Origin of the sequence: Paraburkholderia sp. RL17-381-BIF-C, from assembly GCF_046026435.1 — a bacterium.
Classification (GTDB): Bacteria; Pseudomonadota; Gammaproteobacteria; order Burkholderiales; family Burkholderiaceae; genus Paraburkholderia.
This window is the reverse complement of record NZ_JARESX010000001.1, coordinates 56,996-287,129: the sequence shown is the minus strand read 5'-3', so window position 1 is coordinate 287,129 and position 230,134 is coordinate 56,996. Positions and strand designations below refer to the sequence as shown.

Genomic DNA, 230,134 nt, shown 5'->3' with positions numbered 1-230,134 from the left:
CTCGAACCGACTGCGGGTCAAATCGTTTTCAACGGTATCGACATTACGAGCGAACGCCCGGCGCAAATCGCACGGCGCGGCATTATCAGGTCATTTCAGATTTCCGCTGTATTTCCGCATCTGACAGCATTGCAGAATGTGCGCATTGGCTTGCAGCGTCAGCTCGGCACGGCATTTCATTTTTGGAAGAGCGAACGCACGCTTCGCCAACTCGATGATCGCGCAATGGATTTGCTCACGCAGGTCGGATTGACCGATTTCGCCGACGTGTTGACGGTCGAACTTTCCTACGGCCGCAAACGCGCGCTGGAAATTGCCACCACGCTCGCCATGGAGCCGGAGCTCATGCTGCTCGACGAGCCCACGCAAGGCATGGGCCACGAAGACGTCGATCGCGTGACGGCGCTAATCAAGAAGGTATCGAGCGGCCGCACCATCCTGATGGTCGAGCACAACATGAATGTGATCGCCGGCATTTCCGACACGATTACCGTGCTGCAACGTGGCGAAGTGCTCGCCGAAGGCAGCTACGCCGAAGTGTCGAAGAATCCGCTCGTGATGCAAGCCTATATGGGCAGCGCCGACGCGGCGCTTGCCGGAGCCCACGCATGAATACGATTGCCGAGCGCGAAAGTCTCGACGTTAGCGGGACGGATAACGCCGTGCCCGCGCTGGACATCAAGGGTTTGCAGGCGTGGTACGGGGAATCCCACATTCTGCATGGCGTCGATCTGACGGTGAACCGCGGCGAAGTCGTCACGCTTCTGGGCCGCAATGGCGCGGGACGGACCACGACGCTGCGCGCCATCATGGGCCTGACCGGTCGGCGCACCGGTTCGATCCGCATTGCCGGACGTGAGACGATCAATCTGCCCACGCATCGCATCGCGCATTGCGGCATTGGTTATTGCCCGGAAGAGCGCGGTATTTTTTCGAGCCTCTCATGCGAGGAGAATCTGCTCCTGCCGCCGCCTGTCGGGGACAAGGCGCACATGATGTCGCTCGAAGAAATCTATTCGATGTTTCCGAATCTGCACGAACGCCGCATGAGCCAGGGCACGCGGCTCTCAGGCGGCGAACAGCAGATGCTCGCGGTAGCGCGCATTCTGCGCACCGGCGCAAGCTTGCTGCTGCTCGACGAAATCTCGGAAGGGCTTGCGCCTGTCATCGTTCAGGCGCTGGCACGCATGATCATGACGCTCAAGGCGCGCGGCTACACCGTGGTGATGGTCGAGCAGAATTTCCGCTTTGCCGCGCCGCTTGCCGATCGCTTCTACGTGATGGAGCACGGCGCGATTGTCGAGCACTTCGGGGCAAGTGAACTCGAAACAAAGATGCCGATCCTGCACGATCTTTTGGGCGTATAAAAAACCGCCCGATTTGCCTCTGATAACCACAAGCGAAGAAACCAGGAGACAGGAATGACAAAGAACCCACTCGCGCGGCTAGCCTCCCTTTGTTTCGCGGTCGCCGCCGGCGCCGCTCTGACGATGGGCAGCGCGCAAGCGGCTGACGACGCGGTGAAGATTGGCTTCATCACCGACATGTCGGGTCTGTACGCGGATATCGACGGCCAGGGGGGCCTCGAAGCGATCCGCATGGCAGTGGCGGACTTCGGCGGCAAGGTCAACGGCAAGCCGATCACGGTGGTGTATGCGGACCACCAGAACAAGGCGGACATTGCGGCCTCACGCGCACGCGAGTGGTTCGACCGCGACGGCGTCGACCTGCTGATCGGCGGCACGAACTCGGCAACGGGTTTGTCGATGAACACCGTGGCCGGTGAAAAGAAGAAGGTGTATATCAGCATCGGAGCGGGCGCCGACACGCTGACCAACGAGCAATGCACGCCGTACACGATCCACTATGCGTACGACACCACGGCGCTGGCCAAGGGCACGGGCTCGGCGGTGACGAAGCAGGGCGGCAAGACCTGGTACTTCCTCACGGCTGACTACGCGTTCGGCAAGGCGCTCGAGAAAAACACCTCGGACGTGGTGAAGGCGAATGGCGGCCAGGTGCTGGGCGCGGTGCGTCATCCGCTGTCGGCATCGGACTTCTCGTCGTTCCTGTTGCAGGCGCAGGCGTCGAAGGCACAGATTCTGGGCCTCGCCAACGCGGGCGGCGACACGATCAATTCGATCAAGGCAGCCAAGGAGTTCGGCATCACCAAAACGATGAAACTCGCCGCGCTGCTGGTGTTCATCGACGATATCCACAGCCTGGGCCTCGAAACCACCCAAGGTCTCGTTCTGACGGACAGCTGGTACTGGAACAAGGACGCGACCACTCGCAAGTGGGCGGAGCGCTACTTCGACAAGATGAAGAAGATGCCGTCGAGCCTGCAGGCCGCCGACTACTCGGCGACCATGACCTATCTGAACGCGGTGAAGGCGGTGGGCTCGACCGACTCCGACAAGGTGATGGCGCAACTGAAGAAGACCAAGATCAACGACTTCTACGCGAAGGGTTACATCCGTCAGGACGGCAGCATGATCCACGACATGTACCTGATGCAGGTGAAGACGCCGGCCGAGTCCAAGGAGCCGTGGGACTACTACAAGATTACGGCGACGATCCCCGGCGAGCAGGCGTTCACGACCAAGACGGAAACGCGCTGCGCGTTGTGGAAATAAACGTCGATTGGTAACCAGATAGCCGTCTGTCTGCTTGTACTGGCGGGCAATGCACAGTGCTGCGTTGGTACACAGGCTGACGGCGAACCGTTTCACATGCCGCGCACGATCGGCGTCGCTGACGCTCACCGTGCGCCGGCCGGATCGTGCGTGACCGATCTCACCTTGGCGATGGCTTAAGGGGTTAAGGCTTCAATGGAAATCTTTGGCGTTCCGCTACCGGCGATGCTGAGCCAGCTGCTGCTGGGGCTCGTGAACGGCTCGTTCTACGCAATTCTGAGTCTTGGGCTGGCGGTGATCTTCGGCCTGCTCAATGTGATCAACTTTGCGCACGGCGCGTTATTCATGCTCGGCGCGATGCTCGCGTGGATGGGCCTGTCGTATTTCGGCTTGCCTTACTGGGTGATGCTCATACTGGCGCCGCTGCTCGTCGGGTTGTTTGGCATGGCGATCGAACGCTCGATGCTGCGCTGGCTCTACAAGCTCGACCATCTGTACGGCCTCTTGCTGACCTTCGGACTCACGCTGGTCGTGGAAGGCGTGTTCCGTTCCATCTACGGTTCGTCCGGCCAGCCGTACGACGTGCCGTCGGCGCTTTCCGGTGCGACCAATCTCGGCTTCATGTTCCTGCCGAACTATCGCGCGTGGGTCGTGGTGGCCTCGCTGGTGGTTTGCTTCGCGACGTGGTTCGTGATCGAGAAGACGCGCCTCGGCGCCTATCTGCGCGCGGGCACTGAAAATCCGAAACTGGTCGAAGCGTTCGGCATCAACGTGCCGTTGATGATCACGTTGACCTATGGCTTCGGCGTCGCGCTGGCCGCATTTGCCGGCGTGCTCGCCGCACCGGTGATTCAGGTCTCGCCGCTGATGGGCCAGCCGATGATCATCACCGTGTTCGCGGTGGTGGTGATCGGCGGCATGGGTTCGATCATGGGCTCGATTCTCACCGGCTTGCTGCTGGGCGTGATCGAAGGGCTCACACGCGTGTTCTACCCGGAAGCGTCGGCGACCGTCGTCTTCGTGATCATGGCGCTCGTGTTGCTGGTGCGCCCGGCGGGTCTCTTCGGCAAGGAAAAATGATGCAGAGAAAAGTGCTCTACGGTCTGCTGCTGATCGTGCTTCTCGCGGTGCCCGTGCTCGGCATCTATCCGCTCTTCGTGATGAAAGTGCTGTGCTTCGCGCTGTTCGCGGCGGCGTTCAATCTGCTGATTGGCTACACCGGATTGCTGTCGTTCGGCCACGCCATGTTTCTCGCGTCGGCCGGCTACATCACCGGCTATGCGATGCAGACGCTCGGCTTCTCGCCGGAGCTGGGCGTGCTCGCCGGCACCGCGGCGGCGACCTTGCTCGGGTTGATCGTGGGCATCTTCGCGATTCGCCGCCAGGGCATCTACTTCGCGATGGTGACGCTGGCGCTCGCGCAGATGGTTTACTTCGTGTTCCTGCAGGCGCCGTTTACGCATGGTGAGGACGGTTTGCAAGGCGTGCCTCGCGGCAAGCTGTTCGGCGTGCTGGATCTCTCGTCCGATACGGCGTTGTACTTCGTCGTGCTCGCCGTGATGGTGCTCGCTTTCCTGCTGATTGTGCGGATCGTGCATTCGCCGTTTGGACAGGTGCTGGTGGCGATCAAGGAAAACGAGCCGCGCGCGGTGTCGCTCGGTTACGATACGGATCGCTTCAAACTGCTGGCGTTTATTCTGTCGGCAGGAATTGCCGGTCTCGCGGGTTCGCTCAAGGTGCTGGTGCAAGGCTTCGAGACATTGAGCGACGCGTATTGGACCATGTCGGGCCTCGTGATCCTGATGACGCTGGTCGGCGGCATGGGCACCTTGTTTGGACCGCTGCTCGGCGCTGCATTGATTGTCGCGCTCGAAGACCGGCTCGGCGATTTCGGCGGGGCGCTGGCGTCATCCACCGGCGTTGAGTGGTTCCGTTCGCTGGGCGAATCGGTAACCATTGTGACCGGCGTGATTTTCATTGCGTGCGTGCTGGCGTTCCGGCGTGGCATTGTCGGTGAGATCATCGCGCGGGTGCGGCCGCTGCGGGCCTGAACGCAGCGAAATTCGCCATTGTTTCGGTATCCGATATAGTTTGCCGCTCTTGATGTAATGAAGCGGGAGCGCGGGTTGGCAAGGCTCCCGGCGGGGTTGAACAGGTTCCGGCAAGCGTGCCCCAATTCAGTGCCGCAGTGCACCACTAGGGTAATTGCTAGTTGTAGTAGGGCGGGTGCTCCTTTAATCTTCATGCAGTTCTGATGCACCACGAAATTTGCAGGTGGAGAACGAGGAGACAATGAGGCACTCAGTGCCCAGACGAAAGCGCTGTTGGATTGATATCCAACAGCGCTTTTTATTTGTGTTTTCGGTTATTCGCTATTCAAATTTCCCGCTAATTCGGTGACCCTTTTTATTCACCGAACCTGTCTCTGTTTCGCAGCGCACAACCCTGCAAAACGCTTGCCGCGCATGGCTTCCGTCCGCTAAACTCGCTATTCACCGACCGCTGGGTCGGGATTTAAATCCACGGATTTAGATTTGAATGAATAACGGGGTAGACAGAGGAGCGGGATGAAGTCGGCATTGCGTTGGATCAGCGCGGCATTAGTCGCCACTGGAATCACTGCGACATGGAGCGGCCATGCGTTCGCAGACGTCAAAATCGGCGTGACCGTGTCGGCAACGGGTCCTGCCGCGTCGCTCGGTATCCCGGAAAAGAACACGATTGCGCTCCTGCCTAAAGAAGTGGCGGGCCAGAAGATCGAATACATCGTGCTCGACGACGCCACTGATTCGACTCAGGCCGTCAAGAACACCCGCAAGCTCACCAGCGAAGATCACGTGGATGCGCTGATCGGCTCGACCGTCGTGCCGAACTCGCTGGCCATGATCGACGTCGCTGCCGAAACCACTACGCCCATGATCTCCATGGCCGCCGCGGCAAGCATTGTCGAGCCGATGGATGCGAAGCGCGCGTGGGTCTTCAAAACGCCGCAAAACGACATTCTGATGGCAACCGCGATTGCGCAGCACATGTCGAATCACGGCGTGAAGACGGTTGCGTTTATCGGCTTCTCGGACGCTTATGGCGAGAGCTGGTTCAAGGAATTCGGCAAGGCAGCGGATCTCGTGAAGATCAAGATCGTCGCAAACGAACGCTTCGCGCGCAATGATGCTTCGGTGACCGGCCAGGTGCTGAAGGTCATGTCGCAGAATCCCGATGCGGTGCTGATCGCAGGCGCGGGCACACCGGCTGCGCTGCCGCAGAAAACGCTCAAGGAGCGCGGCTACAAGGGCAAGTACTATCAGACGCACGGCGTCGCCAACAACGACTTCCTGCGCGTGTGCGGCAAGGATTGCGAAGGTACGTATCTGCCCGCCGGCCCGTTGCTGGTCGCGGATCAATTGCCCGATTCAAATCCGGTGAAGAAGAGCGCGCTCGCCTATAAGCGCGCGTACGAAACCGCTTACGGCGCCGGCTCGGTGTCGACTTTCGGCGGCCACGCATGGGACGCCGGCTTGCTGCTGCAACGCGCGATTCCGCTGGCGCTGAAGAAGGGGCAGCCGGGCACGCCTGCGTTCCGCGAGGCGTTGCGCGCAGCGCTGGAAAGCACCAAAGACATGCCCGCGTCGCACGGCATCTTCAACATGAGCGCGAATGACCACTCTGGCCTCGACCAGCGGGCGCGCGTGATGGTGGAGATTGTCGGCGGCAAGTGGAAGTTGTCCGGCGACTGAGCGAGGGCGAAGCGATACGGAACCTCATAGAAAAAGACGCGTGCAGTTGACGCGTCTTTTTTATTGTCCGCTTCACGTGAAAAAGTGTGGTTGCGCGGCTTCAGGACAAACCCGTATTTGGGTTGCGGTCTATTGACCGTCGTTCATGCAGAACGCAATACTACTAACATGTTAGTGTTTTGTTCGCAGGATTTCGCAGCAGTTTGCAGCCGTCGTACGTAGCAAAGGAGTGGCACCAAAGCGGCGAAGGCATCCGCGCTGAGCAGGGAAAACCATGCTTGGCACGCCTCTACCCGATAACTAGATTCAGACACCCGGCCCGTGAGTCGGATTACAGATACGCGCTTCAAAGCGTTTGGAGACTTGCAATGAAAAAGACAAAGCAATGGGTACGCACCGGCATCGCCATGGCGTTGATGTGTGGCGCGGGCGCGGCGTTTGCCCAAGTGAAGATCGGCGTGACACTTTCCACGACGGGGCCGGCCGCATCGCTCGGGATTCCTGAAAAGAACACGATTGCGCTGTTGCCGAAAGAGATCGGCGGCAAGACTGTGCAGTACATCGTTCTCGACGACGCATCGGACACGGGCAAGGCCGTGCAGAACACGCGTAAGCTGATCGACGAAGACCACGTCGACGCGATCATCGGCTCGACCGTTACGCCGAATTCGCTGGCCATGCTCGATGCGGCTTCCGAAGGCAAGACGCCGGTGATCTCGCTGGCGGCATCGGCGGCGATCATTTCGCCGATGGACGCGAAGCGCGCATGGGCCTTCAAACCGCCGCAAAACGACAGCCTGATGGCTGACGCCATCGCCGACTATATGGAGCATCACGGCGTGAAAACCGTGGGCTTCATCGGCTTCGCGGATGCGTACGGCGACGGCTGGAATAACGTCTTTACCGCTGCGGCCGCCGCGCACAATCTGAAGATCGTCTCCAACGAGCGCTTCAACCGCACCGACGCATCGGTCACGGGCCAGGTGCTGAAGACGATTGGCGCGAACCCCGACGCGGTCCTGATCGCGGGTGCGGGCACGCCGTCGGCATTGCCAGCCAAGACGCTCAAGGAGCGCGGCTACAAGGGCAAGGTCTACCAGACGCACGGCGTTGCCAATAACGACTTCCTGCGCGTGTGCGGCAAGGATTGCGAAGGCGAATTCCTGCCGGCTGGCCCGATTCTCGTGGCGGATCAACTGCCTGACTCGAACCCGGTGAAGAAGTCGTCGCTGGCCTACAAAGCGGCGTACGAGAAAGCGTATGGCGCGGGCTCGGTGGCGACGTTTGGCGGTCACGCATGGGACGCCGGCCAGATGTTGCAAGCAGCGATTCCCGTCGCGCTGAAGACGGCGCAGCCGGGCACGGAAGCGTTCCGCGTGGCACTGCGCGGTGCACTTGAGAACATCAAGGAGCTGCCGGTTTCGCACGGCATCATGAACACCACCACGACCGACCACAACGGCCTCGACAAGCGCGCACGCGTGATCGTGCAGATCGTCGACGGCAAGTGGAAGCTGCAGAACGACTAAGCATAAAAGCGGTACGCGCCTCTCGCGCAACGTGCGGCATGTGACGCCGCATTGCCATTCTGTTCGATGACAATGGCATCGACCGCCGCGCCGTGTTCCGGCGCGGCGGTCGCCTTTTCAGGCATTGCGGGTCCGCGGACGGCCGCGAGTTCTGCCGCCACGACGGTTTCCCAGTTTCGATTACGACGCTTCAGGACGAGGAAGTATGGATCTATCAATTGCGGCGATCCTCGCGCAGGACGGCATCACCACCGGGGCGATCTACGCGCTGCTGGCGCTCGCGCTGGTGTTGGTGTTCTCCGTGACGCGGGTGATCTTCATCCCGCAGGGGGAGTTTGTTTCGTATGGCGCGCTGACGCTCGCCGCGCTACAGACACAGAAATTTCCGGCCACCTGCTGGCTGCTGATGGCGATGGGCGCGGCCTGCTTCGTCGTCGAGGTAGCGGGGCTGGTACGCCATCCCGAACGGCGCCGGCATGCGGCTCGCACGCTGGTCATGCTGGTCGGCAAATACCTGCTGTTTCCGATCGCGGTCTACGCGCTCACGCAGGGCGTTTTCATGCATACGCTGCCGATGATCGCGCAGATCGCGTTGACGCTGCTGATCGTGATTCCGATGGGACCGTATGTTTACCGGCTTGCGTATGAGCCGATCGCGGAGGCGTCTACGCTGCTGCTGCTGATCGTGGCGGTGGCGGTGCACTTCGCGATGGTCGGCCTGGGTCTCGTGATGTTCGGTGCGGAGGGTTCGCGCACCACGGCGTTTTCCGACGCGACCTTCAACGTGGGCAGCCTGTCGATCTCCGGGCAGAGCTTGTGGGTCGTCGGCACGGCGGTCGTGTTGATCGGTGCGCTGTATCTGTACTTCGATCGCTCGATCTCCGGCAAGGCGTTGCGCGCAACGTCGGTGAACCGGCTCGGCGCACGGCTCGTCGGCATCGGCACGACGCAAGCGGGGCGTCTCGCCTTCACGCTGGCGGCGGGCCTCGGTGCGCTGTGCGGCATCCTCGTCGCACCCCTCACCACCATCTACTACGACTCGGGCTTCCTGATCGGCTTGAAGGGCTTCGTGGGGGCGATTATCGGCGGCCTCGTCAGTTATCCGCTGGCGGCTGCGGGCTCGATCCTGGTCGGTCTGCTGGAGTCGTATTCGTCGTTCTGGGCGAGTGCTTATAAAGAAGTGATCGTGTTCACGCTGATCATTCCGGTGCTGCTCTGGCGAAGTCTTGCCAGCCCGCACACCGAAGAGGACGAGGAGTGACGCGATGAAACGGATCATGCAAAACAAGTTCTTCTGGTTGTTCCTCGTGGTGCTGTTCGCGCTACCCGTATTGCCGCAACCGATTCACGTGCCGGAATATTGGGTGACGCTGCTCAACTACATCGGCCTGTATTCGATCGTGGCGATCGGCCTGGTGCTGCTGACCGGTATCGGCGGGATGACGAGCTTCGGCCAGGCCGCGTTTGTCGGCATCGGCGCCTACGCGACCGCGTATCTGACGACGCGATACGGCGTCTCGCCGTGGCTCGCGCTGATCGCGGGCGTGGTGGTGACGGCCCTGATCGCGTTGATGCTCGGGTTGGTGACGATGCGTCTGTCCGGGCACTTTTTGCCGCTCGGGACGATCGCGTGGGGGCTCGCGCTGTTCTACCTGTTCGGCAATCTCGAAATGCTGGGCAAGTACGACGGCATCAACGGAATTCCTGTGCTGAATGTTTTCGGCATCAACCTGGAGTCCGGGCGCCATATCTATTACCTGATCTGGGTGGTCGTGCTGGGTGCGGTGATTTCCGTTCAGAATCTGCTTAATAGCCGGCCGGGACGAGCAATCCGCGCGCTGCGCGGCGGCGGCATGATGGCCGAAGCAATGGGCGTGAACACCGGGTGGATGCGCGTGGTGATCTTTGTCTACGCGGCGGTGCTGGCTTCGGTGTCGGGCTTTCTCTACGCCCACCTGCAACGCGCGGTGAACCCGACGCCGTTTGGACTGAATCACGGTATCGAGTTCCTGTTCATGGCGGTGGTGGGCGGGGTGTCGCACGTCTGGGGCGCGGTGCTCGGTGCGGCGATCCTGACGGTGTTGCAGGATTATCTGCAAACGCTGCTACCCAAGCTGCTGGGTGAGAACGGCAACTTCGAAGTGATCGTATTCGGCATCTTGATGGTGCTGCTGCTGCAGTACGCGCGCCAAGGCGTATGGCCGTTTGTCGCGCGGTTTTTCCCGAAGGGTCCGCGTGCCCATTTGGCCGACCATGCCGAACCGTTGCCGCAGCGCAGCAAGCCGGAGGCCGGTGAAGATCTGCTGACGGTGAACAAGGCGCGCAAGCAATTCGGCGGTCTGGTCGCGGTGAACGATGTCAGCTTTGAGGTGAAAGCAGGGCAGATCATCGGCTTGATCGGGCCGAACGGCGCCGGCAAGTCGACGACCTTTAATCTCGTCACCGGCGTGCTGCAAGCGACCAGCGGCGAGATCAAGTTCCGTGGCGAGCGAATCGATTCGTTGAGTTCACGTGAAATCGTCAAGCGCGGGATTGGCCGCACCTTCCAGCACGTCAAGCTGCTGCCGGGAATGACGGTGCTCGAGAACGTGGCGATCGGCGCACATCTGCGGGGGCAGGCGGGCGTATGGCGTAGCGTCGTGCGCCTGAACAGCGCGGAAGAAGCGCGCTTGATGGCCGAAGCCGCGCGTCAGATTCGGCGCGTCGGCCTGGAACCGCACATGTATGACGAGGCGGGCAGTCTTGCCTTGGGACAGCAGCGGATTCTCGAAATCGCACGCGCATTGTGCTGCGACCCGACGCTGTTGTTGCTGGATGAGCCGGCCGCCGGTCTTCGTTATCAGGAAAAACTCCAGCTGGCCGATCTGCTGCGTCGCCTCAAGGCGGAAGGCATGAGCGTGCTGCTGGTTGAGCACGACATGGATTTCGTGATGAATCTCACCGACCGGCTGGTGGTCATGGAGTTCGGGACCCGGATCGCGGAAGGTTTGCCGCAAGACGTACAACAGGATCCGGCTGTGCTGGAAGCGTATCTCGGTGGGGTGGAGTGATGGAGAACACGATGAATGCTGCTGATCCCATTCTCGACGTAGACGGATTGTCGGTCCGCTATGGCAAGGTCGAGGCGCTGCACGGCGCGGCGATCAAGGTGCGGGCTGGGCAGATCGTCTCGGTGATCGGCCCGAATGGCGCGGGCAAGTCCACGCTGCTGAACGCGATCATGGGTGCACTGCCGACCACGGGTCATGCGAAGGGCGCCGTGGTGTATCGAGGCGAAGATGTTAGCGCCGTGCCGGTCGAGAAGCGTGTCGCGCGCGGCATGTGCCTTGTGCCGGAAAAACGCGAGCTGTTTGCTTCGATGACGGTCGAGGACAACCTCGTGCTCGGCGCTTACCGTCGCAAGCGGGCAGGGGAGCGCAACTTTCTCGACCAACTTGAGCCGGTCTTCACGCTGTTTCCACGACTGAAGGAGCGCCGCAAGCAGGCGGCCGGCACCTTATCGGGTGGCGAACGGCAAATGCTGGCGGTGGGCCGGGCATTGATGGGCAAGCCCGATCTGCTCATGCTGGACGAGCCGAGTCTTGGCCTTGCGCCGCTGATCGTAAAAGAAATCTTCCACATCATCAGCGCGCTGCGGCAGACCGGCGTAGCCACGCTGCTGATCGAGCAAAATGCCCGAGCCGCGTTGCAAATCTCCGACTACGGTTATGTGTTGGAGACGGGCGAACTGGCGCTGGAAGGGCCGGCGGCAGACCTGGCGCAGAATCCGCGCGTGATCGAAACGTACCTTGGGCTGGCCAAAAAAGTGGCGTAACGCTCCCGCACTACGCTGATCGCCGACGATTAAAGCGGTGTGTTTCACGTGAAACACACCGCTTTTTTGTGGGTTGGCCGTTCGGACGAAATTCGGGCCTAAACCGAACCCGTTATAATTCGCCCATACATTTCCTTTGAAAGGCTCACGCGATGATCTGGCGTGAGATCCGCGATGCTCTTTCCCACAGAATTTGACGTAATCGTCGTCGGCGGCGGTCATGCCGGCACGGAAGCCGCGTTGGCTTCAGCACGCATGGGCAATACGACGCTCCTGCTGACCCACAACATCGAAACGCTCGGCCAGATGAGCTGCAATCCGTCGATTGGCGGTATTGGCAAGGGCCATCTGGTCAAGGAAGTCGACGCGCTCGGCGGGGCAATGGCGGCCGCGACGGACGAGGGCGGTATTCAATTCCGCATCCTGAATTCGTCGAAGGGCCCGGCCGTCCGTGCGACGCGCGCTCAGGCCGACCGTTTGCTGTACAAGCAGGCTATCCGGCATCGGCTGGAGAATCAGCCGAACCTTTGGTTGTTCCAACAGGCGGTTGACGATCTGATGGTGGAAGGTGACCGCGTGATTGGCGCTGTCACGCAGGTGGGGATCCGTTTCCGTGCGCGCGCGGTGGTGCTGACGGCTGGGACCTTCCTCGATGGCAAGATTCACGTCGGCTTGAACAACTATACCGGTGGCCGTGCTGGTGATCCGGCGTCCGTATCGTTGTCGGCGCGTCTCAAGGAATTGAAGCTGCCGCAAGGTCGGTTGAAGACCGGGACGCCCCCGCGTATCGACGGCCGCACCATCGACTTTTCCCAACTCGAAGAGCAGCCGGGCGATCTGGATCCGGTGCCGGTCTTCTCGTTTCTCGGGCGCGTTGAGCAGCATCCGCGGCAGGTGCCGTGCTGGGTTACGCATACCAACGAACGGACGCACGACATCATTCGCAGCGGCCTCGATCGGTCGCCGATGTACACGGGCGTGATCGAAGGGGTGGGGCCGCGGTATTGCCCGTCAATCGAGGACAAGATCCACCGATTCGCATCGAAGGAATCGCATCAGATCTTTCTTGAGCCGGAAGGGCTGACTACCAACGAGTTTTACCCGAATGGGATCTCGACGAGCCTGCCGTTCGACGTGCAGCTGGAGTTGGTGCGTTCGATGCGCGGCTTGGAGCATGCGCATATCCTCCGGCCGGGCTATGCGATCGAGTACGACTACTTCGATCCGCGTGGACTGAAGGCTTCGCTGGAAACGAAAGTCATTAACGGGTTGTTCTTCGCCGGTCAGATCAACGGCACGACTGGCTATGAAGAAGCCGCCGCACAGGGTTTGCTGGCCGGGATCAACGCGGGTCTGTACGTGCAAGGTAAGGAAGCATGGTGCCCTCGGCGCGATCAGGCTTACCTTGGCGTGTTGGTCGACGATCTGGTTACGCGTGGCGTGTCGGAGCCGTATCGCATGTTTACGAGCCGTGCCGAATATCGCCTGAGCCTCCGCGAAGACAATGCGGATATGCGTCTGACTGAGATCGGCCGCGAGCTGGGCGTGGTGGATGACGTTCGGTGGGATGCCTTCAGCCGCAAACGCGACGCTGTTTCACGTGAAACAGAGCGCCTTCGCACCACGTGGGTCAATCCTAAGACGTTATCGGCTGACGAGGCGACGGCTTTGCTCGGCAAGCCAATCGATCACGAGTACAGCCTGGCGGATCTGCTGCGCCGCCCGGGTGTGTCTTACGACGGTGTTTGCGGGTTGCGTGCCGGTGCTTGCGCTGCGCCTGAAACGTTGGCGGAAGACGACGTTCTGCTTGCCCAGATCAAGGAGCAGATCGAGATCGGGATCAAATATCAGGGCTACATTGACCGTCAGGCGGGAGAGATTGAGCGGAACGAGGCGCACGAAAGCACGCGTCTACCTGAAGGATTGGATTACGCGGAAGTCCGGGGCCTTTCCTTCGAAGCGCGACAGAAGCTGACGCAGTTCCGCCCTGAAACCATTGGTCAGGCCTCACGCATCTCCGGCATTACGCCGGCGGCCATCTCGCTGCTCATGGTCCATTTGAAGCGTGGTTTGGGTCGTCGTCCGGCGAAACCCACTGAGCCGGGCACCGACAGCACGCCGGTGACGCAATGACGGTAGGCCAGAAGGGAAGCGGTAGGGAGGCGTTGGCGCCGCTGCTCACAGAGGGTGTGCGCGAGCTCGGCCTCGATCTGAGCGACACCCAACTCGGCAAGCTGCTCGACTACGTCGCGTTGCTGTCGAAGTGGAACGCCGTCTATAACCTCACGGCGATCCGCGATCCGCGGCAGATGCTGATTCAGCACATTCTAGACTCGCTTTCAATCGTGCCGCATCTGGCTCCGCTCGGGCCGTCCTCGGTACTCGACGTCGGCTCCGGTGGCGGTTTGCCGGGCATTGTGCTGGCGATTGTTTTGCCGGAGTGGACGGTGACGGTGAACGACATCGTTCATAAAAAAACGGCGTTCCAGTCTCAGGCCAAGGCAGAGCTCGGCCTTGCGAATCTCTCGGTGGTGACCGGCCGAGTCGAGACTTTGCAGCCGGGCGCCGAAGTACCGGCAAAGTTCGACGTAATTGTCTCGCGCGCATTCGCAGAACTCGCGGATTTCGTTACACTGGCCCGTCATCTCGTTGCGGAGCAGGGTGCGATCTGGGCTATGAAGGGCGTACGCCCGGATGGCGAGATCGAACGTTTGCCGGCGGGCGCCCACGTGGAACAGGTTATTCGGCTGAATGTGCCATCGCTCGACGCCGAGCGACACCTGATCAAGGTTTTGGTGGATGCCGGCAGCTAGCGGCGCGCTCAGGCTTGTCATGCAGCCGCACCCTGTATCACCGACGATTTTCACTTTATCCAAGCAGCAAAAGGGACACACCAACGATGGCAAAAATCTTCTGCGTTGCGAACCAGAAGGGCGGCGTCGGTAAAACGACGACCACAGTCAATCTGGCCGCGAGCTTGGCAGCGCAGGGACAGCGAGTCCTTCTCATCGACCTGGACCCGCAAGGCAACGCCACGATGGGTAGCGGCATCGACAAAGCCGCGTGCGCGAACACGGTCTACGAAGTGCTGGTGGATGGCGTCGCGGTGGCCGATGCGCGAGTGCGGCCGGAAGCCGTTGGTTACGACGTGCTCCCGGCGAACCGTGAACTCGCCGGTGCCGAGGTCGAGTTGGTCAGCGTGCAGAACCGCGAGCGTCAATTGAAGGTCGCGCTCGCGGCAGTCGAAAACGAATACGATTTTGTGCTGATCGACTGTCCACCGGCTTTGTCGCTGCTCACGCTCAACGGCCTGTGCGCCGCACACGGCGTGGTGATTCCGATGCAGTGCGAGTACTTCGCTCTCGAAGGCTTGTCAGACCTGGTCAACACGATCAAGCAGGTGCACGCGAACCTCAACCGTGACCTGAAAGTGATCGGCCTGCTGCGCGTCATGTTCGATCCGCGTATCACGTTGCAACAGCAAGTCTCAGATCAGTTGAAAGAGCATTTTGGTGACAAGGTGTTCGACGCCGTGATCCCGCGCAACGTGCGTCTCGCCGAGGCGCCCAGCTATGGTTTGCCGGGCGTGGTGTTCGACAGGGCATCGCGCGGCGCGCAAGCGTACGTACAGTTCGGCGCGGAAATGATTGAGCGGGTGCGCGCATTGAATGACGCGCCCCAGGCATCCTAAGTGGATCGGGAAAGCACGATGAACGCAGTAGCGAGAAAGAAGGGGTTGGGACGAGGCCTGGAAGCATTGCTTGGCGGCACTGCGGACATCACCGAGGCGGTGACGATAGAGGGTGCGCCGAACGTGCTGCCACTCAGCAAGTTGCAGGCGGGCAAATACCAGCCGCGTACGCGTATGGATGAAGGCGCATTGCAGGAGCTGGCAGCCAGCATCCGGGCGCAGGGCTTGATGCAGCCGATTCTCGTGCGGCCCGTCTCCGCGGACAAGTACGAGATCATTGCCGGCGAGCGGCGTTTCCGCGCGGCGCGTCTCGCAGGTCTCGACGAAGTGCCGGTGCTGGTAAAGAACGTGCCGGACCAGGCCGCCGCCGCGATGGCGCTGATCGAGAATATTCAGCGCGAAGATCTGAATCCGCTGGAAGAAGCGCAGGGCATCCAGCGCTTGCTCGACGAGTTCAATTTCACGCACGAACAGGCGGCGGAGTCGGTCGGCCGCTCGCGTAGTGCCGTGTCGAATCTGCTGCGCTTGCTCAATCTGGCGTCGCCCGTACAGACGATGCTGCTGGCCGGCGATCTCGACATGGGGCATGCCCGCGCGCTGTTGGCCGTCGACGCTGCAACGCAGATTACGCTGGCCAACCAGGTTATCAACAAGCGCATGTCGGTGCGCGAAACCGAAAAGCTGGTAACGACGACGACCAAAGCCGCGCCAGCAGTGAAGGCGCGTGCGAATCCGGACGGTGGTCGTGATACGCGACGACTGGAAGAAGAGTTGTCGGATTTGCTGGCGGCGACGGTCAAGATCAAACTCGGCCGACGCGGGCGAGGGCAGGTACTGGTGGACTTCGGCGATCTGGACGCGCTGGAAGGCATCTTGGTGAGGTTGCGCGGCAACGCCACCGCCTGATCGGCGCGTTGAACGTGAGTGGCAACGAAGGCTTGCGATCAGGCTCAATACAGATCGCAAGCTATTTGGTGCGCTGCGCGCCTTTGGCGCCCCAGCTTTCCTGGCGAGTCGCTAACACATAGAGATTGGGCCCGACTTGATGCATGTCAAACGGCCTATATTTAATGGATTCCTAAATAAATGCGGCGATAAATAATCAGGATCGCTGATATATTGGTCTGATCGCGCCGTTGGGGCGATGCCGAGCGCCGATGCGTTTGCAATGCCGCCTGATTCGCGTCAAGCATCCCGAGAGCGGTCGCGTCACCAACTCCGCGCTGATGAATTCACGAAGTAGGGCGTGCCCGAAACAAAAGGCGAAAGCGCATGCCGTTCTCGGTCGCCCATTCATTCGGCGCGGCGGTGTGATTACGGCGGTCCCTCTTGTCATCGACACACACGAGTTTCCGAATACGCTCGCGCCGAGTCGCCGCCTAACTGGTGCCAACCCGTATGTCCACCTGCGGAGGCAAAAATCGGCGTTTGTTGCATTTTCGAGACGTCTGCTACTGCGTTTAAACGACCTGTCGGCGAGTGCAAAGTCGCTTGATCCAAACCGCATGATTTGACGCCCCCCGACAGCCTTACATTTGACGTGTTTCGTACCGCCAGGCAGCTGTTCCCGCATCGTGAGGAGGCTTTTCACGCCGGTTATTGAACGGCCTAAAGTCTTGAATTGCCTGCAACTATCGCTTACAATCGCCCGGATTTAATTGCACGGCAACCCCGTAATGGCAGCGTAAGCTCGCGGGCTGGAACAAGACTTTCGGAACACTGCGATGGCGGTCAAAACGTCGAATCAAGCGCCGAAGAATGGGCACGACGAACACCGCGCTGAACGCAAAGATTCCGTTGCGTCCACCGGTCAGCAAGCGACACCTGATGAAGCGTGGGATGTCGAGCAGCAAGATAACAATATCGTTCCGCTCACGCGGGCTGAAGCTGAAAAGCTGTTTGGTCCCAACGTGAGCCGTCCATCGCGCGTTACGCCTTTCAAGGTCGTGGCAGCGCAAATGGCTTTGTCCCTGGGTGCTACGCTGGTGTGGTGGCTGTTCTACAAGCCGCCGGGCGCTGCTGCGCTGTCCGCGTTCCTGGGAGGAGCGATCTGCTGGGTGCCGGGCGCGTTGTTCGCGGCACGGCTTAGAACGCTGAGCGGCGCCGAAACAGTCATGAGCTGGATGATCGGCGAAGCGCTCAAAATGGGGACAACGATCGCGATGTTCGTAGCCATCGCCTTCTGGTATCACGACGTACGCTGGGTTCCGCTGCTCGTGACCTACCTCATCGCGCTCAAGACGTACTGGATTGCCTTGGCCTGGCGCTAAGGTAGCAGCAACAAAAGTGGCAGCAAAAAAGTAGCAGCAAAAAATTCAGGCCGGCGCGCAGCGCCGGCAACAGGTGTGCGGATATGACACGGTCCGCACCCGGCGTGTTCCCGCAATACAGAATTGCAGCGGGAACGGCCTAAGACGATTTTCGACAATTTGGGTGGCTTTAACGATATGGCAGCTAGCGAAGGCACGCGCGCAATGGATCCGTCCGAGTACATCGCGCACCACTTGCAGAACTTTTCCACCGCGCACCAGACGTCGATTTTCGACATTCACGTGTGGAATCTGGACACCCTTTTCTGGTCGATCGTTTGCGGTCTGGCCACGATCTTCATCCTGCATCTCGCTGCCCGCAAGGCAACGTCCGGCGTGCCGGGCCGTTTCCAGTGCGCGATCGAAATGCTGGTGGAGATGGTCGAGGATCAATCGAAGTCGATGATCCACGGCACGCGCACCTTCATCGCACCGTTGGCCCTGACCGTGTTCGTCTGGGTCGCGCTGATGAACTCGCTCGACTTTATCCCTGTCGACCTGCCGGGCCACGTGATTGGCTGGCTGGGTCTTTCCGAAGTCATCCCGCACCACCGCATCGTGCCGACCGCCGACCTGAACGGCACGCTCGGCATCGCACTCGGTGTGTTCGCGCTGATGATTTACTACAACTTCAAGATCAAGGGCGCCGGCGGTTTCGTGCATGAACTGCTGTCCGCTCCGTTCGGCGCACATCCGTTGCTGTGGATCCCGAACCTTGCACTGAACATCATCGAGTTCGTCGCGAAGACGGTCTCGCTCGGCATGCGGCTGTTCGGCAACATGTACGCGGGCGAACTGTTGTTCCTGCTGATTGCCCTGCTCGGCAGCATCTGGAGCTTCGGCGCGGACACGACGGTGCTTGGCTTCATCGGCCACGTGATCGCCGGCAGCGTGTGGGCAATTTTCCACATCCTGATCGTTCTGCTGCAGGCGTTCATTTTCATGATGCTGACGCTGGTGTACATCGGCCAGGCACACGACACGCACTAACCTGCGCCGTCGACAAAGAATCATCGTTTTTTAAATCCCAGTTCCAACCAGTTCTAAAAGACTTTTCACAAAGGAGTGATCATGCAAGCTTTCATCGCCAACATCCAGGGTCTGACCGCCATCGGTATCGGCATCATCATCGGCCTGGGTGCAATCGGCGCCTGTATCGGTATCGGCCTGATGGGCGGCAAGTACATCGAAGCATGTGCACGTCAGCCTGAACTGATGAACCCGCTGCAAACCAAGATGTTCCTGCTGGCTGGTCTGATCGATGCGGCGTTCCTGATTGGCGTTGGTGTGGCAATGCTGTTTGCGTTCGCGAACCCGCTGCTGTCGAAGCTGGCAGGCTGAGGTTCCTCGGAAGTTTGCGCCTAAGCTATAACTAGTGAGGGCGCAGGGCGGAACGGGCACTCGGGCGCTGATCGAACACAGAATCGATGAGCGCCTTGCCGTTTCACTTTCCGAACTAGCAACGTTTAAGGAAACACCGTGAATCTCAACGCAACCCTGTTTGCGCAAATGGTCGTGTTCCTGATCCTCGCGTGGTTCACGATGAAGTTCGTGTGGCCGCCGCTGATCAACGCCCTCGACGAGCGCTCGAAGAAGATTGCTGACGGTTTGTCGGCTGCTGAAAAGGGCAAGGCAGAACTCGAAGCCGCTCACAAGCGCGTCGACCAGGAACTCGCTCAGGCACGCAACGACGGTCAGCAACGTATTGCTGACGCGGAAAAGCGCGCTGTGGCAGTCGCTGACGAAATCAAGGCTCAAGCACAAGCTGAAGCCGCTCGCATCATCGCGCAAGCGAAGGCCGACGCGGAACAGCAAGTCGTGAAAGCGCGCGAAACGCTGCGCGGCGAAGTTGCTGCACTCGCCGTGAAGGGCGCTGAACAGATCCTGAAGCGCGAAGTCGACCAGGCAGCTCACGCTGACCTGCTGAATCAACTGAAAGCCGAGCTCTGATCATGGCCGAACTTGCAACCATCGCCCGTCCGTACGCAGAAGCGCTGTTTGGCGTGGCCGAAGCTGGTGACATCGCCGCCTGGTCCACGCTCGTGCAGGAGCTGGCACAGGTTGCGCGTCTGCCCGAAGTGCTGTCGATCGCCTCGAGCCCGAAAGTAAGCCGCGCCCAGGTCAGCGAACTGCTGCTCACCGCGGTCAAGTCGCCGCTCAAGGACAACGCACAAGCGAAGAATCTGGTGCAAATGCTGGTGGACAACCATCGCCTGCAATTGCTGCCGGAAATCGCCGTGCAGTTCGAAGAGTTGAAGAACGCCCGCGAAGGGGCGGCCGATGTGCTGATCGTCAGCGCATTCCCGCTCGAAGGCGCGCAGTTGAATGACCTCGTCGCAAGTCTCGAACGCAAGTTCAAACGCAAGCTGAAGCCGACGATCGAAGTCGACTCGTCGTTGATCGGCGGCGTGCGCGTGACGGTCGGCGACGAAGTGCTCGATACCTCGGTCCGCGCGCGGCTTGCCAGCATGCAGACGGCTCTGACGGCCTGAAGCGCCCAAGGCGCTGAAGCGGCTGGCACGCAACAGAATTGACTATCAGGAGCGAATAATGCAACTCAATCCCTCTGAGATCAGCGAGCTGATCAAGAGCCGGATCCAGGGCCTTGAAGCGAGCGCAGACGTTCGCAACCAGGGCACTGTGATCTCCGTGACCGACGGTATCGTGCGCATCCACGGCCTGTCGGAAGTGATGCAGGGCGAAATGCTCGAATTCCCGGGCAACACCTTCGGTCTCGCACTGAACCTCGAGCGCGACTCGGTCGGCGCCGTGATTCTGGGTGAGTACGAACACATTTCGGAAGGCGACGTCGTCAAGACGACGGGCCGTATTCTGGAAGTGCCGGTGGGTCCGGAACTGCTCGGCCGCGTGGTCGACGCGCTCGGCAACCCGATCGACGGCAAGGGCCCGATCAACGCGAAGAAGACCGACGCAATCGAAAAGATTGCTCCGGGCGTGATCTGGCGTAAGTCGGTTTCGGAACCGGTCCAAACCGGTCTGAAGTCGATCGACGCGATGGTGCCGGTTGGCCGTGGCCAGCGTGAGCTGATCATCGGCGACCGCCAGTGCGGCAAGACCGCAGTCGCAGTCGACACGATCATCAACCAGAAGGGTAAGAACCTTTTCTGTATCTACGTCGCGATCGGCCAGAAGGCTTCGTCGATCATGAACGTGGTGCGCAAGCTGGAAGAAACCGGCGCGCTGGAATACACGATCGTCGTGGCCGCTTCGGCTTCGGAATCGGCTGCCATGCAGTACCTGGCACCGTACGCCGGCTGCACGATGGGCGAATATTTCCGCGACCGCGGTCAAGACGCACTGATCGTTTATGACGACTTGACCAAGCAAGCTTGGGCATACCGTCAGATCTCGCTGCTGCTGCGCCGTCCGCCGGGCCGTGAAGCTTACCCGGGTGACGTGTTCTATCTGCACTCGCGTCTCCTGGAACGTGCGGCTCGCGTGTCGGAAGACTACGTCGAGAAGTTCACGAACGGTGAAGTGAAGGGCAAGAGCGGTTCGCTGACGGCACTGCCGGTCATTGAAACGCAAGCAGGCGACGTGACCGCATTCGTTCCGACGAACGTGATCTCGATTACCGACGGCCAGATCTTCCTGGAAACCGACCTCTTTAACGCAGGTATCCGCCCGGCAATTAACGCCGGCGTGTCGGTGTCGCGCGTCGGTGGCGCGGCTCAAACGAAGGTCGTGAAGAAGCTTTCGGGCGGTATCCGTACCGACCTCGCGCAGTACCGTGAACTGGCCGCGTTCGCGCAGTTCGCGTCGGATCTCGACGAAGCAACCCGCAAGCAGCTGGAACGCGGCCGCCGCGTGACGGAACTGCTGAAGCAGCCGCAATATCAGCCGCTGCAAGTGTGGGAACTGGCTGTCGCGCTGTTCGCAGCGAACAACGGTTACCTCGACGATCTGGAAGTTTCGCAAGTGCTGCCGTTCGAAAAGGGCCTGCGCGACTACCTGAAGTCGAAGCACGCTGACCTGATCAAGCGCGTCGAAGACACCAAGGAACTCTCGAAGGACGACGAAGGCCTGCTGCACACGGCCCTCAAAGACTTCAAGAAGTCCGGCACTTATTGATCCGCGAGTGACCCGCAAGGCATAAACGGACCTTGAAGCGGCGCGGGCCGCAGGAAACTGAACCCGCGCTGCTTCGATCGCTTTGCATGGGACCCGAGTAACCGCTAAAGCGGCAACTCGGGCCGACAAGGAGCAAGCAATGGCTGGAATGAAGGAAATTCGCGGCAAGATCAAGAGCGTGCAAAACACGCGCAAGATCACGAAAGCGATGGAGATGGTGGCCGCATCGAAGATGCGCCGCGCTCAAGAGCGTATGCGCGCTGCTCGCCCGTATGCTGACAAGGTCCGCGATATCGCTGCACACATGAGCCGTGCGAACCCGGAGTATCGTCACCCGTTCATGGTGTCGAACGAAGGCGCGAAGACGGCCGGCATCATCCTCGTCACGACCGATAAAGGTTTGTGCGGTGGCATGAACACCAACGTGCTGCGCGCGTCGCTGCAGAAGTTCAAGGAACTGGAAGGCCAGGGCAAGACGATCGAAGCAACTGCGATCGGCACCAAGGGTCTGGGTTTCCTGAACCGTCTGCGCGCCAAGGTGGTGTCGAATGTCGTGCATCTGGGCGACACGCCGCATCTGGAAAAGCTGATCGGCGCGGTGAAGGTGCAGCTCGACCTGTACTCGGAAGGCAAGGTTTCGGCGGTGTACTTGGCGTACACGCGCTTCGTCAATACGATGAAGCAGGAGCCGGTGATCGAGCAACTGCTGCCGCTGTCGGCAGATCAGTTCGAGCGCAAGGAAGAAGACGGCACGACGCCGAGCACGCAGTGGGACTACATCTACGAGCCGGACGCGCAGGCAGTGGTGGACGAACTGCTGGTGCGTTATGTCGAAGCGTTGGTCTATCAGGCCGTCGCGGAAAACATGGCATCGGAACAGTCGGCACGGATGGTTGCGATGAAGGCCGCTTCGGACAACGCGAAGACGGTCATCAACGAACTGCAGCTCGTGTACAACAAGAGCCGTCAGGCCGCGATCACGAAAGAACTGTCGGAAATCGTCGGTGGCGCGGCGGCAGTCTGACCTTAACGGTCAAACACGCCGCTTCGTGTGCGCCTTCGTGGCGCACCCACCTGGGCGGCCCCATCGAAATTGCGCCTTTGCGCGAGTGAAGAATTGAGTATCTAAAGGAAAAGCGATGAGTACTACTGCTTTGGTAGAAGGCAAGATCGTACAGTGCATCGGCGCGGTGATCGACGTGGAATTCCCGCGTGACCACATGCCGAAGATTTACGACGCGCTCATTCTCGAAGGTTCGGAACTGACCCTCGAAGTCCAGCAACAGCTGGGCGACGGCGTCGTCCGTACCATCTGTCTGGGTGCATCGGACGGTCTGCGCCGCGGCACGGTCGTGAAGAATACCGGCAAGCCGATCAGCGTGCCGGTCGGCAAGCCGACCCTCGGCCGGATCATGGACGTTCTGGGTCGCCCGATCGACGAAGCCGGCCCGATCAACTCGGACGTGGTTCGCGGCATTCACCAGAAGGCTCCGGCGTTCGACGAACTGTCGCCGTCGACGGAACTGCTCGAAACCGGCATCAAGGTTATCGACCTGATCTGCCCGTTCGCCAAGGGCGGTAAGGTTGGTCTGTTCGGTGGCGCCGGCGTGGGCAAGACCGTGAACATGATGGAACTGATCAACAACATCGCGAAGGAACACGGTGGTTACTCCGTGTTCGCCGGTGTTGGCGAACGTACCCGTGAAGGGAACGACTTCTATCACGAAATGAAGGACTCGAACGTTCTCGACAAGGTCGCGCTGGTGTACGGCCAGATGAACGAGCCGCCGGGCAACCGTCTGCGCGTCGCGCTGACCGGTCTGACGATGGCTGAGCACTTCCGTGACGAAGGTCTCGACGTGCTGTTCTTCGTGGACAACATCTACCGTTTCACGCTGGCAGGCACGGAAGTGTCGGCACTGCTCGGCCGTATGCCGTCGGCAGTGGGCTATCAGCCGACGCTGGCTGAAGAAATGGGTAAGCTGCAAGAGCGTATTACGTCGACCAAGACCGGCTCGATCACGTCGGTTCAGGCCGTGTACGTCCCTGCGGATGACTTGACCGACCCGTCGCCGGCTACGACTTTCGGCCACTTGGACGCAACCGTTGTGTTGTCGCGTGACATCGCTTCGTTGGGTATCTACCCGGCAGTCGACCCGCTCGATTCGACCTCGCGTCAGATCGACCCGAACGTGATCGGTGAAGAGCACTACTCGATCACGCGCGGCGTGCAGCAAACGCTGCAGCGCTACAAGGAACTGCGCGACATTATCGCGATTCTGGGCATGGACGAACTGGCGCCGGAAGACAAGCTCGCCGTGGCGCGCGCTCGTAAGATCCAGCGTTTCCTGTCGCAGCCGTTCCACGTCGCTGAAGTGTTCACGGGCTCGCCGGGCAAGTACGTGCCGCTGAAGGAAACGATCCGTGGCTTCAAGATGATCGTTGAAGGCGAATGCGACCACCTGCCGGAACAGGCGTTCTACATGGTCGGCACGATCGACGAAGCCTTCGAAAAGGCCAAGAAGATCCAGTAAAGGTCGGGTGTAACGAAGCGGGCGTCGGTTCTCGCGCGGAACGGATACTATTAAAGGTATCGGGATCGCAAAGCCGGCGCCTCTTAATACGCTCAACCCAGCCTTGCATGGGACGACAGTAAGCGTTAAAGCGCTCGCTCTCGTCGAGCTTTGCAGGGGACCCGAGTAAGCGCTAAAGCGCTAACTCTGGTCGTCACAGGAGTCGACACTTATGGCAACAATCAAGGTAGACGTCGTCAGCGCGGAAGAGCAGATCTTTTCGGGTCAGGCGAAGTTCGTCGCGCTGCCGGGCGAAGCGGGTGAACTCGGCATTCTGCCGGGACACACGCCGCTCATCACGCGGATTCGTCCGGGTGCGGTGCGAATCGAAGCTGAAAATGGCGAGGAAGAGTTTGTTTTCGTCGCCGGCGGCATTCTCGAAATCCAGCCGGGCGCTGTGACGGTTCTCGCCGACACGGCGATCCGCGGCAAGGATCTCGACGAAGCCAAGGCTGAAGATGCACGCAAGCGCGCGGAAGAAGCGCTGCAGAACACGGGTTCGAACCTCGAATACGCGACCGCGCAAGCGGAACTGGCGTATGCGACGGCTCAGCTCGCTGCGATTCAGCGTCTGCGCAAGCTGCGCGGTCAGCACTAAGCAACACGTATCAGAGAGAAAGCAGCCTTCTTGGCTGCTTTTTTTTGACCTTTAATTGACGTTTACGGAAAGGTCAGCAAAATTGTGGTCGAGCATTGATGGATGCCACGCTTTAATAGATGGTGATGCGCTGCGGGTAAGACTTGATGCCTGACGGACACATGCAGATGGCACAATCGATTTCAAATTCATTTCAATAAGCGAGCTTCCGCTCAGTTCACGGAGACAACACCATGGCAACGCACGTGTCAGGCGAAGGTGCACTCATCGAACCCAAAGACGGGTTGTCTTACGTCCGCGGTCCGACCGACATCCCGTTGAGCGACGCGACAGTTGGACAGTTTCTGCGCGATACGGCGGAGCGCTTTCCGGATCGTCCAGCCGTGGTGTTTCGCGAGCAGCGTATTCGCTGGACATGGAAGGAGTTCGCAGAAGAAGTCGACGTGTTGGCGGCCGGTTTGCTCGCGCTCGGCATCGTGAAAGGTGACCGGGTGGGCATCTGGTCGCCGAATCGGGTGGAATGGTTGCTTACCCAGTTCGCGACCGCGCGCATCGGCGCCGTGCTGGTCAATATCAATCCGGCATACCGGCTCGCGGAGCTCGAATACGCGCTGAACAAGGTCGGTTGCAAGGTGATCATTGCGGCCGAGCGTTTCAAGACCTCCATGTATCTGGAGATGTTGCAGGAACTCGCGCCCGAACTGGCCACGCAGGCGCCGGGAGAATTGCATGCGTCGAGATTGCCCGAACTGCGCTACGTGATTCGCATGTGCGATACCGAAACGCCGGGTATGTTGAGCTTTTCCGACGTGATCGAACAAGGTCGAGCGGCGCTGGATGTTCCAAAACTGGACGCCATCGGCGACACGCTTACGTGCCACGAGCCGATCAACATTCAGTTCACCAGCGGCACGACAGGCAATCCGAAGGGCGCGACGCTGACCCATCGCAACGTGGTCAACAACGCGCGCTACATCGCGATGGCGATGCGGCTGACCGAACAAGATGGCTTGTGCATCCCGGTGCCGTTGTATCACTGCTTTGGCATGGTGCTGTCGGTGCTGGCGTGCGTGTCGGTCGGCGCTAATATGGTGTTTCCCGGCGAAGGATTCGACCCGGCGGCAACGCTGGCCGCGGTCGCGGAAGAGCAGTGCACCGCGCTGCACGGCGTGCCGACCATGTTCATCGCAGAACTCGATCACCCTGACTTCGCCACCTACGACCTGTCGCGCCTGCGCACCGGCATCATGGCGGGCTCGCCGTGCCCGATCGAGACCATGAAGAAGGTGGTCTCCAGGATGCATCTGGCGGAGATTACCATCGCCTACGGCATGACGGAAACCAGCCCGGTCTCGTTCCAGAGTTCGACCACCGACCCGCTGGACAAGCGCACGACCACGGTGGGCCGCATCCAGCCGCATCTGGAGGTGAAAATCGTCGATCCCCTTGGGAACATCGTGCCGGTGGGCGAAACCGGCGAGCTGTGCACTCGCGGCTATTCGGTGATGCAAGGCTACTGGGACGACGAGCCCAAGACACGCGAAAGCATTGTCGACGGCTGGATGCACACCGGCGATCTGGCGACGCTCGATGCTGAAGGCTACTGCAATATCGTCGGGCGCCTGAAGGACATGCTGATTCGCGGTGGCGAGAACATCTATCCCCGCGAGATCGAGGAGTTTCTGTTCCGTCACCCGAAGATCCAGAGCGTGCAGGTGTTCGGCGTGCCCGACTCGAAGTATGGCGAAGAGGTTTGCGCGTGGGTCGTATTGCGCTCCGGTGAGCAGGCTACCGCGGAGGAGATCCAGCAGTTCTGCCAAGGTCAGATTGCGCACTACAAGGTGCCGAAGTACATCCGTTTCGTCGACGAACTGCCCATGACGGTGACCGGCAAGGTGCAGAAGTTCATCATGCGCGAACGGATGATTAGCGAATTGAAGCTGCGGGAAGACAAGACAGCGTGACGGTCAATGGCCGGTCCGCGCGCGACGTAATGGCGCGACGGACCAGTCATTGAAGAACAGAAAACCAACCGTTTGCCCGGCGCAAGAGTTGCAAAACAACCGCTAACGCACTCTAAAAAGCGCCTTACTGCACTGCGCAAACGTTTGGCTAGGCGAAAAAAAAGCGGGCCTGGAGCCCGCTAAAAACCACACGCTACGGGGTTAGCGCGAGGAGACCAAAGAAGGAACCGACTGAGACGACGACCCTGCGTCGACTACGGCCCCAGCAGGGATGCCCCTTCACAGGGCTTCGGCATGCGCCGACCGGCAAGTGCATCGTATCCGCTCACACCACGCACACAGCCACATCCGTGTTGAAACCGTTGAGGGCATTGTGGGCGAATTACCCTATGAGCGCGGTAACAAAGTGTTTCAGGTTGTAACGCCCGCCAGATAAGGCGCTGCGGGACATATTGCCAAAGAGAATTGTTTGAAACGTAATATTTACCGATGACTCGCTCGCAATTTCATACGCATGATTAATGCTATTCGCGAAGCATATTGCGGCGTATTCCGTTCAGTCGATTCCGCATGAAATGGTTGCATGGTCATCTTTTGGGGCGAAAAATCGCCTGTGTTACAAGGTCTGCCACCACCGGAAAAATCTCAGCAGCGCGAACGACGTCGCTTTGTTGTGTCGCAGCATATCGTCGGATATGCGATTGGCGCGTAAAGGGCTGGTTCGTCTGCTGGCGAACCGGGGTAATTGTTCCGCTTTTACTTAACGTCAGCCCTTCACCGTTACATGATTCGACGCGTGAGCGAAATCGGTCAGCATTTTCCGACCGCCCCCGGTTCACTGTGGGAGCGAAACGCGGGCGGCCGAGGCAAAGCGCCTTGCTACTTCAGCCACTTGTCCGAAATGGCCTGATATTCGCCGGTTGCCCGCGCGAGGTGTAGCCATTGGTCGACATACTCCTGGAATGCCACATCACCACGCGGCAGCAACCAGGCCTTTTCTCCGTATTGGAAGGGCTTATCCGGATGCACTGAGCAAAGGCCCGGATTCAGCTTTTGCTGCAGCAGCGTTTCAGACGCGTCGGTCACCATGACATCGGCTTTGCCTGCGAGGATCTGCTTGAAGATCGTCACGTTGTCCGGATAGACGGTCAGGTTGGCGTGCGGGAAATACTGCTTCGCGAAGCGCTCGTTGGTGCCGCCCGGGTTGACGATCACGCGGGTGGCAGGCTGGTCGATCTGCGCGACCGTCTGATATTTGGCGACGTCATCGCACCGAACGATCGGCGTTTTGCCGTCGATCATGTAGGCCTGCGTAAAAAACGCGCGCTTCTGGCGCTCAAGTGTTGGCGATACACCGCCTACGCCTACGTCGCATTTGGCGACGAAGTCGTTCATCAGGTTCGACCACGACGTCTTGATGTATTCCGCCTTGACGCCGAGTGATTTGGCGAGCGACTCCGTCATGTCGATATCGATACCTTCGAACTGGCTGTCTGCCTTGTAGAACGAGTAGGGTTTGTAGTCGCCAGTCGTACAGGCGCGCAGTGTGCCACGGGCGATGATTTCGTCGAGCCGCGAAGGGGCTGCGGCAGCGGCGGTGCTCTGAGCCTGAGCCGCACCCGCGTGCATCAAAACCCCGGTTAGCGCGCCGAGCAGCGCGAGTGTCGCCTTGTTCATCGAGTCTCCTTGCTTGTATGTAATTGCGTGGTAAGTCCGTTCGATCATAGCGCGGCAATTCGGGCTTGAACATTGGCCGTTCAGCCAGGTGCAGCGCTGCCGCCGCCCCCTGCAAAAACCCGTCGCGGGCGGGGCGCGCAACAGTTATTGCCCGCATCAAGCGAGATGTGGCGAGCCCGCTCCGGTAAAATGCCTTTTTGCCCTGAGTCGTACGCAACGTGGCCCATAAACTCCTGAACGACACTTTCCTGCGCGCGCTGCTGCGCCAGCCGACCGACTACACGCCGATCTGGCTGATGCGGCAAGCCGGCCGCTATCTGCCGGAATACAACGCCACGCGAGGTCGCGCGGGCAGTTTCCTCGGTCTGGCGAAGAACCCGGCATTCGCGACGGAAGTCACACTGCAACCGCTCGAGCGCTATCCGCTCGACGCCGCGATCCTGTTCTCCGACATCCTGACCGTGCCCGACGCCATGGGGCTCGGCCTTGAGTTCGTGACGGGCGAGGGCCCTCAGTTTGCGCGCCCGGTGCGAACAGAAGACGATGTCGCGCGCCTCGCGGTGCCGGACATCGACGCCACGCTGCGCTACGTGACCGACGCGGTGCGCGAAATCCGCACCGCGCTCACAGACGCGCAGGGACGTCAGCGCGTGCCGCTAATCGGTTTTTCGGGCAGTCCGTGGACGCTCGCGTGCTACATGGTCGAAGGCGGCGGTTCGGCCGATTTCCGCACGGTCAAGTCGATGCTGTATGCGCGTCCGGACCTGATGCATCGCATTCTCGACGTCAACGCGCGCTCGGTCGCGGCTTACCTGAACGCGCAGATCGAAGCTGGCGCGCAAGCCGTGATGATTTTCGACACGTGGGGTGGGGCGCTGGCGGACGGCGTGTATCAGCGCTTTTCATTGCACTACATCCAGCAGGTGGTCAGCCAGTTGAAGCGCGACCACGACGGCGAAAAGGTGCCGGTAATTACCTTCACGAAGGGCGGCGGCCTGTGGCTCGACGAGATCGCTGAGATCGGCGTGGATGCGGTCGGCCTGGACTGGACCGTGAATCTGAGCAAGGCCCGCGAACGCGTGGGCGGGAAGGTGGCGCTGCAAGGCAATATCGATCCCTCGGTGTTGTTTGCCCCGCCGGCTACGATCCGCATGGAAGCGCGCGCCGTGCTCGACAGCTTCGGCAACCATCCGGGCCACGTGTTCAATCTCGGCCACGGCATTTCGCAGTTCACGCCGCCGGAGAATGTCGCCGAACTGGTCGACGAGGTGCATCGCCATAGCCGGGCTATTCGCAGCGGCGCTCATGCACCGGTATGAGGCCGTAATCGTTACCAATTTTGCTGCAGCGCAGCGAACTGGGCTCTCGGTCTAAGGGAAAATTTGCGGTTGGCGGGCCGTCAGATGGCGGTCCTGCGAAAGTCAAGACTTGACTTATGCACATTCATCACGCTGCGGCGCGGTAGAAGCTTTAGTCGCATCACAACCCTTGCACATTGCAGGCGCATTTGATCTAAGCCTTGTCTGGCAAGGGTTTGACGGGGGCGATACAGAATGTGCGGAAGCCCACAGAAGGCCGCTGCGCCGTGCTTTCGGGGCGTTCCGGGCAAAGTTCTCAACAAAGTTATCCACAGGCACGCGGGCCGATTGCAATTGTTCAGCGGAATCCAAAACTTAGCGCCGAAATTGAAGTTTTACTTTAACTTCGGGGGGAGCGCCGTATGCTCGACGGGCACCACGATGCGGCGTCGTGTCGCGCCCGTGCTTCTGATTTCCGCCCACGCGTGAGTGACGTGTTCGTTCGCGTCGCGCTGGATCATCCGCTGCCGACCCTGTTCGACTACCGGTGCGACACGCCTGACCCGGTCGCGCCGGGCATGCTGGTGAGCGTGCCGTTTGGCAAGCGCGATGTCGTGGGACTCGTCTGCGAAGTGACCACTCACAGTGAGGTCCCGCCCGACCGCCTGCGCGCAGTCAATGGCGTGTGCACGGCGTGCCCGCCCGTCTCGTCGGAATGGTTGAGGTTGGCCGCGTTTGCCGCAGACTACTACCAGCGCGGTCTTGGCGAAGTGGCGTTGCCGGCTTTGCCGCAGGCGTTGCGCGATGCTTCCCGGTGGTCGCGCCTGTTTGCGCCGCAGGAGCGCTACAGCCTCACGCCGGCTGGCCACGCGTCGCTACCTGACGTACTGCCTGCGCGGGCGAGCGCGTTGCGCAAGCTCGCGCAGACATTGGCCGGGACCGACTTCCTGCTGGCTGCCGACGCTCGCGCGCTGCATCCCAAAGCGATCGCCGCGCTCGATGCCTGGCAGGCGGAAGGCTGGGTGGCGCTCGACATCATCGAAGCCGCCGCTGCGCTTGCTATTCCAGCGTCGTCCGACGCGCCCGCGCCCACGCTGCCGACGCTCACCGACGAGCAGGCCGCCGCAGTCGAAGCGATTCGCGACGCCAAGGGCTTCGCGCCGTTCCTGCTGCACGGTGTGACGGGGAGCGGCAAGACCGAGGTCTATTTGCGCGCGTTGGCCGAGATCCTAGCGGCAAAGCCCGACGCTCAGGCGCTGGTTCTCGTGCCCGAAATCAATCTGACGCCGCAATTCGAGTCGGCCTTCCGCGCCCGCTTCGCCGCGCTCGAGGGCACGTCGATCGTCACGCTGCACAGCGGTCTCGCGGAAGGCGAGCGTGCTCGCAACTGGTTCGCCGCTCACACGGGCCGCGCCCGCATCGTACTCGGCACCCGGCTGGCGGTGCTCGCCTCGCTGCCGAAGCTCGCGATCATCGTCGTCGATGAAGAGCACGACCCGGCGTACAAGCAGCAGGAAGGCTTGCGCTATTCAGCCCGCGATCTGGCCGTCTATCGCGCCAAGCAACTCGGCTTGCCGGTCGTGCTCGGCTCGGCCACGCCGTCGCTGGAAAGCTGGTGGCAGGCCGACCAGGGGCGCTACAAGCGGCTCACCTTATCGCGCCGCGCGGTCGCTGAGGCCGTGCTGCCTACCGTGAAGCTGATCGATCTGGAAGAAGAGCGGCGGCGCGGGCGGGCTTCTGTGGAAGGGTTGTCGGGGCCGTTGATTGCCGCGCTGAAAGCGCGGCTCGAACGCGGTGAGCAAAGCCTCGTGTTCCTGAACCGCCGCGGTTATGCGCCGCAACTGGCCTGCGATGCCTGCGGCTGGGTCGCCGGCTGCCCACGTTGCAGCGCGTATGTCGTGTTGCATAAGCCCGAGCGCGCGCTACGCTGCCACCACTGCGGCTGGGAAGCGCGCATTCCGCGTTCGTGCCCCGAGTGCGGCAACGTCGACATCGCACCGATGGGCCGCGGCACGCAGCGCGTCGAAGAAACACTGGCGAGCGCGGTGCCCGGCGCCCGGGTGTTGCGTATCGATGCCGACAGCACACGCCGCAAAGGCAGCGCACAGGCTTTGTTCTCCGACGTGCACGCGGGCGAGGTCGACATCCTCGTCGGCACACAGATGATCGCCAAGGGGCATGACTTCCAGCGCGTGTCGCTGGTCGGCGTGCTGAACGCCGACACCGCGCTCTTTTCCCACGACTTCCGCGCGAGCGAGCGGCTTTTCGCACAACTGATGCAAGTGAGCGGCCGGGCGGGCCGCGCGGGTTTGCCTGGCGAAGTGCTGGTGCAAACGCGCTATCCGCGCCACGCGCTCTACCACGCGCTCGGCCGCCACGACTATGTCGGCTTTGCCAACTCCACGCTGGCCGAGCGGCGCGACGCGCACTTGCCGCCGTTCGTCTATCAGGCGTTGCTGCGGGCCGAAGGCCGCACGCTCGAGGCCGCGCTGGCCTTTCTGCAGCAGGCGACGGCCGCACTGGGCGACATTCCCGCTGCAGAACGCGTGACCGTCTATGACGCGGTGCCGCTCACTATCGTCAAGGTGATGCACGTGCATCGCGCACAGTTGCTGATCGAGAGTGCGTCGCGTGGCGCGTTGCACGCCACCTTGCGCGCCTGGCAGCCGCTGCTGCGCGGCATGAAGGGCGTGCTGCGCTGGAATCTCGAAGTCGATCCGCTCGACATTTGAGGCACGTCGCCAGCACGGCGGCGCCGTTACTCCTTTCGGTCATATTCATAGAGCGAATGGTCGTTTCGTTTTGCGACGCCGCTCGCCTATATTTCGCCGAATCGGCGCACATTCAGGCAAAACTCCAACATTCAGGCGCCGACGCACCTCAACTCTCTCGGGGCATGGCGATGAGCGATACCAATCAAACGCTGCCAACCGGCGCCGCTCCGGCGAACCGGCAAAGCACGCACGGCGGTGGACTTTTTTCGACCGAAGACTGGTGGGCGGTCTGGATCGGGCTGCTGGTGGTCGTGATTGCCTGGGCGCTGTTCGCGTCCGGCAGCAGCATCAAGTGGCTCGCGGTTGCGCCGGCTAAATGGTCGAGCGTCGCGCAGGCCGTGCAGGACGCCGGCAAGCATGTGCCGAACTATGCCGCGCTGTTCGTCGTGTTCGCGCTCCTGTTCGGCGTGAGCCTCGCAGCGCTCAAGCAGCGGGTCGGCGCTTTCCTCGGCTCATTCCTGATCCTGTTCATCGCATCGGCGCTGATTTTTACGCTGGGCGCGTGGGTCAACGCGTCGAAGTACAACCTCGAACCACCGCTCGTCGCGCTGGCGCTGGGCCTTTTGATCTCGAACGTGTTCACGCTGCCCGAGTGGTTTTCGGCGGGCTTGCGCGTCGAGTTTTACATCAAGGTCGGTATCGTGCTGCTCGGCGCGACATTGCCGTTCACGCTGTTGGTGTGGGCCGGACCGGTGGCGGTCGGGCAGGCGAGCATCGTCTCGCTCGTCACGTTCTTCGTGATCTTTTTTGCTGCGACGGCGTTTGGCCTCGACCGGCGTTTTGCGGCCGTGCTCGGCGTCGGCGGCGCGGTGTGCGGCGTCTCCGCGGCGATCGCGATTGCCGGCGCGGTGCGGGCCAAGCGTGAACAGGCTTCGGTGGCGATCACGCTGGTGGTGCTGTGGGCGATCGTGATGATCTTCGTGTTGCCGTTCGCGTCCCGCTCGCTCGGATTGTCCACCGCGGTCGCCGGCGCATGGATCGGCACCTCCGAATTCGCCGACGCCGCCGGGATCGCGGCCGCGCAAGCTTATGGCGACCTCGCCAAACACGCGGGTGGAGCGATCGCGGGCGCGCCGGAGGCGTCGCTACAGGCGTTCACGCTGATGAAAGTGGTCGGCCGCGATATCTGGATCGGTATCTGGGCGTTCGTGCTCGCAATCGTCGCGAGCACGCGCTGGGAGTCTCAAGATAGCGGCGTCAAAGCCAAACCCAACGCCGGCGAGATCTGGGCGCGCTTTCCGAAGTTCGTGATCGGCTTCGTGATTGCGTCGGCACTGGTGACGTGGGTCGCCAGCCACTATTCGCTGGCCGATTACCGCAAGGTCGTGACGCCCGAATTCGTCGCCCCGATCACCGCGTTGCGCACATGGGCGTTCACCTTCTGTTTCCTGAGCATTGGGTTGACCACGCGCCTGCGTTCGCTGAGCGCCACTGGCCTGAAGCCGTTCCTGGCCTTTACGGTAGGCGTGGTGGTCAATATCGCCATCGGCTACGCGCTGTCCGCGCACGTGTTCGCGCCGTACTGGAATAGCTTGGGGCAGGGCTCGTGACGAGCGGCGCGCTTCGCATCTCCAGCACGGCGGACGCGCGCGACGATGCGTGCGCGCCGTGCTGCGCCGGCTGCCGGTATCGTGCTGAGAGTCGGGACTCGCTGGAGCAGAGCATGCCGGGTCTCGCGATGTTCGGGTCGGCATTTGGCGCGAGCGTGGCGGACAGCCGGCTTTGCCGGCTGCACGACCAACTCGTTTCGCCCGCCGACGCCTGTCCGCGGTTCGAGCCGATTTTGCGGTACTGACACCGCCTGCGCTTCGCCGCGGCACCAGGCCGGACGTTACCCGCGGCTTCCCGCCGTGCAGGCCGGAAGCCAGCGTCGCTCACTCCGGCATGCCACGCCGGACATCCCTATTCAATCGTTCAGCGCGGCCCGCGGATCGCCCGCCGATGCGCGCGAAGCCGCGGGTGTTCGTTCCTGCGCGGGTTCCCGCCTGCCCGGGCCACTTGTCGCACCGCGGATGAACAACACCGCGCAAGTCGCGCACATTGCCCAGATGCCCAGTACCACCAGCCATTTTTCCATTTCGCCTGTCCTCTAAAACCCCGTACCGTTTTTTTTGTGCGTGCCTCAAGGAGGCCGCGCGCCGCTATGTTCCGTATAACGGCGCGCCGACCCGTTCTGATAAGGGTAAATGCAAAAAGAATCACGCCAGGGAAAGTACTGATCGCAACCGCCGTCGCCCCGCGCAGCGCCATTGCGCGCAAACCCCCGTCACATAAGGCTCATGGCAGGGTGCAACCGCGCACCCGAGATGGTTGCACCTTTTTATTGGGAGGCGTACGATTCGCCCAACTTTTAGTCTTTTTGCCAGCGCATTCGTCTGGTCTCCGAAGAAGGAAACATGGCTAGCACCACCCTTGGCGTTAAGGTCGACGACCTCCTGCGTTCCCGGCTGAAAGATGCCGCCACTCGTCTCGAACGCACTCCGCACTGGCTCATCAAGCAGGCCATCTTCGCGTACCTCGAAAAGATCGAGCACGGTCAACTGCCGCCCGAACTGTCGGGCGTGGCGGGCTCGGCCGATCTGACCGACGGCTCTGCGGTCGAGCACGAGGAAGACGGTGCATCGCACCCCTTCCTCGATTTCGCGCAGAACGTCCAACCGCAGTCGGTGCTGCGCGCCGCGATCACGGCGGCGTACCGTCGTCCGGAGCCGGAATGCCTGCCGTTCCTGCTCGGTCAGGCGCGTTTGCCGGCCAACCTCGCGGGCGACGTGCAGGCCATGGCCGGCAAGCTCGTCGAAACGCTGCGCAGCAAGAGCAAGGGCGGTGGCGTCGAAGGTCTGATCCACGAGTTCTCGCTCTCGAGCCAGGAAGGCGTGGCGCTGATGTGTCTCGCTGAAGCGCTGCTGCGTATTCCCGATCGCGCCACGCGCGACGCGCTGATCCGCGACAAAATCAGCAAGGGCGACTGGAAATCGCACATGGGCCAGGCGCCGTCGATGTTCGTCAACGCCGCGACCTGGGGCTTGATGATTACCGGCAAGCTGGTGACGACCAATAGCGAAACGAGCCTCTCGTCGGCGCTCACGCGTTTGATCGGCAAGGGCGGCGAACCGCTGATCCGCAAGGGCGTGGACATGGCGATGCGCCTGATGGGCGAGCAGTTCGTCACGGGCGAGAACATCTCCGAGGCGCTCGCCAACAGCCGCAAATACGAAGCACGCGGCTTCCGCTACTCGTACGACATGCTCGGCGAAGCGGCCACCACCGAAGCCGACGCGCAGCGCTACTACGCGTCGTACGAACAGGCGATCCACGCGATCGGCAAGGCCGCCGGCGGACGTGGCATCTACGAAGGCCCGGGTATCTCGATCAAGCTCTCCGCGCTGCACGCACGCTACTCGCGTTCGCAGCAGGAACGCACGATGAGCGAACTGCTGCCGCGCGTGCGCTCGCTCGCGATCCTCGCGCGCCGCTACGACATCGGCCTGAACATCGACGCGGAAGAAGCCGACCGCCTCGAAATCTCGCTCGATCTGCTCGAAGCGCTGTGCTTCGATCCGGAGCTGGCCGGCTGGAATGGCATCGGCTTCGTGGTGCAGGCGTATCAGAAGCGCTGCCCGTTCGTGATCGAATACCTGATCGATCTGGCGCGCCGCAGCCGTCACCGCATCATGGTGCGCCTCGTGAAGGGCGCGTACTGGGACACCGAAATCAAGCGCGCGCAAGTGGACGGCCTCGAAGGCTATCCGGTCTACACGCGCAAGATCTACACGGACGTGTCGTACCTCGCCTGCGCGAAGAAGCTGCTCAGCGCGCCCGACGCGGTCTATCCGCAGTTCGCCACGCACAACGCGCACACGCTGTCGGCGATCTATCACCTCGCGGGCAACAACTACTATCCCGGCCAGTACGAGTTCCAGTGCCTGCACGGCATGGGCGAACCGCTGTATGAAGAAGTCACCGGCCGTGACAAGCTGAACCGTCCGTGCCGTGTGTACGCGCCGGTCGGCACGCACGAAACGCTGCTCGCTTATCTCGTGCGCCGTCTGCTGGAAAACGGCGCGAACACGTCGTTCGTGAATCGTATTGCCGACGAAACCGTCGCAATCAAGGACCTGATCGCCGACCCGGTCGACGAAGCCTCGAAGATCGTCCCGCTCGGCGCGCCGCACGCGAAGATTCCGCTGCCGCGCCATCTGTACGGTTCGGAGCGCCTCAACTCGATGGGCCTCGACCTGTCGAACGAGCATCGTCTGGCGTCGCTGTCGTCGGCGTTGCTGGCGAGCGCGCATCATCCGTGGCGCGCCGCGCCGATGCTCGAAGACAACGAGATCGCCGTGGGCCTCGCGCGCGACGTGCGCAATCCGGCCGATCATCGCGACCTCGTCGGCACGGTCGTCGAAGCAACGGCGGAGCACGTAAGCGCTGCTTTGGCGCACGCAGTCGCCGCCGCGCCGATCTGGCAAGCCACGCCGGTCGATGCGCGCGCCGATTGCCTCGCACGTGCCGCCGATCTGCTCGAAGCGCAGATGCATACGCTGATGGGCCTCGTGGTGCGTGAAGCCGGCAAGTCGCTGGCGAACGCTGTCGCGGAGATCCGCGAAGCGATCGACTTCCTGCGTTACTACTCCACGCAGATTCGCGACGAGTTCTCCAACGACACGCATCGTCCGCTCGGTCCGGTGGTGTGTATCAGCCCGTGGAACTTCCCGCTGGCGATTTTCATGGGCCAGGTGGCCGCTGCGCTTGCAGCCGGCAACACCGTGCTCGCGAAGCCGGCTGAACAGACGCCGCTGATCGCCGCGCAAGCCGTGCGCATTCTGCGCGAAGCCGGCGTGCCGGCTGGCGCGGTGCAACTGCTGCCGGGCAACGGCGAAACGGTCGGCGCCGCGTTGGTGGCCGATCCGCGAACCCGCGCCGTGATGTTCACCGGCTCGACCGAAGTCGCGCGTCTGATCAACAAGACGCTGTCGAGCCGCCTCGATCCGGACGGCAAGCCGATTCCGCTGATCGCCGAAACGGGCGGCCAGAACGCGATGATCGTCGACTCGTCGGCGCTCGCCGAACAGGTGGTGGCGGACGTGCTGCAATCGTCGTTCGACTCCGCAGGTCAACGGTGTTCCGCGTTGCGCGTTCTTTGTCTGCAGGACGATGTTGCGGGCCGCACGCTGGAGATGCTGACGGGCGCGATGCGCGAACTCGCCGTGGGCAATCCGGACCGTCTGTCGATCGACGTCGGTCCGGTGATCGACCTCGACGCGAAGCGCGGTATCGACGCTCACGTCGCGGCGATGCGCGAGAAAGGCCGCAAGGTCGAGCAACTGCCGATGCCGGACGGTTGCGCGCAAGGCACCTTCGTGCCGCCGACGCTGATCGAGCTCGACAGCATCGACGAATTGAAGCGTGAGGTGTTCGGTCCGGTGCTGCACGTGGTGCGTTACCGCCGCAGCCAGCTGGACAAACTGCTCGAGCAGATCCGCGCGACCGGTTACGGCCTGACGCTCGGCATTCATACGCGGATCGACGAAACGATCGCGCATGTGATCAGCCGCGCGCACGTGGGCAACATCTACGTGAACCGCAACGTGATCGGCGCGGTGGTCGGCGTGCAGCCGTTCGGCGGCGAAGGTCTGTCGGGCACGGGGCCGAAAGCGGGCGGCGCGCTGTATCTGCAGCGCCTCCTCGCCACGCGTCCGGCAGGTTTGCCGAAGTCGCTCGCGCATGCGTTGGTCGTGGATGTACCGCGCGCTGCCGAAAACGGCGACAATCCGTCCGCTGCGTTGACGGCTTATCGTGACTGGCTGATCACCGAGCGCGAGCCGCAACTGGCCGCGCGCTGCGACGGCTATCTGTCGCATGTGCCGGCGGGCGCCACGGCGGTATTGTCGGGACCGACCGGCGAGCGCAATACGTACACGCTGGGCGCGCGCGGCACGGTGCTGTGTGTCGCGTCGACGGCAAGCGGTGCGCGCGTGCAGTTCGCCGCGGCGCTGGCTACGGGAAATCGCGCGTTGTTCGAAGGCGCGGCTGGGGAACAATTGGTGTCGCAGTTGCCCGCCTCGCTGAAGTCGCATGCAAGCGTGAAGAAGAGCGCGGATACGCCGTTCGACGCCGTGCTGTTCGAAGGCGATAGCGACGAACTGCTGGCGCTGGTGAAGGAAGTCGCGAAGCGCGCGGGCCCGATCGTGTCGGTGCAGGGCGTCGCGTCTCGCGCGCTGGAAAGCGGCGACGAGGATTACGCGCTCGAGCGTCTGTTGACGGAACGCTCGGTCAGCGTGAATACGGCAGCTGCAGGCGGTAATGCGAATTTGATGACGATCGGTTGAGCGAACCTCTCTGATCACTCAATAAAACGGAAGCGGTACGGCGACCCCGAAACCGCTCCATCCACACCTGGTACCAAGGAGAAGCTATGCAACACAAGATGAAACAGCTGGCAGGCGCTGCACTGGTTGCGGCGATGTCGCTGGCGGGGACGGCCAACGCTCAATCGACGGAAGACGTGAAGGTCGGCTTTGCCGGCCCGATGACTGGCGCGCAGGCGCACTACGGCAAGGACTTCCAGAACGGCATCACGCTGGCAGTGGAAGACATGAACGCGACCAAGCCGGTGATCGGCGGCAAGCAAGTTCGCTTCGTGCTGGACTCGGCCGACGACCAGGCCGACCCGCGTACGGGTACGACCGTTGCGCAAAAGCTGGTGGATGACGGCATCAAGGGCATGCTCGGCCACTTCAACTCGGGTACCACGATCCCGGCTTCGCGCATTTACGCGAACGCGGGCATCCCCGAAATCGCCATGGCGACGGCGCCGGAATACACGCAACAAGGTTTCAAGACCACGTTCCGTATGATGACGTCCGACACGCAGCAAGGTTCGGTCGCCGGCACGTTCGCGGTGAAGACCTTGGGCATGAAGAAGATCGTGATCGTCGACGACCGCACGGCTTACGGCCAAGGTCTGGCCGATCAGTTCGAAAAGGCAGCGAAGGCAGCGGGCGGCCAGATCGTCGATCGTGAGTACACGAACGACAAGGCAGTCGACTTCAAGTCGATCCTGACCAAGCTGAAGGCTGTTCAACCGGACCTGATCTATTACGGCGGCGCGGATTCGCAAGCGGCACCGATGGTCAAGCAGATGAAGGCACTGGGCATCAAGGCGCCGCTGATGGGCGGCGAAATGGTCCACACGCCGACGTTCATCCAGATCGCGGGTGACGCGGCGAACGGCACGGTGGCTTCGCTGGCCGGCCTGCCGCTGGAAGAAATGCCGGGCGGCAAGGACTACGTCGCGAAGTACAAGAAGCGTTTCAACGAAGACGTGCAAACGTACTCGCCGTACGCTTACGACGGCGCAATGGCCATGTTCGACGCAATGAAGAAGGCGAACTCGACCGATCCGGCCAAGTATCTGCCGATGCTCGCGAAGACCTCGATGCCGGCAGTGACGTCGTCGAACCTCGCGTACGACAGCAAGGGCGACCTGAAGAACGGTGGCATCACGCTGTACAAGGTTGTCGACGGCAAGTGGACGACGCTGCAAAGCGTGGGTGGGAAGTAAGCCGCTGCCTGGTTTGATGCTGTGAAGGAAACCCCGCTTCGGCGGGGTTTTTTTTGGCCGGACGATTCGTCAAGCTTGCTGATACCCGCCTGCCTGGCCTTCTCCCGAAAAAGAATTGGTCGACAATTTCCCGGCAGTGGCGAGCGATCTCCATTGTGTTTTAAATACGAGAGTTATCGTATAATGGGAGGTGAGATTGTCAGTATCAAACAAGTACAAACAGGTGAAACGAGCGGTTATTGCAGCGCTCCAATCGGGCCGGTTCCAGCACGAAGGAAGGTCCGACATTAACGTAAAAAATCTTCTGGCGACGGGGCAGGTGACCGCCGAGTTCGTCGAGGTCCTCGTTGCCCGAAGCAATGGCACGCAATACAGCGCGTCGCCGCACCATCGCGTTGACTCAATCGATGTGCATGTGATCGCGACGGGCGGCTGGTACGTGAAGTTTTACTTTGTGAGCGATCCAGACACCGTGTTCATTAGCGTGCATCAGTGAGTAAAGCCATGAAGATAAAACTGTACGAAGAGGGTGAGAAAAGCAAGGCGGTCTGCGACCACTGCGGACAACTCGTGAGCACAACATTTGCGCGGCGCGACGTACCGTTTAGCGATGGCAAATGTGAGGTGAAGAATATTCTCGCGGCAGTGTGCGACGTGTGCGGTGAAGTAGCGGCTGTTCCCGCGCAATCGACGCCGGCCATTCGAGAAGCGCGCCGCAAAGAGGTCAAGCCGATCGAGGCGCAACTGCCGGCGATTTATCTGGATGTGCTCGACCTTGCCGCGTTTATCGTCGACAGCACGAGCTCAACCGAATTTCGCAAAGTGTTAATGATCCTTTACCTGCATCGGTTTGCATCCGGCGAGTTCCCACGTGCCAGGCTGATCAAGGCGCATCGCGCGACGTCTGAACGTTTCAAGGAGCGCCGTGGCGCGGCACGTCGTCGGCTTTCCATGAAAGTGACGCCGCGTATTGTCGAGGGTATGAAGACATTGATGCACGACACGACATTGAGTCAGACGGAAGTCATCAAATCGGTGATCTATCAGATTCACGCGGACGTCGTTGAGTCGCGTAAGCCTGAGCTGATGAGAGAACTCGGCGCGCTGTCAGTGGTCTATGCGTAGCTGCTGCGCGCCTACAGCACGATGAGGCCAGCGGCTTACTGAGGGTGTCCAGGAAGGGTGAGTTCGCGCTCACCCTCACCCTTAAGCCAGATTCCCGTCAGTAACTAGCGAGCGCTTACGTCGATTCCCCCCGCAACTTCCTCCCCTGCTCGCGAATCTGCTCCAGCGTCGCCCCCGGCGTGCTCGCTTCCTGCGGCATACGAATTTCGATCACCGCGGCGCGCTTCACCTCCATCGCACGCATCAGCGCAGGCAGAAAATCTTCAGTCCGCTCCACCGTCTCGCCATGCGCGCCGAACGAGCGAGCGAACGCCGCGAAATCCGGATTGGTGAGTCCGGTGCCGTGCACGCGATTCGGATAATGCCGCTCCTGATGCATCCGGATCGTGCCGAACTGGCTGTTATTCACCACGATGAAAAGCACGTGCAGGTCATATTGCATCGCCGTCGCGAGTTCTTGCGCGGACATCATGAAGCAGCCGTCGCCAGCCAGCGCGACGACAGCGCGTTGCGGATACATCGACTTCGCCGCGATCGCCGCCGGCACGCCATAACCCATCGCGCCGCTCGTCGGCGCGAGTTGCGAACGGAAATGGCGATACGAGAAGTGCCGATGCAGCCACGTCGCGTAATTGCCCGCGCCGTTGGTGAGAATCGCGTCGTCCGGTAGATGCGCGCGCAACTGCTGGATCACTTCGCCCATCTGCACGTCGCCGGGAATCTGGCGCGGTTTGCGCCAGTCGAGATACGCCTGATGCGCCTCGCTCGCGGCGCCGGACCAGGCAAGTTGCTCGGACGAAGGCTCCAACTCCGCAAGCATTGCCGCCAGCTCCGGCATGCCGGAGACGATCGGCAGATCCGCCGCATACACGCGTCCCAACTCCTCCGCGCCTTGATGCACATGCACGAGCGTCTGCTTCGTTTTTGGAATGTCGAGCAGCGTGTAGCCGTTCGTCGTCGCTTCGCCTAAACGAGGTCCGATCGCGAGCAATACGTCGGCGTCGCGGATACGTTGCGCGAGCGCAGGATTGATGCCGAGGCCGACATCGCCGGCATAGTTGGGATGCTCGTTGTCGAGCGTGTCCTGATAGCGGAACGCGAGGCCGACCGGCAGTTGCCAATTCTCGACGAAGCGTTGAAAGTCCGCGCACGCAGCAGGCGTCCAGCCGCTGCCGCCCGCGATCACCATCGGCCGTTGTGCGCCTTCGAGCAACGCGCGCAATTTCTCGATCTGCGCCGCCGAAGGTGACGCCGCGACGCGTTGATACGCCGGCGCCCCTGCTACGGCGTCGCATGCGTCGCTCAACACGTCTTCCGGCAGCGACAATACGACGGGACCAGGCCGTCCGGACGTCGCTGTGTGAAACGCATGGCTCAGATACTCGGGAATGCGTTTGGGATCGTCGATTTGCGCGACCCATTTCGCCATCTGACCGAACATGCGCCGATAGTCGATCTCCTGAAACGCCTCGCGGTCGAGATGCTCGCGTGCGCATTGGCCGATCAGCAGGATCATCGGCGTGGAATCCTGAAACGCGGTGTGCACGCCGATCGACGCGTGCGTGGCGCCCGGCCCGCGCGTGACCAGCGCGACGCCGGGCCGGCCTGTCAATTTGCCGACGGCCTCGGCCATATTCGCCGCGGCCGCTTCGTGACGGCACACGATGGTCTGGATCTGTTCGGTTTCGTCGTGCAGCGAATCCAGCACGGCGAGAAAGCTTTCGCCGGGGACGCAGAAAACACGTTCGACACCGTGCGTCAGCAAAGCATCGACGACAAGACGCGCGCCGGTGGTTTGAACGGCGGAGGAACCGGAAACTGAAACGGGAGCATTCGGCTGCGACATTGCGATGAAGCCTCCAGGCAGTGCATGAGTGCGATGTGAGAATGCAAGCATCGACCGGACGCTGGCCGATGTGGCGCTTCGACAGCTTACGCCGCCAGCGCCTGCGCTGTCACGGCGCAGCGCAACCGCAGCGCTCGCGCATGGCGCGCCGCGCAAATAAAAACGCGGGCCCGGGAGCCCGCGTGATTGCCGTCATGCGCAATGAAGCGCGGAACTCAACACTCGACGATATTCACCGCCAGGCCGCCGCGCGACGTTTCCTTGTACTTGGTCTTCATATCCGCGCCGGTTTCACGCATGGTTTTGATCACCGAATCGAGCGACACATAATGGCTGCCGTCGCCGCGCAACGCCATGCGCGCCGCATTGACCGCTTTCACCGATGCCATCGCATTGCGCTCGATACACGGAATCTGCACCATGCCGCCGACCGGATCGCACGTCAGGCCGAGGTTGTGTTCCATGCCGATTTCCGCGGCGTTCTCGACCTGCCGGGGCGTGCCGCCCATGACCGCGGCGAGTGCGCCCGCCGCCATCGAACAGGCGACGCCCACTTCACCCTGGCAACCCACTTCGGCGCCGGAAATCGACGCGTTCAGCTTGTACAGAATGCCGATCGCCGCCGCGGTCATCAGGAAGTCGATCACGCCTTGCTGATTCGAGCCGGGCATGAAGCGCGTGTAGTAATGCAGCACTGCCGGGATGATGCCGGCCGCGCCGTTGGTCGGCGCGGTGACCACACGTCCGCCGGCGGCGTTTTCTTCGTTGACGGCGATCGCATAGAGATTGATCCAGTCGACCATGGAAAGCGGATCGCGCAGCGCCAGTTCAGGATTGCCCGACAGCGCGCGATACAGCTGCGGCGCACGGCGCTTCACCTGGAACGGGCCGGGCAAGTTACCGTCGGCGTCCGGGTTGTTGATGCCACAACCGCGTGCGACACACGCTTGCATTACGTCCCAGATCTTCAGCAGGCCGGTGCGCGTTTCTTCTTCCGTATGCCAGACGCGCTCGTTTTCCCACATTAACTGAGCGATGCTTTTGCCAGTCGATTCGCACAGCGCAAGCAACTCGTTGCCGCTGCGAAACGAGTGCGGCAATTGATCGACGGCGCTCAGCACTTTCGTGTTCGGCGCACCCGCCGTCACCACGAAACCGCCGCCCACCGACAGATAGGTCGACTCGCGCAACGTCTCACCCTGCGCATCGTAAGCGCGCAGCTTGAGACCGTTCGGATGCTCGGGCAGCGCCTGGCGATAAAACGCAATCTGATCTTTCTGCACGAACGGCACCTCGTGCGTGCCGAGCAGCGCCAGCTTGCGGGACACGCGCACGTTGTCGAGCCGCTCGGCGATCGTGTCCGGGTTCACGGTGTCGGGCGCATCGCCCATCAGGCCGAGCATCACGCCGCGATCGGTGCCGTGCCCCTTGCCTGTCGCGCCGAGCGAGCCATACAGCTCCACCTTCACCGATGCGGTCGCAGCAAGCAGCCCATCGCGTTCAAGCCCTTGAGCGAACATCAGCGCCGCGCGCATCGGCCCGACCGTATGCGAACTGGACGGACCAATGCCGATTTTGAAGAGATCGAACACGCTGACTGCCATTTACTGCTCCCTGCTGATAGATGGTTGGTTCATCGCGCCGGCAGCGGCAAACACACGGCGAGCCAGGCAGGCGGCGTGGGTGCGAGCTGTAGCGCGATCGGCGTATAGCGCCCGTCGAGGCGTGCCGCCAGGTGAAACAGTTCGGTCGCGTTCTTCGGGTCCCACTGACCCGAATAGCCGGGCAAGCCGGCTTCGCGACGTTTTGCATCGAACGGAACGCTCGAATGCACGAATTCTTCGTGGGTCTTGTTGCCGGCCGCGTATGGCGCGAGCCAGTTCAGCGCGGCTTCCAGCGAAGCGCCGTCCGTGCCCTTCTCCGGCAGCCAGTTGCGGTTATGGCGGCGCGCGGCGAGTGCCGCGGTCACGAGCGGCTGCAGATCGTAGGTGACGTAATGCAGCGCGTCGCGCTCGCTGAAATCGACCGTCGAACCATCCGGTTCGATGTTGTCGCCGATATGCTCGACGAACAAACGCTGGGCCGCGTTGATCATCTTGCGGTTATCGAGCGTGAACGCGGCCATGGCGATCAGTTTGACCCGATGGCTCTGCCAGTTGTTTTTGAACGTGCCTTTGAGCGGCCGCGGCTGCGCGTCGATTTGCCCGATATAGCCGGTCGCGAGTTTCGTGAGAAACGTCATCGACGCATTGCGCGTCTTAACCGGCAACGCGCTCGCTGTCATGTCGTACGCGAGAATCAGCCCTTCGAAGCGGGTTTCGTCGATGGGATTGAAGCTTGGTTGATACGTCGTGACCCACGCGAACAGCAGGCGGTCGACGAGCTTCAGATACCGGTCGTCGCTGGTGGCGCGCCAGGCGAGCGCGGCGTCGCGCATCAGATCGAGATCCTGCTCCGCTTCGACGCTCTGGTCGTAAATGCCTTCGTGCGGCAGCGTGCCTTCGGTATGCAGTTTCGCCAGCGCATGCGGCTGGTCGTTCAGATGGGCCTGCACGTTGCTCACCAGCGCTTTCACGCCGGGATCGGCGTTCGTGCGTTCACTGGTTTGCAACGCGGGCGCCGCACAGAAATTCATCGCGGCCTGCGCTTGCGCCAGCGGCAGCAGCACGGCCGCGCCTGCCAGCAACAGTGTGCAGGTTTGCCGCCACGTGGGGGCTCGCCCTGGTTCGGTCCGGCTTTGCATCGATCGCACCTTTCGCGCCATGCGAAACTCCTCGTTAGGCTGATTCGGTGTGTGATGTTAGCCGTTTGCGGCCAGGAGCGACAGAGAACTCAGGAGAGAACCGCGCAGCGCCCTGCCGCCTCTTTTCGAGACAGCGGGCGCTGCGCGGCAGCGGTCCGCTTACTCGTAGTCGGCGATCGGCACGCAGGAGCAGAACAGATTGCGGTCGCCGTACACGTTGTCCGCGCGGCCGACCGGCGGCCAATACTTCTTCGCGATCAGCGTGGGCAGCGGATACGCTGCGGTTTCGCGCGCATACACGTGCTTCCAATCGTTCGCGATGACCACCGCCGCCGTGTGCGGCGCGTGCTTCAGCGGATTGTCCTCGCGGTCCGAGCGGCCCTCTTCGACTGCGCGGATTTCCTCGCGGATCGCGATCATCGCTTCGATGAAACGGTCGAGTTCTTCCTTCGATTCCGATTCGGTCGGCTCGACCATCAGCGTGCCCGGCACCGGGAAGCTCATGGTCGGCGCATGGAAGCCGTAGTCGGCGAGACGCTTGGCGACGTCGTCGACGGTGATGCCGCTGGTTTCCTTGATCGGACGCAGATCGAGAATGCACTCGTGCGCGACCAGTCCGCCCGGGCCCGAATACAGCACCGGATAGTGCGGCGCGAGTTTCTTCGCGACGTAGTTCGCGTTGAGGATCGCGGTTTCGGTCGCGGCGGTGAGGTTCTTCGCGCCCATCATCGCGATATACATCCACGAGATCGGCAGGATCGACGCCGAGCCGTACGGTGCGCCGGACACTGCGCCAATGCCGTTCGGCGCGCGTTCATAGCCCGACGAGATCTGGTTCGGCAGGAACTGCGCGAGGTGCGCGCCGACCGCGACAGGACCGACGCCGGGTCCGCCGCCGCCGTGCGGAATGCAGAACGTCTTGTGCAGGTTCAGGTGCGACACGTCGCCGCCGAACTGGCCCGGCGCGGTGAGGCCGACCATGGCGTTCATGTTCGCGCCGTCCACGTAGACCTGGCCGCCGTGCGCGTGCACGATCTCGCAGATTTCACGCACGTTCTGCTCGAACACGCCGTGCGTGGACGGGTACGTGATCATGATCGCCGCGAGTTTGTCGGCGTGCTGATCGGCCTTCTTCTTCAGGTCTTCGATATCGACGTTGCCTTGCGCGTCGCAGGCAACCACGACTACCTGCATGCCTGCCATCTGTGCCGACGCCGGGTTGGTGCCGTGCGCCGAAGCGGGAATCAGGCAGACATTGCGATGGGCTTCGCCGCGCGAGGCGTGGTAGGCGTGGATGATCAGGAGGCCCGCGTACTCACCTTGCGAGCCGGCGTTCGGCTGCAGCGACACGGCGGCGTATCCGGTGGCGGCGACCAGCATTTCTTCGAGCTGATCGATCATTTCGCGGTAGCCGACGGTTTGCTCCGCCGGTGCGAACGGATGGATCTGGCCGAATTCCGGCCACGTGACCGGCAGCATTTCCGAAGTCGCGTTCAGCTTCATCGTGCACGAACCGAGCGGGATCATCGAGCGATCGAGCGCAAGGTCCTTGTCGGACAGGCTGCGCAGATAGCGCAGCATTTCCGTTTCCGAATGATGACGGTTGAACACGTGGTGCGTGAGGTACGCGCTGGTGCGTTCGAGCGCGGCCGGCACGGATGCGGTGTTCGATGCGGCCAGTTTTGCGTCGAGCGTGTCGACTTGCGGAATGTCTTTCGCGCCCGCGGCTTGCGCGAACACTTCGAGCAGATCGGCCAGATCGCGGCGCGAGGTGGTTTCGTCGATCGACAGGCCGACTTGCGTATCGCTCACGCGGCGCAGGTTGATGCGCTTCGCAATCGCTGCGTCATGCAGCGCTTGCGTGCGTGCGCCGGTTTCGAAGGTGAGCGTGTCGAAGAAGGTTTCGTTGACGAGCGTATAGCCGAGTTGCTTCGCGCCTTCGGCCAGCAACGCGGCGATCCGGTTCACGCGCAGCGCGATCGTCTTCAGGCCGTGCGGGCCGTGATAGACGGCGTACATGCTGGCCATGATCGCGAGCAGCGCTTGCGCGGTACACACGTTCGAGGTGGCCTTCTCGCGACGGATATGTTGTTCGCGCGTTTGCAGCGCGAGACGCAGCGCGGGGTTGCCTTGTGCGTCGACGGTCACGCCGACGAGGCGGCCCGGCATCTGACGCTTGAATTCGTCGCGCACAGCGAGGTAAGCCGCATGCGGGCCGCCGAAGCCGACCGGCACGCCAAAGCGCTGCGTATTGCCCACGGCCACGTCCGCGCCCCATTCGCCCGGCGGCGTGAGCACGGTCAGCGCGAGCAGGTCGGCGGCGACCACCACGTGGCCGCCCGCTGCATGGATCGCTTCGGCGAGCGCGCGATAGTCGCGCACGTCGCCGTTCACGCCCGGGTATTGCAGCAGCACGCCGAACGCATTCGCGTTCGCCGCTTCCGCAGCCGGGCCCACTTTCACTTCGATGCCGACCGGCGTGGCGCGCGTCTTCACCACTTCGATGGTTTGCGGCAGCACGTCGTCGGCCACGAAGAACACGTTCGACTTCGGCTTGCCGATGCGCTGCAGCAGCGTCATCGCTTCAGCGGCGGCGGTTGCTTCGTCGAGCAACGACGCATTCGAGATCGCCAGACCCGTCAAGTCAACGATCATCTGCTGGAAGTTCAGCAGCGCTTCCAGACGGCCTTGCGAGATTTCCGGCTGATACGGCGTGTACGCGGTGTACCACGCCGGATTTTCCAGCACGTTACGCAGGATCACCGTCGGCGTGTGCGCGTTGTAATAGCCCTGCCCGATATACGAGCGGAACACCTGGTTCTTGTCCGCGAGTTCACGCAGCGCGGCGAGCGCTTCGGCTTCGCTTTTCGGTTGCGCGAAGGGGCCGAGCGGCAGCGTTTCGGTGCGGCGGATCGTCTTCGGAATGACGGCGTCGATCAGCGCGGCGCGCGACGCGAAGCCGAGGGCTTCGAGCATCGCGTGCTGGTCGGCCGCATCCGGGCCGATGTGCCGTTCGGCGAAGGCGTCATGCACTTCGAGCGCGGCGAGCGAGAGAGGAGTGCGGTTCATCAGACGATCCGGGTGTTCGAGCTTCATGGGTGTTCCTGGCGGTGCGGCTATCTCTGCGCGAGGGACGCGCCGCACCAATCGGGTTAAACGTAAAGGTGAATCAGGCGCCGATCGACTTGCTGTACGCGTCGGCGTCGATCAGACGGTCTTGCGTGGCGTCCGCGGCCGGCTTGATCTTGAAGAGCCAGCTTTCGTACGGCGCGGTGTTGACCGAATCCGGGGTGTCGGCCACGGCCGTGTTCGCTTCGATGATTTCGCCCGAGACCGGCGCGTAGATATCGGAAGCGGCTTTCACCGATTCGATCACGGCGACGGTGTCGCCAGCGGTCACGGTTTTGCCCAGTTCCTGGACTTCGAAGAAGACGATATCGCCGAGCGCTTCCTGCGCGTGGTCGGTGATGCCGACCGTCAGCGTGCCGTCCGCTTCGGTGCGGACCCACTCGTGCGATTCGGTGTATTTCAGATCGGCCGGGATGCTCATCGGATGCTCCTATGCGGTGTGATTCGGTAATGACTTAAAGGGCCCCCAAACCTGTCGCTTCGCGCCAGGTTCCCCCGAGGGGAACAAGAAAACTTGGGGCGGCCCGGCGTTTTCTTGTGAAGGTTTGCGCACGCGCCGGCTTGCTTAAACCGCGAGCACTTTGCCGTTGCGCACGAACGGCAGTTTTACCACGCTTGCGGGAACGTTCTTGTCACGAATTTGAACGTGAACGGTGTCGCCCGGCTGCACGCCTTTCGGCACGCGCGCAAAGGCGATCGATTCCTGCATGGTCGGGGAAAACGTGCCGCTGGTGATTTCGCCTTCGCCTTGCGGCGTGACGACTTTCTGATGAGCACGCAGCACGCCTGCTGCCTTGCCGTTGTCCTTCAGCAGGATCAGGCCGACGAACGCGGCCTGCGATCCGTCCGCTTCCAGCTTGCCCTTGCCGACGAAGTCGCGCGGCGAGGTGAGGTCGACCGTCCAGGCGAGGCCGGCGTCGAGCGGCGAGACGTTGTCGTCCATGTCCTGGCCGTACAGGTTCATGCCGGCTTCGAGGCGCAGTGTGTCGCGCGCACCGAGTCCGGCCGGGCGCACGCCTTGCGCCTGCAGCGCGTTCCACAGCGCTTCGACGTGATCTGCGGGGACGATGATTTCGAAGCCGTCTTCGCCGGTATAGCCCGTACGGGCTACGGTCAATTCGCCGAACGGCGTGTCTTCGATGCGGGCGGCGTTGAACGGCTTCAGCGCTTCGGTGGCGGCGCGCGCGGCCGGCACGGTTTGCCAGACTTTTTCGCGAGCATTCGGGCCTTGCACGGCGACGATCGCGTAGTCGCGGCGCGGCGTGATGGTCAGGCCGAAGCTGCCTTCGGCGTTGAGCTGGCCGAACCAGGCGATGTCTTTATCGGCGGTGCCGGCGTTAACGACCACGCGGAAGTGATCTTCGCCGAAGTAATAGACGATCAGGTCGTCGATCACGCCGCCGTTCGGGTTCAGCAGACAGGAGTACAGCGCGCGGCCGGGCGTTTGCAGCTTGGCGACGTTATTGGCCAGCGCATATTCGAAGAAGGCGCGCACGCGCTCGCCGGTGAAATCGACGACGCACATGTGCGAGACGTCGAACATGCCGGCGTCGGTGCGCACGGCGCGGTGTTCGTCGATCTGCGAGCCGTAGTTGACGGGCATGTCCCAGCCGCCAAAATCGACCATGCGGGCATTGAGCGCACGATGGGTGGCGTTGAGCGGGGTGTGTTTGAGTTCGGTCATGGGGCCTCGGGCATCTCGCGAAACAAAAAAGGCCATGCGGCGCTACGCCTCGCGGCCTTTTAGCTGCGAGCGATGCGTTGCATGGCCCCTCTGTCCTCGATACCTGAGAGATTGCGTTGCCGTGAGAATGTGAATTCGTCACGGTGAAACGCGCGCCCCTTCGGTGGGCAGCCTGCCAGATCCGCTCGATTTATAACGACGCAGACGGCTACTGCCGCTCTCCAGAGTGCGAAAAACCGGTGCGTCGAGCTTGATTCAACGCGGGTTCTTCGACGCGGTCGGTCCTTTTGCCTGAGAGTTTGCGGGTGTGCCCCTTCGGCGGCGCGGCCTGCGGTTTCCTGCGGCCAGCGCGCTCTCCCGACGCGTGCGGCGAATGTACGCGAGGGCCGGGGGCTTGTCAAATCTAGGCCCGCGAGCGGCACGGCGGTTGACGCGGCGTCTTGCCCTCGCCAAAAAAGCGCGGGACGCGATGCCCGCGCTTGCACTGCTTCGGCGCCTGAGCGCGCGATTATTCGCCGATGGCGTGTGCCGCGTTGTCCAGTTCCTGATTCAGCACGCGCTGTTCGTCGCTGGACAGGCCACCGCCGTGTTGCGCGGCCATGTCATGCGCTTCCTGACGGATCACATCGAGACGATGGTGCAGCGCGCCGCCTTGCGGAGGCGGGTAATAGCCCTGATTCACGCGATTGTCGATACGGCGGCTGAGATTCTCGATGCGGCCGTCGACCTGGCGCAGGCGCTGATCCGCGATCTGCTGCGGGTTGGGGCGCGGTGCCGGCGCGGGTTGAGGCGTCACCACACAGGCGGCGAGCGAACTGAGCAGGGCGCACGCGGCGAGCGCGCGGATAGTACGGGGCATGAACTCTCCGGAAGTCATAGTCGTTTTGTCTTGCTACTTGGGTAGCAACGGCTGACTGCCGGAGCGCGCTGACCGGCGGCGCGTTCTTATTTGTAACGTTATGTTCCTTTCGGGCCTGTCAGGATCGTGGCCCGCGCGGGAGGCGGCAAGTGCCATTTTAGGTACACAAGGCGTTTCGACGCGCGGGCAAACAGTTCAGCGAACGCGCTCGAACGGCAGCCGGACGCCTTCTTCCGAGCTACGGGCGGCGAGTTCGATAATTGTCATTACGTCCACAGCGTCCTGAGCGCTGACCGGGAACTTCACGCCGTTCTGGATGGCGTCGGCCACGGCGATATAGAAGCCAACGTAATCTCCATTACGCGTCGGCAGCTCGCGCTCGACTTCCTGATCGCCTTCCAGTACGCGCAGCAACCCGGCCGCATTGCCCGCGCCGAAGCCTTCGTCGCCGGGCCGCAGGCCGGCTTTCAATTGATCTTCCTGCGTGTCGAGCCCGGTTTTCACATAGCTGCCGCGCGTGCCGTGGATCGAGAAGCGCGGCGCGACCAGCGCGGTCAACGCGCTGGCGTGCAACACCACTTCGAACTCACTGTAGCCGAGCTGGATATGCACGTAGTCCGGTGCGCTGGCATTGTCGCGATGCGTGCGCACGGTGGCCGACACGCTCTGCGGCGTGCCGAACAGGGCCAACGCCTGGTCGACCAGATGCGGCCCCAGGTCCAGCAGCAGACCGCCGCCTCGCGACGCTTCTTCACGCCAACGCTGTCGCACCTCCGGCCGGAAACGGTCGAAATGCGATTCGTATTGCGTGATCCGTCCCAATTCGCCGCTCGCGAGCAGGTCGCGCACGGTCAGAAAATCACCGTCCCAGCGACGGTTGTGAAACGGCATGAAGAGCTTGCAGCGGGCGAGTGCGATGTTGGCCAGCGTGCGGGCGTCGGCGGCATTCAGCGTGACCGGCTTGTCGACCACCACGTGTTTGCCCGCTTCCAGCGTGCGCCGCGCCAGCTCGAAGTGCGTGTCGTTCGGCGTGGCGATCACGACGCAGTCGATGTCGTCGAGCGCGAGCAGCGCGTCGAGGTCGGCCACCACCTTCGTGTGCGGATAGTCGGCGAGCGCGCGCTCGGGCTGGCTCGTGGCGATGGCCGCAACGCTCGCGCGGCCGCAGTGCGCGATTACCGGCGCGTGAAAGGTCGCGCCGGCGAAACCGTAACCCATCAATCCAATCTTCAGCGATGCGGACATGCGTGTCTTCCTGCAAAAACGGCGCGCCGCTTTGCCACCGTGGCGGCGGCGCGCACCACCGCAATTGTGGCATGTCCTGAAGGTGGATCGTCAGCGTCGTGGTGGTACTGGCGGCCGTCATGGGGCGCGGGCATCGGTTGCGTACATCCGTGTTAACATCGCTCCTCTTGCGCGTTTGCGAAGCGGGCCAGAACACCCTCCGCACCGTGCGGGGCGCCTGTTCCGGCACGGCGCCGCGCAGCATGCCCCCGGGCCTTCGGCCGGCGTTTCGCCACCGCGCCCTCAACCGCCGCTTTAACCGCATCACCCATCCACAGACGATGTCCGCAGGCCTGAACCCCGCTCAAAATGAAGCGGTCCGTTATCTCGACGGTCCGTGTCTCGTGCTCGCCGGCGCAGGCAGCGGCAAGACGCGCGTGATCACGCAGAAAATCGCGCATCTGATCGAGGCCAAGGGCTTCGAGCCGCGCCATATCGCCGCCGTCACGTTTACGAACAAGGCCGCGCTGGAAATGCGCGAGCGCGTGGGCAAGCTGCTCGAGGGCAAGACGCTCACCACGCCCGGCAAGGAAGGCCGCAAAGTGCCCGTCAACCAGTTGACGGTCTGCACCTTCCACTCGCTCGGTGTGCAGATTCTGCGGCAGGAAGCGGAACACGTCGGCCTGAAGCCGCAGTTCTCGATCATGGATTCGGACGACTGCTTCGGCATGATCCAGGAACAGGTCGGCTCGACGGACAAGGGTTTCATCCGCAAGATCCAGTCGATCATCTCGCTGTGGAAGAACGGCATGATCATGCCCGAGCAGGCGATCGCCATTGCCGCGAACGAGGACGAGCATCAGGCCGCGATCGTCTATCGCAATTACGTGGCGACGCTGCATGCCTATCAGGCGGTGGATTTCGACGATCTGATCCGCCTGCCCGCCGAACTGTTCGAGAAGAACGAACAGGTGCGCGACCGCTGGCAGAACAAGCTGCGCTATCTGCTGATCGACGAGTATCAGGACACCAACGCCTGTCAGTATGAACTGGTGAAACTGCTGGCCGGCAAGCGCGCGGCGTTCACGGCGGTCGGCGACGACGATCAGGCCATTTACGGCTGGCGCGGCGCGACGCTCGAAAATCTCGGGCAGCTGAGCAAGGATTTTCCGAAGCTGCATCTGATCAAGCTGGAGCAGAACTACCGCTCGACGGTGCGGATTCTGACGGCCGCGAACAACGTGATCGCGAACAATCCAAAGCTGTTCGAAAAGAAGCTGTGGTCCGAACACGGCATGGGCGACACGATCACCGTCACGCCGTGCAACGACGAAGAACACGAGGCCGAGTCCGTGGTGTTCCGTTTGTCGGCGCACAAGTTCGAGCGGCGCGCGAATTTCCGCGACTACGCGATCCTGTATCGCGGCAATTTCCAGGCGCGCATCTTCGAACAGGTGTTGCGGCGTGAGCGGATTCCGTATGTGCTGTCCGGCGGCCAATCGTTCTTCGACAAGGCCGAGATCAAGGACATCTGCGCCTATCTGCGTCTGATCGCCAACGCGAACGACGACCCGGCGTTCATCCGCGCGATCACCACGCCGCGCCGCGGCGTCGGCAATACCACGCTCGAGGCGCTCGGCTCGTTCGCAGGACAGGCCAAGGTGTCGCTGTTCGAAGCGGTGTACATGGGCGGCATCGAGGCGCGTCTGTCGCCGCGGCAGATCGAACCGATGCGCGTGTTCTGCGACTTCATGCAGCGCCTCACCGACCGCGCCGAGAAAGACGCCGCCGGCACGCTGCTCGACGAACTGATGGACGCCATCCACTACGAAGCCTATCTGTACGACGCGTTCGACGAACGTCAGGCGCAGTCCAAGTGGCAGAACGTGCTTGAGTTCATGGAGTGGCTGAAGCGCAAAGGCACCAAGGCTGAGCCGACGGGCGCCGCGGCCGACGAAGCCACCGGCTACGACACCGCCGACGGTCTCGGCGACACTGGCAAGAATCTGCTCGGTCTGATCCAGACCGTCGCGCTCATGTCGATGCTCGAAGGCCGCGAGGAAGATCCCGACGCGGTGCGGCTCTCAACGGTGCATGCGTCGAAGGGCCTGGAGTATCCGCACGTGTTTCTGGTTGGTGTCGAAGAAGGCATCATGCCGCATCGCGGCGGTCCCGACGACGAGCCGATCGACGACGCGCGCATCGAAGAAGAGCGCCGGCTGATGTACGTCGCGATCACGCGTGCGCAGCGCAGTTTGCATCTGAACTGGTGCAAGAAGCGCAAGCGCGCGCGAGAAACGGTGGTGTGCGAGCCGTCGCGCTTCATTCCCGAAATGTTGCTCGACGACGCTCCCCCGCCGACGCCCGAAGAAGCGCCTATGTCGCCGAAAGACCGGCTTGCCAGTTTGAAGGCGCTGTTGCAGAAGCCTTGAGGGAGTGTCGCGAATACCGAGGCAAAAGACGCGCGTTCAGCGCGCGTGAGTGAGTGTCGAAATCGGGCACCTGGGTAGCGCGCTTCAGCGATGGCCGATAAAAAAATCCCTGCACCGCGTCACCGTGGGCAGGGATTTTTTACGACCTGGCAGACGCCGTCGTTCGTCTTACTTCACCGCGCTGACCATGTAGTCGACGGCGGCCTTCACGTCCGCGTCCGAGGCATTCGAGCCGCCTTTCGCGGGCATCGCGCCCTTGCCGTGCAGCGCGTAGTTATAGACCGTGTCCATGGGTTCTTTCAGACGTGGCGCCCAGGCGTCCTTGTCGCCGTACTTCGGTGCGTTCAGTACGCCTGCCGCGTGACAGGCCTGACAGACTTGCTGATACAACGCCTTGCCGGCTTGCGAGGCATCCGCGCTTTGCGTGCCGCCTGCTGCCGGTGCGGCCGCTTGCGGCACGCTGGCCATCGCGGCCATGGCCGCGGCGGCTTGGGCCGCGCCTGCGTCAGAAGCGCCGGCCGGAGCCGCTGCTGCTGCTGCTGCTGCACCGGATGCCGCCGCGGCGCCTGCCGCCGGCTGAGCCGGTTCAGGGAAGCTCGCGCCGGAGTTGTTCGCCATATAGGTGACAGCGCGTGCGATTTCGAAGTCGCTGTAGTCGTCCGGGCTGGTGCCGCCGCGCGGCGGCATTGCGCCTTTGCCGGCGAGCGCCGTGTGCAGCAGCGTGTCGAAGCCCTGCGCGATGCGCGGCGCCCAGTCGGCGGTATTGGTGAATTTCGGCGCGCCCGCCGCACCCGATGCGTGGCAAGCGGAGCAAACGGCTTTGTAGACTTCTTCGCCGGTCTTGTAGACGCGCGGCGCATTGGCGTCGCGAATGTCGACCTGGGCGAATGGCTTGATGCGGGCGGTGACCTCGGCTTCGGAGAGAGAGTCGGTGCCGGCGCCGGTGCGCGTCGAGTTATCGACGTAGACGGCCAGCAGCACGATGATGACGATCGGTACCGCAAAACTGGCAATGATCGCAGCGACGAGCTGCCCGGGGGTTTTGATCGGGGCTCCGTGTGGTGCTTCGCTCATGCTTGTCTCGTCTCCGTGGGTATGTGAGCGGTACAGCGTGACGGCAACTTCTTGTTCTCAAATCAGCCACGGACGATTATAGACGCAAGATTTCGACGGCGGCGAGGGGCGCGGCGAGCTGTTCAGCAGGCGTTTACCCGCATCGCGAGGGTCGGCCGGAAGGCGCCGGGTGCCGCCATTCAGGCCCTCCGGTGGACGGTATGGCTGAAACCGGGTATCCTTTCGGTCTCGCTTTGGCGTCGCATCCATTCCGGTTGCCGCGCTTTCGTGGTGAAGCGCCCGTAGCTCAATGGATAGAGTACTGCCCTCCGAAGGCAGGGGTTGCTGGTTCGATCCCAGCCGGGCGCACCATAAAGAGTCGATCTCGATCAAGGGCTTGCGCTGTGTGCGCCAAGCCCTTTTTGTTTTTCCACCGTCTTGCGATGTCTTCCGGGCGCCGCAATCCCGCCGATAAGCCGCACATAAGCCACAGATACGCTCACTGCCGGCCGTCCACGATCTCATCCGCGTCGACAGAATTATCCCAAGATCTCTGTAGCTTACTGTTCGTCAATTCAGATTCAGACATATAAACGTCCGTCTTCTGAAATTTCCAATTGCCCCAGCCTATCCGTTTAATTAGCATGCGTTGACCATCCAAATCGTATAACGCGTGGATGTTCCATAAGCGGTAATTCAACAATCGCTTCCCTAATTAATAAAGGCATTGCGAAGCCATCCGCGCGCCCATTGTTTTATTTTGCAGGTCATGTACAAAATAGCCCGGTTGATTTTAATCGCATCGATCACGATGCTATCCAATCTCGTGCACGCGCAATCGGTTCCGCCTGTCACGGTGGCAAGCCAATTTGCCGGTCCCTATCTGGGCTTCAAGGTGGGTGTGAATAATTCCGATGCTTCCGGCGTCATCAACAAGCCATCGCACACTACGGTTTTTCCGGGTTTCACGGCTGGATATAACTTCGACGTCGAACGGTTCATAGTGGGCGCCGAGGCTTTTGCTGATTTACATCACGGCTCGACAACCTATAAAGACGCCGGAATCGATGCGAAATTCGGCATGCCGTTCAACCAGATTCTGCCTTATGTCCGCATTGGGTTTACTGGCGACGATCCGGACACGCGCTTCCATTGGGGTTTGGGTGTCGAATATAAATTTGCCAAACACGTAAGCGCGGTAGGCGAATGGACAACCGACACCGGCAATTGCGACGGCACAAAAAGAACGAATAACAGTTTCACAATCGGACTGCAGTATCACTTCAATTAACCCGTTCGGCTCGTGGCCGGGCGGCAAATCCATCGAACATCGCATTTCCTGCGCTCTTGCCGCAAAGCCGCGCCGAACGAGCGAGGCTCCGAGGTGCCGCGCCACGCCACCCCCCCTCTCGCTGCAACAAGGTTGTTGAAAGCGTCCCCTGCCGTTAGAATCCCCCGGTCACTGGGGAGTAGCCTTCCTTCATCCATTGAAGGAGAGCGCGTCAACATACTTGGCCTTTCGGTCATGGCGCGTTCGACCGGGTCGGTTTGGCGAGACCATTGACGTACTGCCTCGTTCTGGTCGGACGGGTGGCGGTGCGTCATTGGTTTGTCATCTACGTCCGACCGCGGAGTTGTCCCGTGATACCTCGTTTTGCCCTGCCAGTCTTCCCGCTTGGCCGTCCGCCGCGCCGCTGCCTCTCCATGCTTGAAGGGAAACGCGCATGACCAGTCTCCTGCTCGAACTCGCAGTCATGCTGGTCGTCATTCTGCTGGCGGCCGAACTCTTCACCAACGCGCTCGAGCACCTGGGCGAACGTCTCAAGATTTCCGAAGGCGTGACAGGTTCGCTGTTCGCCGCCGTCGGCACCGCTCTGCCCGAGACTCTCGTGCCGTTGCTGGCGATCGCCGGCGGCACGACTGATAGTGCGGTCAATCAGGAGATCGGCGTCGGCGCAATTCTCGGCGCGCCGCTAATGCTTTCCACCCTCTCCACTTTTCTGATGACGCTCGCGATCCTCGGCTCGCGCGGCGCTAGCGGCTGGGTCGCGCCGGAGCGCTCGGGCTTCACGCGCGACCTCAACTATTTCCTATGCGCGTTCGTGCTGGCCGCCGCGGCGATGTACGTGCCGCACGAGCGGATGCTCGTGCGCGCGCTCTTCAGCGTGGCGCTGGTCGGCGTGTATGTCACCTATGTGGTGATGACCTTCCGCGCGTCGAATGATCTGGTCGATGCCGGTCACGGCACCGAAGCGCCGGGCAAGATGCTGATCTCGCGCCTCGGCGTGCCGACCAACATGGCCACGATCGTGGTGCAGCTGGCGCTGGCCGTCGCGTTGCTGGTGTGGGGCGCGGAGGGCTTCATCCACGGGGTGCGCGGCGTCTCGCAGGCGCTCGGCGTGTCGCCGCTGCTGCTCTCGCTGCTGATCATTCCGATCGCCACCGAACTGCCGGAGAAGGTCAACAGCATTCTGTGGATTCGCCGCGGCAAAGACACGCTGGCGTTCGGCAATATCACCGGTGCAATGGTGTTCCAGGGCACCTTGCTGCCCGCGATCGGCATTCTGCTGACACCATGGACGCCGCGCATCGAAGTGGTGACCGGCATCGTGATCACGCTCGCCGCGGCGGCATGGCTGCGCATCAATGTGCGCGAGCGCGGCGTGCCGGTATGGGCGTTGCTGGTTTGCGGGGTGCTGTACGTCACGTATCTGGCCATTACGCTGACGCGCTAGCCGCGCGGCTCAATGCGTCAACGAGCGGCAGGTGAAGCAATCAGGAAAGGCCGCGCACCGGCGGCTTTTCTCGCTTCACGCTCAATGGGCCGGCGCGCTCGCTGCTGCTGATGTCGTTGCGCTGGCGGGCTTGAACACGGTGTTCCAGTCGTCTTTCATGTCGACGACGAGCCAGCCCTTTGCGCCGGCCTCGTCGAGACCCTTGTCGAGCTTGCCACTCTTCGACGCGCGGTCATACTGGTATTCGCGTTCCGCATCCGTGTGATGCACGAGCGCGGCAAGGCGCGGGCCGTCACCTGCCGAAGTCCATTCGAGCATCGGCGCGTCGCCATCCGCGTTACCGAACGCGATCACCGGACGTCGGCCGATCACGCGATCGATGGCAAGCGGTTTGGCCGCGCCGTCGACCAGCGTGTCGACTTGCGCGAGGCGCGTCAGCGAAATTGCGCCGTTGGTCTGGCTGTACCGGTATTTGACGGTGCTGCCGATCACCTGCTCCGGCGGAATGCCATACATGCGCTGAGCCACCTCGCGGACGAACTCGACATCGCCGCCCGTCACCAGATAAGTTTTGAAGCCGTTCGCGCGCAGATAGGCAAGCAATTCGAGCATGGGCTGATACGCGAGATCGGCATAAGGACGGTTGAAGCGCGGGTCGCTCGATGAATCGAACCATTCGTGCACGAGCGCGGCGAACTGTTCGCTCGTCATGCCTGCGTGCGCCGTGGCCAGTAGCCGCATCGAGCCGGCGTCGCCGCTTGCCGCCACATTCCTGAGGTTGCCTTTGAGGATCGAGCGGAACGGCTCCTGGCGCTTCCACTCCGGATGCCGTCCGGCCAACGTCTTCACACGTTGCAGCGCGAACACCAGTTGCACGGAGGCCGGCTGCTCGGGCCACAGTGTGCCGTCGTTATCGAACACGGCAATACGGTCGGCGCGCGGGATGAAGTCCTTGGACTCCGGTGTCGTCACGAGCGTGACGAAATCGACGATCGAGCGCTTGGCCCTGGTGTCGTTCCATGATGCCAACGTCGCGGCCGTCGCTGCGCCGGCCTGCGATTCGCCGTTATCCTGGCGCGGCGTGACGGAGCAAGCGGAGAGAAGTACGACGGTGAAGGCAATGCAGTACCGGTGCAGCGAGCGAATCATGAAAGCCTCATCGAAAACGGTGGGTCGAATCTGGAGCGAGCGCCAGTCTAATGGGCTAAGGCGCTTATTGCAGCCCTTGCGAGATTTTTTCGGCGGGACAGCGGAGCCCGCTCCTCCCGTACGAATATCCATTGAATAAATCAGCAAGCCGGACGACTCCCCGCTTCGCCTAGCCCTTCGGCTGCGTTACAAATTTATCTCTGAAATTGCCGGAAACGTTGCTAGTATTGCCAACGATGCCAGCGTGGTGATTCGTCCACTTTCCGCATGCTTCGTTTGATGCGGCGTTTCTCGTTTTCAAGGAGCGCTCATGCAAGCCCTGTATTCCGTCGCACTGCCATTCCCAATTGTTCGAGTGACATAGCATGCTTTATCCGCGTGGATTGGCATCTGCTTGCCGATTTCTCGGCCGCATGAACACGCGCGAAATAATGAATTCGATTTAAATCGGACACGCGAAAGCCACCACGCCTCTGAAACGGTTTCGCGTAGGCAAAGGCAGGCGCTCGGCGATAAGAGCGCCCATAGACGAGGCCCGATAATGGGTTATAGGTGCGTGTTTGGGGAGGATACGGTATGCGCGTTCGTGTCCGTGTTCTCGCCGGTCGGCATGCGGGCCGATTCGAGCGAACGTAAGAAGACGAACCTTGACGGTCTAAGCGATGTCTTGCCGGGGAATCGCCGTACGATCAGGAGCGGCGCTGTCTTTGACATCGACCAGCGTATCCAAACGCTGATAGAGAAGTCGAACAGCTTTGTCAACAGCGTGAGAAAGACAAACTGTTTTTATTCGGACACCGACGCATCGGGCCCATTTCGCGACGGCGGCGGGCGCTACACTGCGAGCTTCCATGGAGATCGGCCGCCGTCTGAGAAAGGCACCCGGTCGCTGACGTTATACAACTGGCATTACTTTTCTTCACTCAACGCACATAACCGCTACGCGCCCCGGCAAGCCGATCAAAAACTCGAATTTCAACGCAAACGGCCTGCTCTCGCTCCACGTGCGAGACGCGAGGCCCGCGAAGACAGTTTCGCCAATGCGTCGCCGGTGCCGGCTGTTGCGAAGTTCTCCCTGTACTTGCGCGCCTACGGGTCGCGGCAAGCCATGCTCGATGAAAACTGGACGCCGCCGTCAATCGCGTGCGAAGGCCGACACAAGGCCGACACAAGGTCGCACCCGCGCGCGTGCGGCTTGGCGACGCAGACGGTGCGGATGCGGTTCGGCTGGAGTGAGAATGCCGAACTTCTATTTGATGAGGACGATCATGAGTCAACCTAACCGTTTCTTCGCGACGAGGCAGCTCGTCACCCGGCTGTGCAAAGGCGCGCTTCTGACCACTGCCGGTGTGAGTCTCTGCCAAACGGCGTGGGCGACTGAAGGCGGTATAGGCCGGCCCATTACCGGCATGCAGGTGACGCCGTACGGCGGTGTCGTGCCGCCCACCAACGACTGGATCGTGTCCGCCGCCACGATCTATTACGAAGGGTCGCTAGGCGCGAGCAAATCGATTCCGATCGCCGGGCAGGTCACGGCCGGCGTCAACGCGACGGCCGAGTACACCATCCTCGCTGCGGTCAAGACGTGGGGTATCACCGTGGGTGGCTGGAACTTCGCGTCCTCGTTCGGCGTGCCGGTCCAGTACACCGACATCTCGTCGTTCCATGGCCGCTTGCCGAACGACCACGGCACGCAATTCGCCGATTTCTTCTTCACGCCGGTCATCGCCGGTTATCACTTAACGAAGACAGACCATGTCGCGCTGAGCGTGCAGATCTATGCGCCGACTGGCGCATACAACCCCAACCGGCTGGCCAATGCCGGGCAGAACACGTGGACCTTCACGCCGACGATCGCCTATACGAAGCTGCTTCCGAAAGAGAACATCGAATTGTCGTTGAACTATGGTCTCGAGTTCTACACACCCAATAACGACACCCACTATCACAACGCGCCGGTCAGCGTGCTCGATCTACTTGCGCTCAAGCGCTTCAGCAATGGCTGGGGCGTCGGCGTGGTGGGCGGCTACATTCAGCAGATCGGCAATGACAGCGGCGGTATCGCAGACCTCGTCGGCGGCAGCCAGGGGCATTCCGTCGGCCTCGGGCCGATGGTCACGTGGTCGGGCAAGATCCAGAAAACCCCCGTGTCGGCGGCCCTGCGGTGGGTCAATGAGTTCAACACGAGCAACCGGCCGAAGGGCAATGCGGTACAACTGTCGGTCAACGCGACTTTTCAGTGACGCGCGCGGTGAGTCGAGCGTGAGACGTGAGTTGCCGGAAGCGTTGCGCCCGTCGCTTGCTTGAATGGCAAGGAAAGACTGTGTGGTCGCTTGGGGGCCGCGATGCGTCCGCTTCCGCCGTAACATCTATCGGCAAGAGCGCGGCTATGACGGCCGGCGGCCGCGCGGCAGCGCACCACCGAAGATCGGGCCGCCGGCTCAGGCAGACGCAAACTGGACTCTAGCGTCCCGATCAGCGCTCCATCTCGCGCTGGCATATTGCGTACACGCTCGAGCACAAATCAGGATAAACGCGGCCCAACTCGAAACAGCCGTCCAGATACGCTCGGGAGATAATGCCGGCCTGCAATGCCGCATCGATCTGGAAGTTGGCGAGACCCTTGAAAAACACGCCGCCTTCAGTCACCGGGCGCAGGTTCGCCGCACGCAGATCGGCCCGCAGCGTATCGATCGAATAGGTTACCCGGTGTCCATGTGCGGCTTCCGCCGGCGTCACGGCGGCGTGATGGTCGATCAGTCCCATGTTGACCGCGATCTGCCGGGAGCCGGCGCGCGCGTTCGGCGCGGCCACGAACAGCCGGCCACCCTCGGATAACCAGCCACCAATCCGCCTCAGCACTTCAACCGGATGATCGAGGTGTTCGAGCGTATGGATGAGGAAAATATTGTCATAGCGTCGCGACGGTTCGAAAGTCTCGAACGTCGAGTGATGGAAGCTGGCGGCGCCTTGGGTCTTATCCGACGCAATGGCGATACAGTCCGCCGATGCTTCGACCACTTCCACTGAATCGAAGCGCTTCGTCAGAAGGCGCGTGAAGTTGCCTTCGAAGCATCCCAGTTCAAGCGCGTTATCGCCGGCGAGGAACGGCTCGAACGTCCGAAGCATGTACTCATGCATCAGGTAGTCGAAGTCGTAAGCGTAGCGATGTTCCGGATGATCTTTTGCTTCCGCGTTGTAGTCTCTGCTCATGTCGTCAATCCTGTCCGCGTTGATAGAACCGCTGCTCCACCGGCACGTAAAACTCATCGAGCGACTCCGGCACCCGGGCGTTGAAGCCGAGCACCTGGCGCATCCATGCATTGCAGCGGTCGAGGTTGCGGTAGCCGAACAGCCGCGCGTAATCGAGCTGTGGCTTGAAGAATGGGCTGGTGAAAGTCAGTGTCAGCGCACGCCGCGGCGCGTCGGTGGTATTGCGTCCGGTGGCATGCCACATGCGCGAATCGAACAGCAGAACCGAGCCGCGCTCGCCGGTCGCACGCGCGGCCTGAGCGTAGAAATGCTCGTCGGTAGGCTGCTGCTGGATGTTTTGCGAGTGCGAGAGAACATGCGTTGCGCCGTTCTCGAGCGTGAAATCGTCGAGCATCACCAACGCGTTCACCATGAAGCGCCGCGTGTCGGAGCCGAAGCGAATGTCGCGATGCACGTTCTGCACGTACGAGCGCGAGTCGCGTTCGTTGATCACGCCGCCGTACGAATTCAGGATGAAGTTGCCTTCAAAGTAACCTTTGAAAACCGGCTCCAGCGCCGAGAGTTCCGCGAGCAATTCGACGTAGCACGGGTCATCCATCAACAGATGATGCAAGGTGCCGGCGCTGTTTTCCAGCACGCCGTTGCGTCGTCGGATTGCGTCGCGCAGCGCGAGCGAAGGGCCCAGCGCCTGGACCAGCGAATCGAGCAATTCGCTGCGTATCAGGCAAGGAAGCACGGTCCAGCCTGCCGTTGCAAGTGCGGTGTGGTGGTGAGCGTCAATCGTGTTCATGGGTGGAGCAAGACAACGGCAAAAGGGAAGGGCTCAGCGCCGATCGTCAGCCAGGATGGCCATCGGAATGACGTCGAGATAGCGGCCGCCTTTGAAGGCGGCCTGGCGCAGCAGACCTTCGGCACGAAAGCCCACTTTCTCGTAAAGCGCGATGGCGCGCGCATTGGATGCGAGCACGGTCAACGAAATGCGGTTGAGATTGAGGTCGCCGAACGCGTGGTCGAGCGTCTGACGCGTCGCGGCCTCGCCGATGCCACGGCCGCGTGCCGTTTCCGCGCCGATCTGAATCGAGAACTCCGCGCTGCGGTTCACCCAGTCGATGCCCAGCAGGTATGTCACGCCCACCACGGCCTGGGTCGAGGCGAGACACACGGCGAGACGCACGTTGCCCGCGCGGGAACCGAGGTAACTATCGAACCATTTGTTGTCGATCTCGGCGCCCACATAGCGGAAGGCGCCGCCCAGCAGGCTGACCAATGCCTTGTCGGCGCGCCATGCATTGATTGTCGGCAGATCGCCGCGCTCGATTTCGCGCAGGAATATCGTGTTGTCGCTCATGCGAGCCGGTCCAGTAAGTGTTGCACGATCGGCTCGAGATCGTAGCGTGTGAGGCGCTGATCGCACGGCACGCAAAGCGTCGAACCCGGGAGATCGCGTTCGAAGTCCGGCGCGCCTTTGGCGTCCGCCACGTCCGGCCAGTAGGTGGGTGTATAGATGCGCTGCGCACGAAGCGCTTCGCGTGCGCTGGTGGGCGCGTCGAACAACGGATAGCAGAGCGGCACCGTCTGTTCGTCGTAGCGAAACGTGAAGCGGTTGTAGCGCTGCAGCTTCTCGTGCAGGAAGGCGAAATTTTCGACTCGCCGTGCCCTGACACTGTCGTAGTCGATGCTGGCGAGTAACCGCTCGGTCAATGTCGACATCCGCAACGGCTCTTGTTGCTTCAGACTTTCTTCGGCCGCCGCGTAGTCGGCGTAGCCTGCTTCCGCATCTTTCGCGAGCCGGGTCAGCAGATGCCCGCAGCGCAGCAATGAGCCTTCGTCAAACGCTGCCGGCATGTCGACCGGCTGCTGCGTGACGAGATAGCCGCCGTCCGGCACGCCGAGAAATTTTCGCGGCGAATACAGTGTGGCGAGACAATCGGCGGGCCGCGCGAACAACGCCTGCGCATTGTCGATCAGCACGCGTTCGCGCGGAAACCGGCTGAGCACGTCGTCGACCTGGCGAGCGCACAGTCCGAAGTAGTTGACGTAGACGAGCCACTCGCCGTGCGCGAGGTCGGCAGACTGCACGCGCAAGTCGGCATCGAGCCGATAGCGTTTGACCGGCGTGCCGGTCATGCGCAGCGGTTCGATCATCGCATCGCAGACGTACCAGGGCATCCAGACGGCAGTCGGTCGCCCCGCGCGAAGCAGCGCAAGAAACGCGGCGCGCGACGACTGAAAGCGCAGTGCGTTGCCGTGAAGCGACGCGTCGACTCGCGGCAGTTCGAGTTCGAAATAGCCGCCGATTGCACGCGATTCGCGAGCCGTCATGCGTTCACCTCGACGCACAGCATATCTCTCACGCTGTTTTTGCTATTGAACATCAGGACGTCGAGAATGGATAAGGCCGGGTGAAATGCGTCATCGAACTGTGCGTACGGGCTCAGGTTCGGCTCGATGAAGGCAAGCTCCACGCCGCGAGCCGAAAATGCGTTGCTATCGTAAAGCGCTCGACCGCCCGGCAGGTTCACATAGGTAGCCGCCTGCTCTCGCGCGCAGATGTCCAGGACCCGCTCAGTACCTTTGAGTTGCGCATTGCCGTATTTCGTCGACGACGGGACGAACTCGGTATCGATCTCGAGGTATTTGCAGATTTCCATCACGGTGTGCGAGGCGAGCAGCGAAACCGGCGCGAGCGGCTCCGCCAGAATCCGTCCGATCAACGCGCTTACCTGCGGGTAGTGAGGCGCTTTGGCATAGGCATGACGAATCGATTCAAGCAGCTTGCGTAGCCAGCGCTCGCGCGGCTCGACCAGCACCTCGTTGATCTTCAGCATAGGGCTCGCGCCGCTGAGCGGCACGGTGAGATAACGCACCTGGTCGCCCTGCAGCATACGGTTGCGGTTGATCCAGCCGTTCTTGATGAAGTTCACGTCGTCGTAAAAGACGAACTTGTCGACAGCCGCTGCCAGCTGAAAATACCCGATATACGGGAGCAGGTAGGGCTGCATGATCGCGAGCTTCATGGCTTTCAGGTATCCGCGATGATCCCGATGATGCGATCGAGCATGTCGTCGGTCAGCGCCGGGAAAATCGGCAGACACAGTACCTGTTGTGCAGCGGCATGCGCGACCGGCAGATTGTCCTGACGCGCCGAAGGCAGGCCGCGATAAATCGGAAAGTCCGAGATCAGCGGATAGAAATAGCGGCGCGCGTAGATGTTCTGGTCGCGGAACTTCTGATACAGCGCATCCCGGCTGATCGGATACTCCGGGCCGACGAGAATCGGAAAGTACGAATGGTTCGCGACTTTCTGGCCTTCTTTGGGCAGGCAGCGGATACCGCGCACGTCGCGCAGCCGTTCGCGATAGATTGCGTCGATCCGCGCGCGCCGCGCCAGCGCTTCGTCGATGTGCTGCAATTGCAGCAACCCGAACGCGGCGTTGATTTCGCTCATCTTGCCGTTGATGCCGGACGCAACTACAGTCACCTCATCGACGAATCCAAAGTTCTTCAGATGGTCGATGCGCTGTTTGGTCTTGGCGTCCTGGCAAATGATCGCGCCACCTTCGAAGGTATTGAAGACCTTCGTCGCGTGGAAGCTCAGCACGGCAAGGTCGCCGTGTTCGAGCACACTGCCGGTTTCGGTCTGCACGCCGAAAGCATGGGCCGCGTCGTAAATCACCTTCAGATTGTAGTTGTCGGCGATCTTCTGGATCGCCTCGACGTCGCACGGCTTGCCGTAGCAATGCACCGGCATGATCGCGGTGGTCTGCGGCGTGATCGCGGCCTCGATCTTGGCGGGATCGAGATTGAGCGTATGCGGATCGACGTCGGCGAATACCGGTTTGATGCCGTTCCAGACCAGCGAGTGGGCGGTTGCCACGAACGAATAGGGCGTCGTGATCACCTCGCCGGTCACGCGCAGCGCCTGCAGCGCGGTGAGCAGCGCCAGCGTGCCGTTGGTGAACAGCGCAAGATGACGCACGCCGAGGTACTTGCACAGCGCCTCTTCGAACTGCTGGTGAAATGGGCCGGCATTGGTGAGGATTTTGCTGTCCCAGATCTGTTGAAGATAGGGGATGAATTCTTCAAGCGGCGCGAGGTGCGGCTGGGTAACGTAAATGCGCTCGTCGATCTGCGGCTCGATGGCCCCAAGCGGTAAGGCTGCGTTCACTTGTTGTCCCCTGTCTTGGACGGCGCGGCGGCGTCGTCGGTGGCGGCGGTAGCTTCTTCTGCCGTTACTTCGAACGCGACGGGCGGTTGGTCGTCGCACCAGCGTTGCCACATGATTCGCAATGCGCGCGACAAGCCCGCGGCGACGACTTCAGGCCGGAATGCCGCCGAGGCCATGCAGCGCTCGCGCAAACCGGTGCGCAGTGCGGCGAGCGCCTCGATATCCGACGACAGCGCGACGCCCTTGGCGACGAAGTCCGCCTTATCGGTGGCGAGATACTGTTGCAGGCCGACGTGCGACATCCAGGTGGCGCCGGCGCGGCTCGGCAACGTGTCGCCTGCAATCGTCAAGGTCGGCACGCCCATCCACAGGGAATTCAGCACGGTGGTCGAACCCGTGTACGGGAACGTGTCGAGGCAGATATCGACGTGAAAATGCTGCTGCAGATAGACCGGAATGCTCGAGCGGCGGCGGAACATCAGACGCTCGCGCGAGATGCCTGCTTTGTCGAACCAGTCGAGGAGCAATTGTTCGTCCTCGTCGGTTGCAATCGCGCCCAGCAACATTCGCGACGACGGTTGCGCGTTCAGCAATTCCGCCCAGAGGGCGATCACGTCGGGGCGCAGTTTGTTGAGGCGGTTGAAGCTGCCGAACGTCACGTAGCCGTTGTGCATGGCCGGCAGGATGTTGACCGGCGGGGCGCTTTTTTCTGGCAGGAAAGGCGCATTCGCGGGCAAATGGACGATCTTCTCGGAGAACATGCGCTCCGGCTCGCCGAACGGCACACCGAACCGGTCCACGAGGTAATAGTCCATCGCGCTCAGGCCGGTCGTGGCAGGGTAGCCGAGCCAGCTGACCTGGATCGGCGCGGGCTTGCGCGCGAACGTGAGAAGACGATTGCGGCCCGTGTGGCCGGACAGGTCGAACAGAATGTCGATTCTGTCGCCGCGGATCCGGTTGGCCAGGTGCGCGTCCGGCATGCCGGTGACCTGGTGCCATTCGTGGGCGCACTTGCGCAGCAAATGGGTGTAGTCGTCTTCCAGGATGTGGTTGTTGTACACATGAAGCGAGACGCTGGCGTCGGTCGCGAGACGCTCCATGATCGGCAACAGATACGAGGCGACGGCGTGACGGAACAGGTCACCGGAAACGAGGCCGATCTTCAGCTTGCGATTCGGCGTGCGCTTGTTCACATGACGCGGCCACTGCGAACGCACCGGCGCTTCGTGCTGTTGGGCGAACTTGACGTGTTCGGCGAACAGCGTGTCCTGCTTGACTTCAGGATTGTGGGCGAGCGAAAACAGATAGTTGTCCGCCGCGATCGGGTCTTTCGGGTCTTTCTCCAGCGCGACGTGAAAGCTTTTCTCCGCTTCGCTCACCGTGCCCAGATCGAGCTGCAACACGCCCAGTGTGTTGTACATGCCGGACGTGTCCGGCGCCAGTTCGATCGCGCGCCGGGCCGCAGCCAGACCTTCGGCCACTCGTCCCTGGTGAACCAGCGACATGCCGTAGATCCGTTGCGCTTCGGCGTAGGCCGGGTTGATCGCGATGATCGCGCGGCAGACTTCTTCGGCGTCCTTGTGCAAGCCTTTCAGTCGCAGCGTATCCGCGAGGACGGCGCGACTCTCCAGCTCTTCGGGCAGGAGTTCGGCAGCCTTGCGCAGCGGGATGAGCGCGTCGTCGTAACGGCCCAGACGATGCAACGCAATCCCGAACCAGCGCCACGCGTTGCCGTCGGCGGGGAAGCGCTGGGTGAGCGTGCGAGCCAGTTTGACGGCGTCGGCGATCTGGCCTTTGTTGTAGAGCGACGTGAATCGCGAGGTTTCCTGCTGGCTTACGCGCCGTCCGGCTGCGATCGTGGACTTGCCGGCATCTGCGGTTGCTTCTGCGCCTTCGCTATTTGTTGGAGCGGCCGCGCTGCCGGCTGACTGCGGGTTCTGGGCTGCCACGGGCTGCGTCAGGACGATCTTGCCGGGATTCGCCATCCGCACGATCAGGCCGTCCACCGCCGGGCCCTTCAGTCCTTGCTTCTGCGCCATTTCCAGCGCGAGCCACGCGGCGGCGGTTTCACCGGCGTCGATCAACGCGCTGATATAAGCCGTCCAATACTGACCGTTTTGCGGTTGCTGACCTAGCGCCAGTTCGAAGCGGGGCAATGCGTCTTTGGGGCGGTCCGTTTGAACGAGCAGCACGCCAAGGTCGTAAAGCGCGTCCGAGTGCTGCGGTTTGGCGTCGAGGATCGCCAGATAGAGCGCTTCGGCATCGTCGAATTCGCCCTTGTGGTGGTGCTCCAGCGCCGTTTGCAAAACGAGTGCGATGTCGTGCTCGAGCTGTTGTTCGGGCGTCAAGGGGTCAGCTGTCGGCTGCTCGTACAGGAGAGTCATGGTCTCAGCGCAGAATGGTCTATGACGGAAATTGTGCGACGGAGAGGGCGTTTCCGATGCTCGGAGATGACGGTAAAAAGGCCGCCTGTTTAGCGTATGGAGAGGGGGGCGGAAAGCCGGAAGACCAGCGGGGAAAAAGAAAAAAGCCCGCACGAGGCGGGCTGAGGGAACGAGCGCGCCTCACTTCGGCGCGTAGTTCTTATTATTCGGTCGGCCGGTCGAACCGGCTCTTACGGAGCGGATGCCGCTTTGGGGCATGCCACTTCGGGTGATTTTTAAAGGCGGGCCATGCGCTGATATTCGCCGGCGGCCTTGGTGCGCCCGATCGCCGCTTCAAACTCGGTATGCAGTTCGTTCTGGGTGACTGCCGCGTCGGCGACTAGGGCCGCGTCGATCGCCTGGATCTGGCGGATCATTTCCAGCGCGGCCGGCTCCTGCTCCGCGGTGAGCGACATCAGCAGCGGCGAGCGTGCTTCGGTCAGGCGGGCGGCTTCCGGCCAGTCGGCAAGCGAGGCCGCCTGCTCGATTTCGCGCGTGATCGACAGCACGCGTTCGACCAGTTCCGTCTGATTCATGGTGTGCGCGTTCATTGCTTAGCCCTTGTTCGTGGCCAGCGCGCCCGCGCTGTTGGTGCCGCCGAACAGCGCGGTCAGGTACTGCGAATTGTTGTTCATGGTCGCCATCAACGTATTCAGGGCGGTGAACTGCGCCTGATACTGGTTCGTCAACTGTGTCGTGTAGTCGGCGAGGGCGGTTTGCTGCGTGGTGATGCTCTTCAGATCGGCATTGAGCGCGGTATTACGCGTGTCGATGATGCCGCCGGTCTGCGTGAACGTGGTGATGCTGGAGTTCAACTGCTCGGCAATGCCGTTGGTCGAGTTGAAGAGCGATGCGACCGTGGCCGGACTGCTCGTCAGCGCGGTGTTCAGCGCGGTGTTGTCGACCACCAGCGTGCCGTCCGCCGGATTGTCCTTCAGCGAGATGCCGATCGCCGCCAGCGTGGTGCCGGTGCTACCCGAGCCGACCGAGCCGCCGATGATGGTGGCGAGCGTGTTCTTGATCGTCTGCAGCGTGGAGTCGCCGAGCAGCGGACCTTGCGAGGACGAGCCGGAGCTGAACGAGGTGAGCGTGGACATCGTCGTGACGACGGTGTTGTAGAGGCTCACGAAATTATTGATCGCGGTGTTCTGCGAGGTCGTATCGGCCGCAATGGTCAGCGTCTGCGTGGTGCCGGCGGATGCGGACGTCAGGTTCATCGTGACGCCCGCAATGGCGCTCGTCACCGCATTGGTCGAACTGCTGGCCGCGATCCCGCCCACGGTGAACTCCGCGTCCTGGGCAAAACCGCTCTGCGTCCAGGCGCTCCCCGCGTTGGCCGAGGTGATCGTCGACTGGCCGCCGGTGGTGCTGGCGGTCGAGGTCACGCCGAGGCTCGACAGGCCGTTGTCGGTCGTGATGTTGCTGGTCGTGACGTTGATGACGTTCGCTGCCCCCGTGTTCGCCGCGCGCAGCACGAGGTGGGCGCCGTCCGTGCCGGTCACGATGGTCGCCGTGACGCCGGGGTTGCTGCTGCTCGCGTTGATTGCCGAAGCGATGCCCGAGAGCGTGTTGTTGGTGCTGTCGACGTTGATATCCATCGACTTGCCGCCCAGCGAAATGGAGAGCGTGCCGGTGCCCAGTTGTGTCGTGGAGCTGAAGGCCGCCGACGACAAGGCTTGCGAGCTGGCAATCTGCGTCACGGCGACCGAGTAGCTGCCGGCCACGGCGCCGACGCCGGCGGTCGCGGTCAAGCCGGTGCCGCTCGCGGTGGCCGCGAACGTCGACAGCGTGGTGCCGTTGGCGAGATTCGTGATGCCCGACTGCAGTGCGCTCAGCGCCGAGCTTAGTGCGCCATAGGCGGACAGCGTGGTGTTGTCGGTGGTTTGTCGTGCCGCCAGTGCCGCGGTTTGTCCTGCGGTCTTCGCGTTCACGAGCGCCGTGACGAGCGTCGACACGTCCATCGACGAATTGCCCGTCGAGCCGCTGATGATCGATTGAGCAGCCGACTGCAGCGCGGCGTTGGCGCTTGCTGTAGAAGACGAGGTTGAGATCGAGGACATGCAGAGGCTCCGGGCGTCTGGAAATCTGTATTGGGTGGTGCGCGATGCTACATCACTGCGTGATGGAAATGCACAGCGGGAGGCATGCCTCCCGTCGTTTGAAACCCGGCGATGCGCCCCGCTTGCGCGCGGCGCATCGCCGTTACTGCGTCAGCTCTTACTGCAGGAGCTTCAGAACTTGCTGCGGGTTCGAGTTAGCTTGCGCCAACACCGAGATACCAGCTTGCTGCAGCACTTGCGCCTTGCTCAGGTTCGCCGTTTCTTGTGCGAAGTTGGCGTCCGTGATTTGCGATTGTGCCGACGACAGGTCGGTCGATTCAGCTTGCTGCGACGTCGAGATTGCCGTGAAGCGGTTTTGCGCGGCGCCCAGTGCAGCTTGCAGCGTGTTCACGGTCTGCAGTGCGTTGTCGATCGAGACCATTGCTTCGTTCGCGCCGGTGACCGTGCTGATGTCGAGGCCCGAAACCGTCGGCGGGTTGTTGATCGCGTTGATCTGTGCGATCGATGCGGTCGCGACGCCGGAAGCCGTTGCGCCCATCGCCGTGGCGAGCGTGGCGTTCAGCGTCAGGTTCGTGATTGCCGTGCCCGTACCCGATGCCGTACCGGCCGAGAAGATGTTGGACACTGCGCCCGACGAGATTGCCTGGTTGTTCTGGTCGGTGAAGGTGTAGCCACCCTTGCCGTCCGACAGCACGTTGACCGACGTGATCGTCGCGCCCGTGCTGGTGTACGTGCCGGTCGCGTCCGTGTTGACGGCGATCGTGCCAACCGTTTGACCCGTTTGCACCAGGCCGCCACCGATCTTCGCTGCCGACATCGACTGGCTCAGGTCCAGGCTGATCGTCTGACCGACGTTCGCGCCGACCTGGAACGTCACGCTGCCTGCCGAGCCGTCCAGAATGTTCGTGCCGTTGTACGTCGTTTGCGAAGCGATACGGTTCACTTCAGCGATCTGCGCCGACACTTCCTTCTGCAGAGCTGCCTGGTCGCTCGACGACAGCGAACCGGTCGATGCTTGCACGGCCAGTTGGCGGATACGTTGCAGGCTCGAGGTCAGCGACGACAGTGCGCTCGATGCGGTTTGAATCATCGACACGCCGTCGTTCGCATTCGACACGCCCTGGTTCAGGCCGTTGATCTGCGTTTGCATACGCGTCGAGATTGCCAGACCTGCTGCGTCGTCAGCCGCGCTGTTGATGCGCTTGCCCGACGACAGGCGGGTGATGGCTTGCGAAAGGGCGCTTTGCGAGCCATTAAGGTTTTGCTGTGCAACCAGCGAGTTGATGTTGCTATTGATTCCGAGCATGGAAAATCTCCTAAATAAGCCTTGAGCCCAATACGCCACGTTGGCATCGGCGGAAGCACTCGTTCATTGCTGGCCGCCTCAGTGAAGGTTGACGGCGGCCCTAAAAAAAACTTGAGGAACTTTGTGCAATGGCGCGCCAAACGTTTTCCATCCCGGTTTATTGCAATGCCGCTGAAAGCCGCTTGCAGCCTTGGTCTGCGGACCCACTGCAGGTATTGAAAAGTCGGCGTATTCTCTTTTCTCTCTTGTGACAAACCCTGGAAAAATCATGCAAAAGCGCAGAATCGGACGTTCGGAATTACAGGTTGCGCCGCTGATGTTCGGCGGCAATGTTTTCGGCTGGACGGCCGATGAAGCCACCTCGTTTTCGATTCTTGATGCATTTGTCGATGCCGGTCTCGACTTCATCGATACCGCCGATGTCTATTCAGCATGGGTGCCTGGCAATCAGGGCGGGGAGTCGGAAACCATCATCGGCAAGTGGTTCCGTCAGAGCGGCAAGCGCGACAAAATTGTGCTCGCCACCAAGGTCTCAAAGCATCCGCAGCGCAAAGGGTTGTCGGCGGCCAACATCCAGGCGGCGGTCGAGGATTCGCTGCGGCGCTTGCAAACCGATTACATCGACGTCTACTTTTCTCACGACGACGACACCGAAACGCCGCTCGCCGAAACACTGGGCGCGTACCAGAAGCTGATCGAGGCGGGGAAGGTGAGGGTGATCGGCGCGTCGAACTACACTGGCGCGCGTATCGAGGAGGCGCTCGCGGTGTCCCGCCAGCACGGGTTGCCCGAATATCAGCTGCTGCAGCCGGAATACAACCTGTATGACCGCGCGGACTATGAGCGCGACATCGAACCGGTGGCGCTCGCCAATCAGCTTGGCGTGGTGGTGTACTACAGTCTTGCAAGCGGATTTCTGTCGGGCAAATACCGGTCGCGGGCGGATCTGGCCAACAAGGCGCGCGGCAGCCGGGTCGAAAAATACTTGAACGAGCGCGGTTTGCGCATTGTCGCCGCGCTGGACCGGATCGCCGAGGCGCATGGCAGCACTTCGGCCACTGTCGCTTTGGCATGGCTGATCGCGCGGCCCAGTGTTACGGCCCCTATTGCCAGCGCAACATCGGTCGACCAGCTCAAAAGCCTCGCGGCAGCCGTCCACCTGATGCTGACGGGCGCAGATATCCGCGAACTGGACGAAGCGAGCGCCTGAGGTGCAAGTGACCTGGCGCAATCGCCAAACCCCTGGTAGGATGGAGAGTTTCCTGATATCATCGGGAGTGAATTGAGATTTTTGCCTGTTTCGTCAATGCTTTTCTGTTGATGAAAGGTCGGCGAAACGGCAGCAGACGCGGCTTTTGCATGTTGTCTGTCCGCGTTCCGCGGTGAACTCCCCACCTCTCTTTTCCGGCCTCCGTGGCCGCTTTGCCTCTCGTTTCAATCGTGGTTTGGCCGGGTTCTGCCCGCGTTTGCCTGTTACTGGCCATGAATTGGAACGACCGGAGGGCCGGCGCGTGAGCGGTATGCCGCCACGCAATTTACCCCTATCAAGTGATTGAGTTAGGAATTACATGACGACGATTCTTCTGAAAGAAAACGAGCCGTTCGAAGTGGCGATTCGCCGCTTTCGTCGCGCAATCGAAAAGAATGGCCTGATCGCTGAACTGCGTGAGCGCCAATCGTACGAAAAGCCGACCACGGCACGTAAGCGCAAGAAGGCTGCTGCTGTGAAGCGCCTGCACAAGCGCCTGCGCAGCCAGATGCTGCCGAAAAAGCTGCACTAAGCACGCTTTTTCCGCACGGCCGAACGGCGGTGTGAGCTTCGAAAGAAGCCACATCGCCGTTTTGCTTTTTGGGGCCTTTTTCTAGCATTTTTGTGGTCTCTTCTTGGGCCTTTGATGCCCGTTCGTTGCTGGGGCACTCAGTCACGGGCGGGGCAACGCGGTTACGGGGCACGGTCGTGAATGGCGGACGGTGTGCGCCAGGCGCGCAAACGCAGAAGCGCAGAAGCGCCTGCCCTGCCTTACCCCGCTTTGCGATTCCGTCCTTTCTTGCCGAGTGCCGCGCATCGCGCCTGGCACATGCAACTCGCCTCGTGGTCGTTGACCATGCCGACCGCCTGCATGAATGCGTAACAGATCGTCGAGCCGACGAACTTGCAGCCATAGCGCTTCAGCCCCTTGCTCAGCGCGTCGGAAATGTCGGTCGACGCGGGAGCCTGCTTGTACGAAGCCCAATCGTTCTGGATCGGCGTCTGATCGACGAAGGACCAAACGAAATTGGCGAGCGAGCCGTGCTCGGCCTGTATCTGTTGGACCGCCCGAGCGTTGTTAATGGCCGCTTCGATCTTGCCGCGATGACGCACGATGCTTTCGTCTTTCACCAGGGCATCGACATGCTTCGGCGTAAAGCGCGCAACCTTGTCGATGTCGAAGTCGGCAAAAGCGCGGCGGTAGCCGGCCCGCTTGTTGAGAATCGTCGACCACGACAACCCTGCCTGAGCGCCCTCCAGCACCAGCATCTCGAACAGATGCTGGTCATCGCGCGAGGGCACGCCCCATTCGGTGTCGTGATAGTGCGCGAGCGCCTCGCTCGATACCCAGTTGCATCGCTGTGTCACTGTCGCGCTCCTGTATTGTGATGTCGCTCGCCAGCATAGCCGAAGCCGTGCGCACTGCAAGTCGGCCGTTCGGCCGATTGCGGGATTGAAACTGACCTGCCACGCTACGCGTTATTCACCCACTGAACTCACTCGACTCCATGAGTAACGACTTCTTTCTGATCGGCATCGACGGCGGCGGCAGCGGCACGCGCGTCGTGCTCGGCGACGCACAAGGCCGTGAGCTGGCGCAGGCGGCAAGCGGGCCGTCTGGCTTGGGGCTCGGCGTCGAACGTGCTTGGCAGGCCATTGCGGCCGGCTGTGGCGAAGCATTTGCAAGCGTCGGCATGGCGCTGGACTGGTCGCGCTGCGTGCTCGGCTGCGGACTGGCGGGCGTCAATAATCGCGACTGGCTGAGCGCGTTTCGCGCTCAGGCTCCTGCGGTCGCCGGACTCGCCGTGGAAAGCGACGCCTATACCACCCTGCTGGGCGCGCACGCCGGCGCGCCTGGTGTGATCGTTGCGCTTGGCACCGGCAGCGTGGCGGCCGTGCTGGATAGCAATGGCGAATGCCGTTCGGTCAGCGGCTACGGTTTTCCCTCGGGCGACGAAGCAAGCGGTGCATGGCTAGGACTGCGGGGCATCGTGCATGCACAACACGCACTCGACGGTCGCGGCCCCAACGACGATTTCGCGCAGGCGCTGATCAGCCACACCGGCGCGCATGACCGCGACAGTCTCGTCGTGTGGCTTTGCGAAGCCAATCAGACAGCTTATGCAAGGCTCGCGCGGATCGTCGTGGCCAATCGCGCGCATCCGTTCGCGGCGCGGTTGCTCGGCGAGGCCGGCGCGGAAGTGGGCAAGATGATCGCCGCGCTGGATCCCTCGGCGAGCCTGCCGGTCGCGTTGTGCGGCGGCCTCGGCGCGCCGTTGCGTGAGTACGTGCCGCAGATCCATCAGGCGCGTTTGCGCGAGCCGCTGGCCGATTCGGCGCACGGCGGATTGCAACTGGCGCAGCGCGAAGCGGGTCGCGTCGGCGGCTAAAAAACGGCAGCTAGAAACAGCGGCACGCGGCGCGCTCGCGGGCGAGACCCGTCGGGCATGGCTGGCGCGTTTCCGGTGAGCGCGGCTGGCAACGGTAAAATACGCACTTCGACGCTGCCCGACTGCTCACACCATGTACAAAGTTATCGCCACGGATCTCGACGGCACGCTGCTCAACGCCGATCACCAAGTGGACCCGTTCACGGTCGCCACCGTGCGTAAGCTCGAGAGCGACGGCCTGCGGTTCGTGATTGCAACGGGCCGCCATTATTGCGACGTCGCCGGCATCCGCGACGTGCTCGGCATCAATCCGTATCTGATCACGTCGAATGGCGCGCGCGTCCACGCGCCGGACAACACGGTGATCCATGCCGACGACCTGCCTCCCGCCATCGTGCAACGGTTGGTGCAGCCGGAAATCGCCGGTGCTCATGGCCGCGTGATCGTCAATCTGTTCGCCGATCAGGCCTGGCTGATCGATCGCCACGCACCGCATCTGCTGAAATATCATCAGGACTCGGGCTTCACCTATGAGGTGACCGATCTGCCGAAGCACGACGGCGTCGACATCGCGAAGGCCCTCTACATTGGCGAGCCCGCCGATCTCGCCCAAGTCGCGGCGAACCTCGCCCGCGAATTCGGCGACGCCCTTTACGTGACCTATTCGCTGCCGGACTGCCTGGAAGTGATGACGGCGAACGTGTCGAAGGGGCGCGCGTTGCAAATCGTGCTCGAACGCGTGGGCGTGGATGCCTCGCACTGCGTGGCGTTCGGCGACAACATGAACGACATCGATCTGCTGGAAACGGCCGGCCATCCGTTCATGATGAGCAACGCCAATCCCGATCTCATGACGCGCTTGCCGAACGTGCCGCGCATCGGCAACAACTTCGAAGCCGGCGTGGCGCACCATCTGCGCAAGCTCTTCTCTCTCGACGACGAATTGACGTCCTGATCTGAAATGGAAACGGCCCACATCCGTCTTGATGGATGCAGGCCGTTTCTTCGCGCAAGCCTTTGCGCGCTTGCGTCCGGGATTAGCGGCGCGGCGGGCAACGGAGAAGCGCTGTGTGTTTCCCCTTGATCAGCGCCGGCTGATTACTTTGCTAGCTGCCGCTCGTGGACCCAAGGCGATCAGCCGTGCCACCCGCCGCGGCGGTCACCGTGATCGCCCCGGTCGTCGTGGCCCCAGCCACGACCATTGTGATTCCAGTTGCGATCGTATCGATGGTCGCCCCGATAGTAGTCGCCGCGGTCGTAGCGGTGGTCCCAGCCGCCGTTGCCGTAATACACCGGCTGCGGTGCGGCATAGACGGGAGCCGGGCTGGCATAAATCGGTGCGCCGAGCGACAGGCCGATGTTCAGATCCGTATGCGCTTGCGCGACACCGCATGCGCCCGCTGCGAGTCCTGCGGCAACCAGCAAGTGAGTGACGATGCGTTTCATGTTTGTTCTCCTGTGAGGCGACGTATGTTTGTCGCACAGGACCAATCTACGCATTCCGGCGGGTAGGTACTGCGACGAGATGTTACGGACTGCAAGCATCGTCGCGGGGATTGAAACGTGTGCACGGCGGGATTCGGGTGCGGAGCGTGTCACGCGTCGCTTGGTCAAAGCCCCGCCCTATAAGGGCGTGCGCTCCGTTGAGCCGATTCAGCGGGCGGTCGGCGCCACGTTCGACCCGAATCAGGCGGCCGCGGCGGTAATTGCGGCTTACATCTGTATTACCCAATTAATCTGCCGCACTCGCGGAAGGCGCCGATGCGGCCACGGACGACGCCCCCGGTAGCGACGCGCAAGGGCAGTCGGTCGCGCGCCCGTCCAATCCCTGCCGATCGTGTTTGAAGCTTGCCCGCGCGTTGCCGTTCTGCCAATTGAGGCGAACAATGTAAATGCTGTCGAAGTCGTCGCTCTTCCAGTTCGGGACATCGGCGGCGTTACCGCCGTGCGCGCTCAGCATCTGGCGCAATAGCTTCACGATCAGCTTGTGTTCCCACGCCACCACGATCAGCTTGTTTCGGTTGGCCGGATTGACGAGTGCGGTGCTGAGCTGGTCGATCTGCGCGAAACCATATGGGGTTTGCACAGGCATCTGGAACTGGATGGCAGTCGGCTCGATCGTCGCCAGCGGCCGGATGTAGTAGTAGGGCTTGCCGCTGTCGTCTTTTTGCTGCCCGGGATCGGGGGCGTAGATTGCGTCCGGCTTGCCGAACTTGGCAGCGATCACCGCCGGCAGCGCCAGCGCCCGGTTGAGTCCCTGGCAGTTGAGCTGGCCGTAGCCTTGAGCCGGTTTCTCACCGTGCCGTACGAACACGAGCGTTTCAACGTCGCTGTCGGCCGCATGCGCGACGGGTAGCGCCGACAGACCCGCGCACAGGCCGCCGACGGAGAGTGCGACGCCATGCAGAAATCCGCGGAAACGCTTCATAGGTAACACCTGTGCGAGCTTGGAAGGTCGCACGATTCTAGCAGCGGCGCTCGCGTGCGCCATTGGCGCGCTGTCACGGTGCCTGCGATAGCCAAACAGAACGGGCGCCGCAGCGCCCGCTTTGAATGCCTGAATTACCGCGCGTTGTCAGTCGAGCGCGAGCTTTTGAGAATTACCGCCGCGGCTCTCGGCGAGGGCCGGATACAACACGCCGGCGACCACCGCGCCGCGAACCGGCGCAAGCCAGAACAGCCACAACTGATCCACCGCCGCACCGCCGACGAACAGCGCCGGGCCGGTGGAGCGCGCCGGGTTGACCGACGTATTGGTCACCGGGATCGAGATCAGGTGAATCAGCGTGAGGCACAGACCGATGGCGATCGGCGCGAAGCCGGCAGGCGCACGCTTGTCGGTCGCGCCGAGAATGACGAAGAGAAAGAAGCCGGTCATCACCACTTCGCAAATGAATGCCGCGGCGAGCGAGTAGTGACCCGGGGAGCGCTCGCCGTAGCCATTGCTGGCAAAACCGCTGGCAACGAGGTCGAAACCAGGCTTGCCCGATGCAATCAACGACAGCACCAGCGCACCCAACACCGCGCCGATCACCTGCGCGACGATGTACGGCAGCAGATCGCGAGCCGGAAAGCGGCCGGCGACGGTCAGGCCGACGCTCACCGCGGGATTCAGGTGACAGCCGGAAATGTGGCCGATTGCGTAAGCCATTGTCAGTACGGTCAGGCCGAAGGCGAGCGACACGCCCACGAACCCGATGCCCAGCCCGTGAACCGGGCCGGCGAAATTGGCGGCGAGGACAGCGCTGCCACAGCCCCCCAGCACGAGCCAGAAGGTGCCGAACAATTCGGCAGCGAGGCGTTTTGACAACTGCATGATTGGTAATCCTAAAAAAATGACGTTTCCGCTAGCACGCACGGCTAAGTCCGGATGCCATGCCTTGAGCGCGCAATTCTAGGGAAAGGTTGCCAATTCGGGTGTCAAGAATTGTCAATGTGGCATCGTGCTTACCTATTATTGCGAGATAAAGAGGGGGTTTAACAATTCATCCGTGTTAATAATTATCAGAGGATATCTCGCTAAATCGGTATTCTTGTCCATTGCGAATTTTTATAATTGCAGTTAGTCTGCGAGCCAATGAGTTCTAAAAAGGGGAGAACCGGAATGTCTCAATATGCAGACCTCAAGGCGCAGATCGCCAAATTGCAGGCACAGGCAGAAGAAGCGCGGCGTACCGAAATCGACAACGTGGTCGCCGACATCCGCCAAAAGATCGCTGAATACGGTCTCACGGCTCAAGATTTAGGCTTTGCCGTCGCCGCCAAGCGCGGCCGCCCGCCCAAGAAGGCGCCGCTGCCGGCGAAATACCAGGACCCAAAATCGGGAAATACGTGGAGCGGGCGTGGCAAACCGCCCAAGTGGATCGTCGGCAAGAATCGCGAGCGCTTTCTGATTGGCGCGGCTTGAGTCGATTGCCGCTAGAGACGAAAGCCAACTGAAGGTTATTGGCACTCCGGCTTTATTGGTTGAGCGCTAATCCGCGATGGAAGCGCATCCATACCCGTATTAAAAAAGCCGCCCTTGAGGGGCGGCTTTTTTGGACAAGAAGCGGGATAAGTGTGATTTACCGTTCGCGCAAACGATTCACACGACGAAATGCCCCGCTATTCATCTGCAAATCGAAATCGGCACATGAGGCGGATTCGGACCCTCGAGCGGCCGAGCGCATAAATTGCCACGGCCGCTCGAATGCCGCGTTAGCCCACCGCGACTTGACGCAGCACCGGGCGGCGCGTGGCTTCGATCAGCGCCGAATAGCCATCCACATAATTCTGCGCCATGGTCTTCGAGCTGAAGCGGCGTTCGAACTGGGCGCGGATTTCGGTGCGCGACAGTTCGTCCAGGCGTTGCAGCGCCGCGACCGCTCCTTGTACGTCCTCAACGATATAACCCGTCACGCCGTGGTCGATCACTTCCGGCACGGAGCCGCGGTTGAAGGCGATCACCGGCGTGCCGCACGCCATCGATTCGATCATCACGAGGCCAAACGGCTCCGACCAGTCGATCGGGAACAGCAGCGCCTTCGCGCCGGAGAGAAACTCGGGCTTCTGCGCCTCATTGATCTCGCCGACGAATTCCACGTGCGCCTGCGACAGCAGCGGCTCGATCTCCCGTTTGAAATATTCCTGGTCGGCCTTGTCCACCTTGGCGGCGATCTTCAGCGGCAAACCGCTTTGTGCAGCGATCTTGATGGCTGTATCGACGCGCTTCTCAGGGCAAATACGGCCGAGGAACGCCAGGTATTCCGGCTTCTTGTGCGTTTGCGGCGTCAACAGCTGTTCCGGCAAGCCGTGATAAATCGTGTTGAGCCAGTTCGCTTGCGGCAGCGGCGCACGCTGCGAATCGGAAATGGACACCACCGGCACGTCCGAGAACGCGTCGAACACCGGTTGCAGTTCCGGCAAGTCCAGGCGGCCGTGCAGCGTCGTCACGAACGGCGTGTCCATCGTGGTAAAAAGCGGGAACGGCATGTAGTCGAGGTGGAAGTGCAGCACGTCGAACTCGTGCGCGACCTTTCGCACCTTCTCCATCATGAGGATGTGCGGAGCCAGCGCGTCGCGGATCGTCGGATCGAGGCGCAGTGCACGAGGCCAGCAGGCGTCGAGGTTCGCGGAGGTGACCGAGTCGCCGCTCGCAAACAGCGTGACGTCGTGGCCGAGGCCGACCAGTGCTTCGGTCAGATACGATACGACGCGTTCGGTACCACCGTAGAGTTTCGGCGGGACGGCTTCATACAACGGCGCAATTTGTGCGATTCGCATGCGTTTTCTCCTAATCAGATCGGCATCGCACAGCGGCGCTCGAGTAGAGCGAGGAGTGAATGCCTGACGGACGGTTGGGCGCGGTAAGCCGCCGCCCGGGGGTGTTCCGAACCTGCATCGGGTAATCCCTTAGCTTCATTATCGGGATCGACCGCGCGAATTCGAGTTATTTTTCAAACGCTTAACGTTGTTACAGCGCGAAACATGCGTCGTTACAGGTCGTCTGGAAGGCAGTCCCGATAATTGAGAGCGAAACCCGGCCGTTTTATTCGAACGCAGCGCTTTCTATGAGCAATCCGCGGGCCCGACCGTCCGAGCGCGGCGCCTACACTGGGCGGATTACGCGGAAGTGAAAACGTCTTATAATTCGGCCTCATCGCAGCAACGGTGCGGAGCGTGAGTTAGCCAGGCTCACCCTTCGGCCTCATTCCGCATCACCTCAGGCAGTCATTCAACGCGCATAGCCGTCCAGACTGCGCGTCAATAAGTCCTCCTCAGCCCCTTCCTTACACGACTTTGTAGGAAAAATTCCTACATGAATGACGGATTTATCCGTCAGCAAGGCTGGGTGTCTATCCGATTTTCGTCCGCTCCCCCTTTCGACACAATGCTCGCAAGACCAGAAACGAGCCGATTCGTGCGGTTTAAGCGCGCGCGTCCGAGCAAACGTTTTCGTAACGGCCTGACCAGCCAGATACACCCCGGGGGAATCATGAGCGCGACAAGCGAAATGCTCAATGAGATCAGAGAAGTCAACCTGTCTTATCTCCTGCTCGCACAGCGACTGCTGCGCGAAGACAAGCCGATGGGCATGTTTCGCATGGGGATTTCGGACCAGTTAGCCGATGTGCTCGCCAATCTGTCGTTGGCGCAGACCGTCAAGCTGGCGGCGTCCAATCAGGTGTTGTGCCGTTTCCGTTTCGACGACCATGCCGTGCTGTCCGCTCTGGCGGACAAAGGCAAATCCAGCGCCGTGGCACAGGCGCATTCCGCGATCCTGATGGCAAGCCAGCCGGTCGAGCAGCTCGGCTGATGGCACGTTGTATTCAAAGCCGAATAATCAGGACCGGGGAAACGCCAACGGATGGCCTATAAAAGTGTTGTGCTCGAAGTCAGGGAGATCACCCTGGCCATTGAACTGATCGAGCTTGGCGCGCGTTTGCAATTGCTGGAAGCCGAAACCAGTCTGTCGCGCGACCGCCTGATCAAGCTGTACAAGGAATTGAAAGGGGTCTCGCCGCCCAAAGGCATGCTGCCGTTTTCGACCGACTGGTTCATGACCTGGCAGCCGAACTTTCACTCATCGCTGTTCTACAACATCTACCGTTTCATGGCCGGACACGGCGGTTGCCTGACGATCCAGTCGATCGTGAAGAGCTACCGGCTCTACCTGGAGCACGTCCGGTTGCACGACGACGAGCCCGTGCTCAGTCTCACGCGCGCGTGGACGCTGGTGCGCTTTTTCGACTCCGGGATGCTGCAAATGACCGCCTGCTGCCGCTGCGGGGGACGTTTTGTCGCACACGCGCACGATCCGCAGCACGCGTTCGTCTGCGGACTGTGCCAGCCGCCCTCGCGCGCCGGTAAGACAAAGAAATCTGCCGACGCCCGGGCCCGCGAGAGCCTCGCCGCCCTCGAAGCTTGACCCGCAAGGCGGCCGCGCAAGTGCGGTCCGCCGCCCGCGTCCCATCGGGCGGGCCTTCCAGCCCGCTCGCCCAAGGCCCGATTGAACCGGGCCGCTGACCTCGACCTCTGGTTTACACCGGATCGCCGAGCCACATTTCCACCAAAGTTTTCTGTTCCTTTGCCGTAAACCTGAATAACGACGGTCACCGTCGCTTCTTTGTGAGGGCTCGGCAGTGCTGATTTTCGTGGGAACACTCGTGACGCTTTTGTCCGTTTTCGGCGGTTACGCGCTGGAAGGCGGCCATCTCGGCGCGCTGCTGCAGCCCGTTGAAGTGCTGATGATCGTGGGCGCTGGCGTCGGCGCGTTCATTCTCGGTAACGGAATGAAGACGATCAAGGCGACGCTGCGCGTCATTCCGACCCTGTTCAAGGGCGCGAAGTACAACAAGGACGTCTATATGGAGCTGATGGCGCTCCTCTACGTCCTGCTGGCCAAGGCGCGCAAGGAAGGCACGCTGACGCTGGAAGCGGACATCGACGATCCGTCGAAGAGTCCGATCTTCACCCAATACCCGAAGATTCTTGCCGACCATCACATCATCGAATTCCTCACCGACTACCTGCGTCTGATGGTGGGCGGCAACATGAACGCGTTCGAGATCGAAAGCCTGATGGACGAGGAGATCGAGACGCACCACCAGGAAGGCGAGGCGCCCGCGCATGCGCTGAACAAGGTCGGCGACGCGATGCCGGCGTTCGGTATCGTGGCCGCGGTGATGGGCGTGGTGCACACCATGGCCTCCGCCGACAAGCCGCCAGCGGTGCTCGGCGAGATGATCGCCCAGGCGCTGGTCGGCACTTTCCTCGGGATTCTGCTTTCGTACGGGCTGATCGGGCCGCTCGCGAGCGTCGCCGAACAGCGCGTGACCGAGTCGACCAAGATGTTCCAGTGCATCAAGGTGACGATTCTGGCCAGCCTGAACGGTTACGCGCCGGCGATCGCCGTCGAGTTCGGCCGCAAGGTGCTCTTCTCGACCGAACGCCCGTCGTTCGCCGAGCTGGAAGAGCACGTGCGCCGCGTCAAGGCCAAGTAAAGGCCACCGGAAACCGAACCCATGAGCAAGGACAAAGACCGCGCCATTGTCGTCAAGCGCGCCGCGCCGAAGAAAGCCGGCCACCATGGCGGCGCCTGGAAGCTCGCGTATGCGGACTTCATGACCGCGATGATGGCGTTCTTCCTGCTGATGTGGCTGCTGAGTTCGGCGTCCACGGTGCAGTTGAAGGGCATTGCCGATTACTTCAACCAGCCGCTGAAGATCACGCTGTGGGGCGGTGACCGCAGCGCGGAGGATTCGAGCATCCTGAAGGGCGGCGGCCGCGACATTTCGACCGACGCGCAGGGCGTGACGCGCTCCAGCGACGGTGCGAACAACCGTTCCGAACACACCGCAGTGCACGGCAGCGAAGAGTCGATGAAGCAATTGCAGGGCGAGTTGGAGCGTCGCGAGCAGGTTCGCCTGCACGATCTGCAGGTCAAGCTGATGGCCGCGATCGAAGCGAATCCGGTGCTGCGCCAGTTCAAGCAGCAGATCCGCATTGATTCGACGCTGACCGGCTTGCGTATCGAAATCGTCGACTCGCAGAAGCGGCCCATGTTCGCGACCGCGAAAGACCAGGTCGAGCCGTATATGCGCGACATCCTGCGCGAAATCGGCCACACGCTGAACGACGTGCCGAACCGCATCATCGTGCAGGGACACACGGACGCCGCGCAATACGCGGGCGGCGAGAAGGGCTACAGCAACTGGGAATTGTCCGCGGACCGCGCCAATGCGTCGCGCCGCGAACTGATCGCCGGCGGCATGGATGAAGCGAAGGTGATGCGCGTGCTCGGCCTCGCGTCGACGCAAAACCTGAACAAGGCGGACCCGATGGATCCGGAGAATCGCCGCATCAGCATCATCGTGTTGAACAGGAAGTCGGAGGATGCGCTGAATCACGACGATTCCACCACGACGACCTTGTCGGACGACGCGGCCGGCTCCAAGCCGCTGCTGCAAAAGCTTGCGCAACCGGTAACGGTTGCCCCGAAGTTGCCGGCGGTAGCGCCGGCGGCCCAGTAACAGACAGCGATCGTTCCGCTGGCTCACGCGCCCTACCGGCGCGGAGCGCGGAGCGATCCATAGCGTAGGTGCAGCGAGGTTTTCATGATCAGGCACATCCTGGCAATCGACGATTCGGCATCGATGCGGCAGATTCTTGCCGCCACGTTGACGACGGCCGGCTATGAGGTGACGCTCGCGGCAGACGGCAACGAAGGGCTCGAAAACGCGCTCGCCATGTCGTTCGATCTCGTGCTCACCGATCAGCACATGCCGGGCAAGACCGGTCTCGATCTGATCGCCGCGCTACGCAACAACCCGGCTTACCAGGCCACGCCCATCCTCGTCCTCACGACGGAATCGGGCGAGCCGTTCAAGGAAGCGGCGCGGGCTGCGGGCGCGACCGGCTGGATCGAAAAGCCCCTCGACCCGGACATGCTGACCGAACTGGTGGCGGCGTTAGCCGAGCCAGATCACGCATAAGCACCACTCATAGACCCAGTTATAGAAGCTCTCGACGCGGCGGCACGGTAGCCCACGCCTAGACAGGAACTCTCGCGGTGACCAAGGCATGACACTCGACATCACTCAGTTCTATCAGACGTTTTTCGACGAAGCGGACGAACTGCTCGCGCAGATGGAGCAGTTGCTGCTCAATCTGGATATCGCGCACCCGGACCCCGAAGACCTCGCGGCCATTTTCCGCGCGGCGCATTCGATCAAGGGCGGCGCGGCGACGTTCGGCTTTACCGCGCTGACGGAAACGACCCACATTCTCGAATCGCTGCTCGATCGCGCGCGCAATAACGAACTCGTGCTGCGCAAGGACATGATCGACACGTTCCTCGAAACCAAGGACGTGCTGTCGGGCCAGTTGGCCGATTACCGCGCGAGCGCCGAGCCGGATGCGGCCACTGCCCGCGCGATCTGCGCGAAGCTCGAACGGCTGCACGCGGAGAGCGTCGGCGGCGGCGCGCCCGCTGCGGCGCCGGTTGCCGCAGCCGCGGCACCCATTGCAACAGAGGCAAATCAGGGAGGGTCCGCGCCGGAGCACGTCGTCGAACAGGCGGTGCAGGCAGCGGGTGGATGGACTGACGGCGAACCGGCACAGACCGGGCAAGCCGCGGGTGCCGGCGGTGCGGATGACAGCGCCGGTCCCCATCTGAAAATTACGCTACGGGGCGTTGGTGAGAAGGACCAGGAACTGCTGGCCGAAGAGCTCGGCAACCTGGGCAACATCGTTGGGCAGGTCAAGAGCGGCGGCGATTTGACGCTGTGGCTCGCGACCGATGTGACCTCCGACGACATCATCGCCGTGTGCTGTTTCGTGATCGACGAAAGTCAGATCGTGATCGGCCGCGGCACCGCACCGGCGGATGAGACGCAGCAAGGCGAACCTGGAACGCCCGACGCTGCCGATTCGTCCCCGGCGCAAGCAGTACCGGCCCATCAGGCGGAACACGCAGCATCGCCGGCACCGGCTGCCGGCACCGCTGCGCCCGCTTCGGCAGCCACGCGCGGCCTGTTCGACGCACCGGCCGCACCGGCGTCTGCCGCGGCTCAATCCGCAGCGGCGACTGGCGCGGCGGCGCCGGCTCAGGCAGCAGCAACTCAAGCCGCAACGACACAAGCCGCAAGCGCGGCCGCGCCCGCCGAGCACGACCGCAAGGCGGCACGTCCGGCTGCGGCGGCAGGCGGCGCAGAAGGCAGCTCGATTCGCGTCGGCGTGGAAAAGGTCGATCAGCTGATCAACCTGGTCGGCGAACTGGTGATCACGCAAGCCATGCTCGCGGAAACCACCAGCACGTTCGACCCGGCGTTGCACGACCGGCTCTTCAACGGCATGGCGCAGCTCGAACGCAATGCGCGCGATCTGCAGGAAGCGGTGATGTCGATCCGCATGATGCCGATGGATTACGTGTTCAGCCGCTTCCCGCGTCTCGTGCGCGATCTGGCGGCGAAACTCGGCAAGGAAGTGGAACTCGTCACCTTCGGTCAGGCGACCGAACTCGACAAGAGCCTCATTGAACGGATCATCGATCCGTTGACTCACCTCGTGCGCAACAGTCTCGACCACGGCATCGAAACCGTGGAAGCGCGGCGCGCGGCGGGCAAGGATTCGACCGGCCAGCTGGTGCTGTCGGCGGCGCATCACGGCGGCAACATCGTCATCGAAGTGAGCGACGACGGCGCGGGCCTGCGCCGCGACAAGATTCTCGCGAAAGCGGCCAAGCAGGGCATGCAGGTCAGCGAGACCATGTCCGACGAAGAAGTCTGGAACCTGATCTTCCTGCCGGGCTTCTCGACAGCGGAACAGGTCACGGACGTGTCGGGCCGCGGCGTCGGCATGGACGTGGTGAAGCGGAACATCCAGTCGATGGGTGGTCACGTGGAAATCACCTCGCACGCCGGCAAGGGCAGCACCACGCGCATCGTGTTGCCGCTCACGCTGGCGATTCTCGACGGCATGTCGGTCAAGGTCGGCAACGAGATCTTCATTCTGCCGCTGAACTTCGTGATGGAGTCGCTGCAACCCCAAGCCGAAGATATTTACACGGTGGCCAACGGCGAGCGTGTGGTGCGGGTGCGCGGTGAATATCTGCCGCTCGTGGCGTTGCACGAAGTGTTCAACGTCGAAGACGCGAAGCAGGAACCCACGCAAGGCATCGTCACCATCATGCAAACCGAGGGGCGCCGCTTTGCGATGCTGATCGATGAACTGGTGGGCCAGCAGCAGGTGGTCGTGAAGAATCTGGAAACGAACTACCGCAAGGTGCACGGCATTTCCGCCGCGACCATTCTCGGCGACGGCAGCGTCGCGCTGATCGTCGACGTGGCCGCGTTGAACCGCGAAACGCGCAACGCGCATGGCGCGATGAGCCTCGCATGATGCCGGTCAAACTCGTCTCGACTCTTAATCAACTCATTTCATCCCAACCGTTTGGGGGCTAACGTGGCAGAAGTCCAATCCATCAATTCGAGCGTCGCTAACGCGAACGGTACGACTGGCCGGCGCGACGTGCAGCAGGCAGACGCCGGCGGTCAGGAGTTCCTCGTCTTCACGCTCGGCGCCGAAGAGTACGGCATCGACATTCTCAAGGTGCAGGAAATCCGCGGCTACGACAACGTGACGCGTATCGCCAATGCGCCCGAGTTCATCAAGGGCGTGATCAATCTGCGCGGCATCATCGTGCCGATCGTCGACATGCGCATCAAGTTCCATCTGGGCCGTGTCGAGTACGACCACCAGACGGTGGTGATCATCCTGAACGTCGCGCACCGCGTGGTCGGGATGGTGGTGGACGGCGTGTCGGACGTGCTGACGCTCGCCACCGACCAGATCATGCCCGCGCCGGAATTCGGCGCCACGCTGACGACCGAGTACCTCACGGGGCTGGGCACCGTCGACGGCCGCATGCTGATCCTGATGGACATCGAGAAGCTCATGACCAGCCGCGAAATGGCGCTGATCGAAACGCTCGGCGTCTAACGGCGGCAGCCTTCACGAACGATTGGGATAGGGAGCATCGAAATGTTGAGCAGGTGGTCGATTCGCACGTCGTTGACGATGGTGGGGATCATTCTGGTCGCGCTGACCGTGACGGTCGGCGTACTTGGGCTAACCGCGCTGAATAGCGCGAGCCAGTCGCTCGACCGCATTTCACGCGGCGATCTGGTCGCCATTCATGCGCTCGACGAAGCTTCGTCGTATCTACTGCGCTCGCGCGTGTCGCTGGACCGCTTCAATGCGTTGAGCGCGGCGGGCGACACGGAGCAGGCGAAGAAGGTGCTCGATCGTGCGCAGGAGTTGTACGGCAAGGGCAATCAGAGCTGGCAGGCTTATCTGGACGCGCCCAAAAACGGCGTGGAGCAGGCGCAACTCGACGAACTGCTGACGCGCCGTACGGCGCTGATGCGTGACGGCATGGAGGCAGAGTTCGCCGCGCTGCGCGCGAACGATCTGGCGGCCTACCACGCCGTCGCGGACACGAAGATCAGTCCGTGGTTCGTGGCTTACGACAACGCCGCGGCCGCTGTGATCAAGAGCTTGCAGCAACACGCCGTGGATCAGCAGGCGAGCGCGCAATCGAACATCTCGCTGATGACCACGCTGATCATCGCCATCACCGCGCTCGTGCTGCTGATGGTGGTGGGTATCCGTTTCGCGCTGCGCGGCCTGATCGTGCAGCCGCTCGCCGACGCGACCGCATGCTTCGAGCGCATTGCTTCGGGCGATCTGTCGGAGACGATCAACGTATTCAGCAGCAATGAAATCGGGCGGTTGTTCGCGGGTATCAAGCGCATGCAGGACAGCATGTCGACGATGGTGAAAGCGGTTCACAGCAGCACGGAATCGATCGACACCGGCGCCCGCGAAATTGCGATGGGCAACACCGATCTCTCACAGCGCACCGAACAGCAGGCTGCCTCGTTGCAGGAAACCGCGTCGAGCATGGAGCAACTGACCGGCACCGTGCGGCAGAACGCCGAGAACGCGCGTCAGGCGAGCCAGCTGGCGGTCAATGCGTCCGATATCGCCACGCGCGGCGGCGACGTGGTGAGCCAGGTCGTCACGACCATGCAGGATATCGCGAGCAGCTCGAACAAGGTCGTCGACATCATCGGCGTGATCGAAGGCATTGCCTTCCAGACCAATATTCTCGCGTTGAACGCGGCAGTCGAAGCGGCGCGCGCCGGCGAACAGGGCCGCGGCTTTGCCGTGGTGGCCGGCGAAGTGCGCAGCCTCGCGCAGCGCAGCGCCAGTGCCGCGAAGGAAATCAAGGAACTGATCGGCGACTCGGTCGACAAGGTGCAAAGCGGCTCGGCGCTGGTCGGCCGCGCGGGCACCACGATGGATGAGATCGTGCAGGCCGTGCGACGTGTGACCGACATCATGGGTGAAATCAGCGCGGCGTCCGAGGAGCAATCGGGCGGCATCGAACAGGTGAATCGCGCGGTCGTGCAGATGGACGAAGTCACGCAGCAGAACGCGGCGCTGGTCGAACAGGCGGCGGCCGCGGCTGCTTCGCTCGAAGATCAGACGCGCCAATTGCAGGCGGTGGTGAACGGCTGGAAAGTGGCCGGCGGCCCGGCGGTGCGCAGCAGCGCAGCGGTACGTCCGCACACGGCGCAGCCTCGCGTCACCGGCAGCAAGAGCAAGCCGGCCGCCAAAGCCGCGCCGCAGACGTCCGCGCACGGCGCAGCGCATCCGGTTGCGGCTACGGCGGCAACGAACACCGCGCAGGCGTCGGTCAATCACGATGCAGGCTCGGCACGCGTCGAACCGGCGCTCAAGCCGAAGCCGGCCCGTGCGCCATCCGAATCCGCAGCACGTCCGGCCGCCGTCAGCGCGGCCACGGCAAGCTCGGACGCGGACTGGGAAACATTCTAGGAAGTGGCACAAAGACATGCAGTCATTCGACATCTCGCTCCATGAGGGGCGAATCATCGAAGCACGCTTTAGCAGCGTGTCGCGGGCCGACTGCGTGTTGCCAGAACTCGCGGGCGGGCGCGACCCCGCGAACACAATCCCTTCTTCTCAGGCAAACGGCCTGGGCGGAAAGCGGGATGGCTCGTATCGCAGGCAGGAATCTTCATGATGGCAACGCGCGCACAGCACCGTCCCGAACGGGCGGAGCCGGTTAGGTCCGGCGAACAGGGAAGGGACTTCGAGTTCACGTCGGCGGATTTCGCCCGTATTCGCGAACTGATTCACAGCAGCGCGGGCATCTCGCTGTCGGATCACAAGCGCGATATGGCGTATAGCCGGCTGGCGCGCCGTCTGCGCACCCGCGGCCTCGACACGTTCAAGCAGTATCTCGATCTGCTGGAAGCGGAGAATGATCCGGCCGAGTGGGAAGCGTTCACCAATGCGTTGACCACCAATCTGACGGCCTTCTTTCGCGAAGCGCACCACTTTCCGATCCTCGCCGAGTTCGTGCCGCGCCGCGCGCAGCCGGTTTCGGTATGGTGCTCGGCGGCTTCGACCGGCGAGGAGCCGTACTCGATCGCGATGACGCTAATCGAAGCGCTCGGCGAGAGCGGCGCGCGCCAGGCCTCCGTGCTCGCCACCGATATCGACACGCAGGTGCTGGCCAAGGCCGAAGCCGGCATGTACCAGTTCGACCAGGTGAAGCACCTGTCGCCCGAGCGGCTCAAACGCTTCTTCCTGAAGGGCACCGGCGCGCATGCCGGCATGGTCAAGGTGCGTCCGGAAGTGCGCGCGCTGGTGCGCTTCCAGCAACTGAACCTGACCGACCGCGATTACCAGTTGCGCTCGCAATTCGACGCGATCTTCTGCCGCAACGTGATGATCTATTTCGACAAGCCGACTCAAGCGCAAGTGCTCGCACGCTTCGAGCCGCTAGTGAAGCCGGGCGGGCTGTTGTTCGCCGGTCATTCGGAAAACTTCACGTACGTCACGCAAGCGTTCAAGCTGCGCGGCCAGACCGTCTACGAACTGACGCGCGACGCCGCCGGCGAGCGGACGGCGGCACGCACGAGCGCAACCGCGGCGCGCCACACGACGAGCGGGGTGACGGTATGAGCAGCGCCCTGCCGATCGCGACCAATCTGTATTACGACAACCACTTCCAGCGCCCCGGCGTGAAGCTGTTGCCCAACGAGTTTTACACCACCCACGAAGACATGGTGCTGGTCACCGTGCTGGGCTCGTGCGTGGCGGCCTGCATTCAGGATCGCACGGCGGGTATCGGTGGCATGAATCACTTCATGCTGCCCGACGACGGCGCGGACGTCGGCCAGCCCGCATCGGATTCGATGCGCTACGGTGCGTACGCGATGGAAGTGCTGATCAACGAACTCATCAAGGCCGGCGGCCGGCGCGAGCGCTTCGAAGCCAAGGTGTTCGGCGGCGGCGCGGTGCTCGCGGGCATGACCACGATGAACATCGGCGATCGCAATTCGGAGTTCGTGCGCCGCTATCTGGCGCTCGAAAAGATCCGCATCGTCGCCGAGGACTTGCAGGGCTCGCACCCGCGCAAGGTGGCGTTCATGCCGCGCACCGGCCAGGTGATGGTGAAGAAGTTGCGCCTGCAGCAGGAAGCGGGCGTGGCCGAGCGCGAACAGGCGCTGATGCGGCAAAGCGCGCAAGCGCGCGCCGAGCGGCTCGCCGCGGCGCGCAAGCGGGTGGAATTGTTCTCGACGCCGGCCGCGTCGAAACCCAAGGTCGAGCTGTTTTCGACGCCCGCAGCAGGCCGCCCGAAGGTCGAGCTGTTCGGGACCACGCCGCGCCCGATTAACTCAAACAACGCCAGAACTACAGAGGAGGCGTGAGCGCTGTGCAAAAGATCAAAGTACTGTGCGTCGACGATTCGGCGCTGATCCGCAGCCTGATGACGGAAATCATCAACGGCCAGCCGGACATGACGGTGGTGGCGACCGCACCCGACCCGCTGGTCGCGCGCGAGCTCATCAAGCAGCACAACCCGGACGTGCTGACGCTCGACGTCGAAATGCCGCGCATGGACGGCCTCGATTTCCTCGAGAAGCTGATGCGCCTGCGGCCGATGCCGGTCGTGATGGTGTCGTCGCTGACCGAGCGCGGCAACGAAATCACGCTGCGCGCGCTGGAACTCGGCGCGGTCGACTTTGTAACCAAGCCGAAGGTCGGCATTCGCGACGGCATGCTCGACTACTCGGAAAAGCTCGCCGACAAGATTCGCGCGGCGGCCCGCGCGCGCGTGCGACAGGCCGCGCCGGTGCAGCACGCGGCCACGCATGCCGCGCATGCGCCGGTCGGCGCCGCGCCGCTCTTCAACAATCCGCTGCTCAGTACCGAGAAGCTGATCATCGTCGGCGCATCGACGGGCGGCACCGAAGCGATCCGCGAAGTGCTGGTGCCGCTGCCGCCGGATGCGCCCGCCGTGCTGATCGCGCAGCATATGCCGCCGGGCTTCACAAAATCTTTTGCGCAACGCCTCAATGGTTTGTGCCGGATTACCGTTAAAGAGGCAGAGCACGGCGAACGCGTACTGCCGGGACATGCGTATATCGCGCCCGGCCACGCTCACCTGTTGCTTGCTCGCAGTGGCGCGAACTATATTGCTCACCTTTCGGACGAACCGCCGGTGAACCGGCATCGTCCGTCAGTGGATGTGCTGTTCCGTTCGGCCGCGCAGCACGCGGGCAAGAACGCGGTCGGGGTGATTCTGACCGGGATGGGGCGCGACGGCGCCGCCGGACTGCTGGACATGAAAAAAGCAGGGGCGTATACCCTTGCGCAGGACGAAGCGAGCTGTATCGTGTTCGGCATGCCGCGTGAAGCGATTGCGCTCGGCGCGGCCGACGAGATCGCGTCGTTGCCGGAAATGAGCCGGCGTGTGATGGCGCGTCTGTCGTCGATGGGCGATCGCGTTCAGCGGGTATGATGCGCGCCAGCAGGATTTGAGACGCGGTTTGAGGCAGTCAGGCGCCGCACCATGGAAAAAGCAAAGGGAATGAAATGGATAAGGGAATGAAGATTCTGGTGGTTGACGACTTTCCGACGATGCGCCGGATCGTCCGCAACCTGCTCAAAGAGCTTGGCTACTCGAACGTCGACGAAGCCGAAGATGGCCAGGCCGGTCTCGCGCGTCTGCGCGGAGGCACGTACGACTTCGTGATCTCCGACTGGAACATGCCTAACCTGGACGGTCTGGCCATGCTCAAGGAAATCCGCGCCGACGCCAACCTGACGCACCTGCCGGTGCTGATGGTGACGGCCGAGTCGAAGAAGGAAAACATCATCGCGGCGGCTCAGGCCGGCGCGAGTGGTTATGTCGTCAAGCCGTTCACGGCCGCGACGCTCGACGAGAAGCTCAACAAGATTCTCGAGAAGATGGCCAAAGCCGGGAGCTGATGTGAATCTGCCGACCAACGCGCAAGGCGCCGAAGCGGTCAATGAGAGCGGCGACTTCGCGTCCGACCGTATCCTCGCCCGTATCGGACAACTGACGCGCACGCTGCGCGACTCGATGCGTGAGCTTGGGCTCGACAAGCATGTCGAACGTGCGGCGGAAGCCGTGCCCGATGCTCGCGACCGTCTGAAGTACATCGCGGATATGACGGAGCAGGCCGCCGAGCGCGTGCTGTCCGCGATCGACATCGCCAAGCCGCTCCAGGAACAGTTGAAGGACGACGCGGGCAAACTCGATGCGCGTTGGGAGCAGTGGTACGCGGCGCCGATCGAGCGCGAGGAAGTGCGCGCGCTGATGGACGACACGCGAACCTTCCTGCGCGGCGTGCCCGAGGCGGCGAGCGCGACCAACGCGCAGTTGATGGAGATCATGCTGGCGCAGGACTTCCAGGATCTGACCGGCCAGGTCATCAAGAAGATCACGGATGTCGTGTACCTGATCGAGCAGCAACTGCTCGGCGTGCTGGTCGAGAACATCGCGCTCGAACGGCGCGAGCAGTTCGCGGCGAACGCGGCGGCGCTGGCGGCCGAAGTCTCGCCGACCGGCAGCCCCGAACATCTGCTGAACGGCCCGCAGATCAATCCGGAAGGCAAAACGGATGTGGTGCAGGACCAGTCGCAAGTCGACGATCTGCTGGCCAGCCTCGGCTTCTGACCTGCCGAAGCCGCCTCACCACTGCTGCACTTCGCGGACCGCCGCACCGGGTCGCGCGACAGGACGATGACGCATAGCAAGCCACGCCTTCGCGCGTGCTTGCTGCCCGCGGACACAAACCACAGGCATACTACGACCTCAAGCAGCGCCACGGCGTGCCGGAGGAGGCTGCCTCCGGCCGGTGGCACGGTGGGGAACCTCCTCGCGGTGCCACCGCAGCCGTGTCGTATGATTTGCATAAATGCAGCCGGTTCGCGCGGATGCGAGCCGAGCAGCAGATCGGGAGGAGCTTCGTCATGTGGAGTCGTGTACGCCGCGCCGGGATCGTTACGGCGCTTGCCTTGCCTTGTTCGCTTATCGCCGTGCAGTCCGCTCATGCGGGACTGGGCGGCACCCCCATGACGCCTCCTTCGGACGCGTCCGTCTCGTCCCGCACCATTCAGCCCGGTAGCGGCGCCGCCAATGCGGCGCAAAGCGTGATGCGCTCCGCGTCCAGCGCGGCATCCTCCGCTTCGGCTTCCACTTCCTCCACGTCCTATACCGTGCGTGAAACCACGCTCGGCAGCGGCACTGTGATTCGCGAGTATCTTGCCGCGGACGGCTCCGTCTTCGGCATTGCATGGCACGGCCCGCAAATGCCGGATCTGAACGACCTGTTAGGCACCTATTTCCCGCAGTACGTGGCCGGCGTGAAGGCCGCACGCGCGTCGCGCGGCGGTGGCCGTGGCCCTGTCGCGGTCGACCAGAGCAGCCTCGTGGTGCGCTCCGGCGGACATATGGGCGCGTTCAGCGGTCAGGCGTGGTTGCCCCCGGCGTTGCCCGCCGGCGTCAGCGGTTCCGACATCCAGTAATAGCGAGGACGAGACATGCGAACCAAGCATATTGCTGTGAAGTTCAAGGGTTGGATGCAGGCTGTCGCGGCCCTGGCGCTGGTATCGGCGCTCGTCGCGTGCGGCGGCGGTGGCGGCAGTTCCGGCGATTCGTCGACCACGCTGAACGGCGGCTCGCTGCCGGCCAGCCCGATCCAGCAACCGATCGCCGCGACTGCGGCGAACACCGTGCCGATCACAGTTGGCCCGGGCGTAAGTGGGGTCGTCAATATTCCGACGGTCAGCGTGACCATCTGCGCGCCTGGCTCAAGCTCGAATTGCCAGACGATCAACAATATCCAGGTCGATACCGGCTCGTTCGGATTGCGCGTGGTCAGCTCGGCCCTGAACGCTTCCGTGCTCAATGCGTTGCCCGTCGGCACCGTCAGCGGCAGCGGCGCGCAGCTCGCCGAATGCGCGACTTTCGCGGACGGCTTCACGTGGGGCACCGTGCGCACCGCGACCATCGCGATCGGCAGTGAGAGAACCACGGCGGCGATCCCGCTGCAGATCATCGGGGACAAGGACTCCAGCACCGTGCCTACTGCTGGCTGTGGCAGCGGCTCGCCGCAAAACACGGTCGGCGATCTCGGCGCCAACGGCATTCTCGGCATCGGCAACTCGACCACGGATTGCGGCGCGACCTGCGCGAATGCGTCGACGGCGGCGAATTACAGCAACTACTTCGCGTGTCCGGGCGGCGCCTCCTGTACCCGCACGCCGGTGCCGCTCGCCCAACAGGTGGCTAATCCGGTCGCCTATTTCCCGACCGACAACAACGGTGTGATCGTGCAGATGCCGCCGGTGCCGGACACCGGCGCGCCCTCGGCTACCGGCACATTAGTGTTCGGCATCGGTACGCAGTCGAACAATGCGCTCACCGGCGCCCAGGTCTTCACCACCGACACCTACGGCAATCTGAACAACAGTGTGTTCAATGGCGCGACGGTGCAGGCGTTCCTCGATTCGGGCTCGAACGGCTACTTCTTTGCCGATAGCTCCCTCACGCTGTGCGGCAGCAACTATGCGGGCTTCTATTGCCCGTCGTCCGCGCAAACCCGCTCGGTGACGCTGGTCGGACTGAACAATAGCCGGGCCAGCGCCAGCATCGGCATTCTGAGCGCGGCCACGCTGTTCGGCAAAGGCAACAACTATGCGTTCAACGACCTCGCCGGACAGATCGGCGGCAACAGCAGCTTCGATCTCGGTCTGCCGTTCTTCTATGGCCGCCACGTCTACTATGGCCTCGATCGGACCGCAAGCGGCGGCCAGACGCCTTACGTGGCCTTCTGATCAAGGCGCGGCACTGAACGGTTGAGGGTCCGTCCGACGTCCGCGCGAGTTTGCGTGGGCGTCGGGGCCGAACGCGAGCGGGCGCTGCGGGCGGCCCCATGCTGACTGCTCGCCCAGAGCCACCCGAAGCCGTCCCGTTGCGCCGCCCCGGCGCTGCCAGCAAGGCGGACCGACTGGCGCGCCTGGGCTTTCATCCCTCGAAATACCCCCCTTTCTCCGCCCTTATCCGCCGATCGGTGCTTGCGTCGAGCGGGAATAATCGCTCTCACTGGAAAGAGGCGCCGTGCCTCAGCCGACTGGAGAGCTTTTGTGGCAGAGGATAGCGACCTCGAGAAAACCGAATCAGCCACTCCCCGGCGCCTGCAGAAGGCGCGCGAGGAAGGGCAGATCGTGCGCTCGCGGGAACTGTCCACGTTTGCGCTGCTCGCGGCGGGGTTCTTCGGCGTGTGGGGGATGTCGGGCAGCATTGGCGACCATTTGCAGAGCATGCTGCGCGCGGCCTTCACGTTCGATCATGCCGGCGCTTTCGAAACCCGCCGCATGATGATCGGCGCGGGCGTGGCGAGTCGCGAAGGGCTCTACGCGCTGCTGCCGATTCTCGGCTTCACCGGCGCGGCCGCGTTGCTTGCGCCGATGGCGCTCGGCGGCTGGCAGTTGTCGGCCAAAGGCCTCGAGCCGAAGTTCGACCGCCTCAATCCGATCGCCGGCCTCGGCAAGATGTTTTCGATCAACGGGCCGATCCAGCTCGGCTTGTCTCTCGTCAAAACGCTGGTAGTCGGGGTGATCGGCGGGACCGCGATCTGGAATCGCCGTGAAGAGATTCTCGCGCTCGCGACCCAGCCATTGCAGCTCGCACTGGCCAACGGCACGCATCTGATCGCCGTGTGCTGTGGCATGACGGTAGCGGGCATGTTCGTCGTCGCCGCGCTCGATGTGCCGTATCAACTGTGGCAGTTCCACAAAAAGCTGCGCATGACGAAGGAAGAAGTGAAGCGCGAACACCGCGAAAGCGAAGGCGATCCGCACGTCAAAGGCCGGATTCGCCAGCAGCAGCGCGCGATTGCTCGCCGCCGCATGATGACCAACGTGCCGAAGGCCGACGTGGTGGTGACCAACCCGACGCACTTTGCCGTGGCGCTGCAATACACCGATGGCGAGATGCGTGCGCCGAAGGTGGTCGCCAAGGGCGTGAACCTGGTGGCCGCGCGGATTCGTGAGATCGCCGCCGAAAACAACGTGCCGTTGCTGGAAGCGCCGCCGCTCGCGCGGGCGCTCTATCACAACGTGGAACTGAACCGCGAGATTCCGGGCCCGCTGTATGGCGCGGTCGCCGAAGTGCTCGCGTGGGTTTATCAGTTACGCCGCTTCAAAACCGAGGGCGGCGCCGTGCCGATGGCGCCGACCGAACTCGACGTGCCCGCGGAACTCGACAAGGGCGGCGTATCGGACGACGAAGCCGATCAGGAAGCCGCCGACACGCTCAACCCCGCCAACCCAGATAACGACGACGCTTCAGGAGCCTCCGCATGAACGCTCGCGCCGGTTTCCTCGCTCGACGGCCCGATGCCTTGAGCGGCACCAATTTGCGCGCCCTCGCCGGGCCGGTGCTGATCTGCATGATCCTCGGCATGATGATTCTGCCGTTGCCGCCGTTCCTGCTGGATCTGCTGTTCACCTTCAACATCGCGCTTTCCGTGATGGTGCTGCTCGTCAGCATGTACACGATGAAGCCGCTCGACTTCGCCGCGTTCCCGAGCGTGCTGCTGTTCTCGACCTTGCTGCGCCTGTCGCTGAACGTGGCGTCCACGCGGGTCGTGCTGCTCGAAGGCCATACCGGCCCCGATGCGGCGGGTCAGGTGATCGAATCGTTCGGCCACTTCCTCGTGGGCGGCAACTTCGCGGTCGGTATCGTCGTCTTCATCATCCTGATGGTGATCAACTTCATGGTGATCACCAAGGGCGCGGGGCGGATCGCGGAAGTGTCCGCGCGCTTCACGCTCGACGCGATGCCCGGCAAGCAGATGGCGATCGACGCCGATCTGAACGCCGGCCTCATCAACGAAGAACAGGCCCGCAAGCGCCGCTCCGAGGTCTCGCAGGAAGCCGAGTTCTACGGCTCGATGGACGGCGCGAGCAAGTTCGTGCGCGGCGATGCGATCGCCGGTTTGCTGATCATGGTGATCAACATCGTCGGCGGCCTGATCGTCGGGATGGTTCAGCACGGCATGGACTTCGCGTCCGCGGGCAAGAACTACACGCTGCTGACCATTGGTGACGGCCTTGTCGCGCAGATCCCTTCGCTGGTGATTTCGACGGCGGCTGGTGTGATCGTCTCGCGGGTGGCGACCAACGAAGACATCGGCACGCAGCTCACTGGCCAGTTGTTCACGAATCCCCGCGTGCTGGTGATCACCGGCTGCATTCTCGTGCTGATGGGCCTGATTCCGGGCATGCCGCACTTCGCGTTTCTGATTCTCGGCGGCGGTCTGATCCAGCTTGGCCGCACCATGAAAAAGCGCGCGGAGGAACGCAAGAACACCACGGCGCTCGTGGATGTCGCACCGGCCGCGATGGCGCCGGTCGAAAACACCGAAGCGAGCTGGGACGACGTGACGATGATCGACACGCTCGGCCTCGAAGTCGGCTACCGGCTGATTCCGCTCGTCGACAAGAACTCGGACGGCGAACTGCTCAAGCGGATCAAGAGCATCCGCAAGAAGTTCGCGCAGGAAATCGGCTTTCTGCCGCCGGTCATTCATATTCGCGACAACCTGGAATTGCGGCCGAACGGCTATCGCATCGCGCTGAAGGGCGTCGAAGTGGGCGTTGGCGAAGCGTATCCGGGCCAGTGGCTGGCGATCAATCCGGGGCAAGTGTCCGCCGCGCTGCCGGGCACACCGACGCAAGACCCCGCGTTCGGCCTGCCGGCCATCTGGATCGACACGAACCTGCGCGAACAGGCCCAGGTGTACGGCTACACGGTGGTCGATTCGAGCACGGTGGTGGCGACGCACCTGAATCACCTCGTAGTCACGCATGCGTCCGAACTGCTCGGCCGTCGGGAAGTGCAGGCACTGCTCGAGCGTATGCAGAAGGACACGCCGTCGCTGGTCGACGATCTGGTGCCGAAGTCGCTGCCGCTCACCACGCTGCAAAAGGTGCTGCAAAACCTGCTGGAAGAGGGTGTGCCGATCCGCGACATGCGCACGATCCTCGAAGCGCTCTCCGAGCACACGCCGAAGATTACCGACGCGCACGATCTCACCGCCGCCGTGCGTCTCGCGCTCGGTCGCGCGATCACGCAGCAGTGGTTCCCGGGCACCGGCGACATGCAAGTGATGGGCCTCGATTCGAATCTCGAACGGGTGTTGTCGCAGGCGCTCTCGACCGGTTCCAATCCCGGTCTCGAACCGGGGCTCGCACACACGCTGCTGAACGAAACCCAGAAGGCAATGACGCGTCAGCAGAACCTCGGGCTCGCGCCGGTGCTGCTGGTGCAGCACGCATTGCGGCCGATGCTCGCGCGTTTCCTGCGCCGCAGCCTGCCGCAGCTGAAGGTGCTGTCGTATGCGGAAGTGCCTGACACGCGCAATATCAAGGTGGTGAATCTGATCGGCGCGCACGGGTAAGACGGATCGTTCACCGAAGGCCGCTTCTGGCCGATGTTCTTTGCCGGCGCTCGATGAGCGCCGGTTTTCATTTCGGCGCCCGATTCTCTATCCGGCAAGCGGACGGCCGCGCCCATGCTCTGCCCGCGAACGCACCGCCGGGCGCGCGGCAAAGGCACGCTTGCGAGCGTCGTGCGCGTGAGTTGCTGCACGTTTCCATCGCCCGAATTGCCCACGTTTAACGGTCTTTATCCATCGATCGTGACTCGACGGGTTTCGCAATAATGATCTCAATGGGAAGCGGTATGTTGCCGGTCCGTTAGTCCGTTTACCTCATCGGGGGTCCAGCTTGAACATTCGTAAATTTGTCGGTGCTACCAGTCGTGATGCGCTGCGTCTCGTGCGCGAAGCGTTGGGCGCGGATGCCGTCGTGCTGTCCAATCGCACGATGGACGACGGCAGCGTCGAGATCGTCGCGCTGGCCGACAGCGACCTCGCCGCCATCACGCCGAAAGTCCCGCGCGTGAGCGCCGGCGCACCGCAGGCTGGGCCGATGAATGCCATGGCTGGACAACCCGCGCTGGCCGCACCGCGCGCCATGCCGGCCGCATCGACGATGCAGACGAATCCGTATGCGAGCGGCATGCCTGACGTGTTCTCGTCGGTGTTCGGCGCGAGCCCGGAAGCCGGTGCGGAGAATCAGGGCAACAGCGCTTCCACCGCCCATTCCAGCTTCGCCGACGATGACGCGAACGACGCTCCGCCCACCGCCATGAAGCCGGCTGTGAGCGCGCCGAAGGCCGCGCTGCCGGGCACGCCCAAAGCGTCGCCTGCCGCCCCGGTCAAGGCAGCCGCGAGCTCGCCGTCGCAACCGGTCAGCCCCGAGCGGCCGAGCGCTCGTGCCGCGGCTTCGCGTCTCACCGAAGACATCCGCGCCGATCTGCTCAAAGCTGCCGGCGTGCCGGCCGCACCCGTGGCGCCGACTGCCGACGCACAGACGCCGCGCACGATGGCCGAATCGAATCCCTGGCTGATCGACCACGCTCGCCGCATTGCCGCCGAACAACAGCAGCAGGGCGAATACAGCGCGCGTCCCGCCGCGATGACGCCGGCCGCGGCGATGGCCAAGGGCCTCGGTGCCGCCGTCGAACCGGGCAACGCCGCCGCGCCGCAAGCCGTCGATACGCCCGACTGGGCCCGCGAAGGCGCGCAAGCCGCCGCGCGCCGCGCCGCGCAGAAAAACGCACCGCCGCCGTCCTCGCACGACGACGCCCGCACGCCCGCTTCGGTTGCCGAAGCGATCAAGGCGCGCATGGAGCAGGTCGTCAATGACACCGTGATGAGCGAACTGTCGTCGATGCGCGGAATGATGGAAGAACACTTTGCCGGCCTGCTGTGGGGCGAGCGCCAGCGCCGCAACCCGGCGCGCGCCGCGCTCACCAAGCATCTGTTCGCCGCGGGTTTTTCCGCGCAGCTCGTGCAGATGATGGTCGACAACCTGCCGGACGACATCGAGAGCATGGAAGGCGGCATGGATTGGGTGCGCTCGGTACTCGAATCGAACCTGCCGGTGATGGAAGACGAGGACGCGCTGATGGAGCGCGGCGGCGTATTCGCGCTGATGGGCCCGACGGGCGTCGGCAAGACCACGACGACCGCCAAGCTCGCCGCACGCTGCGTGATGCGCTTCGGCGCCAGCAAGGTCGCATTGCTCACCACCGACAGCTACCGGATCGGCGGCCACGAACAACTGCGCATCTTCGGCAAGATTCTCGGCGTGTCGGTGCACGCGGTGAAAGACGGCGCCGACCTGCAACTCGCGCTCTCCGAATTGCGCAACAAGCACATCGTGCTGATCGACACGATCGGCATGAGCCAGCGCGACCGCCTCGTCTCCGATCAGATCGCCATGCTGTGCCACGCCGGTCAGCCGGTGCAGCGCCTGTTGCTGCTCAACGCAACGAGTCACGGCGACACGCTCAACGAAGTCGTGCAGGCCTATCAGCGCGCGCCCGACCAACAGCCGCTCGCCGGCTGCATTCTGACCAAACTCGACGAAGCCACCAACCTGGGCGGCGTGCTCGATACGGTGATCCGCTACAAGCTGCCGGTGCACTACGTGTCGACCGGTCAGAAGGTGCCGGAGAACCTGTACGTCGCGACTCGCAAATTCCTGATCAAGAGCACCTTCTGCATACCGCGCGACAACTCGCCGTTCGTGCCGCACGACGACGACATTCCGGGATTGCTGTCCGCGTTGTCCGCGCGCTCGACGGCCGAATTGCACGAGGTCCGCTTTGGATAAGCTCATCTCCGATCAGGCTGAAGGACTGCGGCGGATGCTGGCTCGCAGCGGCTCGCGTGTGATTGCGGTGACGGCTGGTTCGGCCGGCGCCGGCTCTACGACGACGGTGGTGAACCTTGCCGCCGCGCTGGCGCAGCAGGGCAAGGACGTGCTGGTGATCGACGAATGCCTCGGCGAGAAGTCGGTGAGCGCGATGCTCGGCGGCGTACGTGGCGCAGGCAATTTCGCCGCCGTGATGCGCGGCGAGATGACGCTCGACGACGCTGCCGCGCGCAACGCGCTCGGCTTCTCGGTACTGGCCGCCTCGCGGCTGAACCGTGAGGGTCACACCGCCGCCGAATTAGGTGTGGTGCTGCGCGGCTCCGCCGACGTCGTGCTGATCGATGCGCAACTCGATCCGCAAGGCCACCTGTCGGCGCTCGCGAAACAGGCGCACGACGTGATGATCGTCACGCGCATGGCCGCGCAGGCCATCACCGACGCCTACGCATGCATGAAGCGCCTGCATTACGGACATGCGATCGCGCAGTTCCGGGTGCTGGTGAACTACGTGCAGAGCGTGAACGACGCGCATACCGCTTTTGCAAACCTGGCCGGCGTGGCTGGGCGCTACCTGACGGTCGCGCTGGAAGACGCCGGTTGTATTGCCGCCGATGCGCGGATGGCGCGAGCCCTGGAGTTGTCGCGTTGTGTCGTCGATGCGTTTCCGTCGACACCGGCTGCGCGCGACTACCGGCATCTCGCCGCCGAATTGCAGTACTGGCCGATGCGGTCAGCGATGTCGTCGCAAACGCCATGGATGGCGCCTGCGACAGTTACAGCGGCGCAACACGCCGACCAACCGTCTGCGCAGCACGCCTGAGAGGCGGCACATGGACAAGGGGAGCACGATGTATAACGCTCAGGGAAAGATTTCCCAAGCCGAAGTTCTGACCAAGTACGCACCGCTCGTGCGTCGCCTCGGCTTGCAGCTCGTCGCGAAGATGCCGGCGAGCGTCGATCTCGACGACCTGATCCAGGCCGGCATGATTGGACTTCTGGACGCGGCGAGCCGCTACAAGGAAGACCAGGGCGCGCAGTTCGAGACGTATGCCAGCCAGCGGATTCGCGGCGCGATGCTCGACGAATTGCGCAGCAACGACTGGTTGCCGCGCAGCTTGCGGCGCACCTCGCGCGAAGTGGAAACGGCGGTGCACAAGGTGGAGCAGAACCTAGGCCGCTCAGCGAGCGAAACGGAGATTGCCGAACACCTGCAAATGCCGCTCGATGAGTATCAGTCGATGCTGCAGGATCTGCATGGCAGCCAGCTGATCTATTACGAAGACTTCGACCGCTCGGCGGACGACGAGCCGTTCCTCGACCGCTACTGCGTCGATCATTCGGACCCGCTGTCGGCGCTGCTCGACGACAGCCTGCGCTCGGCGCTGGTGGAGGCGATCGATCGCCTGCCGGAGCGCGAGAAGCTGCTCATGTCGCTGTACTACGAACGCGGCATGAACCTGCGTGAAATTGGCGCGGTGATGGAAGTGAGCGAATCGCGAGTGTGCCAGTTGCACAGCCAGGCCGTGGCCCGTTTGCGCACGCGCTTGCGCGAGATGGCTTGGGCGAACGCCGAGGCAACCTGAAGCGCGGGTTCAGTGTTTCAACGCGCGAGCAATTCGCCAGGTGAGCGGCGGGACTGAACCCCGGCCGCTTCACACCTAAGCCATTTCATGTTCCGCGGCGAGCGCCAGAAAGGCCGAGCGCGACATGCCACGTGTCTGGGCGTAAGTGTCGATCTCCTGAACGAGCACCTCAGGCAGTGAGATATTGATACGCACCGCCTTCTTCAAGGCGGGAATATTCCGGGTGGCGACGAATCCCCACGCGAAACCCGTGTACTCGGGATTGCGCTGATGCTCAGGGAGCGTGAGTCGCGCGGGAATCGGCAAGCCCTCGTCGAGCAGTACGTCCAGATGTGCCTCGATAGCTTCTTTCGCATTCGCGTAGGCTTCTTCCAGCGTATCGCCCGCGGCGTAGCAGCCGGGAATGTCGGGCACGACAACGCCGAACGCGTGATCCTCGTCGCCCGATTCAATCGCGATCGGGAAAATCAGGTTTTTCATTTCAGGCCCGCCTGTTTCAGGATGCTGTTCAATGTGCCGGGCGGAAGATCTTGCTTTGGGTGCGGGATCGTCACGAGACCGGATCTTGCCGCGTGACGGAAATGATGGTGGCTGCCCGATATGCGGATCAGCCGCCAACCAGCCGCTTGAATCAATTTGACGACCTCGGCACTTTTCATACTGCGCTCCTCGAATCATACACACGATTACACAACCTCGCTAGGGGGTAGCTTTCCGCCGATACGCGTCCGGGCAGCCTTAAAAAAGCTTGGGACGGCGGGGAGAATCAGTAAGGGGAAGTAGTGATTTCAACGCGGCCAGGAGATTCGCGCCACCTGGCCGGATGGCTAACGCGTGGCGGAAGAAGAAGTCGGGCACGCGCAGAGGAGAGGCCTGAAAAGCAAAAAGGGCTCGCCAAAGACGAGCCCTCGAACTGCTGATTTCAAACCACCTGTTTCGACCAAACCCGCGGGTCAGGCCATGCGGGTCAAGCGACAACCTTTACACGGCAGGACGCGCCGGAATGCGGCCATCCGGGCCATAAAAACCGACTTTCTGCGGCACGGCCACTTGCAGCGCCGTCAGCGCCCGCTGGTTGTAGTCCATCCGCACGCGGATCAGTTCACCGTTGCTGGTGTTGCTGCGGCGCGCGCGTTCGGCGGCCTTTTGCAGCAGCGACCATTGTTCGGCGACGCGCGCGTCGGCGCTGGCCGCGAGTTCCATGCCGGGCCAGCCGGCGGGAAAGCCCATCTCGGCGAGCAATCCGTCACGCGTGGTTTCGAGCCTCGCGAGCACGCCGATCAGTTCGGTTTTCTGCTCGACGATCGGCGGCAGCAGTTCTAGCGGCGACAAGGCGGTGAGCGCCTTGGTCTCGAGCGTCAGAATCGAGGCGAACGCCTCGACGGCCGAATATTCTTCGACGAGGGTGGCAAGCAGGGCGTCTTTCATCTCAACAACTCGCTGAACACGGCGGCTCGCGCATGCTTCGCGAGCCGGGTTTGTCGAATGCCGCCCGGCACTTCACCGTACTTCGATGCGTCGATCAGTTGCCGGTCGACGAGGTTTTGCTTTGCAACAGTTCGCGCGCGGTGTTCAGCACGCCGTCGGCGATCTTGCCGGAATCGATCTTCAGCGAGCCGTCCTTGATGGCCTGCTTGATCGACTCGACGTGCGCCGTGTCGATGTCGGCCGAGCCGGACGCCGCGAGGCTGCGCAGATGCTGCGACAGACCCGACAGGCTGACGCTGGCGTCGCCCGAACCGCTGGTGGTGGCCGGCGAGCTCGTGCCCGCACTCTGCGCGTTGCTGTTCGCGGTCGTCGCATCGCTTTGTTGCGAGCGGGACAGGGCGTCTTTCAACGTCGGCAGATTCGAATTGGTTGTGGAATCGACTTTCACGATTGGCTTCCTGAACGATTTGATCCTTATAACGGCTACCGCTGATCAAAACTTTAGCGCAGTCGATCCGGGCGTTACCTTTCCTTACATCTCGAAACAACCCTCTCGTGGGTCCGATTTCTGTCCCGTCCGTCGTGCCGCCCGCGCGAGCCGCAACGGGCATTGCGCGATGAACCGGCACGGCGTGCGCGTCCCGGTGTTTCACAGCTGAATCTCCACGGTCGAGCCGTCTTTCACGATGCCGGAAATGATCTGGCCGTTGGCCGTCTTGACCCGCACCTGCTGGCCCGGCGACGCATTGTTCATCGCGCTGCCTTCCGCCGAAATCGCGAAACCTTCGCCCGCCGCGACAACCCGCACCGTCTGTCCGATCGACACCGCCGACGCGCTTTTCAGCATGTCACGGCGCAGCGGCATGCCGCCGGCGACCCGCGTGAGCGTGACCGAGCCGACCGCCTGCGAAGGGTCCGTGACGATGGCTTGCGGCAAGCCGGTCAGGTCGCCGTCGCGCGCGACGAGATCGGCGGCAGTGAGCACTTCGCCTGGCGCCATGGCACGGGCGGCCAGATAGTAGGTGGCGTGCAGCGAGATGCGCGCCTGCAGATAAATGGTCCACGGACGCTCGCCCGCGCAGCGCACGCCAACGGTCATGCGGCCCCACAGACGTGCGCCGCTCGGCATGAACGGCTCGAGCGTCGAACATTGCGCGAGACCGCGCGGAAACGCCGGCGCCACGGTGATGTCGACCTTGCCGGGCAAGCCGGCGGATTGCTGTTGCAGGAAACCGAGTGCGGCGCTGCGGATCGCTTCCGGATCCTGCTGGCCGGGCAGCGGCAGAGCCTGTGCAAGCGTCGCGGGACGCAGATTCTGTTGGGCGACGGCAGGTGCGATAGTCCGCGTCGCCGACGCATGAGCAATCGCAGCCGGGACAGCGGTCGGAACCGCTGCCGGAGCGGCGACCGCTTTGGTCACGATCGGCTTGCCGTTCGCGCCCAACTGCGGCGGCTCACCGCGTGAAGCCAGGCTGTCGAAGCCCGCTGACGCCGACGCCGACGCGCCGGCGGCCGCGGCGAGCGGAGCGTTGGCGGCCACCGGCTGGACGCCCGCGGTTTGCCGTGCGCTGTTTAGCTGCGGTGCGGGCGTCACCACGACGGGCACCACCTGACGCGACCCCGGCACCACGTTGACTCTTGCGACAGCGTCCGCCCTATTGGCGCTGCCCGGCGCGGGAATCGTCACGACACCGTTGGCGTCGGGCTTGAAGTTGGTGCGGATCATTTGCGGCGCGGCCGGTGGTTCGCCCGCGCCTGGAATGACGATCGAGCCGCTCGCATTGGCGGCACGCGTGAATGAATCGGCGTCGCGAGCCGTTGGACCCGGCGTGAGGGACTGCGCGGTGGCGGCGGCCAGCGTGGCGGCGGAGCCGGCGCGCTTCGCAGGCGTGGCCTGCATATGCTCAGCCAGATCGGCGAGCGCGGCCGGATTCTTTTCTCCGGGGCCGGGAATCACGATCGGGCCGCCCGCTTCCTGAGCCTGGCCGCTGGCCGGCAGCAGCACGATGCCGCCGGCGACCCACACCGTCAGACTCACCGCGAGGCGGGTCAGGAGACGCGAGACGGCCCGCGCGGCACGCCGTGCGGCGTGAGCGCCCGCACCGACGCGATGCGCCGCCGCGCGGTTTGCGCGGTGCGTCGGATCGAAGGTGGGCTGGTCCATCGTGTTTCTCCATCGAATGCATCGGTACGCCTTGCATTCTAGTGAGCGCCCCCTTTGCGCAAACGTTGAATAGAAGCCCCCTTTCCCGGTTATTCGTCCGATTGCCGCTTGCGTTCGGCCCATAAGATGCACCTCATGCAAAAAGGTCTTCCCGCCTGGCGCAGTCCTCTCGCGAGGCACGCATGGGAAGCCTCGGGAACGTTCTCCGGAGATTCTTATGCTGGACAAACTCGATGCCGAATTCGCCTTTGGCCGTGAAGCGCTCGATGTGCGCGCCTACCGGCAGGAGCTGCTGTCGTCGAATATCGCCAACGCCGATACCCCCGGGTACAAGGCGCGCGACGTCGACTTCGCCTCGTCGCTCGCCGGCGCGCTGAAGAAGGCCGGCGGCAGCGCTGGCACCGCCGCGTCGAACAACTCGACGCTGGCCATGACGCAGCCCGCGGGCGTGACGAGCGGTATGTCGATGGCGTCGACCGCGCCGGGCCATATGGCCGGCAAGTCGACGCTGACGCCGACCGGCGGCACGTCCGACGACTACGGCAATCTGCAATACCGCGTGCCGACACAACCCGCGCTCGACGGCAACACGGTCGACATCGACACGGAGCGGGTGCAGTTCGCGGATAACACGCTGCACTTCGAATCGGGCATGACGGTGTTGTCCAGCCAGATCAAAACGATGCTGTCGGCGATCCAGTCGGGCTCGTAAGAAGCCACGGCGACAGACTCAGCGGTACGCAAGAACAATCGCTACGGGAATTAACTTGAAACCGGCTCAACCCGGTGGGAGAGAGGTCAGGAAACCATGCCATCCCTGATGAACATTTTTGGTGTTGCAGGCTCCGCGATGTCCGCGCAGTCGCAGCGGCTCAACGTGACGGCGTCGAATCTCGCCAACGCGGACAGCACGACCGGCCCGGACGGCCAGCCCTATAAGGCCAAGCAGGTCGTGTTCGCGGTCAGCCCGCTCGGCGGCGCGCGCACGGCTTCCGGCCAGCAGGTCGGCGGCGTGCAGGTCACCGGCGTGGTCGACGACCCGACGCCGATGAAGACCGCCTACGACCCCGGCAATCCGGCCGCGAATTCGGACGGCTACGTCACGTTGCCGAACGTCGATCCGGTGCAGGAAATGGTCAACATGATTTCGGCCTCGCGCTCGTACCAGGCCAACGTCGAGACCCTGAACACCGCCAAGACACTGATGCTGAAAACGCTCACGATCGGAACCTGAGGAGAGCTCCTTGACCACCAACACCACCATCGGCAGCAGCGGCACGAACGTGTCGCAAACGCTGCTCGATACGATGAACGGCACGAACAGTGCATCGAGTTCCACGAGCTCGACGGGCAGCACCTCGGGCACGTCGGCGACGGATCTGCAGAACACCTTCCTGCAATTGCTCGTCGCGCAGTTGAAGAACCAGGACCCGACCAATCCGATGGACAGCTCGCAGATGACTTCGCAGCTGGCGCAGATCAACACGGTCTCGGGCATCAGCCAGTTGAACACGACGCTCAGCTCGCTCGCCACGCAGATGTCGGCAGGCCAGCAGTCGCAAGCGGCGCTGCTGATCGGCTCGACCGTGCTCGCTCCGGGCAGCTCCGTGTCGGTCGCGAGCGGCAAGGCCGGCGCGTTCGGCGTGCAGCTCGCCAACTCGGTGGGCGATCTGCAGGTCGTCGTGAAGAACTCGGCGGGCACGATCGTCAACACGATCGACCTCGGCAAGCAGTCGGCCGGCACGATTCCGGTGGGCTGGACGCCGACCGATACGGCCGGCAATACGCTGCCGGACGGCACTTACACGATCAGCGCGGTCGGCACGATCAACGGTCAGCAGGCCACGGCCACCACGCTCACGGGTGCGACGGTGCAAAGCGTCGTCATGCAGAACGGTGCGCCGGGCCTCGTGCTCTCGAACGGCTCGACGGTCGGCCTGACCAGCGTCGCCGCCATCCTCTGATTCAGATTCAGTCAGTCACGACTTTCCAGATACGGAGACCGTCATGGGTTACCAACAAGGTTTGAGTGGTTTGTCGGCATCGTCGAGCGATCTCGATGTGATCGGCAACAACATTGCCAACGCGAATACGGTTGGCTTCAAGAGCGGCGCCGCGCAATTCGCCGATATGTACGCCAATTCCGTGGCGACGGCGGTGGGCAACCAGGTCGGCATCGGCACGAAGCTCGCCGAAGTGCAGCAGCAGTTCTCGCAAGGGACGATCACGAGCACCAACCAGGCGCTCGACGTCGCGATCAACGGCAACGGCTTCTTCCAGCTGTCGAACAACGGCTCGCTGGTGTACTCGCGCAACGGCGTGTTCCAGCTCGACAAGAACGGCTACATCACCAACGCACAGGGCCTGCAACTGATGGGCTACGCGGCGAATAGCTCGGGCATCATCAACACCGCGCAGACCGTGCCGCTCACCGTGCCGACCGCGAACATCGCACCGCAGGCGACCACCAAGATCGTCGCCGGCCTGAACCTGAACGCGCAGGATCCGCTGATGCTCGGCACGCCGACCGTCACGCCGACGCTCGCCGGCGGCAGCACGCTCACCACGCCCGGCGCGACCATCACGAACACTGCATCGGGTACGAACAACGACAACTACACCGTCAACTTCACGAGCCCGACGACCTACACGGTGACCGACACGACGCTCGGCACGACGTCCGCCGCCGCGACCTACACGGCGGGCTCCGCGATCTCGCTGGGCAACGGCCAGACCATCACGTTCAACGGCACGCCCGCGACCGGCGACAGCGTCGCGATTGCGCCGACCCCCGTGGCGTTCAACCAGAACAGCTCGTCGACGTACAACTACTCGACCAGCACGACGGTCTATGACTCGCTCGGCGGCTCGCAAACGGTCAACATGTACTTCGCCAAGACCTCGGCCGGTACGTGGAACGTGTACGCGGGCACCTCGACCGGCACGGCGAGCCTGATCGGCCACGCGAACTTCAACTCGTCGGGCACGCTGCTGGGCACGACGACCGCGGCCGGCGTCGCGACCACCACGCCGTTCGCCTACAACTTCTCGATCCCGACCACCGACGGTTCGTCGACGCCGCAGAACCTGACGCTGAACATCGCCGGCACGACGCAGTACGGCGGCAAGGACGGCGTGAACTCGCTGCAGCCCGACGGCTACGCAGCGGGCACGCTGACGAGCTTCACGATCGGCGCCGACGGCACGCTGACCGGCAACTATTCGAACCAGCAAACCGCGGCCCTCGGCCAGATCGTGCTGGCGAACTTCTCGAACCAGAACGGTCTCGTGAACCTCGGCAATAACGAGTTCCAGCAGACCTCGCAATCGGGCGTCGCGCAGATTTCGGCGCCGGGCTCGACCAACCACGGCGTGCTGCAAGGCGGCGCGGTGGAAAACTCGAACGTCGATCTGACGAGCGAACTGGTGAACCTGATCACCGCGCAACGCAACTATCAAGCGAACGCGCAGACGATCAAGACCCAGCAGACCGTCGACCAGACCCTGATCAACCTGTAAGCGACCGGGACCCACCCATCATGGATCGGCTGATCTACACCGCGATGTCGGGCAGCACGCAAGCGCTCGAACAGCAGGCTATCGTCGCGAACAACCTGGCCAATGCATCGACCACCGGTTTTCGCGCGCAACTGGCGACTTTCCGTGCCGTGCCGATGTCGTTCGGCGACGGCAGTTCGATCAACGACAACACCACCCGCACCTTCGTGCTGTCGTCGACGCCGGGCGCGGACTACACGCCGGGGCCGATCCAGCAGACGGGCAACCCGCTCGACGTGGCGATTCAAGGGCCGGGCTGGCTGGCGGTGCAAACCACCGACGGCGGCGAGGCTTACACGCGCGCCGGCAATCTGCATATCGACGAAAACGGCCAGCTGGTGAACGCCACCAATCAGGTGGTGCTCGGCAACGGTGGCCCCGTGTCGGTGCCGCCGGGCGCGCAAATCACTATCGGCAAGGACGGCACGGTGTCCGCGCTGACGCCGGGTGATCCGCCCACCGCAGTGGTGACGGTCGATCAGCTGAAGCTGGTGAATCCGGATCCGCAAACCATGACGCGCGGCGACGATGGTCTCTTTCGCACCGGCGACGGCAACGCCGCCGACGCCGACCCGACCGTCACGCTGGCGCCGGCTTCGCTCGAAGGCAGCAACGTGAATCCGGTCAGCGCGATGGTCTCGATGATCACCAATGCGCGTCAGTTCCAGATGCAGACCAAGCTGCTGGAAAGCGCCGACAAGAACGACCAGTCCGCCAACCAGCTGCTCAGCTTTAGCTAATGGGCGCTTAGGCGCCTTGGAGAAGAACCATGAATCGCTCACTCTACATCGCCGCCACCGGCATGAATGCGCAACAGGCGCAGATGGACGTGATCTCGAACAACCTCGCGAACGTCAGCACCAACGGCTTCAAGGGCTCGCGCGCGGTGTTCGAGGATCTGCTGTATCAGACCATCCGCCAGCCGGGCGCGAATTCGACGCAGAACACCGAACTGCCGTCCGGTATCCAGCTCGGCACGGGCGTGCAGCAGGTCGCCACCGAGCGTCTGTACACGCAGGGCAACCTGCAGCAGACCGGCAACTCGAAAGACGTCGCCATTAACGGACAAGGCTTTTTCCAGGTGCAGATGCCCGACGGCACGACCGCCTATACCCGCGACGGCTCGTTCCAGACCAACGCGCAAGGCCAGCTCGTGACTTCGAGCGGCTACCAGGTCATTCCGGCGATCACGATCCCGAACAACGCGACGTCGCTCACCATTGGCAGCGACGGTGTGGTGTCGATCACAGTTGCCGGCTCGACCAACAGCCAGCAGCTCGGCTCGATGCAGATCGCGACTTTCATCAACCCGGCCGGCCTCGATGCGAAGGGTGAAAACCTGTTCGCGGAAACCGCTTCGTCGGGCGCGCCGAATGTCGCGCAGCCGGGCCTGAACGGCGCCGGCACGCTGAATCAGGGCTACGTGGAAGCATCGAACGTGAACGTGGTGCAGGAACTGGTGAACATGATCCAGACGCAACGCGCTTACGAAATCAACAGCAAGGCCGTGACGACCTCCGACCAGATGCTGCAGACCCTGAGCCAGATGCAGGTTTAAGGCTCGAGGGACTGGAATTAACAGGCGGTAATCATGATGTCGCACTTCACTCGCAATCCGGTTCATTCGCGCACCGCTCAGGCGCTCGCGCAGCTCACGCTGCTCGCCGCCCTGGGTGGCTGCGGCCTCGTGCCGAAGCAGCCGATCACGCAGCAACCGATGACAGCGCTGCCGCCGATGCCGCCTTCGGCGCAGTCGCCGGGCTCGATCTACAACCCGGGTTATGCGGGCCGGCCGCTGTTCGAAGATCAGCGGCCGCGCAATGTCGGCGACATCCTGACGATCGTGATCCAGGAAAACGTCAACGCAACGAAGTCGTCGGGTGCGGGCGTCAACCGCAGCGGCAACACCAACTTCGACGTACCGACTGCCGGCTTCCTCAGCGGCCTGTTCGGCAAGGTCAACTTAAGTGCGAACGGCGCCAACAAGTTCGCCGCGACAGGCGGTGCGAATGCATCGAACACGTTCAGCGGCGTGATCACCGTCACCGTGACGGGCGTGCTGCCGAACGGCAACCTGATGGTGAGCGGCGAGAAGCAGATGCTGATCAACCAGGGTAACGAGTTCGTGCGCTTTTCCGGTGTGGTGAACCCGAACACGATCTCCAACCTGAACGCCGTGTACTCGACCCAGGTCGCCGACGCGAAGATCGAATATTCCGCGAAGGGCTACATCGACGAATCCCAGAACATGGGCTTCCTGCAGCGCTTCTTCCTCAACGTGTCGCCGTGGTGATCATGCGTACCGTCTTTTCCCGCACCCGCCTCGCGCGATTCGCCGGCTTCGGCCGCGTGCTCGCCTTCGTCGCGCTCGCCTGCGCGGCGCTGCCGGCGGTGACGCCTGCCCACGCCGAACGTCTGAAGGACCTCGTGCAGATCCAGGGCGTGCGCGACAATCCGCTGATCGGCTATGGCCTCGTCGTCGGCCTCGACGGGACGGGCGACCAGACCACCCAGACGCCGTTCACCACGCAGACACTCGCCAACATGCTGGCGAACCTCGGCATCTCGATCAACAACCAGGCGGCCGGCTCCAGCAATTCGCAGTCGTCGCTGTCGAACATCCAGTTGAAGAACGTCGCCGCGGTGATGGTGACGGCGATGCTGCCGCCGTTCGCGCGTCCGGGCGAAGCGATCGACGTCACCGTGTCTTCGCTCGGCAATGCGAAGAGCCTGCGCGGCGGCACGTTGCTGCTCACGCCGCTGAAGGGCGCCGACGGCCAGGTGTATGCGCTCGGCCAGGGCAATCTCGCGGTCGGCGGCGCGGGCGCCAGCGCGAACGGCAGCAAGGTGCAGGTGAATACGCTCGCTGCGGGCCGCATTGCCGGCGGCGCGATCGTCGAACGCGCGGTGCCGACTTCAGTGTCGCAAGCGGGCACCATGCAGCTCGACCTGAACGAAATGGACTACGACACCACGCAGCGCGTGGTGGCAGCGGTGAACAACGCGTTCGGCGGCGGCACGGCGACTGCGCTCGACGGCCGCACGATTCAACTGCACGCGCCGAGCGATCCGGAGCAGCAGGTCGCCTTCATGGCGCAATTGCAGAACCTCGACGTCAAGCCGGCGCAAGCGGCCGCGAAGGTGATCCTGAACGCGCGCACCGGCTCGATCGTGATGAACCAGATGGTCACGCTGCAGAACTGCGCGGTGGCGCACGGCAATCTCTCGGTCGTGATCAATACGCAGCCGGTGGTGAGCCAGCCGGGCGCGTTCTCGAACGGCCAGACGGTGGTCGCCAAGCAGTCGCAGATCCAGATGAAGCAGGACAACGGCGCACTGAAGCTCGTGACCGCCGGCGCGAATCTCGCCGAAGTGGTGAAGGCGCTCAACGCATTGGGTGCGACGCCCGCGGATCTGATGTCGATCCTGCAGGCGATGAAAGCGGCGGGCGCTCTGCGCGCCGACCTGGAAATCATCTAAGGAAGACACAGGATGAATTCGGATACGACTAATACCGCCGCTTCGGCGAACGACCTGACCCAGCGCTTCGCGCTGGACGTGCAGGGCTTTGCGAAGTTGAGCGCTCAGGCCAAGGCTTCGCCGCAAGCCGGCATGAAGATGGCCGCGCAGCAGTTCGACGCGGTGTTCACGCAAATGATGTTGAAGAGCATGCGCGACGCGACCCCGCAAGACGGTCCGTTCGATTCGCACGACAGCGCCACCTTCACGTCGATGATGGATCAGCAGTTGTCGCAGCAGCTTTCGCAAAAGGGCATTGGCGTGGCCGACGCCATGCTCAAGCAGATGATGCGCAATCAGGGCATGCAGGTGGGCGGCGGCGCAAATGGCGCGGGCGGCCTCGCCGGCATGGCCAACGCATTGGGCGGCGGCAGCGGCGGTGACGAAGGCCAGACCGCGGCGCTCAATGCGCTCGCCAAGGCCTACGGCAACGCTCAGGCCAATGGCCAGTTGGCGATGGGCAAGGGCTACTCGGCCAACAGCGCGCTCACCCCGCCGCTCAAGGGCGACGGCACTTCGCCGAAGGTCGACGCATTCGTCGACAAGCTCGCCGAGCCGGCCCAGGCGGCCAGCGCGGCGACCGGCATTCCGGCGCGCTTCATCATCGGTCAGGCCGCGCTCGAATCGGGCTGGGGCAAGAGCGAGATCAAAAAGGCGGACGGTTCGACCAGCCACAACGTGTTCGGCATCAAGGCGACCAAGGACTGGACTGGCAAGACCGTGTCGACGGTCACGACCGAATACGTGAACGGGAAGCCGCAGCGTGTTGTCGAAAAATTCCGCGCGTACGATTCGTATCAGGAAGCCATGACCGACTACGCGAGCCTGCTCAAAGGCAATCCGCGTTATGCGCAGGTGATCAATTCGGCGCACGACGTGAACGGTTTTGCCAATGGCATGCAACGCGCCGGTTACGCCACCGATCCGCATTACGCGAAAAAACTGATGTCCATCATGCAGAAAATGGGCTGATCCACGCCCATGCGGTTTGAATCAGCCGGGCATTGAATCGAAATAAACGCCATGCACGCGACGGGGCCAGGTGCATAACAAGACGGAGACGGCCGGCTGCCCATGGGCGGCCGGTCCACCCGCGAAAGGCGTGAGGTGTGTTTAACGTTTGCGCAAATAATTCATGGCACGCCCCTAAATTTTGGCCGGACGCTGCCGCTAATGAGTTAGACCCAATACCGGAAAACGTTGTAATGTCCGGTTTGATGCGCGTGCTGCGGCTTCGAGGAAGACCGCGTGAAAGCCCTGCCAGGAGCCTTGGCACGCGCCCGCAAGAACAAGCATACCGGCAAGCCCATGGATACTACCCAGTTGAACGGCCAGACCGACACACCCGGCCAGCTGCACGCAGCGACCGACGAAGGCGTCAACGATTTTGGCCGGCGCAATCCGCTGGAGATTGGCGTTCAGTTGCGCAATCTCGTCAATCGCGGCGATTTCCTCACCGTTCAATACGCAGGCGGACAGCTCGTCACGCGTCTGCTCGAAGTCGACGTGCGCGGACGCACTTTCACGTTCGATTGGGGCGCACTGTCCGATCAGAACCGCGGCCTGCTCGGCGCACCCGGCTGCCAGTTCCATGCGCAGCCGGATGGCGTGCGCGTAGAGTTCGCCACCACCACACCGCGCGAAACCCGTTTCGAAGGACTGCCTGCATTCGAGGCCGACTTCCCCGAGGTGCTGTTCTACGTGCAGCGCCGCGAGTATTTCCGCGTCGATGCGCCGATTCTCGATCCGTACATGTGCACCGGCCGTTTGCCCGAAGGCGATACGTTCCGCTTCGAAGTGCACGACCTCTCGCTCGGCGGCGTCGGCATGCGCACCGCCGACGAACGCGTGGCCGAATTGCCGATGGGCACGCGCCTCATGGATTGCGAATTGTTGCTCGGCGCGCTCGGCCGGCTCTCGCTCGATCTGCAACTCGTGTCGCATCGCTCCACCGCGCTGCCGAACGGCACGCAGCGTTATCAACTCGGCTTCCGTTTTCTGGCGCTGCCGGGCAGTGCGGAAAACACGCTGCAACGCCTGATTACGCAACTCGAAATGAAGCGCCGTTCGCTGGTGCGCTAACTGAAATGCTGGATCACCGGTGCGTGAGCGGGACTGCTCGCGCACCGTTCGCTTGCCGTTCATCACCCTTGCTTCATCACCCTGTTTTTCGCGCCGTCCGCATGCTCATGCGCGACGAGTGACGAACCGGCAGGCTAGCCTCGCAAACGTTGAAACAAACGTCGAACACACATCGGAATGACCTCAATTTTTCCCTGTTGAGGCCGTTAAACAGAATGTTCAAGTAACGCGGCGGCATGTGTACGGTGTCGCCCTTCAGGATGACGCATGTCCAATCTCATCAATCTCGGCCTCAGTGGACTGAACGCAGCCCAGTGGGGACTCACGACGACCGGCCAGAACATCAGCAACGCGTCGACGCCAGGCTATACCATCGAAACGCCGGTGTACGCGGAAAGTGGTGGCCAGTACACGGGCTCGGGCTATTTGCCGCAAGGCGTTTCGACCACGACCGTCACGCGCCAGTACAGCCAGTATCTGACTACCGAGCTGAACAACGCGCAGAGCTCGGGCAGCTCGCTGTCGACGTACAACACGCTGATTTCGCAGCTGAATAATCTGATCGGCAGTCCGACTGCGGGGATTGCGAGTGCGATCACCAGCTATTTCACCGGCTTGCAGAACGTCTCGAACAATGCGTCGAGTCTGGCTACGCGTCAGACCGCGATGAGCGGCGCGCAGACGCTGGTGAACCAGATCAACGCCGCGGGTCAGCAATACGACGCGCTGCGCCAGAGCGTCAACACGCAGCTCACCAATACCGTGTCGCAGATCAACAGCTATACGCAGCAGATCGCGCAGTTGAACGGGCAGATCTCCCAGGCCAGCACGCAGGGGCAGCCGCCCAACCAGTTGCTGGACCAGCGCGATCTCGCCGTGTCCAACCTGTCGCAACTGATCGGCGTGAACGTCGTCAACAGCAACGGTAGCTACAGCGTGTTCATGAGCAACGGCCAGCCGCTCGTGTCGTCCAACAACAGCTACAACCTGGGCACCGCGCCTTCGACCGGCGACACCAGTGAACTGTCCGTGCAGTATCTCGGCCAGGCCGGCGCAAACCCGGCGGCGACGCCGCAGAACCTGCCCGACAGCAAAATCGACGGCGGTACGCTCGGCGGCCTGCTCGCGTTCCGCAGCCAGACGCTCGACCCGGGCGAGGCGCAACTCGGCGCGATTGCCGTGAGCTTCTCCGCGCAGGTCAACGCGCAGAACGGCCTGGGTATTACGCTCGCGGGCGCGAAGGGTAGCGCGTTGTTCTCGGTGAGCGGCCCGACGGTCTATGCGAACACGCAGAACACCGGCAACGCGTCGCTGAACGTGTCGTTCGCGAACCCCGCTCAGCCGACCACCGGCGATTACACGCTGGCCTACAACGGCACCACTTACACGCTGACCGACAATTCGACGGGCAGCGTGGTGGGTTCGGCGACCAACCTGAGCCAACCGATCAACGGCCTGAATTTTTCGACCACCGGCACGATGAACGCCGGCGACTCCTTCACGGTCGAGCCGACCCGCGGTGCGCTGAACAGTTTCGCGACCGCCACGACCGACGCATCGGCGATCGCCGCCGCGGCGCCGGTGCTCGCCAACGCCGCGTCGAGCAACACCGGCACCGGCACGATTACGCAGGGCACGGTGACGGCCGGCTACACCATGCCGAATTCGACCACCACGCTGTCGTACGACGGCACGGGCCTGTCCGGCTTCCCGGCCGGCTCGACGGTGACGGTGGCCGGTTCGCCCGCCACCACGTATACGATCGCCAGCGCGGCGACCGTGGTGCCGTATTCGTCGGCCACCGGCGCCACGCTCACGATCAACAACGCGACCCTCGGCCAGATGAACAACGTGTCGGTGACGATCAGCGGCGCACCCGCTGCCGGCGACAAGTTCACCATCGGCCCGAACACCGGCGCCACCAACGACGGCCGCAATGCGCTGGCGTTGTCGAACCTGTCCACCGCGAAAGCGATGTCGGGCGGCACGGTCACGCTGACGGGCGCGTATGCGAACTACGTCAACCAGATCGGCAATCAGACCAACCAGATCCAGACCTCGAGCACGGCGCAGAGCTCGCTGGTGACTCAGATCACCACCGCGCAGCAGTCGGTTTCAGGCGTGAACATCAACGAAGAAGCAGCCAACCTGCTTCAGTATCAGCAGCTGTATCAGGCGAACAGCAAGGTCATTCAGACCGCGCAGACCCTGTTCCAGACGATACTCGGCATCTTCCAGTGAGGCGTTGACAATGCGCATCTCCAGCACGCAGTACTTCAACATGAACGTCGCGACGATGAGCGATCAGCAAGCTCAACTGTCGCAGTTGTACGCCGAGATATCGAGCGGTGTGAGCCTCTCCACTCCGTCGGACAATCCGCTCGGCGCGGCACAGGCGGTGCAGTTGAGCTCGACGGCGACGACCCTGTCGCAATACACGACCAACCAGGGCACCGCGCTGGCGTCGCTCCAGCAGGAAGACACCACGCTCGGCAGCGTCAACACCGTGCTGCAAACCATTCATACGCTGGTGCTGCGCGCCGGCGACGGTTCGCTGAACGACGGCGACCGCGGCTCGATCGCGACGCAGCTGCAAAGCTTGCGCAGCCAGCTGATGACGCTCGCCAATTCGACCGATCCGCAGGGCAACTACCTGTTCGCCGGTTATCAAAGCAGCGCGCAGCCGTACACCACGAACTCGGCCGGCGTCGTGACCTATTCCGGCGACACGGGCACGCCCGGCGTGCAGATTACCGACTCGCACGTCGTGCAGACCGGCGACAACGGCATTTCGATCTTCGGCAGCGTGGCGCCGATCGGCACCAATTCCGTGCCAGCCGCGACGACGGGTAACACCGGTACGGGCGTGATCAGCTCCGTGAGCCTGAACAACCCGACCGATCCGACCAATGCGGACAAGTACTCGATCAATTTTTCGTCGGCCACCACCTACACCGTGAGCCAGACCGATCCGGCTACCGGCGCGGTGACCACGAGTGCGCCGCAGGCGTTCACCGCCGGTTCGGCCATTACGCTCGGCGGTCAGTCGGTGTCGATTACCGGTGCGCCGAACGCTGGCGACAGCTTCACGGTGACGCCGGCCACGCAAGGCAGCATGGACGTGTTCGCCAATCTGAGCCAGTTGATCACCACGCTGCAAACGCCGGTGTCGGGCGGCGCCTCGACGGCCAGCTTCCAGAGCGCGTTGACTACCAGCATGGCCCAGCTCGAGAACACGATGAACAACGTCGTGACGGCGCAAGCGGCTGTGGGTGGTCGCGAGCAGGAAGTGCAGGCGTTGCAGACGGTCACGCAGACCAACACGCTGCAGACCTCCAGCAACCTGGCGGATCTGACGCAGACCGACATGGTCAAGACGATCGGCAAATACACGATGACGCAGGCTGCGCTGCAAGCGGCGCAACAGGCGTTCGCGAAGATTCAGAACATCTCGCTGTTCCAGTACCTGAGCTGATGACGCGAGCGGTCTGAAACGCAGAAGGGCGCAAACCGGTGTGAATCGGTTCCGCCCTTCGTCTTCTTGGAGTGCGCTGCATTGCGCAGTCGGTGCTTGCACCGGCCCAAGCGATGGAAAACCTAAAAACCTGCTGAGATGTAGTCAGTCGAGTAGAACGCGACCGTCAAGATTGATAGGCCAAACAACCAACCAGCCCATTTCGAGGCGGACCAGCGCTTCCATGCAACCGAATTGACGAGGCCCAGGAGCACGGCCGGCCCCAACAGGTATGCGAGAAGAAGCGCCGTATCCCACGACGAGACAGCGCATTTGCCGAGCTCATGGCACCTGGCCATGGATTTATCGGCATGATGTGGCCATTGGTTGTGACTGAAGGCATATAAACATGCCCATGTCAGGAATAGACCGCAAAAACAGCCGGCCAACGAGACACCAATGCGCTTCACTTGATCTCCCAGAACAGGATCGATTTTGAGCCACGCAGGTCGGAGTAACTCACCTCGGAAGCTACGGTTGCACCCTGCCGAAATGACTGGATACCCACGTAACGCCCAATAGTCGCTACGCCGTCAAAGAAGCCGCTGATCGTCAGTCGTGAACCGTTCCAAAGATCAATGTGCCCACCGCTTGCAGTGCCTACGCTTTCGCCTTCGCGCGTCCAATAGCGCGAAAACTGAATGATGCCGGTGCGGCCCTTGACCTTTGATTCCCAATCCGCGCCCGTTATATCTTCCGCCTTCGGGAGCCCTGCAAACGGACGCAGCTGCAACCACTTGCCCAATTCGTCGGCTCGCGTCGCGGTAGCTTTGCCATCAAGCATGATCCGCCCAATGGACGATTGACCCGAGAGCGGTTTAACCCATCTCTGTGAAAATGACTTCATTTCGACGCCGACCCGGTGGAATGTCACACTCATCCGAATAGCGCATTGGTCGCGATAAGCTGGATTATCGTAGGGATCGCCCGATGGATAGTGATCCCACAACTCCTGAAAAGTCAGTGCCTTCAGTTGCACTTCCTTGATCGAATTCGGCGTCGAATTGGTTTCTACCTCGGTGGTTTTATTCGGCATTGGTCAGGACCCTTCCTGTCTCGCAAGCGCTGCATCGCCCCAATACACTTTGTAATGGGTGACTGCTTCGGCGTGGACACGTGGCAGATAACCGTATTCGTCAAGCCGCCCGGATATAGTGCTGCCGTTGGCCGATTCGATGAAGTACGGATAGCCTTCGAGGCTCGCCACCGTCGTCGCGACGCGCACCTGTTCGTCATAGATGCCCTTTGCCAGCGCCGAATTGTCGATAGTGGATACGACACGGCTCGCGGCCACAGCGATGTCGTCAGTCCAGTAGAAACAGCCAGGATTGAGGCTGGCCATCACATAGTTGAGTCCGCATGGACACAACACCAGATCGCCTTCGACAACGCCGGGCTGTCCCCTGTAGCACCGGCGCGTAGCCGTGCCGACTATCCTGAACACGCCCTTGCAATTGCCGCATGTTGCTTCGTCGCCATCCAGTGCGAACGGCTTGCCTTGGTCCATCATGTGAGTGGTCGAACCGCCAATGACGACGCCGCCTGTCGTTGTCGGGTTGCCTTGCACCACGAGCGCCTTACGCATGGATCTCGTCTCCCTCGAAGCACGCGAGCCTGTACGCCGGCCCACCGAGTGTCGTAATCCGACACGTCGTTTCGTTCCTTTCGCTTCCCGGCATTCTCAATTTCTCCCGTATGAAATAAGCCAATGCGGACGGGATTCGCGTGCGGTCGTTGAGCGCACCTATCCCGCAGTCCATTTCGGCGAATCACAGACGGATTAGGTATCCGACAAGTCTGAAAAAATGGATATTTATGCAACGATTTGGGCATGCCTGATGTGGGCCAACCGGGCAACGCAGACAGCGTGATCTTCTCGGAAGCGTTGAAGTCGCGACCTAAGACGGCAACCTATCCTGCTACCGCGGACGCCGTTGCAATACCGCACGCGAAGCGAATCGCTTCAGTTCGGATTGCACGCGAAAAAACGCCCGCTCTGGGCGGGCATGAAGATTAGCGACTCGCTACAACGTGTCGACGCAAAGGCCACGTAGCACCCTTAGTCAAAACTTCACTACCTGAACCCCGCCGCCACGCGCCCCATCTGATCGAGGCCGACGTCGAAGAGCCGTATGAAGAACGGAATCATGTTCGGGGTCATCAATTGCAGAAGCAGCATGCCGATCAGCATGGTGAGGGGGAAGCCGATCTGAAAGACGCCGATCTGCGGCGCGGCGCGATTCAGAATGCCGAGCGAGAGGTTGGTGATGAGGAGCGCGACGACCACCGGCAGCGACAGCAACAGCCCTGCTGAAAACACCGTGCTGCCGAAGTTCGCCAGCGTGCGCCAGCCCGGCGCGCCGAGAATGTTCGCCGATACCGGCACCGACTGGAAGGTGGTGAGCAGCGCGCTGATCATCTGCAAATGTCCATCGATCACCAGAAACACCAGCATCGCGATGGTGTTCATGTAGCTCGACAGCACCTGGCTCGAACTGGCCGCTTGCGCGTCGAAGAACGTCGCGAAGCCGAGGCCCATGCCGAGACCGACGAAGTCGCCGGTCGCGCTGATCGCCTGAAACACGATCTGCATGGTGACGCCGAGTGCGATGCCGATCAGGAACTGGTTGACGATGATCCACACGCCTTCGGCGGAAAACACCGTGACCTGCGGCAGCGCGCCGAGTGTCGGCGCGACGATGATCGTGACGAACGCCGCAAGGCCGATCTTCACGCGCATTGGCAGCGAACGGTTGCCGAGCACCGGTGCGGTGGCGACCAGCGCGAGAATGCGCACGAACGGCCACAGGAACGCGGTGAGCCAGGCGTTCAGTTGCGCGTAGGTGACGGAAAACATCGCGGTGGGGAAGGGAAGGTCGAGACCGGCGCCGCGCTCAGTTGACGAGCGTCGGAATGTTGGTGAGCGTCTGGCGCAGGTAGTCGAGCATGGTCGTCAGCATCCACGGTCCGGCGATCACCATCGTGACGGCAATCGCGAGCAGCTTGGGAATGAACGACAGCGTGCTTTCGTTGATCTGCGTGGCGGCCTGAAACAGGCTCACCACCAGACCGACCACCAGCGCGACCAGCAGCAACGGCGCGGCAAGCAGCAGGCCGACATACATGGCCTGGTGCGCGAGCGTCATGACGGATTCTTGATTCATGGCGATAGGACCGGAAGCGTGAAGGGCGCGAGGGGCGGTGAAAAAACGCGGTAAAAAAACGCGGTTAAAAAACGCGGTTAAACGAAGCTCTGTGCCAGCGAGCCGAGCAGCAACTGCCAGCCGTCGACCAGCACGAACAGCATCAGCTTGAACGGCAGCGAAATGGTCGCGGGCGACACCATCATCATACCCATGGACATCAGCACGCTCGCCACCACCATGTCGATGATCAGGAACGGGATGAAAATCGTGAAGCCGATCTGGAAGCCGGTTTTCAGTTCGCTCGTCACGAACGAAGGCACCAGCAGCGACAACGGTACATCTTCCGGACCTTGCATCGGCGCAGCGTGCGAAATGCGCGCGAACAGCGCGAGGTCGCTTTCGCGGGTCTGGCGCAGCATGAACGTCTTGAACGGCGCGAGGCCACGGTTCACCGCGGTCTCCATCGGCATCGTGCCGTCGGAGAACGGCTTGTAGCCGTCGGTGTAGGCCTTGTCGAGCACCGGCGACATGACGAACAACGTAAGGAACAGCGCGAGCCCCACGAGCACCTGGTTAGGCGGCGTCGTGGTCGTGCCGAGCGCCTGGCGCAGCAGCGAGAGCACGATGATGATGCGCGTGAAGCTCGTCATCATCAGCACCATGGCCGGCAGGAACGACAGCATCGTGAGCAGCAGCATGGTCTGCACACTCAGCGAGTACGTCGTGCCGCCGTTCGGGCCGGGGCTCGTGTTGAAGGCCGGCAAGCCGGCCGTTTGCGCGAACGACAGGGTCGGCAGCGCGAGCATCAGCGCCGCCAGTACGACGGGCGCAACTGGGGTGACGCGGCGTAGAGCGCGCACAACCACGGGAATCACTTTCGAAGCGGTGCTGGACATGCGAGCGGATTGCGCGTGACGCGCCGAAGAAAGACTGAACTGCATTACCGAACCTCGCCGCCTTGCCCGTTGAAACGTTTGCCCACTTCGCCTTTCAATGCATCGCGAAAGCGTTGGCCGAAAGTGCCGGGCAGTGCCGTACCGGTAGCCGGCGTGCTTGCCGGACCGGCTTGCGACGCGCCGAGCGCATCGACGGCGGCCGAACCGGCCGGCATCGTGTGAAGCAGGCGTACGTTGCCGGGCGCCGTGCCGAGTACGAGCCACGTATCGCCGATCTCGACCACCGCGACGCGCTCCTTGCCGCCGAGCGAGGCGCCGCCAATCGTTTTCACGAGGCCGCCGCGGTTCGCCGGCTGCAAGCCGAAGCGGCGTGCGAGCCATGCGCAAGCGAACACCAGACCGATCACGACCAGCAGGCCGACGATGGTTTGCAACACCGCGCCGACGCCGAGCGCCGGAACCGCGCTACCCGCACCGACACCCGAGGCGATTTTCGCGGCATTGTTGACCGCATTCATGTCCGCCGCGACAGCGGCCGACGGTGTGAGCAACATGAAGATCGACGCCGGGGCGGATAGCGCCACCGCGACGTTGGCAGCCAGTGCGGCGCGAATCGGAACAGTGCGCGACGCGGCGCGACCGGCTACGCGTTTCATCGATTCAACTTCCGGATGCGTTCGGACGGCGTGATGATGTCGGTCAGGCGGATACCGAACTTGTCGTTCACCACCACCACTTCACCCTGCGCGATCAGACAGCCGTTGACCAGCACGTCCATCGGCTCGCCCGCCATGCCGTCCAGTTCCACCACCGACCCCTGTGCGAGTTGCAGCAGGTTGCGGATCGCGATCTTGGTGCGGCCGAGTTCGACGGTCATCTGAACAGGAATGTCCAGGATCATGTCAATGTCGTTGCGCGTCGAGGTCGGCTCGACTTTCGACAACGGCTGGAACACGCCGGCCGTCGTCGCACTGACTTCCGAATTGTCGTTCTGCTCGGCCAGCGCGCTCGCCCAGTCCGCCATGGCCGCTTCGTCTTCGGCCGCGGCTGCGTCGGCGGCCAGTTGCGGTTCGCCAGCGGCCAGCTCGGCCTCGGTTTTTGCGTTCAGGTCACTCATATCCACCTTCCTTCATCGTGTCGGCTGCGCTGATCATTTTCTGGACCCGCAACGCGTACTGACCATTGAAAATTCCGTAGCCGCATTCCATCACCGGCACGCCATCGACTTTCGCCGTGATGTGTTCGGGGATGTTGATCGGCAGAACATCGCCTTTGCGCATGTTCAGGATCTGTTCGAACGTGACCGGCACCTGCGCGAGGTCGGCGGTCAGTTCCACTTCCGCGGCCTGCACCTGCTGCGACAGCACGCGGACCCAGCGGCGGTCGACTTCGAGCGCCTCGCCCTGGATCGGCGACGAAAGAATGTCGCGGATCGGTTCGATCATCGAGTACGGCATGCAGATGTGCAGCGTGCCGCCCGTCGTGCCGAACTCGATCGAGAACTGCGTGACGATGACGATTTCGTTCGGCGTCGCCACGTTGGCGAACTGCGTGTGCATTTCCGAGCGCACGTATTCGAATTGCAGCGGGCGCACGCTTTTCCACGACGCCGTGTAGTGCTCGAACGTGAGGTTGAGCAGCTTCATGATGATGCGCTGCTCGGTCTGCGTGAAATCGCGGCCTTCGACTCGGGTATGGAAACGCCCGTCGCCGCCGAACAGGTTGTCGACCACGAAGAACACCAGGTTCGGGTCGAACACGAATAGCGACGTGCCGCGCAACGGCTTCACGTGGACCAGATTCAGGTTGGTCGGGATCGGCAGATTGCGGGTGAACTCGCTGTACTTCTGCACCTTCACCGGACCGACGGAGATTTCCGCCGAGCGCCGCATGAAGTTGAAGATACCGACGCGCAACAGCCGCGCAAACCGGTCGTTGATGATTTCGAGGCCAGGCATCCGGCCGCGGACGATGCGTTCCTGCGTCGCGATGTTGTAGGGCCGTACGCCCACACGCTCGCTTTGCTCGGCTTCCGAATCGGACTCGCCGGTTACGCCCTTGAGGAGAGCATCGACCTCCTCCTGGGACATGAACTCTTCGTGGCCCATTCCTTATTCCTCGTGCGTCCCGTGGCGGTTGATGATGGCAGCGCTGATTAACGTCACGACCGACGTCACTGCACGACGAATTCGGTGAACAGCACGTCCTGGACATGGAGCGGCACGGCGCCCTTGTCGGTCGGCTGTTCGATCAGTGTCCGGAGTTCCGTGGCGAGCGCGCGCTTGCCTTCGAGCGGTGCCAGTTCGTCAGGGTGCTTGTTCGACAGTGCGAGCAGGATACGGCTGCGCACTTCGGGCATGTGCTCGGTCAGTTCCTGCTGGGTCTTCGCGTCGGTGAGTTTCAGCGTCAGGCCGATACGCAGGAAATGCTGCTGGCCGTCGTCCGATTGCAGGTTGACGGTCATCGATTCGAGCGGGAAAAACAGCGGCGCGGGTGCCGGGGCCGGCGCGGCTTCCGCCGAGGCTGTGGCGGGAGCGCGCTTGGACATGAAGAACCATACGCCCGCGCCGGCTGCGCCCGCGGCGATGATCGCGATGAGCACGATCAGGATGATGCGCTTCAAGGGGCCCGGGGAGGCGGGCGCGGCTTGCTGGGGTGCGGTCGTGGTTGCCATGAGGTTTGCTTTGCTTGCCTTTAGTGCTGGTGATGGTGATTGTTGTTTATTTGCCTGCGGCGCGATGGGTCGAAAAGAAGGGTTATTGCGGGCTATCTCTGGTTTTTGGGGTTTTTGCTGTCGCGGCCGGAGACGTTGGCCTTTCCTTGAATTCGCTGTGGTCTATTGGCGTTGCCCCTGTGCGGGGCGGCACTTACTTTCTTTGCCGCCGCAAAGAAAGTAAGCAAAGAAAGCGGCTTCACACCGCTAATCCTTAAGCGCGGCCCTCGCGCAGTCACGGTAGTGGTGCATCTGGAATCAGTCTCCTCGCACATTCAACGTTCGTGACAAGGCAGTCATTCTTCCAGCGGCGCTGCGCGCGCCGTCGCGGTTCTTCATCCAATGCCCGACGCGAATCGGCGCCCTTTGAAGGGCGCCGATAACCAGTTGCCTTGAGACCTCCATGCCTTCGGCCCACAGTGGCGGCGGGGTCAAGGCGTCAGCATCACGCGAATGTGTCTACCAGACCCACTGTGCGTCGCGCCGGTACGTTGACCGCCATGTCGATCGTGTCTGTGCCGCTGCTGCCGCCATATGATCCGCTCGCACCGCCCGAGCGGCCGCCAGAGCGGCCAGAGTCGGCGCTCTGCTGTTGGCCGCTCTGGCGCGCAAAGCCGTCGCTGACGCTCGCGCTGCCCAAGCCGATCCCGTTCGATTCCATCGCCTCGCGTAGTTTCGGCAACGCCGCTTCGACCGCTTCGCGCACGGATTGATGCTGCGAAACAAACAACGCATGAGCGTGGTTGTCGGCAACCTGCAAGACAACCTGCAAGGGACCAAGGTCCTTCGGGTTCAGCGTCAGTTCGGCGCTCTGTGAATGCGCGTTCGACAGGAACACCACCTTCTGACTCAATGCGTCCTCCCAGTCGGTCGTGCCGACCTGAGGTGATAGTGCGTTTGCCGCTTGCGCCGCGCCGGCATTGCCGGTGGTCTGGACGGCAGCGGTCGCGCTCGCCGCGCTGGCCGCCGCCTGCGTGGCGGCCAGCGCCGCTGTCGCTGCGTCCGCCGCGCTCTTGAAGGATGCGAGATCGTCACCCTGCGTGCCGCCGGCCGTTGCCGTCAATGCGTCGTTCGCCGCCTTTGCCGCTGCGGACGGGTCCGCCACGGTCGTCGCCGCCGTCGTCAAAGCGGCCTTCGACGCGCTCGATCCCTTGCCGTCGCCGAACAGGCCACTGGCCAAGGTCTTGCCGTCCGAGGTTCCGTTCGAGGTTCCGTTAAGTCCCGCGTTCGTGCCAGCCGCGAGGCCATTCGCCGACGTCGCGGCATTGGCGGCAGCGCCGCTCGCCAAAGCTTGCGCGGGAACGCCCTGGCCATTCGCCAAAGCCGCCAGCGCCGCTTGCAATGCGTCTTGCAACGACTTTGGATCCGTAGCGGTAGTTTTCTTGCCTGAGGTGCCGCCCGTCGTGGCGTCCGTGGTCGTGCCGGGCAACGCGGTCGCGGCGTCGGCCAAGGCCGTGGCGGGGTCGGCGGTGGCCGGCGTAGCCGCGTTGTCCGCGTTAGCTTGCGCTTGTGCTTGCGCCTGGGCCTGTGCTGCGGCGGCTGCCGCGGCGGTGCCCGCGTCGGTCTGGGTCGCCGTGTTGCCGGCCTTCGGCGGCGTGGCGGCGGGCTTGTCGGTCGAAGCCTGTTGCGTGTTGCCCGCCGATGCCGACGACGACGCGGAGTTCACCGGCTTGCCGGCGTCCTTGCTGCTGCTCGTGTCGTCCGTGCTCTGCGCGCTTGAATCAGCCGGCGGCGGAGCATCGTGCACGCTCGACGAAGACGACGATCCAGAAGACGCCGCAGCCGCAGCCTGCTGCTGTTGCTGCTGGCTCGCGCTCTGCGCGGCAGCACTGTTTTGCTGGTCGATGCTCTGCTGCAGGGTTTGCGAGAACGGTTTGGCGTTTGCCGCAGCGGCAATGGCCGCGCTGGTGGACGTGCTGCTGGCGGAGCCGAGCAGCGAGCCGATCTGTGAAAGAAGCGACATAGGGAATCCTGTCAATCCGTCAAACGGGGTGTTCTGTCAGTCAAGGCGGCGCTCATGCACCTTCGGCGCGCATCCGCAGAATCCGGGCGGCGTGTTCGTCGGCGTCGCGCTGGTCGCGCCGCGCCGTGGTCCTGGCTTCGGCTGCTTCGCCGCGCGCCTGCAGCACTTCATATGAGCCGAGCTTCTGCTTCTGACGCTGCCAGTCGGGCTTCGCGGCCTCGACGCGCGCGGTGGCCGTCGCCAGCAGATTGCGCTGCTGTTCGATGGCGGCGTCGAGCGTGTCGATGAACGCCTGGAAGTTGCGCATGTTGCCCGCGGGCATACCCGTCTGGGCGGTCGCCGTGAAGCGCGCGTGATATTCGTCGCGATACTGCACAAGGGCGTCGAGTTGCGCCTGCACATCGTTGCGCTCGCGCTGCGCGCGGCCCAGACGTTGCGCGGCGGCGTCGACATCGTCCTGGGCCAGGCCGATTAGGGTCTTGATCGGAAAGTGTTTCGCCATCGTCAGCCTCCTTGGGCAAACAGCGCGTCCAGCATCTCGAGACTCGGTTCAAAGTTCGCGCACTCGCGAAAACCTTGCTGCAAAAATGCTTCCATCCGCGGATACAGCGCGATGGCGCGGTCGAGCAGCGCGTCGCGCCCGCTCGAATACGCACCGACGTTGATCAGATCGCGGTTGCGCTGATAGCGCGACAGCATCTGCTTGAACATACGCGTCTTGTCCAGATGGTTATCGTCGATCAGCGCGGTCATTGCCCGGCTAATCGACGCTTCGATGTCGATGGCCGGATAGTGGCCGGCTTCAGCCAGCGAGCGCGACAGCACGATGTGGCCGTCCAGAATCGCTCGCGCGGAATCGGCGATCGGGTCCTGCTGGTCGTCGCCCTCGGTCAGCACGGTGTAGAACGCGGTGATCGAACCGCCGCCCGCCGGGCCGTTGCCGGTGCGCTCGACGAGCGCCGGCAGCTTGGCGAACACCGAAGGCGGATAGCCCTTGGTGGCGGGCGGCTCGCCCACGGCCAGCGCGATCTCGCGCTGCGCCATTGCGTAGCGGGTCAGCGAATCCATCAGCAGCAGCACATGCTTGCCCTGGTCGCGGAAATATTCGGCGAGCGAGGTCGAGTAGGACGCCGCCTGCATCCGCAGAAGCGGCGAGACGTCGGCGGGCGCGGCGATCACCACGGAGCGCGCCAAACCTTCCTCGCCGAGAATCTGCTCGATGAATTCCTTCACTTCGCGGCCGCGTTCGCCGATCAGGCCGATCACAATCACTTCGGCGCTGGTGTAGCGCGCCATCGTCCCAAGCAGCACCGATTTACCGACGCCTGAACCGGCGAACAGGCCCATGCGCTGGCCACGTCCGACCGTCAGCAGCGCGTTGATCGCGCGCACGCCGACGTCGAGCACCTTGTGGATCGGTTCGCGATTGAGCGGATTGATGACCGGTGCGGACAACGGCGCGTCGGCATGCGCGCCAAGCGAGCCGAGTCCGTCGAGCGGACGGCCGGACGCATCCAGCACGCGGCCGAGCAATTCCCAGCCGACGGGCAGACGTTTCGCGCCCGCCATCGGATCGGCGATCGGCGCGCTTTCGAGCGGATAGACGCGCGCGCCGGGCAGCAGGCCGATCACTTCGGTGGTCGGCATCAGAAACAGTTTGTCGCCGGAGAAGCCGACCACTTCGGCTTCGGCCATCGGCAGTGAACTGCCTTGCGGCAGTTCGATCATCACTTCCGCGCCGACCGAAAGGCGCAGGCCGACGGCTTCCAGCACCAGGCCGGCGGCGCGCGTAAGACGACCGCAGGCGCGCATCGGCTTGGCGATCGCATTGCGCGCGCGCAGCGCGTCGAGGCGGCCGCGCCAGGCCTGCATGTGCGGATTGCTGTCGAGCGCGGGGTCGTACGGGGGGAAGGGAACAGCGGCGGGAGCGGGGCTCGATGGGGCGGCGTCGTGGCTCGCGGCGGCGCCCGTCGCCGGATGGGCATGCGCCGGATCGCGCAGGGCGGCTTCAATGGCGGCGACCGCCGCCGCGGCGGGTGTGACCGCGGCCGGCACATCTGCCAGCGCCTCGGCGCCGAACGACGCCAGCGCCAGTTCGCGTTCGAGCGGCGTCAGATCGCTGGCGCGAATCTCTTCGAGCGTCGGCTTCACCATGTGCTCACCTTGCCGAGTGCGGCGGCCACGCGCTCCCAGCGCGTATCGATGCCGGCGTCCACTTCGCCGGTTCCGGCCTGCGCGCGGCAGCCGCCGCGCTCCACGGCCGGATCGGTGCGCACGGTCCAGCCGCGCGTTTGCAGTTCTTCCATCAGATAGGCTTCGACCACCGGCAGATCGGCGGGACTCACGATCAGGGCCGGCGCGCCGACCAGCGTGGGCTCGCTCGCCAGCACTTCACGCGCGGCGGCGATCAGCGCGGTCGGGTCGTGCTGCACGTGCTGACGTACCACCTGCTGCGCGATGTCGAGCGCCAGTGCGACCAGCGTTTCGGAGATCGCGCCTTGGGCGCCGTCGAGAGCCGACTTGAAAGTTTCAGCCAGCGCGGCGAGCCGCGCCGCTTCTTCGCGCGCTTCGCTCTGGCCCTGCTCGAAGCCCTGCGCATGACCTTGCTCGTAGCCGGCCTGGTAGCCGAGCGCCTGACCGGCCACGTGGCCGGAGGCGATGCCCTGTGCATGCGCGGCGTCGCGCAGACGTTCGAGTTCGGCCTCGAACGCGCCGTCGTCGACTTCGGGTTCGGGCGGTGCCGGCGGTACTGGATCGAACGAAGCCATCTCCCAGCGCTGGTAGGCCGAGAGGCTTTCCTTCGCCGAGGAGTTCTGATCAGACATATGCATCTTCGGCCTTGCCGCCTAGAACGATCTGGCCGCCTTCGGCCAGGTTGCGCACGATCTGCAGGATGCGGCGCTGCTGCGTCTCGACTTCGGAGACGCGCACCGGACCGCGCGCGTCGAGGTCTTCGGCGAGCAGTTCGGCAGCACGCTGCGACATGTTCGACAGGAACTTCTGGCGCAGCGCGGGCGGCGCGCCCTTCAGCGAGATGATCAACGCCTCGGACTCGACTTCCTTCAGCAGCAGCTGAATTGCGCGGTCTTCCAGATCGAGCAGGTTCTCGAACACAAACATCTGATCAATGATCTTCTGCGCAAGTTCCGCGTCGTACTGGCGAACGTTCTCGATGACGCCTTCTTCATGGTTGCTCGACATGAAGTTGAGAATCTCGGCCGCCGTGCGGATCCCGCCCATCGGGCTGCGCTTGAGGTTGTCGCTGCCGGACAGGAGGCCTGTCAGCACGTCGTCGAGTTCGCGCAGCGCGGCCGGCTGGATGCCGTCGAGCGTCGCGATCCGCAGCAGCACGTCGTTGCGCAGCCGCTCCGTGAAGCAGGCGACGATTTCCGACGCCTGATCGCGATCCAGGTGAACGAGGATGGTCGCGATGATCTGCGGATGCTCGTTCTTGATGAGTTCGGCGACCGCCGCGGAATCCATCCACTTCAGGCCTTCGATACCGCTGGTATCGCTGCCCTGCAAAATCCGGTCGATGATCGCGCCGGCCTTGTCGTCGCCGAGCGCCTTGGTCAGCACCGAACGGATGTACTCGTTCGAATCCAGCGACATGCCGGTGTGCTGCTCGGCCTCGCGTACGAACTCCTGCAGGACTTCGTCGACCTGCTCGCGGGTCACGCTCTTCAGTGCGGCCATCGCGACGCCGATCTTCTGGACTTCGCGCGGCCCGAGGAACTTGAACACCTGCGCGGCTTCTTCCTCGCCGATCGACATCAGCAGGAGCGCGCTCTTCATTACGCCTTCAGCGCTCATCGGACACCCAATTTTTCACGACGGTTGCAACGATCTTCGGATCCTGGCGCGCGATGCTGCGCGCGAATTCCAGGTTCCGCTCATATTTGTGCTTGGAGCTTTCGAGCGCGAGCAGTTCGCTGTCGGTTTCCAGTTCGGCGACCGAGCTTCCGTTTGCGCCCGCGCGCTCGGCGGCGGGGATGCCATCCAGCAGGACCGGCTCGTCCGGCGACGGCAGCGCCCCGGCGACGACCGGCTCCGGCGGCGGGAAAGCGCGGCGCAGCGCCGGCTTGACCATCACGAAGTAAAGGAACAGGGCGACCGCGCCGATGCCGAGGTAGGTGGCGATCTGCTTGGCGAGCGCGATCATGTCCGGCGTGCGCCACCACGGCAGGTCGGCGTTCGGGTCGAGGTCGGTGCTGAACGGGCTGTTGACCACGTTCACCGAGTCACCGCGCGCCGAGTCGAAACCCATTGCGTCCTTGACCAGCTGGTTGACCTGCGCGAGCTTGTCGGCGGTGACCGGCTGCATCGTGGCGTGACCCTTGGCGTCGACCACTCGCATGTAGTTCACCACGACCGCCACCGAGAGACGCTTGATGCCGCCCATCGGCCGCTCGAGGTGCCGCACTGTCTTGTCGAGTTCGTAGTTGGTGGTCGAGTCCTTGCGGTCGCTGACCGGCGTGGTCGTCACGCCGCTCGCGCCGTTCGGCGCGTTGATCGGCGCGGACGCCGGCTGCGGCGGCTGGTTCGACAGCGCGCCCGGCACGCCCGAGGCGGCGCCTTGCGACATTTCGGTGGCGCTGCTCGACTGCTGGCTGCGGATCGCCGCCTGCTGCGGGTTGCCGTTCGGGCCGTAATTTTCCGAGGTCTGCTCGCTATGCGAGAAGTCGATGTCGGCGCTGACCTGCGAATGCGCGTTGCCCGAGCCGAACAACGGCGAGAGGATCGCGTCGATACGTTGCTGGGTGCTGCGCTCGATCTGCTGGCGGTACTTCAGTTGCGAGGCGTCGAGTCCGCTGCCGGTGGAAGGCTGCGTCAGCAGGTTGCCGTCCTGGTCGAGAATCGTCACGCCCTTGACCGGCATATCCGGCACCGCCGAGGACACCATATGGGTGATCGCCAGCACCTGGCCGTCGTCGAGCGCGCGGCCCGGGTAGAGGTTGACCAGCACGGAGGCGGACGGCGCTTCCTTGTCGCGCACGAAGACGGAGGGTTTCGGGATCGCCAGATGCACGCGGGCCGACTTCACCGACGAGATCGATTCGATCGTGCGCTCCAGCTCGCCTTCCAGGGCGCGCTGATAGTTGATCTGCTCGGCGAACTGGCTGATGCCGAATTTCTGGTTGTCCATCAGCTCGAAGCCGACCGAACCGCTCTTGGGCAGACCTTGCGACGCGAGCCGCAGACGCATCTCATGCACCTGCTCGGCCGGCACGAGGATCGCCCCGCCCGCATCGGAGAACTTATAGGGAATGTTGGCCGCTTGCAGCGCCGTGATGATCGCGCCGCCGTCGCGGTCCGACAGATTGCTGTAGAGCACCTTGTAGTCCGGCGCCCGCGACCACAGGAACAGGCCCGCCACCACGGCGACCAGCAGCGCGACGGCGAAAATCAACGGCGCGCGCGGGTTGCCGCGCATTTGCGCGAGGCCTGACAGACGTTGACCAAAGTTGCCGCCGAGGTTGCCCGAAAGGCCGCCCAGGTCCGCGGCGCCGCCGGCCTGGCCGGCACCGGCCGCACCGGCGCCAGGCTGCGCGCCGGCGAGGCCCATGCGGGCGTCGGGGTTGATCAAAGAGTTGGCTGACGAATCCATGCGTCGGGTTTCTCCGGGATGCCTTTTGCGTTCTGCCGCTTACGCGCCGAGGGTCGGCGGGCGTGCGGACAGAGACTTTCACCATTGAAATTATCCGTGGCGCGGCTCAACCCGATTGCTTGAATAGAGCCGGGTTTCCCCCCTAGTTTCGGGGCTTTCCCGCATGGCTGCGGCGCTATGCTTTCGTCCAGATCGGTACGGTTCTGGCATGCCGGTCGTCATTCCCTGGAGAAAACATGACTTTCCCCGTGAACGCGCTCTCGTCGGCGCTGCAACAGATGCAGTCGATGGCGGCGCAAGCGGCCGGCGGCAGCAATGCCGTCGCCGACACCTCCGGCGCGGCGACGCCCACCGGTTTTGCCTCGGCGCTGAAAGCCTCGCTGGACAAAATCAGCGGCGATCAGACCAAGGCGATCGGCGAATCAAAGGCGTTCGAACTCGGCGCGTCCAACGTGTCGCTCAACGACGTGATGGTCGATATGCAAAAGGCCAACGTGGGCTTTCAGTTCGGCCTGCAGGTGCGCAACAAGCTGGTGTCCGCCTATAACGACATCATGCAGATGTCGGTATGAGCGCGCCTCGGGCGGCAAGGTTCGTCCGCCCGCCCGAACGCGTGCACGCCGTGTGGCCCTCGCGGGCCGCGCCATTCGGCCCCTTAATCCTCCTTACACCGGCCTAAAGCTTTCCGGCTGCCTATCCGATAACCAGATACAGGCAGCGATCGGGGTGCGGCAACGTGCCCTGATAGGGAGCCACGACCCAACCGCAGTGCAAGACAGGAGGAGCGCCGATGTTTTCCCCAGGACACTCTGGAGCCAATGCGTACGCACGCGTCGGCGTCGAGACAGGGGTGATGGGCGCGAGTCCGCATCGTCTGATCGTGATGTTGTATCAGGGCGCGCGGCAGGCCATCGCGCAGGCGCGCATGCATCTGCAGCAAGGCAATGTGCCGGGTCGTGGAGAGGCGATCGGCAAGGCGATCCAGATCGTCGAAAGCGGGCTGCAGCAGTCGCTCAACCTTGAGGCGGGCGGCGAGATTGCGGAGCGGTTGAATGCGCTATATAGCTATATGTCGCGCCGGCTGCTCGAAGCCAACATAAAACAAAGCGAGGCGATGCTGGTCGAGGTGGATGGCCTTCTGGCGACACTCGAAGAGGCATGGATCGGGATTGCCCCGGAGATCGCGCGGATGGCAGCTCAGCCGGCCGCGGAAAGCATGAGATGACATCGAACGCAGAATACTTCGCCCGATACGAGGCGATTGCAGCGATTTCCTGCCGCATGTTGATGGCTGCCCGGCGCGCACTGTGGAACGATCTGGTCCACTTGCAGGAGGAATACCGCCATTTGGTGGAGGCGTTGCGAGACGCCGAAACCGGCGTGAAGCTCGACGAGGGGGAGCGCCTGCGTAAATACGCGCTGATCCGCCAGATCCTCGCCGACGACGCTGCGATCCGCGATCTGGCGAATCCGCGCATGGCCAGTCTGTCGGCGCTGTTCGCCGGACGGCCGACTCACGTGCTCAAGGAGTTGTACGGGGCGCGCTGAGTTTCGCCGCGCGCACCGCCTCCGTCCCTATTCATCTGGCTGACTGACTCTGTTTGAGCGCGCCGCCGCCAATGTGACCAAGGAATCGGCATGAACGGAATCGACACGGCCGTCGCTTCGCTGCTCGCGAACCGCGTCGACAGCCTGCTCAACATTGCTCCGGGCAGCGCGGCCGCGTCGCAGACCGGCGCGGCGGGCGTCGATACCGCGCCCACCACCTCGACGCCTATTGCCACGCCGGCCCCGCAGGCTTCCGCGCAAACTGCGCTGTCCGCCGTCGCGCTGACGCTCAACGCGATCCTGCGCTCGGGCGGCGAGGCCACGCCCGCCGTGCTCGGGCAAGCGCCGATCTGGCCGGCTGCGCCTGCACTCGATGTCGAAGTCGGCGCGTTACCGCTGTTCAACTCGCCCGCTGCGGCGACGGCTTCCGCCGGGACCACCGCCAATCCGAATGGCGCTGCAAACGCGGCCACCGCGGCGACCGCGAGTGTGGCGGCAACCCAGGTGCCTGTCGCGGCGCTCGCAGCCGCGCTCGAACAGACGGTCGGCGATAGCGGTCTCTTCTACGAAGCCCATCTCGCGCAATGGCTGGCGGGCCAGCGTCCGCCGGCTTCGCTGGCCGGCGAGGCACAAAACAAGCTGGTGGCCGCCGCCGCGCAATTGCCGCTCGACTGGGCGAACGACGCCGGCGAGGCGTCCGCCGCCAATCCTTCCGCGCGGCAGGGCATGGGCGCGGCGCCAAACGTCTCACCGAACGGCTCGCCAAACGGCCCACCGAACGGCGCGCCGGACGCCGGCGCCGCCGGCCGCGCGATGCCGTCGATCCAGACTGCGCAGGCCGCACGATTTATGGCTGGCGAGGTGCTGGCCAGTTCCCTGTCCGACCTGAACGGCCAGCCCGCGCACGCCGGCCTGCATAGCGCGGCGGCGCAACCGGCCGACGGCAGCTCGTCGCAGAATTCGCAATCGATGGCGGCCGCGGTTCATCCCGCGACCGTACCCCTGGTGCGTCAGCAACTCGATCTGCTCGCGACCGGCCAGTTTCGCTGGACCGGCGAAGCATGGCCGGGCGCGCGGCTCGACTGGACCATCGAACAGGACGGCGACGAATGGGATCGCAGCGGCGGTGGCGCGGCGAGCGAGGACGACCAGCCGTGGCGCACGCGCCTCACGCTGTCGCTGCCGACACTCGGCACCGTCGATGCGGAACTGACGCTGACCGGCACGCGGCTCATCGCGCGGGTGCAGGCCAGCCCCGGCGGGGCGGCGCGTCTCGCCACGCAGGGCGAGAGTTTCCGCCAGCGGCTCGCGGCGGCGGGCATCGAATTGAATGGCTTGACGATTCGCGAGATCGGCGGCGGTGTGCCGGTCACCGGCGCCAACGCGGCGGGTGCGGCGGCGGCCGCTCAGGCGGCGGCGTCGGCCTATGTGAAGTCGGCTTCGGCGGCGAGTCCGGCTGCGGCGAGCGCCGACCGGGCCACGACTGTACGCCGCGCGGCACGCTCCGCCCGTACCGAAGCCGCGTCGCCCGACGATTTCGATTGGGACATGTCATGAGCCGCAAACATCGCCGCAGTGCGGCCGCACTTGTCTACGACTCGCAAGGGGGCGATCCCGCGCCGCGGGTGATCGCCAAAGGCTACGGGATGCTGGCCGAGATGATCGTGCAGCGGGCCAAGGAAGCCGGCCTGTATGTGCACGAGGCGCCCGAAATGGTGTCGCTGCTGATGCAGGTGGACCTCGACGCGCGGATTCCGCCACAGCTCTATCAGGCCGTGGCGGAGTTGCTCGCGTGGCTGCATCGGCTGGAAAGCGGTGCGGAGAACGAACCGGCGCACGCCGCGAATGCCGATGCACGCGATGTCATCGACGTGGTGGCCACCGAAGTGGACGGCGGCACCGCGGCGCGTTGAGCCGTTGAGCGTCAGAAGCGCATCATCAGTTTTAGCAGCGCGTTCACCCGTTTGCCGTACGGCGGCGAAATCCACCCGCGCGCGTTCAGGCGCGCCTGCGTCAGCACCGGCTTCATCTTCGAGAACGTCACGAAGCCCTCGTAGCCGTGATACGCACCCATCCCGCTCGCTCCGACTCCGCCGAACGGCAGGCTTTCGCACGCCAGATGCATCAGCGTCTCGTTGATCGCCATGCCCCCGGCGATCGTTTCGTGCGTCACGCGGTCGATGGTGGCGGCGTCGTCGGCGTAGAGATACAGCGCGAGCGGACGGGGACGGGCGTTGATCCATGCGATCGCGTCGTCGAGCGTGTCGTAAGGGACGATCGGCAACAGCGGCCCGAAGATTTCCTCCTGCATCAGCGCGCACGCGTCCGGCGCATTCGTGACGGCGATCAGCGGATAGCGGCGGCTCGCCGCATCGGGCGAGCTGTCGGTGAGCGCATGCAGTTGCGCGCCGGCAGCCTGGGCTTCGTCGGCGAGACGCTCGAGGCGCGCGAAGTGACGCGCCGAAATGATCGTCGTGTAATCCGGGTTGCTGGCGAAGTTCGGGTACATGCGGGCCATCCGCGCGCGCGCCCGTTCGACGAAAGCCTGCTCCTTGCCGCGCGGCACCAGCACGTAGTCCGGCGCGACGCAGGTTTGCCCCGCGTTGAGCGTCTTGCCGGCGATCAGGTTGTCCACCGCGTTGTCGAAGCGCGCATGCGCACCGATGATGGCCGGCGACTTGCCGCCCAGTTCGAGCGTGACCGGCGTCAGATGCTCGGCGGCGGCGCGCATCACCTCGTGGCCGACCTTGGTCGAGCCGGTGAACAGCAGATGGTCGAAAGGCTGCGCGCTGAACGCAGCGGCGAGCGCGGCGTCGCCGTTCACCACCGCGACGTGATCGCGTGCGAAGGTCTGGGCGATCAACTGCTCGAACAGCGCCGAGGTGCGCGGCGTCAGTTCGGACATTTTGATGATCGCGCGATTGCCCGCGGTCAACGCGCTGATCAGCGGCCCGACGGCGAGCAGCACAGGGTAGTTCCACGGCACGATGATGCCGACCACGCCGAGCGGCTGCGGCACCACTTTCGCGCGCGCCGGCAGCAGCCATTTGTTGGTGCTGCGGCGCTGCGCTTTCATCCAGCGCTTGCCATGCCGAAGGGCGGCGTCGATTTCCTCTTTGACCAGCAGGAATTCGGCGAGCAGCACTTCCTGCTTCGCGCGATTGCCGAAGTCGAGGTTCATGGCGTCGGCGAGCGCGTCGCGATTGTCGAGCATGACTTTGCGCAGCGCTTTCAGATGCGCCGCACGGGTTTCCCACGACGGGTAAGGCGCGCGCAAATAAGCATGGCGCTGATCGCGAAGCAGCGCTTCGAGCGCGGCGACTTCCGGCAGATCGTTCTTCATGTGTGTCCACTCCCTGATGGATTGCGTTGCGCGTGGAGTCGCGCCTTTATTGGATGCGTTTGCGCTGCTGCGCGGTGTCACTCAAGCGTGCTGAATGTCAGACAGGAAAAGCGCGTTCGACGATCGCCGCGTGATCGAACGTGGCCGGCAGCGTGCCGTACACGCGGCCGCTCTCGCCGCAGCCGTCGGCAAGACGTGTGGCAATGAACGCCTCGGCGACTTCGCCGGGCGCATGCTCGAGCAGCAACGTAGCCTGCGCGATCAGCACGACCTGTTGTGCGATCCGCCGCGCCGACGCCTCGCGATGTTCGGCCGGTCCGTTGAGCGCGGCGGCGAGCTTGCCGAGCGCGGCGCTCAAGGCCGGGTGCGCCTGAGCTTGTGCCTGCCAGGCGGCGAACAAGGCCTGCGCCGCTTCCGGTTCGCGCTCCATGGCGCGCAGCACGTCGAGGCACATTACGTTGCCGGAGCCTTCCCAGATCGAGTTCACCGGCGCTTCACGATAGAAGCGCGCCATCGGCCCGGTTTCGACGTAGCCGTTGCCGCCCCAGACTTCCATCGCTTCGCCGGTGAATTCCAGCGCGCGCTTGCAGACCCAGTACTTCGCGGCGGGCGTGACGATGCGCCGCCACGCGCGTTCGGCGAGCGAGGTGGAGGCGGCGTCGGTGGAGTCTTCGAAAGCGCGCGCGAGACGCATGAACAGCACCGTCGCCGCTTCCGATTCCAAGGCCAGATCGGCCAGCACGTTGCGCATTAACGGCTGGTCCGCGAGATGCCGGCCGAACGCGCTGCGATGACGCGCATGGTGGATGGCCTGCACGAGCGCCGCGCGCATCAGGGCCGCGCTGCCGATCACGCAGTCGAGCCGCGTGTAATTCGCCATTTCGATGATGGTCGGCACGCCGCGCCCTTCGTCGCCGATCATGATGCCGAACGCGTCGAGAAATTCGACTTCGCTGCTCGCGTTCGAGCGATTGCCGAGCTTGTCTTTCAGGCGCTGGATCTGCACGCCGTTTTTTCTGCCGTCCGGCGCGAAGCGCGGCACGAAGAAGCACGAGATGCCTTCGTGATCGTCGGTTCGGGCGAGCACGAGATGAGCGTCGCACTGCGGCGCGGAAAAAAACCACTTGTGGCCGACCAGCCGGTAGGCGGCGCCGCGGCCGCTGCCGGCCGTGGCATAGGCGCGCGTCTGATTGCTGCGCACGTCCGAGCCGCCTTGCTTCTCGGTCATGCCCATGCCGATCATCGCGGAACTCTTGTGTTTGAGCGGCACGTCGCGCGGATCGTGCTCGCGGGCATAGAGCTTGTCGCGCAGCGTGGCGAATAACGCGGGCTCGCGTTGCAACACAGGGATGCTCGCGAAGGTCATGGTCAGCGGGCAGAGCGAGCCGGATTCGATTTGCGCGTGCAGGAAGTAGCCGGCGCAGCGCGCCACCATCGCGCCGCGTTGCGGATCGGAAAATGGCAGGGCATGCAAACCCTCGCGGCGCAGAAGCCCAAGAAGCGCATGCCACGACGGATGAAACTCCAGCGCGTCGATGCGCTCGCCGCGCGGGCTATGCGTGAGCAATTCGGGCGTATGGCGGTTGGCGAGGTCGGCGAGCGCCAGCGTGTCGGGCGTGGTGAGCGCCGCGCCGTGCCGCAGCAACGCGCCGCGATGCCACGCGGCGCCGTCGCGTTCGAGGGCGGCGGATAACGCGGCGTCGCTGGAAAAGAGGTTGTAGTCCGCCAGCGGCGGAGCCTGATTGGTCACCTCGTGGGTCTGGCCGAAGCTGTGCGGTTGCATCTGCTGTCTCCGTTCAACGCATGCTCGCCGGCGTCGATCGGCGGTGCGCTGTTTAATCGTTGCGTGTCGTGCCGCGCACTGCGAGGACGGCGCGTGCAGCGCCGTGTTTGAATGCCCTGCGCGGCCGCCTGGCGGGCGCCTGCGCGTCTTTCATCATAGGGTCGCGGCGGCCCTTCCGTTTAGAGGAATCGCTCTGTCGTGAACCCGCCGCGGCATCCTAACGCTCCCTACAATGCCGGTAAAACACAGGTAGACAAGTGTTCTGCAGTTGCCTGCAGGGGATCGGAGAAAGCGCTGTGATTGGGACCAGTGTAGCGCGCTAAAAGCGTGAAATCGGGTCGTCAGTTCAGCGCTCACTCCGATCGACGGAGACAGGGTTCGCGAGCAACGCGGCCCACATGGAGGAGCGGATGCAATACGACTACATCATCGTCGGTGCAGGCTCGGGCGGTTGCTCGCTGGCGAGCCGTCTCGCGGATAGCTGCCCGGACGCGACGATCGCCCTGATCGAAGCCGGTCCGCACACGGACCGCAATCTGTTCGTCAATATGCCGGTCGGCGTTGCGGCCGTGGTGCCGCACAAGCTCAAAACCAACTACGGCTATCTGACCACGCCGCAGCCGGGGCTCGGCGGACGGCAAGGGTATCAGCCGCGTGGGCGCGGTTTCGGCGGATCGAGTGCGATCAACGCGATGATCTACACGCGCGGCCATCCGCTCGATTACGACGAATGGGCGAAGCTGGGTTGCGAGGGCTGGTCGTGGGCAGAGGTGCTGCCGTATTTCCGCCGCGCCGAAGGCAATGAGCGCGGCGCCGATGCGTGGCACGGCGATAGCGGCCCGCTCACCGTCTCCGATTTGCGCTACCAGAATCCGTTTTCGCGGCGCTTCGTGCAGGCGGCGATGGAAGCCGGTTACAAGCCGAATAGCGACTTCAACGGTGCCGAGCAGGAAGGCATTGGCTTCTACCAGGTGACGCAGCGCGACGGGCGCCGTTGCAGCGTGGCGCGAGCCTACGTCTACGATCGCGCGCGCCCCAATCTGCACACGATCGCCGACGCGACGGTGCTGCGCGTGGTCTTCGACGGCAAGCGCGCGAGCGGTGTCGAGATCGTGCGCGGTGGCCGCACCGAAACGCTTGCGGCGCGCGCGGAGGTGGTGCTCGCGGCGGGCGCGTTCAATTCGCCGCAACTGCTGATGTGCTCGGGCATCGGGCCGGCGGCGCACTTGCAGTCGCTCGGCATTGCCGTGCTGCACGACGCGCCGGAGGTTGGGCAGAACCTGATCGACCACGTCGATTTCACGATCAACAAACGGGTTGCGTCGATCGAGCCGACCGGTTTTTCGATTCGCGGCATTGCGCGGATGCTGCCGCAGTTCGTGACCTTCATGCGCCACGGGCGCGGCATGCTGTCGAGCAATGTCGCCGAGGCGGGTGGTTTTCTGAAGAGCAGCCCGACGCTCGACCGGCCTGATCTGCAGTTGCATTTCTGCGCGGCGATTGTCGATGACCACAACCGCCATATGCACTGGGGCCATGGTTATTCGCTGCACGTTTGCGTCTTGCGGCCGCATAGCCGCGGCACCGTGACGCTGGCGAGTGCCGATGCGCGCACTGCGCCCGTGATCGATCCGCGCTTTTTCAGCGATTCGCGCGACCTGGACCTGCTGGTGGAAGGCGCGCAGATGGCGCGGCGCATCCTCGATGCGCCCTCGCTCGCGCTGCACGGCGGCACAGAGTTGTATACGCGTCCTGGCCAGTCGGAAGCGGAATTGCGCCGCGTCATCGCCGAGCATGCCGACACGATCTATCACCCGGTGGCGACGTGCCGGATGGGCGGCGACGCCCAGTCGGTGGTCGATCCGCAATTGCGGGTGCGGGGCGTGACGGGGCTGCGGATCGTCGATGCTTCGGTGATGCCGACGCTGATCGGCGGCAACACCAATTCGCCGACGGTGATGATCGGCGAGCGCGCGGCCGAGCTGATCGCGGCGGCTCGGCGCGAGTTCCAGGCGGAGCTGAAGGTGGCGTCCGCGGACGGAATTCGCATGGCGACGAATGCCGCGTGAGTTTAGTCGCCCGCGCCGACCAAAGAGAGCCAGCTCAGCTTCACCGTCGACGCTGCGGCAAACCAACGGTCATGGCCGGTTGATTCGCTGATCGCGCAAGGCCACGGCGAGGCGCATCCGGTCGCGAACAACGACACGGCGAGCGGTCGCTTTGCCAACCGCCGCATCGAGTTTGTCGCGCAGCAGTAGTCGCGATTGCGGCGAGTGATGCAAGACATGCCGCCGGCTCCGTGCCGCGGCGGCATGTCCTCATTCGGCGGGCGGTACGGGAAACGGCGTCGTGATGCCGGCCACGCCAATGCCCGGTGCCAGCATGAAATCGTCGCCTGCCTGGCCGGGCAACGCCTCGCGGGCGACTTCGAGCCATGCGCGCGCAGCGTGCGACAGGTAGCCATTGCGTCGCCAGCCGATCGCCATTTCCCACGGAATCTCAGGCTCGACCACCGGCCGGCAGGTGAACTTCGCAGGGTCGAGCCGCCGGCAATACGGCGCCGGCAACAGGGCGATGCCGACACCGGCCAGCACGAGCGCCGCCATGAAATCCCAATGTCCGCTGCGCCCGACAATGGTCGGCGCAAAGCCAGCCGAACGGCACGCGTTCAACACCACGTCATTGAGCGCGAGACTTTCGCCGTAGAACACGAACGGATCGTCGGCGAGTTGGGCGAGCGGCACCTCGTGCAGGTCGTCCCAGCGTGAACCCGCGCGCGCGACGAGCCACAGGAGCTGGCGCGTCACTGGCAGCACGTCGATATTTTCCGGGTCGACGGGTTGCAGCACGCCGCCCAACTCCAGTTCGCCGTTGATCAGCGCCGCTTCGATGGCGCGCGAACCTTGCTCGAACAGCTTGAGCTCGATTTTTGGGTAACGCTGGCGAAATGCGGCGATCGCCGGCGTGAAAAGCGAGCCGCCCATCGGCGGAATGCCGATGGTGAGTTGGCCGCGGCCGAGCGTGTCGAGGTCGTTCAGTTCAGCCTGCAACTGCGCGTGCGCCGCCAGCACGTCCTGACCGCGCTGGTAGACGATCCGGCCGGCATCGGTCAGCACCATCTGCCGCCCGTCGCGCAACAGTAGCGGGGAGCCGATTTCGTCCTCCAGCGACTTGACCATTTTGCTGATGGTCGGCTGCGTGACGAACATCTGCTCGGCGGCGACGGTGAAACTCTGCTGGCGAACCACTTCGACGAAATACCGCAGCGCTCGTAGTTCCACGATCTCAAACTCCAGAATTCCAAATTGGAATGATCGGAGTGATTGTAAGTCATCGTATTTATGTCGCGGCAAGCCTTAGCGCAGTCATCACCGACTTTCCTGGCCGCGCGCTCATGACATACCCGGTGCTGGAGTTGCGCTTCTGACGGGGCGAAAGGCACCTCAGTCATTTCAAGATGCGCTCGGTGGCAAGCGGAATAACATCGACGGTTCTTCACCGTAGACACGCTCATCGCACCCGTTCATTCATGACTCCCGTTTCGATCATCATTCCCTGCTACAACGGCGCGGCGACGCTCGTTCGCGCTTTGCACAGTTGCCGGATTCAGCCCGAGGCCGCACAGATCATCGTGGTGGACGACGGCTCGACCGATGCCTCCGCGGACCTCGTCGCCCAATGCGGCAGCCTCGACGCGCGCGTGTGCCTGCTGCAGATGCCCTACAACGGCGGCGCGGCGCGAGCGCGCAACTGGGGCGCGATGCATGCGTCGCACGATCTGCTCGCTTTCCTCGACGCCGACGACGAATACCTGCCCGGCGCTGTCGGCGCCGCGAGCACGTTCCTCGCGCAACACCCCAACGAAATGTCCGTGCGTCTCGATGTGGAGTACACGGATTTTCCGCGTGTGCTTACCGCTCACCCCGACTTCGCCGCACATGCGGCGACGCTCAGCAATACGGTGCCGAGCAGCCTGTTCATTCGCCGCTCGGCGTACCTCGCGCTCGGCGGCTTTCCAATGGACGAAGGGTTTCGCCGCATTGGTGGCGAAGATGGCGCGTTTTCCTGGGCGCTGCGCGATATTTTCGGCAACCCGCGTCTGGATGATGCCAAGCGCGTGCGCATGCATTACCACGCCGACATTCACGCGGAGCGCTACTTTCGCATTGCGCTGGGTCTGCAAACCGCCAATCCCGACGATACCGCCGATGCCTTTCATCTCTCCCGGCAGTTTCTCGAGACGGCGCGTGCCGGCATCGCGCAATTGCGCGCAGCAAAAGTGATGCTTCACGCTCCCGCACAGGCGGAACCGATCGCGCCGGGGAGCGCTTCATAAGCCGTGGTGGCGGCCGGACCCGAGCGCGCCGCGCCCGTTCTCCCCGCGCGCGCAGCGGCAAAGTCGAAACCCGATCCGCGCCCCGAAGCCATCTCGATTTGCTACAATCGCCGTTCGTCTTCGAGGAGCGTTGCGACGGGTACCGCGAATCAGCATATTCGCCGGCCGCCCGCCAGGCTCGAAGGCTTCAATCGGAGGTCGGTTGCGCAGAGCGCTTTCCCGTCCACCGCATCGAACCGCGCTCACGTCAAATTTCTAGTCAATTTCTTAGAAAGGAGGGCGTGATGAACGCCGCAGTTATCGATTCCCAAACTTCCCAGGATTTCGTTGTTGCCGACATGTCGCTTGCCGACTGGGGCCGCAAGGAACTGAACATTGCCGAGACGGAAATGCCCGGCCTCGTGCAGACGCGTGAAGAGTACAAGGCGCAGCAGCCGCTGAAGGGCGCGCGCGTCGCAGGTTCGCTGCACATGACGATCCAGACCGGCGTGCTGATCGAGACGCTGACGGCGCTCGGCGCGGACGTGCGCTGGGCCTCGTGCAACATCTTCTCGACGCAGGACCACGCCGCCGCGGCAATCGCCAAGGCCGGCACGCCGGTGTTCGCATTCAAGGGCGAATCGCTCGACGAATACTGGGAATTCTCGCACCGCATTTTCGAATGGCCGAACGGCGAATTCGCCAACATGATCCTCGACGACGGCGGCGACGCCACGTTGCTGCTGATCCTCGGCTCGAAGGCCGAGAAAGACCGCTCGGTGATCTCGAAGCCGACCAACGAGGAAGAAGTCGCGCTGTACAAGTCGATCGAACGTCATCTGGACGCCGACCCGACGTGGTACTCCACGCGCCTCGCGCACATTCAGGGCGTGACCGAAGAAACCACGACCGGCGTGCACCGTCTGTATCAGATGGAAAAAGAAGGCCGCCTGCCGTTCCCGGCGATCAACGTCAACGACTCGGTCACCAAGTCGAAGTTCGACAACCTGTACGGTTGCCGTGAGTCGCTGGTCGACGGCATCAAGCGCGCGACCGACGTGATGATCGCGGGCAAGATCGCCGTGGTGGCCGGTTACGGCGACGTGGGCAAAGGCTGCGCGCAATCGCTGCGTGGTCTGGGCGCGACCGTATGGGTCACCGAAATCGATCCGATCTGCGCGCTGCAGGCCGCGATGGAAGGCTACCGCGTCGTGACGATGGAATACGCGGCGGACAAGGCCGACATCTTCGTGACGGCGACCGGCAACTACCACGTGATCGGCCACGACCACATGAAGGCGATGCGCCACAACGCGATCGTCTGCAACATTGGTCACTTCGACTCGGAAATCGACGTTGCGTCGACCCGTCAGTACCAGTGGGACAACATCAAGCCGCAAGTCGACCACATCATTTTCCCGGACGGCAAGCGCGTCATTCTGCTGGCTGAAGGGCGCCTCGTGAACCTGGGTTGCGCGACGGGCCACCCGTCGTTCGTGATGTCGAACTCGTTCACGAACCAGACGCTCGCGCAGATCGAGTTGTTCACGCAAGGCAAGAAGTACGAAAACAAGGTGTACGTGTTGCCGAAGCATCTGGACGAGAAGGTCGCACGCCTGCATCTGGCGCGCATCGGCGCGAACCTGACCGTGCTGTCGGACGAGCAGGCCGGCTACATCGGCGTCGACAAGAACGGTCCGTTCAAGCCGAACCACTATCGCTATTAAGCACGCCGCGGGCGGTTTGACAGCATGACAGTTGGAAGACAGGGCGGCGCATCATGCGCCGCTTTGTTCGCCAAGCCGCCTTATGTCGCGCGTTTTCCCCGTTATCGGACATCCTGCCAAAGGAGCTCTACATGACCTTGCTGCTGACCTGGCTGATCAACGCGCTTGCGCTCCTGATCATCACCTACCTCGTTCCGTCGATTCATATCCGCAGTTTCGGCACCGCGCTGATCGTCGCGGTGGTGCTCGGGTTGATCAATACGATCCTGCGGCCGGTGCTGATCCTGCTGACGCTGCCCGTGACGATTCTCACGCTCGGACTCTTCATTCTGGTGGTCAACGCGCTGTGCTTCTGGCTGTGCGCTTCGCTGCTGAAGGGCTTTGAAGTGTCGGGATTCTGGTCGGCGTTCTTCGGCTCGATTTTGTACAGCATCGTTTCGTGGCTGCTGTCCGCGCTCATTTTCGGCAACCGCAGTCTCGGTTGACCCACTGAATCATGAACCCGATCGAACTTTCATTCGAATTCTTCCCGCCGAAAACGCAGGAAGGCGTCGACAAGCTGCGCGCCACGCGCGCCCAGCTCGCCACGCTCAAGCCCAAGTTCGTGTCCGTCACGTTCGGCGCCGGCGGCTCGACGCAACAGGGCACGCTCGATACCGTCGTCGATATGGCGAAGGAAGGGCTCGAAGCGGCGCCGCACGTGTCGTGCATCGGCTCGTCGAAAGAGAGCCTGCGCGCTATTCTCGACGAGTACCGCGCGCATGGCATCCGCCATATCGTCGCGCTGCGCGGCGATCTGCCGTCCGGCATGGGCGAAGTCGGCGAACTGCGTTACGCGTCGGAACTGGTGAGCTTTATCCGCGCCGAGTTTGGCGACTGGTTCTGGATCGAAGTGGCCGGCTACCCGGAATACCACCCGCAGTCGCGCTCGCCGCGTCAGGATCTGGACAACTTCGCTCGCAAGGTGAAGGCCGGCGCCAATTCGGCGATCACGCAGTATTTCTTCAACGCGGACGCGTACTTCCGTTTCGTCGACGACGCGCGCAAGCTCGGCGTGGACGTGCCGATCGTGCCGGGCATCATGCCGATCACGAACTTCTCGCAGCTGATGCGTTTCTCGGAGATGTGCGGCGCTGAAGTGCCGCGCTGGATCGCGCGCCGGCTCGAAAGCTTCGGCGACGACCGCGAGTCGATTCGCGCATTCGGGCTGGATGTGGTGACGGACCTGTGCGGGCGTCTGATCGATGCCAAGGTGCCGGGCCTGCACTTCTACACGTTGAATGGCGCCGCTGCGACCAAAGCGATCTGCGAACGGTTGAACACGTAAGATTCGCATCACGTCGTTGAGACGAAACCGTGCGGCTGTTTTTTGCCACGCGGTTTTTTTTCGCGCTGCGAATGGCGGCCCGGGCGTTCATGCGAATGCGGGGCTCCGCCGTGCAACCGCGGCTGTGATGACGCAAACCGTCGCTCGCACGCCCGTTGCGAGAGTCGCTGCGTCGCAACAAACCCAGGGTTCCGTTCCAACCTTGCGGCGCGTAAGCCCGCATTGAACCCGAATTTTGTGCTGTCTATGATCAAAGCGCAGCTGACGTGGCTGCTGTGCGGAGAACGTAATGACGGTATCCAAGTTGCTGTTTGCAGTTCGCCAAACCTGTCTTCCAGCGCTGAGCGCCTGCGCGGTGCTGACTGCGGGCCTGTCCCCCGCCGCCGCCAATGCGGCCACGCTGCCCGACAAGACCCTCGTGTTCTGCTCCGAAGGCAGTCCGGCGGGCTTCGACAGTGCGCAGTACACCACCAGCGTCGAATTCAGCGCGGGCTCGTACACGGTCTACAACCGGCTGATCGAGTTCGCGCACGGCAGCACGGATATCGAACCGAGTCTGGCCGAAAAGTGGGATGTGTCGCCCGACGGACTGACGTATACGTTTCATTTGCGCCACGGTGTGAAATTCCAGACCACCTCGTTTTTCAAGCCGACGCGCGAATTCAACGCGGACGACGTCGTCTTCACTTATCAACGGATGCTCGATCCGGAGCAGCCGTTCCGCAAGGCGTATTCGGTGCCGTTCCCGTATTTCACCGATCTCGGCCTCGCCAAGAACATTGCGAAGATCGAAAAGGTCGATCCGTACACGGTCAAGTTCACGCTGAAAGAAGTCGATGCGCCGTTTTTACAACAGATTGCGATGCCGTTCGCTTCGATCCTCTCGGCGGAATACGGCGATCAGTTATTGAAAGCGGGTAAAGCGTCGGATATCAATCAATATCCGGTCGGCACCGGCCCATTCATTTTCCGCAGCTATACGAAAGACGATACGATTCGCTTCGACGGTAATCCCGATTACTGGAAGCCGGGTATCGTCAAAGTCAGCAAACTGATATTCGCGATTACCGTCGATCCGGCCGTGCGTCTGCAAAAACTCAAGCGCGGGGAATGTCAGGTGATGGCGTATCCGCGTCCCGCTGATATTCCGGCGGTAAAAGCCGATGCGTCGCTGGCCATGCCGAACCAGGTGGGTTTCAACCTCGGTTATATCGCCTACAACACCACCAAGAAACCGCTCGACAATGTGCTGGTGCGCCGTGCGCTCGATATGTCGATCAATAAGAAAGCGATTATCGAATCGGTCTATCAGGGCGCGGGCCAGGCGGCGACGAACCCCATGCCGCCGACCCAGTGGGGCTACGACAAGAATCTGAAGGACGCCCCGTTCGACACGGAAAAAGCCAAAGCGCTGCTGAAACAGGCGGGTTATCCGGACGGTTTCGACCTGACGCTATGGGCCATGCCGGTTCAACGGCCGTATAACCCGAACGCGCGGCTCATGGCGGAAATGCTGCAATCCGATTGGGCGAAGATCGGCGTCAAGGTGAAGATCGCCACTTATGAATGGGGCGAATATATTCGCCGCGGCCATGCCGGCGAACATGAAGCGATGCTGATCGGCTGGACCGGCGATTATGGCGACCCGGATAACTGGCTCGGCGTATTGCTGGGTTGCGACGCGGTGAATGGCAGTAACTTTTCCAAATGGTGCTACAAGCCTTACGACGATCTGATCAAGAAAGGCCGCGGCACCACCGACCTGCCCGAGCGCACCAAGGCTTATACGGAAGCGCAGGAGATATTCAAAGATCAGGTCCCATTTACGCCGATCGCCCACTCCACGGTCTATCAGCCGATCAGCAAGAACGTCACCGGCTTCAAGATCGACCCGTTCGGCCCGACGCAATTCATGAATGTCGGCCTGAAATAACGCCGGCGGGCCGTTTTTTTGCTTCGGCACCCCTCTGCGGCCGCACGTTCCCGGTAATGCCGGCGTGCGGCCGTGCTTATGCCCGATTGGTTTCCGATCGTCAACAGAGGGAATTTCCTCCGCTTGTTGCTGTGAGCCAAGCTCAAGTAATATCGCGCTACGCCGGCGGGAGCCGGCCACGAACCTGGAGGAAACATGAAGCAAAACAATCTGTTGCGCGCCGCGCGTGTTACGACGCTCGTCGCAGCTGCAGCGGCATCGATGGTGGGCGCAAGTGTCGCGCGCGCCGAGATTCCGAATAAAACCCTGGTTTACTGCTCAGAAGGCAGTCCTGCGGGTTTCGATCCGGCCCAATACACCACGGGCACCGATTTCACGGCTAATACATTCACCGTTTACAACCGCCTGGTCGAATTCGAACGCGGCGGCACCAAGGTCGAACCGGGCCTCGCCGAAAAGTGGGAAGTGTCGGCGGACGGCAAGACGTACACGTTCCACCTGCGTCATGGCGTGAAGTTCCAGACCACGTCGTTCTTCAAGCCGACGCGCGAATTCAATGCGGACGACGTCGTGTTCACGTTCCAGCGCATGCTGGACCCGAACTCGGCCTTTCATAAGGCTTACCCGGTTCAGTTCCCGTACTTCACGGACATGGGCCTCGACAAGCTGATCACGGGCGTCGAAAAGGTCGATCCGTACACGGTCAAGTTCACGCTGAAGGAAGTCAACGCACCGTTCATCCAGAATCTGGCGATGGAATACGCGTCGATCCTGTCTAGCGAATACGGCGACCAGTTGTTGAAGGCCGGCAAGGCTGCCGACATCAACCAGTTCCCGGTCGGCACGGGCCCGTTCATTTTCCGCAGCTACACGAAAGACGCGACGATCCGCTTCGACGGCAATCCGGATTACTGGAAGCCGAACACGGTGAAGATCTCGAAGCTGATCTTCTCGATCACGCCGGACGCCGGCGTGCGCGTGCAGAAGATCAAGCGCGACGAATGCCAGGTGATGAGCTATCCGCGTCCGGCCGACATCGCGCCGCTGAAGGCTGAAGCGAACATCGCGATGCCGTCGCAACCGGGCTTCAACCTCGGCTACCTCGCGTACAACGTGTCGCACAAGCCGGTCGACAAGGTCGAAGTGCGTCAGGCGCTCGACATGGCGATCAACAAGAAGGCGATCATCGAGTCGGTGTACCAGGGCGCGGGCCAGGCGGCCACGAATCCGATGCCGCCGACCCAATGGTCGTACGACAAGAACCTGAAGGGCGCAGCCTACGATGCGGACAAGGCCAAGGCGTTGCTGGCGAAGGCCGGCTACCCGAACGGCTTCGACATCACCCTGTGGGCGATGCCGGTGCAGCGCGCGTACAACCCGAACGCCCGCCTGATGGCGGAAATGATCCAGGCCGACTGGGCCAAGATCGGCGTGAAGGCCAAGATCGTCACGTATGAGTGGGGCGAGTACATCAAGCGCGCTCACGCAGGTGAGGACGACACGATGCTGATCGGCTGGACCGGCGACAACGGCGATCCGGACAACTGGCTCGGCACGCTGCTCGGCTGCGAAGCGGTGAACGGCAACAACTTCTCGAAGTGGTGCTACAAGCCGTTCGACGATCTGATCCAGAAGGGCCGCGTCACGTCCGATCAGGGCGCGCGCACCACGGCTTATATGCAGGCGCAGCAGATCTTCGCGCAGCAACTGCCGTTCTCGCCGATCGCTCACTCCACGGTGTACCAGCCTGTCAGCAAGAAGGTCGTGGACATGCGCATCGAACCGCTCGGTTACGCGCGTTTCGATGGCGTCAGCGTCAAGTAAGTCGGCAAGTCATTCGTAAAGCTCACGCAGTACGCTTTTCGCACGGTTAGAAAACTGGTCGAAATGGTCCGGCGACCGGGGTCACAAGCCCTCGTCGCCGGTTGCGTTTTTTCTTCATCAAGACCATAGGGACAAAACCATGTTCCGCTTTGTTTTGCGCCGCATCGGCATGGTGATTCCGACCTTCATCGGCATCACGATCCTCGCGTTCGCGCTGATTCACCTGATACCGGGCGACCCCATCGAAGTGATGATGGGCGAGCGCGGCGTCGATCCCGCCATGCACGCCGCGGCCATGCACCGGCTCGGGCTCGACGAATCCCTGCCCATGCAGTACGTCCACTACATCGGACGCGCGCTGCACGGCGACCTCGGCACCTCGATCATCACCAACACCAGCGTGATGGGCGAATTCCTCGCACGCTTTCCCGCTACCGTCGAACTGTCGATCTGCGCGATGCTGTTCGCCTTGATCGTCGGCTTGCCGGCGGGTGTGTTCGCGGCCTTGCGGCGCGGCACCGTGGTCGATCACGGCGTGATGGGCACGGCGCTCACCGGCTACTCGATGCCGATCTTCTGGTGGGGCTTGATCCTCATCATGGTGTTCTCCGTCAAGCTCGGCTGGACGCCGGTGTCCGGCCGCATCGCGGTCGAATACGACATTCCGCACGTGACCGGCTTCATGCTGATCGACGCGATGATGTCCACCGACGAAGGCGCGTTCAAATCCGCACTGAGCCATCTGATCCTGCCGGCCATCGTGCTAGGCACGATTCCGCTGGCGGTGGTCGCGCGTATGACGCGTTCGTCGATGCTCGAAGTGCTGCGCGAGGACTACATCCGCACCGCGCGCGCGAAGGGCTTGTCGCCGGGGCGCGTGATCGTGGTGCATGCGTTGCGCAATGCGCTGATTCCGGTCGTGACCGTGATCGGTCTGCAGGTCGGCACGCTGCTCGCGGGCGCGGTGCTCACCGAGACGCTGTTTTCGTGGCCGGGTATCGGCAAGTGGCTGATCGACGCGATCGGCCGGCGCGACTATCCGGTGGTGCAGGGCGGTATTCTGATGATCGCCACGCTGGTCATTGTCGTGAACCTCGTCGTCGATCTGTTGTACGGCGTGTTGAATCCGCGCATCCGCCATACGAGGTAAATATGAACCCCCACGCTCACATTTGTTCGCTGCCCCCCGAGGGGGCGCATGCCTCCCTTGAGGCGGCTCGGCGGGAGGCATACTGATCATGGCAGACATTCAAAACACAGTCCCCCAGTCGGTCACTCCCCCGAGTGGCCGCGCTATCGCCGCCCGTGAATTCTGGGCGAATTTCTCGCGTAACCGTGGCGCGGTCGGCGCCGGTGTCATCGTGCTGCTGTTGATCTTCGTCGCGATCTTCGCGCCGTTGATCGCGCCGCACAGCCCGATCGAGCAATACCGCGACTTCGTGAAGATTCCGCCCGCATGGCTCGACGGCGGCAACTGGAAGTTCATTCTCGGCACCGACGAAGCGGGCCGCGACATCCTTTCGCGCCTGATGTACGGCGCGCGGCTGTCGTTCTGGATCGGCTTCGTTTCGGTCGTGCTCGCGCTGATTCCGGGCGTCGTGCTCGGTTTGATCGCGGCATTCTTCGAAAAGTGGGCCGACACGCCGATCATGCGCATCATGGACGTGCTGCTCGCGCTGCCGTCGCTGCTGCTCGCTGTTGCGGTGGTCGCAATCATCGGCCCGGGCCTCGTCAATACGATGCTCGCCATCGCGATCGTCGCGTTGCCCGGCTACGTGCGTTTGACGCGCGCGTCGGCGCAGGGCGAGTTGCAGAAAGAGTACGTGACGGCTTCGCGCGTGGCGGGCGCCAGCACCTTGCGTCTGATGTTCTCGCAAGTGCTGCCGAACTGCACCGCACCGCTGATCGTGCAGGCTACGTTGGGCTTTTCGTCGGCGATTCTCGACGCCGCGGCGCTCGGCTTTCTCGGCCTCGGCGTGCAACCGCCTTCGGCGGAGTGGGGCGCGATGCTGGCCTCGGCGCGTGACTACATCGACAGCGCATGGTGGATCGTTACGATGCCGGGTCTGTCCATCCTGATCTCGGTGCTCGCGATCAATCTGCTCGGCGACGGGCTGCGCGACGCACTCGATCCCAAACTGAAAAGGATGGCGTAATGAAACAGCCCCCACACTCACTTCATTCGCTGCCCCCCGAGGGGGCAAGTCAGCACGCTTCGGGCGGCCGTGCGCGCGCTGACATGTCTAGCCTATTGACCATCCGCAATCTCGCGGTGGACTTCAACGGACTGCCCGCCGTCGACCGGATCAACCTCGATGTCGCGCCGGGCGAAGTCGTCGGCGTGGTCGGCGAATCGGGCTCGGGCAAGAGCGTGACGATGATGGCGCTGATGGGCCTGATCGACGCGCCCGGCAAAGTGACGGCCGACGAAATCACCTTCAACGGCAAGAACCTGCTGAAGGCCTCGGCGAAGGAACGCCGCAAGATCATCGGCAAAGATATCGCGATGGTGTTCCAGGACGCGCTGACCAGCCTGAATCCGAGCTACACGGTCGGCTATCAGATCAAGGAAGTGCTGAAGCTGCACGAAGGCTTGCGCGGCAGTGCGCTGGACAAGCGCGCTTTGGAACTGCTCGATCAGGTCGGCATTCCGGATGCGAAAAGCCGTATCAGTTCGTTCCCGCATCAGATGTCGGGCGGCATGAACCAGCGCGTGATGATCGCGATGGCGATTGCCTGCAACCCGAAGCTGCTGATCGCCGACGAGCCGACCACCGCGCTCGACGTGACGATCCAGGCGCAGATCATGGAACTGCTGATCAAGCTGCAGAAGGAACGCGGCATGGCGCTCGTGCTGATTTCGCATGATCTGGCGGTGGTGTCCGAGGTCGCGCAACGCGTCGCGGTCATGTACGCTGGCGAAGTGATCGAGACCAACCGCGTGCCGGACATTTTCGCCGCGCCGCATCATCCCTATACGGAAGCGTTGCTGGCGGCGATTCCAGAGCACAATGTCGGCGCCGTGCGGCTGGCGGCCCTGCCGGGCATGGTGCCGGGTCGCGACGACCGTCCGAAGGGCTGTCTGTTCGCACCACGCTGCAAGTACGTGGTCGACGACTGCACCAAGGCGCGGCCCGCGCTCGCGCCGATGGAAGGTCACGCTGAAGTGGCGCGCGTGCGCTGCATCAAACCCCTGAACCTGAGCGGCGACGCCAACGTTCACACCCATGGAGGCGCACGATGAACGCAGTACTCGAAACGCGGCGCCAGTCGGACCATGCGGGCGACCACGTACTGGTCGCGGAGCAATTGGCGCGTTACTACTCGGTTAAGCGCGGTCTGTTCGCCACCGGCACGGTGAAGGCGCTCAACGGCGTCTCGTTTGCGCTGGAGCGCGGCAAGACCCTGGCCGTGGTCGGTGAATCCGGCTGCGGCAAATCGACGCTCGCGCGTCAACTCACCATGATCGAAGCGCCCAGCGCGGGCCGCTTGCTGATCGACGGTGAAGACGTGGCCGGCGCCGATCACGCGAAGATCGCCGCGCTGCGGCGGCGCGTGCAGATGGTGTTCCAGAACCCGTTTGCCTCGTTGAATCCGCGCAAGACCGTCGAGCAGACGTTGGGCGAGCCGCTCGCGATCAACACGCAACTGAGCCCGACCGAGCGCGCCGAACGCATCGCGCAGATGATGCGCACCGTCGGCCTGCGTCCGGAACATGCGAAGCGCTATCCGCATATGTTCTCCGGCGGCCAGCGGCAGCGTGTGGCGATTGCGCGCGCGATGATTCTCGACCCGCAGATCGTCGTTGCCGACGAACCCGTGTCGGCGCTCGACGTGTCGATCCAGGCGCAGATTCTGAATCTGTTCATGGACCTGCAGCAGCAGTTCAAGACCAGCTATGTGTTCATCTCGCACAACCTCTCGGTGGTGGAGCATATCGCCGACGATGTGATGGTGATGTACTTCGGCGGCGTGGCGGAACTCGGCGACAAGAAGCGCATTTTCTCGAAGCCGCGTCATCCGTACACGCGCGCGTTGATGTCGGCCACGCCTTCGATCTTCGAAGCGGATCGCTCGATCAAGATCAAGCTGCAAGGTGAAATGCCGTCGCCGCTGAATCCGCCGTCGGGCTGCACGTTCCATCAACGCTGCCCGTACGCGATCGACCGCTGCCGCAGTGAAGAACCGAAGCTGCGTGAAGTGGATGGCCGCCAGGTGTCGTGTCACCGCGCCGAGGAGGTGGGGGACATGGATGCCTGATGGGGTGGCGGCGCGTCGTCTTACGCGCCGCTTGCGTGATGGCGACCTTGGTGCTGCTTTCTCGCGGCGCTGGAGGGCGCGTGCACTGACCGGTGCCGCGCTCTTCGGCGTTTGTTCTGTCTTTCATCCGGGCACGACAGCGATCGGCGTCGCGCATGCCGCCGGTGCCGCTGCCAATACGCCCGCGCAGGCGGGGCGCCCGGCACTGCCGGTGCCCAACATGCCGGCGCCGCCACGCGCCAGCTTGCCGGGTTTCAATCCGCCGCCCGCCTCGCCGGGCACTACGGCGAGCGGCCCGGTGCGCGCGCAGCCGGCGCGCATGCCGTTCTATGTCGCGACTCGCGGCACGATCACCCTCTACGTGCTGGGCACGCTGCACGTCGGCGATCCGGCTGACTACCCCGCCAATCAGCCCTTCCGCGCACCGATCCTCGGCGCACTGGCTGCCTCGCCGACGCTGGCGCTCGAACTCTCACCCGACGAACTGCTTGTCTCGCAAGATGACGTTGCGAAGTACGGCGTCTGCCGGCGCGACTGTCTGCCCGGTCTGCTGCCCGAACCTTTGTGGCACAAGCTGGCGCTTCGGCTGCGCGCTAACCCGGCGGCACTGGATGCCATCAAGAAAATGCGGCCCTGGCTCGCTTCGTTGCTGGTCGAAACCTACGATTCTTTGAGCGCCGGTCTGCAGACCGAGTACGGTTCGGAAGCGCAGTTACAGAACGTGTATATCCGCACGCGCGGCAAGATCGTCGGTCTCGAGACGTTGCCGCAGCAGATGCGCGCATTCACGGGGCTGACGCTCGCGCAGCAGCGCGAGATGCTGGCGCAGGATCTGGTGCAGACACCGGCGGAAAACGTCGAGGACGTACGGACCTTGCATCGCCTATGGCGTGTGGGCGATGCGGATGCAATCGCCGCCTGGCAGGCAGCGAAGTCCGAAAAGCTGGCGCGCGACAAGCGCATCTCCGATTCGATCGACAACAAGATCGTCTATGACCGCAACCGGCGCTTCGTGTCGCGAATGCTGCTGATCGCCGCGCCGAACAAGCCAGTGTTCGTGGCGATCGGCGCGCTGCATCTGGGTGGCCGCAAAGGCGTGCTGGAGCTTTTGCGGCAGCGCGGGTTCGTGGTGGAGGCGGGGTAAGGCGTAGCCAGACGTTGTTATGGCGCGGGGTCGATGGCGCTAATGACCCGCGCGACGATTTCGTCTGCGGTGACCTTGTCGAGCGTCTCGATGTAGCGAGCTGAGCCTGCGCTCACACGCGCGTCGATGTCGAAAGTGCGAACCTGATTGCAGACTGCGACGCCGCTCGTGTCGTGCCCGGAGATCGGAACCGCAAGTCCGACGTTGCGGGTGAAACTCCCCGCGCTTGTGATGGGCACGGTCATGCACACGCCCAACGCATTGATCTCGCCACGTGTGATGACGACGAAACGGTGCCTGTCTTTCCTTTCGCGGCCTGCTACCGGATTGGGATCGATCCAGTACACGTCGCCGCGTCGTGGTGCATCGCGTTTTGCCATTAGCCAAGCACGCGTCCGACCGACCCGCCATCGCGCGCCCACGCTGTGCCCGCATTCAATTCGGCAATGCTTTCAGAGCCCTCGAGTATTTCGGCTAGCGAGTAGCGCCTATGCGCTGAAGCAAGCGGCCGCGCAATTAATTGTCCGTCTGCGACGTCGAGAGTCATCTGGTCGCCCGCACCGACGTGAAGAAGCTTGAGAAGCGCAGGTGGAATCGTCATCACCAGGGCGCCCCCCCTAGCGGCGAATTTTCGATATGACAGCCATGGTCTCGTTTCCTGTCGGCGATGAGTTGTTGATGTGCAGCAAATGTGGCACATTTTCGTGGCTTACCGGACCGTGCGTCACCGCGCCAAAATCTGTCCAACTTTGAAATTTGCTCACTGAGCCTCCTTCTTTAGAGCTTGCGTCACTTCTTCAACCACCGGCATCCAATCCCCCAATACCGCTTGCCGGAACAACCTCATCCCCGGATACCAGGGCGAGTCGCTGCGCGCTTCCAACCAGCGCCAATCGGAATTGGCGGGCAGCAGTAACCACACCGGTTTGCCCAACGCGCCGGCCAGATGCGCGACGCCGGTGTCCACAGCAATCACCAGATCGAGATTCATGATCAGCGCGGCCGTGTCTTCGAAGCTGTTCAGCGCGGCGGTGAAATCGTTGGCACGGAAAGCCGGCGGTGCGTCGGCCAACTGCGCATGCGCCGGGCCCTTTTGCAGCGCGTACCAGGCGACGTTCTCCGCCTCGCTGAACGGGCTCAGGTCGGCGAGCGTCGTCGACCGATAGCGGTCGTTGCCGAATGTGGGACTGCCGGCCCAGACAAGGCCCACCTTTCGCTTCGATTCATTAGCCGTACCGAGCCGTTTGCGCCACGCTTTCGTCTTCGCCTTGTCGGCGAACAGGTAGGGCACGTCCGCAGGAAGGGTTGAGAGATCCAGGTCAAGACAGGACGGCACGCTCATCGTCGGCACCCAGAAATCGTACTCACCGTCGGGCTTGCCGCTGTACGCGCGGTGTATGCCCGCCATACGCCCAACCAAAGGCAGCAGAGCCTCGCGCACGCAGAGGTCGACGATTGCGCCGCGCTGCGCGAGCACGCTTGCAAAGCGCAGGAACTGGAAGTGGTCGCCGAAACCTTGCTCGCCGACCAGCAGCAGGCGACGCCCTTCGAGCGGCTCACCCCGCCATTCGGTCACGCCCGGCACCGCGATCGCGTCGTAGTCGTTCTTGCGCCAGCGCAGCGCGAATTCAGCCCAGCCTTCCTTGTAGTCGCCGCGCTTGAGCAACAGCCACGCGAGATTCTGATGCGCGTCAGCGTAATGCGGATCGTGGGCGAGTGCTCGCCGATAGAAACCTTCCTCTTCGTCGAGGCGCCCTTGAGCGCCGATCGAGCCGCCCAGACACACCAGGTGAGTCGGAATCGGTTTGAGTGCGACCGCGCGCCGGTAATGCGATTCGGCGCCGGCATAGTCGCCGAGCTTGCCGATCAGGCTGCCCAGATTCACGTGCGCCTCCGCGTAATTCGCACGCAGCGCCAAGGCTTGCTCGAAGCTGGCGATCGCCGCGCCGTGGTCGCCTTGCGCCTGGTACGTGTTTCCCGCGCTGAAGTGCGCCTCCGCGGATGTCGGATCGAGCGACAGGACGTGCCGATAGCACGCGAGCGCTTCGTCGAAACGGGCGAGCTTGTTCAGCGCCGTGCCGAGGTTCAGATGCGCGTCGAGCAGCGCGGGGTTCGATGCCAGCGCCAACCGGTAGTGCTCGATCGCTTCGAGGAAGGCGCCTTGCGCTTGCAGCGCGACGCCGAAGTTGTTGTGCGCGTCGGCGAAATCTGGCTGGAGTTGCAGTGCCTGGTCGTAGCAGATCATCGCTTCGTCGAGATGGCCGAGCGCGGCGGCCACGAGTCCGCGGTTGCTCCAGCAGGCGGCATCGTGCCGGTCGAGTTTGAGCGCGCGGCTCATCAGGCCGGCGGCGGTGTCGTGGTTGCCGCGTTGATAGTGCAGCACGCCGAAGTAGTGCAAGGCTCCCGTATGGGCGCCATCGAGCGTGAGCGCCTCGCGATAAAACGATTCGGCCGTGTCGAGCCGGCCGGCCTGGTGCGCTTCGAGCGCGGCGTCGATCAATGCGGTGAGATAGGCGGTGGGCGGCGGTGCGGCGTGCGTGCGCTCAGGCTGCGATTGATGTTCCATGGAAACCTGCGGGAGAGCGACGGCAGTGCGTGCTGTGAGAGCCGGCGCATGTGGATGGGAGACCATCCAGCATCGTAGAGTTGCCGCTCGTTTCCCGACGATCGGACGCTTCCTAATTCGGTTGCATCCATGTCGTGCAGTGTGACCATTTCACTGACACATCGCAGAAAAATCCTGCGAGGCGTCAGTGTTTATTGATTGCTGAAGAAAGAGTCCTACAAGAACATCAGGAAATTCAGCAGGAAGATATTCACGATCAGCAAGGTCAGCGCGGTCGGGATCTGCACTTTGATCACTGCGTTCTTATCGGGCAATTCCAGCAGCGCGGCCGGCACCATGTTGAAGTTCGCGGCCATCGGCGTCATCAGCGTGCCGCAGTAGCCCGAGAACATGCCGATCGCGACCATCACCGCCGGATTGCCGTGGAACACGCCCACCAGAATCGGCACGCCGACGCCGCCCGTCATCACCGGGAATGCGGCGAAGCCGTTGCCCATCACCATGGTGAAGAGCGCCATGCCGATGCAGTACACGGCCACCGCAATGAAGCGATAGTCGAGGCTGATGTAGGCCGTGGTTACGTGTGCGACGGCCTTGCCGACCCCGGCGTCCGAGAACACGAGGCCGAGCATGCCGAGCATCTGCGGCAGCACTGCTGCCCACGACAACGCATCGACCAGCCGGCGCGTTTCCTTCATCGACTGGCCGACGTTGTCGCGCGTCATTACGCAGGCAATCGCGAGTGCGATCACGCAGCCGATCCCGAAACCGATCAGCGTGACGTTGGCCTTCTCGATCAGCGGTACGCCGCCGAACACCAGATGGCTCGCCGAGAGCGTGATGATCACGGTGACGACCGGAATCGTCAGCGCGGGCACGAACAGCTTGTTGCGAAGACGCGCGGCGCTGGCCATACGCGCTTCGAGCGACAGCACTTTCGGCTTGGCCGCGGTCACGCCGCCGAACCCGGCAATCAGCGCCATCACGATGACGAGCACACCGACCACGGCCGGCGGCAGCTTGTCGCCGACCAGGAAGATCAGCGCGTAGAGAATCCAGAAACCGCCGGCCGTGAAACGGCGTGGGTGATCCTTGTCCGTGACGATCATGCCGCCGACAACGAGCAGCACCACGCCCAACAGCCAGAACAGATAGGTGATCGAGAGCGTCATGCCTGGTCTCCTGCGGCGGATTGTTTCGGCGAAACGGCAGCCTGGCTGGCCGTGGCGTTGCCGCGCAGTTCGCGTTCGAGTTTGCGGTCGAGCAGATACAGGCGGAAGCCGTGAATGATGAATGCGCAGATAGCGGTCGGAATGCCCCACACGGCCACGTGAATCGGCTCGACGATGATTCCCGCTTCCTTCAGGAAGGTGGTCATCAGCACGATCGCGCCGAACGCCACGAAAATGTCCTCGCCGAAGAAGAGCCCCACGTTGTCGGTCGCCGCGGAGAACGCGCGCAATTTGAAGCGCACGGCGTCGCTGATCTTGCCGAAGCGGGTTTCGGTCGCGCCTTCGGCCATCGGCGCGATCAGCGGACGCACCATTTGCGGATGGCCGCCGAGCCCGGTCAGGCCGACCGCCGCGGTCAGCTCGCGCACCAGCAGATAAACGATCAGAAGACGCCCGGCGGTCGCGGCCTTGATGCCGCCGATCCACGCTTGCGCGCGTTCACGCAGTCCGTGCCGTTCGAGCAGACCGATCACGGCCAGCGGCAGCAGAATGATCAACGGGATATTGCGGGTCTTGATAAAACCGGTGCCGATCTCGGCAAGAATCTTTTCAGGCGGGAAGTGCGCGGCGAGGCCCGTGATAATCGCGGCGACCGCCACGATCAGCATCGGATTGAACCGCAATAAAAAGCCGACGATGATGACGGCCACGCCAATGAGCGGCCATAGACTGACTGTTGTCTGCATCTGGATCTCCAAACAGGGTTTCAACCTTGCCGCTTGTGACGGCTAACGTGGGCCGGCGTCCGGTGGTCCGGGCGCCGTCTTGTTGCGACGGCTCTTGATGGCCGCCTCTGCTTCGAACTACACCTGCTGACTACGGGTACTGCTATGCGCCCTGTACCTGGCAAACGCCCCGCATGAAGCGGGGCGTGGGAAAGGTGCAGAAGGTTTGAATCGCGCTGTCCGGCTCGCGTGTCGGCCGACGCTCAGGCGCGGGCGGCGACTGCCGCATGGACTTCGATGCCGGCGTCCCGCAGCGCGCCACGAATGCGCCGCGCGAACGCCAGCGCATGCGGACCGTCCCCGTGCAGGCAAATGGTCTGCGCGTTCAGCGGCACCCATTGGCCGTCCACGGCCTGCACGCGTTGCTCGCGAATCATGGTGAGCGTGCGCGCCAGCACTTCGCCTTCGTCGTCGAGCAGCGCGCCGGGTTCTTTGCGCGGCACCAGCGAACCGTCCGCGCGATAGCCGCGATCGGCGAAGACTTCCTCGATCGCGGTGAGGCCCGCGTTGCGCGCGGCCGTCACGAGTCCGCTGTTGGCCAGCGCGAACACCGCCACCGACGGATCGAAATCGTGCACCGCCGAGACGATCGCGTCGGCGATCCTGTCATCGCGCGCGGCCTGGTTGTACAGCGCACCGTGCGGCTTGACGTGCGCAATGCGCCCGCCCTCCGCCTGGGCGATCGCCGAGAGTGCGCCGAGCTGGTACAACACGCCCGCGTAAATCTCGTTGGCCGGCAAATCCATTTCCTTGCGGCCGAAATTTTCCGGATCGTTGAAGCTTGGATGCGCGCCGATCGACACGCCTTTCTGCACCGCCCAGCGCACGCAGTCGTGCATCGCATTGGCGCCGCCCGCGTGCCAGCCGCACGCGATATTCGCCGAGCTGACGAGGTCCAGCAGCGCCTCGTCGGACCCGCTGCCTTCGCCGAGGTCGGCGTTCAAATCGATTTCCATGGAGTTCCCCTACTCAGTATTACAGCGCCGCGACGGCCGACTGGCGCGCGCAGCGTTCTTCATGCATGGCGATCGCCGCGTCGATCTGCCGCAAGTACGTGCGCTCTTCCAGCAAAGCCTGACGCGCCTCGTAAGGCGTCGTCGGAATGAAGCGTACGGATGCGTTCAGGCGAACCTGCGCGAGCTTCCAGAGGTCGGCCTGAATCACCGCGCCGATCTTCGGATAGCCGCCCGTGGTTTGTGCATCGCTCAACAGCACGATCGGCTGGCCGTTCGGCGGCACCTGAATCGTGCCCGGCAGCACGGCGTGCGAAAGCAGATCGGTTTTCTGCGTGCGTTTGAGCTCGGCGCCGGCAAGGCGATAGCCCATGCGGTTGCTGTTCGGCGTGACGAGCCATTCATCGGACCAGAAGGATTCGTGGGCTTCCTCGGTGAAGTGCTCGTACTCCGGTCCGCGCAGCACGCGGATCGGCACGGCCCACGGCACGCCGGACGGGTGACGCCCACGCCGCAGCGGCTCGTGAACCAGCACGAACTTGCACCACGCGGGCGCCTTCACGCCGAACTCCGGCGCCTCGGGCGTAAAGCCGAGATGGCCGCGCTGAGGCGGCGCACCCACCGGCAGGCGATCGCCGTCGCGTAGCGCCCGGCCGCCGAGTCCGCCGAAATGGCCCGCCAGATCGGTGCTGCGCGAGCCGAGCATGGGCAGCACGTCGACGCCGCCCGCCACGCACACATAACCGCGCATGCCGCGCTTCGCCGCGTTCAACACCAGTTCCTGGCCGGCCTGCACCGGCAGGCTCCACCACGAGTAGACCGGTTTGCCGTCGAGCGTCGCGCCGAACTCGGTGCCGGTGATCGCGACCCGCGTGGCGCGCAGAAAGCGCAGCACGGTCGGCCCGAAGGTGATTTCCAGACCGGCCGCATCGGGCCGGTTGCCGACCAGCCGGTTGCCGACTTCGAGCGACAGACGGTCGAGCGCTCCGCCCATCGCGACGCCCAGATGCCGGTAGCCGTGACGGCCGAGATCCTGAATCGTGGTCAACAGACCCGCGCGAATCACATCGATCATGCCTGTATCCCCGCGATGGTGAAGCGCACCCGGTCGCCCGGTTGCAGCAGCGTGGGCGGCCGGCGCGCCGGGTCGAACAGCGGCAGCTCGGTGCGGCCGATCAACTGCCAGCCGCCGGGCGACGTGGCCGGATAGATGCCGGTCTGTTCGCCGCCGATACCAACCGACCCAGCCGGTACTTCGAGCCGCGGCGACGCGCGGCGCGGCGTGTGCAGCGCGGCTTCGAGCCCGCCCATATAGGCGAAGCCCGGTTGGAAGCCGAGGAAGAACACCACGTAGTCGCCATTCGAATGACGTTCGACGACCTCGCGCACGCTCAAACCCGTGTGATCGGCGACCGCTTTCAGATCAGGACCGAACTCGCCGCCGTACTGCACCGGAATCTCGACTTCACGGCCCGGCGCGGGCGCGTCGCTCACCGCATTCCAGGCCGTCTGCAGGTGGCTTACCAGCGCGTCGCGGTCGGCCTCGAGCGGATCGAAAACCAGCGTGAGATTGTTCATGCCGGGCACCACCTCCAGCACATGCGGCCATTCGCGCGCGGCAGCGGCCGCCGCCCACACGCGACGCTGGCATTCCAGCGTGGCAGGCGGCGGCGCCTCGCAGACTAGCGCGGTATCGCCGAGCGGAAAGATTCTTGGTTGGCTCATGAGTTAACGGCCCAGGTCGAGTCGGAGGATTCGGGCACAGCACACCCTTTGACCGGTTATCGGCATCGGGCAGGCGACGATTGAAGCGTACATTATCAATAAAATATCAACAATTTCTCAATAAGCGTTTTTGCCAGGCTCCCTGGGATCGAGCGCTCGTCGTACACTCCCGACACCTTCCCAATCTGCCTCTCGAGAATCTTTGCCATGTCGCGCCATCCCACCAAGATCGTTTCCTCGGAACATCTCGTGTCTGAGACCAGCGCGGAGCTGTCGGAACTCGAGTACGCGCTCATCATGGCAGGCAACGCCTTCAATCGATGGATGGTGCGCTGCATGTCGGCGGCGGGAGACAAGGACATGACCGCTATCGAGGTCTCGCTGCTGCACCACGTCAGCCATCGCGAGCGCCGCAAGAAGCTGGCGGACATCTGCTTCGTGCTGAACATCGAAGACACGCACGTCGCCACTTACGCATTGAAGAAGCTCGTAGCTAGAGGGTATGTAAAAAGCGAAAAGACCGGCAAGGAAGTGTTCTTCTCGGCAACCGAAGCCGGCCGTGAGCTCTGTCTGAAATATCGCGAGGTGCGTGAGAGTTGCCTGATCTCCACGCTGAAGGAAAGCGGCCTGACCAACGAGCAGATCGGCGAGGCGGCGCAACTGATGCGCAACGCGTCCGGTCTCTACGACACGGCGGCGCGGGCGGCCGCGTCTTTATAACGCGGCCCCGTGTGCGTCGGGTTGGCGCAGCCGCCCGGCGCGGCACCCGCCGAGCGCCTAACCCGCCGGGTGCGGGTAGAGCGCTGCCTCGGTGACGATCAGATCGAGCGGAATGTCGTGGGTTTCGCGCTGCAATGCGGGCGTGCGGCATGCTTCGTAGGCGATGCCCACGGTGATCGGCTTTTTCGCGCCGGGCCACGTAGCCAGCGTGCGATCGTAATAGCCGCCGCCATAACCGAGCCGGTAGCCGTGGGCGTCGAAACCCACGCACGGCACGAACAGCAGTTCGGGTGTCACGATACGCCCCGAAGACGGCTCGGCGATCTTGTGATGGCCGATCTTCATCGGCATGTCGGGCGTCCATGCGTGAAATTCCAGCGGCTCGCCGCGCGCCTTGATCACCGGCAAACTGGCCTCGCGTTGCGCGCCTGCCGCAAGCCAGATCGAGATCGCCGCGCGCGCGTCGAACTCGCCGGCGAGCGGCCAGTAGAATCCCACGCTATTCACGCCGTACTGCTTCAGCGCATCGAGCAGGCGCCGTGCGAGCGCGGTATTGCGCGCCGGCTCGGAAGCCGCTTGCAGCCTTGCTTCCAATAGCATTTTACGCAGCGCCTTTTTCGATTCGGCGGCAGGGTTGCATGCTATGCTTGAGTTCAATTCGCGCTCCAGAAACAACGATGTCAAAACGCCTTTACCGAGTATATCGCGCGGCCGGTCTGGCGCTTGCCGCTGCGGCACTCGTCGCGTGCAGCACGGCCTCCGCCGTCAAGCCCCTTCCCCTTTCGCAACTCACGAACGACGACCAGATCTTCGTTCAGCTACGCGAGGCCGCCCGTAGTAACGACGCGGCGCGTGCAGCGCAGCTTGCCAGCATGATTCCGGACTATCCGGCGCCTGCGTATCTGGAGTACTTCCAGATCAAGCCGCAGTTGTTCGATTCGAGTGGGCACGCGCGCATCGACGCGCCTGACGCGCCGGTGCTGAGCTTCCTGCAGAAGTACGACGGCCAGGCGATCGCGGACCGCCTGCGCAACGACTACCTCACGGTGCTCGGCGCGCGTCACGACTGGCGCAACTTCGATCAGCAATACGCCCGCTTCGTCCTGAACGACGACACGCAGGTGAAGTGCTACGCGCTCGAATCGCGCGCCTCGCGCGGCGAAAATGTCGCCGACGCGGCCCGCGCGCTGCTGGTCGATCCGAAATGGTACGGCGACGGCTGCGTGGATCTGATCAACGCTCTGGCCATCAACCAGCAGTTCAGTTCCGCCGACGTGTGGCAACAGATCCGCCTCGCCTACGAACAGAACTACACCAACACCGGCGCGAAGCTCGTCGACGCGCTCAGCAACCAGCCGCCCGACCCGGTGCTGTTCAATCAGGCCGCCAACACGCCGCCGTTGCTGCTGGCGCGCGGCGTCGGGCCGGATACGCAGTCGCATCAACTGGCGTTGCTGGCTATCACACGCATGGCGCGCAATGATCCGGCCATGGCCGCAGCCACGTTCGCCTCGGTGGCGCCGTCGCTGAGCTCGCCCGAACGCGCGATCGGCTGGGGCACGATTGCTTATCAGGCTGCCGCCAAGCAGATGCCGGGCGCGGTGGACTGGTATCGCCTGTCGGTGAATGCGCCGCTCTCGAACCCCGCGTATGAATGGCGCACCCGCACCGCATTGCTCGCGGGTGACTGGACGATGGTGCGCTGGTCGATCGAACAGATGCCGGCGGCGCTGCGCAACCAGCCGTCGTGGGTGTATTGGCATGCGCGAGCGCTCAAGCAGGCGGGCGACACGACCACGGCCAATCAGGAGTTCGAGTCGATTTCGCAGGGCTACAACTTCTACGGCCAACTGGCGGCGGAAGAACTGGGCCAGAAGATCACGGTCCCGCCGAAAACCGCGGTGAGCGACGCCGAGGTCCAGCAAGCCGGCAACACGCCCGGCTTCGATCTGGCGCAACGGTTCTATGCGCTGAATCTGCGGCTCGAAGGCAATCGCGAATGGAACTGGCCGCTGCGCAACATGAGCGACCGGCAACTGCTCGCCACCGCCGAATACGCACGCCGTATCCAGCTGTATGACCGCACCGTCAACACGGCGGACCGCACGAAGAGCGAGCACGATTTCTCGCTGCGCTATCTGTCGCCGTTCAAGGATATCGTCGAGCGTGATTCGCAGTCGAATGGGCTGGATGTGGAATGGGCCTACGGGCTGATTCGCCAGGAGTCGCGCTTCATCATGAACGCGCGCTCGGAAGTCGGCGCGAGCGGGTTGATGCAGTTGATGCCGGGCACCGCGCAACTGGTCGCGAAGAAGATCGGCCTGGGTCCGATCTCGCGTGAGCAGATGAACGACATCAACACCAACATCCTGCTCGGCACGAACTATCTGTCGATGATCTACAATCAGTTCGACGGGTCCGCCGTGCTGGCCACCGCGGGCTATAACGCAGGCCCGGGCCGTCCGCGCAGCTGGCGGCAATCCTTGCAGCATCCGGTGGAAGGCGCGATCTTCGCCGAGGCGATTCCGTTCCAGGAAACGCGCGACTACGTTAAGAATGTGTTATCCAACACGGTCTATTACGCGGCATTGTTCGAAGGCCGTCCGCAATCGCTGAAGGCGCGTCTGGGTTATATCGCACCGTAAGCGCCGTGCCGCCGCCGCCTCGTTTCGAGCGGCGGCGCGCCACGCCAGCCGTTGCCGCGGCTTCCACCAGGGAGTCGAAAATGCGACACAAAGCCATTGCGATCATCGGCGGTTCCGGTTTTATCGGCAGCCATCTCGTCAACGCCCTCGTCGAAGCGGGCAAAGACGTGCGGATCGCCACCCGGCGGCGCTACAACGCCCGCCATCTCACCCTGTTGCCCATCGACGTGATCGAAGCGGACGTGTTCGATCCGGTTCAACTCGCGCGCTTTGTCGAGGGCGCCGATTGCGTGATCAACCTCGTAGCCACGCTGCACGGCAAACGCGGCACGCCGTACGGCCCGGAATTCGCACGCATGCACGTGGACTTGCCGACCAAAATCGTGGCGGCATGCGAAGGCAAGGGCGTGCACCGCCTGATTCATATCAGCGCGCTCGGCGCCGACTCGAATGGCCCGAGCATGTACGCGCGCTCGAAGGGCGACGGTGAGAAGGCCGTGCATGCGGCCAATCTGGCGTGGACGATTTTCCGGCCGTCTGTGGTATTCGGCCCCGAAGATCAATTCCTCAACAAATTCGCGTTCCTGCAGCGCATGTTTCCAGTGATTCCGCTCGCGATGCCGGACGCCAAATTCCAGCCGGTGTACGTCGGCGATGTGGCAAAGGCGATCGTCAACGTGCTCGATCTGGATGCCGCCAGCGGCCGCACCTACGAACTCGGCGGCCCGACCGTCTATACGCTCGAAGATCTCGTCAAATATTGCGGCGACGTGCTCGGCAAGCATGCACGCATCATCCGTTTGCCGGAAGCGTTCGCGCGCCTGCAGGCGCTGACTTTCGAAATGGCGCCCGGCGAACCGGTGATCTCGCGCGACAATCTCGATTCGATGAAGGTCGACAACGTGTTGAGCGGACCGCTCGCGCCTGAACTCGGCATCGAGCCGGCCAGTATCGAAACGATCGCGCCGATCTATCTGACCGGCGCGTCGACGCGCTCGCGCTTCGACACGTTTCGCGCCAGCGCGGGACGCTGAATTACCTTCACTCATTCCAGATACAAAGCATGAAGCTGATTATTGGTGACAAGAATTATTCGTCATGGTCGATGCGTCCGTGGCTGCTGTTCAAACACTTCGGCATTCCGTTCGAGGAAGTGCTGATTCATCTGAATCAGCCCGACACTAACGCGAAAGTGCTTGCGCTCGCGCCGTCGGGTCCGGGCAAGATTCCGTGCCTGGTCAACGACGACGGGTCCGCCACGTGGGATTCTCTGGCGATCGCCGAAACGCTCGCCGAACGCTTTCCTCAGCATGCGCTATGGCCGCGCGACGCGGTCGCGCGCAGCCATGCGCGCAGCGTGAGCGCGGAGATGCACTCGGGTTTCGGCGAATTGCGCTCGAACATGTGGATGAACATTCGCGCGTCCTTCCCCGGCAAGAATGCCACGCCGGGCGCGCTGGCCGATATCGCGCGGATCGAGGCGATCTGGCGCGACTGCCTCGACACCTACGGCGGCCCGTTTCTATTCGGCGAGTTCAGCATTGCCGATGCGATGTATGCGCCGGTCGTGATGCGCTTCAGGACCTGGCAGCCGGCGTTGTCGGAAGTGTCCAAAGCTTACGTGCAGCGCGTGAGCGAATTGCCGGCGGTGAAAGCGTGGATCGACGCCGCGCTGAGCGAAACGCATGCGATCGCTTATCAAGACGTATGCCCATGAACATCTATGCAGTAGGCGGCGCGATCCGCGACGAGTTGCTGGGCGTACCGGTGCAGGACCGTGATTATGTGGTGGTCGGCGCGACGCCGGAGCAGATGGTGGCGCAAGGCTACCGTCCGGTGGGCAAGGATTTTCCTGTGTTCCTGCATCCCGAGACACATGAGGAGTACGCGCTCGCCCGCACGGAGCGCAAGACGGCGGCCGGCTATCACGGCTTCCAGTTCTTCTATGCGCCGGACGTCACGCTCGAGGAGGACCTGGCGCGCCGCGATCTGACCATCAACGCGATGGCGCGCGAGGTGCGCCCGGACGGCGAGTTGACCGGCCCGGTGATCGACCCGTTCAACGGCCAGGGCGACTTGCAGGCGCGCCTGTTTCGCCACGTCAGCGACGCGTTTCTCGAAGACCCCGTGCGAATTTTGCGGATCGCGCGGTTTGCGGCGCGCTTTGTCGATTTCACGGTCGCACCGGAGACACTGGCGCTCATGCGCAAGATGGTCGCCGACGGCGAAGTGGACGCGTTGGTGGCCGAACGCGTGTGGCAGGAAGTGTCGCGCGGTTTGATGGAAAAGAAGCCGTCGCGCATGTTCCAGGTGCTGCGCGAATGCGGGGCGTTGGCGCGGATTCTGCCGGAAATCGACGCGCTGTTCGGCGTGCCGCAGCGCGCCGACTATCACCCCGAAGTGGATACGGGCGTGCATGTGATGATGGTGGTTGATCATGCGGCGCAGCAAGGCTATACGCTGCCGGTGCGATTCGCCGCTCTCGCGCACGACCTTGGCAAGGCGACCACGCCCGAAGACGTGCTGCCGCGGCATATCGGGCATGAGGGGCGCAGTGTGGATCTGCTGAAGCCTTTATGCGAGCGGCTGCGCGTGCCGAATGATTGCCGCGACCTGGCGATTCTGGTTGCGCGCGAGCATGGCAATATTCATCGCGTCATGGAGATGGGCGCGGCCGCGCTGGTGAGGTTGATCGAGCGGTGCGATGCGATTCGCAAGCCCGCGCGATTTGCCGAAGCCTTGCAGGCTTGTGAAGCCGATGCGCGTGGGCGGCTTGGGTTTGAGATGCGGGATTATCCGCAGGCCGAGAGGTTGAGAGTGGCGCTCGTCGCCGCGCGTGCCGTGGACGCCGGTGCCGTGGCCAAACGACTTGCCGATGCGCCGGCCGGAATCAAGGACGCCGTGCATCTGGAACGAGTTCGGGCTGTGGAAGGGGTTGTTGGGTGAGGGGTTTTTGGCCTGCCGGGCGGGTCTTTGGGGGTTCTTCGGGCTTTGGCCTTTCCTTGTTTTGCTTGTGGTTTATTAGCGTTGCCCCTGTGCGGGGCGGCACCTACTTTTCTTTGCCGGCCGCAAAGAAAAGTAGGCAAAAGAAAGCGGCTCACACCGCTAACTCTTAAGCGGGTCCCTCGCGCAGTCGCGGTTGTGGTGCATCTGGAATCAGTGTTCTCGCACATTACGCCTCAGTGACAAAGCACTCATTCTTCCCGCCTCGCGCAATGCGCTCGCCGGAAGGGGCTGCTTAAAATGCGTCGGTTTCTCTGTGCGCACGGGGAGCCGTCGGGCTCCGCCTCGGCGATGTGCTGTTGAAGGATTCTGGCTTTTTTAGCGTGGTTGCATCAGGGAAACGTTAGCGGTGACCAGTACATTCGCGGTCGCCGCGGCGCGCGCTTCGCGTCGCGCCGCAGTACCCTCGGAATGCGAACGACACATGCGCTTTTCTTCGTGGCCGCGGTGCGGTGCCGCGGCCTTTCGTCAGTGTGCAGTCGTTGTGCGACGTGAAACCGTTTTGAATTGCATTGGCCCGTTATGCGTCCCCCTCGTTGCTCCGATACGTGCACGGCTATTCGCCGCCGTCCGCGTAGCCTTTGCCAGTAGGTTCGCTGCGTGGCGCGCCGTGATGCGGCTCCGTGGAATTCCCTTCGCGTCGAGTGCGATGACCTGATACAACTCACAATCATTCTCGACTTCGCGTCGGTAGTCCTCCACGGTGTCCAGCAGCAGTTCCAGTAACCTCCGCTGCCGATGTCTTTCTTCTCGCGTCACCGCCGGACTCCTAACTATCGAAGCCACAAATGTGGCCAGCTTGTCCAGTTGACTTAACTGCCGGTCAATCATTCCGAAAGCGGATAAGGCCAGTTTTTCGTATTGAAGTGCATCGACGGGTGGGCGCGGCGTAGTGCGTGAATTCTTGACGGATTTAATCATGGCGCGATCTCCCTGAAACGTATTCGATCGCCCACACCCGCCATTACGCGGTGGTGAGCGGGCACAGTGACAAGGTTGGCGGCCGGCGTAGAACCAGAACCGGCAGACCCGAAGGTCTCATTGCCACGGCCCGCCCATAAACATAGCGCGCGAAGGCTGACGCACGCCTGACTGCGCAGGCGCACGGGTTCTACTCTACACACAGGCCGCCAAGCCTCGCCGTCGTTGTCTCGACGGCAGAGTGAGTCTAGAACGTATCGATTGACGAGTGATCAACCGACCAGGCTAAAGACCATGCGCCACCAACATTTCCGAAATTTCCCAAGCACGCCCACGCACGAAATACTACGAGGCAGCAGAAACGTCAGGAAAGGACGAAGCGATCGGTTGAAGAAAGACCGCCACGGCGCGCGCAGCGCCGCCGGAAGAATGAGCGCCTTGTCACAGACGCGGAATGTGCGAGAACACAGATTCCAGATGAACCACTACCGGGACTGTGCGAGGGACCCGCTTAAAAATTAGCGGTTCAAAGCGGCTTTCTTTGCCTACTTTCTTTGCCGCGGCAAAGAAAGTAGGTGCCGCCCCGCACAGGGGCAACGCCAATAGACCACTAACAAAGCAAGGAAAGGCCAACACCCTGGCCAAAACGCAAAAAACCCTAACCTACAAAAGCCTGGCAACAATCGACAACACCATAGAAAGCACCAACGTCGACATAAACGGAAACGGGTACTCCCGCCCAAAGAGCCGCAAGGTCACGTCGCCTGGCATGCGTCCAATGCCAATTTTCCTGAGCCACGGCCAGCAGGACGACAACACCGCCACGGCGATAAACGTAGTCAATAGCCAGCGGATCATGGTCAGCTCCTGAAGCCGGAGTTCACAGCGTGTGCGACCGGTCGCCGCTGGAGAACGCTTGCAGCGTGTCGTCCAGCCCGCGCGAGAATGCGATCACCTTGAACAGTTCGCCCATCTCCGCCTCGGACAACAGCTTCTGCACCGCATTCGCCGCGGGCAAATATTGTTTGGTGTCCGTGGGATCGATCTCCGATAACGCCTCGGTAATCCCCGCATTGAGCAGAAACCGCGCCTGCGACGTGAACCCCAGCAAGTCCGCGCCGGTTTCGACGCCGGCTTCGGCGATACCGGTGAATTCGACGTGCGCCGTGATGTCCTGCAAACCGGGATAGAGGAAAGGATCGCCGTGCGCCCGGTGCCGGTAGTGGCACATCAACGTGCCTTGCGCGCGCTGCGCATGGTAGTACTCGTGACGCGGAAAACCGTAGTCGATGAAGAAGGCCGCGCCGCGCGTGAGCATCGTGCAGATGGTGCGCGTGAATGCGCTGGCCGCTTCGTGTGTTTCCGTCACGTAGTCTTCGCCGGCTGGGTCGATCTCAGACAGCAGCGCGAGGTCCGCCGCGGCGGACACAGGCCGGTCGTCGAAGGTGAACGCTTCGCCGCGCCATGCCACGCCGCGCTCGTGCCAGGCGCCGCCGGTAAAGGCGAACAGCCGCACAGGCATCGCGTCCAGCACCTCGTTGCCGATCACCACACCGTCGAACCGCTCCGGCAAAGCGTCCAGCCAGCGCACTTTGGCGGCGAGAGCGGGCGCGGCGGCTTCGATCGTCTCGCGTTGGCGCTCGCGAAGCTCACCCGAAAGATCCACGATCGAGTAGCTGTCGAATTGCGCACCCAAAGCGTCGAGCGCTTCGAGCAGGCCGGCGGCGAGCTTGCCCGTGCCGGCGCCGAATTCCATCACGTCGCGCGTGCCGCTCGCCTGCAGGGCTTCCGCGATCGGGCGCGCGAGCGTCGCGGCGAACAGCGGCGACAGTTCCGGGGCGGTGACGAAGTCGCTGCCGTCGTCGCCGCGCAGACCGAATTTGCGGGCGCCGCCGCTGTAATAGCCCAGTCCCGGCGCGTACAGCGCGCGTTCCATGTAGCGGTCGAACGGCAGCCAGCCGCCGGCGGCTTCGAGCTCCGCACGGATCTGCGCGACCAGCGCTTCGGACTGCGCAAGCGCGCTAGGGCCGGGAGCAGGTAAACTATCGGGTTGGTGAGCTTTCGGATTCATCCCCGCATTGTAAATGACCGCCTCTCTGGACACCGTCTCCGCCCGCGCGCCTGACACGCCGCGCGTCGTGCTGATTACCGGCGCCGCCCGCCGTATCGGGCGCTCGCTCGCGCTCGGCTTCGCCGCGCGCGGCTGGGACGTGGCTGTCCATTACGGCGCCTCGCGGGCGCAAGCCGAAGAACTGGTCGCTGAAATCGCCGCCTTGGGCCGCCGGGCGGTCGCGTTGCACGCCGAATTGGGCGACGAGGCGCAAGTCGAACGGCTTTTGCCGGCTTGTATCGACGCCTTGGGCCGGCCCTCGTGTATCGTCAACAATGCGTCGCGCTTCGAGGAAGACACGGCGCAAACCGTCGGTTACGAGCTGCTGCTGAAGCTGACCGCAATGAACGTCGGTGCGCCGCTGGTGCTGGCGCGCGGGTTGTACGAATTGACGCCGGAGGCGGCGCGCACGGACGAAAGCCTGCGCAGCGTCGTCATCAACGTGCTGGATCAGAAGCTGTACAACATGAACCCGGACTACCTGTCCTACACGCTGACCAAGTCGGCGTTGCAGACAGCCACGGTCGCGCTGGCTCAGGCGTTGGCGCCGAAAGTGCGCGTGGTCGGGCTCGCGCCCGGCCTGACGATGCAATCCGGCGATCAGACGCCGGACGGTTTTGAAGCCGCTCACCGTACTACGCCTTTGGGCCGCGCGTCGCGGGCCGAGGATATTGTCGCCGCCGCACTGTATCTCGCGGATGCAGCGGGCGTGACCGGAACGACGCTGGTGGTCGACGGCGGGCAGCACCTCGTGCCGCTGCCGCGCGACGTAATGTTTTTGACGGGCGCCTGAAGCGCGCGCGGCCATTCGCCAGATGGGCGGCAGCCGCGCTGTGAAGCGCCCCTTTGCGTGCTCCGCACGCTTTTTTCGACTGGAACGAACATGTTTGCCGCTCTTTCGCATCCCCGGCTCGCCGATTGCCGCCGGCTCTTTCTGCGCAATTACGAAGTGCACATCAACATCGGCGTGCACGACTTCGAAAAGCGCGGCGAACAGCGCGTCGTGATCAACGTCGAACTGTACGTGCCGCTCGCGCTGTCCACGCCGGTTCAGGACAAGCTGGACGAAGTGGTCGATTACGACTTCATGCGCTCCACCATTTCGCGCCGCGTCGAGCAAGGCCATATCCACTTGCAGGAAACGCTTTGCGACGATCTCGTGAAGACCATGCTCGAGCATCCGCAAGTGCGGGCCGCGCGTGTGTCGACGGAAAAGCCTGACGTTTATCCTGACTGCGACGCGGTTGGCGTCGAAGTCTTCCGTATCAAAGAGGATTGAGCCATGAATGCTCCGGAAATCCTGAACGGCGCCACGGCCGCCGCAGCCGCTGACGCAACCGGCGCCACGCCGGCCGCCGCGCGTACGAAGTCGCCGCTCACGCGCCGCGAACAGAAAGAAGCGTACGAGAACAACAAGCTGTTCAAGCGGCTTGCGCGCCAGGTTGGCGAGGCGATCGTTGATTTCAACATGATCGAGGACGGCGACAAAGTCATGGTGTGTCTGTCCGGCGGCAAGGACAGTTACGCGATGCTCGAAATCCTGATGCGGCTGCGCGAGCGCGCGCCGATCAACTTCGACATCGTCGCGGTGAATCTCGACCAGAAGCAGCCGGGCTTCCCCGAGCACGTGCTGCCCGAGTACCTGAAACAACTCGACATTCCGTTTCACATCGAGAACCAGGACACGTACAGCATCGTCAAGCGGCTGGTGCCGGAAGGTAAGACCACCTGTTCGCTGTGCTCGCGGCTGCGGCGCGGCATTCTGTACCGCGTGGCGGGCGAACTCGGCGCGACCAAGATCGCGCTCGGCCATCATCGCGACGACATTCTGCAAACGCTGCTGCTGAACATGTTCTACGGCGGCAAGCTGAAGGGCATGCCGCCCAAGCTGCAATCGGACGACGGCAAGAATATCGTGATCCGCCCGCTCGCCTACGTGAAAGAAACCGATCTGGAGAAGTACGCCGAGTTGCGCGAATTCCCGATCATTCCGTGCAATCTCTGCGGCAGCCAGCCGAATCTCAAGCGCGCGGAAATGAAGGCGCTGGTCCGCGACTGGGAGAAGCGCTTCCCGGGCCGCATTGAAAATATGTTCAATGCGTTGTCGAACGTCGTGCCTTCGCATTTGATGGACCACAAGCTGTTCCCGTTCGCTGGCCTGCGGGCAACCGGCGAGGCCGATCCGCAAGGCGATATCGCATTCGACGAAGAGCCGTGTTCGACCGATGCCGGTAATAGCGCGACGCTCGGTGGAGCGCAATCGATTGCGATCGTCCAGTTTGACGATCTTTGACCAAAACGCCCGTGGAATGGGCGTCTCCGCCCATTTCAGCTTGCAACGAGGCCGCGACAGCGGCCTTTTTCGTTAGAGGGTGCGTGTTAGAATCGTCGGCTCCAAACTCGTCTATTTGCCGTGCCATGAACATTGTGATTTTGGCGGCAGGCACCGGCAAGCGCATGCGGTCCGCGCTTCCCAAGGTGCTGCATCCCCTGGCCGGTCGGCCGCTCCTCGCTCACGTCATCGAAACGGCTCGCACGCTCAAGCCCACGCACCTCGTGGTGGTGATCGGCCATGGCGCCGAAGCTGTGCGCAAAGCCGTCGCCGCGCCGGACGTGCAGTTCGCTGTGCAGGAACAGCAGCTCGGCACGGGCCACGCGGTGCAGCAGGCGTTGCCGCTGCTCGATCCGTCCGCGCCCACGCTGGTGCTGTATGGCGACGTGCCGCTCACGCGCGCCAGCACGCTGCAGGCATTGACCGAGCGCGCGGGGCAGGGCGGCTACGGCGTGCTCACTGTCACGCTCGCGGACCCGAGCGGCTACGGCCGCATCGTGCGTGATGCAGAAGGCAAGGTGGCGCGCATCGTCGAACAGAAAGACGCTACGCCCGAGCAGCTTAAGATCGCCGAGATCAACACCGGCATCATCGTCGCGCCGACCGAGCGTCTGGGCGGCTGGCTTGCCGCGTTGAAGAACGACAATGCGCAAGGCGAGTTCTACCTGACCGACGCGGTCGAAATGGCGATCGAAGCCGGCCTCGAAGTCGTCACCACGCAACCGGACGACGAATGGGAAACGCTCGGCGTGAACAGCAAGCAGCAGCTTGCCGAACTCGAGCGGATTCATCAGCACAACGTGGCGGATGCGTTGCTGGTCGCGGGTGTGACCCTTGCTGATCCGGCGCGTCTGGACGTGCGCGGCACGCTCGAATGTGGCCGCGATGTTTCGATCGACGTGAACTGCGTGTTCGAAGGCCGCGTTACGCTGGCCGACAACGTCACCGTCGGGCCGAACTGCGTGATCCGCAATGCGAACATTGGCGCCGGCACGCGCGTCGACGCGTTCACGCATATCGAAGGCGCCGAAGTCGGCGCGAATGTCGTGCTCGGACCGTACGCGCGCCTGCGCCCCGGCGCGTCGCTGCACGACGAGTCGCATGTCGGCAACTTCGTCGAAGTGAAGAACGCGGTGCTCGGTCACGGCTCGAAAGCGAATCACCTCACGTATATCGGCGACGCGGATATCGGTGCGCGTGTGAACATCGGCGCGGGCACCATCACCTGCAATTACGACGGCGCGAACAAATTCCGCACGATTATCGAAGACGACGTTTTCGTCGGGTCGGATACACAACTGGTCGCCCCGGTGCGTGTGAAGCGCGGCGTGACGATCGCGGCGGGCACCACGGTCTGGAAGGACGTCGAAGCTGACGCGCTGGTCCTGAACGACAAGACGCAAACGAGCAAAACGGGCTACGTGCGCCCGACCAAGAAAAAGAGTTGATGGGCGTGACGCGCGCACAAGGCGCGCTCCTTGAAACCCGGCACTAGCACTGAAAAGGAATGAGCCATGTGTGGCATTGTCGGCGCGGTAGCGCAACGTAATATCGTTCCGGTCCTGATCGAAGGACTGCGTCGTCTCGAATATCGCGGCTACGATTCGTGCGGCGTGGCCGTGCTCGGCGCCGACGGTCCGCGCCGTGCGCGCAGCGTGGCGCGCGTAGCCGATCTCGACGAGCAGGTGCGCGAGAGCCATCTCGAAGGCATCACGGGTATCGCGCATACGCGCTGGGCGACGCACGGCGCGCCGGTCACGGACAACGCGCACCCGATCTTCTCGAAAGATACGCTCGCGTTGGTACACAACGGCATCATCGAGAATTACGAAACGCTGCGCGAAATGCTGCGCGGCAAGGGTTACACGTTTGTCTCGCAGACCGACACAGAGGTTATCGCGCATCTGATTCACAGCCTGTATCGCGGCGATCTGTTCGCGGCTGTGCGTGAAACCGTCGGGCAATTGCACGGCGCGTATGCGATCGCTGTGTTGCATAAAGACCAGCCGCATACGGTGGTCGGCGCGCGGCAGGGCTCGCCGCTGGTGGTCGGGCTCGGCCAGGGCGAGAACTTCCTCGCTTCGGACGCGCTGGCGCTCGCGGGCAGCACCGAACGGTTCATCTTCCTCGAAGAAGGCGACGTTTGCGAACTGTCGCTCGAGGGCGTGCGTATCGCCGATCGCGACGGCTATGAAGCGCAGCGCGAAGTGCGTCAAGTGGCGGCATATGGCGGCGCGGTCGAACTCGGCCCGTATCGCCACTTTATGCAGAAGGAAATTTTCGAGCAGCCGCGCGCGATCACCGACACGATCCCGCAATCGGATTCGTTCGATCCGTCGCTATTCGGCGAGGGCGCGGGCAAGGTATTCGCCGAAATCGACAGCCTGCTGATTCTGGCGTGCGGCACGAGCTACTACTCGGGGCTGACGGCGAAGTACTGGCTCGAATCGATCGCGAAGATTCCCACTCAGGTGGAAATTGCCAGCGAGTATCGCTACCGCGAGTCGGTGCCGAATCCGAAGTCGCTGGTCGTGGTGATCTCCCAATCGGGCGAGACGGCGGACACGCTGGCGGCGCTCAAGCATGCGCAGGAACTCGGTCATCAACACACGCTGGCGATCTGCAACGTCGGTACGAGCGCCATGGTGCGGCAGACCGAGCTGTCATTCCTGACGCACGCGGGCCGCGAGATCGGCGTTGCATCGACCAAGGCGTTTACAACGCAACTGGTCGCGCTGTTCGTGCTGGCGGCGACGTTGGGCAAACTGCGCGGTCGTGTGAGCGAAGAGCAGGAAGCTGAATATCTGAAGCAACTGCGCCACTTGCCGGCTGCGTTGAATAGTGTGCTGGCGCTGGAGCCGCAGATCATCGCGTGGTCGGAAGAGTTTTCGCGCAAGGAACATGCGCTGTTCCTCGGGCGCGGTTTGCACTACCCGATCGCACTGGAAGGCGCGCTGAAGCTCAAGGAGATCTCGTATATTCACGCCGAGGCTTATCCCGCCGGCGAGTTGAAGCATGGTCCGCTTGCGCTCGTGACCGAAGCCATGCCGGTGGTCACGGTGGCGCCGAACGACGCGCTGCTGGAAAAGCTGAAGTCGAATATTCAGGAAGTGCGAGCGCGCGGCGGTCAGTTGTATGTGTTCGCCGACGCGGATACGAAGATCGTCAACGACGAAGGCTTGCATGTGATCCGGATGCCAGAACATTATGGTCTGCTGTCGCCGATCCTGCATGTGGTGCCGCTGCAGTTGCTGGCGTATCACACGGCATGTGCGCGGGGTACGGACGTGGATAAGCCACGGAATCTCGCGAAGTCGGTCACGGTGGAGTGAGGGAGCAGGTGCTTGCGTCGCGACGTGCGAAGCTGAAATAGAAGCGTTTACAGGTAAACGCTTCTAGCTGTTCTCGACAAGTTTTTTGTCGCCAGGCCTTTGTTTGCAAAGCGTAAATGCTTCTAATTGCGAGGTCGAAATTCGGTGGCTTTAGCGGGCAAGTTTCGCGAAAAGTCACTCGGAATGATGCACGAGCGGAGACTGCTGGCGGTGCTAAGAGCTGGTTTCCGCGCGCCTTCCGTCTTGGTCAGCAACGGCCCAATCGGCTTTCGCCGTTACGTGGCGTGGTCGAAATGCTAAAGCGCCCACCAAACGCGGTGGCGACTGCAGCAACGACCACTCGACCGCCCCAGCCGGATAGTCATCCGGCCACCCCCTTGCCAGCAATCCCACCGCTTCCCTCATCCGCAACCCGGCCGCTGAGCCCTCGATTCCTGCCGCTGCGCCATCTGTCCTCATTGATTCCAAGACGCTTTGTGCGCAGGCCATCCGGTCGAGCGCACGCCGCAGGCGCTCACGCATCTCTCCTCGCAGGCCGAGTTCTCGCGAGACGACCTCGACGTCGTTCCCAGCGTCTGATATCAAAAGGTCTAGTAGTTGCCGCTGGCGTAGCGCCCGGAGCGAACTGGGCAGGTCTGCCGCGATAGTGTCGATAGGTAGCGAGCCCATCCGCTGTGTAGCCGAACGCTTTATCCGACTTAGCGAAGGAGTGAGGGGGTTATCAGCCCTTGGGCGGCTCGTGCCCATCTGCTGGCAAGCCATCAGTCGACCAATAATCCTCGGTCTGGTCAGATAGGAAAGGCGAGCGGACGGGTGGTGGCCAACCCACCGGAAGCGGTTCGAAGTCCGGAAGTCCTCGTGGACGTCGTGGTCCCAATGGGTTTCTAGGCGGCAACTGGCCAAGCACCACCGTCGGTGCAAAGTCTGGTGGCAATCCGGGAAGTGCAACACCCGCTGGAGGCAAGAAGTAACCGAACCTCAGTGCATCCATCGTGGCTGAGGCGCGGCTCCCAATTTGGTGTCTTCTACGACGTGTCGGACGACGGCTCAACTCAACCCGCCAACCAACGTCTACGACATTATCTGGCGCAACCGGCGAATACTGTATAAAAATACAGTATTCGCCGGTTGCTATGCCTCGACGCCGGCGAGGGACTCAAGCAGTGCAACCGTCTTCCTTGCGTTGTCTAGGGCATTTTTGATTCCGTCTGTTGCGCCCGGGTTGGCCAGCAAAAAGTCGGCGAGTTGCGACAGGCAGTCGTTAATCAGCCGCGTTGGAGCCCCGAGCTTTTCGGATTCGTACCGGGACAGGGCCGACTTGTCGACTCTGTGAGCGATTGCGAACTCAGCTTGAGTGCTGCTGCCGCGCGCCCACTTAATCAGCTCGCCCTGTGTGCGTGGAGGAAACATTCTTACGTAAGTGCTGTAATGGCATCGAATTGCTATAATAGCATCATCATTCCGGCATGAAGTCTATACTTCGTTTCGAGACTATTCGAGGTTCCTGATGGCACGTTCCGACCAAGTGAAGGCATTACTTCGCGCATATGCTGGTGATAACCACGAGCATTTCTACGCGGTCGCCATGCAAATGGCGGCGGACGAGGCTCATCGAGGTCATACCAAACTGGCGGCCGAACTCCGCGACCTCGTTGATGCAGCGAAGTCTGGGAAGAAACCAGAGCTTTCGTCTGTCCGCAGCAAAGGGCCCGGAGGCGCGGCGATTCCGCTCGCCCAGCCGAAAGGCGAGCTCTCCGAGCTGTTGTCGGTGCAGTATCCGGACGAGCATTTGCAGCAAATGGTTCTGTCGGACTCTGTGCGTACAAAGTTGAACCGAGTGCTTCGGGAGCAGCGGCATCACGAACAGTTACGTGGCCACGGCTTAAGCCCGCGCAGGAAATTGCTTCTCGTTGGGCCGCCGGGCACGGGCAAGACCATGACGGCTGCAGCCTTGGCCGGCGAGTTGCGTCTGCCGCTGTTCACCGCGCGGTTTGATAGCCTTATCACCAAATTCATGGGAGAAAGCGCGTCAAAGCTGCGGCTAGTTTTTGAAGCGCTAAAGTCGACCCGCGGCGTTTATTTTTTTGACGAGTTTGATTCGCTGGGGCTCCAGCGCGGTAGCCAACATGACGTAGCTGAGATGCGTCGTACGCTGAATATGTTCTTGCAGCTTATCGAGCAGGACGCATCCGACAGCCTTCTAATAGCGGCAACAAATCACGGCAAGGACTTGGATACCGCTCTCTTCCGTCGATTCGATGATGTCATCAAGTACGAGGCGCCCGACCAACGCCAGATTGAAGCGCTCTTGAAAAACAGCTTAGGGGCGTTTGGAACATCCGACATCGACTACCACCGTCTGGCGCTAGCTGGCAACGGTGAGTCACACGCGGACATCGTCAAAGCATGTCTTGACGCATTAAAAGACGCGATTATGGAAAGTCAAAAAACCGTAAGTGAAGCCAGCGTAATGCTCCATTTGGAAGAGCGCGCACAGGGCCGCAACCTGCATCCGTAAAAATAACATCTCCTATGAATTAGTCGGGAAATCTTGCGGTAGACTCTCAGACGAATAAAACAAACATAGAGCTGAGAGAATGGCAGATAAACTTCTGCGTCATCTGTCCGTGGATGGGCGCGTCTCCGCCCTCGCTTTCCAGTCACCGTTATCTGCGCGCCAAAAGGTTGCTCCCCAAAGAGGCGACGGCGGCGCGCATGGCAGACGGCTACTAGCTCAACTTGAGGAACTCACAGGCACAATCGAGGACCTAGAGCAGACCAGAAAACAGCTAGGACTGCCTGAGCGCCGAGGCATGACCATTGCCGTCGAGTTTTCGCCCAGCGGTCTCATTGACTACAGCAAAATCGAGTGGAAACTTAACGGGATTGAGTTATTGGCAGTCCAAGTGCATAAGAATTCGGACGTCGCAGTTCTGCTGGTGCCGGACGGTGGGCTCTCTGGCTTCGTACGGCGCATTAAAGCCTACATTGAGTCCGAGAATCCCGATGCGCGGAAGAATGCGGCGTTAGTCAACGCAATAGAAAACATCAAACGCGCCGCATTTTCGGAGCTATGGTCGGACACTGCAGACGCTCCCGAGGACGAGCAATGTCACTGGTTTCAACTCTGGCTGCGGCACACTACCGGCTCCATCCCGGACCTTATAAAGCAGTTTCAGCAACATACACTAACACTCGGGATAAGAGTCGAGGACGGCTATGTGCGGTTTCCGGGACGTGTCGTAGTTGCCGCTTACGGCACTCGAGCCAATCTCGAACGGACCGCAGAATTGCTGGACCGGGTCGCAGAAATCCGATTCGTGGAGCCGAACGCGGAATTCTTCTTGGATGACATAACCCCAGCCGAGCAGGCCGAGTGGGTAAACGAACTCCTTGCGCGAACTTCATACGCTGATGAGGACGCTGCGCCTTATGTTTGCATCCTTGACACCGGCGTGAACAACGGTCATCCGTTGCTGGCGAATGCCCTAAGCCCCGATGACACTCACACGCACAAGCTGGAGTGGAAGCGTCACGACCATGACGGGCACGGAAGTGAAATGGCGGGTGTTGCCCTCTTCGGCGACTTAACCCACGCACTCAACGTAGAGCACGAAATCGACCTCCCGCACCGACTGGAGTCAGTGAAGATTCTTCCACCGGAAGGAGAAACTGCCCCCCACCTGTGGGGTGCGGTTGCAATCGAGTCCGTCGCCCGCGTCGAAGCCGGTGCGCCGAAGCGCCCACGTGTTTTTGCCACGATGACGACTTCGGTTGGGCACCTGTTTGGAGCGCCGTCGGAGTGGTCGGCAACTATCGACCAACTTGCGTTCGGACGTCCGCCCGTCGATGTCACAAGCATAGAACTTGGCGAGCAGGCCCCGCGTGTGCCAAGGCTCTTTGTGCAATCCGCCGGGAACGTTCACTGGAATTACTGGAACGAATATCCTGAAACGAACTGGAACAGCCCGGTCCAAAATCCAGCACAAGCATGGAATGCACTGACAGTCGGTGCAGCAACATCACTCGTACAGATTGACCGCAAGAAGTATCCGTCTTACAGCGTCATTGCCCAAAAGGGCCATCTGTCTCCATCGTCAACGACATCATGGGTTTGGGCCGAGTCGTCATGGCCATTTAAGCCGGACGTGGTAGCCGAAGGTGGTAACGGTTCGCTCGATGCAGGCATTCACCCGACGGTTGGGCCTGAATCGCTCCGTGTTTTGACCACTTCAAATACACCGGCCAAGAACCTGCTGGCATCGACCGGGGACACCAGTGGAGCGGCTGCAGAGGTTGCCCGCATCTGCGCGCACTTGCGTGCGCAGTACCCCGACTATTGGCCAGAAACCATCCGCGCGCTTGTTGCCCACGGGGCGGAACATACGGACGCCATGACTGCGCCCTTGCCAGCAAATCGAAAGCGTCTGGACAAAGAGAAGTTGCTCCGGACCTTCGGATTCGGCCTCGTAAGCCATGACCATTCCCAGTTCTCAACGGCTCATCGGCCGACGATGGTCATACAACGGGCATTTAATCCCTATCGCGTCAATGAGAAGCGCAACGTCGTGCTCGGGGCCATGCAACTTCATGACCTCCCGTGGCCCGCAGACGAACTAACGAAATTGGGTGAAATTCAGGTCGAAGTTCGAATAACCCTTTCGTACTTCATCGAACCCAATCCGAGCGCGCGCGGATGGCAAAGCAAATATCGCTATCAGTCTTTCGCACTCAAATATGCCGTAAAGGGAGCGTCGGAGGACGATGCCGCGTTCATGCAACGCATCAACAAACTTGAGCGTGCCGGCGCCGACTCCGAGGAATTCAAAGACCCTGACCTGAAGGACTGGAGATACGGCCCGCAATTGCGGGCACGGGGGTCGCTGCATTCGGACGTCTGGACTGGGACCGCGGCACAGCTCGCGTCCAAATCGCAAATTGCTGTGTTCCCGGTGGGCGGATGGTGGAAGGACTGGACGGAGCTTCAACAATTCAACGCGAAAGCAAGGTATGCACTGGTAGTCTCGCTGAAAGTCAGCGACGGTGTTGACACAGACATCTACACTCCGATAGCAAATATCATTGAACAGGACGTCGCAATCGATATTGACGTGCCAAGCGGCCAAGGTTAGGCGAACATTTGTTCACCGTTTGACATGGGAGAACCGTCCAATTGACTCTCGAACACCGACGATAGAACACCTGCATGGACCCAAGAATTCGCGTTGTTCCACCCAGAACATCACTCCGCACGGCGTACCCTCGTTCGTTCATCTTGACGCAGGATGCCTGGGATGATTATGGCTACAAGACTCAGTACCACTTGAGTTATGCCGACGAAAATGGGAATCTCGGCCACATTGGGAACGTAAAGATACTGTGCAACGACCAGCCGGAGACAGATTCATCCCTGCTTCGCGGGGGGTTTAATTCACTTGAGGACGAATTTTGCTCCTTGGGTCAATCGCTCGACTACTACCAACGAATAGCGGAAATGCCAGAGGAAGACAGAAACTACATTCTGTCTGCGCTGAAGGATGTTGTTCGCGACCGCAGTCGGGTAACTCGTTTCGAATCCGAGGTCGGTTGGACGAAGTCACTGCTCCGGGAAGTCGGCTCGTTTGACGAGTTCGTCCCGCTGGCGTCGACGATTCTCGAGCAAAACTATAGTGAACTACCGAGTCTCGATTCCCACTTCCAATTCCGGATGTCTGGCTGGTCCAGCCCGGTTGACTTCTCCTTCGATGCGCCGAACGTCCCGGATTTACGACCATATCAGGAACGTTCTGCCGACTATCCGCCGGCGGAGCTACCGCGTCGAATCTCTGTTGTCATCGGGAGGAACGGTTCCGGGAAAAGCACTTTACTGTCGCGGCTCGCAAGATTTGCGCACGCATCACGCGGCGACAGACAGCGGAACAGCCTAGCAGAACTCGGCGAGTTGACGCCAGTCGGCATGGGATTTTCTCGCGTCCTCACCATTTCCTATAGCGGATTTGACAACTTTCAGGTGCCAGGCGTTACGCGACGGGAGCGAAGGACGATTTCCGAAGAGCTAGCTCGAGGGACCGGCCGGTTTATCTTCTGCGGGCTGCGCGACATAGGAACCGAGTTGGCGTCGGAGCTTGACCAATCGCGGGGACCCGATGAGCAGTATGTTCCATTGGAGGACCGCCAACAGACAACCGTGCTCAAATCGGCTCAGACGCTGAGTGCGGAATTTTCTCGAATTGTCGACCGCATCAGGTCACTCGAACGCGGCTCGCTTCTAGCCACGGCGTTACTGCCAATTCTCGCAGACCCGTCGTTCAATGACCTTCGGTCTACGCTCTACTCGCAGCTAATGTCCGGCAACTGCGAGCAGATGTTTTTGGGATGGAGTACAGGCCATAAAATCGTTTTGCATGTGATTTGCAGTCTTGTGGCCTACGTTGAGCCTCGTTCACTCGTACTCTTTGACGAACCGGAAACACACCTGCATCCACCATTGCTCGCCTCATTGATGCATTCATTACGTAAAGTGCTCGCGGCTAAAGACGCATATGCCGTGGTAGCAACGCATTCGCCTGTGGTGTTGCAGGAGACCATGGCGAAGCATGTGCACATCATTTCAAGAGAAGGCTCAGAGACCGTTGTTCAGCCGCCTGGCGCAGAAACTTTTGGCGAGAATATCGGGATTCTCACATCAAGCGTGTTCAACCTCACATCGGAAATCACCGACTTCAACGAAACCTTAAGGAAACTAGCAAGGCAGATGCAGAACCTAGACCAGATAGAGGAACTCTTTGAAACGGGCGGCCTGAGCCTTCAGGCGCGCGCACCTGTCGAAACCTTCACAGTTCCAATGAAGAGCAGCGTTTAGCGTCGACAACGAGACCCGCGCTGTGCTGGTCTTTTTTTGTCCCGCATCAGCGCAGTCGGCCGGCCCGACGCGCTGATGGATGGGTGCCTATCGCGGAATAAAGCGAGTGTGGCTGCCACTTTTGGAAATCTGGCCATGGAGACGGAGGCGCTCCAGACTTGTGTTAGTGAACTCAATGATGAGTTGGACGACGGCAACGATGGTCTAGCGGAAAAGCAGAAGAGGGCGAAGCGCTAAGCATATGCAAAGTGAGCGTTGCTGCGGTATAGGCTCAGACAACACGCGACGCCACTGAGCCCTTGACGGCCCACCCCGAACTGGCTCAAACATTGGTAACTCGGTGTTACCAATTTCGCAGCGCCGTTTCACCTATGCGCAACAACCCCTCCTAGACTTCGAGCCATGTTCACTGATGCGACACGCTATGCGTGCGGGGAGTAGGAAAAATGAATAGCAAACTCGTTGGGGCTGCACTCGGTCTTGCTGCGTTGGCCGCGTCCGCCGCGGCGTCGGCGCACGTGGACATAGGCGTAGGCGTCGGCATCCCGGTCGGAATCTATGCGCCGGCAGAGCCAGTGTACGCACCGCCACCACCGGTGGTCTATGCTCCGCCACCACCACCGGTCATATACGGCCAGCCGCCAGTCGCGGTGGTGTACGGCGGTGACGACGACTGGAGGGCAAGAGAATGGCGCGAGCGTGAATGGCGCCGCCAGGAATGGCGTGAACATGAGTGGCGCGAACGTGAATGGCGGGGATATTGAAACGACGCCTGAAGGCGCCACATCCGAAAAATCCGACCTCAGAGTATCTTTGAATGAAAGCCAGCTTGATAAGAGGCGCCTTGATTGCAACGACGCTCGCCTTCGCGACTGCAGGCACGGCAAACGCTGCAGGCTGTCTCAAGGGAGCCGTGGTGGGCGGAGTCGCGGGACATTACGCGGGGCACCACGCTGTAGTTGGCGCGGTCGGTGGCTGCGTGGTCGGCAGGCATCTGGCGAAGCAGCACGCTCAACAGCAAGCCGAGCAGCAGGCACAACGGCAAACCGCTCAACGTCAGGCAACACAGCCACAATAGGACTTCGACGCCGCGGGGTGCCCGGTGGACCGGCAACTCTCTGGTTCCACCGGGCACCCGCCAATTACGTTGAGGACGTAATCTCGGCGCCAGACTCGACTGAGGTCACCGGAGCTGGCAGGGCCACGCTCTGGCGCGGCCCATTTTTCGCAGGTACCCTCGCGCTCACGGCCTTCTTGGCAACCACTTTCCTGGCCGCAACCTTCTTCGTCGGTGCGGTCTTTGTCGCTGCGACCTTCTTGACGATGTCTTTTTTGGCAACTGCCTTTTTGGCCGAAAGTTTCGTCTCCGTCGAAGCACTCACATCGGCCGCTGCATTAGCGCCAGCAATCAAAAACTTCGTCCGGTCTTTCGCACCGGCAAGCCATGTCGGAGCCGGACCACGTCCGCTCCAGGTCGCGCCGGACTTCGGGTCGCGATACTTAGCCGGCTGCGGACCTTTCGGCTGACCCTGGGTAGAAGTCGCACCGACTGTCTTCGCCTCCGTCTTCTTGCCGACCACCTTCGCTTTGCTCACAACACCTGCGGTCGTCGTAACGGTCGCGTCAGCGTCGGCTGCAATCAGAAATTTGCTGCGGTCCTTAACGTTAGCAAGCCAGGCCGGCGCGCGGCCGTGACCAGTCCATGTCGCTCCGGTTTTGGGGTGCTGATACTTCGGCGCAGCTTTAGTCTTGGTGACATCGGCAATTTTCGTCTTGCCAGCAGCGGTGCTGACCTTCAGCCCTTTCGCCACTCGCTTTGCCGACGCCTTGGCTTCAATGTCTGCCGTCGTTAAACCATGCTTCAGCATGATGTCGCGGATTTGGTCGATGGCGTCCTGCGCTTTCTTTGCAAGCAATGCCTCGGCTTGAGCGTGCAGCTTCTTTAACCGAGCCTGGATTTGTTCGAGTGTCGCCATATAAGCTCCCTTTGTCGTTGATAAATTGACCGCACTATGCCACGGTCGCGCGCTCGAAGCTATGAGTGCATCGGTGCCGTCAGGTTACTAAATAAATCAAAGCCGGAGCCACCTCCGAAACGGGATACGACCTTCACATCACGCGCAAAGAGAACTGGTTCGTCGACGAGCCTGAAATCGGTCTTGACGAGTGGAAGTCTTTTATAGATACGGATGACGAAATACGGCTCGATGGCTATGCTGAGGCAAAGCTGCCCGATGGAAATGCGCGGCGTGTGGACAGCGAGCGGCTAGCCGTCTGGACCTTATATAGCGGCAGCACGGCTAACGGAAACATGGCGTGGTTCGATTTCCGGTCCGGTAATGTTGTCGTCAAGAATCCCGATGTCGCCATTCTTAGTAAGATGTGGAAAATCGCTCAGAAACTAGGCGCTCGGGTGCAGGGCGACGATGGTGAGATTTACGGTTCTGATGGAAGTGTCGTTGCGTTGCAAGCTTCTCTTTAACCTTTGGCGGTTTCGACCCGATGCCCGCGCACTCACCGCCGCGGCACCGTGCATCGCGACAGCCGGTCAAGTATTTCGGAAGGTAAGCATCTTTGCGGTCGAAGTCGTCTTCGATGATTCTCCAGGCAATTCAAATTGCCATAGATGCGGCCGTGCGGATGCTGGTGGACGCTCACAACACAGTTGGCTTACTCGGCAATTCACTGTGCGTATCCCGTTGAGCCGGAAAGTGCCTCCTCAGCAACTCTGTTACCTGCTCCACACCGCGCAGCACGCCTGTCTCATACCTCCCGCTCCGAAACTCTGCCTCCATGTTCTGGCAGATGGCTTCCCACTCTGCAGCGTGCACCTTGCTGTGCACACCACGGTCCGCGACTATCTCCACATCGCGGTCCGCGAGCAGCAGGTAGATGAGTACGCCGTTATTGTGCTCAGTGTCCCAGACCCGAAGCTCCGAGAAGACATCAATCGCGCGCTCTCTTGCCGACATCCCCTTCAGCAGCACACCGATGTGAAGCGCACCCTCGACCGCAAATCGGACCTGGCCTATATGTGCTCTGTGGCTTTCCCGAACCGCTTTTTCGATTGCGCGCAGAGTCTTGGGAGGAAAGGCAAGGTTCACGTGCCAGCGGCTCATGAACAGGTGTCTCACGACGCGTTTGATGTCCATGGCTACCATCTTCCCGAAGCGCCGCCACCACCAAACCCGCCGCCACCACCCCGGAAGGTGGTCCGGCCCGACCCGCCCCCGAGTCCACCGATAGCACGCCCTCCGACGTAGGCACCGAGCCCGCTACCGAGTAAGGTAAACGCGAGTGCAATCGCGCCGGCGACGACAGCGACAAAGAGCGTTCCGGACAACAGCCATGCGATGCCCGCAACGGCGCCGCCGGTCACGACTGAGCCAGGCAGGCGTCCCAGCAGAGAGCGAAGTACACCACCAACTACCATGGTAAGCACGAAGAGGATAGGCAAGTAACCTCCGAATTTCCCGGCGGTACCGTTCGCATTTTTATCTGGCGGCGGCAAAGGCTCGCCGTTGATGACATTCATGATGCTGTCAACACCCGCCTCAATGCCGCCGTAAAAATCGCCCTGTCTGAATCTTGGGACAATCACTTCGTTGATGATGCGATTGCTGGTGGCGTCGGTAAGCACGCCCTCGAGGCCATAGCCCACTTCGATACGCAGCGTCCGGTCGTTCTTTGCGACGATAAGCAGCACGCCGTCGTCGATACGCTTGCGCCCAAGCTTCCATTGTTCAACGACGCGTATCGAATATTGCTCGATGGTTTCCGGCTGAGTGGTGGGGACGATGAGCACCGAGATTTGGCTCCCCTTTTTGTTCTCGAACGCCTGCAAGGTTTGCTCCAGCCCGGACCGTTGCTCGCTGGTGAGCGTGCCCGTCTCGTCGGTGACGCGCGCGGTCAGCGCCGGAATCGCGACGTCCGCGCTGGCGACAGACGAGCAGAATGGGATGAGCGCGAGCAGCAGAACCCTCGCTGCTTTCAGGATGTTCAATTGGTCACTCCACTCGCCGGCTTCGGCGCTGTATCGAAATTGACCTGCGGAGGCCGGGCAATCTCGGCTTCATTTGACACAGAGAAGTTGGGCTTTTCCTTATAGCCGAAGACACTCGCCGTCAGGTTGGACGGAAACGACCGCACCGTAGTGTTGTAGTCCTGAACAGCCTTGATGTACCGGTTTCTGGCAACTGTAATGCGATTCTCGGTACCTTCGAGTTGCGCCTGCAGGTCGCGGAAATTTGCGTCGGACTTTAATTGCGGATAGTTCTCTGACACGACCAGCAGCCTTGATAGCGAACTTGTCAACTGGGCTTGCGCCGCTTCAAACTTCGCAAATGCTTGCGGGTCGTTGATAAGCTCCGGGCTTGCCTGCACCGAACCCACTCTCGCGCGGGCTTCCGTCACACGCATAAGCACTTCTTTTTCCTGGCTCGCATAGCCTTTGACTGTATTCACGAGGTTGGGAATTAGGTCGGCGCGACGCTGATACTGATTCAATACCTCAGACCAGCTGGCCTTCACCTGTTCGTCCTGAGTTTGGATAGCGTTGTAGCCGCAGCCGGAGATTCCCAGCACGACTACCGTCATCAACCACGTCAACATTGCGCGCATTGGAGTGTTCCTGTCGTCAGTCTGCGTTCGCTTTAATTCTTCTAGCGGCCCGTCCCCACAGACGTACGGCCTCCAACCTGTCAGCGACGGCACTTTCAACCTACGCCTGACCGTTCGACCGCGATTGACGCAGGTCAAGTTCGTTCCGGAATCCTCCCCGGTTACCAGAATCTGCGTTGCCGAGGTGATGGGCCGGGCCAGGACGAAAGCCGCATGCATCCTGACCTCCGCAGAGAGGCCAAGCACCGTCGCGCGGTGCAACGACCCTGTATCAACCTTCAGACAAACATGCCTCCCAGCCGCGACGTATGTTCCTTGAGCTAGGTCAATCGGGTCCGCATGCGCGTCGATAGAGTAAATGGTATGCAACCAATAGTTCGGGGAAAAATCATGAACAGCCAACAAAAAACATCGACTCTCGCATCCATTGCTGGGGCAGTCGTTGCCCTGTTACTCGCATTCGGCTCGCCTCTCTCACAAGGCGCATCACCGGATGTTGACGCTCACGGCCACGGCGCGGGCGCTTCACAAGGCGCAAAGGCGTCGAAGGCGCAGCCAAAATCGCTTAGCGACGCCGACGCTCAAATGAAGAAGATGCAGGAAATACACGAGCGAATGATGGCGGCAAAGACCCCTGAAGAAAGGGCAAAGCTGATGGATGAACAAATGCAGGCCATGCAGCAGGGCATGGCCATGATGAACGGCATGAAGAATCCTCACGGCAGCATGGGCCCGAACGGCATGCGTCACGACATGATGGAGAAGCGCATGGACATGATGCAGATGATGATGACCATGATGATGGACAGGCAGTCCATCGAAAACGCGCCAGCCGCCAAATGACGGTGCAGGTGCCGACGAATTCAATGTGAAAATGTCTGCTCAGGAAACACCGCCGTTCTGGAAGTCGCGTGGCGCCATCGCATTGATGGGATTTGCGGCCGTGGCCACCTTTTTCATGTTCTCCGAACACCGCGCGCATTTTCTTGGCGTATTGCCATATCTCATCTTCCTCGCGTGCCCACTGATGCACCTCTTTATGCATCACGGACATCACCATGGAACGCAGGTCGAGGCGCAACATTCAGACCCGCAGGGAGGTCATGATGAACGACCCAGCTAGTGGATATGGATTGTGGGGACTGGTTGCCATCAACTCCCTCATCTTCATCATTTTCGCGTTCAGCTTCTTCAAGCCCAATACCGCACGCGACTGGCGGACGTTCGGCGGATTCTCGGCCTTCGTGGTTGCGCTGTTCGCAGAGATGTACGGCTTTCCGCTCACCATCTACCTTTTGTCCGGGTGGTTGCAGAACCGCTTTCCGAAAGTGAACCTGTTGAACCACGACTCAGGACATCTCTGGTGGACGATGACCGGTCAGCATGGCAACCCACACCTTGCGTTTCCGCATCTCGCCAGTTTCGCCCTCATCTTCGGCGGCTTCTACCTGCTCTCAACGTCCTGGCATGTTCTCTACGAAGCGCAGCGCAAAGGCCAATTGGCGACAACGGGTCCGTACGCCAAAGTCCGACACCCTCAGTATGTCGCTTTCGTCATCGTCATGACCGGATTCTTGCTCCAGTGGCCGACACTCGTGACGCTTGTCATGTTCCCGATTCTGGTTGCGATGTACATGCACCTTGCGCGGCAAGAAGAGCGTGATTCGGAGTTACGTTTCGGTGAGGCGTGGCGGGATTACGCAGCACATACACCTCGGTACGTCCCAAAGCTATCCAGCAGCGATACTGCACACGCCCAATAGCGCGTCGCGGAGGCCTTTTAATGTCTGAATCGCACGCCCACGCCGCTGGCCCAGTCCCCATCGGCTCCAATCAAGTGTCTGAAGTCCAACGCAAAGGCGAGACGGGCGTCGTCTACACGTGCCCGATGCACCCTCAGATACGAGCGTCGGCACCGGGCAATTGCCCGATTTGCGGTATGACACTCGAGCCTGTGACTCCGCTCGCGGGAGAGGAGCGGAACGTCGAACTCGAGTCGATGACGCACCGCTTCTGGGTCGCGCTTGCGCTGTCAATACCGCTACTGGTAATGACCATGGGTCCGATGGTTTCGTCTTACGACCTTGGCGCGCTCGTGAACCATATTGGAGACAGCCTGGCTCTGCCACACTGGATGCCCGCATCGTGGGCACAGTGCGTCCAGGCGGTACTCGCCACGCCGGTCGTCCTGTGGGCCGGGTGGCCTTTCCTCGAGCGCGGCTGGAATTCATTCAGGACGTGGCAGCTGAATATGTTCAGCCTGATTGGACTCGGCGTGGCCACCGCGTACGGCTTCAGCCTGTTCGCGCTGTTCTTTCCCGACACGCTGCCGCATGCATTCCGACGCGGGCACGAGTTGCCGCTGTATTTCGAAGCCGCCTCCGTTATCGTCACGCTCATTCTTCTCGGGCAAGTGCTTGAACTCCGCGCGCGGTCACGCACCTCGAGTGCCATCAAGGATTTGCTTAACCTCGCGCCACATACCGCGATTCGGGTGAGGCCTGACGGAACCGAAGAAGCCGTCCCTCTCGAGGCGGTCGCTGTCGGCGACATACTCCGCGTAAAACCTGGCTCGAAGGTACCGGTAGATGGCGTCGTCACAACCGGCGGTTCCAGCGTCGACGAATCCATGATTACGGGGGAGTCCATCCCATCAGAAAAGGCGGCTGGAAGCACGGTGACCGGCGCGACGGTCAATCAGACCGGAACTTTTCTGATGCGAGCAGAAAAAGTCGGCTCGGATACGTTGCTCGCGAGAATCGTGCAGATGGTTGCCGACGCTGGCCGCTCCCGTGCTCCCATCCAGAAACTGGCCGACCAGGTGTCAGGATGGTTCGTGCTAGGCGTTATGGCTTGCGCGGCGGTCTCGTTCGTCGTCTGGGCTGTCATAGGGCCAGCGCCGGCGCTCGCGAATGCGTTGGTCGTCGCTATCAGCGTTCTAATCATCGCGTGCCCGTGTGCACTCGGCCTGGCAACGCCTGTCTCCATCATCGTAGGGGTTGGGCGCGGTGCTAAAGAGGGCGTTCTCATCAAGGACGCAGAGGCTCTCGAATTGATGGAGAAAGTGGATACGTTGGTGGTCGACAAGACCGGTACCCTCACTGAAGGAAAGCCGCGCGTGCAAACCGTTGTGGCGCTGGCGGACCAGTCAGAGTTGTCCGTACTGAGTTATGCGGCCAGTCTTGAAGGGCCGAGTGAACATCCATTGGCACAGGCTATTGTCACGCAGGCGCAGGAGAACAAGGTGCCGACAAAGCCCGTTGATGCATTCGAAGCAGTCGTGGGCAAAGGCGTGAGCGGCCGGATTGACGGCCGGGTCGCATTGTTGGGCAATACAGTGCTCATGGACGATGCGCAAGTCGATTGCACTGCGGTAGGAGCAGACGTGGACCGGCTGCGTCAAGCCGGTCAGACAATCATGTATCTCGCCATCGACGGAAGGCTCGCGGGTTATATCGGCGTGGCTGACCCGGTCAAGGCCACAACACGGGAGGCAGTTCAGTTGCTGCGGGCGTCCGGCATCAAAATCATCATGCTGACCGGCGATAATCCCATCACAGCCAACGCGGTGGCAAAATCCCTGGCGCTCGACGGCGTCAAGGCCGGCGTACTGCCTCAGGACAAATACAAGCACGTCCAGGAGTTGCAGCAGCAAGGTCATGTTGTCGCCATGGCGGGCGACGGTGTCAACGATGCGCCCGCTCTCGCTCAGGCTAATGTCGGAATTGCAATGGGCACTGGTACAGATGTGGCAATGAACAGCGCACGCGTGGTACTCGTCAAGGGCGACCTGCGGGGCATCGCGCGGGCCAGGACCTTGAGCATCGCCACAATGAAGAATATCCGGCAGAACCTCTTCTTTGCGTTCGCGTATAACGTGATTGGAATTCCCGTCGCAGCGGGTGTCCTGTATCCGTGGCTGGGCATCCTCCTAAGCCCCATTATCGCGAGCGCGGCGATGGCATTGAGCTCGGTATCCGTGATTGGAAATGCGCTCCGTTTGCGGGGCGCCCGTACGTAGCATAGGCATGCAGCCGCGAAGCGTAGGGACGGGGCTCTCGTCTGAACAGCTTCGTTCGACCAAGCGCCGCATGCGCTGCGCAAGACTTATCGGACGAGGAACGGATTGCGCGAGAACATAAAAGGAAGACCCGGACGTGTTGCCGGGTCCCGTAAAAGATGGCCGTTAGCCGAAGTCAATCGGGGCGTTAGGCAGCCTTTTTTGAGCTAAGGCGATGGCCATCTGCGTGGACGCAGGGAACAGTGCACTGCCACCAGCTACGTCGTACCCGGCAGTGGGCTGGAAACAAGAACCGCAGCAGTGACGAGTGCCCCGGTCAGTACTACCGATTCAATGTGCAAGACGACGGCAAACCGTTTGAGAGGTCCTACCGCTGACGCTGGCGAAGCGCTCCGCAGCGATTCAAGCAGTCTAGGCATCTCGAAAAAGCGGTTATGCCCACCGAGCGCTGCAGCGACGAACACCAGAGCGAGTTTCATCAACAGCACCTGGCCATAGACCGATTGCAGCAGGTCTCCAGGCGACCTGACTCCACGCCAGCCGTTGTAGGCGCCCGTAACGAAGAGAATAACGAGCGCCAGCGTCGCCGCGTCCGACAATGACTGGATATATGCTGCGCTGTTTAGACGCTCGGTACTCAATGCATTGAAAACGCGCGGCGTAACAACGTAAGTGGTTACCAGCACGAGCCCTACCCAGACACTGATTGCGAGCAAATGCAGCCAGTCCACCCACACCGGCAGGCTGAACAGGCCAGCATCGACTGGGTGTCCTCCATTGCTGCGCGCCAGCGCGACGCCGGCCAGGGCCAACCAGATGACCGGAGACAACCAGATTGATTTCCCTGTCTCGATAAACGAAAGAATAACCACGCACAGCATCAGTCCAGCGCCGACCAGCCATGCGTGACCGAACCCGGTCTCAACTAGCATCGAGCGGACAGCGGGTCCCGCCTCAGGAAGTGCAGACTCGCTCATCAACGCACAATGAATCCAGAAGGCGAACGTGCTAGACAGCAGCGCGCCGACAGATGCGACACGCAGGACGCTGACAAGCCGCAGTCTAACGCTCACCTGCCACGAGGATGTTTGGCGCGCGAGCCATCGGTCGCTAATCAACACGCCGACGACAATTGCAAAGCCGAGGTTTTGCAGGGCGACGAAGGCAAGCCTCGAGACGCCAAGGAGACCATCGTTCATCACTTCACCTGAAAGCCGTACGTACCCTTGGTCTTGTGGGCGTCATGCGTCATCACGGCCCACTGGACTGAGTAGGTCCCGGACGCTAACTTCGGAAGAGCAATGGTCAGCACGCGAGGGTTGGCGGCGTCGACCTTTGCCTTTTCCTTTGTTACGGCCTGGCCGGTTGAGTCGGACACTTTAACCATGCTAAAGGTCGACTCAAGGTCTTCGTTAAAGGTCAATCGTAGCGAGTCCGGCGTGGTTTCGAGTGTGCTGCCGGCGGCCGGGACGGCAGCCTCGAGCCTCCCGTGTGCGAACGCTGCAGCCGGTGCTAAGGCGATGGCGGTAGCCGTAGCAAGTCCTGAGAGTTGCTTGCGAGTAAAAGTCTTCATGTGCTTGCGCATCCTCGATGGTCCAGGCGGGTGTTGCCGGTATTTCATGGCAACACCCCGCGATTCGTTACTGCTTCTGCAGCTTCGTTACCGTCAGTGCTCCGTCCACTTCCTCGGCCACAAAATCAATCTTGTCGCCGACCTTGACCTGCGAAATCATGGCGGGGTCTTTGACCTTGAACACCATCGTCATGGCGTCCATGCCGAGATTTTCCAGCGGGCCATGCTTGATAGTCAGCTTTCCGGCTGCGGCGTCGACTTTCTTGATTTCCCCATGTGACATGCCAGCCTTTGCTTCGCCAGCCTGCTTTGCTCCGCTACTGCCCATGTCCATGTTGCCCATTTCGCCAGCCGCATAGGCCGAGCCCGAAATCGCCAGGGCGCAGCTAACTGCAATCGATGCAAATACGTTCTTCATGACTCTTCTCCTGCGTTGAAATAAAAAGTTGAGCTGGACCGCAAAGTCCGGCGAGACAGAAAATCAGCTATCCGGCAACTCGCCGGTGTATTCGTAGGCAACCGTCCCCTTGGGATGCTTGAACCAGCCCGGGTCGCGATAGTCTTTGCGCCCCAATCCGTCACGTACCTTCACGACGGTGAACATTCCGCCCATTTCGAGCGGGCCGAACGGGCCAGTACCGGTCATCATCGGCAGTGTGTTGTCGGGCAGTGGCATCTCCATCTCGCCCATGGCACCGCCTGTGCTGCCCATCGCCATGTAGTCCGGCACGAGCTTGTTGATGCGCTTCGCGAGGTCTTTCTGCGGCACGCCAATCAGGTTCGGTACGGAGTGGCCCATCGCGTTCATCGTGTGGTGAGACTTGTGGCAGTGAAACGCCCAGTCTCCGGGCCGGTTCGCCGTGAATTCGATGGCACGCATCTGGCCGACCGCGACATCGGCGGTCACCTCAGGCCAGCGTGCGGCCGGCGGAATCCATCCGCCATCCGTGCCCGCAACCTCGAAGTGATAGCCATGCAGGTGGATGGGGTGGTTGGTCATCGTCAGATTGCCGAACCGGATACGCACTCGGTCGCCGGCGCGCACCGGCAATGGGTCAATACCGGGAAAGACCCGCGAATTCCACGTCCACATGTTGAAGTTCGTCATTTCGTTCACACGTGGCGTGAAGCTGCCCGGGTCGATGTCGTACGCGGACATAATGAACACGAAGTCGCGGTCAACCGCCATGACGCCGGGGTCCTTCGGATGAACGATGAAGGTCCCCATCATGCCCATCGCCATTTGCACCATTTCGTCGGCGTGCGGGTGATACATGAAGGTTCCGTGCTTCTCGAGCTGAAACTCGTAGACGAAAGTCTTGCCTGGGGGAATATGAGGTTGCGTGAGCCCTCCAACACCATCCATGCCCGAAGGCAACAGCATCCCGTGCCAGTGGACGGTGGTGTGCTCCGGCAGCTTGTTGGTCACAAAGATACGGACCTTGTCGCCCTCTACTGCTTCGATGGTTGGACCTGGGGCCTGTCCGTTGTAACCCCAAAGATTTGCGTTCATGCCCGGTGCCATCTCGCGCACAACCGGCTCAGCAGTCAGGTGAAATTCCTTCCAGCCGTTTTTCATGCGCCACGGCAGCGACCAGCCGTTCAGCGTGGCAACAGGCGTATACGGACGGCCGTTAGGAGGTGTGAGCGGCGGTTGCATGGTGGCCTTGGCCATCGTGGGCGCCTCCGGCAGCGACGCAGCACCTGCCTTGCTCACCAATGCTGCTCCGAGCAGCGCAGCCCCCGAGCTGCCGAGAAATTTTCGACGTGACACCATGTCATTTACCTTCTGAATCTGTAGAGGATGCCGGTGGCATCGCGGGTGCTGACGGCGCGGAGGTCGCCATCGCGAGCGGTGGGAGACGACCACCCACTGCCTGCTGCAGGTCGGTCTCCGCGAGCCAGTAGTCCTTCAGCGCGTCGATATAGCTGTTCACCGCGCCGACCTGGTCACGCGAATCGGACAGGAGTTCGAATACGCTCGCGAGCATTCCGTTGTAGCGAAGCAGCAGTTCGTCCGAGATGGTCTTCCGGATTGGCACGACTTCATCGCGGTAGTGCTTCGCGACGTCGTAATTGGTCACATAGGCCGAATACGACTCCCGTACTTCAGACCGTGCGTTAATCGCGGTCTCGGCGACTCGGTTGGCCGATTGCATGTAAATCGCTTCGGCGCGCGCAACCTTCGAGCCTCCCCAATTAAAAATTGGAATCTCCACGCTGATTTCGTAGCCCTGTTCGTGGCCATCTGCGGTGGTGAAATTATTCTGGTAGCCAACGTCGAGCGCGTTGATGAACCGTGTCGCTTTGCTCAGACCTAGCGACGAAGCGACGCTTTGCGTCTGCACCTTCGCGGCCTGGATATCCAGGCGGTTCTGCATCGCGAAGCTTTCGAGGTCATTCAGCTCGGGACGGTCCTTGGGCAGGTCTGGCAAACGTTCGGGAAGCGTGAACTGCGTTTGTGCGCCCCATAGGCCCATCATGCGTGTCAGCTTTTCCCGCGCGGCCACTGACTGCTGCCGCGTTCTTGCCAATTGCGCAACGGCATCCGCATAGAAAGCCTGCTCACGCGCGTAGTCGAGCTTGCTGAAATTGCCCGCTTGCTGCATCCGCAACGCAAGTTCGGCGCCGGCTTCCGCGGAATCCTTCACCTGCCCGGCATACGCGGCAGACTGTTGCATTGCGACCGCATTGATATAGGCTCTTCGGGTATCGGCAGCCACCCTGAGCATCGCGTCCGCCGCCAGTAGTCTGGTTTGCTCGAAGCGGCGACTCTCGATGCGCGTGGCCAGTGGCAGCGTCAGAACGCTTAACAACCCGAGCGTGAACGTGCGATTGATGCTGAGGTCGTTTCCTCCATGCGTGCGGCTGAAGCTGAAACCGGGATTGGGCAGCCGTCCCGCCTGAACGAGGTCTGCCTCGGAAATGCCAAGCTCGCCGTACGAGGCCTGCAGGCTCCGGTTGTTCAGCAGCGCAATCTGGACTGCGTCATCCATGCTCAATGGTCTGGAAAGCAGTTCCTGCGTTCGCTTTGCGACAGCGTCCCGGTCTTCGTCGGTCTTCACCAGTACGGCGTCTTTCCCCAGACGCTCGGAAGCGGTCGTCGAAACGGTATTGAAGCCGCCATCCTTCGAAAATGTCGTACATCCGGCCAGGAACGCAACCGCGGTCCCGAAAACAATGACACGGCGACCCAAAAAGATGTGCGTCGTCATTTCGTCGGCTCCTCGTGATGGGAGCTGTGCTCACTATTTCTGGCACCGCTGCCGCCTGACGGCATTTGACTTTGGCTCATCCCCGGTCTTCCGGGTGCGGTCGCCACTGCCCGATTGACCTCCTGCCATGTGGGCGTTTTCTGGTCGCGATACGGCTGAAAGTCCGCAAACACCGACGGCACGTTGATGGCCGGAACCGGTGCTGCCGCATCTGTCGGGTCAGGAAGTGTTGTAGTGGCGAGCACGAGCGTCGGCAACAATGCCGCCGCGCCGGGCAGCGCCGCGATAAACATTCGCATGGATTTTTCTCGTCGTAAGTCACCTGGTGGCCGAGGAGCGGCCATCAGGTCGAAATTCCGCATCGCGACTTATCGGCCGCGACAGAAGGACTAGACGAGGGAGATTCGGGGAGGTCGTTCGATGCCGTCGGTCAGAAACGGCACGACGCGGTCAGAGCGGGAAAACGGAACAACAAGATGAAGTACGTCGGCTGACGCTACGACGGTAGGGACAGCCGGCAAGGCTCCGCCGAAACAGCAGGACGCGCATGTCGAGCATGAATGAGCATGGTGCGAATCGCCGCCATGGGAATGGCTGTCACGGTCGCTGTCGGTCATCGTCAGGTCATGCACGTGACGGTGAGGCAATGATTCATCAGTGTCTTCATGCTGAGCATACGCGACATCGCTCCCGAAATGCGATGAACCGCATTTCATGGAGATGGCCGCGAACGACTGAACCGGAAGGCTCAGTGCCAGCAGCAGGACGAGGAAGAGTTTGCGCCAGTAAGACATGGTGAGAAAGTCTAGCATGCTTCGACAAGAAGACTGTAAGGAAGACCGTGTCAGCTTGTAACCACCCGATGCTTTGCCAAAACAGCCTGGAAGACCTTCGCAGCCGGGTTGGCGAGCGCCACCGTTGCATTTACCTTGCCTGGCCACTGTGTCGCCGTGTTTGCTACAGGAGCCAAAAATGCAATGCGCAACCAACGATGAGGTAGCTGGTACGTGCGCCAACTCAATCAGATTCCTACGAATCGCCTGCGAATCGAATCTTTGAGTACGTAGTGCAAAGTCGTCATTCCCAGAGCAGAAATGACGACGATAGTAATCCACGAGTCTGCATCCAGGGGGACCATGCCGAGCGCATTTTGCAAGGGTGGCCAATAGACGACCAGAAGATGAAGCAGCGGGGCTGTCGCCAGAAACGCGATGATGATTCGACGCTGCAGCGCCGTGCCACTCTTTCCCCGCTCCTCGGTGGTTACCAGCGTCAGAACGTACAAGCCGATAAGAACGATGACTGACACACTTGCTGTCGTACCGTATTGCTCACCCCGGTCCTGAAACAGGAAGAAATTCGCGTATACGAGGAGTGAGCAAAATGCGGTTACGAGGCCGGCCAGAATAGCGAACTTGAGTGGCTCGGCTACGAAGCGTTTCGTTGATTGTTTTCCGATGCGCGGCTTCATCAGCGTCAAAAGGGTCGCTGGTACGCCTATCGTCAAGATGTCAATCCACGTAATGTGTCTGGGACTTAGGGGAAAGCTAAGGCCGACAAAACCGACGAAGCCGACGAAAAACAGGCTGTACACGTTTTTCGTGAGGAACAGCTTCAGAATGCGTTTGATGTTGTGAATAATTCTGTCGCCCTCTTCCGAGAGAGCCGGCAAATGGGCAAACGAATCCTTCAATAAAACAATATCGGAGACATCCCGAGCGGCGGCTGCGCCGGAATTCATGGCAACGCCAATATCCGCCTGTTTTAGCGCCAGCACATCATTCACACCGTCGCCTATCATGCCCACAAAGCTGCCGTGCGATTGCAGAACCTTGATAATCTGCTGCTTCTGAGCCGGCACGAGCCGTCCGAAGAACTGACCACTCTGGACTGCCTTGTCGAACTCCTCGGGAGTCATCGCGCCCAGGTCCGGACCGCTCAGGGTCGCTCCGTAAGGCGTCATGCCTGCGAGCCGCGCGACCGCAGCGACAGTCTGCGGGTTGTCGCCGGATAACACCTTCAGACAGACGTCGCGGTCTTCATAAAAGCGGACCGCACCTACCACATCAGTACGAAGCTCGTCGCATAGAACAACGAGCCCCAGAATGCGCATATCGCCTGCGGGCTCGGATAAGGCCGCGTCTGAACGGCCTATAGCGAGCACGCGCATGCCTTTTTTCAAAAGCGTATCAAGCTGCTCTCTCTGGGAAGGCGTGAGAAGTTTCTCCCCGAGCACCTCAGGTGCTCCAAGCCACAGCGAAAATTCCCTCCCATCGACATTCAGACGCACAGCGCTCAGCTTCGTCTCACTGCTGAACGGCAATTCGCCAAGAACATTACTTTTGAGCGCGGAGTAGGCGGAAGCAATTGCCTCGGTAGTCTGGTTCTGCGAACCAACGGCTCCGACGAAAAGCTGCAAGAACCCACCGATTTCATCAGGCGAGCCAGAGAAGGGGACCAACGAATGAAACAGCAAACGATTAGTTCCAAGCGTTCCTGTCTTGTCCATACATAGCACGGTGAGATGGCTCAACGATTCGACCGCACCGAGCTTCTGGACCAGCACCTGCTTCTGTGCGGCACGCAACGCTCCCATGGCGAACGCAAGTGTCGACACCAGAACCAGACCTTCCGGGACCAGGGCCTTTATCACGGTGACCAGCGACAGGATGGTGTCTTTGGCAGAAAGGTGCTTGATGTATGCCGACATGAGTAACAGCACGACGAGCAGTACGAGGATTGCAGTCAGGACCTTTATGACGGTATTGATGCTTCTCTGTGTGGGCGTTAGCCGCGAGGCGTATGTCTTCGCCTTGGCAGTTAGCTGGTTTACACCAGAGAGGATACCGACGCGCGTAGCCACGTAATCTCCAGAGCCGCTGAGGCAATGACTGCCCGATAGCAGCGGGTCCCCTTTACGCTTCTCCACCCCTTCCGCCTCACCCGTCAGAAGCGATTCATCCATGACGATGCTCGCGGAAGTAACCAGTTCGCCGTCAGCCACGACCTGGTCACCAGGTTTGAGGCGTAAGACGTCTCCTTTGACGACCTCGTCACTTCCAATTTTCTGGTCGGTTCCGTCACGGCGCGCGGTGACGGTGGTATTCCGAAGCACGGCGAGGCGGTCCAACGCCCATTTGGCACGGAACTCATTGACAATACCGACCAGCATATTTGCGAAGGTAACAACCGCCAAAAACGCAGCGTCGTTGTTGGAATGGACGAGGAGGAGCGCAACAATCGATACGACCAGAATGCCATTGAAGACCGTCACAACGTTGCTACGGAAAATTCCGGACACGGTCCGTGTCGTGAACCTTGGCGCAAGATTGACGTTGCCTGCGCGACATTGTTCGGACACCTCTGCCTGCGTCAGACCGGCGCTATCGGAAGTTGCATCGCTGGCGCCCGGATGCCCGGCCTGCGGCGGTGCAAAGACCTGCGCCAAAGGAGAGGCTGCTCCGGCAGAGCTGTCTTCACGCGGGCCAGGCGTTTCCATCAGGTTCTCGTTCTTGTCGCTCATTTGTCTCACTCGCCTCAATTTGCGGTACCGCGTTCCGGAGGCCTGAGAATCAAGTCATCCAGGTTGATTCATGATGGAGCCAGTGGCTCTTCAGGCGAGCGGGCCCGGTCTCACAACCGGGCCTTCTGATGGAGCGGATGGAAGTAACGGGCCCGGAAGCCGACCTTCATGTTCGCAAGCATGAGGCGCCCGCCGGTGCGGCGGGCGATTTCAGAGACGATAGACAACCCTAGTCCGCTGCCCGACTGCGCCGAGTGGTCCAGGCGATAAAACGGTTCCAATACGTGCGCAAGTTCTTCCTCCGGAATACCCGGACCAGAGTCGGTAACTTCAAGCACCATCTCTTCGCCCAACCGGATGACCGAAACATCCACCCTTCCTCCGGTTGGCGTATATCGCACCGCGTTGTCGACAAGATTTCTCAGCACCACAGTGAGGGACGACACGTCTATAACGGCATCGACTTCCTCAAAGTGCTCGAATCCCAGGTCAATATCCTTTTCATGGGCCATGTCAATGGTCGCGTTAATAACGTCAGTTGCCACCGCGCGCAGTGACACCCTCGTTGGCTGCTCCAGCCCCCCCTGTTCGGACCGCGCCAATGTGAGCAGTTGCTCAACCAGCCTATGGGTCCGGCGCAATCCCGACTGAAAGGCCGTCAGCCGCTCTCGAGCGTCTTGTGACGTGATGGTTGTGCCGAGGTTTTCCGCCTGCAGCGACAATGCTGCAAGCGGTGAGCGCAATTCGTGCGCGGCGCTCGCGACAAATCGGCGCTGAAGACTGATGGCTTCGCGCAAACGCGAAATGAGGCGGTTAATGGACCTGACAAACGGCAACGCTTCGTTGGTTATTCCGTCTTCAGACAACGGTTCAAGCGATACATCAGTTTGCTGGTCCACAACATTCGCCAGCCGGGAGAGTGGACCCAGCTTTGTTCTGACAATCACCACAATGACGACGCCCAATCCTGGAAGAAGAATGAGCATGGGTACAAGCGTTCTCATTGCGCCGTCCCGTGCAATTTCATCGCGCAGCGCGGAGGGCTCCGCCAACGCTATGCGTTCTCCGCTGCGCAGTGTTCTGATGTTGACGCGCCACCCCTTGCCATGGTCATCCAGGTCATGAAACCCGTCCGTCAACGTGTTGGGTACGATGAGTCCCGCCGCCTGTGCGAAACCTGTCAACGTTCCATTGAGCCTGTCAATGACCACCTTGACGTCCTTATCCTGTGAACTTTCAATCGATGACCGGGAACCACTGAACTCGAGAGCCCGACTGTCGATGAGAGCAGCAATTTCGTTTAACTGCCCGTCCTGCAGTTCCCTGGCTTCCTGATAGGCGAACAGAAACGACAGCGCACAGGCAATCACACCAACCGCGACGATTACGCAGCCAATCCAGACAGACAGTTGCAACGTCAGGGAGCGCGATTGCTTTCCTTGTCTACCAACCATCCCACACCTCGTACGTTACGAATGACCGACGCTCCAAGCTTCTTGCGGATACCGTGAATCACCACTTCCACGGCATTGCTCTCGACCTGCTCTTCCCACGCATACACTTTCCGCTCAAGTTCACTTCTCGACAGGACTGCTCCAGGTTTCATCATGAGCGCGCTCAGCAGTGCGAACTCGCGACCGGTCAGGCTGCATTCGGTGTCGCCGTACACCGCAAGGTGTGTATTTGAATCCAGCGTCAGATTTCCGCTCGTCATTTTTGCGTCACCATGGTCGCCGAGTCTGCGCGTGACCGCCCGAATACGTGCGAGCAGCTCTCCGATTTCAAACGGCTTCACCAGGTAATCATCGGCGCCCGCATCGAGCCCGGTAATTCTGTCATCCAGACTATCGCGCGCGGTGAGAATTATGACGGGAGCCTTGCTCCCCTTTGCCCTCAATGACCGGAGCACATCAATGCCATCACGCTTCGGCAGGTTAAGGTCAAGAAGCACGACATCGTGCTCGCGTCCTGTCAGCGCACCTGTCGCTGAATCAGCATCGCATACCCAGTCAACCGCGTAGGCGGCGTCCTTCAACGCCTGCACGATTGCACCGCCAATCATTTCGTCGTCTTCTACAAGCAGAATTCTCATTATTTCCACCGGCCGGCACCAACTTGCTAAGTCAAATCTAAGTCTGGCGAAGTAGTATCTGAAGCGTTTTTTCGGGCGGATACCCACTGTGAGCCATCGTATTTACGATAGTAGGTTGCAAGACCGCATTACCGCAACCGCTCAGCGACGTAGAGGTGCAAGTGCGCTCGCACGGTTCGCTCAGGTGACGCTGGCTGTAGCGTTAAGCGGATGTGCTTCGTATGCGCCCAAGCCTCTTCCAGAAGCGCCGCAATGGTCATATGACTTAGCGACTACAGACGCGCCGCTGACCGTGGACCAGGTGGTCGAGCGGGCACTTCAGCGTAGCCCCGACATCCGGCGCGCCGAGCTGGAACTCGATGTCGCCACTGCCAAAGAATATGCAGACGGGCTGTTGCCGGACCCGACGCTGACATTCAGTACCGACCGTCCCGGAGCCGCCGGTTTTGTCCCAGCGTTCATGGCCGGGCTCAGCTACGAGGTGTCGGCGCTGGTTGACCGCCCCGCAAAGAAGCGTGCGGCCGCCAAAGCCAGTGAGAAGCAACAGCTCGCTTTGGAATGGGTGAAATGGCAGGTCGCGAACCGCGCTTATTCGCTGTACGTCACTAACGCGACCCTTCAGCGCCTCGAGGGCGAAGTCGGGCAGCTCGTGGCGTATCAGAGGGACGGTACCGAACGGTTGCAGAAGGCACTCGCGCGCTCCGAGGTAACACGGGACGCGGCCCTGCTCGCGGAAGTACAGTACAGTGACAACGTGCAGCAGTTGGGCACGCTACGACAGGAGCATCTCAAGGCCGAGCAGGAACTCGCCAGGCTCCTTGACCTTCCGCCCGGTACGCATGCGGCGCTCGCGGCTCCGCCGGAGCCATCGGAAGTCCCGCAGGACCTCATCGTCCTTGCGCTTTCAAACCTTGGCCAGCATCGGCCCGATTTGCTGGCGCTGCGTGCGGGATACGATGAACAGGACGAACGCTATCGCGCAGCGCTCCTCGCACAGTTTCCGCGGCTTGATGTCGGCGTCACGAGAGGCCGCGACACGTCGGCCATCTATACCTCGGGACTTGCCGTCTCTGTGACCTTGCCGCTGTTCAATGGTAACCGGGGCAATATCGCCGTCGAAAAGGCCACCCGTGAGAGCCTCTACCAGGAATACGGGCAACGGCTCGACGACGCATACACGGCCGTCGACGGCATCAGTTCTGAACTGACTTTGCTAACCGAACGTCTTCACAACTCGCAGTCCACAGAAGCCGCGCTCGATGCGTCACTGAAACAGCTACGTGCTGCCTACGCTACTCGCGACGTGACCTTCCCGGTATTGGCCGACGCTGAAGTCCGATTGCTGAATCAACGCGTTGCGACAGCAAAGCTCGCGAATTCCGTCCTTCAACAGCAAGTCGAACTCTGTACCTTGATAGGCGTAAGCGCGATTGACCACCAACCGCTTCAATAGGCTACCCATGACATCTGTCCGCCTGCTGGTCTTCATAGCAGTTATCGGCGCGTGCTCCGTTGGTAGTCATCCCGCGTCTGCGGAAGATGTCGTGACGATGCCAGCGGTCCAGAAGCGCCTTGCATCCACCTTCTCGGCACCCGCCCGCGTGCAGGCAGCCTCCAATACCGTACTTAGCGCGCCTACTGCCGGCGTCGTTTCCAGCCTGCGCGTGATTCCGGGTGAAGAAGTGCGGGCTGGGCAAGTGGTTGCACGGCTCACCGGTCCCACCATATCGACTGATACCGCACGTCTTGCCGCGGACCTGAAGTCGGCCCAGATTCGGGTGAGGGCCGCGAGCCAGGCCGCCGCTATCGAACAACAGAAGCTGGAGGAACAACTAAGTACTCGCGATGCGGTCATTCGCGCACATGCCGAACTCGACACCGCGCGTCAACAACTTGCCGCGGCGCAGGCGGCATCCCGCGGCTACACCAGTCTCACCACCATCAGTGCGCCGGCCGCCGGGATGGTGACGGCCGTTAGCGCTGCCGATGGTCAGTACGTGAATGCGGGGCAGGCGCTCACAACCATCGCGCCTACAGCTGGCCTCTACGTAGTCGCCGACCTGTTTGGAAGCAATGCCAGCTCGATTGTGCCGGGGATAAAGGGCGTTTTTCTGCCCGAGGGCAACAATGCAATTGTTCAAGTGGTTGTCCAGCGTGTATCGCGCAGTCTCACCGCTCCGGGTCAGGTGGAAGTCTGGCTCAAAGCTGGACCAGGCTACACCCTTGACCCGGGGGCGGTTGGCAACGTTTCTCTGGTCTTGTCCGATGACAGGCAGGTGGCTATCCCATCAACGGCGCTCATTCTCGACGCCGGTCAATGGTGGGTACTGGTGAGTGACCGGAGCGGTAGCCGTCGCCGCCAGGTCGTTCCGGGCCTGTCGGACGGCGGTTGGACATCAGTCAGGCAAGGTCTCGTGGCGGGCGAACGCGTCGTGACGCAGGACGCCTATCTTCTCTTTCACCAGGACTTTGCTACGCGTTATCAGCAAGCCGATTGACGTCGCTTTCAAAGAAGAACAATGCTCAACGATATCGTCAAGAGGCCGCTACTCTGGGTCATGCTCTACGCAGGGCTGATTGCGTATGGTGTCTACGCGCTGTTGAACATTCACGCGGAAGTGTTGCCGCAGTTCAATATGCCGCAAGTGAGCGTCGTCGCGCAACTGCCGGGCGCAACGACGCTGGACCTGGAGGGGCTGATTGCCCGACCGGTCGAGGCCGAACTATCGTCGCTCGCGTCATTGAGCGACGTGCGGACAGTCATAGGGCAAGGTTCCGTCAAGATTGAAGCGCGATTCTCGGAGGGGACCACCGCAGCAAGTGCGCTCCAGGACGTCAACGGTGTTATCGGACGCATCAACGGTTCGTTACCCAAAGGTACGACTCTGACGACGGAAATCTCCGGCAATGCCATAAATGAGGTGGCGGACTACGCAATCCAGATTCCTGACGGCGTGGACGCGTCCCAAATCCAGCGTATTGTCGAGTCAAATTTCGCACCACGTGTCCGGGCGGTCGCTGGTGTACAACGCGTGTCGGTCGCCGGACCCGGAGCAGATGCGATATGGGTGCGCCCCGACCTTGCAAGGCTGCAGCGTTTCAACGTCTCTGCGTCGGCGCTCGCAGCATCGCTCGACGCGGCGACAGCGATGGTGCCGAGCGGATATGTCAACCTCGGACATCAGGACGTATTCATGGAAGGCAGAAGTCTGCCGACGAGTACCTCCGGCTACGCGCGCATGCTCGTTGGGAGCCCTGGCGCCACGTTGCCTTTAGGCGCTGTTGCAGAGGTCATCCGGTCTGCGCTCCCGTCTCATCACTCCGTGAAACTCGATAACCGGCCGACCATTGCTCTAGTTGTTTTCAAGCAACCCGGTGCCTCGACGCTGCCCGTTGTCAACGAAGTTGATAAGGCTCTGCAGGAACTCGAACCCCAACTGCCCGGCGGCGCACGCTTTGTGCGAATTTACAGCCAGGGGCACATTGTCGGCGTGGTCGCATCGGATTTGACCAGGAATCTGGCCATTGGGGCCTTGCTCGCGGTTGCGGTCCTGTTCTGGATGCTTGGCGCGAGTCGCGGAATATGGGCGCTCGCGCTGAGCATTCCGTTGTCGCTGTTGCTCGGTATTGCAGGGCTGTACCTCATGGGGCAGACGCTGAATCTGCTGACATTCGGCGCCTTGTCAGTGGCCGTCGGCCTGCTCGCCGACGACGCCATCATCGTACTCGAGAGCATTTATCACCGCTGGGAGGCGGGTGACGGTCGCTGGGAAGGTGTTGCACGTGGCTTGCGCGACATAGCCGGTCCCGACATTTCAGGGACGATGACGACCGTCGCGGTATTCCTGCCGCTTGTGTTCGTGGGAGGCCTCGCCGGACTTTTCTTCGTCCCGTTCTCTCTTGCAATGACAGTGAGTCTCATTGCGTCACTACTTATTTCGTTGAGTCTGATTCCGCTTGTGCTGGGATTCATCGGACCGCATATCGAGAAGCGCGTCACATCTGGTTCGCGTGCGGTCGCATGGCTCAAAAGCCGCAACTTGCGCCTGTTCGAAGTTGCGCTGCGTCATCCGCGTGTTTCGCTGTGGTCCTGCATCGCCATTTTCGTGGTCTCGGTGGCTGGGCTTGTGCTGGTGCCCGTCGATTTCCTGCCGCTTCCGAACGAGGCCGTGCTACTCGAAAGTTTTACGCTGCCGCCGGGAACTTCATTGCATGACGCCCAGGACGCATCGGACCGCATCACGCAACGATTGATGGGGCTCGCGCCTGTTGCGCACGTGTTTTCCCGCGTGGGGTCTGCTTCGGGAACCTCATACACCGAGCCTGCCTATGCAGGCGAGATTCAGATTGCGCTAAAACCTGATGTGAACGCGAGCAGTCTCGACCGAGTCGGCAAGCAGGTTCTGGATGCCTCAAAGCTCCCGGCGGTCCAGACAGTCATCGGGACACCGACGCTCGAACGGGTGGGTGAAACGCTGTCCGGCCTGCCGCAACCGTTTGTCATCGATGTCTACGGCGATTCGATTGAAGCATTGCAGTCACTGTCGAACGAGGTTACACGTCGGCTCTCAGGGGTATCCGACCTCTCGGACGTCTTCAACAACGATGCCTATCCCGTAACAGAGTTGCAAATCACGCCCAATCCCGATGGTCTCGCGCTCCACGGCATTACGCCGGCGGCGCTTTTTTCCCAGTTGCACATCCTTCTGGCGGGACAAACGGTCGCCACCGTTCCAGAGGGCAATGGTCACCTGGATGTGTTCGTGAGACTCGCCGACCCCACGCATCTGTCCATCGAGCAGCTCAACCAGCTTCCTGTAATGGCCAATGGGTGGGTTGCGTTGAAAGACGTGGCGTACGTCCGCATGGCGACCGGACCCAACGTCATACGGCATCTGAACGGACTGCGGGCGGTCGAGATTCTGGCGACGCCCACTGCGCCGCTCGGCCAGGTCATTTCAGCGTCAAAGAAGGCCCTCGCGACGCTTCCCTTACCGGCGGGATACGAGGTGAGGTTCGGTGGCCTGTATCCGCAACTCGAACATGCCGCGCTCAATGTTGGCGTGGCAGCCGTAGTTGCTCTCGCGCTGATGCTAGGTATCCTGACACTGCAGTTCGATGGCCTCCTCGTGCCCGGTCTGCTTCTGCTGCAGATGCCGTTGGCGTTCTCCGGGGGAGCTATTGCCTTGGTGGTGAGTGGTGTCGGTCTCAACGCCATCGGTTTGATTGCGTTTCTTACCCTGATTGGAGTGAGCCTGAACCACGGCATCGTCTTGCTGCAGTTGGTAAAGCGAAACGAAGCGCAAGGACTCCCGGTGGTCGAAGCCGTGCGCGACGCTGTTGACGTGCGCTTCCGGCCGATTCTCCTGACTGTGCTGACAGCCTCACTGGGCCTGCTGCCGACCGCACTCGGTTTCGGTAAAGGCGCCGCCCCTGAACAGGGCCTGGCCATTGTTACGCTGGGCGGTCTGGTCTGGAGCGGTCTGCTAAGTACAAACCTGTTACCGGCGCTTTATGTGTACAGGCGTGAGAAGCAGCGTCGGAAGGTAACCTAAACCACCTCAGGGCGGAACAACGTCCGATACCATCGGTAGCACTTCATATTGATTTAGCCCCGACGTGCGGCCATACCGCCATCGAACCGGACGATTACAGAATCAGAAAGAATGCAGACTAATCTCAAGCCTCGCGCACGCACGCTCAGCCAGATTCCCCGTGGCGTCTGGATGCTCGGCTTCGTCAGCATGTTCATGGACATCTCGTCGGAGATTATCCACAGCCTCCTACCGATGTTCCTGGTGACGAGCCTGGGGGCGAGCGCCATGATGGTTGGACTCATTGAAGGTGTCGCGGAAGCGACCGCGCCCATCGTGAAAATATTTTCCGGTGCATTGAGCGACTATCTTGGCAACAGGAAATGGCTCGCTGTCATTGGCTACGGCATGGGTGCGCTCAGCAAGCCGCTTTTTGCACTTGCGCCTACGGCGGGGATTGTCCTGACCGCGCGCGTTGTGGACCGGGTCGGGAAGGGTCTGCGGGGGGCGCCGCGCGATGCGCTAGTAGCGGATATCACTCCGCCGCATCTGCGCGGTGCGGCGTATGGCCTGCGCCAGTCGCTGGACACCGTCGGCGCCTTCATCGGTCCGTTGCTGGGCGTCGTGTTGATGCTGCTTTGGGCAAACGACTTCCGCAGGATATTCTGGGTGGCCGTGATTCCGGGCATCGCCGCCGTGACATTGCTTGTGTTCGGCGTGAGGGAGCCGGAGCGTCAGTCAGGTGCGAAACGCGTCAATCCGTTGAGGCTCGAAAACCTGAAGAAGCTCAGCAGGCCGTACTGGTGGGTTGTATTTGTCGGTGCGGCGTTCACACTCGCACGGTTCAGTGAGGCGTTTCTCGTCCTGCGCGCCATGCAGGGCGGCGTACCCGTGGCGCTCGTGCCGCTCGTGATGGTCGTGATGAACCTGGTGTATGCGGCCTCGGCTTATCCATTTGGCAAGCTCGCTGACTCGATGAGTCACACCAGACTGCTAGCCATCGGTCTCGTCGTGCTGATTGTGTCGGATGTCGTGCTTGCGCACGGAAGTCACTGGCCAATCGTGCTGCTCGGCGTCATTCTGTGGGGCCTGCACATGGGGCTCACACAAGGTCTGCTGGCGACCATGGTCGCGCAAGTGGCACCACCCGAACTGAAAGGGACAGCGTTTGGCTTTTTCAACCTCACGAGCGGATTGGCAATGCTTGTGGCAAGCCTCGTCGCCGGCGAGCTCTGGGACCGGTTTGGAGCAGGCACAACGTTCTATGCAGGCGCTGGATTCTGTATCGCGACGCTGATTGCGCTCGTCGCGAGGACAACGATGTCTGGCGGTGAAGCATGAACTGGCGTTTGCTCTTCAACCGCATCGGAATCCGCAACCTGCTCGTTGCTGGCGTACTAGCTGTCGGTGGTACGTGGCTTTTCCTTGGCGTGCTGGAGGATGTCGTTAGCGGGGACCCGCTTGTTACGGTCGACGTCAGGATTCACGCGGCGCTCCAATCTATCCGTTTCCCGCTACTCGACTCCGTTATGGTCGCCGCCTCGGAACTGGGCGATGCTGCCGTCACCATCCCGGTGATTCTCGTCGTCCTTGCGTGGCTCGTCTGGCAACGTCGGCTGCGGAGCGCCACTTACTGGATACTGGCGACAGTGCTTGCACAGGCCTTCGTCGTAACACTGAAGTTTGCCATGCGCCGTGCGCGACCGTCATCGATGTATGAGGGCCTGCAGGGATTTTCCTTTCCCAGTAATCATGCAACGCTGAGCGTAGTCACCTACGGTTTTCTGGCATTTTTCGTTGCGCGCGCATGGGGCAGCGCCGCACGGCTGCGTATTGCAATTGCCACCGCGCTGTTTATTCTCCTGATTTCGTTCTCACGCCTTTATCTGGGCGTCCACTGGTTTTCTGATGTGCTCGCCGGAATCAGCTTCGGTGTGGCGTGGATAGCAACGGCAACTGTGCTACATCATGTAGGCGATGCAAGCCAGAGGGACGCTTCTTCACTCGGCGTGGCGTCCTTCGTCACGTTTGTCATCAGCGCGACGGTGCACATCATCATGCAACATGGTGCGGACATGACCCTCTACGCCCCCGGGTAGCGTGTTGGCAACCCTCTTGTTGTCACCGCGTGCGTCGATGCCAGAAGAGCACTTCATGTGCAGTGGGATTCGAACGTGGTTGATGTCACGCTGAAAGGTTGAGCGTTCAATGTGGGGCGGGGCGCAGCCGTCGTTGAATCAGTCGTCGTCATCACCGTGGCGATGGTGTTCCCATCCGCGGTGGCGCCCGTGGTCATGCCACCGGCGCCCGTCGCCGTAATCCTCGTCATAGCGGTATCCATAGCCATAGACCGGGGCGGGTGCGTAGACCACTGGCGGCGGAGCCTCGTACACAACAGGCGGCGGCGCAGCATAAACTGGCCCCGGCACGCCCAGAAACACGCCGATGTCCGCGTGCGCGAAAGCCGCGCTGGATGCGCATGCAGCGGAAATGCCAACTGCCAGAAAAAGGGTAGCGCGTCTCATGGTGTTCTCCTGTCCTGCCCACTTCCGACGGACGCCAGACAATGGTGAAACGATGCGGATTCTAGGTGTGGCGCGCGGCCGCAGGTGCGGCTGAAATGTCAATTCTGTAACCGGCAGTAACCTGCTTCGGATACTGCCGGTTCCGGCCGCGATTACGATGTGCTCAGCGAGTCGCCCGAGACATGGACGCGCTGTCCGACCTGAACCGGCGGCTGCGTCGAATAATTGAAATTCCGGTAGCTGCCGTCCTGCATTCTTACCTGCACCTGGTAGCTGGTCGCCTTACGCACCGCATGCTCGATGCCGTTACCCGCAAGTCCGCCGCCAACCGCTCCTGCAATCGTGGTCAGAACGCGACCGCGTCCTCCCCCGACCTGATTTCCCAACAGGCCACCAGCGACGGCTCCGCCCACGGCTCCGAGACCCGTTGTCGGTTCGGCTTCCTGAACGGTATTGACGGCAACCACTTCGCCGGCATTCGGGTCGACGGCGACCGGTCTTGGTGCGGGTTGTGCCGGGTTTTGATAGGTATTGTCGTTCGCATACCTCGGAGCCTGTTCGACCGTCGCGCTACGGTGATGATGGACGCGTGGTTGCGCTGACGTGTCCTCATGCGTGACGCGTTGCTCCGTGGCAGCTTGCGGTGAAGTCGCTGGGGCGCTCGAAACTTGAGCGGTCACTGGCGCAGCTGGCGTCGAAGGCGAGGTCGTTGCGCGTGACGTTGGCAGAATGCCGGTCATCGCAGCGATGCCTGTCGCGCTCGCCAGGATGACGGCCACAGCAGCACCGGCAACCAGCGGATGAATACGACTGCGTTGCGGCAGATTGGATGTCTGGTTGGTGTTCATGTCGCGCTCCGTTGACGTGTGTCAGCAAGAACGCGGGAGCCGGCAAACCGGTGGACGTAAAGTCCGCAAGATTTGTAAGCACTTGTAGCATTTCCCGACGGCCACCCAGGCTCCGGTTCTCTTCGAAGTATCGCCTCCGCTAGCGTCTGGTGCTCACGCTACCGCGCCAAACAAAGCGCCGACGCCTGATGACACGCCCATTGCCAGAGCACTCCAGAAGACCACGCGGATAACACCCGGCCCAACTTTCGCTCCACCGGCTTTCGCGGCGAGGCCTCCCAGAGCGGCCAGCGAAACCAGCGCAGAGAGGATGATGGCTGGAAGCAGTACCGATTCGGGCGTAAGGGCGGCGACGATAACCGGCAATGCGGCGCCAACCGCAAAACTTCCAGCGGAAGCCAGCGCGGCTTGCAGAGGTCGCGCAGCCGTGACCTCCGAAATGCCTAGCTCATCACGCGCATGAGTCCCCAGTGCGTCGTGCGCCATGAGCTTTTCAGCAACCTGGGTGGCAAGCGGCAAGTCCAGACCACGACTCACGTAAATTGCAGTCAGTTCCCGTTGCTCGCGGGAGAAGTCGGCATCGAGTTCGGTCTGCTCCTGGGCCAAGGATGCCTTTTCAGTATCCGCCTGCGAGGAAACGGATACATATTCTCCCGTCGCCATTGACATAGCCCCAGCAACCAGGCCTGCCACGGCCGTGAGCACAACGCTTCCATGAGCAGTGTGCGCAGATGCCACGCCGGCGACGAGGCTCGCCGTCGAGACAATCCCGTCATTGGCGCCCAGTACAGCGGCACGCAACCAGCTAATCGATTCGAGACGATGCTGTTCCTTGTGTCGCCTAGGCATAGCTCCTCCAAGTTTGAGATGTTAATTAACTGGCTCACAGCGATGGACACAAGGGCAGCTTGCATGTGTCGCTGCGAGGGCGACATCAGAGACGTCTGCCGTGCTTGGACTCGCTTGCTTATCGGGCATCCCGTGCGCAACAGCTTCCGACGCATATACCGGGCTTGCCATCAATTCTGAATACGTCGAAGCCCGGCGAGTTGACTGCCACAAGTCAGGCCGCCGCCTTCGATGGCTGAACTTCCACCGTGACGTGCGATAGCCCCTTGAAACGCTCGAGCACCGCATGATAGAAGCGTGAGTCTCGCTGTGGCTCACTGGTCGAGACCGACACTACCACGCTCATGTGGCCAGGCCCCACGCGCCAGACATGCAGGTCGACAACCTTGTCGCCATGGTCCTCGATGGCGTGACGCACGTTTTCCGCCATGCGCCTGTCCGGATTGATATCGAGCAGAATCGCACCGGTGTCGCGCATAAGTCCATAAGACCAGTTGGCTATCACCAGCGCCCCGATGATGCCCGCCAGCGGGTCCATCCAGAGCCAGCCGAAGGTGCGCGCCAGTACAAGACCAAGAATTGCCAGCACGGATACCGCCGCGTCAGCCATGACGTGCATATAGGCGGAGCGGATATTATGGTCCCTGCTTACAGCCTCATGCGTGTAGTGGCCATGCTCATGCTCGGCAAATTCGACTTCATGGTCGCCGTCAGACAAACTCACAATCGCTCTGAATGCGTGCGGCTCCGGGATTTCGTCTTTCGATTCCAGGTAACCACCACGGTCCCCCAGCACAAAAACCTGACGCGCCCCGTCCGGTCTGACGGTCGTGATAGTCATCGTTGATGCGACCATGCGCGAGTCCGGTGATTCCGGAGTAATCCGGAAGACGGGCGGCACGCCGTCCTCGAAAATTGATACCGCGAATACACCAGATGGGGCGACAATCTTCTGCGCTTCCTCTTCGTGAGCGTGGTCGTCATGACCATGACCATGCCCATGTCCGTGGTTATGACCATGGCTATGGCCGTGATGGTCGCCGCTCAGAAGCCAGACACTCGCGAGGTTGACCAGCAAGCCGACCACTGCGATGGGAATTGCCTCGCCGAAATGGATAGGAATCGGCGCAAGAAATCGGGAGACCGCCTCGTAACCAATCAGCAAGGCAATCATTGCCAGTACGATGGCGCTGGTAAATCCGGCCAGGTCGCCGAGCTTGCCCGTGCCGAACACGAAGCGCGAATCAGAAGCATGTTTGCGCGCGTATGTATAGGCAAGTGCTGCAATCAGCATCGCACCCGCATGCGTCGACATGTGCAGTCCATCGGCGACCAGCGCAAGCGACCCGAACATACTGCCGCCAACGATTTCAACCAGCATCATGGCACTGCACAGCGCAATCACGGCCCACGTCTTTCGCTCGTTCTTTTCGTGACCAGCGCCAAGGAAGATGTGGTCATGCCCTGCGCCGAACGCGGCGTCTTTGAAATCATTCATTTCCAACCCAATCACTTGAAATAGCTGTGAACAACTTCGATGAGCTGTTCCGTGGCGCTGTCGCCGTGTTCCTCGCCGTTTTCAGCATCGACAAGGTGGTTCCGGATGTGGTCCTCCAACACAACTGCCAACAGGCCGTTCATCGCTCCCCTGCAACTCGTAATCCGTTGCAGGACGTCGGAGCACCCGTGCTCTTCCTCAAGCGCACGTTCGATGGCGTCGACCTGCCCTTTGATACGGCGGACCCTGTTAAGAAGCTTCTGTTTTTCCTGAACTGTGTGACTCATCGCGCCCTCCGGATACCCCACCGGGGTATATAATTGCTCCGAGTCTACCATAGGGGGTAGGGGTATCATTTGTTTGTGTGAAATTATCCGTGCTCGCTGATTTCGCCAGATGCCTCCCAAACCCGGTTAATGTTTGCAGCCGTCATTCATGAATGCACGTCACAACGCCGCTTTTACCGCTCTGCTAGCAGCCGCGCTATTCGGCGCGACAACGCCGCTCGCCAAGACGCTGCTTGGCACGCTGTCGCCCTTCATGGTCGCAAGCCTCTTCTACCTGGGCAGTGGCGTTGGTCTTGCTCTCGGAATTTGTGTTCAACGCCTACGCCGCACGACTGGAGAGCGCCAGAACGAAAGCCGGATTCAGGTCGCCGAAGTGCCCTGGCTTCTCGGGGCAATCGCAGCGGGCGGGGTGGCCGGACCTGCGCTGCTGATGCTCGGTCTCAGCACAACTCCCGCTGCAACCAGTTCCCTACTACTCAATCTTGAAGGCGTATTCACGGCGGTGATTGCCTGGGTTGTGTTCCGCGAAAACGTCGACGTCCAGATATTTCTTGGGATGGTCGCGATAGTGGTAGGCGGTGTCGTCCTTTCGTGGCAGCCTGGCGACACTGCCGTCTCGCTCGGTGCACTGCTCGTCGTTGCAGCCTGCGTTGCGTGGGCGGTCGACAATAACCTGACGCGAAAGGTCTCGGCGAACGACGCGATGGTCATTGCCTGCCTGAAAGGGCTTGTCGCAGGCTCAGTCAATCTGTGCATCGCGCTGCTTCTCGGCGCGCATCTGCCAGGCGCCGGGAAGGTGGCGGCTGCCATGCTGACCGGCTTCGCTGGCTACGGCGTGAGTTTGGTTCTTTTTGTCGTCGCCCTGCGAAATCTGGGTACCGCCCGAACCGGCGCGTATTTTTCAGTCGCCCCGGTATTCGGCGTCGCGTTATCGCTTTTCCTCTGGCCCGAAGTGCCATCGCTGTCTTTCTGGATTGCCGCGGCACTCATGGCTTTGGGAATCTGGCTTCATATCCGTGAGCGGCATGAACATCCGCACACTCACGAGGTTTTGGGCCATAACCATCGACACCGGCACGACGAGCACCACCAGCATACGCATGATTTTGATTGGGACGGTGAGGAGCCGCACACGCATCCTCATCAACATGCGCCTATCACTCACACGCACGCGCACTTTCCCGACATCCATCACCGGCATACCCATTGACGTGCGAAGGACGGCAAACGGCTATTTGGGCCTTCTATTGACGGGCGGCCGCATAAGCAGCGTCGGCAGCTGGTGCTGGTATAAGGTCCCTCAAAGAACAAACAGTCGCAGCGCGAGTCCTATTACACCGCATGCGAGCACGACCGGTATTACCCCGACCTTGAACCGGAACAGTGCGATACCGGCGGTCAGCCCTATAAGCAGCGAGGGCCATTCGAATCCGCCCTTGATGCCATGCGGCCACAGCACGTGAAGGGCAAAAAACACGGCGAGATTCACGATGACGCCAACCACAGCGGAAGTGATGGCTGTCAACGGCGCAGTAAACTTCAGATTACCGTGGGTGGTTTCGATGAAGGGACCGCCGAGCAGAATGAACAGGAAAGACGGCAGGAACGTAAAGAACGTCACGACGATTGATGCGGCGACCGCTGAGGCAAATATTGCATTCGGCCCGAACACTGCCTTGGTCCAGCCGCCCACGAACCCGACGAAGGAAACGACCATGATGAGTGGTCCAGGCGTCGTCTCTCCGAGCGCCAGGCCATCTATCATCTGCAACCCGGTCAGCCAGTGGTAGTTATCAACGGCGCCTTGGTACACATACGGCAACACCGCATACGCGCCCCCGAAAGTGAGTAAAGCGGCTTTCGTGAAGAACCAGGCCATTTGCGTAAGCGTTCCCGTCCAGCCGTACATAAGCGAAAGCACCGTGATGGCCACGAGCCAAATCAGCATGAAGACCGCAAGCACGACCGTGAACCGCTTCCATGTGAAGAGCGCATGACGCGGGGTGGGCGTGTCGTCGTCAAGGAGTGCGGGACCAAACCCCTTGTCGCCCGACTTGTGTCCGCCTCCGACCACGAATCTGGACGGAGCGTATTTACCTCCAATGTGCCCAATGATGCCGGCTACCAGGACGATGAGAGGGAACGGGACATTCGCTACGAAGATAGCGAGGAATGCCGCTGCTGCAATTGACCACAGCCACGCATTCTTCAGTGCGCGAGAGCCAATCCTGTACGCGGCGAAGACAACGATGGCCGTGACCGCCGGCTTGATGCCGTAAAGCACGCCTGCTACGGCCGGGACACTGCCAAAGACCATGTAGACCCAGGAAAGTCCTATCAGGATGAAGAGGGACGGAAGAACGAAGAACCCTCCGGCGATTATGCCGCCCCAAGTGCGGTGCATCAGCCAACCGATGTACGTGGCCAGTTGCTGCGCCTCCGGTCCGGGAAGGACCATGCAGTAGTTCAACGCGTGCAGAAATCGCTTCTCGGAAATCCAGCGTTTTCGCTCGACCAGGTCCTGATGCATGATGGCAATCTGCCCGGCCGGACCTCCAAAGCTGATAAAGCCTAGCTTGAGCCAGTACCAAAGCGCCTGGCCGAAGGTTACCGACTCGACCGCCTCAATGCGCTGATTGCTCATTTCGTTATCTGGTGCCAGTTGACTTTGTTGCACTTAAAACTCCGAATGCTTCAACTTGCGATTGAATATTCAGCGGTGTGCCGGTACCTCGGCGGCGTCACCCCAGACGGGTGTTGTAAGTCGCGTGGGCGCTGACTGCGACATCGGTTTCCATGGCGATTGGCAACGGACACTGTGAACGGAGAAAGCTACTGCGAAACCATTCAGAGGCCCGTTCACCTCCGTCGCCTGGCTGCTCCCTTTTCCACCGCCGCAAAATGCGCGAGCAGCGAGTCAAGCATCTGGCTCATTTCGTCCAGCAGTTCGTCGTCGCTCAGGCCGCGCTGTGTGGCGCCTGTCATCACCGCCTCAAACCCGGCCGCCTCGGGAACGACGATGCCGCCGACATCGAGCGAGTGAACCATGCTTGAGAGTCCGGCCATACCCGGCTCTTCGTCGATACCGAAGCTGGCCGCTAAGACTTCAAAGGTCACGCGTTCATTGATGTGCGTAAATGTGGCGCCATCAAAATCGAAACCGACCGCCCCTGGGGGGCAATCATCCGGAGAGGCAAGCCACTTGAAGCGGGCGTTACGGTCGACGAATCGCCTGATGAGCCATGCGCTTGCCACGCGGTCGACCCAGAGCCGCCGACGGGTTGCCCAAACTCGGCCCTGGTACTCCTCTGGCTTAAGACGGGTTATCGTGCCTTCCGTCTGATGGGGTTCCCCAGGGGACAGCACCGCATCCGTAGCGGCGACGAAGTCTTGCCAGGCTGACTGGGCACGGACCGTGGCTTCGTTCGGAAAGAAGTCGATGCCCGAAAGCGCTTCAAACTCTTTTCGCGTTTTTCGCAGGACCTTGGTGATGTCCGCAGGCGCAAGGCTTGCGAGCGACTTCCGGCTTTCGTCGAGTAAGCGCCGCAGCGTCGCATATTCGTCGGCTCGGTCGAACAGCCCCCGGAATTCCTGCTCCTGCACCGCATCGCGGCTTGGGAACCGCATCAGATAGGCTGTGCCCCCCGCCTGGCTAATACCCTCGCACATTTCTCTCATCTCGCTGCCCGCGCCTTCGCCGTCCGGAAGCAGATACACCCCGTCCCGCAAGACAGCGCAGCCTCTGGTTTTCAAGGCACGCCAATAACGCATGCGCGCGGTTGCGTTGTCGGTCGGGAGCGTGAGCACGAGGAGAAGCCAGTCGGTTAACTCATTCATGTTACGTACTCTACATAATAGTTGCGAACGCTACAAATCATTTTTGTTTTGTGCGCAATTCAGGCCTACGATTCGTCGCAGGAGCGGGCGACTCACAATTCGCGCCCGGCCAATCCGGGGCTTTCAAAACGCGCGTTTGGTCGGCGGATGTGACGCCGCAGCCGAGACAGGTGGCTCTCGCGAACGAACGGAGAAGCATGTGGCGACCCGAAGAGATTTTCTGCACAAGACGACTGCAGTAGGCGCAGGCCTGGTTCTGACCTCCGCCGATGTACTGCAGGCAGCTGAGGAAACTGTGGACAGTGACAAGCTTGTAGACGCGGACGGCAAGTATTCGGCGGCGCCACTGCCATTTGCATACGACGCACTCGAGCCGATTATTGATGCTCGAACCGTCGAAGTTCACTACAACTTCCATCACAAGCCAGCAGTGGTCGCGGCTAACAAGGCGGAGGAGGCGCTTGCGAAGGCACGCGATTCAAACGACTTTGCATTGGTGAAGTTCTATGAGAAAGAGTTGGCGTTGCAGCTCTCGAGCCACATCCTGCACACGATTTATTGGACCAGCATCTCGGGCAAAGGCGCCGAACCGAAAGGCGAACTGGCCAAGGCTATCGACACGAATTTTGGCTCCTATGCCAAGTTCAAGGCTCAGCTATTCGCAGCGACGCTGGCGGTCGAAGCATCGGGCTGGGGCGTCGTCGGATACCTTCCGGCAACCGGGAAGCTGATGGTGTTGCAGTGTGAAAATCATCAGAAGCTGACAGCGTGGGGTATTCAACCCATCCTTGTTCTCGACGTTTTCGAACACGCGTACTACCTGCGGTACCAGAACAAGCGCAACGAGTACCTCACCCAACTCTTCACGCTGTTGAACTGGGAAAATGCTGCACAACGATTCAGTGCCGCACAGCCAACGCGGAGGCCGACATGAAATGGGTTACGCGTGAACGTCCGAAAATCGACCGTATAGCCTGTCCATGGCTGATTGCCCGATTCATCGATGAGTCGCCGGAGTTTCTATTCGTATCAACAGACCAGGTGCCGGTCGTCGCCGAGCGTGAGGGCGCGATACCGTTCGACATTCCCGGCGTAAAGCTCTCACACGTTGGCGAACATTGCAGCTTCGATACTTTCCTCGCGGAATATCAGTTGACCGACCCGGCTCTGGCCGCACTTGCAGTCATCGTACGTGGAGCAGATACGGCTCGGCTCGACTTGGCTCCGCAAGCCCCAGGGCTGCTGGCCTTGTCTCTCGGTCTATCGCGAATCTATGCGGACGACCACGAGATGCTTTCTTATGGCATGGTCATGTATGACGCGCTCTACGCGTGGTGTCGCGACTGTCAGAGCAAAGCACACGGCTGGCCGCCAGCGTCGTAGGAACGATGATGCTGGGGCAACATTGTGGCTTTTTCGAACATGTTCTTGACCCTCCGCGCCTCCGCCGCTGCAGCGCTTGCAATCGTCGTAATTGCATCTGTTTCGAACCGCACAAATGGCACAGAAGAAGCGGTTGAAGCCTCCAATCTACCTCTGCAGAAAGTTGCCGACGTGCCTCTCGGCGGTGGGACAACGCGCTTTGACTACGAAAGCTTTGACCCAAGCCGTCATCTGCTATTCATCGCGCACCTGGGCGATAGCGAAGTCGTCGCTTTCAACACGGAGATGTCTCGTGTCGTCGGGCGTGTCGCGAACGTCAGTTCGGTTCACGGAGTGCTGGCGATTCCAGAACTGGGACGTGTCTATGCGTCCGCTACTGCCGCAAACGAGGTAGTTGCCATCGACATGGCGACGCTCGGAATCACAGCTCGCATGCCCACAGGCGCATATCCAGATGGGATGGCCTACGCGCCTGACGCACACAAACTTTATGTCTCAGATGAAGCCGACGGGACTGTGACGGTCGTTGATGTGACGTCTAACCGGCGAGTTGGAACCATCCCGCTCGGTGGCGAGGCAGGGAACACTCAATATGACCCCGTCTGGAAGCACATTTTCGTCAACGTCCAGACGCGAAATCAACTAGTTGAAATCGACCCGACCAGTGACCGGATTCTCGCGCGCGTTGACTTGCCCGGCGCGAAGGGAAACCATGGGCTGCTGATAGCCTCCGACCAGATGCTGGCTTTCATCGCATGCGAAGGAAACGACCGGCTCATTGTTCTCGACATGCGCACGAGGCGCGTGACATCGTCGTTTGAAGTCGGAAAGGAGCCGGATGTCCTCGCGTACGACCCTTCATTGCATTGGTTATACGTCGCCGGCGAGGCGGGTGTTGTCTCGATGTTTCGAGTGGGAGCCGGCGGGGTCTCGAAACTGGGTGACGGTCATGTCGGCCCGAACGCGCACGTCGTGGCGGTAGACGTCGAGACACACCGCGCCTACTTTCCACTCAAAAACTTTGGCGGACAGACGATGCTGCGCATCTTACAGCCGAAGCATTAGAGAGGCCCGCGCTTCGCGTGAGGCTCTGACGACCTTGCAGCTACAACGTGGGCAACCGCTCAAAGTTGTCAAAGCAGGCAAACGGTGGCGGAACTTCCGTTACGTCAAACTCGTCGACGCACGCATGCGGTTGCGGGCCTTACCGGCGACGCCGAGTTCTGACGCGCGGCGTAAGCACGCCTCCCGATAGCCCACACCCTGCACCTGGCCACACACTTGCGCCAATCGTATCTCAAGCGGCTCGTCCTTATCGTGGGATTCCATGGGCGTACTCCGGTTGCAGGTCGATGCACTGACGAGCGAGGTTCAATGAGGCGGTTCGGCTGCAATCGCATATCGGCGTATTTTCTCTCAAAGACTCTTTGTGCAGATGCCAAGGGCGCGGGCCGTCTCGGAAATGTGGCCCTGGTGCTGCAGCAGCGCCGCGGAAATCAACGCCTTTTAGCACGCGGCCAGTAGCCGTCGAGCGGAGCGTCTATAACGGTAGCAGCGCAAGCACACGATATCGCCGAAAAATTTATTTGCAGCGGCGTGACCGAAAACGAAGCCGCTCACGCTGACCGGCTATTCACAGCGCAACTCACAGCGAACTTCGCGTCGCCTTTGGCGGCTAGAATATGGAGGAATGTATGAAAAGCCAGGGGCTCGAATTCAGCGCGGCGCTGTCATTTTCAGTAGCCAGCCACGACTCACAATCAGGCATCGCATCTGGACGCGGCCATGTCTGCTTTGTTCGGGTGCGAGCACCTGCCTGCGGGTTGCCGCCGCGCAACCGGTAGGGCTTTAGCGGTACATGCAACTTCGGCGCGGCTAACGCACGAGCCGACGTCACTGGACAAACACCATGAAAATGCTGACGATTGAATTTATGTTCGACCGCGACGCATGGGCGTTGACCGTGAACCACGCCACAACTTACGAAACGACTTTTACCTGATAGCCCTGTTCGCCGTGCTCCGCCACGGCAGCAGTCTGCCGGGTCCTCAACCTGCATGTCACGTCCGCTGAGTTGGTCACCAACCGATACCCAGCTCCGTTGCGCGTCTCGATGCGCTGAGTGCCGAGCTTCTTTCGCAGGCTATGCACATGCACCTGGATTGCATTGCTCTGGACTTCTTCTCCCCAGCCGTAGATTTTCTCTTCAAGATAAGCGGCGGAAAAAAAGCGGTTAGGCTCCGTTAAGAAGATGCGCAATATTGCGTACTCTCTGGCCCTTAACGCGATAGGCACATCATCAGCCCACACACTGCATGAAGCATCGTCGAGCGTCAGCGTGCCATAAGACACGACGGACCGCAGTTGTCCGGTGCGCCGCCGCATAAGTGCGCGAATCTGCGCTGTGAGTTCAGTCATATTGACGGGCTTTTCGAGGCAGGCGTCGGCACCCGCCTCAAATGCGAGGGTCCGCTCCGCAACAGAATGCTGCGAACTGAAAGCCACAACGCTTGCCCTACTGCCGCCAGCACGATATTCCTTGAGGATTGAAAGGCTGCCAGGGTCGCCTTCGATTCCGAAAAGAATCAAATCATAAATGTCATTTTCGAGCGCGAGTGCGGCGTGGCGACGGCTGCTAACGCGGTCGACAGCGTAACTTCTCGCCCGCAAAGCCTCCCGCAAAACTTCAGCGAACGCGTTGTCGTGCTCATATATCAATACACGCATAGGTCAACCCGTATTCACATACCTTTGCTCCGCATGTGCCCGCCCCTCAACTGGCAGGACCACGCCCAGATTGGAATTGAGGCATCAATGGAAGGCAAGTGTACTCAAGCCTGACCACTTTCGCAGCGAATCGGGCAAACATCCCCGAGTGGCTCAGAAAGTATTGATATGCGAGTAATCTGGCCCGCGTTCGTGAGGGTATAAATGGCGTAATGGTCGAATGCACCCGCGCAGCACACACGCGCGAAGTTGGTGCAACGGCAGCTAACTTCGCCGCTTCGGTGTTCGCGGCCGAACTTGCACCGAATCATTACCCCATCACGGCGCTATTCAGCGAGTTGCGGACATCTCTGTATGGCAAGCTGGGACAAAAAGCAGGAGCAACGGACTGAGTCGCGGCCCGGCCCAGATGACTTCGAGTGGCGCGCTCTTCGCGTGAGAGACATAGTCGTGCGTGAAACAAGTGCATCACCATGCGGCGCCAATGCGACCTTGTCGGTAAGCGAGATGCGCCGTCGGCTTCCGCTATGCTGACTAGCCTCGCCGATAGGAGCCAGTTCTCGCGCTACACTTGCAGAAAGTCGATGCACGGGTGGGCCTTCATGCAGTTGCGCGTTACCAACCGAGTAGCACGCGCAGCCGTTCCATAAGCCAATCCGTTTCAACAACGCTTGTCCATCGCTTGCCTTCAATGGCTCGTCGCATTCGTCGGAGCGTCGTATCGTGCGAGTGCTCGGGAAACTTTGCAGCGTCCTTCAGCGTTTTGGAAACCAGCTGCCGCGCCAGGTCCTCGCAAATGTCCCATCGCTGATATCTTTCTGGTGCCGTCAGGCCGACGATAATCCTTCCGGCAATTCTCCGCGCTGCGAGTTTTGGTTGCGACCCGGACAGTGACGCTGGCGTCGTGTCTGAGGGAAAGTCGTCAGGTATCTGCGAGCTCAACTTTTCCTCAATCAAGAGCTGCTCGACGTCGAGCATGAGCGCACCAACGCAGATATCTTCGTCCAATTGGTTCCAACGGAGCCGCGCGCCGGCCGCGCAAACGTGGACTTCATGTCGCTGCTCGGGCGTCGCCCCTAGCAATCGAGGAAACCATCGAAACGGGACTCGAAATTCTCGACCGTCTTTGAGCAGGAGGGTGAAGTCACGTTCATTCACGGCCACCGAGATTGCTGTTGGTTCATCGGGATTTGTCATTCGTTCTCCCTGCTCATTCGTCGACTAGAAGTGCTTGCAAAGCTGACCAATGAGACGTTTAGCGATTTCGACGAAGCTCTCGTGCTTATCGCGGAGCACCGTCTCTGGATGCAGCACAGTGCCTGAGGCAGCGACGACTCGGACTCGGACGTACTCACCGTCCACAACGATTTGCACGCAAGCCTCCGACGTCGGCGTAGCATCTCCAGCAGTTTGTCGCTCAACAAAGAGGCTAAATTTCCGAACGTCCGGATACGGTCCCATCGGCCATTCGTATCCGTGCGCATGGAGAGCCTCGGATGCACGTTCCCATAGTGCTCGGCGCGGGTCAATTTCTGTGCTCGCCGTGTACAACGGCGTGACGCCGGCGGGTTCGGTTTCGTGCGTGCCTTCGTATGTTGTAACAGTAGTACGCGACCACTCGCTCGCCCATGCTGTAGCCTCCTGTCGCAACAGTTTGAAATCATCGTCCGCGTCGAGCAGCTCGATGGGACGACAGCCGCCCAAGCTAGCGCGAGTCGACGACAGAAAATCGAGGCGACTCCAAGCAGGTGCGGGAATGAGGATGCGGCAGATTGCCTGCAATCGCTTTCGGTCAAATGTTGAGTCTGCGAGCAGTGCGGGGTAGTAGAGGGCTCCGTCGACCTCTAACGTGAACACGCTGCAGTCTGTCAGCAGCTTGCTGAGACGCCGCGGAGTGGCGCCGAGGCGTTGGCGGAAGTCATCTTCTGAAATCAGCTCGCCATTTGCAATCATGGCGTGGCGGGCATCGAGGGCTTGCTGCCAAAGATGCTCGCGTAGAGCGTTGCCGCCGACGTCCTCGTCGGCTTCGATGTAAGCCTGCCGAACAATGTCTTCTATGTGAGCAATCACCTCATCGGGGAGCTTTTGGAACTTAGTGCGGTCGGCGGTCGGGAGCCGGAAATTGTTCGCCGCGATTTTGCGCACAAGGGATGACGCTACGAATTGTGGGAGGTCGTATTGGGCGTCGATGCGTTGCATGGCAATGTCCCAACCGCTCGTGGACATGTAATCCCCCTATCATCTCAATATTCCTGTCGCGCGCACTGCATCGCACTGTCACGAGGGCCAGCGCGATTTGCTCCGGCGCTCGTATATAAGAACCTTCCTTCCGACTTGGATTTTTCGACTGATTCGACGCGTTCCGGTCGATACCACTGGAGTCATAGGCACTTGCGTGGACACTCCAGCGTTGTACTCGCTGAGTTGCGTGCCGGGAGCGATGTCGATACCCAGTTTGCGAAAAGCTTCTGATGCGATTGCCTCGAAGGGAGCGGCCGGCGCAGGTCTTCCCGTGAACCGATTGATTCGCGTTTTAGCGTAGATACCCCTACCGACGCGTACGAGCTTTCCGCTTTTGAGCAGTGTCGCGAGAACGCGGGTCAACTGCGCTGGACTCCCGAGGTCAGACAGCTCGGAGCGAAGAATCACAACGCCCCTCCGCCGGATAATCGAGCGCATGACGCGGGTTTCCAGTTTCATCGCGAATTGTCCTAGGCTGGCCGGCGTACGTCAGCGCAGAGTCCGCGGGCGGAGGTCTGAGCCCAGTTGTGAACAACATCCACCGACAATCAGCCGGGGCGCGTCAAACGCGAAGACTCTTCTTCTGTTAGGAGCAGGACGACTGAGACTGTCGCGTAACTAACTTGTTCGCAGTCGGTGCGAAGGTCACGGTGAGCCTCACCGGGGTACAGGAGTTCGTATTGACGCCCTTTGTCTACACCCGATTCGTGGGTCCATCTGACGTCACTCGAGACGATATCTCTGACTTCCTGCTCGTCTGCACCGGGCGGCATAAACATCAGTCGCGCCTCGGGGTCTGCGCGCCGCAGCAATTCCAATAATTCGGATACTTTCATGATTCACTTCGTCTCTCTTTCGTCGCGGCCAGCAGCGCCGCAGTTTGACTGTTAACGTACTCGGCAAGGCCGCAAGCCTCTTCAGGGGAGCAAGGCTCTGGGAGCAGCGGCTGTAGGTATGACGGCCACCGGAAAAGTGCTTCAACTAGAGTCCGCTCGCCTGCAGACAGCGGGAGTGCCTGAAGCAGTTGCTCAACGACGCTGGCGTCCGGATGCTCGAGGTTATCGATGCAACCACCTTTGCTAGCAAAGTATTCGACGCAGCAGAAGTACATTGCTTCCCACGCGCATTTGAGCCGTGTCG

Annotated in this window: 208 protein-coding genes, 1 tRNA gene and 4 riboswitches (2 of these 213 cut by a window edge); of the genes, 119 read left to right on the top strand and 90 right to left on the bottom strand. The window is 61.9% G+C overall.

Features of this window, described 5'->3' with window-relative positions; translation table 11 throughout:
- From P0D70_RS01300 to P0D70_RS01185, 24 genes are all read left to right on the top strand, one after another.
- Positions 1-612, top strand: the 3' portion of a protein-coding gene (locus P0D70_RS01300) for an ABC transporter ATP-binding protein (RefSeq protein WP_038457148.1). 168 nt of this gene lie to the left of the window's left edge; 612 of the gene's 780 nt are visible here — the last part of the coding sequence; its start codon lies off the left edge, out of view; it ends in the stop codon at positions 610-612.
- Positions 609-1,367, top strand: a complete 759-nt coding sequence (locus tag P0D70_RS01295; RefSeq protein WP_091797814.1) for an ABC transporter ATP-binding protein — start codon at positions 609-611, stop codon at positions 1,365-1,367. The genes P0D70_RS01300 and P0D70_RS01295 overlap by 4 nt, the downstream gene beginning before the upstream one ends.
- Positions 1,368-1,421: 54 nt before the next feature.
- Positions 1,422-2,636 carry an ABC transporter substrate-binding protein gene (locus P0D70_RS01290; RefSeq protein WP_408181726.1) on the top strand — a complete coding sequence of 405 codons (1,215 nt, stop codon included), beginning with the start codon at positions 1,422-1,424 and terminating at the stop codon, positions 2,634-2,636.
- A gap of 195 nt (positions 2,637-2,831) precedes the next feature.
- Positions 2,832-3,716, top strand: coding sequence for a branched-chain amino acid ABC transporter permease (locus tag P0D70_RS01285; RefSeq protein WP_408181724.1), 885 nt, complete (start codon positions 2,832-2,834; stop codon positions 3,714-3,716).
- Positions 3,716-4,687, top strand: coding sequence for a branched-chain amino acid ABC transporter permease (locus tag P0D70_RS01280; RefSeq protein ID WP_177205092.1), 972 nt, complete (start codon positions 3,716-3,718; stop codon positions 4,685-4,687). The genes P0D70_RS01285 and P0D70_RS01280 overlap by 1 nt, the downstream gene beginning before the upstream one ends.
- A 516-nt stretch (positions 4,688-5,203) precedes the next feature.
- Positions 5,204-6,370, top strand: coding sequence for an ABC transporter substrate-binding protein (locus P0D70_RS01275; protein ID WP_408181722.1), 1,167 nt, complete (start codon positions 5,204-5,206; stop codon positions 6,368-6,370).
- A gap of 368 nt (positions 6,371-6,738) precedes the next feature.
- Entirely contained in the window at positions 6,739-7,899 is a 1,161-nt protein-coding gene (locus tag P0D70_RS01270) for an ABC transporter substrate-binding protein (protein WP_091797828.1), read from the top strand.
- Between the two features lie 205 nt (positions 7,900-8,104).
- Positions 8,105-9,160 (top strand): branched-chain amino acid ABC transporter permease, encoded by a 1,056-nt coding sequence (locus P0D70_RS01265; RefSeq protein ID WP_091797831.1) that lies wholly within the window; start codon positions 8,105-8,107, stop codon positions 9,158-9,160.
- Between the two features lie 4 nt (positions 9,161-9,164).
- Positions 9,165-10,949 (top strand): branched-chain amino acid ABC transporter ATP-binding protein/permease, encoded by a 1,785-nt coding sequence (locus P0D70_RS01260; protein ID WP_408181719.1) that lies wholly within the window; start codon positions 9,165-9,167, stop codon positions 10,947-10,949.
- A gap of 11 nt (positions 10,950-10,960) precedes the next feature.
- On the top strand, positions 10,961-11,713 hold the full coding sequence (locus tag P0D70_RS01255) for an ABC transporter ATP-binding protein (RefSeq protein WP_177205050.1): 753 nt from the start codon (positions 10,961-10,963) through the stop codon (positions 11,711-11,713).
- 174 nt (positions 11,714-11,887) lie between these two features.
- Entirely contained in the window at positions 11,888-13,846 is a 1,959-nt protein-coding gene (mnmG, locus tag P0D70_RS01250) for a tRNA uridine-5-carboxymethylaminomethyl(34) synthesis enzyme MnmG (protein WP_408181716.1), read from the top strand.
- On the top strand, positions 13,843-14,526 hold the full coding sequence (gene rsmG / locus P0D70_RS01245) for a 16S rRNA (guanine(527)-N(7))-methyltransferase RsmG (protein ID WP_408181713.1): 684 nt from the start codon (positions 13,843-13,845) through the stop codon (positions 14,524-14,526). The genes mnmG and rsmG overlap by 4 nt, the downstream gene beginning before the upstream one ends.
- Positions 14,527-14,612: 86 nt before the next feature.
- Positions 14,613-15,404: a ParA family protein gene (locus P0D70_RS01240; protein ID WP_091797847.1), complete on the top strand. Its 792-nt coding sequence runs from the start codon at positions 14,613-14,615 to the stop codon at positions 15,402-15,404.
- Positions 15,405-15,422: 18 nt separating this feature from the next.
- Positions 15,423-16,310, top strand: coding sequence for a ParB/RepB/Spo0J family partition protein (locus tag P0D70_RS01235; RefSeq protein ID WP_091800939.1), 888 nt, complete (start codon positions 15,423-15,425; stop codon positions 16,308-16,310).
- A gap of 818 nt (positions 16,311-17,128) precedes the next feature.
- Positions 17,129-17,674, top strand: a complete 546-nt coding sequence (locus tag P0D70_RS01230; RefSeq protein WP_091797852.1) for an ATP synthase subunit I — start codon at positions 17,129-17,131, stop codon at positions 17,672-17,674.
- Between the two features lie 177 nt (positions 17,675-17,851).
- Positions 17,852-18,703 (top strand): F0F1 ATP synthase subunit A, encoded by an 852-nt coding sequence (gene atpB / locus P0D70_RS01225; RefSeq protein WP_091797855.1) that lies wholly within the window; start codon positions 17,852-17,854, stop codon positions 18,701-18,703.
- Between the two features lie 81 nt (positions 18,704-18,784).
- Complete coding sequence (gene atpE, locus P0D70_RS01220; protein ID WP_007180033.1) at positions 18,785-19,054, top strand: F0F1 ATP synthase subunit C; 270 nt, start codon at positions 18,785-18,787, stop codon at positions 19,052-19,054.
- A gap of 138 nt (positions 19,055-19,192) precedes the next feature.
- Positions 19,193-19,663, top strand: coding sequence for a F0F1 ATP synthase subunit B (locus tag P0D70_RS01215; RefSeq protein ID WP_006050845.1), 471 nt, complete (start codon positions 19,193-19,195; stop codon positions 19,661-19,663).
- A gap of 2 nt (positions 19,664-19,665) precedes the next feature.
- Positions 19,666-20,205 (top strand): F0F1 ATP synthase subunit delta, encoded by a 540-nt coding sequence (locus P0D70_RS01210; RefSeq protein WP_091797857.1) that lies wholly within the window; start codon positions 19,666-19,668, stop codon positions 20,203-20,205.
- A gap of 58 nt (positions 20,206-20,263) precedes the next feature.
- Positions 20,264-21,805: a F0F1 ATP synthase subunit alpha gene (gene atpA / locus P0D70_RS01205; protein ID WP_408181705.1), complete on the top strand. Its 1,542-nt coding sequence runs from the start codon at positions 20,264-20,266 to the stop codon at positions 21,803-21,805.
- A 139-nt stretch (positions 21,806-21,944) separates the two neighbouring features.
- Positions 21,945-22,829 (top strand): F0F1 ATP synthase subunit gamma, encoded by an 885-nt coding sequence (gene atpG, locus P0D70_RS01200; protein WP_011490290.1) that lies wholly within the window; start codon positions 21,945-21,947, stop codon positions 22,827-22,829.
- Positions 22,830-22,944: 115 nt separating this feature from the next.
- Positions 22,945-24,339 carry a F0F1 ATP synthase subunit beta gene (gene atpD / locus P0D70_RS01195; RefSeq protein ID WP_091797865.1) on the top strand — a complete coding sequence of 465 codons (1,395 nt, stop codon included), beginning with the start codon at positions 22,945-22,947 and terminating at the stop codon, positions 24,337-24,339.
- Between the two features lie 211 nt (positions 24,340-24,550).
- Positions 24,551-24,976, top strand: coding sequence for a F0F1 ATP synthase subunit epsilon (locus P0D70_RS01190; RefSeq protein ID WP_007180027.1), 426 nt, complete (start codon positions 24,551-24,553; stop codon positions 24,974-24,976).
- Between the two features lie 233 nt (positions 24,977-25,209).
- Positions 25,210-26,940 (top strand): AMP-binding protein, encoded by a 1,731-nt coding sequence (locus P0D70_RS01185; protein ID WP_408181700.1) that lies wholly within the window; start codon positions 25,210-25,212, stop codon positions 26,938-26,940.
- An 879-nt stretch (positions 26,941-27,819) separates the two neighbouring features.
- Here the strand turns inward: P0D70_RS01185 and P0D70_RS01180 are convergent.
- Positions 27,820-28,617, bottom strand: coding sequence for a transporter substrate-binding domain-containing protein (locus P0D70_RS01180; RefSeq protein ID WP_091797871.1), 798 nt, complete (start codon positions 28,615-28,617; stop codon positions 27,820-27,822).
- A gap of 218 nt (positions 28,618-28,835) precedes the next feature.
- Between P0D70_RS01180 and hemE the strand changes: the two genes are divergently transcribed.
- From hemE to P0D70_RS01145, 7 genes are all read left to right on the top strand, one after another.
- Positions 28,836-29,936, top strand: coding sequence for a uroporphyrinogen decarboxylase (gene hemE / locus P0D70_RS01175; protein WP_091797873.1), 1,101 nt, complete (start codon positions 28,836-28,838; stop codon positions 29,934-29,936).
- A 464-nt stretch (positions 29,937-30,400) separates the two neighbouring features.
- The gene (locus P0D70_RS01170) at positions 30,401-32,647 is read left to right on the top strand and encodes a primosomal protein N' (RefSeq protein ID WP_408181831.1); all 2,247 of its coding nucleotides are present in this window, start codon (positions 30,401-30,403) and stop codon (positions 32,645-32,647) included.
- A 170-nt stretch (positions 32,648-32,817) separates the two neighbouring features.
- Positions 32,818-34,239 carry a YeiH family protein gene (locus P0D70_RS01165; protein ID WP_408181697.1) on the top strand — a complete coding sequence of 474 codons (1,422 nt, stop codon included), beginning with the start codon at positions 32,818-32,820 and terminating at the stop codon, positions 34,237-34,239.
- Between the two features lie 846 nt (positions 34,240-35,085).
- Positions 35,086-39,015 (top strand): trifunctional transcriptional regulator/proline dehydrogenase/L-glutamate gamma-semialdehyde dehydrogenase, encoded by a 3,930-nt coding sequence (putA, locus tag P0D70_RS01160; protein ID WP_408181695.1) that lies wholly within the window; start codon positions 35,086-35,088, stop codon positions 39,013-39,015.
- Positions 39,016-39,101: 86 nt separating this feature from the next.
- Positions 39,102-40,250, top strand: a complete 1,149-nt coding sequence (locus P0D70_RS01155) for a branched-chain amino acid ABC transporter substrate-binding protein (RefSeq protein ID WP_091797879.1) — start codon at positions 39,102-39,104, stop codon at positions 40,248-40,250.
- A gap of 196 nt (positions 40,251-40,446) precedes the next feature.
- On the top strand, positions 40,447-40,746 hold the full coding sequence (locus P0D70_RS01150) for a hypothetical protein (protein ID WP_408181692.1): 300 nt from the start codon (positions 40,447-40,449) through the stop codon (positions 40,744-40,746).
- Positions 40,743-41,375, top strand: coding sequence for a hypothetical protein (locus tag P0D70_RS01145; RefSeq protein WP_408181690.1), 633 nt, complete (start codon positions 40,743-40,745; stop codon positions 41,373-41,375). Before P0D70_RS01150 ends, P0D70_RS01145 begins: the two co-directional genes overlap by 4 nt.
- Positions 41,376-41,490: 115 nt before the next feature.
- Here the strand turns inward: P0D70_RS01145 and P0D70_RS01140 are convergent, their stop codons facing one another.
- The 8 genes from P0D70_RS01140 to P0D70_RS01105 form a co-directional block, all read right to left on the bottom strand.
- On the bottom strand, positions 41,491-43,221 hold the full coding sequence (locus P0D70_RS01140; RefSeq protein ID WP_408181687.1) for a thiamine pyrophosphate-binding protein: 1,731 nt from the start codon (positions 43,219-43,221) through the stop codon (positions 41,491-41,493).
- Between the two features lie 215 nt (positions 43,222-43,436).
- Complete coding sequence (locus P0D70_RS01135; protein WP_408181684.1) at positions 43,437-44,825, bottom strand: L-serine ammonia-lyase; 1,389 nt, start codon at positions 44,823-44,825, stop codon at positions 43,437-43,439.
- A 29-nt stretch (positions 44,826-44,854) separates the two neighbouring features.
- Positions 44,855-45,964 (bottom strand): alginate lyase family protein, encoded by a 1,110-nt coding sequence (locus P0D70_RS01130; protein ID WP_408181681.1) that lies wholly within the window; start codon positions 45,962-45,964, stop codon positions 44,855-44,857.
- A gap of 159 nt (positions 45,965-46,123) precedes the next feature.
- Positions 46,124-49,060, bottom strand: a complete 2,937-nt coding sequence (gene gcvP, locus P0D70_RS01125; RefSeq protein WP_408181679.1) for an aminomethyl-transferring glycine dehydrogenase — start codon at positions 49,058-49,060, stop codon at positions 46,124-46,126.
- Between the two features lie 73 nt (positions 49,061-49,133).
- Entirely contained in the window at positions 49,134-49,514 is a 381-nt protein-coding gene (gene gcvH / locus P0D70_RS01120) for a glycine cleavage system protein GcvH (RefSeq protein WP_408181677.1), read from the bottom strand.
- 144 nt (positions 49,515-49,658) lie between these two features.
- A complete protein-coding gene (gene gcvT / locus P0D70_RS01115) occupies positions 49,659-50,777 on the bottom strand; it encodes a glycine cleavage system aminomethyltransferase GcvT (RefSeq protein WP_091797898.1) in 1,119 nt (372 codons plus the stop codon).
- An 80-nt stretch (positions 50,778-50,857) separates the two neighbouring features.
- Positions 50,858-51,012: riboswitch (glycine riboswitch) on the bottom strand.
- 43 nt (positions 51,013-51,055) lie between these two features.
- Positions 51,056-51,138, bottom strand: a riboswitch (glycine riboswitch).
- Positions 51,139-51,285: 147 nt separating this feature from the next.
- Positions 51,286-51,636, bottom strand: coding sequence for a YdgH/BhsA/McbA family protein (locus P0D70_RS01110; RefSeq protein WP_091797901.1), 351 nt, complete (start codon positions 51,634-51,636; stop codon positions 51,286-51,288).
- A gap of 195 nt (positions 51,637-51,831) precedes the next feature.
- Positions 51,832-52,881 carry an oxidoreductase gene (locus P0D70_RS01105; RefSeq protein WP_408181674.1) on the bottom strand — a complete coding sequence of 350 codons (1,050 nt, stop codon included), beginning with the start codon at positions 52,879-52,881 and terminating at the stop codon, positions 51,832-51,834.
- Between the two features lie 320 nt (positions 52,882-53,201).
- Between P0D70_RS01105 and P0D70_RS01100 the strand changes: the two genes are divergently transcribed.
- Positions 53,202-55,292: a UvrD-helicase domain-containing protein gene (locus P0D70_RS01100; RefSeq protein ID WP_091800949.1), complete on the top strand. Its 2,091-nt coding sequence runs from the start codon at positions 53,202-53,204 to the stop codon at positions 55,290-55,292.
- 168 nt (positions 55,293-55,460) lie between these two features.
- Here the strand turns inward: P0D70_RS01100 and P0D70_RS01095 are convergent, their stop codons facing one another.
- Complete coding sequence (locus P0D70_RS01095; protein ID WP_408181672.1) at positions 55,461-56,366, bottom strand: c-type cytochrome; 906 nt, start codon at positions 56,364-56,366, stop codon at positions 55,461-55,463.
- 275 nt (positions 56,367-56,641) lie between these two features.
- Between P0D70_RS01095 and P0D70_RS01090 the strand changes: the two genes are divergently transcribed.
- The 3 genes from P0D70_RS01090 (at position 56,642) to P0D70_RS01080 (ending at position 59,080) form a co-directional block, all read left to right on the top strand.
- Positions 56,642-56,717: transfer RNA gene (locus P0D70_RS01090), tRNA-Arg, on the top strand.
- A gap of 397 nt (positions 56,718-57,114) precedes the next feature.
- On the top strand, positions 57,115-57,636 hold the full coding sequence (locus P0D70_RS01085; protein ID WP_091797910.1) for an outer membrane protein: 522 nt from the start codon (positions 57,115-57,117) through the stop codon (positions 57,634-57,636).
- A gap of 161 nt (positions 57,637-57,797) precedes the next feature.
- Positions 57,798-57,973: riboswitch (yybP-ykoY riboswitch) on the top strand.
- Positions 57,974-58,069: 96 nt separating this feature from the next.
- On the top strand, positions 58,070-59,080 hold the full coding sequence (locus P0D70_RS01080) for a sodium:calcium antiporter (RefSeq protein ID WP_091797913.1): 1,011 nt from the start codon (positions 58,070-58,072) through the stop codon (positions 59,078-59,080).
- Between the two features lie 81 nt (positions 59,081-59,161).
- On the opposite strand, the gene P0D70_RS01075 is transcribed toward P0D70_RS01080, so the two are convergent.
- On the bottom strand, positions 59,162-60,229 hold the full coding sequence (locus P0D70_RS01075; RefSeq protein ID WP_408181669.1) for an HAD family hydrolase: 1,068 nt from the start codon (positions 60,227-60,229) through the stop codon (positions 59,162-59,164).
- A gap of 586 nt (positions 60,230-60,815) precedes the next feature.
- Between P0D70_RS01075 and P0D70_RS01070 the strand changes: the two genes are divergently transcribed.
- Together P0D70_RS01070 and P0D70_RS01065 are read left to right on the top strand one after the other, a co-directional pair.
- Entirely contained in the window at positions 60,816-61,511 is a 696-nt protein-coding gene (locus P0D70_RS01070) for a DUF1214 domain-containing protein (protein WP_408181667.1), read from the top strand.
- Complete coding sequence (locus tag P0D70_RS01065) at positions 61,498-62,472, top strand: SphA family protein (RefSeq protein WP_408181665.1); 975 nt, start codon at positions 61,498-61,500, stop codon at positions 62,470-62,472. Before P0D70_RS01070 ends, P0D70_RS01065 begins: the two co-directional genes overlap by 14 nt.
- A gap of 232 nt (positions 62,473-62,704) precedes the next feature.
- On the opposite strand, the gene P0D70_RS01060 is transcribed toward P0D70_RS01065, so the two are convergent.
- From P0D70_RS01060 to P0D70_RS01015, 10 genes are all read right to left on the bottom strand, one after another.
- Positions 62,705-63,442: a class I SAM-dependent methyltransferase gene (locus P0D70_RS01060; protein WP_408181663.1), complete on the bottom strand. Its 738-nt coding sequence runs from the start codon at positions 63,440-63,442 to the stop codon at positions 62,705-62,707.
- Between the two features lie 4 nt (positions 63,443-63,446).
- On the bottom strand, positions 63,447-64,232 hold the full coding sequence (locus tag P0D70_RS01055; RefSeq protein WP_408181661.1) for a phytanoyl-CoA dioxygenase family protein: 786 nt from the start codon (positions 64,230-64,232) through the stop codon (positions 63,447-63,449).
- Positions 64,233-64,265: 33 nt separating this feature from the next.
- On the bottom strand, positions 64,266-64,790 hold the full coding sequence (locus P0D70_RS01050) for a GNAT family N-acetyltransferase (protein ID WP_408181658.1): 525 nt from the start codon (positions 64,788-64,790) through the stop codon (positions 64,266-64,268).
- Positions 64,787-65,764, bottom strand: coding sequence for a hypothetical protein (locus P0D70_RS01045; RefSeq protein ID WP_408181655.1), 978 nt, complete (start codon positions 65,762-65,764; stop codon positions 64,787-64,789). The genes P0D70_RS01050 and P0D70_RS01045 overlap by 4 nt, the downstream gene beginning before the upstream one ends.
- A complete protein-coding gene (locus P0D70_RS01040; protein ID WP_408181653.1) occupies positions 65,761-66,459 on the bottom strand; it encodes a WbqC family protein in 699 nt (232 codons plus the stop codon). The genes P0D70_RS01045 and P0D70_RS01040 overlap by 4 nt, the downstream gene beginning before the upstream one ends.
- A 5-nt stretch (positions 66,460-66,464) precedes the next feature.
- On the bottom strand, positions 66,465-67,610 hold the full coding sequence (gene vioA, locus P0D70_RS01035) for a dTDP-4-amino-4,6-dideoxy-D-glucose aminotransferase VioA (protein WP_408181651.1): 1,146 nt from the start codon (positions 67,608-67,610) through the stop codon (positions 66,465-66,467).
- Positions 67,607-69,994: an O-linked N-acetylglucosamine transferase family protein gene (locus P0D70_RS01030; protein WP_408181649.1), complete on the bottom strand. Its 2,388-nt coding sequence runs from the start codon at positions 69,992-69,994 to the stop codon at positions 67,607-67,609. Before P0D70_RS01030 ends, vioA begins: the two co-directional genes overlap by 4 nt.
- A 275-nt stretch (positions 69,995-70,269) precedes the next feature.
- The gene (gene fliT / locus P0D70_RS01025; RefSeq protein ID WP_091797944.1) at positions 70,270-70,584 is read right to left on the bottom strand and encodes a flagellar protein FliT; all 315 of its coding nucleotides are present in this window, start codon (positions 70,582-70,584) and stop codon (positions 70,270-70,272) included.
- A gap of 3 nt (positions 70,585-70,587) precedes the next feature.
- A complete protein-coding gene (fliD, locus tag P0D70_RS01020) occupies positions 70,588-72,093 on the bottom strand; it encodes a flagellar filament capping protein FliD (RefSeq protein ID WP_408181647.1) in 1,506 nt (501 codons plus the stop codon).
- A gap of 157 nt (positions 72,094-72,250) precedes the next feature.
- Positions 72,251-73,399 carry a flagellin gene (locus P0D70_RS01015; protein WP_091797949.1) on the bottom strand — a complete coding sequence of 383 codons (1,149 nt, stop codon included), beginning with the start codon at positions 73,397-73,399 and terminating at the stop codon, positions 72,251-72,253.
- A 268-nt stretch (positions 73,400-73,667) separates the two neighbouring features.
- Here P0D70_RS01015 and P0D70_RS01010 point away from each other — a divergent pair, with 268 nt between their 5' ends.
- Together P0D70_RS01010 and rpsU are read left to right on the top strand one after the other, a co-directional pair.
- Positions 73,668-74,609, top strand: coding sequence for an aldo/keto reductase (locus P0D70_RS01010; RefSeq protein WP_408181644.1), 942 nt, complete (start codon positions 73,668-73,670; stop codon positions 74,607-74,609).
- A 358-nt stretch (positions 74,610-74,967) separates the two neighbouring features.
- Positions 74,968-75,180, top strand: coding sequence for a 30S ribosomal protein S21 (gene rpsU, locus P0D70_RS01005; RefSeq protein WP_006050883.1), 213 nt, complete (start codon positions 74,968-74,970; stop codon positions 75,178-75,180).
- Between the two features lie 239 nt (positions 75,181-75,419).
- On the opposite strand, the gene P0D70_RS01000 is transcribed toward rpsU, so the two are convergent.
- Positions 75,420-76,016 (bottom strand): DNA-3-methyladenine glycosylase I, encoded by a 597-nt coding sequence (locus tag P0D70_RS01000; protein ID WP_408181642.1) that lies wholly within the window; start codon positions 76,014-76,016, stop codon positions 75,420-75,422.
- Between the two features lie 140 nt (positions 76,017-76,156).
- Between P0D70_RS01000 and P0D70_RS00995 the strand changes: the two genes are divergently transcribed.
- The gene (locus P0D70_RS00995; RefSeq protein WP_408181640.1) at positions 76,157-77,038 is read left to right on the top strand and encodes a glucosamine kinase nucleotide-binding domain-containing protein; all 882 of its coding nucleotides are present in this window, start codon (positions 76,157-76,159) and stop codon (positions 77,036-77,038) included.
- A gap of 133 nt (positions 77,039-77,171) precedes the next feature.
- Complete coding sequence (locus tag P0D70_RS00990) at positions 77,172-77,993, top strand: Cof-type HAD-IIB family hydrolase (RefSeq protein ID WP_408181637.1); 822 nt, start codon at positions 77,172-77,174, stop codon at positions 77,991-77,993.
- Positions 77,994-78,172: 179 nt separating this feature from the next.
- On the opposite strand, the gene P0D70_RS00985 is transcribed toward P0D70_RS00990, so the two are convergent.
- The 3 genes from P0D70_RS00985 to aqpZ form a co-directional block, all read right to left on the bottom strand.
- Positions 78,173-78,484, bottom strand: a complete 312-nt coding sequence (locus P0D70_RS00985) for a PXPV repeat protein (protein ID WP_408181635.1) — start codon at positions 78,482-78,484, stop codon at positions 78,173-78,175.
- Between the two features lie 286 nt (positions 78,485-78,770).
- Positions 78,771-79,466: a histidine phosphatase family protein gene (locus P0D70_RS00980; protein ID WP_408181633.1), complete on the bottom strand. Its 696-nt coding sequence runs from the start codon at positions 79,464-79,466 to the stop codon at positions 78,771-78,773.
- Between the two features lie 147 nt (positions 79,467-79,613).
- Positions 79,614-80,354 carry an aquaporin Z gene (aqpZ, locus tag P0D70_RS00975; RefSeq protein WP_408181630.1) on the bottom strand — a complete coding sequence of 247 codons (741 nt, stop codon included), beginning with the start codon at positions 80,352-80,354 and terminating at the stop codon, positions 79,614-79,616.
- A 288-nt stretch (positions 80,355-80,642) separates the two neighbouring features.
- Here aqpZ and P0D70_RS00970 point away from each other — a divergent pair, with 288 nt between their 5' ends.
- Positions 80,643-80,945 (top strand): H-NS histone family protein, encoded by a 303-nt coding sequence (locus P0D70_RS00970; RefSeq protein WP_007179981.1) that lies wholly within the window; start codon positions 80,643-80,645, stop codon positions 80,943-80,945.
- A gap of 290 nt (positions 80,946-81,235) precedes the next feature.
- Here the strand turns inward: P0D70_RS00970 and P0D70_RS00965 are convergent, their stop codons facing one another.
- Positions 81,236-82,300 carry a glycosyltransferase family 4 protein gene (locus tag P0D70_RS00965; RefSeq protein WP_091797975.1) on the bottom strand — a complete coding sequence of 355 codons (1,065 nt, stop codon included), beginning with the start codon at positions 82,298-82,300 and terminating at the stop codon, positions 81,236-81,238.
- 712 nt (positions 82,301-83,012) lie between these two features.
- On the opposite strand from P0D70_RS00965, the gene flhD reads away from it, so the two are divergent.
- The 20 genes from flhD to P0D70_RS00865 all read left to right on the top strand — a co-directional run bounded on the left by flhD (position 83,013) and on the right by P0D70_RS00865 (position 105,300).
- Positions 83,013-83,333 carry a flagellar transcriptional regulator FlhD gene (gene flhD, locus P0D70_RS00960; RefSeq protein ID WP_006050893.1) on the top strand — a complete coding sequence of 107 codons (321 nt, stop codon included), beginning with the start codon at positions 83,013-83,015 and terminating at the stop codon, positions 83,331-83,333.
- A 51-nt stretch (positions 83,334-83,384) separates the two neighbouring features.
- Positions 83,385-83,945 (top strand): flagellar transcriptional regulator FlhC, encoded by a 561-nt coding sequence (gene flhC / locus P0D70_RS00955; RefSeq protein ID WP_091797981.1) that lies wholly within the window; start codon positions 83,385-83,387, stop codon positions 83,943-83,945.
- Positions 83,946-84,159: 214 nt separating this feature from the next.
- Positions 84,160-85,020, top strand: coding sequence for a flagellar motor stator protein MotA (gene motA, locus P0D70_RS00950; protein ID WP_006050895.1), 861 nt, complete (start codon positions 84,160-84,162; stop codon positions 85,018-85,020).
- A gap of 21 nt (positions 85,021-85,041) precedes the next feature.
- Entirely contained in the window at positions 85,042-86,049 is a 1,008-nt protein-coding gene (motB, locus tag P0D70_RS00945; RefSeq protein ID WP_091797984.1) for a flagellar motor protein MotB, read from the top strand.
- Positions 86,050-86,133: 84 nt separating this feature from the next.
- Positions 86,134-86,511 carry a response regulator gene (locus tag P0D70_RS00940; protein ID WP_408181625.1) on the top strand — a complete coding sequence of 126 codons (378 nt, stop codon included), beginning with the start codon at positions 86,134-86,136 and terminating at the stop codon, positions 86,509-86,511.
- A gap of 88 nt (positions 86,512-86,599) precedes the next feature.
- A complete protein-coding gene (gene cheA, locus P0D70_RS00935; RefSeq protein WP_408181622.1) occupies positions 86,600-88,918 on the top strand; it encodes a chemotaxis protein CheA in 2,319 nt (772 codons plus the stop codon).
- Positions 88,919-88,981: 63 nt separating this feature from the next.
- On the top strand, positions 88,982-89,518 hold the full coding sequence (locus P0D70_RS00930) for a chemotaxis protein CheW (protein WP_091797992.1): 537 nt from the start codon (positions 88,982-88,984) through the stop codon (positions 89,516-89,518).
- A gap of 42 nt (positions 89,519-89,560) precedes the next feature.
- Positions 89,561-91,420 carry a methyl-accepting chemotaxis protein gene (locus tag P0D70_RS00925; RefSeq protein ID WP_408181619.1) on the top strand — a complete coding sequence of 620 codons (1,860 nt, stop codon included), beginning with the start codon at positions 89,561-89,563 and terminating at the stop codon, positions 91,418-91,420.
- Positions 91,421-91,624: 204 nt separating this feature from the next.
- Positions 91,625-92,575: a CheR family methyltransferase gene (locus P0D70_RS00920; RefSeq protein ID WP_091797998.1), complete on the top strand. Its 951-nt coding sequence runs from the start codon at positions 91,625-91,627 to the stop codon at positions 92,573-92,575.
- Positions 92,572-93,324, top strand: coding sequence for a chemoreceptor glutamine deamidase CheD (gene cheD, locus P0D70_RS00915; protein ID WP_091798001.1), 753 nt, complete (start codon positions 92,572-92,574; stop codon positions 93,322-93,324). Before P0D70_RS00920 ends, cheD begins: the two co-directional genes overlap by 4 nt.
- A gap of 5 nt (positions 93,325-93,329) precedes the next feature.
- Positions 93,330-94,418: a protein-glutamate methylesterase/protein-glutamine glutaminase gene (locus P0D70_RS00910; RefSeq protein WP_408181615.1), complete on the top strand. Its 1,089-nt coding sequence runs from the start codon at positions 93,330-93,332 to the stop codon at positions 94,416-94,418.
- 74 nt (positions 94,419-94,492) lie between these two features.
- Positions 94,493-94,888, top strand: coding sequence for a chemotaxis response regulator CheY (cheY, locus tag P0D70_RS00905; protein WP_007179968.1), 396 nt, complete (start codon positions 94,493-94,495; stop codon positions 94,886-94,888).
- Position 94,889: 1 nt separating this feature from the next.
- The gene (cheZ, locus tag P0D70_RS00900) at positions 94,890-95,600 is read left to right on the top strand and encodes a protein phosphatase CheZ (RefSeq protein WP_408181612.1); all 711 of its coding nucleotides are present in this window, start codon (positions 94,890-94,892) and stop codon (positions 95,598-95,600) included.
- Between the two features lie 296 nt (positions 95,601-95,896).
- Positions 95,897-96,451: a DUF2844 domain-containing protein gene (locus tag P0D70_RS00895; RefSeq protein WP_408181610.1), complete on the top strand. Its 555-nt coding sequence runs from the start codon at positions 95,897-95,899 to the stop codon at positions 96,449-96,451.
- Positions 96,452-96,466: 15 nt separating this feature from the next.
- Positions 96,467-97,762: a DUF3443 domain-containing protein gene (locus P0D70_RS00890; RefSeq protein WP_408181607.1), complete on the top strand. Its 1,296-nt coding sequence runs from the start codon at positions 96,467-96,469 to the stop codon at positions 97,760-97,762.
- Positions 97,763-98,071: 309 nt separating this feature from the next.
- Entirely contained in the window at positions 98,072-99,292 is a 1,221-nt protein-coding gene (flhB, locus tag P0D70_RS00885; protein ID WP_091798016.1) for a flagellar biosynthesis protein FlhB, read from the top strand.
- Entirely contained in the window at positions 99,289-101,391 is a 2,103-nt protein-coding gene (gene flhA, locus P0D70_RS00880; protein ID WP_091798019.1) for a flagellar biosynthesis protein FlhA, read from the top strand. Before flhB ends, flhA begins: the two co-directional genes overlap by 4 nt.
- A gap of 328 nt (positions 101,392-101,719) precedes the next feature.
- Entirely contained in the window at positions 101,720-103,675 is a 1,956-nt protein-coding gene (gene flhF / locus P0D70_RS00875) for a flagellar biosynthesis GTPase FlhF (RefSeq protein WP_408181604.1), read from the top strand.
- Complete coding sequence (locus tag P0D70_RS00870; RefSeq protein ID WP_091798026.1) at positions 103,668-104,537, top strand: nucleotide-binding protein; 870 nt, start codon at positions 103,668-103,670, stop codon at positions 104,535-104,537. The genes flhF and P0D70_RS00870 overlap by 8 nt, the downstream gene beginning before the upstream one ends.
- A gap of 28 nt (positions 104,538-104,565) precedes the next feature.
- On the top strand, positions 104,566-105,300 hold the full coding sequence (locus P0D70_RS00865; protein ID WP_091798030.1) for an RNA polymerase sigma factor FliA: 735 nt from the start codon (positions 104,566-104,568) through the stop codon (positions 105,298-105,300).
- 75 nt (positions 105,301-105,375) lie between these two features.
- Here P0D70_RS00865 and P0D70_RS00860 read toward each other — a convergent pair whose 3' ends face one another.
- From P0D70_RS00860 to flgA, 5 genes are all read right to left on the bottom strand, one after another.
- Positions 105,376-105,780: a type II toxin-antitoxin system HicB family antitoxin gene (locus P0D70_RS00860; RefSeq protein ID WP_091798033.1), complete on the bottom strand. Its 405-nt coding sequence runs from the start codon at positions 105,778-105,780 to the stop codon at positions 105,376-105,378.
- Positions 105,777-105,959, bottom strand: coding sequence for a type II toxin-antitoxin system HicA family toxin (locus P0D70_RS00855; protein ID WP_408181601.1), 183 nt, complete (start codon positions 105,957-105,959; stop codon positions 105,777-105,779). The genes P0D70_RS00860 and P0D70_RS00855 overlap by 4 nt, the downstream gene beginning before the upstream one ends.
- 322 nt (positions 105,960-106,281) lie before the next feature.
- Positions 106,282-106,728: a flagella synthesis protein FlgN gene (locus P0D70_RS00850; RefSeq protein WP_408181599.1), complete on the bottom strand. Its 447-nt coding sequence runs from the start codon at positions 106,726-106,728 to the stop codon at positions 106,282-106,284.
- Between the two features lie 94 nt (positions 106,729-106,822).
- Positions 106,823-107,176: a flagellar biosynthesis anti-sigma factor FlgM gene (gene flgM, locus P0D70_RS00845; RefSeq protein ID WP_091798042.1), complete on the bottom strand. Its 354-nt coding sequence runs from the start codon at positions 107,174-107,176 to the stop codon at positions 106,823-106,825.
- A gap of 201 nt (positions 107,177-107,377) precedes the next feature.
- The gene (gene flgA, locus P0D70_RS00840; RefSeq protein WP_408181597.1) at positions 107,378-108,892 is read right to left on the bottom strand and encodes a flagellar basal body P-ring formation chaperone FlgA; all 1,515 of its coding nucleotides are present in this window, start codon (positions 108,890-108,892) and stop codon (positions 107,378-107,380) included.
- A gap of 217 nt (positions 108,893-109,109) precedes the next feature.
- Here flgA and flgB point away from each other — a divergent pair, with 217 nt between their 5' ends.
- The 12 genes from flgB to flgL all read left to right on the top strand — a co-directional run bounded on the left by flgB (position 109,110) and on the right by flgL (position 121,526).
- Positions 109,110-109,604 (top strand): flagellar basal body rod protein FlgB, encoded by a 495-nt coding sequence (flgB, locus tag P0D70_RS00835; protein ID WP_091798048.1) that lies wholly within the window; start codon positions 109,110-109,112, stop codon positions 109,602-109,604.
- Positions 109,605-109,700: 96 nt separating this feature from the next.
- Positions 109,701-110,126: a flagellar basal body rod protein FlgC gene (flgC, locus tag P0D70_RS00830; protein WP_012434707.1), complete on the top strand. Its 426-nt coding sequence runs from the start codon at positions 109,701-109,703 to the stop codon at positions 110,124-110,126.
- 10 nt (positions 110,127-110,136) lie between these two features.
- Complete coding sequence (locus P0D70_RS00825) at positions 110,137-110,856, top strand: flagellar hook assembly protein FlgD (RefSeq protein ID WP_091798051.1); 720 nt, start codon at positions 110,137-110,139, stop codon at positions 110,854-110,856.
- A gap of 43 nt (positions 110,857-110,899) precedes the next feature.
- The gene (locus P0D70_RS00820) at positions 110,900-112,411 is read left to right on the top strand and encodes a flagellar hook protein FlgE (protein WP_091798054.1); all 1,512 of its coding nucleotides are present in this window, start codon (positions 110,900-110,902) and stop codon (positions 112,409-112,411) included.
- 20 nt (positions 112,412-112,431) lie between these two features.
- On the top strand, positions 112,432-113,190 hold the full coding sequence (gene flgF / locus P0D70_RS00815; protein WP_091798057.1) for a flagellar basal-body rod protein FlgF: 759 nt from the start codon (positions 112,432-112,434) through the stop codon (positions 113,188-113,190).
- A 29-nt stretch (positions 113,191-113,219) separates the two neighbouring features.
- Positions 113,220-114,008 carry a flagellar basal-body rod protein FlgG gene (gene flgG, locus P0D70_RS00810; RefSeq protein ID WP_011490205.1) on the top strand — a complete coding sequence of 263 codons (789 nt, stop codon included), beginning with the start codon at positions 113,220-113,222 and terminating at the stop codon, positions 114,006-114,008.
- Between the two features lie 36 nt (positions 114,009-114,044).
- Positions 114,045-114,743: a flagellar basal body L-ring protein FlgH gene (flgH, locus tag P0D70_RS00805; protein WP_408181827.1), complete on the top strand. Its 699-nt coding sequence runs from the start codon at positions 114,045-114,047 to the stop codon at positions 114,741-114,743.
- Positions 114,744-114,745: 2 nt separating this feature from the next.
- Positions 114,746-115,930, top strand: coding sequence for a flagellar basal body P-ring protein FlgI (locus P0D70_RS00800; RefSeq protein WP_408181592.1), 1,185 nt, complete (start codon positions 114,746-114,748; stop codon positions 115,928-115,930).
- Between the two features lie 12 nt (positions 115,931-115,942).
- A complete protein-coding gene (gene flgJ, locus P0D70_RS00795) occupies positions 115,943-116,941 on the top strand; it encodes a flagellar assembly peptidoglycan hydrolase FlgJ (protein WP_408181590.1) in 999 nt (332 codons plus the stop codon).
- Positions 116,942-117,277: 336 nt separating this feature from the next.
- Complete coding sequence (locus tag P0D70_RS00790; RefSeq protein WP_091800956.1) at positions 117,278-118,051, top strand: flagellar brake protein; 774 nt, start codon at positions 117,278-117,280, stop codon at positions 118,049-118,051.
- Between the two features lie 267 nt (positions 118,052-118,318).
- Complete coding sequence (gene flgK / locus P0D70_RS00785) at positions 118,319-120,292, top strand: flagellar hook-associated protein FlgK (RefSeq protein WP_091798063.1); 1,974 nt, start codon at positions 118,319-118,321, stop codon at positions 120,290-120,292.
- A gap of 10 nt (positions 120,293-120,302) precedes the next feature.
- Complete coding sequence (flgL, locus tag P0D70_RS00780; protein ID WP_091798066.1) at positions 120,303-121,526, top strand: flagellar hook-associated protein FlgL; 1,224 nt, start codon at positions 120,303-120,305, stop codon at positions 121,524-121,526.
- A 445-nt stretch (positions 121,527-121,971) separates the two neighbouring features.
- On the opposite strand, the gene P0D70_RS00775 is transcribed toward flgL, so the two are convergent.
- The 15 genes from P0D70_RS00775 to fliF all read right to left on the bottom strand — a co-directional run bounded on the left by P0D70_RS00775 (position 121,972) and on the right by fliF (position 135,891).
- A complete protein-coding gene (locus P0D70_RS00775; RefSeq protein WP_408181587.1) occupies positions 121,972-122,601 on the bottom strand; it encodes a type VI secretion system amidase effector protein Tae4 in 630 nt (209 codons plus the stop codon).
- Between the two features lie 3 nt (positions 122,602-122,604).
- A complete protein-coding gene (locus P0D70_RS00770; RefSeq protein WP_408181585.1) occupies positions 122,605-123,150 on the bottom strand; it encodes a PAAR domain-containing protein in 546 nt (181 codons plus the stop codon).
- A gap of 489 nt (positions 123,151-123,639) precedes the next feature.
- On the bottom strand, positions 123,640-124,422 hold the full coding sequence (fliR, locus tag P0D70_RS00765) for a flagellar biosynthetic protein FliR (RefSeq protein WP_091798075.1): 783 nt from the start codon (positions 124,420-124,422) through the stop codon (positions 123,640-123,642).
- 37 nt (positions 124,423-124,459) lie between these two features.
- The gene (gene fliQ / locus P0D70_RS00760) at positions 124,460-124,729 is read right to left on the bottom strand and encodes a flagellar biosynthesis protein FliQ (protein WP_011490196.1); all 270 of its coding nucleotides are present in this window, start codon (positions 124,727-124,729) and stop codon (positions 124,460-124,462) included.
- A 77-nt stretch (positions 124,730-124,806) separates the two neighbouring features.
- On the bottom strand, positions 124,807-125,652 hold the full coding sequence (fliP, locus tag P0D70_RS00755; RefSeq protein ID WP_408181582.1) for a flagellar type III secretion system pore protein FliP: 846 nt from the start codon (positions 125,650-125,652) through the stop codon (positions 124,807-124,809).
- The gene (gene fliO, locus P0D70_RS00750) at positions 125,652-126,263 is read right to left on the bottom strand and encodes a flagellar biosynthetic protein FliO (RefSeq protein ID WP_408181579.1); all 612 of its coding nucleotides are present in this window, start codon (positions 126,261-126,263) and stop codon (positions 125,652-125,654) included. Before fliO ends, fliP begins: the two co-directional genes overlap by 1 nt.
- Positions 126,260-126,724 (bottom strand): flagellar motor switch protein FliN, encoded by a 465-nt coding sequence (fliN, locus tag P0D70_RS00745; protein WP_091798085.1) that lies wholly within the window; start codon positions 126,722-126,724, stop codon positions 126,260-126,262. The genes fliO and fliN overlap by 4 nt, the downstream gene beginning before the upstream one ends.
- Positions 126,717-127,715 carry a flagellar motor switch protein FliM gene (gene fliM / locus P0D70_RS00740; protein ID WP_091798088.1) on the bottom strand — a complete coding sequence of 333 codons (999 nt, stop codon included), beginning with the start codon at positions 127,713-127,715 and terminating at the stop codon, positions 126,717-126,719. The genes fliN and fliM overlap by 8 nt, the downstream gene beginning before the upstream one ends.
- A 65-nt stretch (positions 127,716-127,780) precedes the next feature.
- Positions 127,781-128,281 (bottom strand): flagellar basal body-associated protein FliL, encoded by a 501-nt coding sequence (gene fliL, locus P0D70_RS00735; protein ID WP_408181574.1) that lies wholly within the window; start codon positions 128,279-128,281, stop codon positions 127,781-127,783.
- 484 nt (positions 128,282-128,765) lie between these two features.
- On the bottom strand, positions 128,766-130,283 hold the full coding sequence (locus P0D70_RS00730; protein WP_408181572.1) for a flagellar hook-length control protein FliK: 1,518 nt from the start codon (positions 130,281-130,283) through the stop codon (positions 128,766-128,768).
- Positions 130,284-130,335: 52 nt separating this feature from the next.
- Entirely contained in the window at positions 130,336-130,785 is a 450-nt protein-coding gene (gene fliJ, locus P0D70_RS00725) for a flagellar export protein FliJ (RefSeq protein WP_091798096.1), read from the bottom strand.
- 2 nt (positions 130,786-130,787) lie between these two features.
- On the bottom strand, positions 130,788-132,437 hold the full coding sequence (fliI, locus tag P0D70_RS00720) for a flagellar protein export ATPase FliI (RefSeq protein WP_408181569.1): 1,650 nt from the start codon (positions 132,435-132,437) through the stop codon (positions 130,788-130,790).
- Positions 132,431-133,114 carry a flagellar assembly protein FliH gene (fliH, locus tag P0D70_RS00715; RefSeq protein WP_177205053.1) on the bottom strand — a complete coding sequence of 228 codons (684 nt, stop codon included), beginning with the start codon at positions 133,112-133,114 and terminating at the stop codon, positions 132,431-132,433. Before fliH ends, fliI begins: the two co-directional genes overlap by 7 nt.
- Positions 133,101-134,096, bottom strand: coding sequence for a flagellar motor switch protein FliG (gene fliG, locus P0D70_RS00710; RefSeq protein WP_007179928.1), 996 nt, complete (start codon positions 134,094-134,096; stop codon positions 133,101-133,103). Before fliG ends, fliH begins: the two co-directional genes overlap by 14 nt.
- The gene (fliF, locus tag P0D70_RS00705) at positions 134,086-135,891 is read right to left on the bottom strand and encodes a flagellar basal-body MS-ring/collar protein FliF (RefSeq protein WP_408181566.1); all 1,806 of its coding nucleotides are present in this window, start codon (positions 135,889-135,891) and stop codon (positions 134,086-134,088) included. Before fliF ends, fliG begins: the two co-directional genes overlap by 11 nt.
- A gap of 236 nt (positions 135,892-136,127) precedes the next feature.
- Between fliF and fliE the strand changes: the two genes are divergently transcribed.
- The 5 genes from fliE to P0D70_RS00680 all read left to right on the top strand — a co-directional run bounded on the left by fliE (position 136,128) and on the right by P0D70_RS00680 (position 139,352).
- Positions 136,128-136,463 carry a flagellar hook-basal body complex protein FliE gene (gene fliE, locus P0D70_RS00700; protein ID WP_091798105.1) on the top strand — a complete coding sequence of 112 codons (336 nt, stop codon included), beginning with the start codon at positions 136,128-136,130 and terminating at the stop codon, positions 136,461-136,463.
- A 218-nt stretch (positions 136,464-136,681) separates the two neighbouring features.
- Entirely contained in the window at positions 136,682-137,116 is a 435-nt protein-coding gene (fliS, locus tag P0D70_RS00695; RefSeq protein ID WP_091798108.1) for a flagellar export chaperone FliS, read from the top strand.
- On the top strand, positions 137,113-137,439 hold the full coding sequence (locus P0D70_RS00690; protein WP_408181562.1) for a flagellar protein FliT: 327 nt from the start codon (positions 137,113-137,115) through the stop codon (positions 137,437-137,439). The genes fliS and P0D70_RS00690 overlap by 4 nt, the downstream gene beginning before the upstream one ends.
- Before the next feature lie 90 nt (positions 137,440-137,529).
- Positions 137,530-138,996, top strand: coding sequence for a flagellar hook-length control protein FliK (gene fliK / locus P0D70_RS00685; RefSeq protein ID WP_408181560.1), 1,467 nt, complete (start codon positions 137,530-137,532; stop codon positions 138,994-138,996).
- Positions 138,993-139,352 carry an EscU/YscU/HrcU family type III secretion system export apparatus switch protein gene (locus tag P0D70_RS00680; protein ID WP_091798117.1) on the top strand — a complete coding sequence of 120 codons (360 nt, stop codon included), beginning with the start codon at positions 138,993-138,995 and terminating at the stop codon, positions 139,350-139,352. The genes fliK and P0D70_RS00680 overlap by 4 nt, the downstream gene beginning before the upstream one ends.
- 11 nt (positions 139,353-139,363) lie before the next feature.
- Here the strand turns inward: P0D70_RS00680 and P0D70_RS00675 are convergent, their stop codons facing one another.
- The gene (locus P0D70_RS00675; RefSeq protein ID WP_408181557.1) at positions 139,364-140,782 is read right to left on the bottom strand and encodes a coniferyl aldehyde dehydrogenase; all 1,419 of its coding nucleotides are present in this window, start codon (positions 140,780-140,782) and stop codon (positions 139,364-139,366) included.
- Between the two features lie 97 nt (positions 140,783-140,879).
- The gene (locus P0D70_RS00670) at positions 140,880-142,565 is read right to left on the bottom strand and encodes an isovaleryl-CoA dehydrogenase (RefSeq protein WP_408181555.1); all 1,686 of its coding nucleotides are present in this window, start codon (positions 142,563-142,565) and stop codon (positions 140,880-140,882) included.
- A 410-nt stretch (positions 142,566-142,975) separates the two neighbouring features.
- Between P0D70_RS00670 and P0D70_RS00665 the strand changes: the two genes are divergently transcribed.
- A complete protein-coding gene (locus P0D70_RS00665) occupies positions 142,976-144,634 on the top strand; it encodes a GMC family oxidoreductase (protein ID WP_408181553.1) in 1,659 nt (552 codons plus the stop codon).
- A 249-nt stretch (positions 144,635-144,883) separates the two neighbouring features.
- Here the strand turns inward: P0D70_RS00665 and P0D70_RS00660 are convergent, their stop codons facing one another.
- Positions 144,884-145,846, bottom strand: coding sequence for a LysR family transcriptional regulator (locus P0D70_RS00660; protein WP_408181551.1), 963 nt, complete (start codon positions 145,844-145,846; stop codon positions 144,884-144,886).
- Between the two features lie 248 nt (positions 145,847-146,094).
- Here P0D70_RS00660 and P0D70_RS00655 point away from each other — a divergent pair, with 248 nt between their 5' ends.
- The 11 genes from P0D70_RS00655 (at position 146,095) to P0D70_RS00605 (ending at position 159,095) form a co-directional block, all read left to right on the top strand.
- Positions 146,095-146,901, top strand: a complete 807-nt coding sequence (locus P0D70_RS00655) for a glycosyltransferase family 2 protein (RefSeq protein WP_408181548.1) — start codon at positions 146,095-146,097, stop codon at positions 146,899-146,901.
- 116 nt (positions 146,902-147,017) lie between these two features.
- A riboswitch (S-adenosyl-L-homocysteine riboswitch) is annotated at positions 147,018-147,108 on the top strand.
- Between the two features lie 77 nt (positions 147,109-147,185).
- On the top strand, positions 147,186-148,607 hold the full coding sequence (gene ahcY / locus P0D70_RS00650) for an adenosylhomocysteinase (RefSeq protein ID WP_091798138.1): 1,422 nt from the start codon (positions 147,186-147,188) through the stop codon (positions 148,605-148,607).
- Between the two features lie 131 nt (positions 148,608-148,738).
- On the top strand, positions 148,739-149,092 hold the full coding sequence (locus P0D70_RS00645) for a phage holin family protein (protein ID WP_091798141.1): 354 nt from the start codon (positions 148,739-148,741) through the stop codon (positions 149,090-149,092).
- Positions 149,093-149,103: 11 nt separating this feature from the next.
- Complete coding sequence (gene metF / locus P0D70_RS00640; RefSeq protein ID WP_408181544.1) at positions 149,104-149,934, top strand: methylenetetrahydrofolate reductase [NAD(P)H]; 831 nt, start codon at positions 149,104-149,106, stop codon at positions 149,932-149,934.
- A gap of 289 nt (positions 149,935-150,223) precedes the next feature.
- Positions 150,224-151,867, top strand: coding sequence for an ABC transporter substrate-binding protein (locus P0D70_RS00635; RefSeq protein ID WP_091798147.1), 1,644 nt, complete (start codon positions 150,224-150,226; stop codon positions 151,865-151,867).
- Positions 151,868-152,062: 195 nt separating this feature from the next.
- On the top strand, positions 152,063-153,691 hold the full coding sequence (locus tag P0D70_RS00630; protein WP_408181541.1) for an ABC transporter substrate-binding protein: 1,629 nt from the start codon (positions 152,063-152,065) through the stop codon (positions 153,689-153,691).
- A 139-nt stretch (positions 153,692-153,830) separates the two neighbouring features.
- Positions 153,831-154,841 carry an ABC transporter permease subunit gene (locus P0D70_RS00625; protein WP_091798153.1) on the top strand — a complete coding sequence of 337 codons (1,011 nt, stop codon included), beginning with the start codon at positions 153,831-153,833 and terminating at the stop codon, positions 154,839-154,841.
- A gap of 88 nt (positions 154,842-154,929) precedes the next feature.
- The gene (locus P0D70_RS00620) at positions 154,930-155,847 is read left to right on the top strand and encodes an ABC transporter permease subunit (RefSeq protein WP_408181537.1); all 918 of its coding nucleotides are present in this window, start codon (positions 154,930-154,932) and stop codon (positions 155,845-155,847) included.
- Positions 155,848-155,930: 83 nt separating this feature from the next.
- Positions 155,931-156,935 carry an ABC transporter ATP-binding protein gene (locus P0D70_RS00615; RefSeq protein ID WP_091798159.1) on the top strand — a complete coding sequence of 335 codons (1,005 nt, stop codon included), beginning with the start codon at positions 155,931-155,933 and terminating at the stop codon, positions 156,933-156,935.
- Positions 156,932-157,951 carry a peptide ABC transporter ATP-binding protein gene (locus P0D70_RS00610; protein ID WP_408181534.1) on the top strand — a complete coding sequence of 340 codons (1,020 nt, stop codon included), beginning with the start codon at positions 156,932-156,934 and terminating at the stop codon, positions 157,949-157,951. The genes P0D70_RS00615 and P0D70_RS00610 overlap by 4 nt, the downstream gene beginning before the upstream one ends.
- Positions 157,944-159,095 carry a TraB/GumN family protein gene (locus P0D70_RS00605; protein ID WP_408181532.1) on the top strand — a complete coding sequence of 384 codons (1,152 nt, stop codon included), beginning with the start codon at positions 157,944-157,946 and terminating at the stop codon, positions 159,093-159,095. The genes P0D70_RS00610 and P0D70_RS00605 overlap by 8 nt, the downstream gene beginning before the upstream one ends.
- Before the next feature lie 17 nt (positions 159,096-159,112).
- Here P0D70_RS00605 and mazF read toward each other — a convergent pair whose 3' ends face one another.
- From mazF to pxpB, 8 genes are all read right to left on the bottom strand, one after another.
- Complete coding sequence (gene mazF / locus P0D70_RS00600) at positions 159,113-159,475, bottom strand: type II toxin-antitoxin system toxin MazF (protein WP_408181530.1); 363 nt, start codon at positions 159,473-159,475, stop codon at positions 159,113-159,115.
- A gap of 237 nt (positions 159,476-159,712) precedes the next feature.
- Positions 159,713-159,859: a hypothetical protein gene (locus tag P0D70_RS00595; protein WP_408181528.1), complete on the bottom strand. Its 147-nt coding sequence runs from the start codon at positions 159,857-159,859 to the stop codon at positions 159,713-159,715.
- A complete protein-coding gene (locus P0D70_RS00590; RefSeq protein ID WP_408181526.1) occupies positions 159,856-161,661 on the bottom strand; it encodes a tetratricopeptide repeat protein in 1,806 nt (601 codons plus the stop codon). Before P0D70_RS00590 ends, P0D70_RS00595 begins: the two co-directional genes overlap by 4 nt.
- A 215-nt stretch (positions 161,662-161,876) precedes the next feature.
- Complete coding sequence (locus P0D70_RS00585) at positions 161,877-162,833, bottom strand: DUF979 domain-containing protein (RefSeq protein WP_408181524.1); 957 nt, start codon at positions 162,831-162,833, stop codon at positions 161,877-161,879.
- The gene (locus tag P0D70_RS00580) at positions 162,830-163,579 is read right to left on the bottom strand and encodes a DUF969 domain-containing protein (RefSeq protein WP_408181522.1); all 750 of its coding nucleotides are present in this window, start codon (positions 163,577-163,579) and stop codon (positions 162,830-162,832) included. The genes P0D70_RS00585 and P0D70_RS00580 overlap by 4 nt, the downstream gene beginning before the upstream one ends.
- A gap of 242 nt (positions 163,580-163,821) precedes the next feature.
- Entirely contained in the window at positions 163,822-164,574 is a 753-nt protein-coding gene (gene pxpA, locus P0D70_RS00575) for a 5-oxoprolinase subunit PxpA (protein WP_408181520.1), read from the bottom strand.
- Between the two features lie 19 nt (positions 164,575-164,593).
- On the bottom strand, positions 164,594-165,646 hold the full coding sequence (locus tag P0D70_RS00570; protein WP_408181518.1) for a 5-oxoprolinase subunit C family protein: 1,053 nt from the start codon (positions 165,644-165,646) through the stop codon (positions 164,594-164,596).
- On the bottom strand, positions 165,643-166,296 hold the full coding sequence (gene pxpB, locus P0D70_RS00565; RefSeq protein ID WP_408181516.1) for a 5-oxoprolinase subunit PxpB: 654 nt from the start codon (positions 166,294-166,296) through the stop codon (positions 165,643-165,645). Before pxpB ends, P0D70_RS00570 begins: the two co-directional genes overlap by 4 nt.
- 207 nt (positions 166,297-166,503) lie before the next feature.
- On the opposite strand from pxpB, the gene P0D70_RS00560 reads away from it, so the two are divergent.
- A complete protein-coding gene (locus tag P0D70_RS00560) occupies positions 166,504-167,016 on the top strand; it encodes a winged helix DNA-binding protein (protein WP_007179899.1) in 513 nt (170 codons plus the stop codon).
- Positions 167,017-167,073: 57 nt separating this feature from the next.
- Here P0D70_RS00560 and P0D70_RS00555 read toward each other — a convergent pair whose 3' ends face one another.
- Entirely contained in the window at positions 167,074-167,616 is a 543-nt protein-coding gene (locus P0D70_RS00555; protein WP_408181513.1) for a 5-formyltetrahydrofolate cyclo-ligase, read from the bottom strand.
- A 77-nt stretch (positions 167,617-167,693) separates the two neighbouring features.
- On the opposite strand from P0D70_RS00555, the gene P0D70_RS00550 reads away from it, so the two are divergent.
- The 4 genes from P0D70_RS00550 to P0D70_RS00535 all read left to right on the top strand — a co-directional run bounded on the left by P0D70_RS00550 (position 167,694) and on the right by P0D70_RS00535 (position 172,607).
- Complete coding sequence (locus P0D70_RS00550; RefSeq protein WP_091798190.1) at positions 167,694-169,661, top strand: lytic transglycosylase domain-containing protein; 1,968 nt, start codon at positions 167,694-167,696, stop codon at positions 169,659-169,661.
- 80 nt (positions 169,662-169,741) lie between these two features.
- The gene (locus P0D70_RS00545) at positions 169,742-170,695 is read left to right on the top strand and encodes a complex I NDUFA9 subunit family protein (protein ID WP_408181511.1); all 954 of its coding nucleotides are present in this window, start codon (positions 169,742-169,744) and stop codon (positions 170,693-170,695) included.
- A gap of 29 nt (positions 170,696-170,724) precedes the next feature.
- Positions 170,725-171,378: a glutathione S-transferase family protein gene (locus P0D70_RS00540; protein ID WP_408181509.1), complete on the top strand. Its 654-nt coding sequence runs from the start codon at positions 170,725-170,727 to the stop codon at positions 171,376-171,378.
- On the top strand, positions 171,375-172,607 hold the full coding sequence (locus P0D70_RS00535) for a multifunctional CCA addition/repair protein (protein ID WP_408181507.1): 1,233 nt from the start codon (positions 171,375-171,377) through the stop codon (positions 172,605-172,607). The genes P0D70_RS00540 and P0D70_RS00535 overlap by 4 nt, the downstream gene beginning before the upstream one ends.
- A gap of 525 nt (positions 172,608-173,132) precedes the next feature.
- On the opposite strand, the gene P0D70_RS00530 is transcribed toward P0D70_RS00535, so the two are convergent.
- The 3 genes from P0D70_RS00530 to P0D70_RS00520 form a co-directional block, all read right to left on the bottom strand.
- Positions 173,133-173,585 carry a hypothetical protein gene (locus P0D70_RS00530; RefSeq protein WP_408181505.1) on the bottom strand — a complete coding sequence of 151 codons (453 nt, stop codon included), beginning with the start codon at positions 173,583-173,585 and terminating at the stop codon, positions 173,133-173,135.
- A gap of 663 nt (positions 173,586-174,248) precedes the next feature.
- Complete coding sequence (locus P0D70_RS00525) at positions 174,249-174,443, bottom strand: DUF2905 domain-containing protein (protein WP_091798205.1); 195 nt, start codon at positions 174,441-174,443, stop codon at positions 174,249-174,251.
- 22 nt (positions 174,444-174,465) lie between these two features.
- Positions 174,466-175,656 (bottom strand): class I SAM-dependent methyltransferase, encoded by a 1,191-nt coding sequence (locus P0D70_RS00520; RefSeq protein ID WP_408181502.1) that lies wholly within the window; start codon positions 175,654-175,656, stop codon positions 174,466-174,468.
- 13 nt (positions 175,657-175,669) lie between these two features.
- Between P0D70_RS00520 and P0D70_RS00515 the strand changes: the two genes are divergently transcribed.
- The 10 genes from P0D70_RS00515 (at position 175,670) to P0D70_RS00470 (ending at position 189,299) form a co-directional block, all read left to right on the top strand.
- The gene (locus tag P0D70_RS00515) at positions 175,670-176,488 is read left to right on the top strand and encodes an SDR family oxidoreductase (protein WP_408181500.1); all 819 of its coding nucleotides are present in this window, start codon (positions 175,670-175,672) and stop codon (positions 176,486-176,488) included.
- A 90-nt stretch (positions 176,489-176,578) separates the two neighbouring features.
- Positions 176,579-176,974, top strand: a complete 396-nt coding sequence (locus P0D70_RS00510; protein ID WP_091798215.1) for a dihydroneopterin aldolase — start codon at positions 176,579-176,581, stop codon at positions 176,972-176,974.
- Positions 176,975-176,977: 3 nt separating this feature from the next.
- Positions 176,978-177,988: a tRNA 2-thiocytidine(32) synthetase TtcA gene (ttcA, locus tag P0D70_RS00505; protein WP_408181498.1), complete on the top strand. Its 1,011-nt coding sequence runs from the start codon at positions 176,978-176,980 to the stop codon at positions 177,986-177,988.
- A 125-nt stretch (positions 177,989-178,113) separates the two neighbouring features.
- Positions 178,114-179,475, top strand: coding sequence for a bifunctional UDP-N-acetylglucosamine diphosphorylase/glucosamine-1-phosphate N-acetyltransferase GlmU (gene glmU / locus P0D70_RS00500; protein ID WP_091798220.1), 1,362 nt, complete (start codon positions 178,114-178,116; stop codon positions 179,473-179,475).
- A 66-nt stretch (positions 179,476-179,541) separates the two neighbouring features.
- Positions 179,542-181,359 (top strand): glutamine--fructose-6-phosphate transaminase (isomerizing), encoded by a 1,818-nt coding sequence (glmS, locus tag P0D70_RS00495; protein ID WP_408181495.1) that lies wholly within the window; start codon positions 179,542-179,544, stop codon positions 181,357-181,359.
- A gap of 1,507 nt (positions 181,360-182,866) precedes the next feature.
- Positions 182,867-183,877: an AAA family ATPase gene (locus tag P0D70_RS00490; RefSeq protein WP_408181493.1), complete on the top strand. Its 1,011-nt coding sequence runs from the start codon at positions 182,867-182,869 to the stop codon at positions 183,875-183,877.
- 79 nt (positions 183,878-183,956) lie between these two features.
- Positions 183,957-186,491 (top strand): S8 family serine peptidase, encoded by a 2,535-nt coding sequence (locus P0D70_RS00485; protein ID WP_494478130.1) that lies wholly within the window; start codon positions 183,957-183,959, stop codon positions 186,489-186,491.
- A 74-nt stretch (positions 186,492-186,565) separates the two neighbouring features.
- The gene (locus P0D70_RS00480) at positions 186,566-188,221 is read left to right on the top strand and encodes an AAA family ATPase (RefSeq protein WP_408181489.1); all 1,656 of its coding nucleotides are present in this window, start codon (positions 186,566-186,568) and stop codon (positions 188,219-188,221) included.
- Positions 188,222-188,667: 446 nt separating this feature from the next.
- On the top strand, positions 188,668-188,985 hold the full coding sequence (locus tag P0D70_RS00475; protein ID WP_408181487.1) for a hypothetical protein: 318 nt from the start codon (positions 188,668-188,670) through the stop codon (positions 188,983-188,985).
- A 53-nt stretch (positions 188,986-189,038) separates the two neighbouring features.
- On the top strand, positions 189,039-189,299 hold the full coding sequence (locus P0D70_RS00470) for a hypothetical protein (RefSeq protein ID WP_408181485.1): 261 nt from the start codon (positions 189,039-189,041) through the stop codon (positions 189,297-189,299).
- A 64-nt stretch (positions 189,300-189,363) separates the two neighbouring features.
- On the opposite strand, the gene P0D70_RS00465 is transcribed toward P0D70_RS00470, so the two are convergent.
- The 4 genes from P0D70_RS00465 to P0D70_RS00450 all read right to left on the bottom strand — a co-directional run bounded on the left by P0D70_RS00465 (position 189,364) and on the right by P0D70_RS00450 (position 192,841).
- Positions 189,364-190,197: an H-NS family nucleoid-associated regulatory protein gene (locus P0D70_RS00465; protein WP_408181483.1), complete on the bottom strand. Its 834-nt coding sequence runs from the start codon at positions 190,195-190,197 to the stop codon at positions 189,364-189,366.
- Between the two features lie 678 nt (positions 190,198-190,875).
- On the bottom strand, positions 190,876-191,373 hold the full coding sequence (locus P0D70_RS00460; protein WP_408181481.1) for a TPM domain-containing protein: 498 nt from the start codon (positions 191,371-191,373) through the stop codon (positions 190,876-190,878).
- Positions 191,374-191,375: 2 nt separating this feature from the next.
- Entirely contained in the window at positions 191,376-192,224 is an 849-nt protein-coding gene (locus P0D70_RS00455; protein ID WP_408181479.1) for a TPM domain-containing protein, read from the bottom strand.
- Complete coding sequence (locus P0D70_RS00450; protein ID WP_408181476.1) at positions 192,221-192,841, bottom strand: LemA family protein; 621 nt, start codon at positions 192,839-192,841, stop codon at positions 192,221-192,223. The genes P0D70_RS00455 and P0D70_RS00450 overlap by 4 nt, the downstream gene beginning before the upstream one ends.
- A gap of 390 nt (positions 192,842-193,231) precedes the next feature.
- Between P0D70_RS00450 and P0D70_RS00445 the strand changes: the two genes are divergently transcribed.
- The 4 genes from P0D70_RS00445 to P0D70_RS00430 are packed head-to-tail and all read left to right on the top strand — an operon-like array spanning position 193,232 to position 196,862.
- Entirely contained in the window at positions 193,232-193,684 is a 453-nt protein-coding gene (locus tag P0D70_RS00445) for a hypothetical protein (protein WP_408181474.1), read from the top strand.
- A gap of 31 nt (positions 193,685-193,715) precedes the next feature.
- Positions 193,716-193,964, top strand: coding sequence for a DUF2933 domain-containing protein (locus tag P0D70_RS00440; protein WP_408181825.1), 249 nt, complete (start codon positions 193,716-193,718; stop codon positions 193,962-193,964).
- The gene (locus P0D70_RS00435; protein WP_095417087.1) at positions 193,948-194,604 is read left to right on the top strand and encodes a methyltransferase family protein; all 657 of its coding nucleotides are present in this window, start codon (positions 193,948-193,950) and stop codon (positions 194,602-194,604) included. The genes P0D70_RS00440 and P0D70_RS00435 overlap by 17 nt, the downstream gene beginning before the upstream one ends.
- A 20-nt stretch (positions 194,605-194,624) precedes the next feature.
- Entirely contained in the window at positions 194,625-196,862 is a 2,238-nt protein-coding gene (locus P0D70_RS00430; RefSeq protein ID WP_408181472.1) for a copper-transporting P-type ATPase, read from the top strand.
- A gap of 257 nt (positions 196,863-197,119) precedes the next feature.
- On the opposite strand, the gene P0D70_RS00425 is transcribed toward P0D70_RS00430, so the two are convergent.
- The 10 genes from P0D70_RS00425 to P0D70_RS00380 form a co-directional block, all read right to left on the bottom strand.
- Positions 197,120-198,061: a CopD family protein gene (locus tag P0D70_RS00425; protein WP_408181470.1), complete on the bottom strand. Its 942-nt coding sequence runs from the start codon at positions 198,059-198,061 to the stop codon at positions 197,120-197,122.
- Complete coding sequence (copC, locus tag P0D70_RS00420) at positions 198,061-198,435, bottom strand: copper homeostasis periplasmic binding protein CopC (RefSeq protein WP_408181468.1); 375 nt, start codon at positions 198,433-198,435, stop codon at positions 198,061-198,063. The genes P0D70_RS00425 and copC overlap by 1 nt, the downstream gene beginning before the upstream one ends.
- A 67-nt stretch (positions 198,436-198,502) precedes the next feature.
- Positions 198,503-198,853, bottom strand: coding sequence for a copper-binding protein (locus P0D70_RS00415; RefSeq protein ID WP_408181466.1), 351 nt, complete (start codon positions 198,851-198,853; stop codon positions 198,503-198,505).
- A gap of 63 nt (positions 198,854-198,916) precedes the next feature.
- The gene (locus P0D70_RS00410) at positions 198,917-200,212 is read right to left on the bottom strand and encodes a multicopper oxidase family protein (protein ID WP_408181464.1); all 1,296 of its coding nucleotides are present in this window, start codon (positions 200,210-200,212) and stop codon (positions 198,917-198,919) included.
- Between the two features lies 1 nt (position 200,213).
- The gene (locus P0D70_RS00405) at positions 200,214-201,650 is read right to left on the bottom strand and encodes a TolC family protein (protein ID WP_408181462.1); all 1,437 of its coding nucleotides are present in this window, start codon (positions 201,648-201,650) and stop codon (positions 200,214-200,216) included.
- A complete protein-coding gene (locus tag P0D70_RS00400; protein WP_408181460.1) occupies positions 201,647-201,949 on the bottom strand; it encodes a hypothetical protein in 303 nt (100 codons plus the stop codon). The genes P0D70_RS00405 and P0D70_RS00400 overlap by 4 nt, the downstream gene beginning before the upstream one ends.
- A 90-nt stretch (positions 201,950-202,039) precedes the next feature.
- Positions 202,040-202,444, bottom strand: a complete 405-nt coding sequence (locus P0D70_RS00395; protein ID WP_408181458.1) for a hypothetical protein — start codon at positions 202,442-202,444, stop codon at positions 202,040-202,042.
- 227 nt (positions 202,445-202,671) lie between these two features.
- Positions 202,672-205,173 carry a cation-translocating P-type ATPase gene (locus P0D70_RS00390; protein WP_408181456.1) on the bottom strand — a complete coding sequence of 834 codons (2,502 nt, stop codon included), beginning with the start codon at positions 205,171-205,173 and terminating at the stop codon, positions 202,672-202,674.
- Positions 205,174-205,283: 110 nt separating this feature from the next.
- A complete protein-coding gene (locus P0D70_RS00385) occupies positions 205,284-206,627 on the bottom strand; it encodes a sensor histidine kinase (protein ID WP_408181454.1) in 1,344 nt (447 codons plus the stop codon).
- Complete coding sequence (locus tag P0D70_RS00380; RefSeq protein ID WP_408181452.1) at positions 206,591-207,265, bottom strand: response regulator; 675 nt, start codon at positions 207,263-207,265, stop codon at positions 206,591-206,593. Before P0D70_RS00380 ends, P0D70_RS00385 begins: the two co-directional genes overlap by 37 nt.
- 292 nt (positions 207,266-207,557) lie before the next feature.
- On the opposite strand from P0D70_RS00380, the gene P0D70_RS00375 reads away from it, so the two are divergent.
- The 5 genes from P0D70_RS00375 to P0D70_RS00355 all read left to right on the top strand — a co-directional run bounded on the left by P0D70_RS00375 (position 207,558) and on the right by P0D70_RS00355 (position 214,898).
- A complete protein-coding gene (locus P0D70_RS00375) occupies positions 207,558-208,718 on the top strand; it encodes a TolC family protein (protein WP_408181450.1) in 1,161 nt (386 codons plus the stop codon).
- Positions 208,696-209,763: an efflux RND transporter periplasmic adaptor subunit gene (locus tag P0D70_RS00370; RefSeq protein ID WP_408181448.1), complete on the top strand. Its 1,068-nt coding sequence runs from the start codon at positions 208,696-208,698 to the stop codon at positions 209,761-209,763. Before P0D70_RS00375 ends, P0D70_RS00370 begins: the two co-directional genes overlap by 23 nt.
- A gap of 21 nt (positions 209,764-209,784) precedes the next feature.
- Positions 209,785-212,820 (top strand): efflux RND transporter permease subunit, encoded by a 3,036-nt coding sequence (locus tag P0D70_RS00365; RefSeq protein WP_408181446.1) that lies wholly within the window; start codon positions 209,785-209,787, stop codon positions 212,818-212,820.
- Between the two features lie 111 nt (positions 212,821-212,931).
- The gene (locus P0D70_RS00360) at positions 212,932-214,140 is read left to right on the top strand and encodes an MFS transporter (RefSeq protein WP_408181444.1); all 1,209 of its coding nucleotides are present in this window, start codon (positions 212,932-212,934) and stop codon (positions 214,138-214,140) included.
- Positions 214,137-214,898 (top strand): phosphatase PAP2 family protein, encoded by a 762-nt coding sequence (locus P0D70_RS00355; protein WP_408181442.1) that lies wholly within the window; start codon positions 214,137-214,139, stop codon positions 214,896-214,898. The genes P0D70_RS00360 and P0D70_RS00355 overlap by 4 nt, the downstream gene beginning before the upstream one ends.
- Positions 214,899-215,036: 138 nt before the next feature.
- Here P0D70_RS00355 and P0D70_RS00350 read toward each other — a convergent pair whose 3' ends face one another.
- The 5 genes from P0D70_RS00350 to P0D70_RS00330 form a co-directional block, all read right to left on the bottom strand.
- On the bottom strand, positions 215,037-215,324 hold the full coding sequence (locus P0D70_RS00350) for a hypothetical protein (RefSeq protein ID WP_408181440.1): 288 nt from the start codon (positions 215,322-215,324) through the stop codon (positions 215,037-215,039).
- A 152-nt stretch (positions 215,325-215,476) separates the two neighbouring features.
- Positions 215,477-216,172 (bottom strand): glycine zipper 2TM domain-containing protein, encoded by a 696-nt coding sequence (locus tag P0D70_RS00345; RefSeq protein ID WP_408181438.1) that lies wholly within the window; start codon positions 216,170-216,172, stop codon positions 215,477-215,479.
- A 153-nt stretch (positions 216,173-216,325) separates the two neighbouring features.
- On the bottom strand, positions 216,326-217,021 hold the full coding sequence (locus tag P0D70_RS00340; protein WP_408181436.1) for a VIT1/CCC1 transporter family protein: 696 nt from the start codon (positions 217,019-217,021) through the stop codon (positions 216,326-216,328).
- Between the two features lie 214 nt (positions 217,022-217,235).
- Positions 217,236-218,519, bottom strand: a complete 1,284-nt coding sequence (gene dmeF / locus P0D70_RS00335; RefSeq protein ID WP_408181434.1) for a CDF family Co(II)/Ni(II) efflux transporter DmeF — start codon at positions 218,517-218,519, stop codon at positions 217,236-217,238.
- An 11-nt stretch (positions 218,520-218,530) separates the two neighbouring features.
- Entirely contained in the window at positions 218,531-218,806 is a 276-nt protein-coding gene (locus P0D70_RS00330; protein ID WP_408181432.1) for a metal/formaldehyde-sensitive transcriptional repressor, read from the bottom strand.
- A 148-nt stretch (positions 218,807-218,954) separates the two neighbouring features.
- Between P0D70_RS00330 and P0D70_RS00325 the strand changes: the two genes are divergently transcribed.
- Positions 218,955-220,016 carry a DMT family transporter gene (locus P0D70_RS00325; protein ID WP_408181429.1) on the top strand — a complete coding sequence of 354 codons (1,062 nt, stop codon included), beginning with the start codon at positions 218,955-218,957 and terminating at the stop codon, positions 220,014-220,016.
- 90 nt (positions 220,017-220,106) lie between these two features.
- Here P0D70_RS00325 and chrA read toward each other — a convergent pair whose 3' ends face one another.
- Positions 220,107-221,450, bottom strand: a complete 1,344-nt coding sequence (gene chrA / locus P0D70_RS00320; RefSeq protein ID WP_408181822.1) for a chromate efflux transporter — start codon at positions 221,448-221,450, stop codon at positions 220,107-220,109.
- Between the two features lie 215 nt (positions 221,451-221,665).
- The gene (locus P0D70_RS00315; RefSeq protein WP_408181426.1) at positions 221,666-222,643 is read right to left on the bottom strand and encodes a chromate resistance protein ChrB domain-containing protein; all 978 of its coding nucleotides are present in this window, start codon (positions 222,641-222,643) and stop codon (positions 221,666-221,668) included.
- A gap of 199 nt (positions 222,644-222,842) precedes the next feature.
- On the opposite strand from P0D70_RS00315, the gene P0D70_RS00310 reads away from it, so the two are divergent.
- The 3 genes from P0D70_RS00310 to P0D70_RS00300 are packed head-to-tail and all read left to right on the top strand — an operon-like array spanning position 222,843 to position 225,091.
- On the top strand, positions 222,843-223,577 hold the full coding sequence (locus tag P0D70_RS00310) for a superoxide dismutase (protein WP_408181424.1): 735 nt from the start codon (positions 222,843-222,845) through the stop codon (positions 223,575-223,577).
- Positions 223,574-224,026, top strand: a complete 453-nt coding sequence (locus P0D70_RS00305) for a chromate resistance protein ChrB domain-containing protein (RefSeq protein ID WP_408181422.1) — start codon at positions 223,574-223,576, stop codon at positions 224,024-224,026. The genes P0D70_RS00310 and P0D70_RS00305 overlap by 4 nt, the downstream gene beginning before the upstream one ends.
- 39 nt (positions 224,027-224,065) lie before the next feature.
- Positions 224,066-225,091, top strand: coding sequence for a YncE family protein (locus P0D70_RS00300; RefSeq protein WP_408181419.1), 1,026 nt, complete (start codon positions 224,066-224,068; stop codon positions 225,089-225,091).
- A gap of 99 nt (positions 225,092-225,190) precedes the next feature.
- Here P0D70_RS00300 and P0D70_RS00295 read toward each other — a convergent pair whose 3' ends face one another.
- The 8 genes from P0D70_RS00295 to P0D70_RS00260 form a co-directional block, all read right to left on the bottom strand.
- A complete protein-coding gene (locus P0D70_RS00295) occupies positions 225,191-225,355 on the bottom strand; it encodes an acylphosphatase (protein WP_408181417.1) in 165 nt (54 codons plus the stop codon).
- 87 nt (positions 225,356-225,442) lie between these two features.
- Complete coding sequence (locus P0D70_RS00290; RefSeq protein WP_408181819.1) at positions 225,443-225,526, bottom strand: helix-turn-helix domain-containing protein; 84 nt, start codon at positions 225,524-225,526, stop codon at positions 225,443-225,445.
- A gap of 480 nt (positions 225,527-226,006) precedes the next feature.
- Positions 226,007-226,753, bottom strand: a complete 747-nt coding sequence (locus P0D70_RS00285; protein WP_408181415.1) for a response regulator transcription factor — start codon at positions 226,751-226,753, stop codon at positions 226,007-226,009.
- Between the two features lie 615 nt (positions 226,754-227,368).
- Positions 227,369-227,950 (bottom strand): DUF2442 domain-containing protein, encoded by a 582-nt coding sequence (locus tag P0D70_RS00280; protein WP_408181413.1) that lies wholly within the window; start codon positions 227,948-227,950, stop codon positions 227,369-227,371.
- Between the two features lie 24 nt (positions 227,951-227,974).
- Positions 227,975-228,952, bottom strand: a complete 978-nt coding sequence (locus P0D70_RS00275; RefSeq protein WP_408181410.1) for a hypothetical protein — start codon at positions 228,950-228,952, stop codon at positions 227,975-227,977.
- Positions 228,953-229,030: 78 nt separating this feature from the next.
- Positions 229,031-229,432 carry a DUF6088 family protein gene (locus P0D70_RS00270; protein WP_408181817.1) on the bottom strand — a complete coding sequence of 134 codons (402 nt, stop codon included), beginning with the start codon at positions 229,430-229,432 and terminating at the stop codon, positions 229,031-229,033.
- A 110-nt stretch (positions 229,433-229,542) separates the two neighbouring features.
- Positions 229,543-229,830 carry a hypothetical protein gene (locus tag P0D70_RS00265; RefSeq protein ID WP_408181408.1) on the bottom strand — a complete coding sequence of 96 codons (288 nt, stop codon included), beginning with the start codon at positions 229,828-229,830 and terminating at the stop codon, positions 229,543-229,545.
- Positions 229,827-230,134 carry the 3' portion of a hypothetical protein gene (locus P0D70_RS00260; RefSeq protein ID WP_408181405.1) on the bottom strand. 91 nt of this gene lie beyond the right edge of the window, so the window shows 308 of its 399 coding nt (coding positions 92-399); its start codon lies off the right edge, out of view — the gene reads right to left on this strand; its stop codon occupies positions 229,827-229,829. The genes P0D70_RS00265 and P0D70_RS00260 overlap by 4 nt, the downstream gene beginning before the upstream one ends.

What these genes read in the sequence shown, in the direction of transcription:
- P0D70_RS01295 (WP_091797814.1), top strand. Translation starts at nt 609, where the DNA reads ATGAATACGATTGCCGAGCGCGAAAGTCTCGACGTTAGCGGGACGGAT.
- P0D70_RS01290 (WP_408181726.1), top strand. Translation starts at nt 1,422, where the DNA reads ATGACAAAGAACCCACTCGCGCGGCTAGCCTCCCTTTGTTTCGCGGTC.
- P0D70_RS01285 (WP_408181724.1), top strand. Translation starts at nt 2,832, where the DNA reads ATGGAAATCTTTGGCGTTCCGCTACCGGCGATGCTGAGCCAGCTGCTG.
- P0D70_RS01280 (WP_177205092.1), top strand. Translation starts at nt 3,716, where the DNA reads ATGCAGAGAAAAGTGCTCTACGGTCTGCTGCTGATCGTGCTTCTCGCG.
- P0D70_RS01275 (WP_408181722.1), top strand. Translation starts at nt 5,204, where the DNA reads ATGAAGTCGGCATTGCGTTGGATCAGCGCGGCATTAGTCGCCACTGGA.
- P0D70_RS01270 (WP_091797828.1), top strand. Translation starts at nt 6,739, where the DNA reads ATGAAAAAGACAAAGCAATGGGTACGCACCGGCATCGCCATGGCGTTG.
- P0D70_RS01265 (WP_091797831.1), top strand. Translation starts at nt 8,105, where the DNA reads ATGGATCTATCAATTGCGGCGATCCTCGCGCAGGACGGCATCACCACC.
- P0D70_RS01260 (WP_408181719.1), top strand. Translation starts at nt 9,165, where the DNA reads ATGAAACGGATCATGCAAAACAAGTTCTTCTGGTTGTTCCTCGTGGTG.
- P0D70_RS01255 (WP_177205050.1), top strand. Translation starts at nt 10,961, where the DNA reads ATGAATGCTGCTGATCCCATTCTCGACGTAGACGGATTGTCGGTCCGC.
- mnmG (WP_408181716.1), top strand. Translation starts at nt 11,888, where the DNA reads ATGCTCTTTCCCACAGAATTTGACGTAATCGTCGTCGGCGGCGGTCAT.
- rsmG (WP_408181713.1), top strand. Translation starts at nt 13,843, where the DNA reads ATGACGGTAGGCCAGAAGGGAAGCGGTAGGGAGGCGTTGGCGCCGCTG.
- P0D70_RS01240 (WP_091797847.1), top strand. Translation starts at nt 14,613, where the DNA reads ATGGCAAAAATCTTCTGCGTTGCGAACCAGAAGGGCGGCGTCGGTAAA.
- P0D70_RS01235 (WP_091800939.1), top strand. Translation starts at nt 15,423, where the DNA reads ATGAACGCAGTAGCGAGAAAGAAGGGGTTGGGACGAGGCCTGGAAGCA.
- P0D70_RS01230 (WP_091797852.1), top strand. Translation starts at nt 17,129, where the DNA reads ATGGCGGTCAAAACGTCGAATCAAGCGCCGAAGAATGGGCACGACGAA.
- atpB (WP_091797855.1), top strand. Translation starts at nt 17,852, where the DNA reads ATGGCAGCTAGCGAAGGCACGCGCGCAATGGATCCGTCCGAGTACATC.
- atpE (WP_007180033.1), top strand. Translation starts at nt 18,785, where the DNA reads ATGCAAGCTTTCATCGCCAACATCCAGGGTCTGACCGCCATCGGTATC.
- P0D70_RS01210 (WP_091797857.1), top strand. Translation starts at nt 19,666, where the DNA reads ATGGCCGAACTTGCAACCATCGCCCGTCCGTACGCAGAAGCGCTGTTT.
- atpA (WP_408181705.1), top strand. Translation starts at nt 20,264, where the DNA reads ATGCAACTCAATCCCTCTGAGATCAGCGAGCTGATCAAGAGCCGGATC.
- atpG (WP_011490290.1), top strand. Translation starts at nt 21,945, where the DNA reads ATGGCTGGAATGAAGGAAATTCGCGGCAAGATCAAGAGCGTGCAAAAC.
- atpD (WP_091797865.1), top strand. Translation starts at nt 22,945, where the DNA reads ATGAGTACTACTGCTTTGGTAGAAGGCAAGATCGTACAGTGCATCGGC.
- P0D70_RS01190 (WP_007180027.1), top strand. Translation starts at nt 24,551, where the DNA reads ATGGCAACAATCAAGGTAGACGTCGTCAGCGCGGAAGAGCAGATCTTT.
- P0D70_RS01185 (WP_408181700.1), top strand. Translation starts at nt 25,210, where the DNA reads ATGGCAACGCACGTGTCAGGCGAAGGTGCACTCATCGAACCCAAAGAC.
- P0D70_RS01180 (WP_091797871.1), bottom strand. Translation starts at nt 28,617, where the DNA reads ATGAACAAGGCGACACTCGCGCTGCTCGGCGCGCTAACCGGGGTTTTG.
- P0D70_RS01165 (WP_408181697.1), top strand. Translation starts at nt 32,818, where the DNA reads ATGAGCGATACCAATCAAACGCTGCCAACCGGCGCCGCTCCGGCGAAC.
- putA (WP_408181695.1), top strand. Translation starts at nt 35,086, where the DNA reads ATGGCTAGCACCACCCTTGGCGTTAAGGTCGACGACCTCCTGCGTTCC.
- P0D70_RS01155 (WP_091797879.1), top strand. Translation starts at nt 39,102, where the DNA reads ATGCAACACAAGATGAAACAGCTGGCAGGCGCTGCACTGGTTGCGGCG.
- P0D70_RS01140 (WP_408181687.1), bottom strand. Translation starts at nt 43,221, where the DNA reads ATGTCGCAGCCGAATGCTCCCGTTTCAGTTTCCGGTTCCTCCGCCGTT.
- P0D70_RS01135 (WP_408181684.1), bottom strand. Translation starts at nt 44,825, where the DNA reads ATGGCAGTCAGCGTGTTCGATCTCTTCAAAATCGGCATTGGTCCGTCC.
- P0D70_RS01130 (WP_408181681.1), bottom strand. Translation starts at nt 45,964, where the DNA reads ATGCAAAGCCGGACCGAACCAGGGCGAGCCCCCACGTGGCGGCAAACC.
- gcvP (WP_408181679.1), bottom strand. Translation starts at nt 49,060, where the DNA reads ATGAAGCTCGAACACCCGGATCGTCTGATGAACCGCACTCCTCTCTCG.
- gcvH (WP_408181677.1), bottom strand. Translation starts at nt 49,514, where the DNA reads ATGAGCATCCCGGCCGATCTGAAATACACCGAATCGCACGAGTGGGTC.
- gcvT (WP_091797898.1), bottom strand. Translation starts at nt 50,777, where the DNA reads ATGACCGAACTCAAACACACCCCGCTCAACGCCACCCATCGTGCGCTC.
- P0D70_RS01110 (WP_091797901.1), bottom strand. Translation starts at nt 51,636, where the DNA reads ATGCCCCGTACTATCCGCGCGCTCGCCGCGTGCGCCCTGCTCAGTTCG.
- P0D70_RS01105 (WP_408181674.1), bottom strand. Translation starts at nt 52,881, where the DNA reads ATGTCCGCATCGCTGAAGATTGGATTGATGGGTTACGGTTTCGCCGGC.
- P0D70_RS01100 (WP_091800949.1), top strand. Translation starts at nt 53,202, where the DNA reads ATGTCCGCAGGCCTGAACCCCGCTCAAAATGAAGCGGTCCGTTATCTC.
- P0D70_RS01095 (WP_408181672.1), bottom strand. Translation starts at nt 56,366, where the DNA reads ATGAGCGAAGCACCACACGGAGCCCCGATCAAAACCCCCGGGCAGCTC.
- P0D70_RS01085 (WP_091797910.1), top strand. Translation starts at nt 57,115, where the DNA reads ATGTACAAAATAGCCCGGTTGATTTTAATCGCATCGATCACGATGCTA.
- P0D70_RS01080 (WP_091797913.1), top strand. Translation starts at nt 58,070, where the DNA reads ATGACCAGTCTCCTGCTCGAACTCGCAGTCATGCTGGTCGTCATTCTG.
- P0D70_RS01075 (WP_408181669.1), bottom strand. Translation starts at nt 60,229, where the DNA reads ATGATTCGCTCGCTGCACCGGTACTGCATTGCCTTCACCGTCGTACTT.
- P0D70_RS01065 (WP_408181665.1), top strand. Translation starts at nt 61,498, where the DNA reads ATGAGTCAACCTAACCGTTTCTTCGCGACGAGGCAGCTCGTCACCCGG.
- P0D70_RS01060 (WP_408181663.1), bottom strand. Translation starts at nt 63,442, where the DNA reads ATGAGCAGAGACTACAACGCGGAAGCAAAAGATCATCCGGAACATCGC.
- P0D70_RS01055 (WP_408181661.1), bottom strand. Translation starts at nt 64,232, where the DNA reads ATGAACACGATTGACGCTCACCACCACACCGCACTTGCAACGGCAGGC.
- P0D70_RS01050 (WP_408181658.1), bottom strand. Translation starts at nt 64,790, where the DNA reads ATGAGCGACAACACGATATTCCTGCGCGAAATCGAGCGCGGCGATCTG.
- P0D70_RS01045 (WP_408181655.1), bottom strand. Translation starts at nt 65,764, where the DNA reads ATGACGGCTCGCGAATCGCGTGCAATCGGCGGCTATTTCGAACTCGAA.
- P0D70_RS01040 (WP_408181653.1), bottom strand. Translation starts at nt 66,459, where the DNA reads ATGAAGCTCGCGATCATGCAGCCCTACCTGCTCCCGTATATCGGGTAT.
- P0D70_RS01030 (WP_408181649.1), bottom strand. Translation starts at nt 69,994, where the DNA reads ATGACTCTCCTGTACGAGCAGCCGACAGCTGACCCCTTGACGCCCGAA.
- fliT (WP_091797944.1), bottom strand. Translation starts at nt 70,584, where the DNA reads ATGAACGCGCACACCATGAATCAGACGGAACTGGTCGAACGCGTGCTG.
- fliD (WP_408181647.1), bottom strand. Translation starts at nt 72,093, where the DNA reads ATGTCCTCGATCTCAACCTCGTCTTCTACAGCAAGCGCCAACGCCGCG.
- P0D70_RS01015 (WP_091797949.1), bottom strand. Translation starts at nt 73,399, where the DNA reads ATGCTCGGAATCAATAGCAACATCAACTCGCTGGTTGCACAGCAAAAC.
- P0D70_RS01010 (WP_408181644.1), top strand. Translation starts at nt 73,668, where the DNA reads ATGCAAAAGCGCAGAATCGGACGTTCGGAATTACAGGTTGCGCCGCTG.
- rpsU (WP_006050883.1), top strand. Translation starts at nt 74,968, where the DNA reads ATGACGACGATTCTTCTGAAAGAAAACGAGCCGTTCGAAGTGGCGATT.
- P0D70_RS00995 (WP_408181640.1), top strand. Translation starts at nt 76,157, where the DNA reads ATGAGTAACGACTTCTTTCTGATCGGCATCGACGGCGGCGGCAGCGGC.
- P0D70_RS00990 (WP_408181637.1), top strand. Translation starts at nt 77,172, where the DNA reads ATGTACAAAGTTATCGCCACGGATCTCGACGGCACGCTGCTCAACGCC.
- P0D70_RS00985 (WP_408181635.1), bottom strand. Translation starts at nt 78,484, where the DNA reads ATGAAACGCATCGTCACTCACTTGCTGGTTGCCGCAGGACTCGCAGCG.
- P0D70_RS00980 (WP_408181633.1), bottom strand. Translation starts at nt 79,466, where the DNA reads ATGAAGCGTTTCCGCGGATTTCTGCATGGCGTCGCACTCTCCGTCGGC.
- aqpZ (WP_408181630.1), bottom strand. Translation starts at nt 80,354, where the DNA reads ATGCAGTTGTCAAAACGCCTCGCTGCCGAATTGTTCGGCACCTTCTGG.
- P0D70_RS00970 (WP_007179981.1), top strand. Translation starts at nt 80,643, where the DNA reads ATGTCTCAATATGCAGACCTCAAGGCGCAGATCGCCAAATTGCAGGCA.
- P0D70_RS00965 (WP_091797975.1), bottom strand. Translation starts at nt 82,300, where the DNA reads ATGCGAATCGCACAAATTGCGCCGTTGTATGAAGCCGTCCCGCCGAAA.
- flhD (WP_006050893.1), top strand. Translation starts at nt 83,013, where the DNA reads ATGAGCGCGACAAGCGAAATGCTCAATGAGATCAGAGAAGTCAACCTG.
- flhC (WP_091797981.1), top strand. Translation starts at nt 83,385, where the DNA reads ATGGCCTATAAAAGTGTTGTGCTCGAAGTCAGGGAGATCACCCTGGCC.
- motB (WP_091797984.1), top strand. Translation starts at nt 85,042, where the DNA reads ATGAGCAAGGACAAAGACCGCGCCATTGTCGTCAAGCGCGCCGCGCCG.
- P0D70_RS00940 (WP_408181625.1), top strand. Translation starts at nt 86,134, where the DNA reads ATGATCAGGCACATCCTGGCAATCGACGATTCGGCATCGATGCGGCAG.
- cheA (WP_408181622.1), top strand. Translation starts at nt 86,600, where the DNA reads ATGACACTCGACATCACTCAGTTCTATCAGACGTTTTTCGACGAAGCG.
- P0D70_RS00925 (WP_408181619.1), top strand. Translation starts at nt 89,561, where the DNA reads ATGTTGAGCAGGTGGTCGATTCGCACGTCGTTGACGATGGTGGGGATC.
- P0D70_RS00920 (WP_091797998.1), top strand. Translation starts at nt 91,625, where the DNA reads ATGATGGCAACGCGCGCACAGCACCGTCCCGAACGGGCGGAGCCGGTT.
- cheD (WP_091798001.1), top strand. Translation starts at nt 92,572, where the DNA reads ATGAGCAGCGCCCTGCCGATCGCGACCAATCTGTATTACGACAACCAC.
- cheY (WP_007179968.1), top strand. Translation starts at nt 94,493, where the DNA reads ATGGATAAGGGAATGAAGATTCTGGTGGTTGACGACTTTCCGACGATG.
- P0D70_RS00895 (WP_408181610.1), top strand. Translation starts at nt 95,897, where the DNA reads ATGTGGAGTCGTGTACGCCGCGCCGGGATCGTTACGGCGCTTGCCTTG.
- P0D70_RS00890 (WP_408181607.1), top strand. Translation starts at nt 96,467, where the DNA reads ATGCGAACCAAGCATATTGCTGTGAAGTTCAAGGGTTGGATGCAGGCT.
- flhA (WP_091798019.1), top strand. Translation starts at nt 99,289, where the DNA reads ATGAACGCTCGCGCCGGTTTCCTCGCTCGACGGCCCGATGCCTTGAGC.
- P0D70_RS00865 (WP_091798030.1), top strand. Translation starts at nt 104,566, where the DNA reads ATGTATAACGCTCAGGGAAAGATTTCCCAAGCCGAAGTTCTGACCAAG.
- P0D70_RS00860 (WP_091798033.1), bottom strand. Translation starts at nt 105,780, where the DNA reads ATGAAAAACCTGATTTTCCCGATCGCGATTGAATCGGGCGACGAGGAT.
- P0D70_RS00855 (WP_408181601.1), bottom strand. Translation starts at nt 105,959, where the DNA reads ATGAAAAGTGCCGAGGTCGTCAAATTGATTCAAGCGGCTGGTTGGCGG.
- P0D70_RS00850 (WP_408181599.1), bottom strand. Translation starts at nt 106,728, where the DNA reads ATGAAAGACGCCCTGCTTGCCACCCTCGTCGAAGAATATTCGGCCGTC.
- flgA (WP_408181597.1), bottom strand. Translation starts at nt 108,892, where the DNA reads ATGGACCAGCCCACCTTCGATCCGACGCACCGCGCAAACCGCGCGGCG.
- flgB (WP_091798048.1), top strand. Translation starts at nt 109,110, where the DNA reads ATGCTGGACAAACTCGATGCCGAATTCGCCTTTGGCCGTGAAGCGCTC.
- flgC (WP_012434707.1), top strand. Translation starts at nt 109,701, where the DNA reads ATGCCATCCCTGATGAACATTTTTGGTGTTGCAGGCTCCGCGATGTCC.
- P0D70_RS00820 (WP_091798054.1), top strand. Translation starts at nt 110,900, where the DNA reads ATGGGTTACCAACAAGGTTTGAGTGGTTTGTCGGCATCGTCGAGCGAT.
- flgF (WP_091798057.1), top strand. Translation starts at nt 112,432, where the DNA reads ATGGATCGGCTGATCTACACCGCGATGTCGGGCAGCACGCAAGCGCTC.
- flgG (WP_011490205.1), top strand. Translation starts at nt 113,220, where the DNA reads ATGAATCGCTCACTCTACATCGCCGCCACCGGCATGAATGCGCAACAG.
- flgH (WP_408181827.1), top strand. Translation starts at nt 114,045, where the DNA reads ATGTCGCACTTCACTCGCAATCCGGTTCATTCGCGCACCGCTCAGGCG.
- P0D70_RS00800 (WP_408181592.1), top strand. Translation starts at nt 114,746, where the DNA reads ATGCGTACCGTCTTTTCCCGCACCCGCCTCGCGCGATTCGCCGGCTTC.
- flgJ (WP_408181590.1), top strand. Translation starts at nt 115,943, where the DNA reads ATGAATTCGGATACGACTAATACCGCCGCTTCGGCGAACGACCTGACC.
- P0D70_RS00790 (WP_091800956.1), top strand. Translation starts at nt 117,278, where the DNA reads ATGGATACTACCCAGTTGAACGGCCAGACCGACACACCCGGCCAGCTG.
- flgK (WP_091798063.1), top strand. Translation starts at nt 118,319, where the DNA reads ATGTCCAATCTCATCAATCTCGGCCTCAGTGGACTGAACGCAGCCCAG.
- flgL (WP_091798066.1), top strand. Translation starts at nt 120,303, where the DNA reads ATGCGCATCTCCAGCACGCAGTACTTCAACATGAACGTCGCGACGATG.
- P0D70_RS00775 (WP_408181587.1), bottom strand. Translation starts at nt 122,601, where the DNA reads ATGCCGAATAAAACCACCGAGGTAGAAACCAATTCGACGCCGAATTCG.
- P0D70_RS00770 (WP_408181585.1), bottom strand. Translation starts at nt 123,150, where the DNA reads ATGCGTAAGGCGCTCGTGGTGCAAGGCAACCCGACAACGACAGGCGGC.
- fliR (WP_091798075.1), bottom strand. Translation starts at nt 124,422, where the DNA reads ATGTTTTCCGTCACCTACGCGCAACTGAACGCCTGGCTCACCGCGTTC.
- fliQ (WP_011490196.1), bottom strand. Translation starts at nt 124,729, where the DNA reads ATGAATCAAGAATCCGTCATGACGCTCGCGCACCAGGCCATGTATGTC.
- fliP (WP_408181582.1), bottom strand. Translation starts at nt 125,652, where the DNA reads ATGCAGTTCAGTCTTTCTTCGGCGCGTCACGCGCAATCCGCTCGCATG.
- fliO (WP_408181579.1), bottom strand. Translation starts at nt 126,263, where the DNA reads ATGAAACGCGTAGCCGGTCGCGCCGCGTCGCGCACTGTTCCGATTCGC.
- fliN (WP_091798085.1), bottom strand. Translation starts at nt 126,724, where the DNA reads ATGAGTGACCTGAACGCAAAAACCGAGGCCGAGCTGGCCGCTGGCGAA.
- fliM (WP_091798088.1), bottom strand. Translation starts at nt 127,715, where the DNA reads ATGGGCCACGAAGAGTTCATGTCCCAGGAGGAGGTCGATGCTCTCCTC.
- fliL (WP_408181574.1), bottom strand. Translation starts at nt 128,281, where the DNA reads ATGGCAACCACGACCGCACCCCAGCAAGCCGCGCCCGCCTCCCCGGGC.
- P0D70_RS00730 (WP_408181572.1), bottom strand. Translation starts at nt 130,283, where the DNA reads ATGTCGCTTCTTTCACAGATCGGCTCGCTGCTCGGCTCCGCCAGCAGC.
- fliJ (WP_091798096.1), bottom strand. Translation starts at nt 130,785, where the DNA reads ATGGCGAAACACTTTCCGATCAAGACCCTAATCGGCCTGGCCCAGGAC.
- fliI (WP_408181569.1), bottom strand. Translation starts at nt 132,437, where the DNA reads ATGGTGAAGCCGACGCTCGAAGAGATTCGCGCCAGCGATCTGACGCCG.
- fliH (WP_177205053.1), bottom strand. Translation starts at nt 133,114, where the DNA reads ATGCATATGTCTGATCAGAACTCCTCGGCGAAGGAAAGCCTCTCGGCC.
- fliG (WP_007179928.1), bottom strand. Translation starts at nt 134,096, where the DNA reads ATGAGCGCTGAAGGCGTAATGAAGAGCGCGCTCCTGCTGATGTCGATC.
- fliF (WP_408181566.1), bottom strand. Translation starts at nt 135,891, where the DNA reads ATGGATTCGTCAGCCAACTCTTTGATCAACCCCGACGCCCGCATGGGC.
- fliE (WP_091798105.1), top strand. Translation starts at nt 136,128, where the DNA reads ATGACTTTCCCCGTGAACGCGCTCTCGTCGGCGCTGCAACAGATGCAG.
- fliS (WP_091798108.1), top strand. Translation starts at nt 136,682, where the DNA reads ATGTTTTCCCCAGGACACTCTGGAGCCAATGCGTACGCACGCGTCGGC.
- P0D70_RS00690 (WP_408181562.1), top strand. Translation starts at nt 137,113, where the DNA reads ATGACATCGAACGCAGAATACTTCGCCCGATACGAGGCGATTGCAGCG.
- fliK (WP_408181560.1), top strand. Translation starts at nt 137,530, where the DNA reads ATGAACGGAATCGACACGGCCGTCGCTTCGCTGCTCGCGAACCGCGTC.
- P0D70_RS00680 (WP_091798117.1), top strand. Translation starts at nt 138,993, where the DNA reads ATGAGCCGCAAACATCGCCGCAGTGCGGCCGCACTTGTCTACGACTCG.
- P0D70_RS00675 (WP_408181557.1), bottom strand. Translation starts at nt 140,782, where the DNA reads ATGAAGAACGATCTGCCGGAAGTCGCCGCGCTCGAAGCGCTGCTTCGC.
- P0D70_RS00670 (WP_408181555.1), bottom strand. Translation starts at nt 142,565, where the DNA reads ATGCAACCGCACAGCTTCGGCCAGACCCACGAGGTGACCAATCAGGCT.
- P0D70_RS00665 (WP_408181553.1), top strand. Translation starts at nt 142,976, where the DNA reads ATGCAATACGACTACATCATCGTCGGTGCAGGCTCGGGCGGTTGCTCG.
- P0D70_RS00655 (WP_408181548.1), top strand. Translation starts at nt 146,095, where the DNA reads ATGACTCCCGTTTCGATCATCATTCCCTGCTACAACGGCGCGGCGACG.
- ahcY (WP_091798138.1), top strand. Translation starts at nt 147,186, where the DNA reads ATGAACGCCGCAGTTATCGATTCCCAAACTTCCCAGGATTTCGTTGTT.
- P0D70_RS00645 (WP_091798141.1), top strand. Translation starts at nt 148,739, where the DNA reads ATGACCTTGCTGCTGACCTGGCTGATCAACGCGCTTGCGCTCCTGATC.
- metF (WP_408181544.1), top strand. Translation starts at nt 149,104, where the DNA reads ATGAACCCGATCGAACTTTCATTCGAATTCTTCCCGCCGAAAACGCAG.
- P0D70_RS00635 (WP_091798147.1), top strand. Translation starts at nt 150,224, where the DNA reads ATGACGGTATCCAAGTTGCTGTTTGCAGTTCGCCAAACCTGTCTTCCA.
- P0D70_RS00630 (WP_408181541.1), top strand. Translation starts at nt 152,063, where the DNA reads ATGAAGCAAAACAATCTGTTGCGCGCCGCGCGTGTTACGACGCTCGTC.
- P0D70_RS00625 (WP_091798153.1), top strand. Translation starts at nt 153,831, where the DNA reads ATGTTCCGCTTTGTTTTGCGCCGCATCGGCATGGTGATTCCGACCTTC.
- P0D70_RS00620 (WP_408181537.1), top strand. Translation starts at nt 154,930, where the DNA reads ATGGCAGACATTCAAAACACAGTCCCCCAGTCGGTCACTCCCCCGAGT.
- P0D70_RS00615 (WP_091798159.1), top strand. Translation starts at nt 155,931, where the DNA reads ATGTCTAGCCTATTGACCATCCGCAATCTCGCGGTGGACTTCAACGGA.
- P0D70_RS00610 (WP_408181534.1), top strand. Translation starts at nt 156,932, where the DNA reads ATGAACGCAGTACTCGAAACGCGGCGCCAGTCGGACCATGCGGGCGAC.
- P0D70_RS00605 (WP_408181532.1), top strand. Translation starts at nt 157,944, where the DNA reads ATGCCTGATGGGGTGGCGGCGCGTCGTCTTACGCGCCGCTTGCGTGAT.
- mazF (WP_408181530.1), bottom strand. Translation starts at nt 159,475, where the DNA reads ATGGCAAAACGCGATGCACCACGACGCGGCGACGTGTACTGGATCGAT.
- P0D70_RS00590 (WP_408181526.1), bottom strand. Translation starts at nt 161,661, where the DNA reads ATGGAACATCAATCGCAGCCTGAGCGCACGCACGCCGCACCGCCGCCC.
- P0D70_RS00585 (WP_408181524.1), bottom strand. Translation starts at nt 162,833, where the DNA reads ATGACGCTCTCGATCACCTATCTGTTCTGGCTGTTGGGCGTGGTGCTG.
- P0D70_RS00580 (WP_408181522.1), bottom strand. Translation starts at nt 163,579, where the DNA reads ATGCAGACAACAGTCAGTCTATGGCCGCTCATTGGCGTGGCCGTCATC.
- pxpA (WP_408181520.1), bottom strand. Translation starts at nt 164,574, where the DNA reads ATGGAAATCGATTTGAACGCCGACCTCGGCGAAGGCAGCGGGTCCGAC.
- P0D70_RS00570 (WP_408181518.1), bottom strand. Translation starts at nt 165,646, where the DNA reads ATGATCGATGTGATTCGCGCGGGTCTGTTGACCACGATTCAGGATCTC.
- pxpB (WP_408181516.1), bottom strand. Translation starts at nt 166,296, where the DNA reads ATGAGCCAACCAAGAATCTTTCCGCTCGGCGATACCGCGCTAGTCTGC.
- P0D70_RS00560 (WP_007179899.1), top strand. Translation starts at nt 166,504, where the DNA reads ATGTCGCGCCATCCCACCAAGATCGTTTCCTCGGAACATCTCGTGTCT.
- P0D70_RS00555 (WP_408181513.1), bottom strand. Translation starts at nt 167,616, where the DNA reads ATGCTATTGGAAGCAAGGCTGCAAGCGGCTTCCGAGCCGGCGCGCAAT.
- P0D70_RS00550 (WP_091798190.1), top strand. Translation starts at nt 167,694, where the DNA reads ATGTCAAAACGCCTTTACCGAGTATATCGCGCGGCCGGTCTGGCGCTT.
- P0D70_RS00545 (WP_408181511.1), top strand. Translation starts at nt 169,742, where the DNA reads ATGCGACACAAAGCCATTGCGATCATCGGCGGTTCCGGTTTTATCGGC.
- P0D70_RS00540 (WP_408181509.1), top strand. Translation starts at nt 170,725, where the DNA reads ATGAAGCTGATTATTGGTGACAAGAATTATTCGTCATGGTCGATGCGT.
- P0D70_RS00535 (WP_408181507.1), top strand. Translation starts at nt 171,375, where the DNA reads ATGAACATCTATGCAGTAGGCGGCGCGATCCGCGACGAGTTGCTGGGC.
- P0D70_RS00530 (WP_408181505.1), bottom strand. Translation starts at nt 173,585, where the DNA reads ATGATTAAATCCGTCAAGAATTCACGCACTACGCCGCGCCCACCCGTC.
- P0D70_RS00525 (WP_091798205.1), bottom strand. Translation starts at nt 174,443, where the DNA reads ATGATCCGCTGGCTATTGACTACGTTTATCGCCGTGGCGGTGTTGTCG.
- P0D70_RS00520 (WP_408181502.1), bottom strand. Translation starts at nt 175,656, where the DNA reads ATGAATCCGAAAGCTCACCAACCCGATAGTTTACCTGCTCCCGGCCCT.
- P0D70_RS00515 (WP_408181500.1), top strand. Translation starts at nt 175,670, where the DNA reads ATGACCGCCTCTCTGGACACCGTCTCCGCCCGCGCGCCTGACACGCCG.
- P0D70_RS00510 (WP_091798215.1), top strand. Translation starts at nt 176,579, where the DNA reads ATGTTTGCCGCTCTTTCGCATCCCCGGCTCGCCGATTGCCGCCGGCTC.
- ttcA (WP_408181498.1), top strand. Translation starts at nt 176,978, where the DNA reads ATGAATGCTCCGGAAATCCTGAACGGCGCCACGGCCGCCGCAGCCGCT.
- glmU (WP_091798220.1), top strand. Translation starts at nt 178,114, where the DNA reads ATGAACATTGTGATTTTGGCGGCAGGCACCGGCAAGCGCATGCGGTCC.
- glmS (WP_408181495.1), top strand. Translation starts at nt 179,542, where the DNA reads ATGTGTGGCATTGTCGGCGCGGTAGCGCAACGTAATATCGTTCCGGTC.
- P0D70_RS00490 (WP_408181493.1), top strand. Translation starts at nt 182,867, where the DNA reads ATGGCACGTTCCGACCAAGTGAAGGCATTACTTCGCGCATATGCTGGT.
- P0D70_RS00485 (WP_494478130.1), top strand. Translation starts at nt 183,957, where the DNA reads ATGGCAGATAAACTTCTGCGTCATCTGTCCGTGGATGGGCGCGTCTCC.
- P0D70_RS00480 (WP_408181489.1), top strand. Translation starts at nt 186,566, where the DNA reads ATGGACCCAAGAATTCGCGTTGTTCCACCCAGAACATCACTCCGCACG.
- P0D70_RS00475 (WP_408181487.1), top strand. Translation starts at nt 188,668, where the DNA reads ATGAATAGCAAACTCGTTGGGGCTGCACTCGGTCTTGCTGCGTTGGCC.
- P0D70_RS00470 (WP_408181485.1), top strand. Translation starts at nt 189,039, where the DNA reads ATGAAAGCCAGCTTGATAAGAGGCGCCTTGATTGCAACGACGCTCGCC.
- P0D70_RS00465 (WP_408181483.1), bottom strand. Translation starts at nt 190,197, where the DNA reads ATGGCGACACTCGAACAAATCCAGGCTCGGTTAAAGAAGCTGCACGCT.
- P0D70_RS00460 (WP_408181481.1), bottom strand. Translation starts at nt 191,373, where the DNA reads ATGGACATCAAACGCGTCGTGAGACACCTGTTCATGAGCCGCTGGCAC.
- P0D70_RS00450 (WP_408181476.1), bottom strand. Translation starts at nt 192,841, where the DNA reads ATGCGCGCAATGTTGACGTGGTTGATGACGGTAGTCGTGCTGGGAATC.
- P0D70_RS00445 (WP_408181474.1), top strand. Translation starts at nt 193,232, where the DNA reads ATGAACAGCCAACAAAAAACATCGACTCTCGCATCCATTGCTGGGGCA.
- P0D70_RS00440 (WP_408181825.1), top strand. Translation starts at nt 193,716, where the DNA reads ATGTCTGCTCAGGAAACACCGCCGTTCTGGAAGTCGCGTGGCGCCATC.
- P0D70_RS00435 (WP_095417087.1), top strand. Translation starts at nt 193,948, where the DNA reads ATGAACGACCCAGCTAGTGGATATGGATTGTGGGGACTGGTTGCCATC.
- P0D70_RS00430 (WP_408181472.1), top strand. Translation starts at nt 194,625, where the DNA reads ATGTCTGAATCGCACGCCCACGCCGCTGGCCCAGTCCCCATCGGCTCC.
- P0D70_RS00425 (WP_408181470.1), bottom strand. Translation starts at nt 198,061, where the DNA reads ATGAACGATGGTCTCCTTGGCGTCTCGAGGCTTGCCTTCGTCGCCCTG.
- copC (WP_408181468.1), bottom strand. Translation starts at nt 198,435, where the DNA reads ATGAAGACTTTTACTCGCAAGCAACTCTCAGGACTTGCTACGGCTACC.
- P0D70_RS00415 (WP_408181466.1), bottom strand. Translation starts at nt 198,853, where the DNA reads ATGAAGAACGTATTTGCATCGATTGCAGTTAGCTGCGCCCTGGCGATT.
- P0D70_RS00410 (WP_408181464.1), bottom strand. Translation starts at nt 200,212, where the DNA reads ATGGTGTCACGTCGAAAATTTCTCGGCAGCTCGGGGGCTGCGCTGCTC.
- P0D70_RS00405 (WP_408181462.1), bottom strand. Translation starts at nt 201,650, where the DNA reads ATGACGACGCACATCTTTTTGGGTCGCCGTGTCATTGTTTTCGGGACC.
- P0D70_RS00400 (WP_408181460.1), bottom strand. Translation starts at nt 201,949, where the DNA reads ATGCGAATGTTTATCGCGGCGCTGCCCGGCGCGGCGGCATTGTTGCCG.
- P0D70_RS00395 (WP_408181458.1), bottom strand. Translation starts at nt 202,444, where the DNA reads ATGTCTTACTGGCGCAAACTCTTCCTCGTCCTGCTGCTGGCACTGAGC.
- P0D70_RS00390 (WP_408181456.1), bottom strand. Translation starts at nt 205,173, where the DNA reads ATGAGCGACAAGAACGAGAACCTGATGGAAACGCCTGGCCCGCGTGAA.
- P0D70_RS00385 (WP_408181454.1), bottom strand. Translation starts at nt 206,627, where the DNA reads ATGGTTGGTAGACAAGGAAAGCAATCGCGCTCCCTGACGTTGCAACTG.
- P0D70_RS00380 (WP_408181452.1), bottom strand. Translation starts at nt 207,265, where the DNA reads ATGAGAATTCTGCTTGTAGAAGACGACGAAATGATTGGCGGTGCAATC.
- P0D70_RS00365 (WP_408181446.1), top strand. Translation starts at nt 209,785, where the DNA reads ATGCTCAACGATATCGTCAAGAGGCCGCTACTCTGGGTCATGCTCTAC.
- P0D70_RS00360 (WP_408181444.1), top strand. Translation starts at nt 212,932, where the DNA reads ATGCAGACTAATCTCAAGCCTCGCGCACGCACGCTCAGCCAGATTCCC.
- P0D70_RS00355 (WP_408181442.1), top strand. Translation starts at nt 214,137, where the DNA reads ATGAACTGGCGTTTGCTCTTCAACCGCATCGGAATCCGCAACCTGCTC.
- P0D70_RS00350 (WP_408181440.1), bottom strand. Translation starts at nt 215,324, where the DNA reads ATGAGACGCGCTACCCTTTTTCTGGCAGTTGGCATTTCCGCTGCATGC.
- P0D70_RS00345 (WP_408181438.1), bottom strand. Translation starts at nt 216,172, where the DNA reads ATGAACACCAACCAGACATCCAATCTGCCGCAACGCAGTCGTATTCAT.
- P0D70_RS00340 (WP_408181436.1), bottom strand. Translation starts at nt 217,021, where the DNA reads ATGCCTAGGCGACACAAGGAACAGCATCGTCTCGAATCGATTAGCTGG.
- dmeF (WP_408181434.1), bottom strand. Translation starts at nt 218,519, where the DNA reads ATGAATGATTTCAAAGACGCCGCGTTCGGCGCAGGGCATGACCACATC.
- P0D70_RS00330 (WP_408181432.1), bottom strand. Translation starts at nt 218,806, where the DNA reads ATGAGTCACACAGTTCAGGAAAAACAGAAGCTTCTTAACAGGGTCCGC.
- P0D70_RS00325 (WP_408181429.1), top strand. Translation starts at nt 218,955, where the DNA reads ATGAATGCACGTCACAACGCCGCTTTTACCGCTCTGCTAGCAGCCGCG.
- chrA (WP_408181822.1), bottom strand. Translation starts at nt 221,450, where the DNA reads ATGAGCAATCAGCGCATTGAGGCGGTCGAGTCGGTAACCTTCGGCCAG.
- P0D70_RS00315 (WP_408181426.1), bottom strand. Translation starts at nt 222,643, where the DNA reads ATGAATGAGTTAACCGACTGGCTTCTCCTCGTGCTCACGCTCCCGACC.
- P0D70_RS00305 (WP_408181422.1), top strand. Translation starts at nt 223,574, where the DNA reads ATGAAATGGGTTACGCGTGAACGTCCGAAAATCGACCGTATAGCCTGT.
- P0D70_RS00300 (WP_408181419.1), top strand. Translation starts at nt 224,066, where the DNA reads ATGTTCTTGACCCTCCGCGCCTCCGCCGCTGCAGCGCTTGCAATCGTC.
- P0D70_RS00295 (WP_408181417.1), bottom strand. Translation starts at nt 225,355, where the DNA reads ATGGAATCCCACGATAAGGACGAGCCGCTTGAGATACGATTGGCGCAA.
- P0D70_RS00285 (WP_408181415.1), bottom strand. Translation starts at nt 226,753, where the DNA reads ATGCGTGTATTGATATATGAGCACGACAACGCGTTCGCTGAAGTTTTG.
- P0D70_RS00280 (WP_408181413.1), bottom strand. Translation starts at nt 227,950, where the DNA reads ATGACAAATCCCGATGAACCAACAGCAATCTCGGTGGCCGTGAATGAA.
- P0D70_RS00275 (WP_408181410.1), bottom strand. Translation starts at nt 228,952, where the DNA reads ATGCAACGCATCGACGCCCAATACGACCTCCCACAATTCGTAGCGTCA.
- P0D70_RS00270 (WP_408181817.1), bottom strand. Translation starts at nt 229,432, where the DNA reads ATGCGCTCGATTATCCGGCGGAGGGGCGTTGTGATTCTTCGCTCCGAG.
- P0D70_RS00265 (WP_408181408.1), bottom strand. Translation starts at nt 229,830, where the DNA reads ATGAAAGTATCCGAATTATTGGAATTGCTGCGGCGCGCAGACCCCGAG.